Source organism: Pseudomonas sp. JAI111 (assembly GCF_024809425.1).
Classification (GTDB): domain Bacteria; phylum Pseudomonadota; class Gammaproteobacteria; order Pseudomonadales; family Pseudomonadaceae; genus Aquipseudomonas.
The window spans coordinates 173,014-398,670 of the sequence record NZ_JANUCB010000005.1 but is presented as its reverse complement, the minus strand read 5'-3'; the positions used below and the strand labels follow the sequence as shown (position 1 = coordinate 398,670).

At 59.4% G+C, this 225,657-nt stretch carries 218 protein-coding genes, 3 tRNA genes, 1 pseudogene and 2 riboswitches (2 of these 224 cut by a window edge); of the genes and pseudogenes, 101 read left to right on the top strand and 121 right to left on the bottom strand.

What is annotated here, in order from left to right:
- Positions 1–2,515 carry the 5' portion of a methionine synthase gene (gene metH, locus HNR03_RS18630; RefSeq protein ID WP_259155085.1) on the bottom strand. Its footprint begins 1,196 nt before the window's first position, so the window shows 2,515 of its 3,711 coding nt (coding positions 1–2,515); the start codon lies at positions 2,513–2,515; its stop codon lies beyond the left edge, outside the window.
- 155 nt (positions 2,516–2,670) lie between these two features.
- On the opposite strand from metH, the gene HNR03_RS18625 reads away from it, so the two are divergent.
- The 3 genes from HNR03_RS18625 to nfuA all read left to right on the top strand — a co-directional run bounded on the left by HNR03_RS18625 (position 2,671) and on the right by nfuA (position 6,742).
- Positions 2,671–4,968, top strand: coding sequence for a fatty acid cis/trans isomerase (locus HNR03_RS18625; protein WP_259155084.1), 2,298 nt, complete (start codon positions 2,671–2,673; stop codon positions 4,966–4,968).
- 97 nt (positions 4,969–5,065) lie between these two features.
- The gene (locus HNR03_RS18620) at positions 5,066–6,100 is read left to right on the top strand and encodes an acyltransferase (protein ID WP_259155083.1); all 1,035 of its coding nucleotides are present in this window, start codon (positions 5,066–5,068) and stop codon (positions 6,098–6,100) included.
- Positions 6,101–6,157: 57 nt separating this feature from the next.
- On the top strand, positions 6,158–6,742 hold the full coding sequence (gene nfuA, locus HNR03_RS18615) for a Fe-S biogenesis protein NfuA (RefSeq protein WP_007898222.1): 585 nt from the start codon (positions 6,158–6,160) through the stop codon (positions 6,740–6,742).
- A 185-nt stretch (positions 6,743–6,927) separates the two neighbouring features.
- On the opposite strand, the gene cobM is transcribed toward nfuA, so the two are convergent.
- From cobM to HNR03_RS18595, 4 genes are all read right to left on the bottom strand, one after another.
- Positions 6,928–7,674 carry a precorrin-4 C(11)-methyltransferase gene (cobM, locus tag HNR03_RS18610; protein WP_222586426.1) on the bottom strand — a complete coding sequence of 249 codons (747 nt, stop codon included), beginning with the start codon at positions 7,672–7,674 and terminating at the stop codon, positions 6,928–6,930.
- Positions 7,675–7,756: 82 nt separating this feature from the next.
- On the bottom strand, positions 7,757–8,170 hold the full coding sequence (locus HNR03_RS18605; protein WP_259155082.1) for a cobalamin biosynthesis protein: 414 nt from the start codon (positions 8,168–8,170) through the stop codon (positions 7,757–7,759).
- Entirely contained in the window at positions 8,167–8,871 is a 705-nt protein-coding gene (locus HNR03_RS18600; protein WP_090183436.1) for a CbtA family protein, read from the bottom strand. The genes HNR03_RS18605 and HNR03_RS18600 overlap by 4 nt, the downstream gene beginning before the upstream one ends.
- 11 nt (positions 8,872–8,882) lie before the next feature.
- Positions 8,883–9,086 (bottom strand): CbtB domain-containing protein, encoded by a 204-nt coding sequence (locus HNR03_RS18595; RefSeq protein WP_259155081.1) that lies wholly within the window; start codon positions 9,084–9,086, stop codon positions 8,883–8,885.
- Between the two features lie 118 nt (positions 9,087–9,204).
- Positions 9,205–9,433, bottom strand: a riboswitch (cobalamin riboswitch).
- Between the two features lie 199 nt (positions 9,434–9,632).
- Positions 9,633–9,845, top strand: a riboswitch (cobalamin riboswitch).
- A gap of 99 nt (positions 9,846–9,944) precedes the next feature.
- On the opposite strand from HNR03_RS18595, the gene cobW reads away from it, so the two are divergent.
- The 4 genes from cobW (at position 9,945) to HNR03_RS18575 (ending at position 16,707) form a co-directional block, all read left to right on the top strand.
- Positions 9,945–11,006 carry a cobalamin biosynthesis protein CobW gene (cobW, locus tag HNR03_RS18590; protein ID WP_310504568.1) on the top strand — a complete coding sequence of 354 codons (1,062 nt, stop codon included), beginning with the start codon at positions 9,945–9,947 and terminating at the stop codon, positions 11,004–11,006.
- A gap of 3 nt (positions 11,007–11,009) precedes the next feature.
- Positions 11,010–14,876, top strand: coding sequence for a cobaltochelatase subunit CobN (gene cobN, locus HNR03_RS18585; RefSeq protein ID WP_259155080.1), 3,867 nt, complete (start codon positions 11,010–11,012; stop codon positions 14,874–14,876).
- 161 nt (positions 14,877–15,037) lie between these two features.
- Entirely contained in the window at positions 15,038–16,042 is a 1,005-nt protein-coding gene (locus tag HNR03_RS18580; protein WP_259155175.1) for an ATP-binding protein, read from the top strand.
- Between the two features lie 119 nt (positions 16,043–16,161).
- Positions 16,162–16,707 carry a VWA domain-containing protein gene (locus HNR03_RS18575; protein WP_310504567.1) on the top strand — a complete coding sequence of 182 codons (546 nt, stop codon included), beginning with the start codon at positions 16,162–16,164 and terminating at the stop codon, positions 16,705–16,707.
- Between the two features lie 119 nt (positions 16,708–16,826).
- Here the strand turns inward: HNR03_RS18575 and poxB are convergent, their stop codons facing one another.
- On the bottom strand, positions 16,827–18,551 hold the full coding sequence (poxB, locus tag HNR03_RS18570) for a ubiquinone-dependent pyruvate dehydrogenase (protein ID WP_259155079.1): 1,725 nt from the start codon (positions 18,549–18,551) through the stop codon (positions 16,827–16,829).
- A gap of 84 nt (positions 18,552–18,635) precedes the next feature.
- Positions 18,636–19,859 (bottom strand): NADH:flavin oxidoreductase/NADH oxidase family protein, encoded by a 1,224-nt coding sequence (locus HNR03_RS18565; protein WP_259155078.1) that lies wholly within the window; start codon positions 19,857–19,859, stop codon positions 18,636–18,638.
- Positions 19,860–19,936: 77 nt separating this feature from the next.
- Here HNR03_RS18565 and HNR03_RS18560 point away from each other — a divergent pair, with 77 nt between their 5' ends.
- The gene (locus HNR03_RS18560; RefSeq protein ID WP_259155077.1) at positions 19,937–20,341 is read left to right on the top strand and encodes a MerR family transcriptional regulator; all 405 of its coding nucleotides are present in this window, start codon (positions 19,937–19,939) and stop codon (positions 20,339–20,341) included.
- Here HNR03_RS18560 and HNR03_RS18555 read toward each other — a convergent pair.
- Both HNR03_RS18555 and HNR03_RS18550 read right to left on the bottom strand, forming a co-directional pair.
- The gene (locus HNR03_RS18555) at positions 20,338–20,595 is read right to left on the bottom strand and encodes a DUF2790 domain-containing protein (RefSeq protein WP_259155076.1); all 258 of its coding nucleotides are present in this window, start codon (positions 20,593–20,595) and stop codon (positions 20,338–20,340) included. The genes HNR03_RS18560 and HNR03_RS18555 overlap by 4 nt on opposite strands.
- Before the next feature lie 63 nt (positions 20,596–20,658).
- Positions 20,659–22,197, bottom strand: a complete 1,539-nt coding sequence (locus HNR03_RS18550; RefSeq protein ID WP_259155075.1) for an MFS transporter — start codon at positions 22,195–22,197, stop codon at positions 20,659–20,661.
- Positions 22,198–22,361: 164 nt separating this feature from the next.
- Here HNR03_RS18550 and HNR03_RS18545 point away from each other — a divergent pair, with 164 nt between their 5' ends.
- Positions 22,362–23,228 (top strand): LysR family transcriptional regulator, encoded by an 867-nt coding sequence (locus HNR03_RS18545; RefSeq protein WP_259155074.1) that lies wholly within the window; start codon positions 22,362–22,364, stop codon positions 23,226–23,228.
- Positions 23,229–23,304: 76 nt separating this feature from the next.
- Here HNR03_RS18545 and HNR03_RS18540 read toward each other — a convergent pair whose 3' ends face one another.
- Positions 23,305–23,748, bottom strand: coding sequence for a co-chaperone YbbN (locus HNR03_RS18540; protein ID WP_259155073.1), 444 nt, complete (start codon positions 23,746–23,748; stop codon positions 23,305–23,307).
- 344 nt (positions 23,749–24,092) lie between these two features.
- Here HNR03_RS18540 and HNR03_RS18535 point away from each other — a divergent pair, with 344 nt between their 5' ends.
- The 8 genes from HNR03_RS18535 to HNR03_RS18500 all read left to right on the top strand — a co-directional run bounded on the left by HNR03_RS18535 (position 24,093) and on the right by HNR03_RS18500 (position 30,806).
- Entirely contained in the window at positions 24,093–24,941 is an 849-nt protein-coding gene (locus tag HNR03_RS18535; protein WP_259155072.1) for a transporter substrate-binding domain-containing protein, read from the top strand.
- A gap of 52 nt (positions 24,942–24,993) precedes the next feature.
- Positions 24,994–25,656 (top strand): amino acid ABC transporter permease, encoded by a 663-nt coding sequence (locus HNR03_RS18530; protein ID WP_008015908.1) that lies wholly within the window; start codon positions 24,994–24,996, stop codon positions 25,654–25,656.
- A gap of 9 nt (positions 25,657–25,665) precedes the next feature.
- Entirely contained in the window at positions 25,666–26,328 is a 663-nt protein-coding gene (locus HNR03_RS18525; protein ID WP_208668001.1) for an amino acid ABC transporter permease, read from the top strand.
- Complete coding sequence (locus tag HNR03_RS18520) at positions 26,325–27,131, top strand: amino acid ABC transporter ATP-binding protein (RefSeq protein WP_090183459.1); 807 nt, start codon at positions 26,325–26,327, stop codon at positions 27,129–27,131. Before HNR03_RS18525 ends, HNR03_RS18520 begins: the two co-directional genes overlap by 4 nt.
- A 45-nt stretch (positions 27,132–27,176) precedes the next feature.
- Complete coding sequence (locus HNR03_RS18515; RefSeq protein ID WP_222586440.1) at positions 27,177–27,566, top strand: RidA family protein; 390 nt, start codon at positions 27,177–27,179, stop codon at positions 27,564–27,566.
- 145 nt (positions 27,567–27,711) lie between these two features.
- The gene (locus HNR03_RS18510) at positions 27,712–28,476 is read left to right on the top strand and encodes an IclR family transcriptional regulator (RefSeq protein ID WP_090183462.1); all 765 of its coding nucleotides are present in this window, start codon (positions 27,712–27,714) and stop codon (positions 28,474–28,476) included.
- A 39-nt stretch (positions 28,477–28,515) separates the two neighbouring features.
- Positions 28,516–29,733 carry an amino acid deaminase gene (locus tag HNR03_RS18505; protein ID WP_259155071.1) on the top strand — a complete coding sequence of 406 codons (1,218 nt, stop codon included), beginning with the start codon at positions 28,516–28,518 and terminating at the stop codon, positions 29,731–29,733.
- Positions 29,734–29,873: 140 nt separating this feature from the next.
- Positions 29,874–30,806, top strand: coding sequence for a sugar kinase (locus tag HNR03_RS18500; RefSeq protein ID WP_259155070.1), 933 nt, complete (start codon positions 29,874–29,876; stop codon positions 30,804–30,806).
- 126 nt (positions 30,807–30,932) lie between these two features.
- Here HNR03_RS18500 and HNR03_RS18495 read toward each other — a convergent pair whose 3' ends face one another.
- A complete protein-coding gene (locus HNR03_RS18495; protein ID WP_007898282.1) occupies positions 30,933–31,208 on the bottom strand; it encodes a peptidylprolyl isomerase in 276 nt (91 codons plus the stop codon).
- A 66-nt stretch (positions 31,209–31,274) separates the two neighbouring features.
- Positions 31,275–33,818, bottom strand: a complete 2,544-nt coding sequence (locus HNR03_RS18490; protein WP_259155065.1) for a PAS domain-containing protein — start codon at positions 33,816–33,818, stop codon at positions 31,275–31,277.
- Positions 33,819–33,939: 121 nt separating this feature from the next.
- On the opposite strand from HNR03_RS18490, the gene HNR03_RS18485 reads away from it, so the two are divergent.
- Positions 33,940–35,049: a PilT/PilU family type 4a pilus ATPase gene (locus tag HNR03_RS18485; RefSeq protein ID WP_259155064.1), complete on the top strand. Its 1,110-nt coding sequence runs from the start codon at positions 33,940–33,942 to the stop codon at positions 35,047–35,049.
- A gap of 19 nt (positions 35,050–35,068) precedes the next feature.
- On the opposite strand, the gene HNR03_RS18480 is transcribed toward HNR03_RS18485, so the two are convergent.
- From HNR03_RS18480 to HNR03_RS18430, 11 genes are all read right to left on the bottom strand, one after another.
- On the bottom strand, positions 35,069–37,024 hold the full coding sequence (locus HNR03_RS18480; protein WP_259155063.1) for an acetoacetate--CoA ligase: 1,956 nt from the start codon (positions 37,022–37,024) through the stop codon (positions 35,069–35,071).
- 192 nt (positions 37,025–37,216) lie between these two features.
- Positions 37,217–37,990: a 3-hydroxybutyrate dehydrogenase gene (hbdH, locus tag HNR03_RS18475; protein WP_259155062.1), complete on the bottom strand. Its 774-nt coding sequence runs from the start codon at positions 37,988–37,990 to the stop codon at positions 37,217–37,219.
- Between the two features lie 7 nt (positions 37,991–37,997).
- Positions 37,998–39,389 (bottom strand): GntP family permease, encoded by a 1,392-nt coding sequence (locus HNR03_RS18470; protein ID WP_259155061.1) that lies wholly within the window; start codon positions 39,387–39,389, stop codon positions 37,998–38,000.
- A 287-nt stretch (positions 39,390–39,676) separates the two neighbouring features.
- Entirely contained in the window at positions 39,677–41,092 is a 1,416-nt protein-coding gene (locus HNR03_RS18465; RefSeq protein ID WP_259155059.1) for a sigma-54-dependent Fis family transcriptional regulator, read from the bottom strand.
- 124 nt (positions 41,093–41,216) lie between these two features.
- Positions 41,217–42,791 (bottom strand): ABC transporter ATP-binding protein, encoded by a 1,575-nt coding sequence (locus tag HNR03_RS18460; protein ID WP_259155058.1) that lies wholly within the window; start codon positions 42,789–42,791, stop codon positions 41,217–41,219.
- 12 nt (positions 42,792–42,803) lie between these two features.
- Positions 42,804–43,826 carry an ABC transporter permease gene (locus tag HNR03_RS18455; protein ID WP_259155057.1) on the bottom strand — a complete coding sequence of 341 codons (1,023 nt, stop codon included), beginning with the start codon at positions 43,824–43,826 and terminating at the stop codon, positions 42,804–42,806.
- Positions 43,826–44,887, bottom strand: a complete 1,062-nt coding sequence (locus HNR03_RS18450) for a microcin C ABC transporter permease YejB (protein ID WP_222586451.1) — start codon at positions 44,885–44,887, stop codon at positions 43,826–43,828. Before HNR03_RS18450 ends, HNR03_RS18455 begins: the two co-directional genes overlap by 1 nt.
- Positions 44,887–46,755 carry an extracellular solute-binding protein gene (locus HNR03_RS18445; RefSeq protein WP_259155055.1) on the bottom strand — a complete coding sequence of 623 codons (1,869 nt, stop codon included), beginning with the start codon at positions 46,753–46,755 and terminating at the stop codon, positions 44,887–44,889. Before HNR03_RS18445 ends, HNR03_RS18450 begins: the two co-directional genes overlap by 1 nt.
- Positions 46,756–46,889: 134 nt before the next feature.
- Complete coding sequence (locus HNR03_RS18440) at positions 46,890–47,171, bottom strand: peptidylprolyl isomerase (RefSeq protein WP_008150918.1); 282 nt, start codon at positions 47,169–47,171, stop codon at positions 46,890–46,892.
- A gap of 98 nt (positions 47,172–47,269) precedes the next feature.
- Positions 47,270–48,151 (bottom strand): triacylglycerol lipase, encoded by an 882-nt coding sequence (locus tag HNR03_RS18435; protein ID WP_259155052.1) that lies wholly within the window; start codon positions 48,149–48,151, stop codon positions 47,270–47,272.
- A gap of 312 nt (positions 48,152–48,463) precedes the next feature.
- Complete coding sequence (locus HNR03_RS18430; protein ID WP_259155050.1) at positions 48,464–49,552, bottom strand: 3-deoxy-7-phosphoheptulonate synthase; 1,089 nt, start codon at positions 49,550–49,552, stop codon at positions 48,464–48,466.
- A gap of 632 nt (positions 49,553–50,184) precedes the next feature.
- On the opposite strand from HNR03_RS18430, the gene HNR03_RS18425 reads away from it, so the two are divergent.
- The 9 genes from HNR03_RS18425 to HNR03_RS18385 all read left to right on the top strand — a co-directional run bounded on the left by HNR03_RS18425 (position 50,185) and on the right by HNR03_RS18385 (position 56,116).
- Positions 50,185–50,943, top strand: coding sequence for a carbon-nitrogen hydrolase family protein (locus HNR03_RS18425; RefSeq protein WP_259155049.1), 759 nt, complete (start codon positions 50,185–50,187; stop codon positions 50,941–50,943).
- Positions 50,940–51,386 carry an N-acetyltransferase gene (locus tag HNR03_RS18420; RefSeq protein ID WP_259155048.1) on the top strand — a complete coding sequence of 149 codons (447 nt, stop codon included), beginning with the start codon at positions 50,940–50,942 and terminating at the stop codon, positions 51,384–51,386. Before HNR03_RS18425 ends, HNR03_RS18420 begins: the two co-directional genes overlap by 4 nt.
- 127 nt (positions 51,387–51,513) lie before the next feature.
- Positions 51,514–52,155 (top strand): UvrY/SirA/GacA family response regulator transcription factor, encoded by a 642-nt coding sequence (uvrY, locus tag HNR03_RS18415; protein WP_008015884.1) that lies wholly within the window; start codon positions 51,514–51,516, stop codon positions 52,153–52,155.
- A 2-nt stretch (positions 52,156–52,157) separates the two neighbouring features.
- Complete coding sequence (gene uvrC, locus HNR03_RS18410) at positions 52,158–53,981, top strand: excinuclease ABC subunit UvrC (RefSeq protein WP_222586457.1); 1,824 nt, start codon at positions 52,158–52,160, stop codon at positions 53,979–53,981.
- Between the two features lie 32 nt (positions 53,982–54,013).
- On the top strand, positions 54,014–54,574 hold the full coding sequence (gene pgsA, locus HNR03_RS18405) for a CDP-diacylglycerol--glycerol-3-phosphate 3-phosphatidyltransferase (protein WP_090183490.1): 561 nt from the start codon (positions 54,014–54,016) through the stop codon (positions 54,572–54,574).
- Positions 54,575–54,637: 63 nt separating this feature from the next.
- Positions 54,638–54,713, top strand: a tRNA-Gly gene (locus HNR03_RS18400).
- Positions 54,714–54,759: 46 nt separating this feature from the next.
- Positions 54,760–54,833, top strand: a tRNA-Cys gene (locus HNR03_RS18395).
- Positions 54,834–55,341: 508 nt separating this feature from the next.
- Complete coding sequence (locus tag HNR03_RS18390) at positions 55,342–55,560, top strand: hypothetical protein (RefSeq protein WP_259155043.1); 219 nt, start codon at positions 55,342–55,344, stop codon at positions 55,558–55,560.
- Between the two features lie 151 nt (positions 55,561–55,711).
- On the top strand, positions 55,712–56,116 hold the full coding sequence (locus tag HNR03_RS18385; RefSeq protein ID WP_259155042.1) for a response regulator: 405 nt from the start codon (positions 55,712–55,714) through the stop codon (positions 56,114–56,116).
- Positions 56,117–56,495: 379 nt separating this feature from the next.
- Here HNR03_RS18385 and HNR03_RS18380 read toward each other — a convergent pair whose 3' ends face one another.
- Positions 56,496–56,735, bottom strand: a complete 240-nt coding sequence (locus HNR03_RS18380) for a DUF1652 domain-containing protein (RefSeq protein WP_259155041.1) — start codon at positions 56,733–56,735, stop codon at positions 56,496–56,498.
- Positions 56,736–57,084: 349 nt separating this feature from the next.
- On the opposite strand from HNR03_RS18380, the gene HNR03_RS18375 reads away from it, so the two are divergent.
- The 5 genes from HNR03_RS18375 (at position 57,085) to HNR03_RS18355 (ending at position 59,240) form a co-directional block, all read left to right on the top strand.
- Positions 57,085–57,411, top strand: a complete 327-nt coding sequence (locus tag HNR03_RS18375) for a hypothetical protein (protein ID WP_259155040.1) — start codon at positions 57,085–57,087, stop codon at positions 57,409–57,411.
- Between the two features lie 2 nt (positions 57,412–57,413).
- On the top strand, positions 57,414–57,653 hold the full coding sequence (locus HNR03_RS18370; protein WP_259155039.1) for a hypothetical protein: 240 nt from the start codon (positions 57,414–57,416) through the stop codon (positions 57,651–57,653).
- Positions 57,653–57,898, top strand: coding sequence for a hypothetical protein (locus tag HNR03_RS18365; RefSeq protein WP_259155038.1), 246 nt, complete (start codon positions 57,653–57,655; stop codon positions 57,896–57,898). Before HNR03_RS18370 ends, HNR03_RS18365 begins: the two co-directional genes overlap by 1 nt.
- Positions 57,899–58,100: 202 nt before the next feature.
- Positions 58,101–58,286, top strand: coding sequence for a DUF3606 domain-containing protein (locus HNR03_RS18360; RefSeq protein ID WP_310504564.1), 186 nt, complete (start codon positions 58,101–58,103; stop codon positions 58,284–58,286).
- Positions 58,287–58,580: 294 nt separating this feature from the next.
- Positions 58,581–59,240 (top strand): carbonic anhydrase, encoded by a 660-nt coding sequence (locus tag HNR03_RS18355; RefSeq protein ID WP_259155035.1) that lies wholly within the window; start codon positions 58,581–58,583, stop codon positions 59,238–59,240.
- A gap of 242 nt (positions 59,241–59,482) precedes the next feature.
- Here the strand turns inward: HNR03_RS18355 and HNR03_RS18350 are convergent, their stop codons facing one another.
- From HNR03_RS18350 to HNR03_RS18305, 10 genes are all read right to left on the bottom strand, one after another.
- Positions 59,483–60,550, bottom strand: coding sequence for a tyrosine-type recombinase/integrase (locus HNR03_RS18350; RefSeq protein ID WP_259155034.1), 1,068 nt, complete (start codon positions 60,548–60,550; stop codon positions 59,483–59,485).
- A gap of 2 nt (positions 60,551–60,552) precedes the next feature.
- Positions 60,553–60,807, bottom strand: a complete 255-nt coding sequence (locus HNR03_RS18345) for a DUF4224 domain-containing protein (RefSeq protein WP_259155033.1) — start codon at positions 60,805–60,807, stop codon at positions 60,553–60,555.
- A complete protein-coding gene (locus tag HNR03_RS18340) occupies positions 60,804–61,076 on the bottom strand; it encodes a hypothetical protein (protein ID WP_259155032.1) in 273 nt (90 codons plus the stop codon). Before HNR03_RS18340 ends, HNR03_RS18345 begins: the two co-directional genes overlap by 4 nt.
- 89 nt (positions 61,077–61,165) lie before the next feature.
- Positions 61,166–61,387, bottom strand: a complete 222-nt coding sequence (locus HNR03_RS18335; RefSeq protein ID WP_259155031.1) for a hypothetical protein — start codon at positions 61,385–61,387, stop codon at positions 61,166–61,168.
- Entirely contained in the window at positions 61,384–61,803 is a 420-nt protein-coding gene (locus HNR03_RS18330; RefSeq protein ID WP_259155030.1) for a hypothetical protein, read from the bottom strand. The genes HNR03_RS18335 and HNR03_RS18330 overlap by 4 nt, the downstream gene beginning before the upstream one ends.
- A gap of 84 nt (positions 61,804–61,887) precedes the next feature.
- The gene (locus tag HNR03_RS18325) at positions 61,888–62,208 is read right to left on the bottom strand and encodes a pyocin activator PrtN family protein (protein WP_259155029.1); all 321 of its coding nucleotides are present in this window, start codon (positions 62,206–62,208) and stop codon (positions 61,888–61,890) included.
- The gene (locus HNR03_RS18320) at positions 62,201–62,341 is read right to left on the bottom strand and encodes a hypothetical protein (RefSeq protein WP_177327850.1); all 141 of its coding nucleotides are present in this window, start codon (positions 62,339–62,341) and stop codon (positions 62,201–62,203) included. The genes HNR03_RS18325 and HNR03_RS18320 overlap by 8 nt, the downstream gene beginning before the upstream one ends.
- Positions 62,342–62,366: 25 nt before the next feature.
- Positions 62,367–62,651, bottom strand: a complete 285-nt coding sequence (locus HNR03_RS18315; protein WP_259155028.1) for a phage antirepressor KilAC domain-containing protein — start codon at positions 62,649–62,651, stop codon at positions 62,367–62,369.
- A gap of 9 nt (positions 62,652–62,660) precedes the next feature.
- Positions 62,661–63,251: a hypothetical protein gene (locus HNR03_RS18310; protein ID WP_259155027.1), complete on the bottom strand. Its 591-nt coding sequence runs from the start codon at positions 63,249–63,251 to the stop codon at positions 62,661–62,663.
- Between the two features lie 249 nt (positions 63,252–63,500).
- Positions 63,501–64,238, bottom strand: coding sequence for an XRE family transcriptional regulator (locus HNR03_RS18305; RefSeq protein ID WP_405046061.1), 738 nt, complete (start codon positions 64,236–64,238; stop codon positions 63,501–63,503).
- A 103-nt stretch (positions 64,239–64,341) separates the two neighbouring features.
- Here HNR03_RS18305 and HNR03_RS18300 point away from each other — a divergent pair, with 103 nt between their 5' ends.
- The 32 genes from HNR03_RS18300 to HNR03_RS18145 all read left to right on the top strand — a co-directional run bounded on the left by HNR03_RS18300 (position 64,342) and on the right by HNR03_RS18145 (position 90,955).
- Positions 64,342–64,566, top strand: coding sequence for a helix-turn-helix transcriptional regulator (locus tag HNR03_RS18300; RefSeq protein WP_259155173.1), 225 nt, complete (start codon positions 64,342–64,344; stop codon positions 64,564–64,566).
- Between the two features lie 327 nt (positions 64,567–64,893).
- Entirely contained in the window at positions 64,894–65,412 is a 519-nt protein-coding gene (locus tag HNR03_RS18295; protein ID WP_259155024.1) for a phage regulatory CII family protein, read from the top strand.
- Positions 65,405–65,632, top strand: a complete 228-nt coding sequence (locus HNR03_RS18290; protein ID WP_259155023.1) for a TraR/DksA family transcriptional regulator — start codon at positions 65,405–65,407, stop codon at positions 65,630–65,632. The genes HNR03_RS18295 and HNR03_RS18290 overlap by 8 nt, the downstream gene beginning before the upstream one ends.
- Complete coding sequence (locus HNR03_RS18285; RefSeq protein ID WP_259155021.1) at positions 65,622–67,841, top strand: VapE domain-containing protein; 2,220 nt, start codon at positions 65,622–65,624, stop codon at positions 67,839–67,841. The genes HNR03_RS18290 and HNR03_RS18285 overlap by 11 nt, the downstream gene beginning before the upstream one ends.
- Complete coding sequence (locus tag HNR03_RS18280) at positions 67,834–68,199, top strand: hypothetical protein (protein ID WP_259155020.1); 366 nt, start codon at positions 67,834–67,836, stop codon at positions 68,197–68,199. The genes HNR03_RS18285 and HNR03_RS18280 overlap by 8 nt, the downstream gene beginning before the upstream one ends.
- 526 nt (positions 68,200–68,725) lie before the next feature.
- Positions 68,726–69,070 carry a phage holin family protein gene (locus HNR03_RS18275; protein ID WP_259155019.1) on the top strand — a complete coding sequence of 115 codons (345 nt, stop codon included), beginning with the start codon at positions 68,726–68,728 and terminating at the stop codon, positions 69,068–69,070.
- 160 nt (positions 69,071–69,230) lie between these two features.
- Positions 69,231–69,797 carry a hypothetical protein gene (locus HNR03_RS18270; protein ID WP_259155018.1) on the top strand — a complete coding sequence of 189 codons (567 nt, stop codon included), beginning with the start codon at positions 69,231–69,233 and terminating at the stop codon, positions 69,795–69,797.
- A gap of 6 nt (positions 69,798–69,803) precedes the next feature.
- Complete coding sequence (locus HNR03_RS18265) at positions 69,804–71,822, top strand: phage terminase large subunit family protein (protein WP_259155017.1); 2,019 nt, start codon at positions 69,804–69,806, stop codon at positions 71,820–71,822.
- A 1-nt stretch (position 71,823) separates the two neighbouring features.
- Positions 71,824–72,030, top strand: coding sequence for a phage head-tail joining protein (locus HNR03_RS18260; RefSeq protein ID WP_054048667.1), 207 nt, complete (start codon positions 71,824–71,826; stop codon positions 72,028–72,030).
- Positions 72,031–73,512, top strand: coding sequence for a phage portal protein (locus HNR03_RS18255; protein WP_259155016.1), 1,482 nt, complete (start codon positions 72,031–72,033; stop codon positions 73,510–73,512).
- Positions 73,509–74,669 (top strand): head maturation protease, ClpP-related, encoded by a 1,161-nt coding sequence (locus HNR03_RS18250; RefSeq protein WP_259155015.1) that lies wholly within the window; start codon positions 73,509–73,511, stop codon positions 74,667–74,669. Before HNR03_RS18255 ends, HNR03_RS18250 begins: the two co-directional genes overlap by 4 nt.
- A complete protein-coding gene (locus tag HNR03_RS18245) occupies positions 74,666–75,010 on the top strand; it encodes a head decoration protein (RefSeq protein WP_259155014.1) in 345 nt (114 codons plus the stop codon). Before HNR03_RS18250 ends, HNR03_RS18245 begins: the two co-directional genes overlap by 4 nt.
- Positions 75,011–75,072: 62 nt before the next feature.
- Positions 75,073–76,068, top strand: a complete 996-nt coding sequence (locus tag HNR03_RS18240) for a major capsid protein (RefSeq protein WP_259155012.1) — start codon at positions 75,073–75,075, stop codon at positions 76,066–76,068.
- A 2-nt stretch (positions 76,069–76,070) separates the two neighbouring features.
- Positions 76,071–76,391, top strand: coding sequence for a hypothetical protein (locus tag HNR03_RS18235; protein ID WP_259155010.1), 321 nt, complete (start codon positions 76,071–76,073; stop codon positions 76,389–76,391).
- The gene (locus HNR03_RS18230) at positions 76,388–77,053 is read left to right on the top strand and encodes a hypothetical protein (RefSeq protein WP_259155009.1); all 666 of its coding nucleotides are present in this window, start codon (positions 76,388–76,390) and stop codon (positions 77,051–77,053) included. Before HNR03_RS18235 ends, HNR03_RS18230 begins: the two co-directional genes overlap by 4 nt.
- On the top strand, positions 77,046–77,555 hold the full coding sequence (locus HNR03_RS18225) for a hypothetical protein (RefSeq protein WP_259155007.1): 510 nt from the start codon (positions 77,046–77,048) through the stop codon (positions 77,553–77,555). Before HNR03_RS18230 ends, HNR03_RS18225 begins: the two co-directional genes overlap by 8 nt.
- A complete protein-coding gene (locus tag HNR03_RS18220) occupies positions 77,552–78,157 on the top strand; it encodes a phage baseplate assembly protein V (RefSeq protein ID WP_259155006.1) in 606 nt (201 codons plus the stop codon). Before HNR03_RS18225 ends, HNR03_RS18220 begins: the two co-directional genes overlap by 4 nt.
- A 54-nt stretch (positions 78,158–78,211) precedes the next feature.
- Entirely contained in the window at positions 78,212–78,484 is a 273-nt protein-coding gene (locus HNR03_RS18215; protein ID WP_259155179.1) for a hypothetical protein, read from the top strand.
- Between the two features lie 5 nt (positions 78,485–78,489).
- On the top strand, positions 78,490–78,816 hold the full coding sequence (locus tag HNR03_RS18210; protein WP_008153645.1) for a GPW/gp25 family protein: 327 nt from the start codon (positions 78,490–78,492) through the stop codon (positions 78,814–78,816).
- The gene (locus HNR03_RS18205; RefSeq protein WP_259155004.1) at positions 78,813–79,700 is read left to right on the top strand and encodes a baseplate J/gp47 family protein; all 888 of its coding nucleotides are present in this window, start codon (positions 78,813–78,815) and stop codon (positions 79,698–79,700) included. The genes HNR03_RS18210 and HNR03_RS18205 overlap by 4 nt, the downstream gene beginning before the upstream one ends.
- The gene (locus HNR03_RS18200) at positions 79,697–80,308 is read left to right on the top strand and encodes a phage tail protein I (RefSeq protein WP_259155003.1); all 612 of its coding nucleotides are present in this window, start codon (positions 79,697–79,699) and stop codon (positions 80,306–80,308) included. Before HNR03_RS18205 ends, HNR03_RS18200 begins: the two co-directional genes overlap by 4 nt.
- Positions 80,301–82,064 carry a phage tail protein gene (locus HNR03_RS18195; RefSeq protein WP_259155002.1) on the top strand — a complete coding sequence of 588 codons (1,764 nt, stop codon included), beginning with the start codon at positions 80,301–80,303 and terminating at the stop codon, positions 82,062–82,064. Before HNR03_RS18200 ends, HNR03_RS18195 begins: the two co-directional genes overlap by 8 nt.
- 7 nt (positions 82,065–82,071) lie before the next feature.
- The gene (locus tag HNR03_RS18190) at positions 82,072–82,626 is read left to right on the top strand and encodes a phage tail assembly chaperone (RefSeq protein WP_259155001.1); all 555 of its coding nucleotides are present in this window, start codon (positions 82,072–82,074) and stop codon (positions 82,624–82,626) included.
- 104 nt (positions 82,627–82,730) lie between these two features.
- Positions 82,731–83,897, top strand: coding sequence for a phage tail sheath family protein (locus tag HNR03_RS18185; protein ID WP_259155000.1), 1,167 nt, complete (start codon positions 82,731–82,733; stop codon positions 83,895–83,897).
- A gap of 12 nt (positions 83,898–83,909) precedes the next feature.
- Positions 83,910–84,413, top strand: a complete 504-nt coding sequence (locus tag HNR03_RS18180) for a phage major tail tube protein (protein ID WP_259154998.1) — start codon at positions 83,910–83,912, stop codon at positions 84,411–84,413.
- Between the two features lie 13 nt (positions 84,414–84,426).
- Positions 84,427–84,747 (top strand): phage tail assembly protein, encoded by a 321-nt coding sequence (locus HNR03_RS18175; protein WP_259154996.1) that lies wholly within the window; start codon positions 84,427–84,429, stop codon positions 84,745–84,747.
- Between the two features lie 148 nt (positions 84,748–84,895).
- Positions 84,896–87,547: a phage tail tape measure protein gene (locus tag HNR03_RS18170; RefSeq protein ID WP_259154991.1), complete on the top strand. Its 2,652-nt coding sequence runs from the start codon at positions 84,896–84,898 to the stop codon at positions 87,545–87,547.
- 11 nt (positions 87,548–87,558) lie between these two features.
- Complete coding sequence (locus tag HNR03_RS18165; protein ID WP_259154990.1) at positions 87,559–88,419, top strand: phage tail protein; 861 nt, start codon at positions 87,559–87,561, stop codon at positions 88,417–88,419.
- On the top strand, positions 88,394–88,600 hold the full coding sequence (locus HNR03_RS18160; RefSeq protein ID WP_010456157.1) for a tail protein X: 207 nt from the start codon (positions 88,394–88,396) through the stop codon (positions 88,598–88,600). The genes HNR03_RS18165 and HNR03_RS18160 overlap by 26 nt, the downstream gene beginning before the upstream one ends.
- 81 nt (positions 88,601–88,681) lie before the next feature.
- A complete protein-coding gene (locus HNR03_RS18155; RefSeq protein WP_259154986.1) occupies positions 88,682–89,746 on the top strand; it encodes a phage late control D family protein in 1,065 nt (354 codons plus the stop codon).
- 58 nt (positions 89,747–89,804) lie between these two features.
- Positions 89,805–90,368 (top strand): glycoside hydrolase family 19 protein, encoded by a 564-nt coding sequence (locus tag HNR03_RS18150; RefSeq protein WP_259154984.1) that lies wholly within the window; start codon positions 89,805–89,807, stop codon positions 90,366–90,368.
- Positions 90,350–90,955 carry a lysis protein gene (locus HNR03_RS18145; protein ID WP_259154983.1) on the top strand — a complete coding sequence of 202 codons (606 nt, stop codon included), beginning with the start codon at positions 90,350–90,352 and terminating at the stop codon, positions 90,953–90,955. Before HNR03_RS18150 ends, HNR03_RS18145 begins: the two co-directional genes overlap by 19 nt.
- A gap of 274 nt (positions 90,956–91,229) precedes the next feature.
- Here HNR03_RS18145 and HNR03_RS18140 read toward each other — a convergent pair whose 3' ends face one another.
- From HNR03_RS18140 to HNR03_RS18120, 5 genes are all read right to left on the bottom strand, one after another.
- Positions 91,230–93,293 (bottom strand): bifunctional DedA family/phosphatase PAP2 family protein, encoded by a 2,064-nt coding sequence (locus tag HNR03_RS18140; protein WP_259154981.1) that lies wholly within the window; start codon positions 93,291–93,293, stop codon positions 91,230–91,232.
- Positions 93,294–93,365: 72 nt separating this feature from the next.
- Positions 93,366–96,485 (bottom strand): efflux RND transporter permease subunit, encoded by a 3,120-nt coding sequence (locus HNR03_RS18135; RefSeq protein ID WP_259154980.1) that lies wholly within the window; start codon positions 96,483–96,485, stop codon positions 93,366–93,368.
- A gap of 21 nt (positions 96,486–96,506) precedes the next feature.
- Positions 96,507–97,571, bottom strand: a complete 1,065-nt coding sequence (locus tag HNR03_RS18130) for an efflux RND transporter periplasmic adaptor subunit (protein WP_259154979.1) — start codon at positions 97,569–97,571, stop codon at positions 96,507–96,509.
- The gene (locus HNR03_RS18125; RefSeq protein ID WP_259154978.1) at positions 97,568–98,938 is read right to left on the bottom strand and encodes a TolC family protein; all 1,371 of its coding nucleotides are present in this window, start codon (positions 98,936–98,938) and stop codon (positions 97,568–97,570) included. The genes HNR03_RS18130 and HNR03_RS18125 overlap by 4 nt, the downstream gene beginning before the upstream one ends.
- A 69-nt stretch (positions 98,939–99,007) precedes the next feature.
- On the bottom strand, positions 99,008–99,604 hold the full coding sequence (locus HNR03_RS18120; RefSeq protein WP_259154977.1) for an undecaprenyl-diphosphatase: 597 nt from the start codon (positions 99,602–99,604) through the stop codon (positions 99,008–99,010).
- Between the two features lie 282 nt (positions 99,605–99,886).
- Here HNR03_RS18120 and HNR03_RS18115 point away from each other — a divergent pair, with 282 nt between their 5' ends.
- Both HNR03_RS18115 and HNR03_RS18110 read left to right on the top strand, forming a co-directional pair.
- The gene (locus HNR03_RS18115; RefSeq protein ID WP_259154976.1) at positions 99,887–100,549 is read left to right on the top strand and encodes a response regulator; all 663 of its coding nucleotides are present in this window, start codon (positions 99,887–99,889) and stop codon (positions 100,547–100,549) included.
- Positions 100,546–101,886: an ATP-binding protein gene (locus tag HNR03_RS18110; RefSeq protein WP_259154975.1), complete on the top strand. Its 1,341-nt coding sequence runs from the start codon at positions 100,546–100,548 to the stop codon at positions 101,884–101,886. Before HNR03_RS18115 ends, HNR03_RS18110 begins: the two co-directional genes overlap by 4 nt.
- A gap of 198 nt (positions 101,887–102,084) precedes the next feature.
- On the opposite strand, the gene HNR03_RS18105 is transcribed toward HNR03_RS18110, so the two are convergent.
- Complete coding sequence (locus tag HNR03_RS18105) at positions 102,085–102,294, bottom strand: hypothetical protein (RefSeq protein ID WP_259154974.1); 210 nt, start codon at positions 102,292–102,294, stop codon at positions 102,085–102,087.
- A gap of 492 nt (positions 102,295–102,786) precedes the next feature.
- Between HNR03_RS18105 and HNR03_RS18100 the strand changes: the two genes are divergently transcribed.
- A tRNA-Leu gene (locus HNR03_RS18100) sits at positions 102,787–102,873 on the top strand.
- A gap of 89 nt (positions 102,874–102,962) precedes the next feature.
- Here HNR03_RS18100 and HNR03_RS18095 read toward each other — a convergent pair.
- The 8 genes from HNR03_RS18095 to HNR03_RS18060 form a co-directional block, all read right to left on the bottom strand.
- Positions 102,963–103,247: a hypothetical protein gene (locus tag HNR03_RS18095; RefSeq protein ID WP_090183508.1), complete on the bottom strand. Its 285-nt coding sequence runs from the start codon at positions 103,245–103,247 to the stop codon at positions 102,963–102,965.
- A 311-nt stretch (positions 103,248–103,558) separates the two neighbouring features.
- Positions 103,559–103,789 (bottom strand): hypothetical protein, encoded by a 231-nt coding sequence (locus HNR03_RS18090; protein ID WP_090183510.1) that lies wholly within the window; start codon positions 103,787–103,789, stop codon positions 103,559–103,561.
- A 113-nt stretch (positions 103,790–103,902) separates the two neighbouring features.
- Positions 103,903–104,124, bottom strand: coding sequence for a hypothetical protein (locus tag HNR03_RS18085; protein ID WP_259154973.1), 222 nt, complete (start codon positions 104,122–104,124; stop codon positions 103,903–103,905).
- Between the two features lie 72 nt (positions 104,125–104,196).
- Positions 104,197–105,237, bottom strand: a complete 1,041-nt coding sequence (locus tag HNR03_RS18080) for a DNA topoisomerase IB (RefSeq protein ID WP_259154972.1) — start codon at positions 105,235–105,237, stop codon at positions 104,197–104,199.
- A gap of 76 nt (positions 105,238–105,313) precedes the next feature.
- Positions 105,314–106,393 (bottom strand): molybdenum ABC transporter ATP-binding protein, encoded by a 1,080-nt coding sequence (modC, locus tag HNR03_RS18075; RefSeq protein WP_259154971.1) that lies wholly within the window; start codon positions 106,391–106,393, stop codon positions 105,314–105,316.
- Between the two features lie 3 nt (positions 106,394–106,396).
- On the bottom strand, positions 106,397–107,077 hold the full coding sequence (modB, locus tag HNR03_RS18070) for a molybdate ABC transporter permease subunit (RefSeq protein ID WP_259154970.1): 681 nt from the start codon (positions 107,075–107,077) through the stop codon (positions 106,397–106,399).
- Positions 107,078–107,845, bottom strand: a complete 768-nt coding sequence (gene modA / locus HNR03_RS18065) for a molybdate ABC transporter substrate-binding protein (protein WP_259154969.1) — start codon at positions 107,843–107,845, stop codon at positions 107,078–107,080.
- Positions 107,846–108,002: 157 nt separating this feature from the next.
- Entirely contained in the window at positions 108,003–109,067 is a 1,065-nt protein-coding gene (locus HNR03_RS18060) for a nitronate monooxygenase family protein (protein ID WP_259154968.1), read from the bottom strand.
- A gap of 211 nt (positions 109,068–109,278) precedes the next feature.
- Here HNR03_RS18060 and HNR03_RS18055 point away from each other — a divergent pair, with 211 nt between their 5' ends.
- Positions 109,279–110,262 carry an MDR family oxidoreductase gene (locus tag HNR03_RS18055; RefSeq protein ID WP_259155172.1) on the top strand — a complete coding sequence of 328 codons (984 nt, stop codon included), beginning with the start codon at positions 109,279–109,281 and terminating at the stop codon, positions 110,260–110,262.
- Here HNR03_RS18055 and ada read toward each other — a convergent pair whose 3' ends face one another.
- From ada to HNR03_RS18030, 5 genes and pseudogenes are all read right to left on the bottom strand, one after another.
- The gene (ada, locus tag HNR03_RS18050) at positions 110,263–111,327 is read right to left on the bottom strand and encodes a bifunctional DNA-binding transcriptional regulator/O6-methylguanine-DNA methyltransferase Ada (protein WP_259154967.1); all 1,065 of its coding nucleotides are present in this window, start codon (positions 111,325–111,327) and stop codon (positions 110,263–110,265) included. It lies immediately after the preceding gene.
- An 87-nt stretch (positions 111,328–111,414) separates the two neighbouring features.
- On the bottom strand, positions 111,415–112,095 hold the full coding sequence (gene alkB / locus HNR03_RS18045; protein WP_259154966.1) for a DNA oxidative demethylase AlkB: 681 nt from the start codon (positions 112,093–112,095) through the stop codon (positions 111,415–111,417).
- Positions 112,085–112,162, bottom strand: a pseudogene (locus HNR03_RS18040) (2OG-Fe(II) oxygenase); the annotation flags it as partial. The gene alkB and the pseudogene HNR03_RS18040, both read right to left, overlap by 11 nt.
- Before the next feature lie 116 nt (positions 112,163–112,278).
- On the bottom strand, positions 112,279–112,449 hold the full coding sequence (locus tag HNR03_RS18035) for a hypothetical protein (protein WP_090183523.1): 171 nt from the start codon (positions 112,447–112,449) through the stop codon (positions 112,279–112,281).
- 35 nt (positions 112,450–112,484) lie between these two features.
- Positions 112,485–112,787, bottom strand: a complete 303-nt coding sequence (locus HNR03_RS18030; RefSeq protein ID WP_007900033.1) for a DUF1883 domain-containing protein — start codon at positions 112,785–112,787, stop codon at positions 112,485–112,487.
- A 212-nt stretch (positions 112,788–112,999) separates the two neighbouring features.
- Between HNR03_RS18030 and HNR03_RS18025 the strand changes: the two genes are divergently transcribed.
- On the top strand, positions 113,000–113,356 hold the full coding sequence (locus tag HNR03_RS18025; protein ID WP_222590411.1) for a hypothetical protein: 357 nt from the start codon (positions 113,000–113,002) through the stop codon (positions 113,354–113,356).
- A gap of 72 nt (positions 113,357–113,428) precedes the next feature.
- Positions 113,429–113,659 carry a hypothetical protein gene (locus tag HNR03_RS18020; protein WP_259154958.1) on the top strand — a complete coding sequence of 77 codons (231 nt, stop codon included), beginning with the start codon at positions 113,429–113,431 and terminating at the stop codon, positions 113,657–113,659.
- An 11-nt stretch (positions 113,660–113,670) separates the two neighbouring features.
- On the opposite strand, the gene HNR03_RS18015 is transcribed toward HNR03_RS18020, so the two are convergent.
- Complete coding sequence (locus HNR03_RS18015; protein WP_222586470.1) at positions 113,671–113,952, bottom strand: hypothetical protein; 282 nt, start codon at positions 113,950–113,952, stop codon at positions 113,671–113,673.
- A gap of 141 nt (positions 113,953–114,093) precedes the next feature.
- Positions 114,094–114,279, bottom strand: a complete 186-nt coding sequence (locus tag HNR03_RS18010) for a hypothetical protein (RefSeq protein WP_259154957.1) — start codon at positions 114,277–114,279, stop codon at positions 114,094–114,096.
- Positions 114,280–114,549: 270 nt separating this feature from the next.
- On the opposite strand from HNR03_RS18010, the gene galU reads away from it, so the two are divergent.
- Positions 114,550–115,389: a UTP--glucose-1-phosphate uridylyltransferase GalU gene (galU, locus tag HNR03_RS18005; protein ID WP_090183531.1), complete on the top strand. Its 840-nt coding sequence runs from the start codon at positions 114,550–114,552 to the stop codon at positions 115,387–115,389.
- Positions 115,390–115,520: 131 nt separating this feature from the next.
- On the top strand, positions 115,521–116,879 hold the full coding sequence (gene gorA, locus HNR03_RS18000; protein WP_259154955.1) for a glutathione-disulfide reductase: 1,359 nt from the start codon (positions 115,521–115,523) through the stop codon (positions 116,877–116,879).
- Here the strand turns inward: gorA and HNR03_RS17995 are convergent.
- On the bottom strand, positions 116,876–117,895 hold the full coding sequence (locus HNR03_RS17995; protein WP_259154954.1) for a DNA-binding protein: 1,020 nt from the start codon (positions 117,893–117,895) through the stop codon (positions 116,876–116,878). The two genes, gorA and HNR03_RS17995, sit on opposite strands and share 4 nt — an antisense overlap.
- 178 nt (positions 117,896–118,073) lie before the next feature.
- Here HNR03_RS17995 and HNR03_RS17990 point away from each other — a divergent pair, with 178 nt between their 5' ends.
- The 3 genes from HNR03_RS17990 to ahpF all read left to right on the top strand — a co-directional run bounded on the left by HNR03_RS17990 (position 118,074) and on the right by ahpF (position 121,416).
- Complete coding sequence (locus HNR03_RS17990) at positions 118,074–119,012, top strand: site-specific integrase (protein ID WP_259154951.1); 939 nt, start codon at positions 118,074–118,076, stop codon at positions 119,010–119,012.
- Positions 119,013–119,162: 150 nt separating this feature from the next.
- Entirely contained in the window at positions 119,163–119,726 is a 564-nt protein-coding gene (gene ahpC / locus HNR03_RS17985; RefSeq protein ID WP_222586475.1) for an alkyl hydroperoxide reductase subunit C, read from the top strand.
- A gap of 127 nt (positions 119,727–119,853) precedes the next feature.
- On the top strand, positions 119,854–121,416 hold the full coding sequence (gene ahpF / locus HNR03_RS17980; RefSeq protein WP_259154950.1) for an alkyl hydroperoxide reductase subunit F: 1,563 nt from the start codon (positions 119,854–119,856) through the stop codon (positions 121,414–121,416).
- 188 nt (positions 121,417–121,604) lie between these two features.
- Here the strand turns inward: ahpF and gloA are convergent, their stop codons facing one another.
- Positions 121,605–122,126 (bottom strand): lactoylglutathione lyase, encoded by a 522-nt coding sequence (gene gloA, locus HNR03_RS17975; RefSeq protein ID WP_090183543.1) that lies wholly within the window; start codon positions 122,124–122,126, stop codon positions 121,605–121,607.
- Between the two features lie 145 nt (positions 122,127–122,271).
- Between gloA and HNR03_RS17970 the strand changes: the two genes are divergently transcribed.
- Positions 122,272–122,796: a DUF4946 domain-containing protein gene (locus tag HNR03_RS17970; RefSeq protein ID WP_259155171.1), complete on the top strand. Its 525-nt coding sequence runs from the start codon at positions 122,272–122,274 to the stop codon at positions 122,794–122,796.
- Between the two features lie 176 nt (positions 122,797–122,972).
- On the opposite strand, the gene HNR03_RS17965 is transcribed toward HNR03_RS17970, so the two are convergent.
- The 4 genes from HNR03_RS17965 to HNR03_RS17950 form a co-directional block, all read right to left on the bottom strand.
- Positions 122,973–123,338 carry a histone-like nucleoid-structuring protein, MvaT/MvaU family gene (locus HNR03_RS17965; RefSeq protein WP_222586477.1) on the bottom strand — a complete coding sequence of 122 codons (366 nt, stop codon included), beginning with the start codon at positions 123,336–123,338 and terminating at the stop codon, positions 122,973–122,975.
- Entirely contained in the window at positions 123,322–123,504 is a 183-nt protein-coding gene (locus HNR03_RS17960) for a hypothetical protein (protein WP_208668044.1), read from the bottom strand. Before HNR03_RS17960 ends, HNR03_RS17965 begins: the two co-directional genes overlap by 17 nt.
- Before the next feature lie 68 nt (positions 123,505–123,572).
- Positions 123,573–125,108 (bottom strand): EAL domain-containing protein, encoded by a 1,536-nt coding sequence (locus HNR03_RS17955; RefSeq protein ID WP_259154947.1) that lies wholly within the window; start codon positions 125,106–125,108, stop codon positions 123,573–123,575.
- A gap of 114 nt (positions 125,109–125,222) precedes the next feature.
- Positions 125,223–126,095, bottom strand: coding sequence for a LysR family transcriptional regulator (locus HNR03_RS17950; RefSeq protein WP_259154946.1), 873 nt, complete (start codon positions 126,093–126,095; stop codon positions 125,223–125,225).
- A gap of 76 nt (positions 126,096–126,171) precedes the next feature.
- On the opposite strand from HNR03_RS17950, the gene HNR03_RS17945 reads away from it, so the two are divergent.
- Together HNR03_RS17945 and hppD are read left to right on the top strand one after the other, a co-directional pair.
- Positions 126,172–127,110, top strand: coding sequence for a DMT family transporter (locus HNR03_RS17945; RefSeq protein WP_259154945.1), 939 nt, complete (start codon positions 126,172–126,174; stop codon positions 127,108–127,110).
- 250 nt (positions 127,111–127,360) lie between these two features.
- A complete protein-coding gene (gene hppD, locus HNR03_RS17940) occupies positions 127,361–128,437 on the top strand; it encodes a 4-hydroxyphenylpyruvate dioxygenase (RefSeq protein ID WP_208668048.1) in 1,077 nt (358 codons plus the stop codon).
- A 127-nt stretch (positions 128,438–128,564) separates the two neighbouring features.
- Here the strand turns inward: hppD and rarD are convergent, their stop codons facing one another.
- The 3 genes from rarD to HNR03_RS17925 form a co-directional block, all read right to left on the bottom strand.
- The gene (gene rarD, locus HNR03_RS17935) at positions 128,565–129,446 is read right to left on the bottom strand and encodes an EamA family transporter RarD (protein ID WP_259154944.1); all 882 of its coding nucleotides are present in this window, start codon (positions 129,444–129,446) and stop codon (positions 128,565–128,567) included.
- Positions 129,447–129,657: 211 nt separating this feature from the next.
- The gene (locus tag HNR03_RS17930; RefSeq protein WP_259154943.1) at positions 129,658–130,671 is read right to left on the bottom strand and encodes an aldo/keto reductase; all 1,014 of its coding nucleotides are present in this window, start codon (positions 130,669–130,671) and stop codon (positions 129,658–129,660) included.
- A gap of 70 nt (positions 130,672–130,741) precedes the next feature.
- Positions 130,742–131,641, bottom strand: coding sequence for a LysR family transcriptional regulator (locus HNR03_RS17925; protein WP_259154942.1), 900 nt, complete (start codon positions 131,639–131,641; stop codon positions 130,742–130,744).
- Between the two features lie 423 nt (positions 131,642–132,064).
- Between HNR03_RS17925 and HNR03_RS17920 the strand changes: the two genes are divergently transcribed.
- Positions 132,065–132,424, top strand: a complete 360-nt coding sequence (locus HNR03_RS17920; RefSeq protein ID WP_259154941.1) for a DUF6124 family protein — start codon at positions 132,065–132,067, stop codon at positions 132,422–132,424.
- A 134-nt stretch (positions 132,425–132,558) separates the two neighbouring features.
- Here HNR03_RS17920 and HNR03_RS17915 read toward each other — a convergent pair whose 3' ends face one another.
- A complete protein-coding gene (locus HNR03_RS17915; RefSeq protein ID WP_259154938.1) occupies positions 132,559–133,869 on the bottom strand; it encodes an MFS transporter in 1,311 nt (436 codons plus the stop codon).
- Positions 133,870–134,038: 169 nt separating this feature from the next.
- On the opposite strand from HNR03_RS17915, the gene HNR03_RS17910 reads away from it, so the two are divergent.
- The 4 genes from HNR03_RS17910 to HNR03_RS17895 all read left to right on the top strand — a co-directional run bounded on the left by HNR03_RS17910 (position 134,039) and on the right by HNR03_RS17895 (position 139,737).
- On the top strand, positions 134,039–135,163 hold the full coding sequence (locus HNR03_RS17910; protein WP_259154936.1) for a sugar diacid recognition domain-containing protein: 1,125 nt from the start codon (positions 134,039–134,041) through the stop codon (positions 135,161–135,163).
- A 233-nt stretch (positions 135,164–135,396) separates the two neighbouring features.
- Positions 135,397–136,539 carry a glycerate kinase gene (locus HNR03_RS17905; protein WP_259154935.1) on the top strand — a complete coding sequence of 381 codons (1,143 nt, stop codon included), beginning with the start codon at positions 135,397–135,399 and terminating at the stop codon, positions 136,537–136,539.
- Positions 136,540–136,880: 341 nt separating this feature from the next.
- Positions 136,881–138,506 (top strand): methyl-accepting chemotaxis protein, encoded by a 1,626-nt coding sequence (locus HNR03_RS17900; RefSeq protein ID WP_259155170.1) that lies wholly within the window; start codon positions 136,881–136,883, stop codon positions 138,504–138,506.
- 43 nt (positions 138,507–138,549) lie between these two features.
- Positions 138,550–139,737 carry a pyridoxal phosphate-dependent aminotransferase gene (locus HNR03_RS17895; protein ID WP_259154934.1) on the top strand — a complete coding sequence of 396 codons (1,188 nt, stop codon included), beginning with the start codon at positions 138,550–138,552 and terminating at the stop codon, positions 139,735–139,737.
- 141 nt (positions 139,738–139,878) lie between these two features.
- On the opposite strand, the gene HNR03_RS17890 is transcribed toward HNR03_RS17895, so the two are convergent.
- The 5 genes from HNR03_RS17890 to HNR03_RS17870 all read right to left on the bottom strand — a co-directional run bounded on the left by HNR03_RS17890 (position 139,879) and on the right by HNR03_RS17870 (position 145,228).
- The gene (locus HNR03_RS17890) at positions 139,879–140,856 is read right to left on the bottom strand and encodes an NAD(P)-dependent oxidoreductase (protein WP_259154933.1); all 978 of its coding nucleotides are present in this window, start codon (positions 140,854–140,856) and stop codon (positions 139,879–139,881) included.
- Between the two features lie 21 nt (positions 140,857–140,877).
- Positions 140,878–142,167 (bottom strand): MFS transporter, encoded by a 1,290-nt coding sequence (locus HNR03_RS17885; protein ID WP_259154932.1) that lies wholly within the window; start codon positions 142,165–142,167, stop codon positions 140,878–140,880.
- Positions 142,168–142,272: 105 nt separating this feature from the next.
- Entirely contained in the window at positions 142,273–143,259 is a 987-nt protein-coding gene (locus tag HNR03_RS17880) for a sugar kinase (protein ID WP_259154931.1), read from the bottom strand.
- Positions 143,252–144,034 carry a sugar phosphate isomerase/epimerase gene (locus HNR03_RS17875; RefSeq protein WP_259154930.1) on the bottom strand — a complete coding sequence of 261 codons (783 nt, stop codon included), beginning with the start codon at positions 144,032–144,034 and terminating at the stop codon, positions 143,252–143,254. Before HNR03_RS17875 ends, HNR03_RS17880 begins: the two co-directional genes overlap by 8 nt.
- Positions 144,035–144,202: 168 nt before the next feature.
- Entirely contained in the window at positions 144,203–145,228 is a 1,026-nt protein-coding gene (locus HNR03_RS17870; RefSeq protein ID WP_310504561.1) for a LacI family DNA-binding transcriptional regulator, read from the bottom strand.
- Positions 145,229–145,475: 247 nt separating this feature from the next.
- Here HNR03_RS17870 and HNR03_RS17865 point away from each other — a divergent pair, with 247 nt between their 5' ends.
- Both HNR03_RS17865 and HNR03_RS17860 read left to right on the top strand, forming a co-directional pair.
- Positions 145,476–148,298 carry a hypothetical protein gene (locus tag HNR03_RS17865; RefSeq protein WP_259154929.1) on the top strand — a complete coding sequence of 941 codons (2,823 nt, stop codon included), beginning with the start codon at positions 145,476–145,478 and terminating at the stop codon, positions 148,296–148,298.
- Between the two features lie 240 nt (positions 148,299–148,538).
- Entirely contained in the window at positions 148,539–151,301 is a 2,763-nt protein-coding gene (locus HNR03_RS17860) for an autotransporter outer membrane beta-barrel domain-containing protein (protein ID WP_259154928.1), read from the top strand.
- Between the two features lie 69 nt (positions 151,302–151,370).
- Here the strand turns inward: HNR03_RS17860 and HNR03_RS17855 are convergent, their stop codons facing one another.
- The 6 genes from HNR03_RS17855 to HNR03_RS17830 form a co-directional block, all read right to left on the bottom strand.
- Positions 151,371–151,982 carry a LysE family translocator gene (locus tag HNR03_RS17855; RefSeq protein WP_259154927.1) on the bottom strand — a complete coding sequence of 204 codons (612 nt, stop codon included), beginning with the start codon at positions 151,980–151,982 and terminating at the stop codon, positions 151,371–151,373.
- A 50-nt stretch (positions 151,983–152,032) separates the two neighbouring features.
- Entirely contained in the window at positions 152,033–152,872 is an 840-nt protein-coding gene (locus tag HNR03_RS17850) for an AraC family transcriptional regulator (RefSeq protein WP_259154926.1), read from the bottom strand.
- Between the two features lie 76 nt (positions 152,873–152,948).
- A complete protein-coding gene (locus HNR03_RS17845) occupies positions 152,949–153,590 on the bottom strand; it encodes a DUF1345 domain-containing protein (protein ID WP_259154925.1) in 642 nt (213 codons plus the stop codon).
- A gap of 111 nt (positions 153,591–153,701) precedes the next feature.
- A complete protein-coding gene (locus tag HNR03_RS17840) occupies positions 153,702–154,586 on the bottom strand; it encodes a hypothetical protein (protein ID WP_259154924.1) in 885 nt (294 codons plus the stop codon).
- A gap of 187 nt (positions 154,587–154,773) precedes the next feature.
- Entirely contained in the window at positions 154,774–157,869 is a 3,096-nt protein-coding gene (locus HNR03_RS17835) for an efflux RND transporter permease subunit (RefSeq protein WP_259154923.1), read from the bottom strand.
- Positions 157,870–157,883: 14 nt separating this feature from the next.
- Positions 157,884–159,041: an efflux RND transporter periplasmic adaptor subunit gene (locus HNR03_RS17830; protein ID WP_259154920.1), complete on the bottom strand. Its 1,158-nt coding sequence runs from the start codon at positions 159,039–159,041 to the stop codon at positions 157,884–157,886.
- 295 nt (positions 159,042–159,336) lie between these two features.
- Here HNR03_RS17830 and HNR03_RS17825 point away from each other — a divergent pair, with 295 nt between their 5' ends.
- Together HNR03_RS17825 and HNR03_RS17820 are read left to right on the top strand one after the other, a co-directional pair.
- Positions 159,337–160,038, top strand: a complete 702-nt coding sequence (locus HNR03_RS17825; protein WP_208668067.1) for a response regulator transcription factor — start codon at positions 159,337–159,339, stop codon at positions 160,036–160,038.
- A 4-nt stretch (positions 160,039–160,042) separates the two neighbouring features.
- Positions 160,043–161,344 carry an ATP-binding protein gene (locus tag HNR03_RS17820; RefSeq protein WP_259154916.1) on the top strand — a complete coding sequence of 434 codons (1,302 nt, stop codon included), beginning with the start codon at positions 160,043–160,045 and terminating at the stop codon, positions 161,342–161,344.
- A gap of 53 nt (positions 161,345–161,397) precedes the next feature.
- On the opposite strand, the gene HNR03_RS17815 is transcribed toward HNR03_RS17820, so the two are convergent.
- The 3 genes from HNR03_RS17815 to HNR03_RS17805 all read right to left on the bottom strand — a co-directional run bounded on the left by HNR03_RS17815 (position 161,398) and on the right by HNR03_RS17805 (position 163,243).
- A complete protein-coding gene (locus HNR03_RS17815; protein ID WP_259154915.1) occupies positions 161,398–162,165 on the bottom strand; it encodes an anti-sigma factor in 768 nt (255 codons plus the stop codon).
- Positions 162,162–162,647: an RNA polymerase sigma factor gene (locus tag HNR03_RS17810; RefSeq protein ID WP_259154914.1), complete on the bottom strand. Its 486-nt coding sequence runs from the start codon at positions 162,645–162,647 to the stop codon at positions 162,162–162,164. Before HNR03_RS17810 ends, HNR03_RS17815 begins: the two co-directional genes overlap by 4 nt.
- 65 nt (positions 162,648–162,712) lie before the next feature.
- On the bottom strand, positions 162,713–163,243 hold the full coding sequence (locus HNR03_RS17805) for a tetratricopeptide repeat protein (protein ID WP_259154913.1): 531 nt from the start codon (positions 163,241–163,243) through the stop codon (positions 162,713–162,715).
- Positions 163,244–163,437: 194 nt separating this feature from the next.
- On the opposite strand from HNR03_RS17805, the gene HNR03_RS17800 reads away from it, so the two are divergent.
- The 3 genes from HNR03_RS17800 (at position 163,438) to nudC (ending at position 166,080) form a co-directional block, all read left to right on the top strand.
- Positions 163,438–164,211, top strand: coding sequence for a class I SAM-dependent methyltransferase (locus HNR03_RS17800; RefSeq protein ID WP_259154912.1), 774 nt, complete (start codon positions 163,438–163,440; stop codon positions 164,209–164,211).
- Positions 164,212–164,430: 219 nt separating this feature from the next.
- The gene (locus HNR03_RS17795) at positions 164,431–165,243 is read left to right on the top strand and encodes a crotonase/enoyl-CoA hydratase family protein (RefSeq protein ID WP_259154911.1); all 813 of its coding nucleotides are present in this window, start codon (positions 164,431–164,433) and stop codon (positions 165,241–165,243) included.
- 6 nt (positions 165,244–165,249) lie between these two features.
- Complete coding sequence (nudC, locus tag HNR03_RS17790) at positions 165,250–166,080, top strand: NAD(+) diphosphatase (protein ID WP_222586509.1); 831 nt, start codon at positions 165,250–165,252, stop codon at positions 166,078–166,080.
- Here nudC and HNR03_RS17785 read toward each other — a convergent pair.
- Positions 166,048–166,827, bottom strand: coding sequence for a TSUP family transporter (locus HNR03_RS17785; RefSeq protein ID WP_259154910.1), 780 nt, complete (start codon positions 166,825–166,827; stop codon positions 166,048–166,050). The two genes, nudC and HNR03_RS17785, sit on opposite strands and share 33 nt — an antisense overlap.
- Before the next feature lie 194 nt (positions 166,828–167,021).
- Positions 167,022–168,260, bottom strand: coding sequence for an acyl-CoA dehydrogenase family protein (locus tag HNR03_RS17780; protein WP_259154909.1), 1,239 nt, complete (start codon positions 168,258–168,260; stop codon positions 167,022–167,024).
- Positions 168,261–168,606: 346 nt separating this feature from the next.
- On the opposite strand from HNR03_RS17780, the gene sfnG reads away from it, so the two are divergent.
- Positions 168,607–169,701: a dimethylsulfone monooxygenase SfnG gene (sfnG, locus tag HNR03_RS17775; protein WP_222586512.1), complete on the top strand. Its 1,095-nt coding sequence runs from the start codon at positions 168,607–168,609 to the stop codon at positions 169,699–169,701.
- Positions 169,702–169,832: 131 nt separating this feature from the next.
- Here the strand turns inward: sfnG and HNR03_RS17770 are convergent, their stop codons facing one another.
- A complete protein-coding gene (locus HNR03_RS17770; RefSeq protein ID WP_259154907.1) occupies positions 169,833–170,309 on the bottom strand; it encodes a nuclear transport factor 2 family protein in 477 nt (158 codons plus the stop codon).
- A gap of 55 nt (positions 170,310–170,364) precedes the next feature.
- Positions 170,365–170,928 (bottom strand): TetR/AcrR family transcriptional regulator, encoded by a 564-nt coding sequence (locus HNR03_RS17765; RefSeq protein ID WP_259154906.1) that lies wholly within the window; start codon positions 170,926–170,928, stop codon positions 170,365–170,367.
- Between the two features lie 225 nt (positions 170,929–171,153).
- On the opposite strand from HNR03_RS17765, the gene pssA reads away from it, so the two are divergent.
- A complete protein-coding gene (pssA, locus tag HNR03_RS17760; RefSeq protein WP_259154905.1) occupies positions 171,154–172,497 on the top strand; it encodes a CDP-diacylglycerol--serine O-phosphatidyltransferase in 1,344 nt (447 codons plus the stop codon).
- Between the two features lie 143 nt (positions 172,498–172,640).
- On the opposite strand, the gene efeO (HNR03_RS17755) is transcribed toward pssA, so the two are convergent.
- From efeO (HNR03_RS17755) to efeU, 4 genes are read right to left on the bottom strand one after another with little or no spacing between them, the layout of a single operon-like run.
- Entirely contained in the window at positions 172,641–173,465 is an 825-nt protein-coding gene (gene efeO, locus HNR03_RS17755) for an iron uptake system protein EfeO (RefSeq protein WP_259154904.1), read from the bottom strand.
- Positions 173,466–173,489: 24 nt separating this feature from the next.
- Positions 173,490–174,788 carry an iron uptake transporter deferrochelatase/peroxidase subunit gene (efeB, locus tag HNR03_RS17750; protein ID WP_259154903.1) on the bottom strand — a complete coding sequence of 433 codons (1,299 nt, stop codon included), beginning with the start codon at positions 174,786–174,788 and terminating at the stop codon, positions 173,490–173,492.
- On the bottom strand, positions 174,785–176,005 hold the full coding sequence (gene efeO / locus HNR03_RS17745; RefSeq protein ID WP_259154902.1) for an iron uptake system protein EfeO: 1,221 nt from the start codon (positions 176,003–176,005) through the stop codon (positions 174,785–174,787). The genes efeB and efeO (HNR03_RS17745) overlap by 4 nt, the downstream gene beginning before the upstream one ends.
- A gap of 8 nt (positions 176,006–176,013) precedes the next feature.
- On the bottom strand, positions 176,014–176,853 hold the full coding sequence (efeU, locus tag HNR03_RS17740) for an iron uptake transporter permease EfeU (RefSeq protein ID WP_259154901.1): 840 nt from the start codon (positions 176,851–176,853) through the stop codon (positions 176,014–176,016).
- Between the two features lie 205 nt (positions 176,854–177,058).
- On the opposite strand from efeU, the gene HNR03_RS17735 reads away from it, so the two are divergent.
- The 6 genes from HNR03_RS17735 to HNR03_RS17710 all read left to right on the top strand — a co-directional run bounded on the left by HNR03_RS17735 (position 177,059) and on the right by HNR03_RS17710 (position 184,016).
- On the top strand, positions 177,059–178,075 hold the full coding sequence (locus HNR03_RS17735; protein WP_259154900.1) for an AraC family transcriptional regulator: 1,017 nt from the start codon (positions 177,059–177,061) through the stop codon (positions 178,073–178,075).
- Between the two features lie 262 nt (positions 178,076–178,337).
- Positions 178,338–180,002, top strand: a complete 1,665-nt coding sequence (locus tag HNR03_RS17730) for an AMP-binding protein (RefSeq protein WP_259154897.1) — start codon at positions 178,338–178,340, stop codon at positions 180,000–180,002.
- Positions 180,003–180,018: 16 nt separating this feature from the next.
- Positions 180,019–180,780: an SDR family NAD(P)-dependent oxidoreductase gene (locus HNR03_RS17725; protein WP_259154896.1), complete on the top strand. Its 762-nt coding sequence runs from the start codon at positions 180,019–180,021 to the stop codon at positions 180,778–180,780.
- 12 nt (positions 180,781–180,792) lie between these two features.
- Positions 180,793–181,986, top strand: a complete 1,194-nt coding sequence (locus HNR03_RS17720) for an acetyl-CoA C-acyltransferase (protein ID WP_259154893.1) — start codon at positions 180,793–180,795, stop codon at positions 181,984–181,986.
- Between the two features lie 115 nt (positions 181,987–182,101).
- Entirely contained in the window at positions 182,102–183,229 is a 1,128-nt protein-coding gene (locus tag HNR03_RS17715; RefSeq protein ID WP_259154892.1) for an acyl-CoA dehydrogenase, read from the top strand.
- A gap of 13 nt (positions 183,230–183,242) precedes the next feature.
- Positions 183,243–184,016: an enoyl-CoA hydratase gene (locus tag HNR03_RS17710; RefSeq protein WP_218394809.1), complete on the top strand. Its 774-nt coding sequence runs from the start codon at positions 183,243–183,245 to the stop codon at positions 184,014–184,016.
- A gap of 149 nt (positions 184,017–184,165) precedes the next feature.
- Here the strand turns inward: HNR03_RS17710 and HNR03_RS17705 are convergent, their stop codons facing one another.
- On the bottom strand, positions 184,166–185,317 hold the full coding sequence (locus tag HNR03_RS17705; RefSeq protein WP_259154889.1) for an acyl-CoA dehydrogenase family protein: 1,152 nt from the start codon (positions 185,315–185,317) through the stop codon (positions 184,166–184,168).
- A 3-nt stretch (positions 185,318–185,320) separates the two neighbouring features.
- Positions 185,321–186,427, bottom strand: a complete 1,107-nt coding sequence (locus HNR03_RS17700; protein ID WP_259154886.1) for an enoyl-CoA hydratase/isomerase family protein — start codon at positions 186,425–186,427, stop codon at positions 185,321–185,323.
- Positions 186,428–187,115: 688 nt separating this feature from the next.
- Here HNR03_RS17700 and HNR03_RS17695 point away from each other — a divergent pair.
- Positions 187,116–187,478 carry a DUF6124 family protein gene (locus HNR03_RS17695; RefSeq protein ID WP_259154885.1) on the top strand — a complete coding sequence of 121 codons (363 nt, stop codon included), beginning with the start codon at positions 187,116–187,118 and terminating at the stop codon, positions 187,476–187,478.
- A gap of 96 nt (positions 187,479–187,574) precedes the next feature.
- On the opposite strand, the gene HNR03_RS17690 is transcribed toward HNR03_RS17695, so the two are convergent.
- The 13 genes from HNR03_RS17690 to argH all read right to left on the bottom strand — a co-directional run bounded on the left by HNR03_RS17690 (position 187,575) and on the right by argH (position 201,546).
- Positions 187,575–188,438, bottom strand: a complete 864-nt coding sequence (locus HNR03_RS17690; RefSeq protein ID WP_259154884.1) for an alpha/beta hydrolase — start codon at positions 188,436–188,438, stop codon at positions 187,575–187,577.
- Complete coding sequence (locus HNR03_RS17685) at positions 188,435–188,833, bottom strand: Rid family hydrolase (RefSeq protein ID WP_222586529.1); 399 nt, start codon at positions 188,831–188,833, stop codon at positions 188,435–188,437. Before HNR03_RS17685 ends, HNR03_RS17690 begins: the two co-directional genes overlap by 4 nt.
- Positions 188,830–190,062, bottom strand: coding sequence for a cytochrome P450 (locus HNR03_RS17680; protein WP_259154883.1), 1,233 nt, complete (start codon positions 190,060–190,062; stop codon positions 188,830–188,832). Before HNR03_RS17680 ends, HNR03_RS17685 begins: the two co-directional genes overlap by 4 nt.
- Positions 190,063–190,064: 2 nt before the next feature.
- Positions 190,065–191,687 (bottom strand): acyl-CoA dehydrogenase family protein, encoded by a 1,623-nt coding sequence (locus HNR03_RS17675; RefSeq protein ID WP_259154881.1) that lies wholly within the window; start codon positions 191,685–191,687, stop codon positions 190,065–190,067.
- Positions 191,688–192,053: 366 nt separating this feature from the next.
- Positions 192,054–192,761, bottom strand: coding sequence for an HPP family protein (locus tag HNR03_RS17670; protein WP_259154878.1), 708 nt, complete (start codon positions 192,759–192,761; stop codon positions 192,054–192,056).
- Positions 192,762–192,919: 158 nt separating this feature from the next.
- A complete protein-coding gene (locus tag HNR03_RS17665; RefSeq protein WP_259154876.1) occupies positions 192,920–194,098 on the bottom strand; it encodes an MFS transporter in 1,179 nt (392 codons plus the stop codon).
- Positions 194,099–194,118: 20 nt separating this feature from the next.
- The gene (locus tag HNR03_RS17660) at positions 194,119–195,576 is read right to left on the bottom strand and encodes an MmgE/PrpD family protein (RefSeq protein WP_259154874.1); all 1,458 of its coding nucleotides are present in this window, start codon (positions 195,574–195,576) and stop codon (positions 194,119–194,121) included.
- Positions 195,573–196,460, bottom strand: coding sequence for a polysaccharide deacetylase (locus tag HNR03_RS17655; RefSeq protein WP_259154873.1), 888 nt, complete (start codon positions 196,458–196,460; stop codon positions 195,573–195,575). The genes HNR03_RS17660 and HNR03_RS17655 overlap by 4 nt, the downstream gene beginning before the upstream one ends.
- A complete protein-coding gene (locus HNR03_RS17650) occupies positions 196,453–197,301 on the bottom strand; it encodes a polysaccharide deacetylase (RefSeq protein WP_259154870.1) in 849 nt (282 codons plus the stop codon). The genes HNR03_RS17655 and HNR03_RS17650 overlap by 8 nt, the downstream gene beginning before the upstream one ends.
- A 150-nt stretch (positions 197,302–197,451) precedes the next feature.
- Positions 197,452–198,276, bottom strand: a complete 825-nt coding sequence (locus HNR03_RS17645) for an ABC transporter substrate-binding protein (RefSeq protein ID WP_222586536.1) — start codon at positions 198,274–198,276, stop codon at positions 197,452–197,454.
- A 38-nt stretch (positions 198,277–198,314) separates the two neighbouring features.
- A complete protein-coding gene (locus HNR03_RS17640) occupies positions 198,315–199,079 on the bottom strand; it encodes an amino acid ABC transporter ATP-binding protein (RefSeq protein WP_208668100.1) in 765 nt (254 codons plus the stop codon).
- 10 nt (positions 199,080–199,089) lie between these two features.
- A complete protein-coding gene (locus HNR03_RS17635; protein WP_259154869.1) occupies positions 199,090–199,968 on the bottom strand; it encodes an amino acid ABC transporter permease in 879 nt (292 codons plus the stop codon).
- 150 nt (positions 199,969–200,118) lie between these two features.
- Complete coding sequence (gene argH, locus HNR03_RS17630) at positions 200,119–201,546, bottom strand: argininosuccinate lyase (RefSeq protein WP_259154868.1); 1,428 nt, start codon at positions 201,544–201,546, stop codon at positions 200,119–200,121.
- A gap of 295 nt (positions 201,547–201,841) precedes the next feature.
- Here argH and HNR03_RS17625 point away from each other — a divergent pair, with 295 nt between their 5' ends.
- On the top strand, positions 201,842–202,807 hold the full coding sequence (locus HNR03_RS17625; protein ID WP_259154867.1) for a LysR family transcriptional regulator: 966 nt from the start codon (positions 201,842–201,844) through the stop codon (positions 202,805–202,807).
- A gap of 51 nt (positions 202,808–202,858) precedes the next feature.
- Here HNR03_RS17625 and HNR03_RS17620 read toward each other — a convergent pair whose 3' ends face one another.
- From HNR03_RS17620 to arnB, 9 genes are read right to left on the bottom strand one after another with little or no spacing between them, the layout of a single operon-like run.
- Entirely contained in the window at positions 202,859–204,457 is a 1,599-nt protein-coding gene (locus tag HNR03_RS17620; RefSeq protein WP_259154866.1) for a glycosyltransferase family 39 protein, read from the bottom strand.
- Positions 204,454–205,833: a UDP-glucose/GDP-mannose dehydrogenase family protein gene (locus HNR03_RS17615; RefSeq protein ID WP_259154865.1), complete on the bottom strand. Its 1,380-nt coding sequence runs from the start codon at positions 205,831–205,833 to the stop codon at positions 204,454–204,456. The genes HNR03_RS17620 and HNR03_RS17615 overlap by 4 nt, the downstream gene beginning before the upstream one ends.
- On the bottom strand, positions 205,830–206,231 hold the full coding sequence (gene arnF / locus HNR03_RS17610; RefSeq protein ID WP_222586542.1) for a 4-amino-4-deoxy-L-arabinose-phosphoundecaprenol flippase subunit ArnF: 402 nt from the start codon (positions 206,229–206,231) through the stop codon (positions 205,830–205,832). Before arnF ends, HNR03_RS17615 begins: the two co-directional genes overlap by 4 nt.
- Positions 206,228–206,572, bottom strand: a complete 345-nt coding sequence (gene arnE, locus HNR03_RS17605; protein WP_259154864.1) for a 4-amino-4-deoxy-L-arabinose-phosphoundecaprenol flippase subunit ArnE — start codon at positions 206,570–206,572, stop codon at positions 206,228–206,230. Before arnE ends, arnF begins: the two co-directional genes overlap by 4 nt.
- Entirely contained in the window at positions 206,569–208,218 is a 1,650-nt protein-coding gene (arnT, locus tag HNR03_RS17600; RefSeq protein WP_259154863.1) for a lipid IV(A) 4-amino-4-deoxy-L-arabinosyltransferase, read from the bottom strand. The genes arnE and arnT (HNR03_RS17600) overlap by 4 nt, the downstream gene beginning before the upstream one ends.
- On the bottom strand, positions 208,215–209,099 hold the full coding sequence (gene arnD, locus HNR03_RS17595) for a 4-deoxy-4-formamido-L-arabinose-phosphoundecaprenol deformylase (RefSeq protein WP_259154862.1): 885 nt from the start codon (positions 209,097–209,099) through the stop codon (positions 208,215–208,217). Before arnD ends, arnT (HNR03_RS17600) begins: the two co-directional genes overlap by 4 nt.
- Complete coding sequence (gene arnA / locus HNR03_RS17590) at positions 209,099–211,105, bottom strand: bifunctional UDP-4-amino-4-deoxy-L-arabinose formyltransferase/UDP-glucuronic acid oxidase ArnA (protein ID WP_259154860.1); 2,007 nt, start codon at positions 211,103–211,105, stop codon at positions 209,099–209,101. Before arnA ends, arnD begins: the two co-directional genes overlap by 1 nt.
- Positions 211,102–212,121: an undecaprenyl-phosphate 4-deoxy-4-formamido-L-arabinose transferase gene (gene arnC / locus HNR03_RS17585; protein ID WP_259154859.1), complete on the bottom strand. Its 1,020-nt coding sequence runs from the start codon at positions 212,119–212,121 to the stop codon at positions 211,102–211,104. Before arnC ends, arnA begins: the two co-directional genes overlap by 4 nt.
- Complete coding sequence (gene arnB, locus HNR03_RS17580) at positions 212,118–213,266, bottom strand: UDP-4-amino-4-deoxy-L-arabinose aminotransferase (protein WP_259154858.1); 1,149 nt, start codon at positions 213,264–213,266, stop codon at positions 212,118–212,120. Before arnB ends, arnC begins: the two co-directional genes overlap by 4 nt.
- A 435-nt stretch (positions 213,267–213,701) precedes the next feature.
- Between arnB and xerC the strand changes: the two genes are divergently transcribed.
- Positions 213,702–214,592, top strand: a complete 891-nt coding sequence (xerC, locus tag HNR03_RS17575) for a tyrosine recombinase XerC (protein ID WP_222590415.1) — start codon at positions 213,702–213,704, stop codon at positions 214,590–214,592.
- A gap of 10 nt (positions 214,593–214,602) precedes the next feature.
- Here xerC and HNR03_RS17570 read toward each other — a convergent pair whose 3' ends face one another.
- From HNR03_RS17570 to HNR03_RS17525, 10 genes are all read right to left on the bottom strand, one after another.
- Entirely contained in the window at positions 214,603–215,673 is a 1,071-nt protein-coding gene (locus HNR03_RS17570) for an ABC transporter ATP-binding protein (protein ID WP_259154857.1), read from the bottom strand.
- A complete protein-coding gene (locus tag HNR03_RS17565) occupies positions 215,670–217,268 on the bottom strand; it encodes an iron ABC transporter permease (protein WP_259155168.1) in 1,599 nt (532 codons plus the stop codon). The genes HNR03_RS17570 and HNR03_RS17565 overlap by 4 nt, the downstream gene beginning before the upstream one ends.
- Positions 217,269–217,271: 3 nt before the next feature.
- Positions 217,272–218,285 carry an iron ABC transporter substrate-binding protein gene (locus HNR03_RS17560; protein ID WP_222586550.1) on the bottom strand — a complete coding sequence of 338 codons (1,014 nt, stop codon included), beginning with the start codon at positions 218,283–218,285 and terminating at the stop codon, positions 217,272–217,274.
- Between the two features lie 187 nt (positions 218,286–218,472).
- Positions 218,473–219,999 (bottom strand): glycosyltransferase family 39 protein, encoded by a 1,527-nt coding sequence (locus tag HNR03_RS17555; protein ID WP_259154856.1) that lies wholly within the window; start codon positions 219,997–219,999, stop codon positions 218,473–218,475.
- A gap of 43 nt (positions 220,000–220,042) precedes the next feature.
- Positions 220,043–221,743 carry a lipid IV(A) 4-amino-4-deoxy-L-arabinosyltransferase gene (gene arnT / locus HNR03_RS17550; protein ID WP_259154855.1) on the bottom strand — a complete coding sequence of 567 codons (1,701 nt, stop codon included), beginning with the start codon at positions 221,741–221,743 and terminating at the stop codon, positions 220,043–220,045.
- 86 nt (positions 221,744–221,829) lie between these two features.
- Positions 221,830–222,465, bottom strand: coding sequence for a histidine phosphatase family protein (locus HNR03_RS17545; RefSeq protein ID WP_259154854.1), 636 nt, complete (start codon positions 222,463–222,465; stop codon positions 221,830–221,832).
- 202 nt (positions 222,466–222,667) lie between these two features.
- Positions 222,668–223,228, bottom strand: a complete 561-nt coding sequence (locus HNR03_RS17540; protein WP_259154853.1) for a membrane integrity-associated transporter subunit PqiC — start codon at positions 223,226–223,228, stop codon at positions 222,668–222,670.
- 17 nt (positions 223,229–223,245) lie between these two features.
- The gene (locus HNR03_RS17535; RefSeq protein ID WP_259154852.1) at positions 223,246–224,901 is read right to left on the bottom strand and encodes an intermembrane transport protein PqiB; all 1,656 of its coding nucleotides are present in this window, start codon (positions 224,899–224,901) and stop codon (positions 223,246–223,248) included.
- The gene (locus HNR03_RS17530; protein ID WP_259154851.1) at positions 224,882–225,541 is read right to left on the bottom strand and encodes a paraquat-inducible protein A; all 660 of its coding nucleotides are present in this window, start codon (positions 225,539–225,541) and stop codon (positions 224,882–224,884) included. Before HNR03_RS17530 ends, HNR03_RS17535 begins: the two co-directional genes overlap by 20 nt.
- Positions 225,538–225,657 carry the 3' portion of a paraquat-inducible protein A gene (locus tag HNR03_RS17525; protein WP_259154850.1) on the bottom strand. Its footprint extends 477 nt past the window's final position, so 120 of the gene's 597 nt are visible here — the last part of the coding sequence; its start codon lies beyond the right edge, outside the window; it ends in the stop codon at positions 225,538–225,540. Before HNR03_RS17525 ends, HNR03_RS17530 begins: the two co-directional genes overlap by 4 nt.

The following is a 225,657-nucleotide window of genomic DNA, read 5'->3' as shown; positions in this document are numbered from 1 at the left end:
TGGTCGCGCCACCGATCATCAAGGGCAGGTGGAAGTCCTGGCGCTGCATCTCGCGGGCCACGTGGACCATTTCATCCAGCGAAGGGGTGATCAGGCCGGACAGGCCAATAATGTCGCACTTCTGCTCCTTGGCCACTTGCAGGATTTTCTCGGCCGGGACCATCACGCCAAGGTCAACGATGTCGTAGCCGTTGCAACCCAGCACCACGCCGACGATGTTCTTGCCGATGTCGTGCACGTCGCCTTTGACCGTCGCCATCAGGATCTTGCCCTTGGCTTCCGGTTTGTCGCCTTTTTCCAGTTCGATGAACGGGATCAAGTGGGCCACGGCCTGTTTCATTACGCGGGCGGATTTCACCACCTGCGGCAGGAACATTTTGCCGGCGCCGAACAGGTCGCCGACGATGTTCATGCCGGACATCAGCGGGCCTTCGATCACTTCGATCGGGCGCGCGAAGGACTGGCGGGATTCTTCGGTGTCTTCAACGATGTGCGTGGTGATGCCCTTGACCAGCGCATGCTCCAGACGCTTGTTGACGTCCCAGTTGCGCCACTCTTCGGTCTCGGCTTCCTTGACGCTGCCGTCGCCTTTGTATTTGTCGGCAATGGCGAGGAGGGCGTCGGTGCCTTCCGGGGTGCGGTTGAGGATCACGTCTTCGACGGCGTCGCGCAGTTCGGTCGGGATCTGGTCGTAGATCTCCAGCTGACCGGCGTTGACGATACCCATGGTCAGGCCATTGCGGATCGCATACAGCAGGAACACTGAGTGAATCGCCTCACGCACCGGGTTGTTGCCACGGAACGAGAACGACACGTTGGACACGCCACCCGAGGTCAGCGCGTACGGCAGCTCGTCGCGGATGTAGGCGCAGGCATTGATGAAGTCAACGGCATAGTTGTTGTGTTCTTCAATACCGGTCGCGACGGCGAAGATGTTCGGGTCGAAGATGATGTCTTCCGGCGGGAAGCCGACTTCGTTGACCAGAATGTCGTAGGAGCGTTTGCAGATTTCTTTCTTGCGCGCTTCGGTGTCGGCCTGGCCGGCTTCGTCGAACGCCATCACCACCACGGCGGCGCCATAGCGTTTGCACAGCTTGGCGTGATGGATGAACTGCTCGACGCCTTCTTTCATGCTGATCGAGTTGACGATGCCCTTGCCCTGGATGCACTTGAGGCCGGCTTCGATCACTTCCCACTTGGAGGAGTCGATCATGATCGGCACCCGGGAGATGTCCGGTTCGCCGGCAATCAGATTAAGGAAGGTCACCATGGCCTTCTTCGAATCGAGCATCCCTTCGTCCATGTTGATGTCGATCACCTGGGCGCCGGCTTCGACCTGCTGCAGGGCGACTTCCAGGGCTTCGGTGTAGTTGTCTTCACGGATCAGGCGCGCAAACTTGGCCGAACCTGTGATGTTGGTGCGCTCACCGACGTTGACGAACAACGAGTTGCGATCGATGGTGAACGGTTCCAGGCCGGACAGGCGGCAAGCCTTCGGGATCTCCGGGATTTGACGCGGCGCGTAACCGGCCACGGCTTTGGCAATGGCTTCGATATGGCCCGGGGTGGTGCCGCAGCAGCCGCCGACGATGTTCAGGAAGCCGCTTTGCGCGAATTCTTCAATGACCTTGGCGGTTTGCGACGGCAGTTCGTCGTACTCGCCGAATTCGTTCGGCAGGCCGGCGTTCGGGTGAGCCGATACGTGGGTGCCGGCCTTGTTCGACAGCTCTTCCAGGTACGGGCGCAACTCGCTGGCGCCGAGGGCGCAGTTCAGGCCGACCGAAATCGGCTTGGCGTGGGCCACGGAGTTCCAGAAGGCTTCGGTGGTCTGGCCCGACAGCGTACGGCCGGAAGCATCGGTGATGGTGCCGGAAATCATGATCGGCAGTTCAACGCCCAGCTCTTCGAACACGCCTTGTACGGCGAAGATCGCGGCTTTGGCGTTCAAGGTGTCGAAGATGGTTTCGATCAGGATCAGGTCGGCACCGCCTTCGATCAGGCCTTTGGTGGACTCGGTGTAGTTTTCCACCAGTTCATCGAAGGTCACGTTGCGGTAGCCGGGGTTGTTCACGTCCGGGGACAGCGAGCAGGTGCGACTTGTAGGACCGAGCACGCCAGCGACGAAACGCGGCTTGTCCGGGGTTTCCAGGGTCTTGGCATCGGCTACCTTGCGGGCCAGGCGCGCGCCTTCTACGTTTAACTCGTACGCCAGGCCCTGCATGCCGTAGTCGGCCAGGGAAATCTGGGTGGCGTTGAAGGTGTTGGTTTCCAGAATGTCGGCGCCGGCATCCAGGTAGGCTTTCTCGATGCCGCCAATCACGTCCGGGCGGGTCAGCACCAACAGGTCGTTGTTGCCCTTGACATCGCTCGGCCAGTCAGCAAAGCGTTTGCCGCGGTAATCCTGCTCCTCGAGCTTATAGCTCTGGATCATCGTGCCCATGCCGCCATCGAGAATCAGGATGCGCTCTTTGAGGGCGTGCTTGAGAGCTTGAAGGCGAACACTGCGATCGGACATTTGGACTACTCGGAAAGACCATGACGAAGGGGCGCGATGATAGCAAACCTGTGCGGTTTTGGAGCATGCCCCGGTTTTGCATGAATATCGTTCATGTTGGTGCAGGTGCCGGGCCGGTAGAATCGCGGCGTTTTTTCACGATCAGGACCAGGGACATGTCGTATCGCGTCATCACCAGTATTATTTTGCTGCTTTTAAGCTGGGACGCGACTGCGCAAGGTCCGGCGACTTCTACGGCGCTTTCCTATACCCGCGACATCCAACCGATCTTCACCGAAAAGTGCGTGGCCTGCCATGCCTGCTACGACTCCGCCTGTCAGCTCAATCTGGGCAGCGGCGAAGGGGCGGCGCGTGGCGCGACCAAAGTCCCGGTCTATGACGGCGATCGCAGCCAGGCTAGCGCGCCGACGCGCCTGTTTTACGATGCATTCGGTAAACGTGCCTGGCAGCAAAAGGGCTTTTATTCGGTGCTCGATGCCCAAGGCAGTCAAGCGGCGTTGATGGCGCGGATGCTTGAGCTGGGCCATAAAACACCGCTGCAACCCAACGCCAGGTTGCCTGACGAGATCGTCCTCGGCCTTAACCGGGAAAATACCTGCGCCATGCCGGCCGAATTCGAAGGCTATGCCGGGACACATCCCAAAGAAGGCATGCCGCTGGCGGTCACTGGCCTGACCGATCAGCAGTACCAGACGTTGCAACGCTGGCTGGCCTCCGGTGCGCCAATCGATGAACAGGGTCTGGTCCCGAGCGCCAACGAGGCCATGCAGGTGGTGCAGTGGGAAAACCTGCTCAACTCACCGGGCGCCCGGCAAAGCCTGGTGGGGCGTTGGCTGTTCGAGCATTGGTTTCTCGCGCATCTGTACTTCAAGGACGGTGAACCGGGGCACTTCTTCCAGTGGGTGCGTTCGCGCACTCCGACCGGCCAGCCGATCGACCTGATCAACACCCGTCGCCCGAACGACGACCCCGGCACCCAAGTGTATTACCGCTTGTGGCCGGTGCAGGGGGTGATCGTGCACAAGACCCACATCACCTATCCGCTGAGCGCGGCGAAGATGGCGCGGATCAAAAGCCTGTTTTACAACGGCAACTGGCAGGTCAACGCCTTGCCGGGTTATGGCCCGGAGCGTCGAGCCAATCCGTTTGCCACTTTTGAGGCGATCCCGGCGCAGGCGCGTTATCAGTTCATGCTCGATAACGCCGAATACTTTGTGCGCACTTTTATTCGCGGCCCGGTCTGCCGCGGGCAAATCGCCACGGATGTGATTCGCGACAACTTCTGGGCGCTGTTCCAGGCGCCAGAGCACGATCTGTACATCACCGATCCGAACTACCGCGGCCAGGCCACGCCGTTGCTGGCAATGCCGGGCCAGAACGACGACGTCGGCAGTGTCCTGAGCCTGTGGCACGACTACCGCAACAAACGCAACGAGTACGAGGCACTGCGCCGGGACAGTTATGCCGATGCGCCGGCACCGAGCTGGTCGACCTTGTGGGCCGGCAATGACAACTCGCTGCTGAGTATCTTTCGGCACTTCGACAGTGCGTCGGTGAACAAGGGCTTGATCGGCGATGTGCCGCAAACCATCTGGCTGTTCGACTTTCCGCTGCTGGAACGCACCTACTATCAACTGGCGGTCAACTTCGACGTGTTCGGCAATGTGTCCCATCAGGCGCAAACGCGGCTGTATTTCGACCTCATCCGCAACGGTGCCGAGCAGAATTTCCTGCGCCTGATGCCCGCTGACTCGCGCAATGGGTATCTCGACGATTGGTACCAGACCAGCGGAAAATTCAAGATGTGGCTCGATTACGAGGCCATCGACAACGACAAGCCGACGGCACTCAAACTCGACAAGAAAGACCCGAAACGCGACTTTGCGATGCAACTGCTGGCCCGTTACGGCGAGCTCAATGCCAAGCCCGATCCGATCAACCGGTGCGACGGCGCTTACTGTTCGCGGCCGAACATCGACCCGGCGCTGCAAAATGCCGAACAAGCCTTGAGCCGCCTGGCGTCGCGCCCGGCAGCGGGTTTGAAGGTCATCGATCAGTTGCCGGAAGCGACGATGCTGCGCATTGAAACCGCGAGCGGCAAACGTGAGATGTACAGCCTGTTGCGCAACCGCGCCCACAGCAATGTGGCGTTCCTGCTCGGCGAATCGCTGCGCTATCAGCCTGGCCTCGACACCCTGACCATTTTCCCGGGCGTGCTCAGCAGCTATCCGAACTTCATGTTCAATATTCAGGCGGAGCAGGTGCCGGCGTTCGTGGACGCGATGGAAAATGCCAGGGATGCGAGCAGTTTCGAGAGCATCGTCAAGCGTTGGGGCATTCGCCGCAGTCATCCGCAGTTCTGGTTTTACTTCCATGACCTGAGTCTCTACATCCACGAGACCGATCCGGTGGAAGAGGGCGTGCTCGACATGAACCGCTACGAGAATCTCTGATCGACCTTTGAGGATGGGCTGGTGTCGGATTTCATAGGCACCACCCAACCCTTGTGGGATCTGCGGTGGGTTGCGGATTGCGATCAGAGGGCCATCCATGTTGATTTCAGTACAAGCCCTGCGCGCCATCGCCGCCTGGGCGGTGGTCTGCCACCATTTCATGCAGATTTTCTTCGACTTCCAGGCCCGTGGCCCGGTGGGGCAGATGTTCATCGACAAGGGCGCGGCGGGTGTCGACGTTTTCTTCGTCATCAGTGGGCTGGTGATCTTCCTCTCGACCGAAGGCAAGTCGCTGCCGCCGACGCGATTTCTGTTGTATCGATTGTTTCGGATCGTCCCGGCGTATTGGCTGTACACCGCGCTGATGGCGCTGGTGGTGGTGTTTGCCCGCCCGGTATTGCCGGATCAAAGCGTCGACTGGTCGCATTTCCTGCTGTCGTTGTTGTTCATTCCTACGCAGAATCCCGGCGGCTACGGGATTTATCCGACCCTCAACGTCGGCTGGACCCTCAACTACGAAATGCTCTTCTACTTGCTGTTCGGCTGGGCGTTGCTGTTCCGTTTGCACCTGCGGCTATTGATCGTTGCGGCACTGCTGTTTGCGGTATGCCAGGCCTGGACCGGTTATGGCTGGGTCAGCGAGTTCTACCGATCAGACATCGTTTATGAGTTCCTGCTGGGGATCGCCATCGGCATGATTTACCGTCGTGGCTGGATCAAGCCGGGTTTGTGGCTGCCGCTGCTGGGGATTGGTGGCGCGCTGCTGGCCATTTATCACTGGGCGCCAGCGCCGCGTTTCCTGGCCTGGGGCGTGCCGAGTGCGGTGTTGGTGATGGCGTGCATCTCGCTGGAGCGTTACGTCGAGAACAACCGGGTGTTTGAACTGCTGGGTAATTGTTCCTACTCGGTGTACCTGATGCACGTGCTGGTGCTGTCTGCCGGTGGATTTGTCGCACAGCGTTATGGTGTAAATCCCTACGTGATGTTCGTCGTTTGCGTGGCGACTATCGGTCTGGCATCTTGGGCAAGTTACGAATGGGTGGAAAAACGCAGCTATCGGTGGCTTAAAGAGTTGATCGACGGCGAACCGGCAGTTGAAGCGGTGCCGGCTCTTTCCCGACAAAAATACTAGGACTTTGTACGGCGCGATGATTGGCGTAAACTGCGCCCAAGCCTGCGAGGAGTTTCCATGACCGCTATTACCATTACCGACGCCGCCCACGATTATCTGGCTGATCTGCTCTCCAAGCAGAACACCCCGGGCATCGGCATCCGCGTCTTTATCACCCAGCCTGGCACCCAGTACGCCGAAACCTGCATTGCCTACTGCAAGCCGGGCGAAGAAAAACCTGAAGACACGGCGCTGGGGCTGAAAAGCTTCACTGCCTACATCGATTCGTTCAGCGAAGCCTTCCTGGACGACGCGGTAGTCGACTACGCCACCGACCGCATGGGCGGCCAGCTGACCATCAAGGCGCCAAACGCCAAAGTCCCGATGGTCAACGCTGACAGCCCGGTCAACGAGCGCATCAACTACTACCTGCAAACCGAGATCAACCCGGGGCTCGCGAGCCACGGCGGTCAGGTCAGCCTGATTGATGTGGTCGAAGACGGCATCGCCGTTCTGAAGTTCGGCGGCGGTTGCCAAGGCTGCGGCCAGGCCGACGTCACCCTTCGTGAAGGCATCGAGCGCACCTTGCTCGAGCGCATTCCCGAGCTCAAGGGTGTGCGCGACGTGACCGACCACACGCAGAAAGAAAACGCCTACTACTGAGTAAGGTGTTCGCTGCAGATAAAAAAAACGGCGCCCCGTGAGCGCCGTTTTTTTATGGGTGATCGATGTGTTCATGATCGTTCCCACGCTCTGCGTGGGAATGCCTCAATGGACGCTCTGCGTCCGCTGTTGGGACGCGGAGCGTCCCGGGCTGCATTCCCACGCAGAGCGTGGGAACGATCACTTCAGGGCCGATACAAATGCGCATGCCCGGCGCGGTACAGCGATGACTCACTGAAGTGATCACTGCCCAACACCCGACCCACCAGAATCAACGCCGTGCGGCGAAATCCCTTGGCATGGACCTTCTCTGCAATATCCGCCAGGGTCCCCACCACCCAATCCTGATCCGGCCAGGTCGCCCGGTGAATCACCGCGATCGGGCAGTCCGCACCGTAATGCGGCAGCAATTCGACGAGGATTTTCTCCAGGTGATTGACCCCCAGATGAATCGCCATCGTGGCCCCGTGCTGCGCCAGACTGCCGAGCTCCTCACCCGCCGGCATCGCTGTCTTGTCGGCGTAGCGGGTCAGGATCACGCTTTGCGAGATATCCGGTAACGTCAGCTCCGCCCCCAGCAGCGCCGCGCAGGCAGCCGTCGCCGTGACACCAGGAATGATTTCAAACGCAATGTCGAGCTCGCGCAGGTAACGGATCTGCTCGCCAATCGCGCCATACAGACTCGGATCACCCGAATGCACCCGCGCCACGTCCTGGCCGTTGGCATGGGCGGTCTTGATCAGTTCGATGATCTGTTCCAGGTGCAGTTCGGCGCTGTTGACCACTTGTTCGGCGCAATGGCCTTCGAGGACGGCGGCGGGCACCAGAGAGCCGGCGTAGATGATCACCGGGCAACTGCGAATCAGTCGTTGGCCTTTGACGGTGATCAGTTCCGGGTCGCCGGGACCTGCGCCAATGAAATAGACGGTCATCGTCGGTTCCTGTCAAAAAAGGGGCTGGGCAAGGCTTCAGATGAAGATTGCTCATGATCGAGGGCAGGGATTATCGGGGATTTTACGCAGCGCAGGCTAATGCCAGGGTTGCCTGGGCGTATTTTTGTCGCGAAATGAGCAACTTTGCCGGGGCCTGGGCCAGTTGTTCGGCCAGGGCCAGTGCGGCACTTTCCGCTACGCCATAACAGCCGGTGCGTTCGAAGGCGATGTCCGAATGATGGCTGAGTTGCGCTTTATAAACGTCCAGTTCTTCACTGCTGAAATACATCAGCGGTAACGCGAGTTGTTCGGCGAGTTCGAGCAGGCCAGGTTCGCCGCGCTTCAGGTCGATGCTGGCCAGGGCCTTGATCTGGTGAAGTGCGATGTTATGCGCCTGTAATGCCTGATCGAGCAACGCCCGCAGCGTGCTGACGGGGCAGCCGCGCTGGCAGCCCAGGCCGACCACTAAAGTCGGCGCTGTGCTGGTATCAGTCATGCGTGGTATTGGCCATCGCTTTTGCGACGGAACAACCAGGCGCTGATCAGGCCCAAGGCCAGCCAGAACCCGAGGTTGGTCAGCTGCGAAGCGATTTTGAACTGGGTTTCCAGGGCTTGCGGAGCGAGCATCGAATGCACTTCCGGTTGTGGCGCGCCGATGACATGCGGAACCACCAGAATGGCCACGCCGAGGATCTTCATCAGCCAGTGGCGGCTGAACACGATCAACGCGATGCCAACAGCGGTAGAGGCGGCCGTGCCGATCCACCAGATTTGTCGTTGCGCCAGATCGGCCGCGGCGGTGCCTGGCAGTTCAGGCGGCAGGCCAAGGGTCGGCGCCAGCACGAATGTCGCGTAACCGGCCAGGCCCCAGAGCAGGCCTTGAGCGGTTTTGGTCGGTGCACGCAAGGTGTAGAGACCGGCCAGCATCAGGGCGAAACCGACGGCCACCACCAGATTGCCGCCCGTCGTCGACAGCACGCGCTGCCAACCGTCTTGCGGTTCCCAGGCTTCGGCATCGTGGGTGTGCGCAGCGACACCGGCGGCATGTTCGTGAACTTCAACCGCAGCCGGTTCGGATTTTTCGTACGTCTCGGCCTGCAAAATCAGCGGTGCCACCCAGAAGCTTTGCAGCAGGGTCAGCAGCAACGCGGCCAGCAACCCGGTGAAACCCGCGGTTTGCGCAATACGCTTGATCATCTCGGCTGGCCTCAATGGCACGGGAACGCGGAGCTGTGTCGGGTATCGTGCGCGGCGTTGTGCACCGCTTCAATGTGTGAAAAGCCGGCGAAATAGACCAGGCTCGCACCCAGGATCGACGCAAACACGGCGGCGGTCAGGCGTTGAGTCAGGGTCGTGGTGGTGCTGGCGGTGCTCTTGTCGGCGTGGCTGCCGGTGCTGCTGATGATCGACATGGCGCATCCCTCTGGTCTGTCAGTGGGTGAATAGAGCGCATGGAAGACCCCTGCGAACGGGCATGCAGAGGTTCAAACAGCGCCCGCCCACCGCGGGTTTGTTATTCAGTGATCGTAATGGTCACTTTGTGTTGCGGGCCGGTCTCCGGGCTCACGAGGGGTCAAGGCTTGCGCCTGAACCTGCAAGCATCACCTTCCCATGCCGAACTGCTGGCACAGTGGATCTGACGCTCCGCTCGCTTACCGTTGCGGGGGCAGCACCGGACTGACATGGCCTTGAGTAAAGCACATGATTCACCGGTTTCCCGTTTCACCCTGTGAAGGGCACCCGTAACAAGGCGTGTAGGAGAGCATGGGCAGGGCGGGGTAGTCAATTGGCATGGTTTCTCGTTTGGTTGATCGTTCCCACGCTCTGCGTGGGAATGCCTCAACGGACGCTCCGCGTTCGGCTGCGAAGGGACGCAGAGCGTCCCGGGCTGCATTCCCACGCAGAGCGTGGGAACGATCATTGGGCAGGTCAACGATTGACCCGCCCCCACACGATGCGTAGCCTTGCGCTTTCGAGGTTCTTCGGCGTTTGCCGAAGCTAAGAAGGGAACGCGGTCGATGCCGCGGCTGCCCCCGCAACTGTGAACGGTGATGTTCGCTGCCACGCCACTGCAAACCCTGCACAACGGGTTCGCGGGAAGGCGCAGCGAATGCCAGTCTGCCATTGGCACACCGTCAGCCAGGAGACCTGCCTCGACACAGATTCTCACTACAACCGGGCGGGGTGATCCGGTGGCGAACTCTTCCGCGCGCGCATCCGTCGCAGCGATTGTCGTCCCGTATGCCCGCCACCTTGCCAAAGGGCATCCGATGAAAACACTGGCCAAAATCCCTGTCACCATCGTCACCGGCTTCCTCGGCTCGGGCAAAACCACCTTGCTGCGGCACATGCTCGACAACGCTCAGGGCCGCCGCATCGCGGTGATCGTCAACGAGTTCGGCGAACTGGGCATCGACGGCGAAATCCTCAAGCAGTGTTCCATTGGCTGCACTGAAGAAGAAGCCAACGGCCGCGTCTACGAACTGGCCAACGGCTGCCTGTGCTGCACCGTCCAGGAAGAGTTCTTCCCGGTGATGCGCGAACTGGTGGCGCGTCGCGACGACCTCGACCACATCCTCATCGAAACCTCGGGCCTGGCGCTGCCAAAGCCTCTGGTTCAAGCCTTCCAGTGGCCGGAAATCCGCAGCGCCTGCACCGTTGATGCGGTGATCACCGTGGTCGACAGCCCGGCCGTCGCTGCCGGCACTTTCGCCGCCTTCCCGGACCAGGTCGACGCCCAACGCAAACTCGACCCGAACCTGGATCACGAATCGCCATTGCACGAGCTGTTCGCCGACCAACTGGCCAGCGCCGACCTGGTGATTCTCAACAAGGCCGACCTGATCAGCCCTGAAGACCTGGCCCGGGTGCGCCTGGAAGTCGCCGAAGAATTGCCGCCAGCCGTCAAAGTCATCGAAGCCAGCAGCGGCCGTGTGCCACTGGACGTGCTGATCGGCCTTGGCGCCGGCTCCGAAGAACACATCGACAGCCGTCACAGCCATCACGATCACCACCATGAAGGCGAGGACGATCACGACCACGATGCGTTCGACTCGATCTCCATCGAACTGCCACAAGCCGACGAGAGCCTGCTGCTGGACGCGCTGACCCAACTGGTGGTCCAGCACGGCATCCTGCGAGTCAAAGGTTTCGCGGCCATCCCGAACAAACCGATGCGCCTGCTGATCCAGGGCGTGGGCACGCGTTTCGACAAGCATTTCGACCGTCAGTGGGGCGCCGCCGAAGCGCGCACCACGCGTCTGGTGCTGATCGGTCAGGAACTGGACGCTGTCCTGCTCGAAGCGCAATTGCGCGCCGCGCTCAGCGTGTAAGCCATGCACCTGCTCAGGACCCAGCCCGGCGGTTTCGTGTCGGATGACAACATTGCCGACCTTGGACAAACCCCTGCCGAGCTGGTGATCCTGTGCAGCGGCGATTCCAGCCTCGCGCTGCTCGCCGAAGCGGCGCAGCAGCTGCCGGACGATTACCCCAGCGTGCGCCTGGCCAACCCGATGCAGGTGCAGAACCATGCCTCGGTCGATCTGTACGTCGACGAAGTGCTGCGCCACGCCAAGGTGATTCTGATTTCGCTGCACGGTGGCATCGCCTATTGGCGCTACGGCGTCGAACGGCTGGTGCAGCTCGCGGAGCAGGGTGTGCAGCTGATTCTGGTGCCCGGCGATGATCGCCCGGACCCGGAACTCAGCGACCTGAGCACCGTTCCCGCGGAAGACCGAGATCGTCTCTGGCAGTTTTTGCGTCAGGGCGGCATGAACAATGCCCTGGATTTTTTCCGCTGCCTGGCCAATCGCTGGCTGGCGCGCGATTACGTTTGGGCCGAGCCGCAAACCCTGCCGCGCACGGCGATTTACCACCCGCAAAAAAGCCCCGCCGACCTTGAAGACTGGCAAGCCGACTGGCGAGCCGATCAGCCGGTGGCGGCGGTGCTGTTTTACCGCTCGCATTTACAGGCAGCGAACACCGCGTTTATCGATGTGTTCTGCCAGCGTTTGCAGGCAGCGGGGTTGAACCCGTTGCCCATTGCCGTGGCCAGTTTGAAAGAGCCCGGCTGCCTGACGGTGGTCGAGGACCTGCTGGACCACGTCTCGGCGTCGGTGATTCTCAACACCACCGGTTTCGCCCAGTCCAGCCCCGAAGCCCCGCACCTGCGACCGTTTCGCCGCAACATCCCGGTGATTCAGGCGATCTGCGCTCAGGACAACGAGCCGGGTTGGCGTGCCAGTGAACAAGGCCTCGGCCCGCGTGACCTGGCCATGCACATCGCGCTGCCGGAGCTGGATGGTCGGATCATCAGCCGGCCGATCAGCTTCAAGGACCTGGCGTGGCGCAGTGAGCGCAGTCAGTCGGACGTGGTCTGCTATCGCGCGCAGCCTGAACGCATGGATTTTGTCGCCGAACTGGCGCGGCGCTGGATCGATCTGGCACGCCTGCCAAACAGCGAAAAACGCATTGCGCTGATTCTCGCCAACTACCCGACCCGCGATGGGCGCATTGGCAATGGCGTCGGTCTCGACACCCCGGCCGCCGCGCTGAACATCCTGCGCGCGCTGCATCAAGAAGGTTATCCGCTGCCGGCCGAGTTGCCCGACAGCGGCACCGCGCTGATCCAGCAATTGCTCGGAGGCGTCAGCAACGACCTCGATACGCTCGACCAGCGTCCGTGTCATCAAAGCCTGGCGCTGGACGATTACAACCGGATGTTCAACGCCTTGACCGAGACCAATCGGCAAGCGGTGCTGGAGCGCTGGGGCTCGCCCGACAATGACCCGATGTTCCGTGGCGGGCGGATGATGATCGCCGGGCTGCGTTTCGGCCTGACCTTCGTCGGCATCCAGCCGGCGCGCGGTTATCAGGTTGATCCGAGCGCGGTGTACCACGACCCGGACCTGGTGCCGCCCCACGGCTACCTCGCGTTCTATTTCTGGCTGCGCAATACCTACGGCGCGCACGGCGTCATTCACGTCGGCAAGCACGGCAACCTCGAATGGCTGCCGGGCAAAGGCGTCGGGCTGTCGGAAAACTGCTGGCCGGACGCATTGCTCGGGCCACTGCCGAATATCTATCCGTTTATCGTCAACGACCCGGGCGAGGGCGCCCAGGCCAAGCGCCGAACACAAGCGGTGATCATCGATCACTTGATGCCGCCGCTGACCCGCGCCGAAACCTACGGTCCGCTGCGCAACCTCGAACTGCTGGCCGACGAGTATTACGAAGCACAATTGCTCGATCCGCGCCGTGCCCGGGAATTGCAGCGCGATATCCTGCAACTGGTGCGCGACACCCACATCGATCGCGAACTGCAGCTGGACGAGAAGCTCGACAGCGATGCCGATGCAGCGATCTGGCTGCCGCGTCTGGACACGTATTTGTGTGACTTGAAAGAGTCGCAGATTCGCGATGGCCTGCACATCTTTGGCGAATCGCCGACCGGACGCTTGCGCATCGATACGTTGCTGGCGTTGCTGCGTATTCCCCGTGGCGACGGCCGTGGCGCGCAATCAAGTTTGTTGCGGGCGTTGGCCAAGGACTTCGCGCTGGGCTTCGATCCGCTGGACTGTGCGCTGGCCGAGCCCTGGACCGGACCGCGTCCCGTTGAACTGCAATCACTTAACGATGAAGCCTGGCGTACGGCGGGTGACACCCGCGAACGCCTCGAACTGTTCGCCGCTCAACTGATCTCGCAGACATTAAACCAGCCTCAAGCCACCCCGATACCCTGTGGGAGCGGGCTTGCTCGCGAAAGCGGAGTGTCAGTCGATATTGATTTACCTGACTCACCGCTTTCGCGAGCAAGCCCGCTCCCACAAAAGGCCGGTTTGTCGGACGTCAGCGCCATCATCGACAGCCTGCGAGACATCGTCGCCCCGCGCCTGGACGCTTGCGGCCCGGCGGAAATGCGCGGCTTGCTCGATGCCCTGAGCGGTCGTTTCGTCCCGGCCGGCCCCAGTGGCGCACCCAGTCGTGGTCGTCTGGACGTGTTGCCGACCGGGCGCAATTTCTATTCGGTGGACGTGCGCAACCTGCCGACCACCACCGCGTGGCGCATCGGTTTCCAGTCTGCCAACCTGATTCTCGAGCGGCATTTGCAAGACCACGGCGATCACTTGCGCCAGCTCGGCCTGTCGGTCTGGGGCACCGCGACCATGCGTACCGGCGGTGATGATATTGCCCAGGCGATGGCGCTGATGGGCGTGCGTCCCGTCTGGGCCACGGGCAGTCAGCGGGTCGATGATTTCGAAATCCTGCCATTGAGCCTGCTCGATCGCCCGCGCGTGGACGTGACGTTGCGCGTCTCGGGATTCTTTCGCGATGCCTTTGCCAACCTGATTCGTCTGTTCGACGCAGCGGTGCAAGCGGTCGCCGCCCTCGATGAGCCGGACGACCTCAACCCGTTGGCCGCCAAAGTGTGTGCCGAGCGTGAAGCGTTGATGCACTCGGGGCTGGATGAAGAGGCGGCCAAACGGCAGGCCGGTTGGCGCATCTTCGGCGCCAAACCCGGTGCTTATGGCGCCGGCGTGCAGGGCGCCATCGACGGTCGGTTGTGGCAAAGCCGCGAGGACCTGGCCGAGGTTTACCTCAATTGGGGTGGCTACGCTTATGGCAGCGCCGATGAAGGCACCGCCGCTCGCGCACAATTTGCCCAGCGCCTGAGTCAGGTTCAGGCCGTGCTGCAGAACCAGGACAATCGTGAGCACGACTTGCTCGATTCCAACGACTATTACCAGTTCCAGGGCGGCATGCTCGCCGCAGTGGAAAGCCTCAGCGGCGAAACAGCGGCCAGTTATCACGGCGATCACAGCCAGCCGGACTTGCCGAAGATTCGCACACTCAAAGAAGAGCTGAACCGAGTGATCCGTTCCCGTGCGGCCAACCCCAAGTGGATCGACGGCGTGAAGCGTCACGGCTACAAAGGGGCCTTTGAACTGGCGGCGACGGTCGATAACCTGTTCGCCTTCGATGCGACGACGCAACTGATCGACGATCATCAATATGCGTTGCTGGCGGACGCCTATTTGCTCGATCCGGCGACCCGGGATTTTGTGCGTGAGCATAATCCGGCTGCATTGCGCGACATGACCGAGCGCATGCTTGAGGCGCAGCAGCGGGGGATGTGGAAGGCGCCGGGCGAGTACCGCGAGGCGCTGGAGAATTTATTGCTGGATATAGAAGAAGACAGCTGATACACCGCGAACCCCTGTGGGAGCGGGCTTGCTCGCGAAGGCGACGGCACATCACATTAATGTCGCCTGACACACCGCTTTCGCGAGCAAGCCCGCTCCCACAGGGATGAAGTTGCCCGTGATGTTTGTGATAAATCACCGACCATGACCGAGATTTAATGATGACCGACACCCCGCATTTCCCGCTCTGTGCCGTGGTCGGCGCCGATGACTTGAAGCTCGCCTTGTGCCTGACCGCCATCGACCCGAAAATCGGCGGCGTGCTGATCGAGGGCCCGCGCGGCATGGCCAAGTCGACCCTGGCTCGCGGCCTCGCGGACCTGCTCGCCAGCGGTCAATTTGTCACCTTGCCCCTGGGCGCCACCGAAGAACGGCTGGTCGGCACCCTCGACCTCGACGCCGCCTTGAGCGAAGGCCGCGCGCAATTTTCCCCCGGCATATTGGCCAAGGCCGACGGCGGCGTGCTGTACGTCGATGAAGTCAACTTGCTGCCCGATCACCTCGTGGACCTGTTGCTCGACGTGGCTGCCAGCGGCACCAACCTGATCGAGCGCGATGGCATTTCCCATCGGCATTCGGCGAAGTTCGTCCTGATCGGCACCATGAACCCGGAAGAGGGTGAACTGCGTCCACAATTGCTCGACCGTTTCGGCTTGAACGTCGCCCTCGGTGGCCACACCGCACCGGCAGAACGTGGCCAGATCATCCGTCGGCGGCTGGATTTCGACAGCGACCCGCAAGCGTTCTGCGCGCAGTGGGAAAGCCGGCAGCAATCGCTGCGCGAACGTTGCCAGACGGCGCGTGAAACGCTGATGAGCATCCCGCTGGACGATGAGGCGCTGGCGCAGATTACCGAGCGCTGCTTTGCCGCTGGTGTCGATGGTTTGCGCGCCGATCTGGTCTGGTTGCGTGCCGCCCGGGCCCATGCCGCTTGGCGCGGGGCAAACGCCATCGCCGAGGACGACATCGACGCTGTCGCCGAGTTTGCCTTGCGGCATCGCCGTCGTGAGCATTCACCTCCGGCACCGCAAAACAATCAGCCTCCCTCCGCACAAGCGTCCAACCCCAGCCCTGGCGAAGGCCAGGGCCAATGGGGCGAAATGCCCGCCCAGGCGTTGCCGGTCGGCGCGCGCCGTGAAGTGCCGAGCTGGCCAAAAAAGCCCTAGGCATTCGCCCTCGATCTGACGCGGGGGCGAATGCCAGACCCCGCGCAGGACGCCTCGCCAACGGTAAACAGGGCAGGCGTCACGCCGCGCGCAGCGGCACGATCGATTGGCCTGGCACCTTGCTCAAGGGGCGTCCGCGACAGCATGAAGATCTGCTGTTCCACCAGCGCACGCGGTTCCCTCATGAACTGTGGCTGGTGATCGTCGATGCCTCGGCCTCGACCCGACGCCATCAAGCGTTGAGCGATGCCAAGGGCCTGCTCGCACAATTATTCGACGACGCTTACCGACAACGCGCACGTCTGGCGTTGCTCACCGCCAGTGGCAACGTACCGACATGGCAGGTGCAAGGTTTGAAAGCATCGACGAGCCTGCGCGCCTGGCTGGATGGCTTGGGCGCGGGCGGCGGTACGCCGTTGCTGGCGGCGCTGGGAGAGGCGGGGCGTTGGTTGGCGACACGGCAGAAGCGCTTCCCGGCGGAGCAGCAAAGGCTGGTGCTGGTGACCGATGGACGGGTCAAAGAATGGCCCGTGCTGTCGGTGCTGGAGTGTCCGGGGCTGCTGATTGATATTGAGCGAGGTCCGATTCGGCTCGGTCGGGCAAAACAGCTGGCCGCGGCGCTGGCAGCGGATTATCGACACATTGATGAGCTGATTTCGGTCTGACTGTTATGCCGCTTAAGGTCCCATCGCGGGCAACTCGAAGCGCCGCTCCCACAGGATTTTGTGACCGCCAGAGATCCAGTGTGGGAGCGAGCCTGCTCGCGATGGGATCGACGCATTATTCAGCGAAACCAATTAGTCCGCGCCAGCTCTATCACCTCATCCCCACGCCCGCTCATGACCGCTTTGAGCATGTACAAACTGAAGCCCTTGGCCTGTTCCAGCTTGATGGTCGGGGGCATCGCCAGTTCCTGAGTCGCCGTCACCACATCGACCAACACCGGGCCGTCATGGGCCAGCGCACGGCGCAACGCCGGTTCCAGCGCCTCGGAATCTTCGACACGAATCCCGAGAATGCCCATGGCGTTGGCCATCGCGGCGAAGTCTGGATTGTGCAGGTCCGTGCCGGTATCGAGCAGCCCGCTGGATTTCATTTCCATGGCGACGAAACCCAGTGAGGCATTGTCGTAGACGATGATTTTCACCGGCAGCTTCAACTGCGCCAACGAGATGAAGTCACCCATCAACATGCTGAAACCACCATCGCCAGACAGTGAAATAACCTGCCGGTCCGGGAACGCCGCTTGTGCACCGATCGCCTGGGGCATGGCGTTGGCCATCGAGCCGTGATTGAACGAGCCCAGCAGTCGGCGCTTGCCATTCATTTTCAGATAACGCGCGGCCCAGACAGTTGGAGTACCGACGTCGGCGGTGAAGATCGCATCGTCATCAGCCAGTTCGCTGAGCAAACGCGTGAGGTATTGCGGATGAATCGGCCGACCCGGCGATGAGGGTTGAGCCAGGTCATCAAGACCCTGGCGGGCCTTTTCATAGTGCTTGAGCGAGGACTCGAGAAAACTCCGGTCACCCTGATAAGGCAAGCGAGGCAGAAGCGCCGCAAGGGTTTCGCTGACATCCGCGACGATGCCCAAATCCAGCGCGGTTCGGCGCCCCAGGGCCTGCGGGTCGTGATCGATCTGAATGATGGTCGCGTCTGTCGGGTAGAACTGCCGATAGGGAAAGTCAGTGCCGAGCATCACCAACGTGTCGCAGTTGAGCATCGCGTGATAGCCGGAGCTGAAACCGATCAATCCGGTCATGCCGACGTCGAACGGATTGTCCCACTCCACATGCTCCTTGCCGCGCAATGCGTGCACCACAGGCGCACCCAGCGCATCGGCCAACGCCACCACTTGATCGTGAGCGCCCGCGCAACCGGCGCCGCACATCAGCGTCACGGCTTTGCTGTGGCTCAACAATTCGACCAGCCGATCGAGGTCCTGAGGCGCAGGCAAGGTGCGCGGTTTGGAAAGCGCTGGCCAGGGCTTGAGATTGTCTTCGACTTCTTGCAGGGCCACGTCACCGGGAATCACCACCACCGCGACACCACGATTGAGAATCGCGCTGCGCATCGCACGGTGCAGCACTTGGGGCATCTGCGCCGGGTTGCTCACCAGTTCAACGAAGTGGCTGCACTCCTTGAACAGTTCCTGCGGGTGAGTTTCCTGAAAGTAATTCAGGCCGACTTCCGATGAGGGAATCTGCGCTGCGATGGCCAACACCGGCACATGGTTCTTGTGGCAATCGAACAGCCCATTGATCAAATGCAAATTGCCCGGCCCGCAACTGCCGGCGCACACCGCCAGTTGCCCGGTGACTGCCGCGTCGGCACCGGCGGCGAACGCCGCGACTTCTTCGTGACGCACGTGCATCCACTCGATGCTGTCCATGGTGCGCAGGGCTTCAGTCAGACCGTTGAGGCTGTCGCCTGTCAGGCCCCAGATGCGTTTGACGCCGGCCTGTTCAAGAGTGGTTGCCAGTTGCTGGGCAATGGTGATTTTCGCCATGGGGTGCTCCAGTGATCAGATGAATTGTCCTCGGAATAAGAAGAGGACAACCCAACGGCAACCATGACTCACCCTGATTTGCTTTTACTTGGCCATCGCCTGTCGGTACTGGCGCGTGCGCCGGGCGATGTACACGCGATCGAGGATCAGTGCCCAGACAGCCGAAACGTCAGGTCGAGGCTTGCGTCCACGGCTCAGGCGTTGCAGCTGGAACTTCACCACGGCCATGCTCGCCAGCGCGGCCAACGGTTTGCGTTTCCAGCGGATCGGCGGCAATTGTGGATGGCTGTTTTGACCTGTGCGCCAGTGTTTGACCAACTGCGGTTCGAGGGCCAGCGCGGTGCCGATCCCGGCCATGGCGATGCCGCTGTCGAGCACCTGTTCGACGATGGCCAGGCGCCGGATGCCGCCAGTGACCATGACCGGCATCCGCGCCACGCTGGCGAGTTCGCCGGCCATCTCCAGAAAGTAGGCCTCTCGCGCCAACGTCCTGCCGTCACGGGCTTCGCCCTGCATGGCCGGGGCTTCGTAGCTGCCGCCTGAAAGCTCCAGCAAATCGATGGGCTGATCGTTGAGCCACTGGATCACTTGGCGGGCATCGTCGGCATCGAAACCGCCACGCTGGAAGTCCGCGGAGTTGAGTTTGACCGCTACGCAAAACTGCGGCGACACAGCTTGACGCACGGCGCTGACCACCGCCAGCAACAGGCGCGCACGATTTTCCAGGGTGCCACCCCAGCGGTCAGTGCGGCGGTTGGTCAAGGGGGAGAGGAACTGGCTGATCAGGTAACCGTGCGCCGCATGGATCTGCACCCCGGTGAACCCGGCCTTTTCAGCCAGGGCCGCGCTGGTGGCGAAGCGTTTGATGACTTCGGCAATGTCACTTTCAGACATCGGTCTGGGCTCGGCGAACATCTTGGAAAACGAACCCAGGTCGAGCGCCACGGCCGATGGCGCCAACGCTTGTTGCCCAAGGTTAGCCATGGTCTGGCGCCCGGGGTGATTGAGCTGCATCCAGAACTGCGCGCCACCGGAGCGGCCGATGGTTGCCCACTCACGGAACCGTCCAAAATCGCGTTCGTCCTCCAGCACCACACCACCGGGGCCGGTCATGGCGCGGCGGTCGATCATCACGTTGCCGGTCAGCAACAGTCCAGCTTCGCCCTGCGCCCAGGCCTGATACAGCTGAAACAGCTCCTTGGACGGCGCTTGATGGGCATCGGCGAGGTTCTCTTCCATCGCGGCTTTGGCGATGCGATTAACGAGGGTCTGACCGTTGGGCAGATTGAACGCTTGGAAGGGCGACATGCTTGACTCCTCATCAGTAAAGCGAAGAGGCTAAGCTTAAAGTTAACTTTAATGTCAAGCAGTCAAATGAGGCCGTGATGAAGATTGGTGAATTGGCGCGGTTGAGTGGCTTGAACGCATCGCGCATTCGGTTCTACGAGGTTCAGGGCTTGATTCCCCAAGTGGAGCGCCTGCCCAACGGATATCGGCGTTACCCACCGCAAGTGTTGCAAACCCTGAAGATCATTCAGTGCGCGCAGCAGGCCGGGTTCAGCCTCGATGAGCTGAAGCTGCTGTTGCCGGACAGGGTGACGGGCGCGTTTGATCACGATGAACTGGTGGCGAGCCTGGGACGTAAAGTCGAACAGATTGAAGCGATGCAACTGCACCTGGCCCAAAGCAAGGCGCAGTTGCTGGGGTTGATCGAAAACATCCAGGCGAAACCTGAAGGGATGGCCTGCGATGCGAATGCCGAGCGGGTGTTGGCGTCGCTCAAGCATTAGTTCTGGTCGATGCAGCTGTCGCCATAGGCTTGGTAACGCAAGGTGTGGGTGACGTTACTGGTGTCGATGTAGGTCATCTCCCGGGTGCCGATGCCGCAATAATCGCCGTTGGTCATGTTGAGGACTTTGGCGATCTTCAGGGGCGTCGAATATGTGTAGTCCTCGACGTTCGACGCGCTGGCGTTGTCGACGGAAGCAGCGGCCGCAACGCCACTCAGGGTCATCAGGAACAGGGCGGGCAGAAGGCTTTTCATGATGGGGCTCTCGTGGTGGCTACTGAACGATTTCAGTGGCAGTACGACGAGCCCCGTTTTGGTTTATTCCAGGCTCAGGGCAGTATTTTTCTGTGCCGGAATCGGGTTACGCATCAACGTGCCCACCACCACCGCGCCCAGTAACGCGAGCAAACCGGCGACCAGAAGCAGCAGGCTGAAACCGCCGACGAACGCCTGGCGCGCCAACGGCTCGACCAGTGGGCGTGCCGCTTGCGGCAGCATGTTCATGGCGGCGCTCATGTCCCCGGCGACCACCCGCGAAGCAATGCCTTGTGTTTGACTGAGCCATTGCGCGCCCTGCGTCGACAGGCTGGTGCGCAGCAACAATTCTGTATGGCTGGACAGCAACGCGCCGAACACGCCAATGGCCAGCACGATCGCGCTGAAACGCATGGTGGTGCTCATGCCCGACGCCATCCCTGTGCGTTCGCGGGGCACGCAAGCCATGATGTTTTTTTGCGTGTCGCCGTTTAAAAGGCCGGCACCAGCCCCTGTCACCGCAATCGCCAGTGCGAAGGGCGCGTAGCCGCCGCTGCTGACGACCCAGGCGCTTAGCAGGTTGCCGCTGCCCACCAGGGTCAAACCGGCCGCCATCAATGTCGCGGGCTCATAGTGATGAGCGAGCCGAGCGCCGATTCGCGGGCACAACAGCATCGTCGCGGCAAACGGGAGCATCCCCAGCCCCGACGCGATGGCCGAGAAACCCAGTCCGTTTTGCAGGTAGAACGGCAGCAGCGTCATCATCACCTGGGCGCAACCGGCGTAGGCGAACATGCCGAGCAGGGCGCCGATGAAACGCGGATGCCTGAACAATTGCAGGTCGACCATCGGCCGCCGCTGCATCCGTTCAATCAGCACAAACACTCCCATCAGCACCGCGCCGCCCAACAGCCGGGCGTAGGTGGTCGGGTTGCTCCAGCCGATCCGGTTGGCCTCGATCAAGCCCCAGATCAGGCACAGCAAGCTCGCACTGAACGCCAGGCTGCCCCAAGGATCAAGGCGCGCTGACTGCGGGTCGCGAGACTCCGGCACCGCGCGCCAGACCATGACCATCAACAACACGCCCACCGGCAGGTTGAGGAAGAAGATCCAGCGCCAACCCACGTATTCGGTGATCAGCCCGCCGATTGTCGGCGCGGCGGTCATCGCCACGCCCATGCACGCGCCCCAGAACGCCCAGGCCTTGGCCCGTTCCACTTCATCGTGAAAGGTGTGGCCGATGGAGGCGAGGGCCGAGGTCAGCAACAATGCCGCGCCAACGCCTTTGATCGCCCGCGCGATGTCGAGGAACAACGCCGTGGGCGCCGCGCCGCAACCGATGGAAGCGAGGATGAAAATGCCCAGGCCACAGAGCAGGGTTTTCTGCCGGCCAAAACGGTCAGCGAGACTGCCCGCCGGGAGCAATAGCGCCGCGAAGGCCAGCATGTAGGCGCTGACCACCCATTCGATGTCGGCAAAGTTGGCGCCCAGGTCACGCGCGATGGTCGGCAGGGTGACGGCGACAATGTTGGTGTCGAGAACGATCAATGAGCAGACGCCGGAAGCCGTCAGCAGTGTCAGGCGCGGACTGACCCGGCTCATGGTGCGATTGCCTGTTGGGCAAGGCTATTGACGGCGGCAGCTACGAGGGGTTTGACGTGCATGGCGTTGGCTCTCTACTGTGATTGCAGTTGAGCTTATCGCGGTCGATTGCCGGCTTTATTAGCCTGGCATCGGGACTTCATTACCTTTGAGCTAATGCACCCATGGACATACGGCATTTCCGCTACTTTCTGGCCGTTGCCCGGCATGGCAACTTCACCCGCGCCGCCGAACAACTCGGCATTGCGCCGCCCACGTTGACTCGACAGATCCAGGACATGGAAAGCGAACTCGGCACGCGGCTGTTCGTGCGCCAGACCCGTGAAGTCAGCCTGACCGAAGCCGGCGCTGCCCTGGTGATTGAAGCCGAGGCGACGGTGCGGCAATTCGAATACGCCCAGCACAATGCACAGCGCGCCGGACGTGGGGATATTGGCCATATCGAACTGGGTTACGTAGCGTCGGCGGTTTATTCGGGGTTTCTGCAAAAACAGGTGCAGGCCTTCAGTCGCGAGTGTCCCGACGTGAGCCTGAACGTTCGGGAAAGCCCCATGGTCTCGTTGCCGGCAATGGTGGCGGAGGGACGATTCGATATTGGTTATGTCCGCTCGCCCATGACCCTGCCGGATAGCCTGGAAGCCATTCGCCTGGACGCAGAAGGCTTTGTGCTGGCGCTTTCTACCGAGTCGTGGCTGTGTCGACTGCCGGAGATCGCTCCCGAGCATTTGCAGAGCGAGACATTCATCCTGCCGGAACAAATCAGCGGCACTTTGCAAGTCGCCGCCGAGGGCGGATTTGCGCCGAAACTGGGGGCACAGCCGGGCGGGCTGGTGGCGGTGATTGCCCTGGTGTCATTGGGGCAGGGCGTGGCGGTGGTGCCGGAGTCGGTGGTCGGGCATGTCGGGTTGCCCGGCGTGGTGTACCGGACCATCAAAGGCTGCGCGGCGACGTCGTGGTTGTCGCTGATTTATCGGCGGTTCGAGAAATCGGCGGCGGTGGCCAGGTACATCGAGCAGTCCAGGAAGCCTTGAGAGCAAAAGCTTCACCAACATGTGGGAGCGAGCCTGCTCGCGATAGCGATCTCTCCAATCACACAAATGCCACAGATTACCGCCAGGCCCCACGGCTCAAGCGCGACGTGGCGCGAGGCACAGTGCACACCCGGCGCAACCTCTGGCGCAACCACATCAAGTCGTGAATCTGTTCGCGCTTCACCGCTGGCGGTCTCACCTTGCCGATGTGCCGGGCGAAATCTTGCGCCAAGGTGTCCTCGGTGCCGATCCCCTTGAGCTTTTTTACCAACTTCCCCTCTTTATAAAACAGCACAGTCGGTGAGCCGGTGACGCACGGATGCCGAGGCGACTCGCCTATGTCGAGCATATAAATGTGCGCGAAATGCCGATATGTCTCGGCGATCCTGCGAAAGATCGGCCCGGCCATTTCACAGGCGGGACAGTGTTGACTGCCGAAATAAAGAATCACCGGACGCCAGGTTCTCAGGGCCTTGCGATAGATCGGGGCCAGAGGGGGTTGGCTGAGATTCGAGCTCATTGAAAAACTCCTTTTCACAACGACATCGAGCGTTCGTAGACGGTAAAGGAGTGTGCGGGGGTGGGTCTACTGTCAGAAATTACAGGTAGTGATCTGCATCATTTTGAATCGCTATGCCCTGATTGTGGTGCAAGTACCCGTGCGTTGTGGCCAACGGTAGCGTTTTTTGAAGGTTGCGATTGGTAACGTCGATTCGAACCTTGAACCCATCCTTTTGATTCAAAACACTTTTCAATCCCCCCTACATTCCCCCCGCAACCTGTGGCACACTTTCTGCTGTCTATTCCGTTGTTACACACCAACGTCCGGTATAACGGAATACACATCACCCTGGAGTGCTTGCCATGCATCGCCGACCTTCCTTGTTAAAAGCGTGTGTTTTTGTTCTCGCGGCTTCTGCCGCTGCCATGGGTATGGCCCAGGCGGCGGACAGCAAGCTCGATAGCGTGCTGGCCCGCGGCAAATTGATTGTGGGCACGGGTAGTACCAATGCGCCGTGGCATTTCCAGGGAGCGGATGGCAAGTTGCAGGGGTTTGATATCGACATCGGGCGCATGATCGCGAAGGGGTTGTTCAACGATCCGACCAAGGTCGAGTTCGTGGTGCAGTCTTCCGATGCGCGGATTCCCAACCTGCTGACCGACAAGGTCGACATCAGTTGCCAGTTCATCACCGTCACCGCCAGCCGCGCCCAGCAAGTGGCGTTCACGCTGCCGTACTACCGCGAAGGCGTCGGCTTGCTGCTGCCGGCCAACAGCAAGTACAAGGAAATCGAAGACCTCAAGGCCGCCAACGACAGCGTGACCGTGGCGGTGTTGCAGAACGTGTACGCCGAGGAACTGGTGCATCAGGCGCTGCCCAAGGCCAAGGTCGATCAGTACGACAGCGTCGATTTGATGTACCAGGCCGTGAACTCCGGTCGTGCCGACGCGGCGGCCACCGATCAGTCGTCGGTGAAATACCTGATGGTGCAGAACCCAGGCCGCTATCGCAGCCCGACCTACGCCTGGAGCCCGCAAACCTACGCCTGCGCGGTTAAACGCGGCGATCAGGACTGGCTGAATTTCGTCAACACCACCCTGCATGAAGCCATGACCGGCGTTGAGTTCCCGACTTACGCGGCGTCCTTCAAGCAGTGGTTCGGCGTCGAGCTGCCGACCCCGGCCATCGGTTTCCCTGTCGAATTCAAATGATCCCGTGAGAGCAGGGCGATGCTGAATCGCCCCGCTCAAGGTACTGCTGACCATGAACTATCAGTTGAACTTTGCCGCCGTATGGCGCGATTTCGACACCTTGCTGGCGGGGCTCGGTCTGGGTCTTGAACTGGCACTGGTGTCGATCGCCATCGGCTGCGTGATCGGCCTGATGATGGCGTTTGCTTTGCTTTCAAAGCACCGCGCATTGCGGGTGTTGGCGTCGGTGTATGTGACGGTGATCCGTAATACGCCGATTCTGGTGTTGATTCTGTTGATCTACTTTGCCTTGCCGAGCCTGGGCATCCGCCTGGACAAGATTCCGTCGTTCATCATCACCCTGTCGCTGTATGCCGGAGCGTACCTGACCGAAGTGTTCCGGGGTGGCTTGTTGAGTATTCCCAAGGGGCAGCGTGAAGCCGGACTCGCCATCGGGCTCGGCGAGTGGCAGGTCAAGGCGTACGTCACCGTCCCGGTGATGCTGCGCAATGTGCTGCCGGCCTTGTCGAACAACTTCATTTCGCTGTTCAAGGACACCTCGCTGGCGGCGGCGATCGCCGTGCCGGAGCTGACCTATTACGCGCGCAAGATCAATGTCGAAAGCTACCGGGTGATTGAAACCTGGCTGGTGACCACAGCGCTCTATGTTGCGGCCTGTTACCTCATTGCCATGATGCTGCGTTACCTCGAGCAGCGTCTGGCGATCCGCCGATAGGAGGCCCCCATGTACGAATCACCCAGTTGGCTGCATGAGTTATGGGTTGCCCGCGAAGTGCTGTGGCAAGGCTTCTTGACCAGTGTGCAAGTCTCGGCGCTGGCGATATTGCTGGGCACGCTGGTCGGCATTGTCGCCGGTCTGGTGCTGACCTACGGCAATGTCTGGATGCGCGCGCCGTTTCGTTTTTATGTCGACATCATTCGTGGCACGCCGGTGTTTGTGCTGGTGCTGGCCTGCTTCTATATGGCGCCGGCGCTAGGCTGGCAGATCAGTGCGTTTCAGGCCGGTGCCTTGGGGCTGACATTGTTTTGCGGCTCTCACGTCGCCGAGATCGTGCGCGGCGCATTGCAGGCATTGCCCAGCGGCCAGATGGAAGCGAGCAAGGCCATCGGCCTGACGTTTTATCAGTCGCTCGGTTACGTGCTGTTGCCTCAGGCGCTGCGGCAGATCCTGCCGACGTGGGTCAACTCATCGACCGAGATCGTCAAGGCCTCGACCTTGCTGTCGGTGATCGGTGTGGCCGAGTTGTTGCTCAGCACGCAGCAGATTATTGCCCGGACTTTCATGACCCTGGAGTTTTACCTGTTCGCCGGATTTCTGTTTTTCGTCATCAACTACGCCATCGAATTACTCGGCCGGCACATTGAAAAGCGGGTGGCCTTGCCATGACTCAACCTTCGCTCTCTAACGCAAAAGATCCTCAAAACGGTCAGGCCCTGCTGGACATTCGCGGCCTGCACAAGCAATACGGCAAGCTCGAAGTGCTCAAGGGTGTCGACCTGACCATGCAGCGCGGCAACGTGGTCACGCTGATCGGTTCCAGTGGCTCGGGCAAGACCACGCTGCTGCGCTGCGTGAACATGCTCGAAGAGTTTCAGGGCGGGCAGATCATGCTCGACGGCGAGTCCATCGGCTATGACGAGGTCAACGGCAAACGCGTGCGGCACCCGGAAAAGGTCATTGCCCGGCATCGCGCGATGACCGGCATGGCGTTTCAGCAATTCAACCTGTTCCCGCACCTCACCGCGTTGCAGAACGTCACCCTGGGTTTGCTCAAGGTCAAGAAACTGCACAAGGACGAGGCCGTTGCCCTGGCAGAAAAGTGGCTGGAACGCGTCGGCCTGCTGGAGCGGCGCGATCACTACCCGGGCCAGTTGTCCGGCGGCCAGCAACAGCGCGTAGCGATTGCCCGGGCGATTGCGATGAACCCCAGCCTGATGCTGTTCGACGAAGTCACCTCGGCCCTCGACCCGGAACTGGTTGGCGAAGTGCTGAATGTGATCAAGGGGCTGGCCGAAGATGGCATGACCATGCTGCTGGTGACCCACGAGATGCGCTTTGCGTTTGAGGTCTCGGACAAGATCGTTTTCATGAATCAGGGGCGGATCGAAGAGCAGGGGCCTCCCAAGGAACTGTTCGAACGCCCGCAATCACCACGTCTGGCAGAGTTTCTCAAGAACACGCGGTTCTGATTTTTTTTCAAAAGCATTTTCACGATTCAATCAGGAGAAACACTCATGAGCATCACTCGTTACGGCACCGGCAGCACCGCCGCTGGCGGTCAACCTCGCCCTTTCGCCCGCGCCGTTGAAGCCGATGGCTGGCTGCACGTGTCCGGGCAGGTGCCGGCATTGGATGGCGAGATCATCATCGGTGGCATCGTCGAGCAGACCCACCAGACCATGAAGAACCTGATCGCGATTCTCGAAGAGGCCGGTTATGGCCTGGAAGACGTAGTGCGTGCTGGCGTGTGGCTGGAGGACCCAAGGGATTTCACCAGTTTCAACAAGGTCTTCTCCGAGTATTTCAAACCCGAACACGCCCCGGCCCGGGCCTGTGTGCAGGCGAACATGATGGTCGATTGCAAGGTCGAGATCGACTGCATCGCTTACAAGAAAAAGGCCTGAACCGAGTCGCGCCCATCGCGGGCAAGCCACGCTCCCACAGGGGAATGCATTCCAAATGTGGGAGCGAGCTTGCTCGCGATGACGGCCTAACGGTCGACGCAGCACTCTAGGTAAACTCCCGGCGAATTGTATGGGAACCACAGAAATGACCGAAGACACCATCAAGCGCCGGGCACGCGGTCTGGACCGGGCGTTCGATATCCTCGATTTCCTCAAGGAAGTCGGCAAACCGCTGCGCCCGAACGAAATCGCCAGCGGCATTGGCAGCCCGAAATCCACGGTCTACGAACTGGTCGCCTCGCTGCTGGAACGACGGATTCTGGAACCTGTGGGCAAGGACGGTCATGTTTACCTCGGCCGCCAGCTGTACTTCCTCGGGCAGGCGCACTTGCGTCATTTCGACCTGACGCGCGAGGCCGATCACGCCCTGCAGGAAATCGTCAGCCAGACCCATGAAACCGCCCAGATGTGCCTGCTCAACGGGCGCAAATACACGGTGGCGTTGATGAAGGAGGGCGAGCGGCATTTCCGCATTTCCTCCGACATCGGCGAAAACGCGCCGATTCCCTGGACCGCTTCCGGGCGCCTGTTACTGGCGCACTTGAGCGATCAGGAAATCATCGACCTGATCGATCACGACGACTTCATCCTGCCCAACGGCGAACGCCTGCCGCTGGAGCAATTTCTCGGTGAGATCCGTCAGGCGCACATCGATGGCTTTTTCTCCTTCGATAGCGTCGCCGACACCTTCACCCATTGCTTCGCCGCCCCGGTCAAAGACCCGAGCGGCGTGGCCATTGCGACCCTGTGCATCGTCGCCCCTCGCGCCGATGCGAAAAACAATTACAACGACTATCGCCGGGTGCTGATCGACAGCGCCAATAGCCTCGCCCGGCGCATCAACGAATAACCGCGGCTGCCTGCGGCCGCGAATGTGAGGAGTTCGACCATGTCTACTGCCCAAAATACTGCCGCTGTGGAAAAGGGCTTTGCCCAGACCGGCGCCAACCTGGTACGCGATGTCAGCCTGCCTGCATTGGTGCTGCATCGCGAGGCGCTGGAGCACAACATTCGCTGGATGCAGGCGTTTGTCAGCAACAGCGGCGCCGAACTCGCGCCTCACGGCAAAACCAGCATGACGCCGGCATTGTTCCGCCGCCAACTCGACGCCGGCGCCTGGGGCATCACCCTGGCCAGCGCCACGCAGACTCGTGCCGCCTATGCCCACGGCGTGCGCCGGGTGCTGATGGCCAACCAACTGGTCGGCACACCAAACATGGCGCTGATCGCCGACCTGCTGGTCGACCCGACATTCGAGTTCCACTGCATGGTCGATCACCCGGACAACGTCGCTGACCTCGGGGCGTATTTCGCATCCCGCGGTGTGCGCTTGAACGTGATGATCGAGTACGGCGTGGTCGGCGGACGTTGCGGTTGCCGCACCGAAGATGAAGTGATCGAGCTGGCCAAAGCCATCGGCGCCCAGCCAGCGTTGGCTCTGACTGGCATCGAAGGCTATGAAGGTGTGATCCACGGTGATCATGCAGTCTCGGGCATCCGCGCCTTCGCCGGGTCGCTGGTGCGTCTGGCCGTGCAGTTGCAGGACAGCGGAGCTTTTGCGATTCCCAAACCGATCATCACGGCATCCGGGTCGGCCTGGTATGACTTGATTGCCGAAGAGTTCGAAGCGCAGAACGCCAGCGGACGCTTCCTCAGCGTGTTGCGCCCTGGCAGCTATGTCGCGCACGACCATGGCATCTACAAAGAAGCGCAATGCTGCGTGCTCGATCGCCGCAGTGATCTGCACGAGGGGCTGCGCCCGGCGCTGGAAGTCTGGGCCCACGTGCAGTCGTTGCCTGAGCCGGGCTTTGCGGTGATTGCCCTGGGTAAACGTGACGTCGCCTACGACGCGGGGTTGCCGGTGCCGCTGCTGCGTTACAAGGCTGGTGTCGTGCCGGCGAGCGGCGACGATGTCAGCGCGTGCAAGGTGACGGCAGTGATGGACCAGCACGCCTTCATGACCGTGGCCCCGGGGATCGAGTTGCGTGTGGGCGACATCATTTCGTTTGGTACCTCCCACCCGTGCCTGACGTTCGACAAATGGCGCACCGGGTGTCTGGTGGATGAGCAGCTGAATGTCATCGAAACCATGGAAACCTGTTTCTAAGCCTTCAGACCGAGGTGCGGCCATCGCGAGCAAGCTCGCTCCCACATGGGATCTTCAGTGCTCACACAATCCCTGTGGGAGTGAGCCTGCTCGCGATGGCGGCCTACCAGACAACATCGCAACACCAGAGACCCATGACAATGACCAGCATCAGCACCCTCGGCCCCCACACGCCGCGCATCGCCCTGATCGGCGAGTGCATGATCGAACTGCAGCAGCGCGCCGACGGCAGCCTGCAACAAAGCTTCGGCGGCGATACCTTGAACACGGCGGTCTACTTGTCCCGGGAACTGGGCTCAAGCGGTGTCGTCGATTACGTCACCGCCCTGGGCGATGACAGTTTCAGCGATGCCATGTGCCAGAGCTGGGCGAGTGAAAATGTCGGACTGGGTATGGTCCAGCGCCTGACCGGGCGATTGCCAGGTTTGTACTGCATTCAAACCGATGCCGCTGGCGAACGGCGTTTCCTGTATTGGCGCAATGAAGCGGCGGTGCGCGATTGCTTCACCACCCCGGCCGCCGCACCGATCCTGGCGGCATTGCCGGATTACGACGTGCTGTACTTCAGCGGCATCACCCTGGCGGTGCTCGGCGCGCAAGGCCGAGAGAGGTTGCTGGAAACCCTGATCGAAGCCCGGCAACGCGATGCGCGGATCGTATTCGACAACAACTACCGGCCACGTTTGTGGACCTCGGTCGAAGAGGCGCGAGCGGCGTATCGCAGCGTCCTGCCTTATATCGACCTGGCATTGTTGACCGTTGATGATGAGCAAGCGCTGTTTCACTTTTCCGATAGCGCGGCGGTGTTTGCCGCTTACGAGCAGATCGGCACGCCTGAAGTGGTGCTCAAACGCGGCGCCGAGGCCTGTTTGATTCGGTGTGATGGCGAGTCATTTGAAGTGCCTGCGCAGAAGGTCGAGCGAGTGGTCGACACCACGGCGGCGGGAGATTCGTTCAGTGCGGCGTATCTGGCCTGTCGCCTCAAGGGCGGGAGCCCGGTTGAAGCGGCCGAGGCCGGGCATCGATTGGCGAGTCGGGTGATTCAGGTGCCGGGGGCGTTAATCCCTAAGTAAGGGGTTAATGGCCGTCTGCTTCGCAGTCGGATCGCGAGCAGGCTCGCTCCCACAGGGGATTTGTGTGCGCCGCAGATCCAACGTGGGAGCGAGCTTGCTCGCGATGGGGCCCTGAAGCCCACCCCATCAATCCCGGTAAAACACCTGCACCAGGTGATACCCAAACTTGCTCTTGATCGGCCCATGCACCACCCGCAGCGGTTTTTTGAAGATCACCGCATCGATCACCCCGACCATTTGCCCGGGGCGCACTTCGCCCAGGTCGCCGCCGCGTTTGCCGGATGGGCAGGTGGAGTACTTCTTGGCCAGCACATCGAAGGCTTCGCCCTTGGCGATGCGTTGTTTGAGCTGCTCGGCTTCTTCCGAGGTTTTCACCAGAATATGGCGGGCTTGAGCTTTCATTGGCAGTACCTTGCAACGGTGATGGCTATGTTGGTGCCAGCGTGGGGCGCGCGATTATGCCTCAACTCACTCCGGTTGGCCGATCATCGTGCGAATCTTGTTGGCCAACAGGTCGATGGAAAAGGGCTTGGCGACCATGTCCATGCCTTCTTCCAGGAAGCCCTGGCGTTCCGCCGCCTTCTGCGCATAACCGGTCATGAACAGCACTTTGAGGGCCGGACGATGCTGGCGAGCGATTTCCGCCAGTTGTCGACCGTTCATTCCCGGCAGGCCGACATCGGTCACCAGCAGATCGACCCGCAGGTCGGATTCAAGCAAGGGCAGGGCGGCCTTCGCATCTTCGGCTTCATGGGCGTGATAACCCAGCTCGTTGAGCAGGTCGAGCACCAGCATGCGCACCGCTGGGTCATCTTCCACCAACAACACGGTTTCACCGGCAATCGCTGGCGGCGCCTCGCCAGTCGATGGCATCAGGACGTTTTGCGGTTCCAGGACGTGCAGCCGTGGCAAGTACAACCGCACGCTGGTGCCCTGGCCGGGCACGCTGTACAGGCTGACGTGACCGCCTGATTGCTGGGCGAAACCGTAGATCATCGACAATCCCAGGCCCGTGCCCTGGCCGATGGGTTTGGTGGTGAAGAACGGGTCGAAGGCCTTGGCCAGCACCGAAGGCGTCATGCCGGTGCCGTTATCGCTGACGGCAATCATCACGTAATCCCCGGCCTTGACAGGTTCCAGGGTGGTGATGTCAGTGCCGTCGAGGTAGATGTTGGCGGTTTCAATCAGCAATTCGCCGCCATCGGGCATGGCGTCCCGGGCGTTGATCACCAGGTTGAGCAAGGCGTTTTCCAGTTGGCTGACGTCGGTGCTGATCGGCCACACCTCGTCGGCCAATTGCAGCTTGAGCTCAATGTGATCGCCTTTGGTGCGACTGAGCAGATCTTCCAGCGAATGCACCAGTTCGTTGGCGTTAAGCGGCTTGCGATCCAGCGACTGGCGCCGGGAGAACGCCAGCAGACGATGGGTCAGTGCGGCCGCGCGATTGGCCGAAGACACCGCCGCTTCGGTGAAACGGCCGATTTCGGCGGCGCGCCCGTCAGCGATGTAGCGCTGCATCAGGTCGAGGCTGCCGATGATCCCGGTGAGCATGTTGTTGAAGTCATGGGCGATGCCGCCCGTGAGCTGGCCGACCGCCTCCATCTTCTGTGCGTGGCGTAACGCCTCTTCAGCGCGCTCGCGTTCGATCATTTCGTTTTGCAGTTTCTGGTTGGCCTCGGCCAGTTGCCGGGTACGCGCGGCGACCCGCTCCTCAAGGGTGTCGTTAAGGTTGCGCAGGGCTTCTTCGGTTTGTTTGCGCTCGGTTTCATCGATCACAAAAATGTAGAAACCGTTCACGGCGCCGTCCGGACCATGGCGCGGCAGGTAATTCATCAACGCGTGGCGCAGACTTCCGTCGCGGTGCGGCGTATTGATGCTGAAACTGCAAGGTTTGCCGGACAGTGCCAGGGCAATGTATTCGGCGCGCAAGGCATAGGCTTCTTCGCCCAGCACTTCGCGGACGGTTTTGCCATACAGCTCCTGAGGCGTCAGCCCGTACCAGTCGAGGTAGGCGGCGTTGTTCAGGCGAAAGCGTTCTTCGCTGTCCACGTAGCTGATCAGGATCGGCATGGCGTTGATGATCAGTTGCAGCTCGGTCTGGCTCTGGCGCAAGGCCTGTTCGGTGTGTTTGCGCTCGGTCAAGTCCAGTGCGGCGCCGAGGAAGCGGATCGGCCGGCCATGGTGGTCCTTGTAGCAACGACCCCGGGCAAACACCCAGCGCTGCTGCCCATCGGGTTGCAGCAAGCGATATTCCTCGGCGTACTCGCTGCCATTGGCGATGCACTGTTTGATGCTGCGGGCAATCATCCCCCGGTCCTCCGGGTGCACACCCTGAAGGTATTCAGTGATCGGCAATTGACCGGCAAGCGCAGGATCGACGCCGTGCAACTGGGCAAAATGCGCGTCGGCGATGAAGCGGTCCTCACCGATGTCCCAGTCCCAGGTGCCCACGGCGTCGGTCGCAGCCAGCGCCAGTTGCAGGCGCTGTTCGGTTTCTTGCTGAGCCTTGAGGCTGGCGGCCGAGCGTTGTTCGAGCTCCAGGGCGATGCGTCGGCGTTCGTTGGTTTCGATGGCCGTGACCAGAATTCCGGCAACCTCGGCGCTTTCATCGCGGATCGGGCTGTAGGTCAGGTCGAGCCAGAAGTCCGAATCCCGCCCATCGCGTTGCAGGGTAAAGCTAAAGCGTTGTTCGCTGTAGGTTCGCACCTGGCCTTGTAGGACGGCGCTGTAAATAGGGTCGGTAAAGTCTTTGAGTTCTGGCCAGATCTGGTGTGTAGGTTGTCCGAAAGCGTGTGGATGCTTGCTGCCAGCGAGCAGCGCAAAGCCGTCGTTATAGATCTGCGTCAGCTGCGGGCCCCACAGCAACAACATCGGCATCGGCGAATGAATCACGATGTCCACGGCGGTGCGCAGGCTCTGTGGCCAGGTACTGGCAGCCCCCAGCGGGGTGCTTGCCCAGTCCATTCTGGCAATCAGGGCCTGGGCATCGCTGCCCGTCGGTGATGCGTTCATCAAATTGTCCTGCACTTAAGTCGGTGTGGCGGCGTCTACTATCCTTGCAGGGCGATAGACGCTGGATGACCCGCTTCAGGTCATTATTTTTTCATTGAATGCTTCGCGGGTGCTTTTTGCCATGGAAATCGATGTGTTGTTACGGATACTGGCCCATCAGGACGGATCCGATCTTTACCTGTCCACCGGTGCGCCACCCAGCGCACGGTTCGACGGCGTGCTCAAGCCGCTGGCCGATCAGCCGTTCAAACCGGGGGAGGTCGCGGCCATTGCCGAGTCCATCATGGACGCCGAACAGCGTCTGGAGTTCGATCGTGAACTGGAAATGAACCTGGCGATTTCGCTGGCGGGCATCGGCCGCTTTCGGGTCAACATCTTCAAGCAGCGCAACGATGTGTCAATCGTGGCGCGCAATATCAAGCTCGACATTCCACGCTTCGAGGACCTCAAGCTGCCGGCGGTGCTGCTCGAAACCGTGATGCTCAAGCAAGGCCTGATGCTGTTCGTCGGTGCTACCGCCTCGGGCAAATCGACGTCGCTGGCGGCACTGATCGATTACCGCAACCGTCACAGCAGCGGCCATATCGTCACCATCGAAGACCCGATCGAATATATCCATCGCCACAAGCGTTCAATCATCAACCAGCGTGAAGTCGGGGTCGATACCCGCAGTTTTCACGCTGCCTTGAAAAATACCCTGCGCCAGGCCCCGGACGTGGTACTGATCGGCGAAATCCGTGACCGGGAAACCATGGAACACGCACTGGCGTTCGCCGACACCGGCCATCTGGTGATTTCCACCTTGCATGCGCATAACGCCCATCAGGCGCTGGACCGCATTATCAATTTTTTCCCCGAAGAGCGCCGCGCGCAACTGCTGCATGACCTGGGCAACAACCTCAAGGCGTTCGTCTCCCAACGGCTGGTGCGCACCCGCGACGGGCAGCGTCGGGCAGCGGTGGAAGTGATGCTGGGCACGCCGACCATCGCCGATTTGATTCGCAGCAACGAGTTTGCCGATCTCAAGGGGATCATGGAAAAGTCGGTGGAACTGGGGATGCAGACGTTTGATGCCGCGTTGTATGGGTTGGTGGTCGAAGGGGCCATCAGCGAGGAAGAAGCGCTCAAGCATGCGGATTCGGTTAACAATCTTCGCCTGCGGCTGAAGTTGCATGCCGATGCGGCGCCATCCACCCAGCCTTCCTCCGGGGAATGGGGCCTCATGGATTGACACCGCTCCCACAGGAGATTCAGGTTTGGAGTTCCGGGCGGTTGCGGAATTGTTCGAGCGCTTCGGGATTGGCCAGCGCGTCGGTATTCTTCACCTTTTGCCCATGCACCACATTGCGCACCGCCAACTCGACCACCTTGCCGCTGATGGTTCGCGGGATGTCCGTCACTGCGACAATCTTTGCCGGCACATGCCGTGGCGTGGTGTTGGCGCGGATGACGTCGCGGATCTGTTGTTGCAGCGCTTCGTCGAGCTCGACACCGTCGCGCAATCGCACGAACAGCACCACCCGCACGTCATCCTGCCATTGCTGACCGATGGCCACACTGTCCAGCACCTGCGGGACTTTCTCCACTTGGCGGTAGATTTCCGCGGTGCCGATACGAACCCCACCGGGGTTAAGTACGGCGTCTGAACGCCCGTGGATCATCATCGCGCCATGGGGCAGTTGCTCGGCGTAGTCGCCCTGAGCCCAGACGCCGGGGAACTGACTGAAATAGGACGCATGCAGTTTTTCCTGTTGCGGATCATTCCAGAAGCCGATGGGCATGGCCGGGAAGTGCCGGGTGCAGACCAGCTCACCTTTTTCGCCAATGACCGGGCGGCTGTCGTCGTTCCAGACTTCGACTGCCATGCCCAGGCTCTTGCCCTGAATTTCGCCGCGACGCACAGGCTCGAACGGGTTGCTGTTCACAAAACACGAAACGATATCGGTGCCGCCGGACATCGACGCCAGGCACAGGTCGGACTTGAAATCGCGGTAGACGTAATCGTAGCTCTGCGGTGACAGCGCGGAGCCGGTGCAGAGCAGGGTTTTCAGGCTGCTCAGGTCATGGCTTTCGCGCGGCTTGACGCCGTTGCTTTCCAGGGTCGCCAGGTATTTCGGGCTGGTGCCGAAAACGCTGATGCGTTCATCGTCGATGAGGTCGATCAAGCGCTCCGGGTTCGGATGAAACGGCGACCCGTCGTACAGCACCACGGCACTGCCCACGGCCAGGGCCGAGACCAGCCAGTTCCACATCATCCAGCCGCAGGTGGTGTAGTAGAACAAGCGGTCGCCGGGGCCGAGGTCGCAATGCAGGCCATGCTCCTTGACGTGCTGCAGCAACACGCCGCCGGTGCTGTGGATGATGCATTTCGGCACGCCGGTGGTGCCGCTGGAATAGAGGATGTACAGCGGGTGCGCGAAGGGCACGGGCACGAAATCCGGCTCGCCGCCGACATCGTAGAAGTCGTCCCACAACGTCACATTCGCCCGGGTGTGGAAGTGTTCGATGCGTGCTTGCGGGAGGGCGTAAGGCACCACGATCAACTGCTGCAAGGATGGCAGGCGTTCGAGGATTTCATTAACCTTGGCACGCTGGTCGATCTCTTTTCCGGCGTAGCGATAACCGGCGCAGGTGATCAGCACCTTTGGCTCGATCTGGCCGAATCGGTCGATCACGCCCTGAGTGCCGAAGTCTGGTGACGAGCAGGACCAGATCGCCCCCAGGCTGGTGGTGGCAAGCATCGCCACCAGGGTTTGCCAGGTATTGGGCATGCACGCGGCGACACGGTCGCCGAGGCCGACGCCGGCGGCGATCAAGCTGTGTTGAAAACCGGCGACATGCTCGGCCAGTTCGGCCCAGGTCAGGTGTTCACGCTGGCCGTTCTCACCAATGGCAATCACCGCCACGGCATCGTCGCGACGGCGCAGCAAGTGCTCGGCGAAGTTCAGGGTCGCACCGGGGAACCACTGGGCGCTGGGCATCTGCGCGCCCTCGACCAGCACTGCGTCGGGCTGATCGTGGAAGCGGATGTCGAAAAAGTCGACGATCGCCTGCCAGAACGCTTCGCGCTGGTCGATGGACCATTGGTGCAGGGCGGCGTAATCGTCGAGGTGGATGTGGTGGCGCGCGATGACGAAGCGCCGAAAGGCTTCCATGCGGGTCTTGCTGATGCGCTGTGCGCTGGGTTGCCAGAGGATGTCGGACATGGTTTGCCTCTTCTTATAACTTTAGATCCATTCAGATCGTTCCCACGTCGAGGCGTCGAACCGTCTGCGTGGGAATGCCTCAACGGACGCTCCGCGTTCGGCTCTTGGGACGCAGAGCGTCCCGGGCTGCATTCCCACGCAGAGCGTGGGAACGATCAGACGGTTCGACGCGGGGACGATCATCGAGGGTAATTACTGCGCCAACCACCCACCATCAATATTCCAAGCCGCGCCCCGCACCTGGCTTCCCGCTTCGCTGCACAGGAACAGCACCAGTTCACCCAGTTGCGACGGGGTGACGAATTCCAGCGACGGCTGTTTCTCGGCCAGCAAATCATGCTGCGCCTGTTGCGGATCGATCCCCGTGGCGATCCGATCATCAATCTGCTTCTGCACCAATGGCGTCAACACCCAGCCAGGGCAAATGGCATTGCAGGTGACGTGGGTGGTGGCCGTTTCCAGCCCAACCACCTTGGTCAAACCGATCACGCCATGCTTGGCGGCCACGTACGCCGCCTTGCCGACCGAGCCGACCTGGCCATGCACCGAGGCGATGTTGATGATCCGGCCCCAGTTCTTGGCCCGCATGCGCGGCAGGCACAGGCGGGTGCTGTGAAACACCGAGGACAGGTTGATCGCAATGATCGAATCCCAGCGCTCCACGGGAAATTCTTCTACCGAGGCCACGTGCTGGATACCGGCATTGTTGACCAGAATGTCGATGCCGCCGAACTCGCGTTCGGCGTAGCTGACCATATTGGCAATCTGCTCGGGGTCGCTGACATCGGCCGGGTGATGCCCGACCTTGCCGCCGTATTGCTGGACTTCGGCGATGACCGCAGAGGCATCACCGAAACCGTTGAGGACCACGTTGGCGCCAGCCTTGGCAAGGCTGAGGGCGATCCCCAAGCCGATGCCGCTGGTGGAACCGGTAACCAGTGCGGTTTTGCCCGAAAGAGTCGTCATGAATACCTCACACAATGCCAGTGGCGTAGAAAGTGCCGATCACCACAAAAACCGCCAGGGTCTTGATCAGCGTAATACAGAAAATGTCTTTGTAGGCCTCGCGGTGGGTCAGGCCGGTGACCGCCAGCAAGGTGATCACCGCGCCATTGTGCGGCAAGGTGTCCATGCCGCCGCTGGCCATCGCGGCCACCCGGTGCAATACCTCCAGCGGGATGTTGGCGGCGTGGGCCGCAGCGATGAAGTCATTGGCCATGGCCGCCAGCGCGATGCTCATGCCGCCCGATGCGGAACCGGTGATGCCGGCCAGCAAGGTCACGGTCACGGCTTCGTTGACCAGCGGATTAGGGATGCTTTTGAGCCAGTCAGCCAGCACCAGGAAACCTGGCAATGAAGCGATGACCGCGCCGAAACCGTATTCCGACGCGGTGTTCATCGCTGCCAGCAACGACCCGCTGACCGCGCTGCGACTGCCCTCGGCCAATTTGCCGCGAATCGCCTGGAAGCCGAACACCAGCACCATGATGATGCCGACCAGTAACGCCGCTTGAACTGCCCAGATTGCGGTCAGTTTGGCGATGTCGGTGGTCACCGGCGTGGCCATGCCCGGCAGCGCGAGGCTGTGGGTCTTGCCGTACCACTGCGGAATCCACTGGGTGAACAGCAGGTTCATGATGCCCACGGCCAGCAGCGGCGACAGCGCGATCCACGGATTTGGCAACTTGATGTCGGCCGCGGTTTCCGGCTCGTTGCGCAGCTCGGTGCCATAGCCTTCGCCGGCAGCTTGAGCCTTGTTGCGTTGGCGCTGAAGAAACAGCATGCCGGCGCAGAACACGAAAATCGCCCCGATCACCCCCAGCCATGGCGCCGCCCAGGCGGTGGTGTTGAAGAAGGTGCTGGGGATGATGTTCTGGATCTGCGGGGTGCCGGGCAGGGCGTCCATGGTGAACGAGAATGCGCCCAAGGCGATGGTCGCCGGGATCAGGCGCTTGGGAATATTGCTCTGGCGAAACATTTCAGCGGCAAACGGGTAGACCGCAAACACCACGACGAACAACGACACGCCGCCGTAAGTGAGCAGGGCGCAGACCAGCACGATCACCAACATCGCCTGGCGAGTGCCGAGCAAGCGAATGGCGGCCGCGACGATGGAGCGCGAGAAGCCCGACAACTCGATCAGCTTGCCGAACACGGCACCGAGCAGGAACACCGGGAAATACAATTTGATGAAGCCGACCATTTTTTCCATGAACACCCCAGTGAAGGCGGGAGCGACGGCGGAAGGGTCGGTTAGCAGAACGGCGCCGAGGGCGGCGATTGGGGCGAAGAGGATAACGCTGTAGCCACGGTAAGCAGCGAGCATCAACAGCGCTAGGGCTGCCAAGGCAATGATCACACTCATGGTGTGTCTCCTGGATTGTTATTTTTGTAGGGTGGATCTTTTGTGGGAGAGGGCTTTAGCGAGATTCGTGCCAGACACGCAAGCTGTTGAAATATAAGGATATACATGGATTGTTTGAGTTGGATTTTAGTTGTGTGTCTCTAGTTTGAGACTTCTGTGGGTCATGTCGTCCTCATCGCGAGCAAGCTCGCTCCCACAGGTTGACCGCGCCGTTCGGAAGAATGCGGTCGAATGTGGGAGCGAGCTTGCTCGCGATGCTCTGTCTACAAATGGAGATTTATGTCTTGTTATAGAGACTCGGCAATCCCCAATGCCACCATCTTCTTATACAAAGTAGACCGTCCCAGCCCCAGCCGCGCCGCCGCTTCAATCACCTTCCCCCCGCATTGCGCGAGGGTGGCTTCAATCAGCTGCCGGTCAAACCGCTCCCGGGCTTCACTGAAGGTCTCGTGCGCCACCGGCTCCATCGTCAACGGCGTCGCACGCGTCACCGGCGTAAACGTGCCAATCGCCGCACGGATGTCTCCGGCGTTCAACACCAGGTCATCGCTGAGCAATGCCGCGCGTTCCAGCACATTACGCAGTTCGCGAATGTTCCCCGGCCAGGCGTGTTGCCCCAGCAGTTCCAGCGCCTCGGGGTTCAACTCATGCTGGCTGCGCAACTCCTCAAGAATCGCTTCGCTGAGTGCGGGCAAATCGTCGAGACGATCTCGCAGCGGCGGTACGTTGATGGGCAGCACGTTGAGTCGGTAATACAGGTCGGCACGGAACTCGCCGCGCTTGATGGCCGCTTCCAGATCCGTAGAGGTGGCGGCGATGACGCGCACATCGCTCTGGATCACTTCATTGGAGCCAACCGGCTCGAACTCTTTTTCCTGCAGCACGCGCAGCAGCTTGCTTTGCAGCGGCAGTGGCATGTCACCGATTTCATCGAGGAACAGCGTGCCGCCCTGAGCGATCTGCAACTTGCCGGCCCGGCCCTTGCGATCCGCGCCGGTAAATGCGCCCGGCGCGGTGCCGAAAAACTCGGCTTCCAGCAACGACTCGGGAATCGCCGCGCTGTTGATGCTGACAAACGCTTTGTGCGCCCGGGGTGACGCACCGTGGATCGCCTGGGCCAGCAGCTCCTTGCCGGTGCCGGTTTCGCCGAGCAACAACACCGGTGACTCGGCGCTGGCACTGCGGCGGGCGCGGCGTTTGACTTCCAGGCTGGCGGCGCTGGTGCCGATGAAATGGGCGAAGTTGTATTTGGTCTGCCGCGCGCGCAGCAGCGAGCGGGTCGAGGCCAGTTCTTCCTGCATGCTCAGGTAGCGCTTGAGCATGGGCGAGAGGCTGTGCAGTTCGTCGAACAGGGCAAAACCAATCGCGCCGATCACCGCGCCGGCATCGTCATGGATCGGCAGGCGCATCACCACCAGCGGTTCCTTGGGGGTGTCCTGCATGTCCAGCAAGATCGGTTGCCCGGTGCTCACCACCTTGCGCAGCAAACTGCCGGGGATCACGCTTTCGCAGGCCTTGCCAATCGCTACCTCGGCCGACTCCAGGCCAAAACGCCGGGCGTAACGCTCGTTCATCCAGACGATGTTGGCGTCACGATCGACAATCACCGTGCCTTCGCTGGACTGCTCGATGATCTCGAACAACGAACGGATCGCCAGCAAGCGAACGCGTTGATAATCCTTGAGGCTTTCGGTGGTGTTCATGGCGCAGATCCTGATTGTGTGTTGCTTGTACGGGGCTCTTCGCGGGCAAGCCCGCTCCCACATTGGATTGCGGTCAACTGTGGGAGCGAGCCTGCTCGCGATCGGCGCGACGCGGTCCTGTGGTTTAGCGCTGATGCGCCGCCGCCAACAGCTCTTTGGTGTACGGGTGCTGCGGCGAATCGAATACGTCATGGCTGGCACCGCTTTCCACCACTTTGCCGTCCTTGATCACGATCATGTCGTGGGCCAGGGCGCGTACCACCGCCAGGTCATGACTGATGAACAGGTAGGTCAGGCCGTGGCGTTCCTGAAGCTGGCGGAGCAGGGCGACCACTTGTTTTTGTACCGTGCGATCCAGCGCAGAAGTCGGCTCGTCGAGCAATATCAGCGCCGGTTTCAGCACCAGGGCCCGGGCGATGGCGATACGTTGGCGTTGGCCGCCGGAAAATTCGTGCGGGTAACGATGGCGGCTTTGCGGGTCCAGGCCCACTTCCTCCAGTGCACGAATCACCTCGGCCTTGCACTCGCCAGGCGTCAACTGACTGTGGACTTCCAGCCCTTCGCTGATGATCTGCGCCACCGACATTCGCGGGCTAAGGCTGCCATACGGATCCTGGAACACCACCTGCATCTTCTTGCGCCAAGGCCGCAGCTGCTTTTGCGTCAGGCCGTCCAGCGCTTCGCCTTGAAAGCGAATGCTGCCTTCGGAGTCGAGCAAGCGCAGGATCGCCTGGCCCAGCGTCGACTTGCCCGAGCCGGACTCGCCGACGATGCCCAGGGTTTTACCGCGCTGAATATTGAGGCTGATGCCGTCCACTGCCTTGAGGTACGTCTTGCGCTGGAACAGCCCGCCGCCGAGGGCGAACTGCACGCGTAGATCGTCCACTTCCAGCACGTTTTCGCGCTCGTCACGGGGCAGGGCTTCGCCTTCCGGCTCGGCGTTGAGCAGCACGCAGCTATAAGGATGTTTGGGTTCGGTAAACAGAGTCTCGCAGGGGGCCTGCTCGACGATCTCGCCGGCCTTCATCACGCACACCCGCTGGGCGATGCTGCGCACCAGATTGAGGTCGTGGCTGATCAGCAACAACGACATGCCTAGCCGCTGCTGCAGGGACTTGAGCAGGATCAGGATCTTGCGCTGTACCGTCACGTCGAGCGCGGTGGTGGGTTCGTCGGCGATCAGCAGTTCCGGCTCGCAGGCCAGCGCCATGGCGATCATCACGCGTTGACGCTGACCGCCGGACAGTTGATGAGGGTAGGCCTTGAGCCGCTCTTTGGGATTCTGGATGCCTACCAGGTGCAGCAGCTCGAGAATTCGTGCCTGGGCAGGTTTGCCGACCAGGCCCTTGTGCAACAGCAGGGTTTCGCCGATCTGCTTCTCGATGCTGTGCAACGGATTGAGCGAGGTCATCGGCTCTTGAAAGATCATCGCGATGCGGTTGCCGCGTAACTCACGCAACACCTTGGCCGGCGCTCCGAGCAGTTCCCTGCCGCGATAGCGGATGCTGCCGGTGGTTTCGGTACCGGTCTCGGGCAGCAATTGCAGAATCGAATGCGCCGTCACCGACTTGCCGGAGCCCGACTCGCCCACCAGCGCCAGGCACTCACCGGGGCGAATGTCCAGGCTCAGGTTGCGCACCACCGTCTGGCCGCTGAAGGCCACGCTGAGGTCACGGATTTCGATCAGGTTGATACTCATAAATGGTCCGTCTCAAGATCGTGGATCAAACGCATCACGCAGCGCTTCGCCAATGAACACCAGCAAGGAAAGAATCAGCGCCAAGGTAAAAAACGCCGTCAATCCCAGCCACGGCGCCTGCAGGTTCTGCTTGCCCTGGCCAATCAACTCGCCCAGCGACGCGCTGCCGGCGGGCATGCCGAAACCGAGGAAATCCAGGGCCGTGAGGGTGGAAATCGCGCCGGTGAGAATGAACGGCAGGTAGCTCAACGTCGCGTTCATCGCATTGGGCAAAATGTGCCGCACGATGACTTTGCGGTCGGTGAGGCCCAGCGCACGGGCGGCCTTGACGTATTCCAGGTTGCGCCCGCGCAGGAACTCGGCGCGCACTACATCGACCAGCGCGAGCCAGGAGAACAGCGCCATGATTCCCAGCAGCCACCAGAAATTAGGCTCGACGAACCCCGACAAGATGATCAGCAAGTACAGCACCGGCAACCCGGACCAGACCTCCAGCAAACGCTGACCGATCAAATCGACCCAGCCGCCGTAGTAGCCCTGCAACGCACCGGCGGCGATGCCGATCAGTGCGCTGACAAAGGTCAGCATCAGCGCAAACAGGATCGAGACCCGCGCGCCGAAAATCACCCGGGCCATGACGTCCCGGGCCTGGTCGTCGGTGCCCAGCCAGTTGACGCTGGAAGGCGGGCTCGGCGCAGGTTTGTCGAGGTCGTAGTTCGGCGTGTCGTCACTGAACGGAATCGGTGGAAACAGCATCCAGCCGCCATCCTTTTTAATCAGCTTCTGCACGTAGTCACTGCGATAGTCAGCCTGGAACGGCAATTGCCCGCCGAACTCCTGCTCGGTGTGACGCTTGAACACCGGGAAATACCATTGACCCTGGTAACTGACCACCAGCGGTTTGTCGTTGGCGATCAGTTCGCCGCCCAGGGTCAACAGGAACAAGCCGACAAACAACCACAGCGACCACCAGCCCCGGCGGTTCTTCTTGAAGCGTTCAAAGCGACGACGGCCTAACGGCGAGAGCTTGAACATCAGGCATTCCTCGCGGCGAAGTCGATACGCGGGTCGACCAGGGTGTAGCAAAGATCGCCGATGAGTTTTATCAAAAGACCGAACAGCGTGAAGATGAATAGCGAGCCGAACACCACCGGATAATCCCGCGACACGGCGGCTTCGTAACTCATGCGTCCGAGGCCGTCGAGGGAGAAAATCACCTCGATCAGCAGTGAGCCGGCAAAGAACACGCTGATGAAAGCCTGGGGAATCCCCGACACCACCAGCAACATCGCATTGCGGAACACATGGCCGTAAAGCACACGTCGTTCGCTCATGCCTTTGGCGCGGGCAGTGATGACGTATTGCCGTGTGATTTCATTGAGGAACGAGTTCTTCGTGAGGATCGTCAGTGTCGCGAAACCGCCGATCACCAGCGACGTCACGGGCAATACCAGGTGCCAGAAGTAGTCGGCGATCTTGCCCACGGTCGACAGCGAATCGAAGTTGTCCGACACCAGCCCGCGCACCGGGAACCAGTTCAGCGAAGTGCCACCGGCAAAGACCACGATCAGGAACATCGCGAACAGGAACGCCGGCATCGCGTAACCGATGATGATCGCGGTGCTGCTCCAGATGTCGAAATGACTGCCGTGGTGCACAGCCTTGCGGATGCCCAAAGGAATCGACACCAGATAGGTGATCAGCGTGGCCCAGAGCCCGAGGGAAATGGTCACGGGCATCTTTTCAAGGATCAGGTCGGTAACGGTCGCGCCACGGAAGAAGCTTTTGCCGAAGTCCAGGCGCGCGTAGCTGGTGAGCATCAGCCACAGGCGTTGCGGGGCCGGTTTGTCAAAGCCGTATTGTTTTTCGATGTCCTTGATCAGTTGCGGATCGAGGCCGCGACTGGCGCGGGAGGTGCCGGACATGGTCTCGCCGGAACCGCCGCCGACCGTCGCGCCACCGATGCCTTGCAGGTGTGCGATAGCCTGTTCCACCGGACCGCCCGGCGCCGCCTGGACGATGATGAAGTTGACCAGAAGAATGATCACCAAGGTCGGAATGATCAGCAGCAGGCGCCGCAGTATATAAGCCCACATCAATGCGGCCCTCCGGGTTTGCCACGGCTGATTTTCTCGGCGGTCATCTGCTGGTTGGTCAGCGGCGTGGTGCTGGTTTCCCACCAGGTCTCGATGGCCTCGTCATTGCTGGCTTGCTCGTCGGGCATGCCGAAACGGTTCCACCACACGGTGGAGGTGCCTGGCGGGTAATAGTTGGGAATCCAGTAGTAGTTCCATTGCAGCACCCGGTCCAGGGCGTGGGCGTAACGCAGCATCTCGGGTTGGGTGGTGGCGCGGACCAGCCCGGTGATCAGCGTATCCACCGCCGGGTTCTTCAGCACCATGTAGTTATTGGCGCCGGGGTCGTTGGCCGAAATCGATCCGAAGTAGTTGAACAGTTCGCTCCCGGGTGAAGTGGTGACCGGGTACCCGGTGACGATCATGTCGTAGTCGCGGCTCATCAGCCGGTTCACGTACTGCGAGGAGTCGATGCGGCGGATGTTCATGTCGATGCCGATCTGCTTCAACGTGCGTTTGTAAGGCAGCAGGAGTCGGTCCATGCCGTTCTGGCTGACCAGGAAGGTAAAGCTCAACGGCGTGCCGTCGGCATTGACCAACTGATCGCCATCGGGTTTCCAGCCGGCCTGTTCCAGCAGGTCCAGGGCTTGCAGTTGTTTGTCGCGAATCAAGCCGCTGCCATCGGTTTTCGGTGCTTCGAAGACCTGGGTGAAAACCTCGTCGGGGATTTGCCCACGCAACGGTTCGAGAATCGCCAGCTCGCCGGCATCCGGCAGCTTGCGGGCGGCGAGGTCGGTGTTGGAAAAGAAGCTCTGCTGGCGGATGTACATGTCGCGCATCATCTGCCGATTGCTCCACTCGAAATCCCACAGCATGGCCAGGGCCTGGCGGACGCGGCGGTCCTGGAATATCGGGTTTTGCAGGTTGAACACAAAGCCTTGGGCCGGTTGCGGCGCTTGCGTGGCCAGATGTGCCTTCTGCAGGCGACCGTCGCTCAGGGCCGGGCTGTCGTAGCCGATGGAATAACCGGTGGCGGAGAACTCGCGGTTGTAATCATAGGCGCCGCCACGCAGCACCTGGCGCGCAACGTCGGTATCGCCGAAGTACTCGATGCTGAAACGATCGAAGTTGTAGAGGCCGCGGCTGACCGGCAAGTCCTTGCCCCACCAGTCGGCGTTGCGTTCGAAGGTGATGCTGCGACCGGAGTCGACCTTGCTCACCTTATAAGGGCCACTGCCCAGCGGGGCTTCGTACCCGCCGCCATTGGCGAAGTCGCGGGTCTTCCACCAGTGTTCGGGAAACACCGGCAAGGTCGCGATGTCGAGGGGCAGGGTGCGGTTTTCGTTACTTTTGAAGTCGAACCGAACCGTCAGGGGCGATTCCACTTCGACGCCTTTGACGTCGGCGAATTGCGTGCGATAGCGCAGGCTGCCCTGGGTCATCAGCAGGTCGAAGGTATAGCGCACGTCTTCGGCGGTGATCGGCGTGCCGTCGGCGAAACGCGCTTTCGGATTCAGGTAGAAGCGCAGGTACGAGCCGTCGTCCGGGCGTTCCATCTTTTGCGCCACCAGACCGTACACGGTGTAGGGCTCGTCCAGCGAACGCTGGGCCAGCGGTGAGTAGATCAAGCCATCGATTTGCGTGACACCAATGCCCTTGTCGATGTACGGCAGGATATGGTCGAAATGGCCGATTTCGATGGCGGAACGACGCATCGTGCCGCCTTTGGGGGCTTGCGGATTGGTGTAGGCAAAATGACTGAAGTCGGCGGGATACTTCGCCGGTTCGCCGTACACGGTCAACGCATGTTGCGGTGCGGCATTCACACCGGTGGCAGCCAATAACAGGGCCACGGCAGTGAACAATAATGTGGGGAATGCCAGTCGCATTGTCAGCCTTAGAGCCGGGTGGTCGATAACCACAATTTGTACGCTACCGGCGCGTGCCTCGCCAGCCGTATCGCGTCACACAAACACAACGGCCCACCAAAAGGCGGGCCGTTGTGCGCAAAACTTCGCAGGCGTCAGTCCTGACGGCTGGTCACTTCCAGCAGGTGATAACCGAACTGGGTTTTGACCGGGCCTTGCACCACGTTGATCGGGGCGCTGAAAACCACGGTGTCGAATTCCTTGACCATCTGGCCTGGACCGAACGAACCCAGGTCACCGCCTTGACGGCTGGACGGGCACGTGGAGTTGGCTTTGGCAACTTCGGCGAAATCAGCGCCGCCCTCGATCTGGGCTTTGAGTTCGTTGCACTTGGCTTCGGAGGCAACCAGGATGTGACGGGCAGTGGCTTTGGCCATGGGAAAATACTCCTTTCAATATTCAGTAAAGTGTTGAGCCTACCGGATTCAGTGGGCTAATTCTCCCCCAAAGTTCCGCTCGGCCGTCCGGCGCCCGGTTACAGACCGGCATTTCTCAAGCGTTCGGCGTGCTGAACATACAGGGCCGCAGGATCAATGCCTTTGCGGACCAGTCCGGCCGTCTGGTTAAGGCTGTCCAGATGATCCATCGGGTAATCGGAGCGGATCACTTTCCCCAGGTGGGAGCTGTAGCGACCGACCATGCCGTCATTCTGCTCGGCTTCAGTGGTGAAATAACCGGAAAAGGCGCGCAGAAACCCGTGCAGCGGATCGAGTGCGTTAAGTCCTTCGTCGAGAATGGTGCCCTGCAGCGTGCCGCTCCAGGAGTAGTAGCGAACCCCATTAACCTGGTCGCGGCCCTTGCCGCCCCACGTCTTTGGAAGCCCTTGCGGGTATTTGTCGTTGAAAACCCCCACGCCCTCGGTGGTCAGTGAGTTGAGTGCAGCGATGGCGTTTTGCGGCATTAGATGATTGCCGCTGAGCAACGAGAGAAAATCTGCGAACAACGTGGCAACCGTGGCCGCGACATGCTCCGGCAGGCGGCCGGGCGTTAGCGCCTTGCGCAGGAAGTCGGCCAGTTCCGAGCCGTGGTTCGGCCCGCTGACGGAGGTTACCGAAGCGATAACCTCGGGTGCGACTGCTGCCGCGTAACGGGCAGCGAGTGCGCCCTGGCTGTGGCCGATAAGGTTGACCTGGCTGGCACCGGTGCCTTCCAGCACCCGTTCGATCTGTGCCAACAGTTGGTCACCACGGGCCTCATTGCTATGGGTAGCCGAGAGGTGAGGGATAAAGACTCTTGCACCGGCACTTCTAAGGGCCTGCTTGACGCCGTGAAAGAGTTCGACATTGCCGATGCGATCGAAGCCGAAGAGTCCGTGGATCAGCAGGATCGGGTACTGAGTGGTTGCATTCCGTAGCATGTTCATTCCTTTTTCTCGGTGTTCAGAAGGGTGGCTTAGAGGGGTGGCTCAGGCGGGTGGATATGGGCTCACTCTAAAGCACACTGGCAGCTCTGCGATGTATGAAGAGTCCGCTGTAACCTGATGAAAAAGTTATAGAAAGTGTAGGAAAACTCGAAATACCCTGAGGTCCTGTTCGGAATATCTGGACATCTTTATGCACCAGGCGAGGCACATCGCAGCAACGGCCTACTTCCCGTAGGTCATTTGCCGGTCAGAGGATTCGCTTTTCAGATGCCAGCCCTCTGTCGAGGGCTGGTTGCATGGGAAGGGCTATGCCGGGAGTTGGACGCTGTCCCCAGCCCGGAGCCGGTCGGCGGCTTGGCGCAGTAATTGTTCAGTCGTGTCCCAGCCGAGGCAGCCATCGGTGACCGAAACCCCGTAACGCAGCGTCGGGCTCAAGGGCTGGCAGCCTTCGAACAGATGACTCTCGATCATCATGCCTATCAGCGACTGGTCGCCTTGCAGGCGTTGCTCCAGCACGTCGTTGAACACGGCAGGCTGACGAGCCGGGTCTTTGCCGCTGTTGGCATGGCTGCAGTCGACCATGATCCGCGCCGGGATCTTGAGTCGGGTCAAGTCACTGCGTATCTGCGCAACGTTGTCGCGATCGTAGTTCGGCCCGCGATGACCACCGCGCAACACCAGGTGGGTGTCGGGATTGCCTGGGGTTTGAACAATCGCAGGGTGCCCCTGGCTGTCGACACCGAAATGACGATGCGGGTGGGCGGCCGAACGCATGGCGTCGCTGGCAACCGTGACGCCGCCATCGGTGCCGTTCTTGAAGCCGACCGGCATGCCGAGGCCGCTGGCCATTTCCCGGTGGATCTGCGATTCGGTCGTGCGGGCGCCGATAGCGACCCAGCTCAGCAGGTCGTCGAAGTAGCCAGCCGCCATCGGTTGCAGCAACTCGGTAGCAACCGGCAAGCCGAGTTGAAGCATTTCGCGCATCAGTTCGCGGGACAAGGTCAGGCCACCGGCCATGTCGTCACTGCCATCCAGATGCGGGTCGTAGGCCAGGCCTTTCCAGCCGACCGTGGTGCGGGGCTTTTCGACATAGGCGCGCATCACCAGCAGCATTTGATCGCTGACGTCGGCGGCGAGACGGGCAAGATTGGCCGCGTATTCGAGCGCAGAGTGCGGATCGTGAATCGAGCAGGGACCGACGATGATCAGCAAACGGGAGTCTTCACCGTTGAGAATCGCGCGAACAGCCTGGCGGTGCGCGGCGACTTGCTGGGTCAATGCGTGGGTAAGGGGCAGTTGCTGTTTGAGTTGCAATGAGCTGGGCAGGCGCAGGGTCAGCGCTTCATTGGCAGGGCTCAAGGTGGACAGCGGCAGAGCAGAGACGGACGAGTTCATATTCAGGCTTCCTGGACGGGCGGCGGGTTCGTTCCCGCGCGCTCGGCCCTACTGGGGTGTTCGACAATTAGCCGGATTGGCTGCGTGTGTGTGCTTGCCACCTGTGGGTGACCGATCGGAGGCGGCAGGCTGTCCCGAGCGGAGGCTGGTAAATCGCCAGGCGGTAAAACTGTCGTGACGGTAATAAGTGGCGTAGTTCATTTTCTGAATCCTCAAGGTGTCTGGTGTGTTGCTGAAAGTAATGGGGCTGAAAAAACAAAACCCCCGGTCGGGAGGCCGACCGGGGGTTGAGAATTCTCTGGTGGCGACCCGTTTAAAGTGGGCGCCGTGTGGGTATCAGGCGCGCCAGTGGCTAAACCAATACCCAAAATAAAAGCTGACCGGAGCACAAACGTCGTTCACCCGGGCAGCCGCAGCCGCAGCCGAGCGCGGGGCGCTGGCGGTACGAAGCGGTGAGAGGGCGTTGAACATGGTCTGTCTCCGATGGATGCGCCGAGCTTACTAGAGGCCGGTGCGCGGTTTCAATCAGAAAATGCTATCGATTGCTGACGGCATTTTCTATCGCTTGAGTGCGTCAGGGTTTATGACACACTTTGCCTTCAGCCCAACTTGCAGCGTTTCCAGGACGAACCATGACGACACTGACCATTGCCGCCGCCCAGTCCATCTCCATTGCCGGCGACCTCGCCGCCAATATTGCCTGGCATCAACGCTTCATGCAGGTGGCGGCGGAGCAGGGCATCCAGTTGCTGGTCTTTCCTGAATTGTCGCTGACCGGATACGAGCGTGGACTGGCAGCGCAATTGGCGATTGCACCCGATGCCGAGGTGCTGCAACCGCTGCGCGATTTCGCGAGGGAAGTCGGTGTGACGAGTGTGGTCGGAATGCCGATTCGCCTGTCGGACGATTCACCGGTATTGATCGGTGCGTTGGTCCTCGGCGCCGATGGTTCGCTCGGGGTCTACAGCAAGCAGCATCTGCATCCGGGCGAAGAGGTGGCGTTTGCGCCGGGAACGGGCGGTTCGACGTTGACGATCGGTGCTGACACGGTCGCGCTGGCGGTATGCGCCGATTTTTCTCACGCCAGCCATGCCGCGGCAGCGGCGGAACAAGGCGCCAACTTATATGCCGCAGGCGTACTGATCACCGAAAATGGCTACGCGCCGGACAGCGCCATGCTGCAAGGTTATGCGAGCGCCCATTCGATGGCCGTGCTCATGGCAAACCACGCTGGTGCGACCGGTGGATGGGACTCGGCAGGGCGCAGTGCCATCTGGGCGCAGGACGGTTCGCTGATTGCAGCGGCGCCAGGCACCGGGAACCTGCTGGTGGTCGCCCGACGCGACGCTGCGGGCTGGGAAGGGCATATCGTCCCGGTTGCGCAAGCGTGACGGGGTTCCAGTTGCGTCCGGCAACCTCCGGGGATCTGGCATTCGCGCGTGGCCTGACCTGTCGCAACATGCTGCGTTATTACATTCAGAATGATTTGCTCTGGCTGGACGAGGCGTTCGATGTGGCTTGGGCCGGGCGCGAGAACTGGTTGATCGTCCGTGACGATGTCCTGCTGGGCTATGTGAGCCTGAGTCGTGATGCCAAAGCCCTGTATATCCGCGAATTGCACGTGCTCGAAGCGTTTCAGGGGCAGGGAGGCGGTTCCTGGGCGATCGATCAGGTATTCGCCATGGCAAGCAAGGAACGGCGTCCTGCATTACGTCTGACAGTTTTTGAAACGAATCCGGCCAAAGCGCTTTACGAACGAAAAGGGCTGAGGGTGGTCGGTCAGGACGAGTGTTTCCTGAGAATGCAGCGCGATGTCGATGACCTTCATCGCTGAAACGCACTTGTGACAAGCCTTTCAAGATGTATTGAAACTTTTTATATGACGCTTGCCGCTAGGTCTGCCAGTTGCTTTTTGCTAAGGTGTCCGGCAACCCAATAAGACCATATCGCGAGGTGTCTGCTTGATTAGGGTGCTAGTAGTCGATGACCATGATCTCGTTCGTACAGGCATTACACGAATGCTGGCTGACATCGATGGCCTGCAAGTAGTCGGCCAGGCTGAGTCCGGGGAAGAATCCCTGCTCAAGGCGCGTGAGTTGAAACCCGATGTGGTGCTGATGGACGTCAAGATGCCCGGGATCGGCGGTCTTGAAGCCACGCGCAAATTATTGCGCAGCCACCCGGACATCAAAGTCGTAGCAGTCACCGTGTGCGAGGAAGATCCGTTTCCTACGCGCCTGTTGCAGGCGGGTGCCGCCGGTTACCTGACCAAAGGCGCAGGTTTGCCGGAAATGGTCCAGGCGATCCGCCTGGTGTTCGCCGGCCAACGCTATATCAGCCCGCAGATTGCCCAGCAATTGGCGATCAAATCCTTTCAGCCGACTAACGATTCGCCATTCGATGCATTGTCGGAGCGCGAAATCCAGATCGCATTGATGATTGTCGGCTGCCAGAAAGTACAGATCATTTCCGACAAGCTCTGCCTGTCGCCAAAAACGGTCAATACTTATCGTTACCGCATCTTTGAAAAGCTTTCGATCAGCAGTGATGTCGAGCTGACGCTGTTGGCGGTTCGTCACGGAATGGTCGATGCCAGCCTCTGAAAATGACTGAAGTCTTCGATCCCAGCGCCTTTCTGTCGACGGTCAGTGGGCGTCCCGGCGTCTATCGCATGTTCGACAGCGATGCGCGCCTGCTGTATGTCGGCAAGGCCAAGAACCTTAAGAATCGCCTGTCGAGCTACTTTCGAAAGTCCGGTCTTGCGCCCAAGACGGCGGCGCTGGTCGCCCGTATCGCTCAGGTCGAAACGACCATTACGGCCAACGAAACCGAGGCGTTGCTGCTTGAGCAGACGCTGATCAAGGAGTGGCGTCCGCCGTACAACATCCTGCTGCGCGACGACAAATCGTATCCTTACGTTTTTCTTTCGGATGGCCAGTTTCCTCGCTTGAGCATCCATCGCGGGGCGAAAAAGGCCAAGGGCAAGTATTTCGGTCCTTATCCCAGCGCGGGTGCGATTCGCGAAAGCCTGAGTCTGTTGCAAAAGACTTTTTTCGTTCGCCAGTGCGAAGACAGCTATTACAAGAACCGTACGCGTCCTTGTCTGCAATACCAGATCAAGCGCTGCAAGGCGCCGTGTGTCGGGCTGGTTGAGCCAGAGGTGTACGCCGAAGACGTTCGTCACTCGGTGATGTTCCTTGAAGGCCGCAGCAATGCGCTGACGGACGAGCTGTCCGCAGGCATGGAGGAAGCGGCGATCAATCTCGAATTCGAGCGCGCCGCCGAACTGCGCGATCAGATCTCCCTGCTGCGCCGGGTTCAGGATCAACAGAGCATGGAGGGCGGCACAGGCGATATCGATGTGATCGCCGCGTTCGTCAATCCGGGCGGTGCCTGTGTGCACTTGATCAGCGTGCGTGGTGGTCGAGTGCTGGGTAGCAAAAACTTTTTCCCGCAGGTCGGTATCGACGAGGACGTTTCCGAGGTCATGGCCGCGTTTCTGGGTCAGTACTTCATCACCAGTCCAGAACGCGACTTGCCGAGCGAACTGATCGTCAACGTGGTCCACGAAGATTTCCCGACGCTGATAACGGCCATCGAAGAGCTGCGCGGTCGCGAGCTGACCATCAGCCATCGAGTACGTGGCACCCGGGCGCGCTGGCAGCAATTGGCCGTCACCAATGCCGAGCAGGCGCTAAGCGCACGTCTGGCCAATCGTCAGCACGTCGCCGCGCGTTTCGATGCCTTGGCCGAAGTGTTGAACCTGGACGAGCCGCCGCAGCGTCTCGAGTGCTATGACATCAGCCACTCCAGCGGCGAAGCGACCGTGGCGTCTTGCGTGGTGTTTGGCCCCGAAGGCCCGATCAAGTCCGACTATCGTCGTTACAACATTGAAGGCGTCACCCCGGGCGATGACTATGCAGCCATGCACCAGGCTCTGACCCGGCGCTTCAGCAAACTCAAGGACGGGGAGGGCAAGCTGCCGGACATTCTGTTGGTGGACGGCGGCAAGGGCCAACTGTCCATGGCTCGCGACGTACTCAATGAGCTGGCGGTGCCTGATCTGATTCTGTTGGGCGTGGCCAAGGGCGCGACTCGCAAGGCCGGTTTCGAAACCCTGTACCTCAACGACGCAGCACACGAATTTACCTTGCGCGGCGATTCCCCCGCGCTGCATTTGATTCAGCAGATACGCGACGAAGCTCACCGTTTCGCGATTACCGGGCACCGCGCTCGCCGAGGCAAAACCCGGCGTACGTCGACGCTCGAGGGCGTTGCAGGGGTCGGACCGACGCGTCGCCGCGATTTGTTGAAACATTTTGGTGGATTGCAGGAGCTGTCTCGTGCCAGCATCGAAGAGATCGCCAAAGCACCCGGAATCAGTAAAAAGCTCGCAGAGTTGATTTATGCAAATCTGCACAGCGAGTAGAATGCCACCTCACCTCGTAGCCAGTTGTGCCGATGAATATCCCTAATCTGATTACCGTTCTACGCGTCCTGCTCATCCCGATCTTCATTTTACTGTTCTACCTGCCTTATCAATGGAGCTACCTGGCCTCCGCCTCGGTCTTCGCATTCGCCGCCGCCACAGACTGGCTGGACGGTTATCTGGCGCGGCGTCTGGAGCAGAGCACGCCGTTCGGGGCGTTCCTTGATCCGGTGGCTGACAAGCTGATGGTGGCCGTTGCGCTGGTGTTGCTGGTGCAAGAGCACGGCAACCTGTGGCTTACGCTGCCAGCCGCCGTCATCATCGGTCGCGAAATTGTCGTCTCGGCGCTACGTGAGTGGATGGCCGAACTCGGCGCTCGCGCTCACGTCGCCGTGTCGAACCTGGGCAAATGGAAAACCGCCGCGCAAATGCTTGCGCTGGTGATCCTGCTGGCCAATCCATCCGACTTCTCCTTTTGGGTCTTGGTCGGTTACGCCTTGCTGTTGGTGTCTGCGGGCCTGACTTTATGGTCCATGGTCCAATACCTGCGGGCGGCCTGGCCACATCTGAAGACCGACGTGGAAAAGAAATAAAACTTTTTTGAATCAAAGGGTTGACGGGGCTTCTGGATTCTATAGAATGCGCCACACCAAGACGCGGGAATAGCTCAGTTGGTAGAGCACGACCTTGCCAAGGTCGGGGTCGCGAGTTCGAGTCTCGTTTCCCGCTCCAAGTTTGTACGCATTTGATGTTGAGCAACATGACAGCAAATGTAAGTGGCCGAGTAGCAAAATGGTTATGCAGTGGATTGCAAATCCACCTACGCCGGTTCGATTCCGACCTCGGCCTCCACTATAAATAGCCCCGTAGATCAACGATCTACGGGGTTTTTTATTGCCCTCGAGAAAGTGATGTGTTCCGCAATTTTTGGGCGGTGTTCCGCAACTGCGAACGATGGGGTACCTGTGATCAAGAGTAATGACAGGTCGCAATCGGCCAGAATTGGTCTGTCAGGATAGAAGTAGTTGAGGCAATACGTACTTTCTAATAGGCAGCTAACAATATGAAGCGTTCAGCGCGCGTTGGCTGCGAAAAACAATGCGGGTTGAGAGTTCGAATCTCTCCTTCACCGCCACATTATGAAAACGCAAACCCCTGATTTTCCTAGAGAAAGTCGGGGGTTTGTGGTTTTTGGCGTCTGGAAAATAGCCATATGGGACTGACATGGGACTGGCGCGCTATTTTGGTGCGAAAAGTAGGGGGAGTAGATCGATGGGCTCAAACGACAGCGCTTGCCCCAGGACGCTCTTCCGGGCCACCTGAACTAGGCTTTCCGCACCACTCATCAAGGACGACTGTCATGCTAGATAATTCAGACTGCAACATTGCCGCTGCAGATGCTCTGACACTACTTCTGCACAACCAACATGCCTTGGGTGCGGCGATAGAAGAGATCACTAAGTGGCTTTCAGAGAATGGCGTAGAGAGTGTTGCAGATAACGCAGTCGTGGCCATGGAAACCCTGGACACAAATGCAAAAGCGATTACCGACGCAATAATGCGACTACGGCAGGCCTAGGGACTGGCCCCTGGCGGGCAGCAATCGGCCAAAAGCTGCCGGTCGCTAGCGATTCGTATCTTCGCCGAGGATCAAATGAATTTAGGGCAGCCCGGTCTCCCCTTTCGGCATACCTTTGCTAAAAAAAGCGCTTACACTGGACCTTGATCCCTTGGGTAATCTGGAATCCGACGTGAGAATAAATTGGGCTGAGCTAATGCCTAACACTGGACTCGTAATCGTCATTGAGGACGAACCGGTGCTACGGACGTTGTTGGAGGAAACGCTGGCTGATATTGGTTTTTCACCAGCGACTTTCGACAATGCTGCCTCGGCCCTGGCCTATCTCATAAGTATCAAAGGCGATTGCACCCTGATCATCGCGGATCAGGAACTTTCAGAAGGAATCCGAGGGTCTGAATTCATCCGTCTAGCAAATGAACAATGGCCATCAACTCCTTCAATCTTCACTGGTTATCTAATCGATGAGCAAGTGATGCCGCCTTCGACATTTTATCTGCATAAGCCTTATACATTGGCTGAGTTAGAAACGGCTATCGCTACCGTTCTTAGATAGCAACTTCCACTTCTGCGCAACTGACGGTAGCTCCCACATCCGGTTCTCCACTGGCTGCTTTCAAAAGTAGCCATTCAGCCGCTCTCCCCGCAGCGCTGAAACGATCTAATTGGGCTGGTTTGGGCTGCGACTGGCAAGATGCTTCCTGCCTTCGCCAACGGATGAGGCCAATGGGCTATGGAGCGCCCAATGCATTCGCTTGCGTGCCTCGCGCTCTCGCTCAATGGCAGCGTCCCACCGCTCCCCGAAGGCCCTCCCGGCTCTAACGAGAGCCATAACGTCCGCAGTCGCAGCATCCAGCTCCGTACGAGCCAGAGCCAATTCTGCTTTGAATTTTTCAATAGTCATCTCTACTCTCGGGAGCTGTACTTAAAGGCTCCTAAGCAAAACTTGTGCGTCTGACTGCCATTTCACTACGTAACTCACCTATCAGCGCCGCTATCGCTCGGCTGGACGTCAGCTTCTCTGTTGTGACAGCAGTGACCAACAATTCAACCTGTCCGGACGATGGATCGAACACTTTGATCATCAACGATCCATCCGGATTTACCGTGCAAGTGCAGGACAACGGAAGAAAGCCGCATTCGATGATATGGCGCAGCTCAAGCGTCGAGATCATGACTTATGTCCTCCAGTTCCATTGTATTGATCTACCGTAAATGAATTTTAGCCAGCCTTCGGCCATGCTTCAGGGCAGAACTGGTACCAACAATAGCCTTTCGTCGATTTCCGCTATGGGTCAATTGCTGCATGTTGCGAAGGGCAGCTTAGGGTCGATAGCTGCCTTTCAAAAGTCATCTGGACCCATTACGAATAACGCCGTTTATGTTCAATAGGCCCCCACGTTTTCCGCCAGCGTGGGGGCCTTTTTTTCGCACTGCGGAAACCACGCCGCCGGGGACTGGTCTACCATTTCCTGACGGCCTGGTTGACGCCCAGGCCGTCCCACGTGAACAGGAAGGTGGCTCATGTCTTACGCCTATGAAGGATTAGCGAGCGTCGGCGTATTGGCCCTTTACCAGGGGCAACCGCCGAACCAGTTGACGACGCTGGAATTGAACGTCCGCGTGCTCCACGTCGGTCCGAAGTGTTTTCGCTTAGAGTTTGACCACTACCTGCACGGTCCCAAGAAGGCCAATGCGGTCCAGGTGGTATTGCCCGACGGGCTGGTGCTGCAAGGTCCGATTGTCGACGGCAGCAACGAGCCGGCCGGCGGCTGGCTGCTGATCGATGTCGTGCAGGACGAACTGCCCCTCGAACCGCCGGCGTCCCTGCATGGCTGGAAATGGGAGTAACCATGGATGACGCCCTGGCGGCGCTGAACCTGCCGCCCGCCGTGAAGGTACAGACACGCAATCTCCTGGCGCAGGTGGCCCAGGCGCGCACCGCGGACGAACTGTTCCGCGCCAGTGACCGCGCCGAAGGCTTCGTGCTGGGGCTGGAGACGGTCAACGCGCTGAACCCGGCGAGCCTTACGGGTTTGTACGTGGCGTTCGCCGAAGCCGCCACGGCGCGCCGCCTGCAGCAGGCCCAGTGATGGGTGACGGCATCCACGAGGAGGTGTTGCGCGCCCTGGTCGAACAACAAGCGGTGCGCGAATGCTTGGTGGCCAGGATCGACGGTGGCCCCGCCTGGGGTCTGTCGATCCGTCTGGGTGGCAGCGGTGCGCGCTGGGTGCCGGTGCGCTCGCGACGTGAGCGCCTGCGCAGCTGGGCGAGCTTGACCGCCGTCGGGCGTTTTGCCGAAAGCGTGGGCCTCACGGCATTCAGTGTGGAGCTGTAGCCGGGGACAGCTTCATGGCCAGTTGCAACATGCCCACCAATAGCAGCCGTTAGACCTGCTATCACTAACGTCCATCAGAAAGGTCTCGTGCACGCGACGGATCCAAAAAACCACATAAGATTTCAGTCGAGTTTACGAACTCTTCCCAAAAACATTGAAACTGCACCGTTTCGGCTATCCTATTCCACAAACCCAGCGAATCATGGACGAATCTATGCAGCAACGAACTCTCACGCACGGCTCTGACGAGATCAGAATCAATGTTAAAGACACCTTCGAGCTTAGTTATTGGGCAAAAAAATTCGGCGTAAGTACGAGCGAGCTCAAATCCGCAGTGAAAGCGGTAGGCGATGCCCTAGCGCGGTCCATAGTCAACTCGAAAGCATAAAAAAACTCCAATGACACATTGAATCGCCCCTAGTTTCGTAGGCACATCCGACTGACCCCTTTCGGCCAAAAGCGGTCATAGGATGTCTATAAAAAGCGGGGCAATTCACTCTCCCTTAAGGCCAGCGAAAGATAAATGGCGGCTACCAGGGTGCTTCGGACATCCGCCGCGCGCGTCTCGGCTCGGAGTCCACCGTTGAACGAGTACAGCCAATTGCGTGCAAGGTCTGCAATAATGACGGCCACAGCGGCACGAGCTCGTGCCCTCATCCGGCATTCGGGTTTGGAGAACTCCATGCGTGACATTATTGACGGCTTTCTGCGCTTTCAGCGCGATGTCTACCCGCAACGCGTCGAGCTTTTCAGGCAGCTCGCGACGACACAAAATCCGAAGGCGTTATTCGTCACCTGCTCGGACAGTCGTGTTGTGCCCGAACTCCTTACACAGCGCGAACCGGGCGAACTGTTCGTGATTCGTAACGCCGGCAATATTGTGCCGTCGTATGGTCCCGAGCCTGGCGGCGTCTCGGCCACCGTCGAATATGCGGTCGCAGTGCTCGGCGTACAGGACATCGTGATTTGCGGTCACTCAGACTGCGGAGCGATGGGCGCGATTTCACGGTGCACGTGTCTGGACCATCTTCCGGCGGTCGCTAACTGGCTACGTCACGCGGACGCCGCGAAAGCGATTAACGCGGCGCATGAGTTCGACACGCCTCGCGCGAAGCTCGATGGCCTCGTGCGAGAAAACGTGATCGCGCAACTGGCGAATCTGCGTACCCACCCATCGGTGGCACTCGCGCTCGAGCAGGGGCGAATGAATCTGCACGGCTGGGTCTACGACATTGAGGCGGGTTGCATTGATGCGCTTGATGGCGCGACACGACAATTCGTTTCACTTGCTGATTCGCCGACCACCGTGGCGATCGCTGCGCGCAACGGAAGACAGATGTAATGGCGATAGGCAAGTGAGGGTGGTCGCATTACTTCCGGAACATTTTCGCGCCAGCTAAGGTCTGCGAAGTTGCATTGTCTCTATCGGACAAGTTTCGGAGAAGATCATCCGTTCGAATGCCCGCCCGACGGGACTGGCGAGCGACCGGAACTGGCCGTTTTCTGCCTTTGGCCAACGGCAAGTTTGGGTCGATTTGTCCTCGCATGGATAACCTACTGGTAGCCACCCATCGCGCCCCTTAGTTATTTTGTGGGTCGCACAATTTCACCAACACGGCGATAAACCTTTTTCGTCATCTCCTGCGTTGAGTGGCCAAGCAGGCGGCTAGCGTGACTAATGTCGTCAATTTCGCTGGCAGCTTTTGGTCGGATGTCGCGGAATTGGAACTGGCGGATCGCGGCGGCAAGCGTTGCATCACCTTCAGCGGCGGCCTTCACGGCTGCTTTTTCTCGGGCTTCATCCCAACGATTTCTCAGCATTGCGTAACTCATTCGCAGGCCCGCCTGGTTGGTGATCAGGCTTGAACTTCTGATGCCTGCCATGGCTTTGCGCTCGAGTAGGGCATCGAGGAAGGTGCTGAGCCCTGATGCGTCTGCGCCGTCGTGTAGACGGATGCGCAAGCGTTTCTCAGTCTTGCCCTGGCCTACCATCAGGAACCCGTTGTTCAAGTCGGCAGTTGATGCTTTGAGCACATCGGCGGGGCGCTGGCCGGTCAGATAGGCTAGGTCCATTGCGTCTTTCAGCTCGGGCGGTGCCTCTGTGTAAACCGCATCCCAAACGATTTTGCCTGCGTAGAAGTCGCGGGGTGTTTCTTTGTTCCTGCGTAAGCGGGTGCAAGGGTTTGCCTTTTCAGTGAGCCCCCATTCGCGGGCAAAGGTGAATATGGTCGAGAGGAGGGCGATCTCGCGGTTGGCGCGCACCTTTGCGGTTCTGGCGTCGCGATACTGGGCGATCACTTGCGGGGTGAGCGCATCTACAGGGGCTGACTCGAACGCGTTGCGTAGTTGTTTGAGGCCTTTCAAGTAGTCCTTTTGAGTACCGGGCTTCAGCCCAGGGATGACCTTTCTTTCGTAGTCGTCGAAAAACCTACCCATCAGGTGAGTAGGCTTGGGTGTGGCTTTGCGATCCAGACGTGCCCATTCGACTTTGGCTTCATCGAGGTCGCCACCGAGCGGAATTTCGACTCGGTTCCCTTCGGCGTCCCGCCCGTTGTAGTAGTAGCCCACCCAGGTACTGCCGTTCTTTCTTTTGCGGCTGCGGCGGATCATCCGTGGCGGCAGATCCCGATTTGCGGCTTTCTTTTGGCGCATCGTTAACCTACACGTGAAAGATCAAGGGACCAGGTTTCAGCTACCGCATTGGTTGCTGATGGTTTTACCCCGGCTAGCTTCAGGCGGGCGTACACGCGGCCTACAACGGGGCGTTGTGCGGCTGTGAGCACGTGTTCCCAAGCGTTGCGTTGCAGCCAGTGACGTTGGCAGGACGGAATTTTGTAGCCTGTGATAGCGGCCAACTCATCTTCTGTAAGCGTCTCACTCGACAGATGAAACGAGTTCTCTCTGTTCATGCTGCCTCCTGAGCGATGGTGGCAGCCTGTACCTGCGTATACCCCACAACAGGCTGCGCGGGCGGGCGATTCTGAGCGATTAGCGTTGCACAGGGTGTGGCTGCCTCGCGCAGCTTTTCGTGGGGTATAAGTGCCCCGGCAGTGGCACTGAGTGGGGCAATAATGCCTGCTGCTGCGCAGCAGAGACTGTTTGTTTCTGGTGCGTCGACGCCATTTGCGTTGCGGAGCAAAACGGTCGATGCTTGGGTGGTGTGCAGTTCCATCGTCATGCCGCTTTCCTCCGGTGTTTTATAGCGAGTTGGCCCGTTAGGCGCTGGTGACGCGTGAGCCGTGTTGCGATGGTGGCGAGAATCTCGGCTCATGCAGCCTCCTTGACCAGGTCCGCAAGTAGCAGAGCGTTTTTGGTGTCTTTGTTCAATTTGCGTACGGCGTCGTTGCCGATCAGCAGGGCCAGCTGCCGGTCGAACTCTTTGCGAAAGCGCATCAGCTCCTGCAGCTGGCTGGTGGCTTTGGTGCATCGCCCCTGCAGCTCGCCGGCTGCCTGGGGTGTCAGGCGCAACATTGGGATATGGCTATTCATGCTGCTTTCTCCAGAGCTTCTGGCTCCAGGAGAGCGGCGATGGCAAGCGCTTGATTTCGTAGCGCAAGGGTGTCGCGTTCGAGTTTCTTGCCTGTACGGAATGCGCTGAACGTCTCGGCAGCGATTCGCAGTTTTTCTGCGATTTCCAGCAGGGTTTGACGTTCTGTCTCTCCCAGCTTGGAAGCGTCTAAAGCGCGCGTGTAGCGTGCGTAGATTGATTCGTAATGGCCGTGCCATTGATCAGCAAGAAGTTGCAGTCCCCGAATCGATTCCGAGTTGTCTGCCTGTTGAATGGCCTTGCCTTCGTCAATGCCTTCGATACGTCCATCGATAAGGCCGCCGCGATAGCCTGCCCAATAGGTGAGTCCGACAAGTACGATCAGAACGATCAATGCGCCGATTTGTATTGCGGTCATGTGGTGTGCTCCTGGTGGTTTCGCTTGGCTGGTGGTGGCAGCCGATTGTTGGTTGTTTATTCGTTGTCAGGATCAGGTGTTATTTCACGCCTCCGGCTTGTCGTTTGACGGTCGCGGCATGTCTTCGTCTGCTTTGTAGGCGCGGATGTCGATCAAGGCGGCGACGTGCCTGATATGGGCATACCTCAATGCCTTCACGCTTTCGTCGATGGTGGTCACCGGGAGTTGAATCCGTCCGCTATTGATCGCTTCCGTGAACGTCTTTTCATTGAGGTTCTTGAAGTAGTGCACGCGCAGCTTTTCTAGGGGGATAAGCACGTCGCCGAAGAGGTGGTGCAGCATTTCGACGGTGGAGCTATCCGGTGCGGGAAGTAGTCGTAGCGGTGTTTGGTTGGCGTTATTCATGCGGTTGCTCAGCCTCCTTGCGTTTAAGTCGTGACGGGTGATTCCAGGCGTTCAGGCAGTGACGTTTGGTCAACTCCCGCAGATGGTCAGGCACTTCAAGGAGCGCGGCATTGCGCTCCTCGCGTGTTTGCATGGCGACAATCTGGCGGGCGTACTCCCTAGGCCACGTCACGATTGTCTACCGAGATTTCTGGTACGTTCAGACCCAGTTGCTCGGCGAGCCAACGAATGCCGGCTTGCTTCACCCGGGTTGACTGGCTGTATTGCATGCCGAGCTTCTCGTGATACCAGTTACCGTTTTTGACGCCCAGATACTCACGATCCCGATTCGGATAAGCCGGAAGGTTTTGCACGTTGAGCAGCGCCTTTTCTCGCATGAGGCTGATCAGCTTGGGGCGGGTGATTCCCAGGTGTTTGGCGGTTTGGGCGAGCGTGCGATCCATGGATCCTCCTTAGGCTGCATGCGCGGCGGGAGTCGCCACTGCAGCCAGGTGGTTGATGGATTCGGCTACCTTTTCGTAAATCTCAGCATCGGTACCGCACACGCTGAAGCACTTCGTGCGCGGGCGCTTCATGCCGATGCTCATGATGGTGGTGATGCCGGTGCGTGTTTGGGTTCGATGGATCGCGATATGGATGGGCTGTTCGAAACCCATGTCGAGGCTCACGGAGCCGCCGGTGCGAATTAGCTCGAATACTCGCTGTTTATGCTCGATATCAAACCGGGCGTATTCGCGGCTGGAGTGTGGAGCGTTCTGCAGGCCGGTTGTATCAGAGGTGTCGAGCGGGCCGTTTACGATCTCTTCAATGAAGTCGGCCAGCTTGAGGTGCATCTTCTTTTCGTTCGGTAGGGTTAGCGTGTGGCGCTCGCTACCCGGCTCAATGACGAAGAGGGTGTCCGATGTGCTGCGTTCAACCTTGAGGCGAAATGCTACGGCCTCGCGCTTCGGGGCCGACCTGAGTACGTGATTGAAAGTGCCGCTCAAATTGACCTGGGCGTTGAGCAGCTGCAGGGTGCGGTTGTCGAGTTTGAACTTGCTCATGCTGCCCGTCCTCCGTCGTTTGGATCGAACGGAGCTGGTGCAGTACGGGCTTGCGGCTTGGATTTGCTAGGGATGAACGTGCAGCCGCAATTGCGTGCAATGCGGCGAACTTCAAGGATGCGGAAGGGTTCATCAGCAGTCGGATGGACGTGCAGGGTTGCAGTGGTGTGCATGGTATTGCCTCGCTCTGTGGTGAAGAGTGAGGCAAATATCACGCGTCGTGCTGCTGTGTGTCAATACATACCGTGATTAAAATTCGGCTGTGCTGTGCAAAAATCGTGATGATTTAAGAATGCCGCCCACCAAATGGATTTCCATAATGTCTGATTCGGCAATGTGAATCGGCGCGTGTTCAGCGTTTACGCTGTCGAGTCTGTACATGCCATCGCGCAGATAAATGAACTCTTTGATCATCGTCCTACCCGCGGCTGTCCGCACCATCACCTCGTCGCCGCTGTAGTAACTTTTATTAGGTTCTATAAGCACAAATTCGCCGTTCTTAATCCGGGGAAGCATGCTATCTCCCGTGACCTTTAGTCCGTACGCATCGGGGTCGTCACTGTGGATGTTCAAGTAGCCGTCGCCGTGACCGGGCGGGAAATCTAGGGCCTCAAAAAAGCCTTCATTGCCGAGTTGTGCATTCCCTACCACTGGAACTCTTCCTTCTTTCGCCCGGCCCGCTTTGCTAGAAACGTCCTGATCCTTGCCAACTACTTTCAATGTAGCCCGATCCCGTGTGTAAAGAGGTGCGCCTTGAGAGGCCGCATTGTGCGTGATGGGGCTTTCCGCCCCTGCTACCAGCTCAGTGAAGGGAACCTTTAAAGCATCTGAGAGCTTTTTAAGGTCTTGCAGGTTAGGTTGCCGGGTGCCTCTTTCATAATTACCAATCCGAGACTGTGATTCCCAGCCACAGGCAAAAGCCAGCTCCTGCTGGCTCATGCCGTTAGCTTTCCTGAGTTTTTTTATGCGTGCGCCGAGTGTGTTCATGTGCTTTTTTTACCACGCAATGAAATCTTTTTTTCGCACTTTACGTGTTGAAAAGTTCACGAAACGTGCTTATTATGGCTGCGAGTCATCGGAGACAACGACTATGAATCGGATAGCTGAACATCGAGAGAAAGCAGGTATTAAGCAACGTCAATTAGTAGCGGCGCTGGGCTGGACTCAGACGCGCATTAGTAATTACGAGGCTGGTCGCCGTACAGCTGGTCTGGCCGAGTGTCGAGCGATCACTGCAGCGCTAAATCAATTAGGGGCTGCTTGTTCACTGGATGATGTTTTTCCACCAGAGCAGGACGAAATAAAAGCGGCTTAGAAAAAAGGCGACCCAACGGTCGCCTAGTCCCTCCCGACACACACCACCACAGCGCTGTCGGGTCGCGATAAAGAAAGACGGGCACACCACATGCAAGCCGTCGATCTTTACCGCGCTTTCCAAGGCACGGATGCCTTGGTGTTGCTGCCTTCTCCACCACAGATTAGGCAGCTGTTGCGCCAGAGGTGAACGACGGATCGTTTGCCTCGGCACGGTGCCGGTGTCGATCCTGAAGATCTAGCCGGCGTTTGGGCCCTTTCAAGCCACGCGACAAATGTATCACCACTGCATGTCGCGCGGCACTGGCAACTTATAAGGATTAATGCCATGAGCCGAATCGCTCTGAGTTCTGTAGAACGGGCGCAGCGGGAAATTCTGCCCCTCGACCTAGCGCTTTACCATGCTGCTCGGGATTATCCCGGCGGAGCCGCCGCAATTGCCGCCACCACCGGCAGAAACGCCACCACGCTGCAGCATAAGCTATCTCCCACGCATCCAAGCCACTCCGTGAACATTCAGGAGTTCGGCGAGATCCTGGAGCTGACCAAGGACCGCCGCATTCTTGATGCCGTACACGCGTTGGTAGGGGATACGACCTGGCAGGAGTTGGCCGAGGCATACACCAACGACATGCCTGAAACGTTGACTACCGGCATTGCTGAGTATTTTCGGCAGGTTGCTGATTTGGCGGATACCTGGGCGAAGAGTATTGGCGATGGCGTGGTGACGGACCAAGAACTGGCCGCGATTCGCCTGCAGGTGTTTCGCGGTATTCAAGGGCTGCTGGGGATGTTCAACCGCGCTACCTACGTCAATCAAACGACGCGGGGTGTCGACCGTGGCTGATATCGCAGATTTTGCCAACGACCTCGTGCAGGAACGTCTTGATCAGGCACTCGCTGCACGTAACGCCGCCAAGCCCGCTTCGGCGGCTTATTCATTCCTGTTCTGCGAAGGTTGCGATGATCCCATCCCTGAAGCTCGCAGACTCGCACTCCCGGGCTGCACTCTGTGTGTGATCTGCCGGTCCATCGACGAATCGCAGGAGGCCCGTCATGCTCGATGAGGTATTGGGTCAATTCGCAGACTACGGGCTTGAGCCTGAACAGCCGCTGATTTTTGGCAAGCTCACCCGGTGCAAAACCTCTCAGGACAAGGGCAAGGAAAAGAATGGCTGGTACGTCGTACACGAGCATCACACCGAGAAGAACGAAACGCTGATCTTCGGTAGCTTCGGTGACTGGCGTTCGGGCGAGTCGCAAAAGATTAAGGTGAAGTCTGGGCGCATGAGTCCAGAAGAGCGCGAGGTAATGCGTGTCCGGCAGGAAGATGCTAAGCGTAAGGCCTCTGAGGTGGCGGCCAACGCGGCACGGCGAGCAGCTAACCGCGCAGCCGGTTTGTTCAAACGCATGCCGGAAAAGGGCAAGAGTGCCTATCTGGATCGAAAACAGATCGTGGGGTTCAAGGTCCGCTATGCGCCTCGTACCGGCGCGTTTTTGGTGCCTATGTGCAACGTGCGAGACCAGATCGTCGGCCTGCAGGTGATCTTCCCGACAAAGCAAGAAGACACCGGTCGTGACAAAGCCTACTGGCCCTACGGCATGTCCAAAGAGGGCGCTTTCCACTTGATCGGCCCGCACCCTGAGCCAGGTGAACCGGTATTGGTGTGTGAGGGTTACGCCACGGGCGCCAGCCTGCACATGGCGACCTCGCTGACGGTCGCTATTGCGTTTGATGCGGGTAACTTGCTGCCGGTCTCCAAGGCAATGCGGGAGCGTTTTCCGGGTTGCCCGCTGATCCTCTGTCGGGACGATGATTGGAAAACCAAGCGCCCTAATGGCGATCCTTGGAACCCTGGTGAAGAAAAAGCCAATAACGCCGCGTTGATCGTCGGCGGTCAGGTGGTCGCACCGGTCTTCTCGGGCGAGCGCGAAATTAAGTGGACTGACTTCAACGATCTACATGTTGCGGAAGGATTGGAGGCTGTCCGGCGCCAGGTGTTGGCGGTGGTCAAACCTCCTGCAGCGGGTGGTTGGAAGGATCAACTGGCCCGCACCGAAAATGGCTCCCTGATCGCGCACATGCAGAACGTCGAGCTGATCTTGGGCAATGACGAGCGCTGGGCGGGTGTCATCGGTTACAGCGTATTCAGCTCCAAGATCGTCAAACTGCGGTCCGCCCCCTTTGGCGGCGGTGCCGGCGACTGGGCCGACATCGATGACATGCGGGTGATGAAGTGGCTCGCGCAGCAATACAACCTGCGAGTCAAGGCATCCCATGTGATCGAGGCGGTCAGCGTGGTTGCCCACGACCACTCTTTTCACCCGGTACGTGAGTACCTCGAAAAGCTCGAATGGGACCGCGTACCTCGGTTGGAAACGTGGCTGACGGACGTGCTCGGAGTCCAGGCCAATGAGTACTCGGCCAAGGTGGGCAAGCGCTGGCCGATCTCGGCGGTGGCTCGGGTGATGCGCCCGGGCTGCAAGGCTGACTCGGTGATGATTCTTGAAGGGGGGCAGGGTGAAGGTAAGTCCACGGCCATGGGCATTCTCGGTGGCGAGTGGTTTATGGACACGCCTTTTGCCCTTGGCGACAAGGACAGTTTCCAGGCGATACGTGGCAAATGGATCGTCGAACTGGGTGAGCTGGACAGCTTCAACAAGGCAGAAAGCACCAAGGCCAAACAGTTTTTCTCCGCATCCATCGACACTTACCGCGAAAGCTACGGCCGCAGAACGAATGACGTACCACGCCAGTGTGTGTTCGTGGGTACCACCAACCAAGAGGAATACCTCAAGGACGCTACCGGGAACCGGCGTTACTGGCCGGTATTCTGCAACAAGGTCGACTTAGAAAAGCTACGCGAGATCCGCGATCAGCTGTGGGCTGAAGCGGTGTTCTGCTTCGAGGCCGGCGATATCTGGTGGGTGACGAAGGACGAGTCTTGGATGTTCGCCGAGGCACAGGACGAGCGCTTTGTTGTGGACGAGTGGGAAGGTCCGATCCTGACCTGGTTGGAGGAGTCTCAGATCGGTGAAACCGCCACCGGCAATGAGATCTTGATCCAGGCTCTTAAGTTAGACGTCGGCCATTGGGGCAAGCCGGAGCAGATGCGGGTCGGTGCGATCATGCATCGCCTGGGCTGGCGGAAGAAGCGCATGCCGGCGTTGGCAAAGAGCGGAATCCGGCAGTGGGCCTATCAGAAGCCAGAGACCTGGGGGCGTACGGCTGCATTGCAGGCAACCCTGGTAGAGGAGCCGTGCTTCGATGATTAAACGTATTGATGAGATGCTCAAGCTCTGGGCGCAGGATCTGCATTCTCCGATGAACCCCGACTTTGCCGGATCTGGTGGAGGCAACATGATTGCGATGTTGATGGAGTGCAAGGGCGAGCTGATACGTGGGACTCGCGGCAGTCGGGTGCTGTTGGATGAATCGGCGGATATCGAGCTGATCGTGAACAAGCATCTTCCGGCGCATCTGTCGGTGGTGGTGTGGGAGCACTATTGCAATCACGAAAGCTTTCTCTCGCAGAAGTACACCCACTGCGGTTGCAGTCGCGATACCTATTACCAACGTCTGCACGAAGCGCACCTGCACATTGCTGGCATGTTGATGGGGAAAGCTGCGTGACCTCTGGTATCACTCCGCGTGCCACTGTCCTACTGTCCGGCCTTGTCCGACTGCCATTTAGAGCAGTCGGACAAGTGCAGGCCGCGCCGTTCCTGGGCTGTCCTACTGTCCAACCTGTGCCCGCCCCATGCACACGTAAGCATAGCGGGTACGTAGTCGCGCCTGTGGCGCGCATGCGTGCTTTTAGTTTTCTCTCTATACACAAGAGAAAGTTAAGTAAGGTAGGACAGTAGGGCAGAGTCCCGAATTTAGGCGCCTGTAGCTGTCCTACTTCGACTCTGCATGGTGGGACAGGTAGGACGGGGCAACAGAAGCGATAGCCGATTGAATGCGTTGTACCTGCGTTGTACCTGTGTCACACCCACGTCGCACCCGTATTGCTCCATGGCATTAAAACTCGCTTGCTGCCACCGGAATCCACCTGTAAAAAGTATTCATCTTCGATAGGTGCGACCGCAAAGAGCGGCAGGCACCACACACCAAACCCGGCCATTGCGCCGGGTTTTTGCGTTTATGGAGTAGGGCGATGACGAACGAGCAACAAGCACTGGCAGAGATGCCGATCTGGTTAGTGATCGTCTTGGCTCTGGTCGGCGGAGTGTCCGGTGAGATGTGGCGAGCCGACAAGGACGGGGCGCGGGGCTGGGCATTGTTGCGGCGCTTGGCACTGCGATCTGGTGCCTGCATTGTCTGCGGCGTGTCGGCGATGATGCTGATGATCGCCGCCGGCATGTCGATCTGGACGGCGGGCGCATTGGGCTGCCTGACGGCGATGGCCGGCGCCGATGTCGCCATCGGACTTTACGAACGCTGGGCCGCCAAACGGCTGGGCGTCTGCGAAGTCCCGCCCGCCGGGGGCGAGCAAGGGTGATGCACCGATCTGGTGCGCCGAAAACCGCCGGGGACCCTGGGGTTATCCCGAGGGTACGGGGTCGGAAACCCGCGGCTTTTCGTTAGTGGCTGAGTTTCAAAGTTAGTTGACCTCAGTTGACTAGTTGACCAGTTGACCGGGCTTGGAGATAGGAGGCTACATGGCTTTTTTGACACGTAAGGAATACGGCGAGCTGAAGGGCTGGTCCAAGCAGCACATCAGTAAGCTGATACTCAATAATCGGTTGGTGTTGGATGAAGCAGGGTTGATCGATGTTGATGCCAGCGAGCAATTTCTGGCCATGACGCGTGATCCAAGCAAGGTCGGCGTGACGGCCCGTCATACTCAGGACATGCAGCGTACAGCGGTCCCACAGCCGGTTCCTGTCCAGCAGTCTGTTGCCGTTGCGCAGCCGGCCATTCCTGATTATCAACGCTCTCGTGCGCGGCGCGAACATGCTCAAGCAGAGCAAATTGAAAGCCAGGTACGTAAAGAAAATGGCTCTTTAGTTGAGGCTGACGTCGTCGACAAAGCCGCCTTCGAAGCCGGGCGCATGTTGCGTGATTTGCTCCTCGGCATGCCGCCGCAGATTGCTCCGGAACTGGTCGCGATGACCGATCCTTGGGACATCGAAAAACACCTGACGGCAGCAATTCGCAGAACACTCGAAGATGCTGAGCGCATGTCTGCCAGTGATCTTTCCCGAGCATTAACCACCAAGAGCTGACCCCCTATGCATTTCCCATACGCAGACGGAGCAGAGGTCTACCGTGTGGCGTACTTGCGTGGCTTACGCCCTGATCCGGATCTTTGGGTCGATGAATGGGCGGATGAATACATGCGAATTCCACGCAGTGTGGGTGCCGCTGAGCCAGGCCAATATCGGACATCCCGCACGCCCTATGCCCGTGAACCCATGCGCTGCTTGTCTCCGGCTCATCCGTGCAAACGCGTGGTTACCATGGTGGCTTCGCAACTCATGAAAACCCAGATCGCCCTGAACTGGATAGGCGCGTTAATTCACATGTCGCCCTCAAACATTTTGACGCTACTACCCACGCTTAAACTCGCTTCACGGGTTTCGTCGCGGATCAGTAAAACGATTGATGCGACGCCCGTATTGCGTGAGCGAGTGGCTGCACCACGCTCGCGTGATGCGAAGAACACCCAGGACACTAAAGAGTTTGAAGGCGGTACGCTTTACGCGGTGACGGCGGGTTCCGCGGCCAACCTGGCGGAGCTGGCGGCGCGTTTTATTTATGGTGATGAGATCGACCGGTGGGAGGTCGATGTGGGCAACGAAGGTGACCCGGTCAAGCTGGCCGAGATCCGGGGCAGTACCTTTGGCAGAAAGGCCAAGTTTTACTTTTCCAGCTCACCGACCCTTAAGGGGGCCTCGCGTATTGCTGATCTGTTTGCCATGAGTGATCAACGTTACTACTACGTTCCGTGTCCTCATTGTCAGCATATGCAAGTACTGGAGTGGGAAAATCTCAAGTACACCGAGGATTACAGCCGGATTGAGTACCTCTGCAGCGGCCCTGATTGTGGTGCGATGATTGAAGAACATCACAAGGGTGAAATGCTGGCTCGCGGCGAGTGGCGTTCTCATGCTGAAGGGGATGGTGAAACCGTAGGCTTTCATCTCAATGCACTGTACGCACCGTTGGGCTGGACCAGTTGGTTGTCGATGGCCAAGGATTACGACGAAGCCGTTATCAAACAGGCCAGCGGTGACCTTGAAGCGATGCAGGTGTTTTTTAACACACGCCTGGCGAAGGTTTGGGACAGCACTCAGGAACAGACCAAGGCCAGCGTACTGCAGGCGCGTGCATTGCAGGAAGACTACGTGTTGGGCTCTGTTCCGAACGGTGCCCTGATGCTTACAGCCTCCGTTGACGTTCAAGCGAATCGGCTTGAGTTCATGGTCATGGGTTGGGGCATCGGGATGGAGCGTTGGGTCATCGACCACCAAGTGATTATGGGTAACCCCTCGGATGAACAGACCTGGTATGCGTTGGATGAAAAACTAAAGGCTCGTTATTGGCATCCCTGTGGTGTCGGTTTGACGATCTTGGCGACCGCTATCGATACGGGCGGTCACCACACCAACGATGTTTATCAGTTTTGCCGTGTCCGCCGGTGGCGCAATGTGTTCGCCATCAAAGGCGCAAGCAAACCGGGAAAACCTCCGATTGCTCAGCGGCCTTCGATGGTCGATGTGACATGGCGAGGCCAGACTGAACGCAACGGCGCCGAGCTGTGGTTCGTCGGTACTGATACGGCAAAGGACTGGATCTACAACCGCTACCCATTCGAATCAGGGCCGGGGGCGTTGCATTTTGCCAAAGATCTGCCAGACGACTTTTTTGCCCAATGCGTGGCTGAGCGCCGCATCACACGTTACGTCAAAAATAAGCCAGTGACCGAATGGATTAAGGGCAAGTCCGAGCGCAACGAGGCATTAGACCTGATGGTGTATTGCCTTGCGATGGCGCATTACCTGGGGCTGGATCGATACAAGGAACGTGATTGGGATCGTGTCGCTCAGGCGCTTGCCCAGTCTGAATTGTTTGTCGAAAAATCGACCGTCAGCACTCCGATCGAAGTTCAGGAATCCAATGATAGATTTCCTGCACATGAGTCAAATCTGCCACCTGTCGCTCCGGTCGCTCCAGTCGCCCAATCGCGACCTGTCGTACCACCACCTCAACGCCGCAGTTCCACCAGCGGTTACCTGAAGAGACGCTGATATGTCATTTACCCAGAAGCACCTCGACGCGGTTGAGGCGGCCATCGCTCGCGGTGAGAAAACCGTGCGTTACACCGACCGTACCGTGGAGTACCGAACTGTCGACGAACTGCTCAGGGCGCGCGAAGAGATTCGCTCGTCGCTGGTCAACGCTGCCGGGCCGCGTTCGCGTGCGGTTCGGCTATACCACGGGGGCAAAGGACTCTAAATGGCCCGACACTTTCCGACTCTGACCCGTAACGGATTCGTGTTGCCGTCGAACATCAAAGCCAGTTACGAAGGCGCCGGGGAGGGCCGGCGCTCCACTGGTTGGGATGCTCCCGACAACGGGATCAACAGTATCAACACCCCGGCACTGCGCAACCTGCGTTCGCGCTCTCGGGCAGCGGTTCGCAATGACCCGTATGCCTTCAACGTGATCGACAAGCGTGTCAGCAACCTGATCGGCACGGGTATCACTCCGCGGCCGACCACTGAGGACGATGCTTTACGCAAGTTGCTACAGGAGCTGTGGGGCGATTGGGTCGATGAATCAGATGCGGATGATCGTACCGATTTCTACGGCCAGCAGGGCCTGGTGGCGCGCACGGTTGAAACCTCGGGTGAGTGCTTTGTGCGGTTACGACCGCGTAGCCTGGACGAGGGATTGGCGGTTCCGCTGCAGCTGCAGATTTTGGCGCCGGAGTTTGTCCCGCACGACAAGTATGAGAGCACTAAAGCCGGCAACACTATCCGCGCGGGAATCGAGTTCAACCCCGGCGGCAAGCGCGTGGCGTACTGGATGTACCTCTCGCATCCGCGTGATGCGGCGTCGCTGAACGCTGGCTATAACCAATTGGTGCGAGTGCCAGCCTCTCAGGTGCTGCACATCTTTGAACCGGTGGAGCCTGGTCAACTGCGCGGCGTGCCGCGATTGTCACCGGTGCTCAAGCGTCTGCGCAGTCTCGACAATTACGACGACGCCGTATTGTTTCGCCAGGAAGTGGCCAACCTGTTTGCCGGCTTTATCAAGCGACCGACGCCGGAGTCTGGGCCTGTACCCAGAGATCCGGTGACAGGCGCTCCGTTGAATCTGGATCGTGATGGCTTCACACCGATGGTCGCCCTTGAACCCGGCACCATGCAGGAGTTGGGGCCAGGTGAAGAGGTGGAGTTCTCCAAACCACCGGACGCGGGCAACAACTATCCAGACTTCATGCGGCAACAACTGATGGCGGCAGCCGCCGGCTCCGGTACGCCTTACGAGATCCTCACCGGCGACATGCGCGGCATCAACGACCGAGCGCTACGGGTGGTGCTCAACGAGTTTCGGCGCCGCCTGGAACAACTGCAATTCAGCGTTTACGTCCACCAGCTCTGTCGCCCAGTGCGGGCGGCCTGGATGGACATGGCCGTCTTGGCTGGTGTCTTGGAGCTGGACGATTACGCGCAGAAACGCCGCGACTACCTGCGTACCCGCTGGGTGCCGCAAGGTTGGGCCTACATCCAGCCGGTGCAGGACGTGCAAGCCCGGCGGATGGAAGTGCAGGCCGGCTTTGCCTCACGCAGCGAGATGGTTCTGCGCACCGGCTACGACGCTGAAACGGTCGATCAGGAAAACGCCGCCGATCTGGCACGGGCCACAGCACTGGGCCTCAACTACAACACCCTGGATGCCGTCGAAACAACCGACGACAAGGAGCAACCATGAGCAAAAAAGCGCTACCGCGCATTTACAACCGCGCTGGGCAGCGGGTGCAGGTTCAGGACAAAACTTGGTACGCCGTGCAGGCCAACGGCGAGGCCGCCGAGCGAGTAATCGAAGTCTTTGTCTATGGCGAGATCGGTACCTGGGGCATTACCGCTAATCAGTTCGTGCAAGACCTGCGGGCCATGGATGACGGTGTATCGCCGGTGATTGCGGCGTTCAACAGCATCGGTGGCGATTTGTTCGACGGGCTGGCTATGCACAACGCGTTGTCGCGTTTGGGTGAGCGTTGTACCGGACGGATTGACGCGTTGGCTGCCAGCGCTGCCAGCGTAGCGGTGTGCGGCGCGCATAAGGTTGTGATTGCGGCCAATGCCATGTTGATGATTCACAACCCCTGGACCTACGCCAGCGGGGATGCCGAAGATTTCCGCAAAGTGGCCGATGCGCTCGACCAGACGATGGAGGCGATCATCGCAGCCTACAAAGCGAAGGCGCCGGAGATTGATGAGGTCGAACTGCGTCGGCTGGTCGCCGCTGAAACCTGGCTTACCGCGAATGAGGCGGTGGCCTTGGGCTTGGCCGATGAAGTCGGCGACGGCATCAAGGTCAAGGCCTGCCTTGGCCAAGGTGGTGTGTTGCAGCGTTACCAGCATGCGCCGGCTGAGTTGTTGGCCCAGCTCGACGAGCCACCGGAAGCGGATCCGGATCTGGAGCTGGATCCGGTCGATCCACCATTGGTGCCGCCGGTGGTCGATTCGGCCAAATTGGCACTGATGATCACCCAGCGCTGCACGGCGGCGGGCATCACCAATCTGGTCGAGCCGCTTCTCAGTTCGACCCAGCTCGAAAGCGAAGAGCTCGTCTTGGCCGGGTTGGCACGTGCCAAGGCCGTGAATGATCTGTGCGTGGCGGCTCGTTTACCGGAGTTCAGCGCCGAATACGTTACGGCGGGGCTGGATGCTGCAGCAGTTCGGGCGCGTCTGTTCGACAAAATTGTCACTAGCGGCAAGGGCTTTGAAATCGACAACAGCTTGCCGCTGGATGACGACCCAGCGCCCAAGGTGCTGGCCAAACAACCTGATCCCACCTCGATCTGGGCTTCGCGACAAGCGGCCCAATCTGGAACTGCGCGCGGCGCGAAAGGAGCAAGACCATGACCATCAAAAAAGAGCCGATCCACGCAGGTGAGTTTCTGCTGTCCGAGGGCGCCGGCAACATTTCGCGTGAATCGATCAACGTTGTGGCAGGTCCGGCGCTGTATCCAGGGCAAGTCCTGGGGCTGGTGACCGCGACGCGTGAATTCGCGCCGTACCACCCGACCGCTGAAGACGGCACCCAGACCGCTGTGGCGATTCTCTTCGGGCCACTGGGGGCGTCGGACATCGTGCGCCGGGGTCGCGCCGTGGTGCGTCTGGCGGAGGTCAGCGAAGTGCACCTGACCGGACTGGACCCTGAGGCCGAGAAAGACCTGGCCGCCCATTTTCTGATCGTCCGCTAGGACCTTTAGTCACGTTTACCCAGCCCGCCTTGAGCGGGCTTTTCAATTTCTGGAGAGTACCCATGGCCGAGATCGCCATTTTTGACGACGAAGCGTTTACCGTTACCGCGCTGACTGCTGCACTCAACGATCAACCTTACCTGCCGGGCCGTATCAGCGCCCTGGGCCTGTTTCGAGAGGAAGGGATCAACACCCTGACCGTACAGATCGAAAAGGACGGCGACACCCTGGCGTTGGTGCCGGCCGGTGAACGCGGCGGCTCTGGTCTGGTGGTCGCGGCCAGCAAGCGCAACTTGATTCCGTTCAACACCGTGCACCTGCCGGAACGCTTCACCATCAAGGCGGACGAGATCCAGGGCATTCGCGCCTTCGGTACCCGCACCGAGTTGCAGGCGGTGCAAGATGTGGTCAATGCCCGCCTGGCCAAAGCGCGCCGTCAATTGGACGCGACCCACGAGTTCCAGCGCATGGGCGCACTCAATGGCGTGATCCTTGATGCCGACGGTTCGACGGTGCTGTTGAACCTCTATGATCGTTTCGGTGTGGAGCGTCAGAAGCTCTCCATGGGCCTGACGGACCCCAAAACTGAGTTGCGTGTGCAATGTGTCGAAGCGCTGGATATGCAGGAAGATGCACTCGGCGCCGTGACCAGCACGGGTTCCCGCGCGTTCTGCGGCAAGCATTTCTGGAACAAGCTGATCGTTCACGATTCGGTCAAAGAGACTTACCTCAATAGCCAGCAAGCAGCGGCTTTGCGTGGTGATGCCCGGGAGAGCTTCGAATTCGGCGGCATTGTGTGGGAGCGTTACCGTGGCAAAGTCGCGGGCGTGTCTTTCGTCCACGACGATAAAGCGCTGCTGGTTCCTGAAGGTGTTCCTGATCTGTACATCTCGGTGTTCGCACCGGCTGACTACATGGAAACGGTCAACACCCAAGGCATTCCGTATTACAGCAAGATTGAGCCGATGCAGTTCGGCAAGGGCATGGCCGGCGAAGCCCAGTCCAACCCGCTGCACTTGTGCACCCGGCCGCGCGCCCAGATCCTGCTGGAGCTCTGACCATGAGCTTTCGCGATCTAATTGCCGAGGTGGACGCAGTGGTGTTCGAAACGCTGGGTGATACCGCACGGATCGAGGGTCGCGAAGAACCGGTGTTGGGTATGTTCGCCGCTCCGTGGTTGCAGCCCAAGTTCGGCAAGCTCAACACCGGGTTGCGTGAGCCGCGGTTCGAGATCCGGGTCAGCGATTCGCACGGCCTGGAGCAGGGCATGCTGGTCAGCATCGATCTGCCCGCGCTGGACGGCGGTGGCGATTACGACCTGTTGCAGCTGGAGCCGAGCGGCGACGGTCTGGTCGCCTTGATCCTGAGGATGCGCCCATGAGTGTCGGCAGTCACTTCAAGCCCTCGGCCGGTGGCGGGATGATTTCCATCCAGTCCTCGACGGCGGACCTGAAAGCTTTCCAGGACTTCGCCAAGCTGGTGCCCAAAGCCGCCGCAGCCGCCCAACGTCGGGCGATCAACAAAACGCTGGGTTGGCTGCGCACGCACATTGCCCGGGCCGTCAGTCGGCAAGAACGCATTGCGGTGGCGGCGATTCGTCAGCGTTTGCGCAGCTACCCGGTCTCCGGCGGAGCCACCAGCGGCAAGTTGTGGTTCGGTTTAAATTCCATCGAGTCCAGTCGGATCGGCCGGGCGCGGCAGTCCGGCACTGGTGTGTCGGTGGCCGGTCGGCGTTACCAGGGCGCCTTTCTCAAGAAGGTCTACGGCAACAAGCCCGACATCTGGATCCGCACCGCGAGCAAGCACTTCAATGCGGATGACTATCCCGACAGCACCGTGTCGTCCGGTGGCGGTGCCAGTTCGGGGTGGGTCGCGGAAAACGGCAATCGCTTTCCGCTGGCCAAAGCCAAGGTGTCACTGGAACAAGCCCGGCCGCACTTCGACAGTTGGGTTAAACGCGCCGACGCGCGCCTGCTGGAAATCCTGCGGCAGGAATTCAACTTTGAGCTGCAAAAGTATTTGAAGGGGACGGCCAATGTCTGACGAGCCTTTTAGTCTCGACCAACTCTACCGGGCAATAGAACAGAACCTGAAGGCTCATCTGCCGGGCGTTCAAGCGGTGACGGCTTGGCCCAACATCAAGGACCGCATTGCACTGCCGGCGGTGTTCATCGAGTTGGCTGAGATGGAACCTGGTGTCGACATTGGAACGGGGCAAACCACTCTGGTTTGCAAGTTCGAAGCGCGGATCATTGTCGACCCGATACGACCACAGCATTGCCAGCAAGCCGCGTACCTGGCGGCCCAATTGGCTGTGTTGTTACGACTGCAAACGTGGGGGCTTGAGGTAGATCCCGCCGAGTTTGGCCAGGCGATGCAGGACTGGACCAGGCCGGAGCTGGATGGCTACGTGGTCTGGTTAGTGGAATGGACTCACCAACTCTACCTGGGTGTTGAGGAATGGCCCTGGCCGAATGAGCCGCCGGGCTCGCTGATACTCGACATTGAGTCGGGCGATGGTCCAGTCAAGCCGGAGGATCTGTGAGTTACGCCAGTGCCGAGCATGACCGCATGATCGCGGCCATGCTGATGCCCTGCGCGGTGGTCGGTGTGGATCTGACGGGGCCGGCGGTGCGGGTGTCGAATGGCGAGTGGACGAGCGCCTGGGTGCGCTGGCACAGCCTCGCGGCTGGTAAGGCGCGGCATTGGCGGGCGCCGAGCCTGGGCGAGCAGGGGGTGCTATTCAACCCCAGTGGTCAGGCCGGCATGGGCACCTTTATCCCGGGGCTGTACGGCAATGCCGGCGCACCGCCGGATAACCGCGACCATGTGGAGGTGTGGCGTTTCGACGACGGCGGTTCGCTGGTCTATGACTGGGAGGCCAAGAGCTACACGATCACCCTGCCCACCGGTACGGTGACGATCAAGGTCGGCAGTACGGAGGTGGTCGTTACGGATAACGCCGTGACGGCCAAGGTCGGCGGTACTGAAGTGGCGCTGACGCCGGATTCGGCAACGGTCATATCAGCGGCCATCAAACTGGTCGGCGCGGTGGCCATCGACGGACCGTTACACGTCACGCAGAACATCACCAGTGACGCCTCGATTCTCGACGCCACGGGTAACAGTAACCATCACTCGCACTAATCACTAACCCATCCAAGCCCGCCGAGTGCGGGCTTTTTCATGCCTGGAGAAATCATGGCGAAGACAAACGATGTTCTCAGTATTGAGCAGCCCCAGCCCCAGCCGCAGCCGCAGCCGCAGCCGCAGCCCCAGCCGCAGCCCCAGCCGCAACGTGCGGCGGTTCTGACGATGAAATTTCGCGACCGGGTGTACACATCGCGCACGTTGGTCCTTCCCGAATCGGGACGGACGCTGCCGGTAGCCAGAAGCTGCGTCGAAGTATCTGTTTCAGACGAGCAGGCCGTTCGTTACCTGAAGGCCCATCAAGAGTTCGAACCGCTGGAGTGAGTTAGATGATCGGAATGGACCGCCACACCGGCCAACCCATCTCCGGCATCGAGCATCTGCGGCAGTCCATTGCCGACATCTTGGGCACGCGCCTGGGCAGTCGCCGGCAGCGACCGGAGTACGGCAGCAAGATCCCCTTGTACGTCGACATGCCGATTAACGAAGGCTGGAAAAGTTCGGTGCAAGCCGAGGCGGTCCGCGCGATCGGGCGGTGGGAGCCGCGCGTCAAGCTGGAGCGCGTCCGCGCGCTCTCGGTGCTGGGCGGGCAAATCAATCTGAGCATTGCCGGCGAGTACCTCGGCGACCGTTTTCTGTTTGAGGTGAGCGTATGAGCATCGTGGATCTGTCGGCGTTGCCTGCGCCGGACGTGCTGGAGCCGTTGGACTTCGAAGTCACCTATGACGAAGCCCTGGGCACGTTTCGCGGCTACATGGGCGACAACTGGAGCGCGGCAATTGAGAGCGATCCGGTGGTGAAGGTGCTCGAGGTGGGGGCCTATCAGAAGGTCGGTAACCGTGCCCGGGTCAATGACGCCGCCAAGGCGCTGTTACTGGCTCACGCGATCGGCCCGGACCTCGATCAGTTGGGCGCTAACTACAACCTCAAGCGCCTTGTGATCCAGGCGGCGGACCTGACGGCGGTGCCGCCGGTGCCCGAGGTCAAGGAGCTGGACGACCCGTTTCGCGAGCGCATCCAGCTGGCGTTTGAGGGGCTGACCACGGCCGGGCCGCGTGCCAGCTACATTCTGCACGCCCGTAACGCTTCGGGGTTGGTGATGGATGCCTCGGCGGAAAGCCCGGCGCCTTGCTGCGTTACGGTAACGGTGCTGAGTTCCGAGGGGCGCGGCGAGGCCAGTCCCGCGCTGCTGGCTACCGTCGAAGCGGGCTTGAATGATGAAGATGTACGCCCGCTGGGCGATCGGGTGACGGTGCAAGGCGCGCAGATTATCGACTATCGCATTAACGCCCTTTTGCACATGAACGGCGCCGGGCCTGAGGGGGACGCCAGTTTGGCCGAAGCCATCAACCGCTTGGCGAAGTGGATCAATCCGCGTAAGCGCTTGGGCGTCGAAGTCGCCCGCTCGGCGGTGGATGCGCAATTGCACGTCGCCGGGGTGTCCCGGGTTGAGCTGATCGGCTGGGTGGACTTGGCGCCGAGCAAGGCTCAGGCGGCATGGTGTACCGGCTATGAGGTGAAGCTGGCGGGGGCGACATGAAAAGCCTGCTGCCAAGCAATAGCACGCAACTGGAGCGCGCTCTGGAGGCGGCTTTCTACGAGCGAACCATTGTCCCGCTGCGCACCCTGTACAACCCCGACACCTGTCCGGTCCATCTGCTGCCGCATTTGGCGTGGGCGTGGTCGGTCGATCGCTGGGATTATCGGTGGTCGGAGGCGACCAAGCGCGCGGCGATCAAGTCGTCGTATTACATCCATGCCCGCAAGGGGACCATCGGGGCGTTGCGCCGGGTGGTCGAGCCCCTGGGCTATCTGGTTGAAATCATCGAGTGGTTCAACACCGTCCCCGAAGGGGTGCCGGGCACCTTTGCGCTGAAGGTCGGTGTGCTGGACACCGGGATCACCGAGGACATGTATCAGGAGCTGGAGCGTCTGATTGACGACGCCAAGCCCGTGACCCGGCATTTGACCGGTCTCGATATCACGCTGGAAACCCGATTGAACGCCTATGTCGGCTTCGCTGTGTATGACGGCGACGAGATCGATGTTTACCCCTGGAACAATCCCGATTTGGATGTGGTGATTCAGGGCTGCCACGGCGTTAGCGAATACAACCTCGACGAATTGGATGTGTACCCCCATGGTTGATAAAAACTCTATTTTCGGCGGCATGCTCACGACTCAGGGGGCCGCCAAAAAAACCAACTGCGACGCGCTGGGTATCCCGTGGGAGCCGCGTTACATGTTGATCGGTGATGCGAACGGCACCGATCCGGTACCCAGTTCATCGCAAACCAAGCTGGTCAATCAGGTCTATCGCGCGCAGCTCAATCAGCTGCGCGTCTCTCCCACCGACGACACTGTGTTGATCGCCGAGCTGGTGTTGCCGCCGGACGTGGGCGGCTGGTGGATTCGTGAGCTGGCGCTGGAAGACAAGGATGGGGTGTTTTCGGCGGTGGCCAACGCCGCGCCGAGTTACAAGCCCTTGCTGGCGCAAGGGTCAGGGCGTAACCAAGTGGTACGCATGCACATCGTCACCAGCGGCACCGCGAACATTCAGTTAAAAATCGATCCATCGGTGGTGTTGGCGACACGTGAGTACGTCGATCAAAAGGTGCTGGAGGAGCTGGGCAAGCTGGACTTTAAGCACTCGGTACGGGTGGCGACCACCGCCCCTGTGGTGCTGATCGGCCTTCAGGCCATTGACGGGGTCGCCCTGGTTGCCGGTGATCGCGTGTTGGTGAAAAACCAGGCCGTGGCCAAAGACAACGGCCTTTACGTGGTGGCTGCGGGTGTGTGGGCGCGTAGCGCGGATGCTGACAGTAGCCTGGAAGTGACGCCCGGGCTGTTTGTGCATGTCGAGCGCGGCACCATCAACGGCGACAGCATTTGGCAACTGGTGACGGATGCGCCGATTGTCCTGGGCGTGACGGATCTGCTGTTTGAAATGGCGGCCGGGCGCACCGGTATCAATGCCGGCACCTACCGCAGTGTGACCGTGGACAAATACGGTCGGGTGGTGGGTGGGACCAACCCGACCACGCTGGCCGGTTATGCGATCACGGACGCCTTCACCAAAACTGAAACACTCGACTTGCTTAACGGGACGAGCCAAGTCCCTTTGGTGGAGGTCAACACCTCAAGGCCCCTGGTGGTGAACGAGTTGGGGCTTGTCCTGATTGATGCCAGCGCGGGGGCGTTGACGGTTGATCTGCCCGATGCCAACGCAGCGCTGGGCGTTCGTAGTGTGGTGGTGCGACGGGTCGATAACACCAGCAACCGGCTGACAATCAAGGCGGCCGTTGGCAACAAAATCAAGTTTCATACCCATCTGAATGCGGCCGGCTATTCGTTTTTTTACCTGATGGGGGCCGGGGATTATTGGCACTTGCGCAGTGATGGCAAGGGCAACTGGATACCGATTGCGCGCCTGGACGGTACGGCACTCGGGCGGCCCGTGCTTGAAACGACGACCGTATTGAATCCAGGGGGGCACGTCCCGTTGGGCAATGCCCTCTTTGTTCGTGCCGATTGGCCATGGTTGTGGGACCACGCTCAACAGTCGGGAATGCTGACTACGGAAGCCGCTCGCGGGGGTATGGAGGGCGGTTGGACCACGGGCGATGGCGCGACCACGTTCCGCAGTCCAGATCCGCGCGGTAAATTCATCCGCCACCTTGACGAGGCCGCCGGGATCGATTCGGGCCGTCCTGCGGGTAGCTATCGTCTCGATGACTTCAAGAGTCACAACCACTATGTCGGTTCCGGCGGTTACGGCACGCAGGCGATGGGCGGCGGGAGCATCACCTATGCCACCTGGACCGGTGGTGGCACTGGCGCCGCTGGCGGCGCTGAGACGGTCCCGAAAAACATCGCCTATCCGGGCCGAATTAAAGTGATCTGAGGTGCTAATGAATATCTATGTGTTCGACCCGCTCGGCATCCTGACCGGGCCGTTTGAGTTGTCAGATTTTCCAGAAGTCCCGGGATTTGGCCCGTATCTGCCGGGCAATACCGTCGAGCTGGAAAAACCTCTGAGCCCGCCCGGGGCTGGCCACGTATGGGCGCTGGTCGAGGGGAAGCCGCAACTATTGGCCGACTATCGCGGCGTCGTTTATCACACGGATACCGGCGCCGAAGAAGAGCATGTCGAGCTGGGCGATCTGCCTGAAGGACTGACCGCCAAGCCATGGCCGGGTCAGTTCTACGTGTGGGCGGGTGGTGATTGGGTTCTGGATGAGGCGGCGCAGATTGCAGCGGCGCAAGCGGGTGAGCGAGCGTGGCGCAATGCGCAAATAGCGAGCACCGATTATCTGGTCATGCCGGATTACCCGTTAAGCGCCGATCAACGCGCGCAGCTGTATGCCTATCGACAGGCTCTGCGCAACTGGCCGGAAGCCGGGCAGTTCCCGGAGCAAAAAGACCGGCCGGTGGCACCGAGCTGGATCGCCGACCAACCCAAATAAACGCCACGCACTGACGGGGCGTTTTCTTTTCCGTTACGCGTAACACGAACATCCCTGACAGCCTCGCTTATGCGGGGTTTTTTCGTTTCTGGAGATTGAGCCTTATGAGTTTCTTTCACGGCGTCACCACCTCGCTGATCGACACCGGCGCACGGACTATTTCGCTGCCGTCGTCGTCGATCATCGGCCTGTGCGACACCTTCACCCCGGGCATTCTCGGCGGCGGTACGGCCAAGGCCGGCGAGCTGGTGTTGCTCACATCCGAGCGCGAAGCCATTGCCGCGTTCGGCCCGGACTCGGCGATCACCAAGGCCGCCCAGGCGATCTACGTGCGCGCCAAGGCGGTGATCGTCGCGATCGGCGTCCCTAAGCTGGAAGATGCCGCGCTGCAAACGTCCGCCATCATTGGCGGGGTGCTGGCCGATGGTCACCGTACCGGCCTGCAAGCGCTGCTCGATGGCAAGAGCAAGCACAACGCCCAGCCGAAACTGCTGATCGCCCCGAAGCACTCGGCCACCCAAGCCGTGGCCACCGCCATGGATGCCCTGGCCGCCAAGTTGCGCGCCATGGCCATCCTCGACGGCCCGAACACCACCGATGAAGCGGCCTTGGCCTACGCCCTGGAGTTCGGCAGCAAGCGTCTGTACATGGTCGATCCTGGCGTCAAGTACTGGGACTCGGTATTGAGCGCAACCATCGACGCGCCGGGCTCGGCCTGGGTAGCGGGCCTGTTTGCCTGGACCGACGCCACGTATGGCTACTGGGCATCGCCGTCGAACAAAGAGTTTGTCGGCATCACCGGCACCACGCGCCCGATCGAGTACCTGGACGGCGACGAAACCTGCCGGGCCAACCTGCTGAATAACGCAAACATCGCGACGATTATTCGTGACGGCGGGTATCGCCTGTGGGGTAACCGCACGCTGTCGAGCGATCCGAAATGGGCGTTCGTCACCCGGGTGCGGACCTGCGACATCCTCATGGATGCGATCCAGGCCGGGCACAAGTGGGCGGTCGACCGCTCGATCACCAAGACCTACGTGCAGGACGTGACCGAGGGCCTTCAGGCGTTCATGCGCGATCAGAAGAACGCCGGCGCGGTGATCAACTTCGAGGTCTACGCGGACAAGGAGCGGAACACGGCCAGCCAAATCGAGCAGGGCAAAGTGTTCTGGCGTATCCGCTTCACCGACGTGCCGCCGGCCGAAAACCCGAATTTCCTCATTGAAGTCACCAACGAATGGTTGACCGAAGTTCTTGAATCCGCCTAAGGGGCTCGCACGATGATTCCTCAAGTTCTCTCCAACATGAACGCCTTTGTCGACGGTGTGAGTTTCGCCGGCGACGTGCCCACCCTGTCGCTGCCCAAGCTGACGCAAAAGACCGACGACTATCAGGGTGGCGGCATGTCCGCCCCGATCGAAATGGGCATGGGCCTGGAAAAGCTGGAAGCGGCCTTTACCACCAACGGCGTGCGCCGTGAGGCGCTGAAGTACTTCGGGCTGGCCGATCAGACCGCTTGCACCATCGTCTTTCGAGGCGCCTTCAAGGGCCTGAAAGGTGCGATCACGCCAGTGGTGGTCACCCTGCGCGGTGGCATCAAAGAGGTCGACATGGGCGACTGGAAGCCGGGCGACAAGGCGGAAATCAAGCACGCGATCAAGGCCATTTATTACAAGCTCGAAATCGACGGGCGCGTGATGTACGAGATCGACCCACTCAACATGATTCAGGTGGTCGACGGTGTCGATCAACTGGCGGAAGAACGTTCGGCCCTCGGCCTCTAAGGACTCAAAGCACATGACTCAAGTAACCCAGGACACCACCGCCCCGACCTTGCCGAAGTGGCTGAAGCTGAGCGATGAGGGCGTGACCGTAACGCTCAAGTACCCAACCCTAATCAGTGAAGTCCTCACGGATGCGCTGACCATGCGCGCGCCCAGCGTCAAGGACTGGCGCGCGTCCAAGGTCGCCGGCAATGGCGACTACGAAAAACAGGAGCTGTCGTTGTTTGGCAGCCTGACCGGGCTGACCGAGGCGGAGCTGCTGACCTTGAAATACAAGGACTACCAACGCCTGTCGGCGGGCTATTTTCGCCTGGTCGAAGAAGACGACGTTTAACGCCGTCACGCTCAGGGACGCGGCTCAACGCTTGGCTAAAGAGACCGGTTTCTCGGCGGCCGAGATTGAGGCGCTGCCCTTCGATCAGATGCTGTGGTGGCTCACGGATTGAGCCACCTTTGAATTCCCCGACGTATAGGGCACGCACATGGCGAACAAACTCGCGCTCGGTCTGGTCATTGGCGGGGCGGTCAGCTCCACGGTGGGCTCGGCGTTCAAGGACGTCACCAATCGCATGCAGCGCCTGGAGGCCGCCGGCAAAAAAGCCCGGGTGCTGGAAAAGACCATTGGCGACACCATGCGCCTGCGCGACGAATGGCGCCGGGCGCACATGGCGGGCGAAAAGGGCGCTTCGGCGTTGCAAAAGCAACTCGAAAGCAACCTGAGCAGCCTGAAGAAAGAAGGCGTGGAAGTGCGCAATCTGACCAAGGCCTACGCGGCCATGGGGCAGGTGGCGCACAAGGCCGAGCTGAAGGCCAAAGGTCACCAGCAACTCGACGAAGGTAAGCAGAAGCTCAAAAGCAGTGTCGGCCAAGCCGTGGCCGCCACGGCAGCGATGGCGATTCCGACCAAGGTCAGCGCGGACTATGGCGCGATCATTCGCGACATTGCGATCAAGTCGAACATTGCCAACAAGCCCGAAGAAGCGCAGATGTCGAAGAAGATTATCGACACGTCGCGGGACACGGGGATGGCGCGTAACGATGTGGCCGAGGTGGTCAACGCCCTGGTGGGCGCCGGCATGGAATTGGACAAGGCGCTGGCCTATGCCCCGACCGCCGCCAAGTTCGCCGTGGGCCAAGGCTCCGACGGTGGCGAAACGGCGAAGATGATCAACGCCCTGGGGCAGAACGCCAAGATCACCGACCCGGCCATGATGCAAAAGGCCCTGGAGGCGATCGCTTACCAAGGGCAGGCGGGCAGTTTCGAAGCGGCCGACATGGCGCGGTGGTTCCCCGAGTTGCTGGCGGGGATGGGCAAGCTGGGCATCACCGGGATGGATTCGGTGTCGCAACTGGGCGCCATGCTTCAGGTGCAAATGAAGACCGCCGGCGGTTCCGATGAGGCGGCCAACAACCTCAAGAACTGGATGGAAAAGATCGGCTCGGGTGACACGGTGACGGCCTACAAAAAGGCCGGGATCGATTATCAGGCGTCGATGAATACCGGGCTGCAGAACGGCAAATCCACGTTGGAATCCAGCTTTGAGCTGGCACAAAAATACATCGCGGCGACCGATCCGAAGAAGGCCGCCGCGATGGCAGAAGCCACGGCCAAGATCAGCAAGGAGGCGGACCCGGAAAAGGCCAAGGCCATGATCGCGTCCCTGGAGCAAGCCTTGCGCACCGGCGACCTGTTCGCCGACATGCAGGTCAAGGGCGCGCTGACGGCGTTCATGCAGAACAAGGAACTGTACGCCAGTCTGAAAAAGGACTCGGCCAATGCCACCGGGATCTTGGACAAGAACCTGGAGGAGCGCCGGCAGTCGTCGGCGCAGAAGTGGTCGGAAATGGCCCAGGGCATGGACGACGCCATGCGCGCGATCGGCGACGCATTCCGCCCGGTCACCGACAAGGTGGCGGACGGGCTGACCTACGTCACCCAAGGGCTGAGCAAACTGTCGGACGAATCGCCCAAGGTGGTGACCGGCATCGGCGCGGCCGTGGCAGCGGTGATCGCCTTTCAGGGCGCGATGAGCACCTTCAAGATCGCCAAGGGCTTGCTCAACATCGGGCGCGGTTCGCTGATGGGCAATCCGAACATTCCGCAAAAGGTCATTGTGGTGGGCGGTGGCGGCGGCCTGGAGGCGGGCGACCTCGATGCCGAAGGCAAGGACAGCAAAAAAGGCAAGAAAGGCGGGCGGTCCGGCCGAGGGCGGGGGCGAAGTGGTGGCGGTGGTCGAGGCGTAGGGATCGGCTCCGCTGTTAAGGGCGCCGCCGTAGTGGCGGTGGTGGATGCCGGGTTTAAGGCCTACGACACGTATCAGAACGCCGAAACGCAGGACGATAAAGCCGAAGGTTATGGTGCGGCCGCTGGGGGCTTGGCGGGCACGTTGTCCGGCGCGGCGGCTGGGGCCGCGTTGGGCACCCTGCTGTTGCCGGTCATTGGTACGGCCATTGGCGGCCTGGTCGGCGGTGTGCTCGGCAACATGGGCGGCGACGTGTTGGGGGGCTATCTCGGCAAGGCGGCGTTCGGTACGCCCGACGACCTGAAGCGCCTGCCAGCCGCCGGGCCGCTGATGATGGCCAATGCCGGCAAGGACATCCCCCCGGTGCTGGGCGGGATTGCCCAGTCGTTCGCGCCGTCGACCACCGGGCCGCTGATGCTGGCCAATCCCGTTGCCGGCCCGGGGGCGAGTATCGCCGCCACGTCGGCGGCCGCTGCGCCGCCGGTGTCGTATGACCCGCGCGACCTCAATTCCAAGGACGCCATGTTGCTGCCGCACTTTGCCAACAAGGTGCGTTTCCCGGGCTCCGAGCTGCGTCGGCCCAAGGTCATTCGCTCGGGCCTGGAAGATCCGGCGCCGCAACCGGGGGAGGCGGCGAAAGCCATGATGTTGCCGCCGGCCAGCGCCGACGCGGCGGCCGGGGCACTGGTCAAGCCGATGGCGGCGAAAGCGGAGGCGCCCAAGGTCGAGTCAAACGTGGCGATTCAGGCGCCGTTCTCGCTGACGGTCAACGGCGACGTAAAGGATGGCAATCAGCTTTTTGCGCAGATCAAGCCGCAGCTCGATCAGTACTATCGCGACATGGCCAAGCAGGTGGGGAGCGCTCAACTGTTTGACGCGCCGCACATTTAATCGGGGGACATATGTCTGACCAAAACAAGACCGCATTGCAGCGATTACAGTCGGGGCTGGGGTTCCTGGCCTCGGCCGGGGAAACCGGGCGGCGCAGCCTGGACGGCATGTTGGGGCCGGTGAATGGCGCGATCGGCGAAATCACCGGCGCCGCGTCCGAGCTGGAGGGGTTGCCTTTTGTCGGGCCGGCGGTCGGCGCCCAGCTTCAGCGCGTCATGCGCGGGGTGAATGCCGCTCAGGCCCAGGTCGGGAAAGTGGTGGCCATGTACGGCACGGCCACCCGGGCGCTGTCGCAAATTGATGAGCGCATGGGCGTGCTGAAGGAGCAGGCGGGCAAGGCGACGACGGCGATCGGCAAGATCGCCGGCAAGGTCAGTCCGGCGCTGGCCAACATTGTGCCCACGGGGGCGTTTGCCACGGACCAGACGCCGGCACCGGAGGCGGTGAAACCGTTCCCGCACCTGCTGATCATCCAGCCGCAAGATCCCAAGGCGCCGCCGTATTTCTTCAACCTCGACACGGCGGCCTTTGACGAACTGCGGCGCTCGACCGAATTCCGCTGGGCCTCCCAGGAGCGTCTGTCGCGGCGACCGGCGCAGCAAGGCGTGGGCATGGGGGACGAAAAAATCACGCTCAAGGGCGCGATTTTCCCCGGTTTCAAGGGCGGCCTGAAACAGCTCGACACCCTGCGCGCACTCGGCGCCCAGCTCAAGCCGATGACCCTGACCACGGGTTATGGCGACGTGCTGGGCACCTGGTGCCTGAAAAGCGTCGAGGAAGAACAAAGCTCGCTGATGCAAGGCGGGATCCCGCGTAAACAAGGGTTCACTCTGGAGTTTGGGCACTATGGCGACGACATGCAGAACGTCTGACGGGGATCTGCTCGACACCATCTGCCATAACTTCTATGGCCACCTCAACGGCAGCGTGGAGGCGGTGCTCGATGCCAATCAGGGGCTGGCCGATGAGCCGCAACCGTACCGTGACGGCGTGGTGATCCTGTTGCCGGATCTCGCGGCCCCCGCCCAGGAACAAGTCACCCTGTGGGATTGATGGACTACAATCATGGTGTTACATGCAGTAGCTCTTTACTTTCTTGCCCGCGTCCCGCGGGCTTTTTTTTGGAAAAAATCCATGACGCCCCTATTTCGCATCGTGGCCGATGGCGCCGATATCACCGGCCTGATCAATGATCGGCTGATTCAGCTCAGCACCACCGACAAGCCGGGCATGGATTCGGACACCTTCGAACTGCGCATTGATGACCGTGACGGGCTGGTGACGTTGCCCCGGCGCGGCATCGGGATCGAGGTCTACCTGGGCTATGCCGAGACGGGGCTGGCCCGCTTGGGCCGCTACGTGGTCGATTCGGTCACGGTGTCCGGGCCGCCGGATACGATCGTGATCAAGGGCAAGGCCAGCGACATGCGCGGCAGTGGCAAGACCATCCGTAGCGGAAGCTGGGAGGAGGTGCCGTTGTCGAAGATCGTCGGTGACATCGCCGCGCGCAATGGCTGGGCGCCAGGGTGCTCGGTGTCGACGAAGGTCGGCCGGGCGGACCAGCTCGGCGAATCCGACTTCAATTTCATCACGCGCCTGGCGAAGCAATACGACTGCACGGCCAAGGTCGCAGACGGCAAATTGTTGGTGATGCCACGTCAAGGCGGACAGACCGCTAGCGGCAAGGCCTTCGGTGCGATCACCCTGACGCGCCGCGACGTGAGCCGCTGGCAGTTCAATCTAGAGGATCGCAACACGCATAAGTCGGTCGGGGCCAAGCATCAGGATAAGAAAACCGGAAAGCTGGTGGTGGTGTCCCTGGAGAATGACGACCTGCCGACCGGCCTGCCGGCGGTGCATACCGATCGGCATATCTATCACGACAAAACCGCCGCCGAGTCCGCCGCCAAGGCGCGCTTGGCGGCGTTCAACCGATCGAGCGCCGGCGTGCGTTTCGAAATGCCCGGCCGCACGGACCTGTTTGCCGAACGCCCGATCATTGCCCAGGGCTTCAAGGTCGGCCTCGATGGCGAGTACCTGACCGATTCGGTCGAGCAGGTCTACACCCAAGCGGGCTGGTCGACTACCGTCGAATGCAACGGCGGCAAGCACGGCAAGCACGGCAAGCACGGCAAGGCGAAAGCCAAGGGCCAGAAGCCGAAGAAACAAACGAAGCCGCTCAAAGTCGTGAACCTGTAACCGCGCTGTTGCGCATCCCTAATCCGCCGTGTGCGGTTTTTTTATGCCTGGAGTTTGTATGGCCATCACCGAACAACAACTGCAACGCATCATGCCCAACGCCCGCCGCCAAGCGGGCGTTTTTGTATCCGTCCTCAATGCCGCCATGGCGCACCGGCAAATCACTACTCCGAAGCGCCAAGCGGCGTTCCTGGCCCAGGTCGGACACGAGTCTGGCCAGCTGCAGTACGTCCGTGAGTTGGGCAGTGATCAATACTTGAGCAAATACGACACCGGCAACCTGGCCGCGAAACTCGGCAACACCCTGGAAGTGGATGGAGATGGCCAGCGCTATCGCGGGCGCGGCCTGATCCAGGTAACTGGCCGCAATAACTACCTGCGTTGCAGCTTGGCACTGTTCGGCGACGAGCGCTTGTTGCGCACCCCTGAGCTAATCGAGCAGCCGCAATGGGCGGCCGAGTCGGCGGCGTGGTTCTGGTGGGTGCGAGAGCTGAACGCCCTGGCGGATCGGGGCGAGTTCGAGGCGATCACCCGCAAGATCAACGGTAGTCTCAACGGTCTGGCAGATCGGCTGCAACTCTGGACCCGGGCGAGGGCAGTGCTATGCGTGTCGTCGACCTGATCCCCGCACCGTACCGTCTGTTAGCCGTTGGCGTGCTGCTGACCGCATTGGTCGGTGGATCTGCCGCGTCGGTCTGGAAGGTTCAGGACTGGCGTTACGGCCAGCAACTCGCCGAACAGGCCAGCCTGCACAAGGACGATCTGATCGCCATCAGCAACGCCGCCGCTGACCAAGTGCGCACGGCACAGGACAACCGCCGAGCCCTTGAACAGCGGCTGTCGACAAGTGAACAAACCCACTACAAGGAACTCAACGATGCTCAAACCAAGCAGGCTCGCCTGCGTGATCGCCTTGCCACTTCTGACTTACGGCTGTCAGTCCTACTCGACGCCACCGCTGCAGCCAGTGGCGGCACAGTGTCTGCCGCCACCCCAGCCGGCGGCGTGGTTCATGGCTCCACAAGTGCCCAACTTGACCCGGCGCATGCTCAACGAATTATCGGCATCACCGATGCCGGCGACCAAGGACTGATCGCCCTGGCCGCCTGTCAGGCCTATGCCAAAGAAGTCTCAAACAGCAGGCCCTGGACATTGCCGGCGATGTGTTCGGGGAAGGTCTGCCGGCCGTTGCCTTGGCCTTCGAAATAGCGGAAGGCGCCGTCGTCATCGATCTGCCCGATGAATTGATGGCGATTCGTAAAAGCGCCCGTTGTAAAAATCGCCCACGATGAACTGGTCATTCCTGTCCTGTACGGCGCGATAGTAGTGCTGGGGAAGCATGGTGTGCGCCATGAATCAGGATGTGTTCGGGCCTGTCGCTATTGCCGTTTGCTGCCCATGATGTAGGTCGGCAATCGACACATAGCTGCCTATCAAGCAGCAAGAACAGTTAAAAAGCAAAAAATGGTTCTGAACGAACAACTCACGGTTTGAGCAAAGTGTTTTCGCAGCAGGTGGGCCCAACATTGCGAGCTAAAAGGACTTTGTCATCCCAGTTTCTATCTGCCGTTCCTTCGTTTCGAGGCAGGAGCCGCCCATCTTTAAAAGCAGCCGCTAGCGTGTCCCGTGGTGTATTCACATCGGTCTGTGTCGACGTCAGCGTGAAAAGGGATAGGGGATGATAGGAACGCTCCTCCAAAACGGAGCCTATCCAAAGCGGTGAAGTTCGCCCGTTCGTGAGCTCTAAATCGACGACCCACACTCGAAGCACGAGGCGCGAGCTGGTCAGTGCGACGCCACTATTCGGTCGAACGAGCGTCAGGCTCGGAAGGCGACCACTGGCGAAAAGTGGAATAACCGGAAGAGCTGCCGGGTCGGTCTGGACGGAAAGCCAATTCAGGGCGTTCATCGGTGTCCAGGCCGCTGAGTCGCGCCACCCGTTGCGCTGCAGGACATCTTGTAATTCGCTCAGATCACCAGCCCACTGGAACGTCAGTGGCTCATTCGTCTCGCCAGTCAGATCGATACGCCGTGCCGGCAGTTGTTCCCAACCCGACGCCCACCAATCGGTGGTGGCCATGGACGGAATTCTTACGTTGACAGCATAGCGGTCGCTGTCGGTCGCATGGCTACGATAGATATTGAGTCCCCCGGCGAGTATCAGCGCTGAACATCCGGCGGCGAGTAGGCCTTTTGGTTCAATGCGTCCGGCTTGGCGCCTCAGGTAGGACAGTCCGAGCAGCGCCAGCCACGCCGACCCGAATGCCAACCCCCCGAGCACGTCGGAAAGCCAATGCGCACCGAGGTAAAGGCGCGAAAAGGCAATCAGAAATATCAGGGTTGCTGCACAAAGAGCGACCGCGAAGCGCCATGCCGGGCGGATATCACGCGCGATGAGAAAAGCGAGGAAACCGTAGAGCACGACATTGACCGTGCTATGCCCGCTGGGGAAGGAAAACGCGCTCCACCCGGAGTAGAGAAACTCACCGGGTCGAGCTCGATGTAGCGTAACTTTTATGACCGTGTTAAGTACCGAAGCGCCAGCAATCGCCACCAGCCAATAGGCAGCTGTACGCCAGACGCGTTTCCACATGAGCCATAACAAGACAACAATCGTGACCGCCATCACGACCTTGGTGTCGCCGAGTTCTGTAATGGCGATCATCACTGCATCACCTGGCGCTGTACGAAGATCCCGAAGCGCGTGGTATATCGCGCTGTCTGCGAGCAGCAATGGGTCACCTGTGACGACATCTTCAAGGATGCCAAAGAAGAACCAGGCTGCACCGGCGAGAAGTACAGCCGACAATGCGAGAGTCCGTACTTCAGGCCGTGACGGATCGAGTAGTTGGGTAAGGCGGCGGCTCAGCCAGGTGTCGTGAGTGCCGACCCAGCACCGAAGCCGCGCCAATGAGTCGATGAAGTAAGGAACGCCGCGCCTCAACATCCAGCGCACGATATGCAGGAGCATCCAGCCCACCGCGAGTAGAACGATCAGCAGAATCGCGAGCGGCTTGGCAGCCGATCCGAGAAAGCTGAACGTTGCGCCTACGAGCACACCGGACAAGACATGCGACGAAGCCCAAGCGAGCGCCGAGGCCACATTGACTACATAGAACCGACTGACCGCCATTCCCAGCATTCCAGCGAGGAGTGGGATGAACGCGCGGACGCCCGGTACGAAGCGTGCAAAAAACACACTTTTGGCGCCGTGACGCTCAAAAAAAGCCTCGCTGCTCTGAATCAGTTCAGGGTGGCGGTTCAAAGGCCAGAAACCAAGGATCTCGCGGTGGTATCGATGCCCGAACCAGAACGAAAGCCCATCACCCGCGATGGCACCTAACGTGGCGGCGACCAGTAACGGCCAGAGCAATAACACGCCACTCGGCACCAAAGCACTGAGCGCGAGGATCACGGCTGTGCCTGGAACGACGACCCCGATGATTGGGATTGACTCGGAAAGTGCCAGAAGAAACACCGCCAGATAGGCAGCATGCGGATGCGCCGTGAGGAACTCGATGATCGATGAGACCAGGGACGTCATCATGCGTGGGCTGCCTATTTAGTACCGGTGATGAAGTAGTCAAGATGCGCCTCCTCCCGAGGGGGCGCACAACCGTTATGACGCAGGTGCCATGTCAGCGGGGAACTCTTCGACGCGCCTTTCAAAGCTTCCAAAATGCAACGCCAGGGTTGGTAACACCAATAGATTGAGTGCGGTCGAGGTCAATAACCCACCCAGGATAACGATAGCCATAGGCCCTTCGATTTCATTGCCAGCCGCGCCACTGGTGAGCGCCAGAGGTAGCAGTCCTAAAGCAGTCACCACGGCAGTCATCAGGATAGGAACCAGTCGTTCGGCTGCGCCCTTTCGAGCCGCTTCCGGGCTCCATGTCATACCTTCTTCATTCACCAAGTGTGAGTAATGTGAGATGAGCATGATGGAGTTGCGCAGAGTGATCCCAAACAGGGTGACAAACCCGACAAGCGATCCCAGTGACAGGTTTCCACCGCACACCAATACGGTCAAAACACCGCCCACCAGGGCGAAGGGCAGGTTCACGAGGACTAAGAGCAACGCACGCATGCTTTTGAGGGCGAGGAACAGAAGTAGCATGATTCCAAGGATCGCAGCCGCCGTATAAACCAGTAAGTCTTGTTGTGATTGCGCGCGTGCCTGTTCCTCTCCAGCAAACAAGACGTAGGTGCCCTTGGGTAGGGTGACCTCTTTGTTAATTAACCGTTGAGCCTCCTCAACGAAGTCACTCACCGCCCGGCCACGTACTGCGGTCGAGACGGTTTGCAGGCGTTGGCCACCGCTGTGCATGATTTGGTAACGGCTGGTGGTTTGAGTGATCACGGCCAGTTGATCGAGAGGTACCGTTGTTCCGGTTTTGTTGCGTAGCAGCAGTGACCCGACTGTCGCGATGCTGTGGTGGGCCGTGGGGTTCAACGAGACGGTGACGTCATACGTCTGGTTCCCCTGATAGATTTGGCTGGCTGTCACTCCGTCATAAGCCACTTGAATCGCCTCCATCACATCCACCGGCTCGAACCCCCAATGGGTCAATTGCTCAGGCCTGAGCCTGATCGTCAATTGTGGTACATGCTGGGCGGATTCAACTCTCAGGCCGATGGTGCCCGGGATTCGACCGATCACCTGGGCGATTTCCTGGGCTTTGCTGTCCAGCACATCCAGGTCAGGGCCAAAGACATTGATGACGACCGGCGCGGTGACGCCGGAGATACTTTCGTCCACCCGTTCAGTCAGGAACGTGTTCACCGACGTCGTCAGGCCTGGGAAGCTGGCCAGCACTTGTTGAATACGCGCTACGGCCTGGGTTTCCTCAGCAGCAGACAAGGTATTCAAATCCACTTCGAACTCACTGACGTGGACGCCGGTCGGGTCGACCACTTCACTGGCTCGCCCTGCGCGTTGCGCTACCAGTCGCACCCCCGGAACTGTACTCAGTGCCTGCGTTACACGGTCGCCCACACGCATGGATTCGGTCAAAGAGGAGCCTGGGGCCAATGCCATATGGATGAGGTAATGTCCCTCCTTCAATTCCGGTATGAAGTTACCGCCAAAAAACGGTAGGGCGGTGATCGCCACCGTGCAGAGAATGACGATCACCCAGACGATTGAGCGAGAGTGCGACTCGATGCTGGCGAGTAATTTCAGATAACGAGCCTTCAGTCGCTGCACCAGTTTTGGCTCGTCCGATTGAAGTGGCTTGGTGGTCAACAACATAAACGCCAGCGCTGGCGTGACCGTTAGAGCCACCACAAGGGAGGCTAAAATCGCCAGGATGTAGGCGATACCCAAGGGGGCGAACAGTTTTCCGGCAACCCCGGACAGTGCCAGAACGGGCAGGAAAATCAGCGCAACAACCAACGTCGCATACACCACTGCGCTACGAACTTCGAATGAGGCGCGCATTACCACCAGGGCCGTTGATACAGGATGCTCCAGTGCTTGGTTTTGGCGCAACCGACGGAAGATGTTCTCGACGTCGACCACTGCATCGTCCACGACCTCTCCCAAGGCAATGGCCAGACCGCCCAAAGTCATGGTGTTGAGGCTCACTCCAAAGTGATGGAGCACCATCACCGCCGTCAACAAGGACAGCGGAATCGCGGTAGCTGAAATGATTGCAGTGCGGATATTGAGCAAGAACAGAAACAGCACCAGGACAACTAACGCGCCGCCCAATAGCAGTGCCGTCTGCAAGTGACCCATCGCGGTTTCGATAAACCTGGCTGGGCGGAAGATATCTGGTTGCAGGCTCACCTGTTCTGCTTCGAGCGCCGGTTTCAAGCCGTCCAGGGTGCTTTCCACCTGAGTGGAAACGCTCATCATGTCAGCGCCATATTGGCTTTCCACCATCAACGACACCGCTGGCTTACCCTCGATGGCTGCCGCGCCGACTGCGGGAGCAGGCCCATAGACCACCGTGGCGACATCGCCCAGGCGTACGGCGATACCCTTCTGGTAGTTGAGCACCGTTTGGGCCAGCAACTTCGGTGTTACGGTCTGACCCTCAGTGTTCAAGACAATGCGTTGGTTAGCCGTTTCCAGAAAACCCGCACCTCTAACCCCCGTTGCACGCTGTGCAGCGCTCAACACGTCTTGCAGAGAGAAGCCGTATTGCACCAGTTTTTTGGGATCTGCCTGAATCTGAAACTGCTTCAGATCACCACCGAATACGATTACGTCCGCCACGCCTGGCACGCGTAACAATTGTGGTTTGATCGTCCACTCCGCCAGTGTGCGCATTTCCATCAGTGAGCGGGAATCGGAGGTAATACCTGCGACAAGGGTGACGCTGGTCGAAGACGTCAGTGGTAATAGCGCTGGTGTTTTGACACCCTGCGGGAGCGTGCCGGTGAGTGTACTGAGCCGCTCCGCAGCCAGTTGCCTGGCTCGATAGATGTCAGCCCCATCCTTGAAGGTCAGCGTCACCATGGACAGCCCCGGTAACGACTTGGATCGCATGCTCGCAAGCCCCAGGGTGCCACCCATGGCATTTTCGACCGGCTGGGTGACCAACATTTCAACTTGTTCGGACGATAACCCTGGGGCTTCGGTTTGAATCACCGCCAGCGGTGGAGCGAACTCGGGGAAGACATCCTGCCGGGCCTGAGTCAGGGTGTAGATGCCATAACCTGCCAGCAGACAAGCGAGGGCGATAACCACCCCTCGGAAGCGTACAGCGAAGCGGATAATTGAATTCAACATGATGTATTCGCTACCGTCTGGTTAGTCGTCACATTCGGGGTCTTTGCAAGCCGATGCGGTGATTGGCGGACGCTGCTCTTCGGACAAAAGCAGTTGCGCACCATGCACGACGACACGATCACCAGACTCAAACCCTGTGCTGACCAGGTATCCATTGTTGTAGGGGGTTTGGTCGGCAACAGGACGGCGAGTAAACCGGTCTTTGGCAATTTGCACATACGCCCACGGCTGGCCGCCAAACCAGAGGATGGCGGCCTCAGGTATGACGAGACTGGTGCTGGTGGGGGTGGGTAATGGCAAATAGGCAGCAACTTTGCTACCAACTGGCAGGGTCGCCGCCGCTCGGTAAAGGTATGCACGGCCTTCAGTCGAAGGGTCGACTTGAGGTGAAACTGAAATGAGCTGAGCCGTTTCCCGATGGTGTTCGCTGGACTCAAACGTAATCAGTTCAGGAGCGGCAAGATCATCACCGAGGGGGAGGACAACGCGCAAAAGCATGTCCTCTCGATTCAACAGCCTACGCAATAGAGGGGCGTCTTGCGCTCCAAGCATGCCGGCCAAGGGCGCACCAAACTGTTGGAGCGCACCATTGCGTACCGACTGCATGTTGGCACTCGCTGCCTGTAGCTTGGACTTGTCTGTATTCCATGTTGCTTGCGAGGTTTGCAGCACCTTCAAGGCCACGCTCTGGTTGGCCTTGAACAGCGCGGCGTTGCGCTCATATTCCTGGCCAGAAGCCGAAGCGGCAGACTGTGCCGCTGTAGACTCTGCTTGAGCCATAGCGTAACGAGTGCTCAGATCATTAAGCCCTTGCACATCTAGCACGCTGCCGTAAGCAAGATGCTCCACTTGATGCCTGGACGCTGTGATCGGCTCACTCTCGATACCACTGATTGTCTGGGTCGTTTCATCCAGCATGACGATGGTTAAACCGCCTTCGGTAGTGACCCGCGTAGGGGGCGCAACCGGAGTTGCAGGCGTGACCTGCAGGGTCTGATAGAAGAAAGAACCTAAAGCACCTAGTCCGACTGCGGCTACCAGTGCCAGAGCGATCAGTAAGGTTTTGCTACGAAAAGATGTGTTCATTTTCGAATGACCGCCTCGGTTGACTGGGCGTCCAATGGGACTCCATCGAGCGGTTGCTGGATGGCATTTTCAAGTTGGCTGATGGCTTGCTGGACTTGAACCACTGCATCCACATGGCTCATTGCATCGACATTTACGGCACGGCGTGACCGTGACAGCGCCAGCCGGTCTATTGCGCCTAAATCAAAAGAGCGTTGGTCAGCTTGAAAGGCGGCTGTTCGAGTCGTTCGTTGGGTGTCGATGAGCGCGAGGTTTTCCCTGGCCAGGCGATAGTGTTTTAGAGCGCTGTCGGTCTGATTGATCGCTTGGTCTTGAAGTGCTTCGAAACGGATAGCGGCTTCCTTGCGGTGTGCTTCTGCCTCCGCGATAGGCCCTTCATTGCGGTTGAATAGGGGGAGGGTGATGCCTGCCGGCGTAACGCTGTACTTGTTCACCCCTTGGTCGAACGAGTATCCGAGACCGAGTGACAGATTTGGATATTGCCGCGCAACTTCCAGTTGAAGAGCGGCTTGGCTCGCTTCGTACTCGGCCAGGGCGCCCAGAATGTCAGTGCGGTTCAAAACGGTTTGACGACGGGCAGCGTTATAAGGAATCTGCGGGGCCAAACTCTCGAAGCCATTCAGTTCGAGTTTGACTGGTTCAAGCGCCCTGAGAGGAATCCCAATGGTCTGAGCGATCAGTGCTTTGGCGTCCAGCATCAGCTTTTCACTATTAGCCAGGTCGCTACGATCATGCTCCAGAATGATCTGCTCCTGGCTCAACTCAAACGTCGAGGCCGATCCCAATGAAAGCTGCTTCTGCAGCATGGTCACGATGTCCTGCTGGATTTCAATCTGACGCTCGACAATCGCGTGGTGCTGGTTGGCGGCGTAAAAGTCGAGTAACGCGCTGCGCAGACGACTTCTGATCTGCCAGGCGGTCTGACCGATATTCAAACGGGCGGCGTCTGAGAGCTTTTGCGCTTGCGCCACTCGATAGCCCCGCTTACCGGCAGTCTCAATCGGGATGTCGAGTGCCAGTCCATACGTCCACGGCTTTATCGGCTGGTCGGCGTACTGCAGTGGTAACGACAAGGATGGATTGGGTCGTTGATTTGCTGTTTGTGTTGCCGCCTCACCACTAGCAAACCTGGCGCGCACCGCGTCCAGCTCAGGACTGTAGTAGTAGGCCGCCTGAGTTAAAGTGTTCAGATCCCAGGCGCTAGTGGTTTTGGAGAGGCGCGCTGTTATGAAGGACTGAAGCTCTGGATTGGTCAGAGAGCGCTCTTCATAGGCCGCCATCATCTTCTGAGGCTCCAATGGTTGCGGTTGGTAACTCGCGCAACCAGCCAGCAGCACTGCCACCGTGATAAAAAACTGTTTATGCATTCGCATTTTCTTTGAGACCAAAGTGGCGGAGCACGCAGAACTTCGAAAATCAAACATTGCCTCCCCCCCCTATTGGTGAGTGTTGCGTCGAGCGACGGGTGGGAAAACTCGTTGATATAGGCGCTCAAGGATGTCGAGCAGACGCTCGTCGAGATGCCTCCAACTCAGCACCTGTGGTACCAACCACGCGCTTATCAACGAGATCAGCAGCGACCCGGCAATATCGAATGGAAAATGCACGCCTAAATAGATACGCGCCCAGCCGACCGATGTTCCCAGCAGTAAAATCAATACGCCAAGCTTGCGCAGCGATGCCAGTATCAGAGCAATGGCTAACGTGAACATCACAGTGGCGTGATCGCTGGGGAAAGATGACTCCGGGGCATGCTCCAGGAAGTTTTGTCCTAGCCCCAGCATGAAGGGACGCGGATGGAACCAAAGGCTACTGATCAGCAGATTGCACCCAAGCGCGAACACGATACTCAGCGTGGCGGTTACTGCAGCGGTTCGGTGGTGGCGTGTGCCCCGCAGCCACAATCCGATCAGCAATAGCGGTACGCCAGTGATGAGCCATTGCGCCAGAAAAGTTGCCAGTAGCCTCATTTCCGAAGAGGAGTGCACGCTGGCGTTGATAGCCAGGAACAGAGTGCGATTGAGCTCTTCCATGGGGAGACCCGTTCAGGAGACTAGGAAGCACCACGTTGTGATCACGGTGCGAGTGATACGCACCATAGTGGTTGCTTCCTTAAGTCCACCTTAAGGGGGACGCTGGCAGTCTTATCGTCCTTGTAGGCCCAAGAGGTCGCGGGGTTGAGTCAAGAATGCTGAAAGACCGCGTGGGGTCAGAATCATCTATGACATGAGCGCGATATGCGCAGAGTCGAGACTTCGGCACACTGCGCGATACTCCAGCGAAGCGCTGACTGATGTGAGGAGAGGGATCAGGCGATGCGAATATTACTTGCAGAAGACGACCCGATGATTGGTAGCGGCTTGCAAAAAGGCTTGCGCCAGGAAGGGTACACGGTGGATTGGGTTACGGACGGCAAGACTGCCGTACTCGCTTTGGAAACCACCCCCTACGCATTGCTGCTACTCGACCTGGGACTACCGCGTCAGGATGGCATGGAGGTACTCAAGGTTCTGCGTCAACACGACGAGACCTTACCGGTAATCATAATCACCGCCCGCGACTCTTTACCGGATCGGGTGGCTGGTCTTGATCACGGCGCTGATGATTACCTGGTTAAACCGTTTGCCATCGAGGAACTGGTAGCCCGTATCCGCGCCGTCAGTCGCCGTCAGTCCGGGCGCGTGCAGACCGAGCTCCGGGGTGGCCCATTGCGCCTTGATCCGGTACGACACCTGCTGTGGTTGCGCAACGAGCCTGTCAGCCTGTCGGCCAAAGAATATGCGTTGCTGCACGAGCTGATGAAGGAGCCAGATGCAGTGATCTCGCGCGAGCAACTAGAGGATCGCCTGTACGGCTGGGGTGACGAAGTGGGAAGCAATGCGGTGGAAGTTCATATCCATAATCTTCGCAAGAAGCTTGGGGCCGAGGTGATCCGAACCGTCAGAGGGGTTGGTTATCACATTGGAGAGGACACATGAGTTCCCTCCGTCGGCGTCTGCTGTTATGGCTACTGCCAGCCACTTTTCTGGCTGGACTGCTGGCAAGTATCGGCACCTATTGGGGGGCTGTCCTTGAACTGGATGATCTGCTCAACGACCAAATGCGTTACCTCGCTGAGCACATCAGTGTGGAACCTGGTGAACGCGTTGTACTGACGGATACCGGTAATAAGCCCAGCCCACTGCGTGATGATAATGCTGACGAAGTGCTGTTTCAGGTGTGGAGCGCAGGCGTTTTGATTTATACGACCAATTCCGCGCTCAGGCTGCCTCCACCACTGCAAGCTGGACTGAGTGATGTTGAGGTCGGAGATCAAATCTGGCACACGTTTGTGAGCCAGCGCGGTGACAAGGTTTTCCGCGTAGCACAAGCACAAAATAAACGCTGGGAAGAGCTTGCCGGTCTAGCCGTGCACTTGCTGTGGCCAGTAGTGTCACTGATTCCCTTGCTTGCGCTTTTTTTGTGGTTTGGTATCACCTACGGGCTAAAACCACTGAAAACTGTGGCGACAGAGCTGTCGGAGCGCAACGTGAATAGCCTGCAGCCCATCGCTTCGAAAGAGCTGCCTAGCGAAGTTAAACCTTTGGTCGATGCGCTCAACGATCTTCTAGAACGCTTGGCAAATGCCTTCACTATGCAAAAAAATTTCATCGCTGATGCGGCGCACGAGCTACGAACACCAGTGGCAGCACTCAGCATTCAAGTAGAGCTGGCACAGCGAGCCACTCAAGATTCAGACAGGGCGGTATCGCTGTCAGAGGTACAGATGGGCGTTACACGCCTTTCTCATCTGACACAGCAGTTGTTGACCTTGGCCCGCTTGGAACCTGATGCGCAATCGCCAGTTATGCAGAGAGTTGACTTGTCCGCACTGTCCAAATCGGTGATCACTGATCAAATTCGTAGAGCTGAAGCCTCTGGTATCGATCTCGGGTTGACCGAGCAGTCTGCATCCAGCATTTTGGGGAATCCCGAAACGCTGCGTATCCTGCTCAATAACCTGGTCGACAACGCCATTCGTTACGCAGGCACCCGTGCAAAAATTGATGTGGCCGTACGTGATACCGACGAGGGGGTCGTGCTCGAGGTCTGCGACAACGGCCCGGGAATTAATTCGTTGGAGCGCAAACGCGTGCTTGAGCGATTCTATCGCGGCAACAATCAAACGAGCTCTGGCAGCGGACTGGGGCTTGCGATTGTTAACACGATTGCGGAGCAGCACGGAGCCCAGGTCGAACTTCATGCTGTAGCCACTGGCGCAGGGCTAAGTGTGTTGGTGATTTTTCCGTCTGAATTGGAAAAATTCGCTTGGTAGAAAGCTCTCTTTCAAAAGACTTGGCACGATACGCTCATCAGTGCTAGCGCCTTCAAGTGATACTGTCGGTGGATGACTTACCAGACACTCTATCGTTCGTAGCATAAATCGACGGGTATCACTTGAGTCGCAAATGTAAGACTGAGTCACCCACAGTTTTCTGAACGCCTCCGAGTGACTGCTTCTAGCCGATAGCTGTCACTCAGGCGTCATTAGGACTGCGAGCGTCAGCTTGATGAACTCCTCATTTTTGTCGATGGTGTCCAGGGCTCCTCGAACATTATCGGCGACGTCGGCCGATCCGCGCTGCTCAACCCAGTTCGAGAGTTCCAAGATGGCGGCTTCGAGGGCGAGCTGGTTTTCGTTCATCTTGAATAGCAGGGAAGGGAGCAGGTCTGAATTTGGCAAGGGCGATTCCTCCGTGGAATATCCAGCGTAGCAGGCGGCAACGGAAGTGACACATACGAAGGCGCAGATCCAGAGCACTGAGAGGGTATATTCGGGCTGATGTCGGGCCGGAGGTAGGGGAGAAAGAGAAAAAATCCGTTCCGCAACCCAAAACTAGCTCCTTGAAGGCCACAGGATACAGACCTTTAAAAATCAGTAGCTTGCGGAACTGTAAAGCTGCTAACCTATTGAAATAGCTTGTTTTGTGGATGGATTGCAAATCCACCTACGCCGGTTCGATTCCGACCTCGGCCTCCACTATAAATAAGCTCCGTAGATCTATGATTTACGGAGCTTTTTTATTTAAGCAGTCCTGCAAGATTTTGTCTTGAAAACGGGATCTGCGAACTTGCTTCACCGGGACGGGATGTATATATTTCGTCCTCTGTTGCACAAGCGTCAGAACTGCCAGATGGTTATTTGTCAGTCTCCATACTGCTACACCGCGCTACCGCCCGAATGGCGAAACTGGTAGACGCATGGGACTTAAAATCCCCCGCTCGTAAGGGCGTGCCGGTTCGATTCCGGCTTCGGGCACCATATATATCAAAGGCCTGCATGAGGAAACTCATGCAGGCCTTTGTCGTTTTTGCTCCGCAATTTTAGCGGCCAGTTACCGAATGGAATTTCTATACAAACGGCTGGCCAGTAAAACCGCGAGGTAATCTTTGCAGCCCGGTCATGGCAGTAAGCCGTTCCGTCCAGGCGGCGCGCCAGTCGTTGGCGGTATGAGTAGCTTTGGCTTTGCGAGCGGCGCGGCGTGCCGCGTTGCGTTCGTCCTTGCGCGCATCCTTGAATGCGTCGGTGTTTCGGCAGCTTCTGCATTTGACGCGGGTTAGCACGTTGGTTGAGGTGAGGTTGCTACCTTTGTGACCGCAGGCCAAGTGCCCGCTGACTTTGAAGTGAGTGACCATCAGACGCCTCCTTCGTGACGTGTAGTCATTTGACACCCCGTGGTTGCAGGCGTTCGACAGCCCGGACAACAGACAAAAAAATGGCCTGCATGCGGGCAGGCCAAGGGGGAGTTCATCAAAGGAGTGAGCTGACTTTAGGGCGCGCGGTGTGAACATAACGTGAAAGAAAAGTCGTAAATAAAAAAGCCCGGCGCCAGGCCGGGTTGGGGTATCACAGGAAATAATCAAGCAGGCACGCACGCAGTGACGATTAAGTCGCCGTTCGTGCGTGCTGAATCATGCCCTTTCTCGAAGGAAGAATCCGGATCAAATCATCTGAACCTTGGCAGCGGTGGCTCGACAGGTTTTAGCGAAGACAAGGTGTTTTGAATCAGCGGCTCGTCTTTTTCGATATCGTTCAGACGATCACGGATTCTGAGGGCTGTCGGGTGCCCCCCTTGATGATCCACCCAGTCGGCAATTTCCTTGCACGCGGCAGCAAGTCTGGCCTGACGAGAGTCAAGCAGGGTGAGCAGGGTGGTGATGGACTCTTTTTCGGACATGGCAAACACCTCCGTTCAAGAAACCTGGTAAGCGGCAGCAAAAAGCCCGCGAGTGCGAGCTTTCTGCCATTGGGGTCGCTGGTCCATCAGCTGTTTAAGTATAGACCCGGGCTTCAGCCTTGTCGGACCTTCACTTGAGACCTGGCATTGAGCTGTCGGCATTCACGTCGGGCATCTTCTTCAAGATCGAAACCGTCACCGATGAAGCCATGGGTTCGAGTATCGGCGATGCGATACCAGACGGCCGCGTCGGGTGGCAGGTGGCTGGTTTCTCCGACTCGGCGGCCATGAATGATGATCTTGTTGCAACGCTTCACAACGAAAATGTCTTCCATGGCGTCACCGCAGCTGATTTGTGTCCACATCAACTATAGAAGTTCTTTGCGAAGGTGCAAAAAATGGAAGGCTCAGTTCGTCGGTTCCGTCGCGGCGATCATTTTGTCCAGAAACATCGCCAGCCCGACTTCCTCTGCCCGCAGTCCTTTACGTGTCCTCGGCCGAGGCAGTTCGGCCAATGCGCCGAGCATGAAACCTTCGAGCACCGCCGGGTGGATGTAGCATTTGCGGCAGACTGCCGGGGTGTTGCCCAGCTGTTTGGCGACGTCTTTTACCATCGCCACCACATGCCGTTTTGCATCCGATTCGGGTTCCCACTGCAACTCTCGCAACACTGACAATGCCAGCGCGCTACCCGCCCAGGTGCGGTAATCCTTGGCCGTGAAGTCGGCGCCGGTGAGGGTTTGCAGGTAGGCATTGACGTCGGATGAGCTGACGGTGTGCCGCTCGCCTTGTTCGTCCAGGTATTGAAACAGGTCTTGTCCGGGGATCTCTAGGCAGCGCTTGATGATTCGCGCCAGGCGCCGGTCTTTCACGGTGATCTGGTGTTCGACGCCACTCTTGCCGCGGAATTGAAACAGGATCGCACTGCCATTCACCTCAACATGGCGGCTGCGCAGGGTGGTCAGGCCATAGGACCGATTTTCCCGGGCGTATTGGGTGTTGCCGACCCGGATCAACGTCGCATCGAGCAAGGTGATCACGGTCGCCATGACTTTGTCCCGACTGAACCCGGGAGCGTCGAGCAATGCTTCCAGGCGTTTGCGCAACTTGGGCAATGCCTGGCCGAAATCCCGCAGGCGCGAGTATTTGTCGGCGTCGCGCACTTCGCGCCAGCGCGGGTGATAGCGGTATTGTTTGCGGCCGCGAGCATCACGGCCGGTGGCTTGCAGATGGCCGCGAGGGTCGGCGCAGATCCACACGTTGGTGTAGGCCGGTGGCACGGCGAGGGCGTTGATGCGTTTGATTTCGTCGGGGTCCTTGATGCGCTGGCCCGCAGGATCGAAATAGCAGAATTTCCCGCGCAACAGCTTGCGGGTTATTCCGGGCTGCGTGTCATCGACATAGTGCAGGTCCGGTGGCAGCACATCTGGCAGCGCGTTATCGGGCATGGTGGGCAATCCTCGGCGACGAATCAGGGGCCTGTAAAGGCATTGACCGCGCCTGTTCGCCGTGGTGCCAGCGGATTTAAGCCAGGACGGCCACCGCTTTGATTTGCGCCCAAAGCTGTTGGCCGGGGTGCACGCCGAGTTGATCCCGGGAGTAACGCGTGATGCGCGCGAGCAGTGGCGTGCCCGCTGCGTTCAGGCGGATCAGCACGTGGGCGGCATTGTCGGCGCCGATTTCACTGACTACCGTAACGGGCAAGCGATTGAGGATGCTGCTTTGCTCGACGCTTTGCAGGCTCAGGCTGACATCGCGCGCCTGGACCTTGCAGCGCAATGCCTGACCCTGGCTCATGGGCGCGTGTGCCACCCGAATGCTCAAATCGGTACCGGGCAGTTGCAGCGTGAGCAATTGATAGTGCGGGTCATAAGCGCTGACATGACCTTCAACCACCACGCCAGCATCGTCGCCCAGCGCCAGAGGCAAATCGAGACGCGCCAGGGTTTCACCAATGGGACCGCTGGCAAGCGCCTTGCCATCGCTGAGCAAGACGAGGTGATCGGCCAGCCGCGCCACTTCATCCTGCGAATGGCTGACGTACAGCACCGGGATCTCCAGTTCATCGTGCAAGCGTTGCAGGTACGGCAGGATCTCGTTTTTACGCTGGCTATCCAGCGCTGCGAGCGGTTCGTCCATCAGCAACAGTTTCGGGCTGGTGAGCAGCGCACGAGCGATGCCGATGCGTTGCCGTTCACCGCCGGACAGATGTTGCGGATGACGGTCCAGCAGATGACCGATACCCAGCAGTTCAGTGGCATGCGCCATGTCGACCCGGCGCTGTGGCTTAGGGATACGTTTGAGGCCGAACTCCAGATTGGCCAGCACCGAGAGGTGGGGAAACAGGCTGGCTTCCTGGAAAACGTAACCCAGTGCGCGTTTATGTGGAGGGACGAAAATCTTCTTGTCGCTGTCCTGCCAGACTTCATCGTTGACCTGAATGAAGCCGTTTTCGGCCCGTTCCAGACCGGCAATGCAGCGCAGGCACGTGGTCTTTCCCGAGCCGGAAGGACCGTAAAGCGCGGTCACTCCACGGCCCGGCAAATGCAGATCGACGTCCAGGGCGAACCCCGAGAAATTCAATTTCAGGCGCGTATGAATCATCGATCAGCTCCAGCCCGCTTTGGTTTTGCGGCTGGAGTAGAGCGCCAGCAACACGGCAAACGAGAACACCAGCATGGCCCCGGCCAACCAATGGGCCTGGGCGTATTCCATCGCTTCGACGTGGTCGTAGATTTGCACGGAGACCACGCGGGTCTTGTCGGGGATGTTGCCGCCGATCATCAGCACCACGCCGAATTCGCCGACAGTGTGGGCGAAACCGAGAATGGTCGCGGTGATAAATCCCGGGCGTGCCAGTGGCAGAATCACGCTGAAAAAAGTGTCCCAAGGATTGGCGCGCAAGGTCGCGGCTACTTCCAATGGGCGAGTGCCAATGGCGGAAAACGCGTTTTGCAGCGGCTGGACCACAAACGGCATCGAGTAAAGCACTGAGCCGATGACCAGACCGGCAAAACTGAAGGTCAGCGTGCCGAGCCCCAACGATTGGGTGAAATGACCGACGAAGCCATTTGGGCCCAGCGCCAGCAACAGATAAAAACCAATCACCGTGGGCGGCAGCACCAGGGGCAGGGCAACCACGGCCCCGACCGGGCCACGCAGCCAGGAGTGGGTGCGCGACAGCCATAACGCAATCGGAGTGCCGATGATCAACAGGATCACCGTGGTCAGGGACGCCAGTTTCAGGGTCAACCAGATGGCGGAAAAATCGGCACTCGTCAGGGTCATTTAGAGTTGGTAACCGTAGGACTTGATGACAGCGGCGGCTTTCGGCCCCTTGAGGTAGACAACCAACGCTTTGGCAGCCGGGTTGTCCTTGCCCTTGTTGAGGATCACGGCGTCTTGTTTGATCGGGTCGTGCATGTCCGCCGGAACGATCCACGCTGAACCGCTGGTGACTTTGCCGTCTTTATAGATCTGCGACAAGGCCACAAAGCCCAGTTCAGCGTTGCCGGTGGAAACGAACTGGTAGGCCTGGGTGATGTTCTGGCCTTCAACGATCTTGTCTTTGACCTTGTCGGTCAGGCCCAGCCTGGCCAGCACCTGTGTGGCAGCCAGGCCATAAGGAGCGGCCTTTGGGTTGGCAATGGACAAATGCTGATACTGATTGTCGCTCAGTACCTTGCCCTTGGCATCGACGTATCCGTCTTTTGCCGACCACAGCGCCAACGTGCCGACGGCGTAGGTAAAGCGTGACCCCTTGACGGTATCGCCTTCGGCTTCGAGTTTTTGCGGGGTGGTGTCGTCTGCCGAGAGGAACACTTCGAACGGCGCGCCATTCTTGATCTGGGTGTAGAACTGGCCCGTTGCGCCGAAGGAGGTGACCAGTTTGTGCCCGGTGTCTTTCTCGAAATCAGCAGCGATGGCTTGGATCGGCGCGGTGAAGTTGGCGGCGACGGCCACCTGGACTTCGTCTGCCTGAGCGGAGCCGAAAGCGAATACGGCGACCAGCGCTGCGAGACAGGTTGGGGCAAAACGTGAGGCACGAATGGTCATGAAACGGCTCCGTTATAGGCGAATGCAACGAGGGGTTAAACGCTATATAGCGGAATATATAGCGAAATGCCTGCAAACGGAATGCGTGGAATTCAGGACCTTGAAGTAATCCATGGCCTGTAGCAGCCTTTGGCGGCTGCTACAGGGGAGGCGCGTGTTACCGACGAATCAACTTGGCCAGGCCTTCTTCCGCCAACTGCCGAGTCAGCTCGGCTGTGGTCGTTTCAGTGCACAACGTAAACGCCTGCCCAGCCCAGAGGTTGCTGAAATCCGCTTCGCCTTTGGCGCGCAACGGCATCAACGCACCACCGGCCAGAGGAAAGGCGGGGGCTTTGTCGCTCATGGGGCCGAGTTCGCGCATGACCCGATTGAGAATTCCGCGTGCCGGGCGGCCGGTGAAAATGTTGGTTACCGCGGTCTCGCTTTCCTTGGCGGTGCGCAACGCTTTGTGGTGGGACGCGCTGACCTTGGCTTCCGGTGTGAACAGATAAGCCGTCCCCACCTGCACCGCCGAAGCGCCCAGCACAAACGCCGCCGCGACGCCCCGCGCATCGCTGATCCCGCCCGCAGCAATCACCGGCACTTTCACCGCATCGACGATTTGCGGCACCAAGGCGAATGTTCCTACCTGGCTGCTCAGGTCATCGCTGAGAAACATCCCGCGATGGCCTCCGGCCTCGTAACCCATGGCGATGATCGCGTCGCAGCCATGTTGTTCCAGCCAGATGGCTTCTTCGACCGTGGTCGCCGACGAGAGGATTTTTGCCCCGGTGGCCTTGACCCGATCCAGCAGGGTTTTTTCGGGCAGGCCGAAGTGGAAGCTCACGACTTCGGGGCGAAACTCTTCGAGCACTTCGCAGGCTGCGTTATCGAAAGGTGCACGATTGGAGACCGGTGTCGGCGCCTCGAAATCGACGCCCAGCTCCCGATAGTAGGGTTCCAGCAGATTCTTCCAGTCTCGCGCGCGTTGCTCGTCGGCGGCTGGCATTTGATGGCAAAAGTAGTTGATGTTGAACGGACGCTGACTGTGTTGACGGATCGTCTTCAGCTCCTCGCGTAATTGTTCGATGCTCAGCATGGCGGCGGGCATAGAACCCAGGCCGCCAGCATTGCTCGCCGCAATGACCATGGCCGAGCCGGTGGCGCCCGCCATGGGCGCCTGGATGATCGGCAGCTCGATGCCGAGCAGGTCAAGAATGCGGGTGTCTGGCCATTGGCTCATTTCAATGATTCTCCGACGGGTAGAACCGTTTTTTACCAGCAATTACCGGGGCAGGGCCAGTCGACTTTTGGCCGGCGAAAAAAAAGCATAGCGATGCGTCATGGAAACGCTCGACGCTTTGGCGGCTTAGCTGAAGGTCTTGTACGGCAAAATGTTTCTTTGTGGTATTTCAATAGGTCCACAACCTGATTGATTCCATTGAGAGGTCATGATGTTCAAAGGTATTTTGATCGACAAAGACGACAGCGGTTACCGGGCCACACTGCAAGAGATCAATGACGATCAACTGCCCGAGGGGGATGTGACCGTGCGCGTGGCGTATAGCACGCTGAACTTCAAGGATGGCCTGGCAATCACTGGCAGCAGCCCGGTGGTGAGGAAATTCCCGATGGTGCCGGGGATCGATCTGGCCGGCAGCGTCGAGACCAGTCAGCATCCGGACTACAAGGTCGGTGACCAGGTCCTGCTCAATGGCTGGGGCGTGGGCGAAGGGCATTGGGGTGGACTGGCGCAAAAGGCTCGCCTGAAGGGCGACTGGCTGATTCCACTGCCCAAGGAATTCACTGCAGCCCAGGCCATGGCGATCGGTACTGCCGGGTACACGGCGATGCTGAGCATCCTGGCGCTGGAACATAACGGCGTGACGCCTGAGCAGGGTGAGGTTCTGGTCACTGGCGCCAATGGTGGCGTCGGCAGCTTCGCCATCGCACTGCTGAGCAAACTCGGCTATCGGGTCGTGGCATCCACCGGCCGCACCTCCGAACACGATTACCTCAAGCAGCTGGGGGCCAGCGAAATCATTGATCGCGCCACGCTTTCCGAGCCTGGCAAACCATTGGCCAAAGAGCGTTGGGCCGCGGTGATCGACTCGGTCGGCAGTCACACGCTGGCCAACGCCTGTGCCAGCACCAAGGCCAATGGCACGGTGGCCGCGTGCGGTCTGGCACAAGGCATGGACTTTCCGGCGTCAGTCGCTCCATTCATTTTGCGCGGCGTGACCCTTGCCGGGATCAACAGCGTGACGCAACCCAAAGCCAAGCGTGTAGAGGCCTGGAATCGCCTGGCGAAAGATCTGGATTTTGCCCTGTTACCGCTGATCAGTCATGAGATCGGCTTGAGCGAAGCCATCGACGCCGCGCCGCGCCTGCTGGCCGGGCAATTGCGCGGTCGGGTTGTGGTTGATGTGAACCGCTGATTACATGGATTCGCGTTCCAGCAACTGACGTTTGCGCTCGACACCCCAGCGATAGCCCGACAGGTTGCCGTCGCTACGCACCACGCGGTGGCAGGGAATGGCCACTGCGATGCTGTTCGCGCCACAGGCCTGGGCCACGGCACGTACGGCTTTCGGTGCACCGATCCGTTGAGCGATATCGGCGTAGCTGGCGGTGCTGCCGGCAGGAATCTCCCGCAGCGCCTGCCAGACCCGTTCCTGGAATGCCGTCCCGCGTACGTCCAGTGGCAAATCCAGGCCCATGGCCGGTGCCTCGATAAAACCGACAACCTTGGCGATCAATTGCTCAAATGCGTGATCGGCGCCAATCAGGTTGGCACGTCGAAACTTGTCCTGCAGGTCGCAGACCAATTGGTGCGGATCGTCCCCCAGTAAAATCGCGCAGACGCCGCGTTCACTTTGCGCCACCAGAATCGCCCCCAGGGAACACTGGCCGACCGCGAAGCGGATGTCGGTATTCTTGCCAGCCGCGCGGTAATCCCCAGGTTTCATGCCGAGCACCTGATCGGCCGACTCATAGAAGCGGCTATTGGAATTGAAGCCTGCCTCATAAAGGGCATCGGTGACCGAGCCGGCATGCTCCAGACGATCACGAACCTTGCGTGAGCGATGGGCCGTGGCGTAACCCTTGGGTGTCAACCCGGTCACGGCTTTGAACACGCGATGAAAGTGGAAACTGCTAAGGCCGGCAGCTTGCGCCAATTCATTCAGGGCGGGCAGATGTTCGGCGGATTCGATATGACGGCACGCGGCGGCGACGATCACGGCGTGCTGTGCTGCAACGTCGCTTTGATCCTTTGCGGCCCGCTTGCTCGGACGATAGCCGGCCGCCCGGGCTTGTTCGGCGGTGTCGAAAAACTCGACATTCTGCGGATTCGGCAAGCGCGCCAGACTGCTGGGGCGGCAGTAGATCCCGGTGGTTTTCACGGCATAGACAAATTCCCCGTCCGCTTCTGGATCGCGCGCGACGACAGCCGCCCAGCGGGGGTCGTCCTTGGTGGCAATTTTTTTTGAATGAGTGGTCATGGTGTTATGTCCGTTGGCCCGTTTCATTCAGACTATCCAGCCAGCAGGATCGCGACACTCCGAGTCTTGCGGTCGAATTCGAGGGTTTCAACCGGCGGTTCGAAAAGTGAAGTTGATCCGTTGCTCGCCCAGTCGCGGGTGATAACCCTCTTTGACCGGCAGGACGCCGTGATAGCGCAAGCGGTCGACGCCACCCCAGACCACGATATCGCCATGCAGCAGCCCTATGCGCTGGCTTTTGTCCCCACGTTCAAAGCCACCGAACAGAAACGTAGCCGGCAATCCCAGTGACACGGACACTATGGGCGCCGCGTAGGAACCTTCGTCTTTGTCCTGATGCAATGACATCTTGGCTCCAGGGATATAGCGGTTGATCAGGCAGGAGTCGGGTACGAAGTCCGCAAATCCCGCTTCCCGTGCCGCCGCTTGTGCCAGTTCGAAAAACACCAGGGGCATCTTGGGCCAGGGTTGTCCTGTCTGCGGGTCGTGACGCGTGTAGCGGTAACCGCTGCGGTCGGTGGTCCAACCCCAGGTGCCGCAACTGCTCAAGGCGACCGACATGGTGAAACCGCCTGGCGTGACCATTTGCCGAAACGGTGCTGCCACCAGAACCGCTTCCAGTTCGGGCAGCAATTGTTCCAGCCAGGGCAGGGCAAAGCCTCGCAGGACGTAGGACTGTTCACCGATCTGCTCGCGCCGGGGCAGTTGCTCGGGCTCGGCATCAGCAAACATATCGAGGGTGGTCGGGCTCATGGGGTCATAGCGCATCGTGAAAGATGATTCCAAGAGTATGCCGTTTTCCACTGTGAAGGCGACTCACGCCGTGGCGCATCGTCCTCTGGCGCTGCTTGGTCTGAAGCGATAAGAGTGTGAACACTCTGGCACTTGGGCCCAGACTCGGGCGGGCGCGGAGGATGACGTCCTTGTTGTCGCTCCGGCAGCCGAGGCGCGTTACAGTGCCTTGCTGACGCTGATATCGCTGATGACGTCTTCGCTCGAACCATGGATGGCGTCCAGCGCGGCTTTGGCTTCTTCTTCAGTGCCGTTTACCAGTTGGGCAAATTCGAAGCGGCGTTCACCGTTGAGTTTGTATTTGATGACGTACTTGGTCGTTTGGGCCACGGTGATTCCTGCCTGTGTGCGTGTGAGAGCGTTTTTCAGCTCAGTTTCGAGCTGGAACGACGGATGATCTTGATCGAGTGCGTCAGGGTCGGTTTACGGGTCACGCTGATCGGGCGACGGTTGACCGTGTCGATGGTGATGTTCCAGAAACCGGTGCTCGGCGCTGTAATCCGGGCCGGGAAGGTGTCGAACGCACCGCCGTGGTAAGTGTGACGGCCGCCATTCTTGAAGCTGCGGAAGTTGGCGTCGTTCATCAAGCGGATGTTGCACATTTGCGAGCACTGGATGACGACAATGTCGTCTTCGTTGAGGTGCTCGCGCTGGTGGATAAATTTCATGAGGCGCCTCCAGAAGGGCTTTTTCTACAAAATCAAATCGATAGCATGGGCGATTGGCGCAGTTTATCAGCCCGAACGGGTTATTATCCGGTCGCCGGGGTCCGCTTTGACAATTAAAAACAGTTATTCGGAATTCTATGAGCGATAAAAGCAATGAGCCTCGGAGAAAATCAGCATTTGTGCTGTCGGAGGGTCTTTATCGGAGGTTTAGTATGAAGTGGGGTGTATTGGTCCTGCCGCTGGCTTTAGTAGTGAGCGGTTGCGCAAATGTCGCGGAAATTAGTGAAACGCTGCCCACGATGAATGTGATCTCAGGCAAGAAGCCCCATGAGTATGCGCAGTGCCTGGTAGAAAATCTGGCGAAGAGTCGTGGCGCCTTGCAACTGGAGTCGCACAAGGACGGTGTGCGGGTGATCGTGCCAGCCAAGTTTTCTTCGGCCCCGGCCGCTGTCTTCGATATCGAAGAACGCTCGAGCGGCAGCAGTATCAAGCTGCATGAGCGGATGTCCAATGTGCCGATACGTCCAAAGGATGTACAGAAAGCCGCCAATATCTGTATTTCCGGCTGATAGAATGGCGAGCTTCAGCATCAATGCCGTCAAGGTCGCACTTTGACGGCATTGTCATTTTTGGAGTCGAGCATGAAGCGAGAGCAGGTGCGGGAGCGCCATGCAGAGGGTCTGATCTCTGCCACCCACGTGATTCAGAACCCGGCGACCCCGGGTGAATGGATCGTTTTTTTCAAGAAAAGCGCCGGGCGCAGTTATTTCCTGGTGGATGAGAACGACGAAGTTGAATCCTTCGCTCGCCTCGACGATTTGATCGAGACCGTACGCGGCCTCGGGCTCAAATTCGCCGAAATTCACATGTAGAACCGCAGGCTTTACTTGCAGACCACCACGACACTGCGGTTTTTGAAGTTGCCGACATCGACACCCAGTGTCTTGTCGCTTTCCTTGGTCGAAGGTGAGCCGTCGGTACCGACGATCCGGTAGCCGGTACCAGCGCACGAGGCGTCGGCTTTTTCATAGCAAGTGGCCCAGGAGTTGGCTTCTCCAGGGCATTCGATGGTCAGGCCTTGCTCGCCATTGTTCAGGTAAGTCGTTTCGGAAGTGGCGCAGCCGTTCAGGGCCAATATCGCAATCAGTGGCAAAAATCTTTTCATGTTGTTGTCGTCGTCAGGATGATGGGGCTATGGCTGTGACATCGCTGATGTCAAAAGGTTATAGCGAATGGCCACTTCTTTGCAGGCAATCACAAAAAAAGCCCTGCATGAGCAGGGCTTCGTCAAAAAACCGGGTTCAGATCAAGCCTTGTCTTTGCCGCGACGGTTGGTGGTTGGGTGTTCCAGTTCCATTACGGATGCCACCTCAGTTGCCATTGCTTCGGTCGGCAAGGGACCGATTTTTTCACCCGTGGCGCTTTGCAGCCACCACTGGCCGTCTTTCGCCTTACTGATCAAGTACCCGTTGACGCTTTTTGCATCCGACATCTATATGCCTCGTTGGCTGGTTCTGTTGCGCAATGATAGCGCCAAATGCACTCAGGCGGTGCCGATGGGCGTATGGTGGTGCGATTGAATCGCCCGTGCAGGTCTGCTGATCTCTGCTATCTATTAGGGTCGGCCATCAGATCTGCGGAACTATCCGCGATAATATTTCTCTATGTTGGCATCGGTTAGCCAGTGCGGGGCATTGTAAGGTGCACGCCGCCTGATTAGACTGCGCCGAAACTCGTACACACAGCCCTTTCAAGGACTTATATGATCAAGAAATGCTTGTTCCCAGCAGCCGGTTACGGTACTCGCTTCCTGCCAGCGACTAAAGCCATGCCCAAAGAAATGCTGCCGGTGGTAAACAAGCCACTGATCCAGTACGGCGTCGAAGAAGCACTGGACGCTGGGTTGACTGAAATCTCCATCGTCACCGGTCGCGGCAAACGCGCTCTGGAAGACCACTTCGACATCAGCTACGAGCTGGAAAACCAGATCAAGGGCACCGACAAAGAGAAATACCTGGTCGGTATCCGCAAGCTGCTCGACAACTGCTCGTTCTCCTACACCCGCCAGACAGAAATGAAAGGCCTGGGCCACGCGATCCTGACCGGTCGTCCACTGATCGGTGATGAACCCTTCGCCGTGGTACTGGCGGATGACTTGTGCGTCAACCTCGATGGTGACGGCGTTCTGACCCAGATGGTCAAGCTGTACAAGCAGTTCCGCTGCTCGATCGTCGCGATCCAGGAAGTCGACCCGCAAGAAACTCACAAATACGGTGTGATCTCCGGTGAGATGATCCGCGACGACATCTACCGCGTTCACAGCATGGTTGAAAAACCAAAGCCGGAAGACGCGCCGTCGAACCTGGCGATCATCGGTCGTTACATCCTGACGCCGGACATCTTCGACCTGATCGAACAAACCGAGCCAGGCAAGGGTGGTGAAATCCAGATCACCGACGCCCTGATGAAGCAGGCCCAAAACGGCTGCGTCATGGCCTACAAGTTCAAAGGCAAGCGGTTCGACTGCGGTGGCGCTGAAGGCTACATCGACGCGACCAACTTCTGCTTCGAGAACTTCTACAAGACTGGCAAGGCTTACTGATTAGCGCCTGACCTGCTTGTATTGAAAAGCCACCTTCGGGTGGCTTTTTCATTTTCCGCCCCCATAACGCTTGCAGCGCTTGCCCAACGGACGTCTGCGGGTATGCTGGTTGCCTGCCGAGGAGATTGAAAATGGCCTACGATTTTGACCTGTATGTGATTGGCGCCGGTTCCGGCGGTGTACGAGCTGCGCGATTTGCCGCTGGTTTTGGTGCGAAAGTGGCTGTGGCCGAGAGCCGCTACCTGGGTGGCACCTGTGTAAACGTCGGCTGCGTGCCGAAGAAGTTGCTGGTCTACGGCGCGCACTTTGCCGAAGATTTCGAGCAGTCCTCAGGTTTTGGCTGGACGCCGGGCGAAGCGAAGTTCGATTGGGCAACGCTGATCGCCAACAAGGATCGCGAGATCAATCGCCTGAACGGGATTTACCGCAACCTGCTGGTCAATAGTGGCGTCACCTTGCATGAAGGCCATGCCCGGATCGTCGACCCGAACACGGTCGAGATCAATGGCGAGCGCTACACCGCCAAAAACATCCTCATTGCTACCGGTGGCTGGCCGCAGATTCCGGAGATTCCCGGGCACGAACATGCGATCAGTTCCAATCAGGCCTTCTTCCTCAAAGAGCTGCCCAAGCGTGTCGTGGTGGTCGGGGGAGGGTATATCGCGGTGGAATTTGCCGGGATTTTCCACGGGCTGGGCGCCGAGACCACGTTGTTGTATCGCGGTGAGCTGTTCCTGCGAGGCTTCGACGGTTCGGTGCGCAAGCATTTGCAGGAAGAGCTGACCAAGCGGGGCATGAACCTGCAATTCAATTCCGATATCGAGCGCATCGATAAACAATCCGACGGCAGCCTGAAGGTGACGCTCAAGGATGGTCGCGAGCTGGAGGCTGACTGCGTGTTCTACGCTACCGGCCGACGTCCGATGCTGGATAACCTGGGGTTGGAGAACACGGGCGTCAAGCTCGACAAGAAAGGCTTCATCGAAGTCGACGAGCAGTATCAGACTGCAGAGCCGTCGATCCTGGCCCTCGGCGATGTGATCGGTCGTGTGCAGCTGACGCCGGTTGCCCTGGCTGAAGGCATGGCCGTGGCGCGTCGTTTGTTCAAGCCGGAGCAGTATCGTCCAGTGGATTACAAGATGATCCCGACGGCCGTGTTCAGTCTGCCGAACATCGGCACGGTGGGTCTGAGCGAGGAAGAGGCGCGGGAAGCCGGCCACGAAGTACAGATCTTCGAAAGCCGTTTCCGTCCAATGAAGCTGACCCTGACCGACTGCCAGGAGCGCACGCTGATGAAGCTGGTGGTGGATGCCAAGACCGATAAGGTCCTGGGCTGCCACATGGTCGGGCCGGATGCCGGCGAGATCGTCCAGGGCCTGGCGATTGCCTTGAAGGCGGGCGCGACAAAGCGCGACTTCGACGAAACCATTGGTGTGCACCCAACGGCCGCCGAAGAGTTCGTCACCATGCGCACACCGGTTAACGCTTAATCTTTCTTTTGAGGCTCTGAAGCGTCTGGCGCTGTTGCAACGACAGCCGCCAGGCGCAGGCTTTCATCGAGACTCGCCTGAGTCTTGAGCAATTCGATTTCCAATCCTTTGTTTATCTGCGACTGCTCATCAACGTTCTGCTTCAGTGATTGGCTTTCCAGCAGGGCGGCGCGCAAGCGTTCCTGGAGGAGGGTGCGTTCGCTGTCGATGCGATTGACCTGCTCCAGCAGTTGATCCTGTCGGCTGTTGGTTTGCTTGAGTTGATCCTGCAGTAGTCCCAGCTCCCGCAGCGTGCCGCGGTTCTCGGTGAGCAGGCGCTCGTTGTCGCGATGCAGTTGGGTGATTTCGTCCTGGCGCACCATGGCGCTTTGCTGGGCCTGGCGTAACTCCATCTGGATCTGCTGCACCTGGCCTTCGTGTCGACTGTGCTCTTGCTCGCGCTGTTCCTTGACGGCGTTGCGGTAATGCTCAAGCGCCTCGCGCGCGTGCAGGTGCTTTTCTTCCAGTGAGCGGATCTGCTCATCCTTGTCTTTAAGGCGCAACTCGAAGTCCGCCAGCGCCTGATTCAAGCCGGCGTTGCGGGTTTGCTCGGTCTGCAGCAGGGCGCGGGTTTCTTGCAGCGACTCGGATTCCTGGGTCAGCGCCAGGCTTTGAATCTCGTATTGCTGATGCAATTCGGTGTTGGCCCGTTGCGCTTCAGTCAGCTGGATATCCAGCTCTTTACGCTGCTGATCGAACTGGGCGCGTGCCTCGTCGATGGGTTCTTGCGCCTTTTCCTTCAGTCGTTGCGCCAAGCGTGAAACCAGTCCTGCCAGCTCATCGTCGATCGGTTCCGAAGGTATCTCAACGCGTTCGCTGCCGTCGTCCAGCTCCTTCAAATAACGGTGGATGGTTGTTTTTGAGCCGGTGTTTCCCATCTCGATCCGTACTGCGTCGATGCTGGGATTTTCACCGCGTGCAAGGATCGCCAAGCGTGCCGCTTGTACCACTGCTTTATTAACGCCGCCACGAGCCATGTGTTCTCCTACGATTTCGTACTGTGGTACGTAACACTAAAGTACGCAGTGTACCATTTATTTGAAAAAGATTAAAAATGTAACTTAATCATACGGGATATACTGGTATTACCCCGTGTGATACGCCATTTGGCCCGTTTGACCCCGCCAAATCGGTACGTTTTCGAGAATTGAGCCCATGACCGAGCTGGATCGCTACCTGCAAGCCGCCACCCGCGACAACACCCGTCGCAGCTATCGGGCGGCTATCGAACACTTCGAAGTCAGTTGGGGTGGTTTTCTGCCGGCCACCAGCGATAGCGTGGCGCGCTACCTCGTGGCTCATGCGGGCGTGCTGTCGATCAACACGTTGAAGCTACGTTTGTCGGCGCTGGCGCAGTGGCATAGCAGTCAGGGTTTTCCCGATCCCACCAAATCCCCGGTAGTGCGCAAAGTCTTCAAGGGCATCCGCGCGTTGCACCCGGCACAGGAGAAACAGGCCGAGCCCTTGCAGCTTCAGCATCTGGAGCAAGTGGTGGCCTGGCTGGAGCAGGAGGCGCAAACCGCCAGGGCGCAAAACGATCGGCCAGGTTTGCTTCGCGCCAGACGCGATGCGGCGCTGATCCTGCTGGGCTTCTGGCGCGGCTTTCGCAGCGATGAGTTATGCCGAGTACACATCGAACACGTGCAGGCCAGTGCCGGGTCCGGCATCACCCTCTACCTGCCACGCAGCAAAGGCGATCGCGAGAACCTCGGCAAGACTTACCAGACGCCGGCCCTGCAGCGCCTCTGTCCAGTGAACGCCTATATCCAATGGATTACAGAAGCGGCGCTGGTGCGTGGCCCAGTGTTTCGCGGCATCGACCGCTGGGGGCACTTGAGCGAGGAGGGCTTGCACGCCAACAGCGTCATACCGTTACTGCGTCAGGCGCTGGAGCGCGCCGGCATCCCCGCTGAGCACTACACCAGCCATTCTTTGCGTCGCGGCTTTGCCAGTTGGGCGCACCAAAGCGGTTGGGATCTGAAATCGTTGATGAGTTACGTGGGCTGGAAGGATATGAAGTCAGCCATGCGCTATGTTGAAGCGAGCCCGTTTCTCGGGATGGCCAGACTCACTGAAAAGCCGTTGACGCTCTAGATTCCGTTTTCTTCTATTAATACTGTCCGCTAATAGCGAAAACCAATCAGCAGCATGAGCTTTGCCAATGAGCCAGGCGATGATCGAGTGGGTAGGATTCACCCCATCAACTTTTCAACCCAACTTTTCAACCCCGACGGAGAGTCATCGATGCCTATCATCAACAGCCAAGTTAAACCGTTCAAAGCTAACGCCTACAAAAATGGCGACTTCGTACAAGTGTCGGACGCTGACCTGAAAGGCAAGTGGTCTGTCGTGTTCTTCTACCCAGCCGACTTCACCTTTGTTTGCCCGACCGAACTGGAAGACCTGGCTGACAACTACGACGCGTTCCAGAAACTGGGCGTCGAGATCTACAGCGTTTCCACTGACACCCACTTTGCCCACGCTGCCTGGCACAACACTTCGCCAGCCATCGGCAAAATCCAGTACACCATGATCGGCGACCCGACTCATGCCATCTCCCGCAACTTCGACGTGCTGATCGAAGACGCTGGTCTGGCTGACCGTGGCACCTTCGTGATCAACCCTGAAGGCCAGATCAAAATCGTTGAACTCAACGATGGCGGCGTTGGCCGTGACGCTTCCGAGCTGCTGCGCAAAATCAAGGCTGCCCAGTACGTCGCTGCTCACCCAGGCCAGGTTTGCCCTGCCAAGTGGAAAGAAGGCGAGGCCACTCTGGCTCCGTCCCTGGACCTGGTCGGCAAGATCTAAGTCTGTGGATCGCATCATCAGGGCGGGTTTCCGCACCTAAGTAAGCTGCAACCGCCCTATAAAACGCCCGGGCGAGATTCGCTCGGGCGTTTTTTTATGTCTCAGAAAAAGAAAGGAAATCGCCCGTATGTTGGACACCAATCTAAAAGCCCAGTTGAAATCGTACCTGGAACGGGTCACCCAGCCGATCGAGATCGTTGCCTCCCTCGACGACGGTGCGAAATCCCAGGAAATGCTTGAACTGTTGAAAGACGTTGCCAGCCTTTCGACTCAAATTACCTTGCTCGACAACGGTGACGATGCACGTAAACCATCGTTCTCGATCAATCGCCCGGGTGCCGATATCAGCCTGCGTTTCGCCGGCATCCCTATGGGCCACGAATTCACCTCGTTGGTGCTGGCCTTGCTGCAAGTTGGCGGCCACCCCTCGAAAGCCAGCGCTGAAGTGATCGAACAGATCCGCTCGCTCAAAGGCGAGTTCAGCTTCGAGACTTACTTCTCGCTGTCCTGCCAGAACTGCCCGGACGTAGTCCAGGCGTTGAACCTGATGGCAGTGCTGAACCCGAACATCCGCCACGTCGCCATCGACGGCGCGCTGTTCCAGGCCGAAGTCGATGATCGTCAGATCATGGCCGTGCCTAGCATTTACCTTAACGGCGTGAACTTCGGTCAGGGCCGCATGGGCCTGGAGGAAATCCTCGCCAAGATCGACACCAGCGGCATCGAACGCCAGGCCGAGAAGATCAGCGCCAAGGAAGCCTTTGACGTACTGGTCGTGGGCGGTGGTCCGGCGGGTGCGTCGGCTGCGATCTACGCGGCTCGCAAAGGCATTCGCACCGGTGTGGCGGCGGAGCGTTTTGGTGGGCAGGTGCTCGACACCATGGCCATCGAGAACTTCATCTCCGTGCAGGAAACCGAGGGGCCGAAACTGGCTGTGGCCCTGGAAGAACACGTCAAGCAATACGACGTCGACATCATGAACCTGCAACGCGCCGACAAGTTGCTGCCTGGCAAGAACGGCGAGCTGCACGAAGTCCACTTCGGCAGTGGCGCGACCCTGAAAGCCAAGACCGTGATTCTGGCGACCGGTGCGCGCTGGCGTGAAATGAACGTGCCGGGCGAGCAGCAATACCGCAACAAGGGCGTGGCGTACTGCCCGCACTGTGACGGTCCGCTGTTCAAAGGCAAGCGTGTGGCGGTGATTGGCGGCGGTAACTCCGGCGTCGAAGCGGCCATCGACCTCGCCGGTATCGTGTCGCATGTGACCCTGCTGGAGTTCGACGTTCAGTTACGCGCCGACGCCGTCTTGCAGCGCAAGTTGCACAGCCTGTCGAACGTCACCGTGATCACCAGTGCGCAAACCACTGAAGTGTTGGGCGACGGTCAGAAGGTCAACGGCCTGCGCTACAAGGATCGTCAGTCGGACGAGTTGCGCAACGTCGAACTGGAAGGGATCTTCGTGCAAATCGGTTTGCTGCCCAACACCGATTGGCTCAAAGGCACCATCGAGTTGTCGCCTCGCGGCGAGATCATTGTCGACGCTCGCGGTGAAACGTCGATGCCCGGTGTGTTCGCTGCGGGTGACGTCACCACCGTGCCGTACAAGCAGATCGTGATTGCGGTAGGCGAGGGCGCCAAAGCCTCCCTGAGCGCATTCGATCACTTGATCCGCACTTCGGCTCCGGCATAAAACCCGACGCTGAAAACACAAAACCCCATGAGCGATCATGGGGTTTTTTTTTGTGCTGACTGATCGTTCCCACGCTTTGCGTGGGAATGCAGCCCGGGACGCTCCGCGTCCCAAAAATCCTGACGCAGAGCGTCACAGGAGGCGTTACCACGCAGAGCGTGGGAACGATCGGTGGCAGGCGAGCTTTTTTACAGCGGCGCTGGCTGAATAATCTCGACCCAGTACGCATCCGGGTCTTTGATAAAGGCCAGGCTCTTCATGCGTCCGTCATTCAGGCGTTTCTGGAAATCGCAACCCAGTGCTTCGAAGCGCTCGCAAGCTGCACGAATGTCCGGCACGGAGATACAGATGTGGCCGAAGCCGCGCGGGTCGGTGTTGCCGTTGTGATAGGCGAAATCCGCGTCATTCTCGGTGCCGTGGTTGTGGGTCAGCTCGAGAATGCCAGGGATCGATTTCATCCATTCAGTGCGCGCCGCCGCGTCAGCCGGAATCTGGTTTTTATCGACCAGTGCCAGGAAGTACAGGCTGAATTCGGCTTCCGGGAAATCGCGTTTTTCTACCAGCGAGAAACCCAGCACGCGGGTGTAGAAGTCCAGGGACTTGGTGATGTCCTTGACGCGCAGCATGGTGTGGTTGAAGACGAACTGCTGAGTGGCGGTGTCAGGTTGGGCAGTCACGCCTGGGAGTGTGTTCAATTCGTGCAGGCTCATGGGCCCTCCGGAAAATAAGTGGGGCTAAAGAATGGCGACAATGATACGCAAGGGCTGTGACATCACCAAACCCAAACAGTCTGCTATTGCCTGACGGGTGGACGAGGCTCAGACTTTACGGTTCATTTTGTGAGTGTTCATTGCGATGATCCGATTCTGTCAATCGACCTGCGCCCTGTTTTGCCTGCTGTCAGTGGTTGCCAGCGCTCAGGCAGAGGCGCCTGTAGTGAGCTGGCCAACTGGCTGGGCGGTTGAGGCCGTCGCGCATGACGAGGCCAACACTACGGTGTCACGTCAACGCGCGGTAAAAAATGACCAGGGTGGCACCCCGGTGTTGGTGATGGAGTTGACCATGACTCAGGTCGAGCGCGGTCATCAGGTCAATCTGCAAGGCGTATTGCTGGAAATGCGCAAATCAGTGCAGAAAGACTTCTTTCAAGGTGGCTATCAAAGTGTCTGCAACAAAATTCATCCGGCAACCTTGAGCCGGCTGTCGGCGTTGGAGACTACCTGCACGATTACCCAGAACGGTCGACATGTGCTGTCGCAAACTTTGGTTGCCGCGCTGGATGCCGATAAGGCCTATGTTCTTTCCTATGCGGGGCAGGCGGACGCTTATAAGGCAAGTCAGGATGAAATAGAGGCGACTCGTAACAGCTTGAAACTTTAGTTACAGGTGTTGCGAGACTGCAGATTTTGGAGTGAGCCGAAATTTTTAGATACCCAAAGGGATTAAGCAAAAAGTTGGTGGCCAAGTAGCGAGTTAAGCCATTCTAGTCGCTGCTTTTAGAGGCTATCCATAAAAAAAGCCCTGCACTTGGCAGGGCTTTGTGTCGGCGCGAGTGTTTAGCCGCGCAGCCAGGAATCAACGGTAGCGGCACCGTATTGTTCCTTCCAGGCTTTCAGGCCGCGGTGGTTACCACCCTTGGTTTCAATCAGCTCGCCGGTATGCGGATTGTGATAAACCTTGACCACGCGAGCGCGGCGGGTTTTAGGCGTTTTTGCCTGTTGTAGACCGGTTTTTGACGGGTTCGGATCGAGAATGGCGATGATGTCCCGCAGGTTTTTGCCGTAGGTTTTCATCAGCCCCTGGAGCTTTTCTTCGAATTCGATTTCTTTCTTGAGCCCGGCATCATTCTTCAGCGATTCCAGCTGCTTGAGCTGTTCTTGAAGGGCCTTTTCGGCGGCGCGGAATTCAGCGAGTCTGGACAATATCTTTACTCCAATAGTGTGTTTGGCTGATACCAACCGCAAACAAAGCTATAAGCCAAGAGCCTTGAAGCGACTCGGTGATAAGTGGCTCACCTGCCAATGTTGAGCAGGCATGAAAAATTGTAGTAGTTAAATGCCCAAGAGTAAATCCTGTCTTTTTCTTCATGTAACAACACTATTCTTTTGATTCAATTTGGTGCGTCGAGTCGTGGCCTCAGCGCGTCACCACGCTAGTTAACGGTGGCTTAATGCATTAATGAATTGCGCGGCGGGCATCGGCCGGTCGAACAGATAACCTTGTAAGAAGTTCACACCATGAGCCGTCAGATAATCACTTTGCTCCTCGGTTTCCACGCCCTCGGCGACGATCCCCAGGTCAAGCTTGGCCGAGAGCTCGATAATGCTGTCCAAAATGTGCCGTGACAGTGCATCAGCACCAATCATCGCGACAAAACTTTGATCGATTTTCAGGAAATCGACATTGAACTGGCGCAGATACCCGAGGCTTGAGTGACCGGTGCCAAAGTCATCGATCGCAATCAACACGCCCAAGGCCTGGAGCTGCTCGAACAACTGGAGCGTGATGGGCATCGGTTCGATCAGTTCCCTCTCGGTCAACTCCAGCACCAGGCTGACCGCGCCTGGCGCAAAAGCACCGAGAAATTCCCGGCAGTCGTCAACCAGCTCCAGATCCTTGCAATGACTGGCGGTGATGTTGATGCCGATGTGGAATGGTGCGCCGAGCGATCCAGCGACTGGCGCCAGCAACGCCGCGGTCTGTCGCATCAACGAGCGGGTCATCGGCACGATCAATCCCGAATGCTCGGCAAACGGGATAAACAGGTCCGGGCGCACCAGGCCTTCTTTGGGATGATGCCAGCGCATCAAGACTTCGGCGCCAGACCATTTCTTAGTATCGCCATGCACCACCGGCTGAAAATAGGGAACGAACTCCTGCGCTTCCAGAGCGCGCTGCATTTCGTGGCTGGGGGATGATGAGCGCTTTTGCAGAAAATGCCCGATTGAACCGAACACCACGCCGAAGAAGATCAGCAAACTGAACAGCGGCGGATATTCGCTTTTCATGTAACGCCAGGTTTCTCCAGCGGGGAAGCCGGCGGCGACGGTGAATGCATAACGCGAAGATGTCAGTTTGCTTTCGGCCACTGGCAAGGCGGGCAGGGCCGCTTCGTGGACTTTGCCGTCGGCGGATAACCAGTCGGGGCCGACTTGCAGCAACAGCTGTGTCTTGCGACCAATCAAACGCAAGACATTGCTCAAGTGATAACCGTCCAGGGTCGTCAGCGCGCCCCGGTTACCGTCGTTGAGCCGATAGACCAATAACGCGGTGTCGGGCGTGACCGGGTTGCCGTTCATGAGCCACAACTTGCCTTGGGTGTAGTCGCCCGGATTAACCTTTTCCTGATAATCACCGAACAACGAACTGCAATAGATATTGTCGTCCCACACCAGGTTGGTCGAGCGCACGAACGGACGGCGCGTGACCTGCTCGCGCAAGGCCAGCTTGACGTCATCGCACGGTTGGCCAGCCAGCGGCAGCAATACCTGCGCAGCCTGGGCCGTGTTGTCGAGCATCAGGTCGAATTGGCGAATGGCTTCTTCGGCCGTCACCCCGGAACTATGCTTGAGCGCACGTTCCGCCTGCATGGACAGGATGGCGAAGCCCAACCCCATCGGGAGCAGCGCGCTCAGCAGGGTGACAGCGATACGTTTGCTGCGTTTGCGGCGGGTTATGACGTTCAGGGGCATTTGCGAAGCCTGTGACGGTGAAGTGTGGCTCTCAAATGCTGGCAGGACGACGACACGCCTCCCAAAAGAGTTCTGGTAACGGCCATGATAGATGGCCGTCGGCGGTTATGCCGCTCAACGGTAGTTCAGGCCTGAAGCCAGTTTGATAAACGCCAATGTGGCGGGCGACGACTGGCGCTGGTCGAGCACCGCCAGCCCGACCCGGCGAGTGACAGCGGGCGACAACGGTTTTTTCACGTAGCGGTCGTTGCTGTTGTCGGGCAATGAACCTTCGGCGACCACGGTCAAGGCATCGCCACGGCTCACCGTGTCCAGTGTGCTGAGCAACTGCGAGCAGCGATAACGGATATTCGGAGTGAGTCGGGCCGCACTGAACAAGCGTGAGACCAGCTCCGAAGACCCGGCTTCGGTCAGCACGAACGGGTCATGACACAAGTCGCTCAAGCTCAGGCTGTCGCGGCCGGCCAACGGGTGATCATGGGGCAGCAACGCGACCAATTGATCCTCGATCAACATAAAGGTGTCGAAACGGTCTTCGGGCAACACCACGAAACCGACATCGATTCGCCGCTCTTCGAGCCATTGAATCACCTGGCGGTCTGGACCTTCGTCAATGTGCACTTCGATGCCTGGGTGGGCACTGCGATAGTGCTGCAGGATCGTCGGTAACAGTTTGATCGATGAGGTCGGGCCAAATGAACCGATGCGCAAGGTGCCGCTTTTCATGCCACGGGCATCGGCGGCTTCCTGACGCAAGGTGTTGGCCAGGCCGAGCATCGCCCGGGCGCGCAATAAAAGCTGTTGGCCGATGTCGCTCAATTCGACCTGGGACTGGTGACGTCTGAATAACTCGACGCCCAATTCCTGCTCCAGTGACTTCAGGGCATGGGAGACCGCCGATTGGGAAATCCCCAAGCGATTGGCCGCCGCCGTGAAACCGCGCAGTTCGGCGACGAGCGAGAAAATCTCGAGTTGGGTCAGGGTCATGAGTTTTTACTCATTTTACGATGATCGTGCATTAGGCGAATGATACGTCATCTGCCCGATCAAGGTTCCACACCCAATGAATACCTGCGCACAAACGACGTCTTCGGAGGTGCCGGTTTACCTGAAGCTCGCTGCCGTCACGATGATCTGGGGCGGGACCTTTGTCGCCGGACGGTTTCTCGCCGACAGCCTTTCCCCGCTATTCGCAGCCAGCCTGAGATTCCTGCTGGCCAGCATGGCACTGCTGGTGTTTTTACTGCTGGCCCGCGTGCCTCTGGCAAAACCGAGCTTCAAGCAGTGGCTGCAACTGGCGTTGCTGGGGGGCTTCGGGATCTTCTTCTACAACCTGTGCTTCTTTTATGGACTGCATTACATCAACGCTTCAAGGGCGTCATTGATCGTCGCGCTGAACCCGGCGGTGATCGCACTCGCATCATGGCTGGTGTTCAAGGAACGCTTGAACCGAGTCAAAGTCGCCGGCATTGCGATCTGTATTGCCGGGACGAGCCTGGTGATCATCAGCCGAAACCCACAGCTGTTGGCCGGTAATACCGATGCCTGGATCGGTGATTTGCTGATTTTCGGCTGCGTTCTCGCCTGGGGCGTTTATTCGCTGTGCTCCAAAGACCTTAACCGGTCGCTGGGGCCGGTGCAGACCGTGACGTATTCGATTCTGCTGGGCACGGCGATGCTGTGGATGACCAGTGCGGTGCGCGGAGAGCTGAGTCTCGACGTGCTGCTGAACCTCGGCCCGCAGCAATGGTTGAGCCTGATGTACCTGGGCGTTTTGGGTTCGGCGCTGGCCTACATCGGCTATTACGACGGCATCCGCCAAATCGGCGCGACGCGTTCGGGGGTGTTCATCGCCTTGAACCCGCTGACGGCGGTCATCCTCGGTGCGCTGCTGTTGGACGAGCAACTGACGCTGGCGATGTGCCTGGGAGGAGGGCTGATCCTGGCGGGGATTTTCCTGTGCAACAAACCCCTTGCGCGAGTGAGGAAAAAGGGGATTTGATACAGAAGGCGGACAAACCTGATTACGCTGTGTAGAATCTGGTTACGCATACAATAATAAATCGTCTTCTGGCAGCAGAAGCCTCGCCCGCAAGAGCCTTGGGTCGACAATGAAGAGTTTTGGGTTTCAATTGATCTACGGTGACTTCCTCGCGCGCAGTGTGCGCGGCATCTCCTGCGCGCCACCCGCCGGCTTCAGCATTCTTAGCGACTAACGTTCCGTTAATTCTAAAAAATGATGAGGCGCCAAAATGGCAGATTTATACGAAAACCCAATGGGCCTGATGGGCTTTGAATTCATCGAGTTCGCATCGCCGACCCCGAACACCCTGGAGCCGATCTTCGAGATCATGGGCTTCACCAAGGTCGCGACCCACCGCTCCAAAAATGTGCACCTGTATCGCCAGGGCCAGATCAACCTGATCCTCAACAACGAACCCCACAGCGTCGCTTCCTACTTCGCGGCTGAGCACGGCCCGTCCGTATGCGGCATGGCGTTCCGGGTCAAGGATTCGCAGCTGGCCTACAAGCGCGCACTGGAACTCGGCGCCCAGCCGATTCACATCGAAACCGGCCCGATGGAGCTGAACCTGCCAGCGATCAAAGGCATCGGCGGCGCGCCGCTGTACCTGATCGACCGATTTGGTGAAGGCAGCTCGATCTATGACATCGACTTTGTGTTCATCGAAGGCGTGGACCGCAACCCGGTCGGCGCTGGCCTGAAAATCATCGACCACCTGACTCACAACGTGTATCGCGGTCGCATGGCTTACTGGGCCAATTTCTACGAGAAGCTGTTCAACTTCCGCGAAATCCGTTACTTCGACATCAAGGGCGAGTACACCGGCCTGACGTCCAAGGCGATGACCGCGCCGGACGGCATGATCCGCATCCCGTTGAACGAAGAGTCGTCCAAGGGCGCGGGGCAGATCGAAGAGTTTCTGATGCAGTTCAACGGTGAGGGCATCCAGCACGTCGCCTTCCTTAGCGATGACTTGATCAAGACCTGGGATCATCTGAAAAGCATCGGCATGCGCTTCATGACCGCGCCGCCGGAAACGTATTACGAGATGCTCGAAGGCCGCTTGCCAAACCATGGTGAGCCGGTTGATCAGCTGCAATCGCGCGGGATTCTGCTGGACGGTTCGTCCGAGTCAGGTGACAAGCGCCTGCTGCTGCAGATTTTCTCGGAGACCCTGATGGGCCCGGTGTTCTTCGAATTCATCCAGCGTAAAGGCGACGATGGTTTCGGCGAAGGCAACTTCAAGGCGCTGTTCGAATCGATCGAACGTGATCAGGTACGTCGTGGCGTGCTCGCCACTGAGTAAGCCGCCACACCGCTAAACCTGTGGGAGCGGGCTTGCTCGCGAATGCAATTGTTCATTCAACATCTGAGTTGACTGATACGACGCCTTCGCGAGCAAGCCCGCTCCCACATTTGGTTTTGTGTGGGGCTTAAGGCCTGCGCTGGCGCATCAAATGCTTGAACCCTTCAAACATCAACACCACCACGGCCAACCAGATCGGAATATAGGTCAGCCATTCTCCGGGCTTGATGCTTTCCCCCAGCAGCAACGCCACGCCCAGCAGCAATACCGGTTCGACATAGCTCAACAGCCCGAAGAGGCTGAACGGCAGCAAGCGGCTGGCAATGATGTACACCACCAGCGCCGACGCGCTGATCACGCCGAGTATCGGGATCAGCAGCGACAGCCACGGGTGTTGGTCAAATACACCAAAACCCTGCTCACCACTCTGCACGAACCAGAATGCAACCGGCAGCATCAACGCCATGTCCAGCCAAAGACCGCCGAGGTTGTCCGCGGCCAGGCGCTTGCGCACGATGAAATACAGGGGATAACCGATGCACACCAGCAAGGTGGCCCAGGAGAATCCACCGACCTGATACACCTCGTTGATCACCCCGAGGCAGGCCAGCACCACCGCGATCTTTTGCAAATAGGAGAGGCGATCGCCATAGGCGATCCGCCCGGTCAGCACCATGGTCAGCGGCAACAGGAAATAACCCAGCGACACATCCAGGCTGTAGCCGTTGAGCGGCGCCCACATGAACAACCAGAGCTGCACACCGAGCAGGGCCGCCGAGACGATCAGGCCGGCCATTAGTTTTGGCGTGCTGGCAATGCGCCGAAAAATGTCGAACACGCGCTTCCATTCCCCGGACACCACCATGAACACGGTCATGCAGGGTACGGTCAGCAGCATGCGCCAGCCGAAAATTTCCACGCCGCTCAGGGGCGTGAGCAACGATGTGTAGTAATACATGACGGCAAACAGCACAGAGGCCGACACCGATAAAGCGATACCTTTAGACAAACTGCCCTCGCGAAGTTGAACGTGAAACGGGGCGCAGAGGATACGTGTTTTTTGTGCTGAATATTGGCCGGGTGATCGATATTTCCAACATCACAGTCAATGTCAGACCGCTATCGCGAGCAGGCTCACTCCCACATTAGCCCTGAGTCGAACACACCATCGGTGCCCTGCACAAAGCCCCCTGTGGGAGCGAGCTTGCTCGCGATAAATCTCAAGTGGTACGCGGTTTGCGCCCCGACACAAAATGGCTCACATCATTGAACCCCGGCGTCGAGGAATGCCCTGGCACCACCAGCGAATCAATGAACGCCTCGTCCTCGGCCGTGATCCTCACCGCCAGCGCTTTCGTGTAGGCATCCCACTGTTCTTCAGTTCGCGGCCCCACGATGGCCGAGGTGACGGCGCTGTTGTTCAACACCCAGGCAATGGCGAATTCAACAATGCCCACGCCACGCTCCTGCGTGTAGCGCTGAATCTGCTGGGCGATGCGCAGCGACTCGACCCGCCATTCGGTTTCCAGGATGCGCTTGTCGGCGCGGCCGGCACGGCTGTTGGCATCGGGTTTCACGTCCGGCGCATATTTGCCGCTGAGCACGCCGCGCGCCAGCGGGCTGTAAGGCACCACGCCAAGGCCATAATTTTGCGCGGCGGTGATCTGCTCGGTTTCCACCTGACGGTTGACGATGTTGTACAGCGGCTGGCTGATCACTGGCCGGTCGACGCCCAGTTGATCCGCTACACGAATCACCTCGGCGATGCGCCAGCCACGGTAGTTCGACAAGCCCCAATAACGAATCTTGCCCTGACGAATCAAGTCGCCAATCGCCGACACCGTCACCTCAAGCGGCGTGTTGTGGTCTTCGCGGTGCAGGTAATAGATGTCCAGATAGTCAGTGCCCAAACGCGTCAGGCTGGCGTCGAGGCCATTGAAAATATGCTTGCGGCTCAAACCACTGCGGTTCGGCACACCGTCCACCGGACCAAAACCGACCTTGGTTGCCAGCACCCATTCGTGGCGGTTGCCGGCGATCGCTTCGCCGACGATCTCTTCGGAACGGCCGTTGGTGTAAACGTCCGCGGTGTCGATGAAATTGACGCCCTGGTCCCAGGCCTTGTCGATGATCCGCAGGGAATCTTCGGTGCTGGTCTGTTCGCCGAACATCATGGTGCCCAAGGTCAGGGTCGACACCTGTAAACCCGAATGACCCAGCGTGCGATAACTCATGACGAAATCCTTTTACCGGTGGGAGAAAGCCTCAATCAAATACCAGAACGGCCGTGTGGAGCAAACTGAATTATCGACGAAGGGCCTGACAGCGCTCTTGCAAGAACGCTTGCAGCACCTTGACCCGTTCCGACACTTGAACCCGATGCGGGCACAACAGATTGAAAGGCACGCGTTCCCCTTGCCAGTCATCGAACAACGTCAGCAATCGCCCGGCCTGAACATCTGCAGCGACATCGAGCCAAGCCTTATAAACGATGCCATGTCCGGCCAGCGCCCAGCGGCGTGCGACTTCACCGTCGTCGGTGAGGTAATCGCCCCGCACCTGAACCTCGAGCACTTCATCGCCACGGCTGAAACACCAACTGTTATAGGGCCGGCCATTGCGCAGGTAGAGCAGGGCGCTGTGCTCGCCGAGATCGGCGGGTGTTTGCGGCGTACCGCAACGGTTTAGATAGTCGGGACTGGCGCAGGCCACGCGACGATGCTCGGGAAGAATCGGCAGCGCCACCAGCGTCGAATCGCCGGGTACGCCGAAACGTAATGCCACATCGACGGTTTCGCGAAACAGGTCTGAGTGGCGGTCGTTGAGCAGCAACTGAAGCTGAATATTGGGGTGCTGGCGTTTGAAGTCATCCAGCCACGGCAACAACACATTGCGCCCGAAATCCGACGGCGCGGCCAGTTGCAAGGTGCCGCTCAACCCCTGGGTCTGATGCCTGAGCGCCTGTTCACCCTCGGCCAGCGCAGCCAGCGCCACCCGCACACTGCCCAGATAACACTGGCCTTCCTCGGTCAGGCGCATGCTGCGCGTGGAGCGCGCGAACAGGCGGATGCCGAGGCGGGTTTCCAGACGTTTAAGGGCGATGCTGGCAGCGGCGGGTGTGAGTGCCAGGTCACGGGCGGCAGCGGAAATGCTCCCGGAGTCGGCGGTGCGCACGAAGATCTCCAGGTCGAGGATCGAGCTCATTGGTAAAAATCCTTTAAAGATCGGCCATTTTTACCGGGGATTTTTACTGATTAGCAAGCAAAGACGAGTAATAAACAGCAATGTTTAACTGACACCTTCAGACACTCTCGCAGGCTACACATCCTTGCGCCGTTACCTACGACTGCGCCAGAATCCGCCGGCTTGTGCGCCTTGGGCCTGGGTCTTATCGTTTCCCCCGTCGCTGAAGAACAGCGATCGGGTTTGGTAGCCCGGGTTTCTAGTCGCAAAGCATTGCCTTTTGCCGAGATTTTTCGTCTCGTCTTTATGGTGGTCATGCGCAGGGCATCTTCGGGTGCGCCGTTTTCCTAGAGCCCGGTCTACCAACCTGCGTATGGCCACCACCCCCTCGTTTGGTAGCGAGAGTGATGGCTCCTTTTTATAAGTGCTTTAGGAGTTTCATCCATGTTCAAACCAACACCCAACCCACCAGCCCCCGACGACGTTTCCCCCTACGAATCCATCGACTCCAAAAAATTCAACGAAGCCGCCGACCGCGCCCTCGACCATTACCTCAATCCCGCCAAGGCACCACCCCCAAGAAAACCCAGCACGATGTTCCTCATCGCGCCCGATATCGATTCGGAAAGCCTGTTGGCTCACGCCTGCGAGTCCATGGCTTCGGCGAGTGTGATGGCGAGTGATTTTGCCGGGGAGTTGCAAGGGCCGCAGCGTCACAAGATGTTGGCGCTGCAGCAGATCATCATGCTGGGCGAGCTGGCGGTGAATCGGGCGCTGGATAACGTCGATCCGCAAAACGCCTGACTAGATCGTTCCCACGCTCTGCGTGGGAATGCCTCTAGGGACGCTCCGCGTTCCAGCTCTCGATAGGGACGCGGAGCGTCCCGGGATGCATTCCCACGCGGAGCGTGGGAACGATCATTACGCGGGAACGATCATTACACCCGCAGCGTCCGCGTCATGCGCAGCGCCAGCAAGCTGCCGCACACAATCACACCCGCCAGCAGATACAGCGCGGCATCGGTCGAACCGGTGCTGTCCTTGACCCAACCCACCAGATACGGGCTGAGGAAACCCGCCATCTGCCCCATGGAGTTGATCAACGCCAAACCACCAGCGGCCGCACCCGCGCTCAGCAGCGCCGTCGGCACCGGCCAGAACATCGGCAAGCCGGTCAGGGCGCCCATGGTGGCGATGGTCAGGCCGAGAATCGCGATGGCCGGCGTGGTAGCGAAGTTCACGGCGATCAACAGACCCACCGCGCCCATCAGCATCGGCACCACCAAATGCCAGCGACGTTCTTTACGCAGGTCCGCCGAGCGACCGACCAACAACATGAACACCGCCGCCAGCAGGTAGGGAATCGCACTCAACCAGCCAATCACCAGGTTGTCGCTGAAACCCAGGTTCTTGATGATCGACGGCAGCCAGAAGTTGATCGCGTAGACGCCGCTCTGGATGCAGAAGTAGATCAAGCCAAAGGCCCAGATCGCCGGGTTCTTGAACACCGCCAGCAGCGAGTCGGTGGTGGTTTTCGGTTTGTTGGCCAGGTCTTCGGCGTGGTCGGCCTCCAGCACCGAACGCTCGAACGGCGTGAGCCATTTGGCGTTGGCGTAGCTGTCGCTGAGCAGGAAGTAGGCGAGGGCACCGAGGATCACCGTCGGGATGCCTTGCAACAGGAACATCCACTGCCAGCCGGCCAAACCGGCCTGGCCTGCGCCGAAGTGGTTGAGGATCCAGCCGGAGAACGGGCTGCCGAGCAGGCCGGACACCGGGATCGCCGACATGAACAGCGCCATGATGCGGCCACGGCGGAAGGTCGGGAACCACTGCGAGAGGTAAAGCACCACGCCCGGGAAGAACCCGGCTTCAGCCGCACCGGTGAACAGGCGCAAGGTGTAGAACTCGGTTGGTGTAGTGACGAACAGAAGGCAGGTCGACAGCGTGCCCCAGACCATCATCATCAGCGCAATCCAGCGCCGTGGGCCGAATTTGGTCAGTGCCAGGTTGCTGGGCACGCCGCACAGCACGTAGCCGATGAAGAAGATCCCGGCGCCGAGGCCGTACACGGTTTCGCTGAATTTCAGTGCGTCGAGCATCTGCAGTTTGGCGAATCCAACGTTGACCCGGTCGAGGTAGTTGAACAGGTAGCAGATGAAGATGAAGGGGATCAAACGCAGGGTAATGCGTTTGTAGACGGCGTTTTTTTCGTCAACGATGGCCTGGGTAGCGGCGGCGCTCTGTGACATGGCGGGTTCTCTCATTATTATGATTTTTTGTGATGCAACGGGTAAGTTGATCGCCCAGAGAGTCTCGGCCACCCTGATGGTTGTTGTCTTTGTGCCTGAGCACAGGGTTTATCAGCCAGCCCTGTGCGGCTGAACAACCGTCCTACCAGCGTTTTCAAGGATCCCCAATATGTTCGAACTCGATCACGACCTGGCCCAGGACATCGTCGACCGGGCGATGGCCATTCTGCCGTACAACGTCAACGTCATGGACAGTCAGGGGTTGATTCTCGGTAGCGGCGAACCGGAGCGCATCAACACTCGCCATGAAGGCGCGCAACTGGTGCTGGCCAACGGGAGAGTGGTGGAAATCGACGCGCAAACGGCGATTCACCTCAAAGGCGTGCAGCCGGGGATCAACCTGCCGCTGTTGCTCGATCAGCGCTTGATCGGCGTGCTGGGCATCACCGGTGAACCCGAGCAATTGCGCACGTATGCCGAGCTTGTGCGCATGACCGCCGAGATGTTGGTCGGCCAGCGCAATCAGCAGGCCGAGCAGCAATGGCGGCGTCAGCGTTGCGATGATTTGCTGGCGCTGCTGTTGAGCGAGGCGGGGGATTCGCCGCGCTTGCTCGACGAGGCACAGCAATTGGGGCTCAAGCCGCAATTGACGCGGGTGCCTTATCTGTTCGAGTTGGGCATGGAACACGGGCCGGGGCAGACCGTCGAGGCGCTCAGCGCCTGGCTGACGTCGCGTTACCCGGACAGTTGGTGCGTGAGTTCGGCCAAGTCTTCGTTGCTGTGGTGCCGCCCGGCGACCCAGACGATCGAGAACGATCGACTGCTGGAAAAACTCGATGGCCTGGGCTGGAACATTTTGCGCATTGCGGTGGGCGGGCAGGCGGATGGGCTGTCTGGGCTGCGCCGTTGCTATCGGCGCGTCGGCGACTTGCTGGCCTATGGGCGCGATGTGTTGCCGCATTCGCGCTTGCTCACGCTCAACCGTTATCGACTGCCGGTGATGCTCTGGCGGCACCGCAATGATGATGCGCTGGATGAACTGCTCAAACCGCTGCGTCAGGTCATCGCCAAGGACGGTAACGGTCAGTTGCTGGCGACCTTGCGCAGTTGGTGTGAACACGATGGGCAGAGCCAGGCGTGTGCCGACGCATTGGGGATTCATCGCAACAGTCTGCGTTACCGGATGGAGCGGATCGCCGAGCTGAGCGGGGTTGATCCATTGCGCCTCGATGGCATGCTCGCGCTTTACCTGGGCGTGCAGCTCTTGCCCCAGACCGACGCAAATCCCCTTTAGGAGCGATGTAGGAGCTGTCGAGTGAAACGAGGCTGCGATCTTTTGACTTTGATCTTTTAAAAACAAGATCAAAAGATCGCAGCCTCGTTTCACTCGACAGCTCCTACAGGGGGATGTGGGGATTCTTGTTTTGTGGAAATGAACAATAATCGTCATGCCCGCTTGTGCAGCGGACTGGCGTTATTGTCCGGAGCTGCTGGCAGCATGGAGCGCATTGGAACTGGAGAATTCGCATGAAAATCGTCATCGCCCCCGATTCGTTCAAGGACAGCCTCAGTGCCCAGGGTGTGGCCGACGCCATTGCGCTCGGGCTGGCTGAGGTCTGGCCCGATGCGCAACTGATCAAGTGCCCGATGGCCGATGGCGGCGAAGGCACGGTCGAGTCGATTCTGGCAGCGTGCGAAGGTCAATTGCGCCGCAGCACAGTGCGTGGCCCGCTCGGTGTGGCAGTCGATGCCGCGTGGGGCTGGTTGCCTCAGAGCCACACCGCGATCATCGAAATGGCCGAAGCCAGCGGCCTGCAATTGGTCGCGCCGGGCAAACGTGATGCTTGCACCAGCAGCACGTTCGGCACCGGCGAACTGATTCGCGCCGCCATGGACGCAGGGGCACAACGGGTGATCCTGGCGATTGGCGGCAGCGCCACCAACGACGGCGGTGCCGGGGCGATGCAGGCGCTGGGCGTGAAGTTGCTGGACGCTCAAGGGCAAACGCTGGCGCCGGGTGGTTTGGCGCTGGCGCAGCTGGCCCACATCGACCTGAGTGAAATCGATCCGCGATTGACCAAGGTGCGATTCGACATTGCGGCCGACGTCAACAATCCCCTGTGCGGCCCCCACGGTGCGTCAGCGATTTTTGGTCCGCAAAAAGGGGCATCGCCCGAACAGGTGCAGCAACTGGATGCAGCCCTTGGACACTTCGCCCGGTTGTGCGCCCAGGCGTTGGGCAAAGACGTCAAGGACGAACCCGGCAGCGGCGCGGCCGGTGGTTTGGGCTTCGCGGCCAAGGCGTTTCTGAATGCGCAATTCAAGGCCGGCGTCGAAGTCGTCGCCGAACTGGTCGGGCTGGCCGAAGCCGTGAAGGGCGCCGACCTGGTGATCACTGGCGAAGGGCGTTTCGATGCCCAGACGCTGCGCGGCAAGACCCCGTTCGGCGTGGCGCGTATTGCCCGGGAACAGGGCGTGCCGGTGATTGTCATCGCCGGAACCTTGGGCGAGGGTTACCAGGACCTGTACGAACATGGCATCGATGCCGCGTTTGCCTTGGCCAGTGGGCCGATGACGCTGGAGCAAGCCTGTGCCGAGGCGCCACGCTTGTTGCGCGATCGTGCCAGCGATATCGCGCGGGTCTGGCGAATGGCGACGCGCAAAGCCTGACGAATCCCTGTCAGGCAAGTGCAATCCTGTGGGAGCGGGCTTGCCCGCGAAGAGGGCGCGTCAGTGACATTAACGGTGCCTGACACACCGCTTTCGCGGGCAAGCCCGCTCCCACAGGTTTTGCAATTTGACTATTAAGTGTTTCACGGACGAAACACGTGAAACGTCTTGAAATATTTTTCTCCAACCCCCTGCAAAAAACCTCATCCCCGGCCGATAACCCTGATAGGCGCGCAAAAACCAATTACAACAGCGCCGCCAAACTGAAAACGCTTGCCACCACGCGTCCTTCAGTGATCACGGCATGGATGCTCGAAGCCTCAATCACCGAGTATCTTGCTATGTCACTGCGTAACCTGAATATCGCGCCTCGAGCTTTCCTGGGTTTTGCCTTCATTGCCTTGCTCGTCATCGGGCTGGGTGTATTTGCCGTGAGCCGCATGTCGATCATTCGCCAGGCGTCCGTCGACATGGAAAGCACACAGCTGCCCAGCGTCGGCTATCTGGGCAACCTGACCGAAAACGTTCTGCGCCTGCGCATTCTTTCCTTCCGTGTGTTGGTCAACCGTGACGCGAGCGCGTTGCAGGAAGCGCAAACCCGTATCGGTGCACTGATCGACAAGGTGCGTACCGCGCAATCCAGTTATGCCGCCTTGCCCGCCAGCCCCGAAGAAGCCGCGCTGTACAAGACCTTCACGGCAACGCTGGACAGTTACATGCAAGCCCAGAGTCAGATGCTGGAGCTGTCGCGCCAGGACAAGCTCGATGAGCTGCGCGCCTTGATCAATACACGGATCAAGGACGGCACCGATCAGATGGGCGAGCAGTTGAACAAATTGATAGCCCTGAACAACAGCGACGCCAAAGCAGCTTCCGTCGAAGCGGGTGAACATTACAGCAGCGCGATTACCGGCATCGTCGTAGTGGCGGTGATTGCCGCGCTGCTCACTGTGTTGCTCGCCTGGCTGCTGACCCGCAGCATCGTCACGCCGCTGAACCGCGCGTTGCAGGTGGCCCAGACCATTGCCGGTGGCAACCTGACCACCGCCATCGAAATCGATGGCAAAGACGAATCGGCCCGTTTGCTTGGCGCCTTGTCCGAGATGCAGGCCAACCTGCGCAAAACCATTGAACAGATCGCCGGTTCCGCGACCCAATTGGGCGCCGCCGCCGAAGAACTCAGCACCGTGACCCAGGAAGCGTCCCGGGGCATGCAGCAACAGAACAACGAAATCGAACAAGCGGCCACGGCAGTCAACGAAATGACCGCCGCCGTGGAAGAAGTGGCACGCAATGCGGTGTCGACGTCCGAAGCCTCGAACCAGTCGACCCAGGCTGCACGCGAAGGTCGTGACCGCGTGGTGGAAACCGTCAACGCCATCCAGACCATGACCCACGACGTGCAAAACACCTCGCTGATGATCGAAGGCCTGGCCACTCAGGGCCGTGATATCGGCAAGGTGCTGGACGTGATCCGCGCCATCGCCGAGCAGACCAACCTGCTGGCACTCAATGCCGCCATCGAAGCCGCCCGTGCTGGTGAAGCCGGACGCGGTTTTGCCGTGGTGGCGGACGAAGTCCGGGCGCTGGCCCATCGCACCGCGCAGTCGACCCAGGAAATCGAAAAAATGGTCGCCGGTATTCAGAACGGTACAGGCGAAGCGGTCTCGTCGATGGCGCAAAGCAATCAGCGCACCCAAAGCACCCTGGAAATGGCCCGCGCTGCCGGTGTCGCACTGGAGCAGATCACCCAGTCGATCCACTTGATCAACGAACGCAACCTGGTGATCGCCAGCGCCTCGGAAGAACAGGCCCAGGTGTCCCGCGAAGTCGACCGCAACCTGGTGAACATCCGCGACCTCGCCACCCAGTCCGCCGCCGGCGCCAACCAGACCAGCGCCGCCACCCATGAACTGTCGCGGCTTGCGGTGAATTTGAATGCGATGGTGGCGCGTTTTGTGATTTGAGGTAGGGTTGAGGCTTGGAGTCCGCGCGCGACAGGAGAATGACATGCGCTATTCAGCCTTGACCCAACGAATCGCCGGCGACGGAGCGGCAGCCTGGCAGATTCATGACCGAGCGCTGGAAATGCGCGAACAAGGAATCGATGTATTGCTGCTGTCGATCGGCGACCCGGATTTCGACACGCCGCCACCCATTGTCCAGGCGGCCATCGACAGCCTGCGGGCCGGTGACACGCATTACCCTGAGGTGCGCGGCAGTCGTGGACTGCGCAGCAGCATCGCCCGGCGCCACCGTCAGCGCAGTGGTCAGGCGGTGGATGCCGATCATGTGATCGTGTTTCCGGGAGCGCAGTGCGCCGTGTATTCGGTTGCGCAATGCCTGCTCGATCCGGGCGATGAAGTGATCGTCGCCGAGCCGATGTACGTGACCTATGAAGGTGTGTTCGGCGCCTGCGGGGCCAAGGTGGTGCCGGTGGCGGTGCGTCCGCAGAACGGCTTTCGGATCGACCCCGCGGATGTCGCGGCACTGATCACGCCGAAAACCCGCGTCATCCTGCTCAACAGTCCAAACAATCCATCTGGCGCCAGCTTGCCGCTCGAGACGTGGCGAGTCCTTGCCGCGTTGTGCGTGCGCCATGATCTGTGGCTGATCAGCGATGAGGTCTACAGCGATCTGTTGTTTGAGGGCGAGCACACCAGCCCCGCCAGTTTGCCGGGCATGGCCGAGCGCACCGCGACCATTAATAGCCTGTCCAAATCCCATGCCATGAGCGGCTGGCGGGTGGGGTGGTCGATTGGTCCGAAAACCTTGGCCGAGCATCTGGTGAATTTGTCGTTGTGCATGCTGTTTGGCATTCCGGATTTTATTCAGAACGCGGCGCAGCTGGCATTGGATGAAGACTTGCCGGAAGTGGCGCAGATGCGCGAGGAATACCGCCAGCGTCGCGATCTGGTGTGTTCGATGTTGGACGGCAGTGCCGGGATTCGTGCGATCAAACCTGATGGCGGAATGTTTGTGATGGTCGACGTGCGCCCGACCGGGTTGTGCGCCCAGCGCTTTGCCGAGCGACTGCTGGAGGGGTACGGTGTGTCGGTGTTGGCCGGCGAGGCGTTCGGGCCGAGTGCGGCGGGGCATATTCGTATCGGGTTGGTGGTGGATCAAATGAAGCTGGCGGATGCGTGCCAGCGGATTGCATCCTGCGCGGCGCAACTGCTGGAGGCGCGGCGGGCCTGATCAGAGATTCAGATCGTTCCCATGCTCCGCGTAGATCGTTCCCACGCTCTGCGTGGGAATGCCTCTGGGGACGCTCCGCGTCCCATGTGACGCAGAGCGTCACGGGCTGCATTCCCACGCAGAGCGTGGGAACGATCATAGTCAGACCTGCCACGCCCCGGCATTCACCAGGTTCTTCGGCCGCTCACCCGCCAACGCCATCAGCAGATTGTCCACCGCGCACTTGGCCATCGCCTCGCGCGTTTCATGGGTTGCCGAACCCATGTGCGGCGTCGCCACCACGTTGTTCAACGTCAACAACGGCGAATCCGTTTGCAGCGGCTCACGCTCAAACACATCCAGCCCAGCGGCACGAATCTGCCCGGTCCGCAGCGCTTCAATCAGCGCGGTTTCGTCCACCACCTTGCCCCGGGAAATATTGATGAAAATGCTCTCGGGCCGCATCAGGGCGAATTCCTCGGCGCCGATCAAGCCTTCGGTTTCAGCCGTAAGCGGCAAGGTCAGGCAAATGAAATCGGCCTGCTGCAACAACTCCGTCAGGCTACGGTATTGAGCATTGAATCGCTGCTCAACGGCTGGTTTCGGGGAGTGGCTGTGATAGATCACCGGCATGCCAAAGCCGAAATGCCCGCGCTGGGCCAACGCCTCGCCAATGCGCCCCATGCCGATGATGCCCAATGTTTTGCCATGCACATCCGTGCCGAAATGCGCTGGCCCGATGTTGCGCTGCCATTGGCCGGCGCGAACCATGTTCGCCAGCTCCACCACGCGCCGGGCCGCCGCCAGGATCAGCGCGAAACCGGTGTCGGCGGTGGTTTCGGTCAGCACATCGGGGGTGTTGCTGAGCAGGATCCGGCGCTCGGTCAGGTAATCGATGTCGTAGTTGTCGACACCGACGGAAACGCTGGCGATGGCCTGCAGATTCGGCGCCAGGTCCAGCAATTGCGCATCCAGTTTCAGGCTCGCGCCGAGTAGACCCTGGGCCCGGGGCAGGGCGTCGCGCAGTTGCGCGATGCCCTCCGGGTTGAGGTTGTCGATCAGCGTGACGTCGGCGTGCTCATGCAGGCGCGCCATCAGCAGCGGAGAAAGTTTCTTGTACAGCACAACCTGCTTTTTCATCGTTATCGTCTCAACTTCAATTCAAGGGTGGGCCGTCACGGGCCGTTGCGCAGCCACGACCCGGTCACTGGCGCCGGGCTTGAGGAAAATCGTCAGCACCACCGAGAGCATCAACGCGCCGCTCATCAACAGATAAGAAGCACCCGGAGATCCGGTGGAGCTGTTCAGGTAACCCACCAGGTACGAACCGCCGAACGAACCCAGCGCGCCCATGCTGTTGATCAGCGCCATGGCGCCACCGGCGACGTTGGCCGGAAGGATTTCGGGAACGATGGCGAAGAACGGTCCGTAAGGCGCGTACATGCAGGCGCCGGCGATGACCAGCAGCGTGTAGGACCACCAGAAATGTTCGGCGCCCAAGGCGTAGGAACCGTAGAACGCAATCGAGGCAATCAACAGCGGCGGCCAGACAAAACGTTTGCGCTTCTGCAGTTTGTCCGAGCCCCAGGACACCAGCAGCATGCCGATCACGGCTGCCAGATACGGCAGCGCCGAGAGCCAGCCGGCTTCGATCATGTCCAGTTGCGCACCGGCCTTGAGGATCGACGGCAGCCACAACACGAAACCGTAGACACCGATGCTCCAGCAAAAAAACTGCAAGGCCAGGATGATCACTTTCGGTGAACGAAAGGCTTCGGCGTAGTTCTTCACGGCTTTGATACCGACCTGCTCGGCGGCGAGGGCGCTTTGCAGATCCTGCTTCTCTTGTTCGGTCAGCCATTTGGCCTGGGCCGGACGATCATCGGCCAGGCGCCACCAGATAAAGGCCCATAGCACCGCCGGCAACCCTTCGATGATGAACATCCAGCGCCAGCTGAAATGCTGCACCAGATAACCCGAGACCACCGACATCCAGAGCATGGTTACCGGGTTGCCAAGGATCAAGAAGGTGTTGGCGCGCGAGCGTTCGGCACGGGTGAACCAGTGGCACAGGTACACCAGCATCGCCGGCATCACCGCGGCTTCGACCACGCCGAGCATGAAGCGAATCACCACCAGCCAGTAGGCGTTGGAAACGATCCCGGTCAACGTGGCCAGGCCGCCCCAAAGGATCAGGCTGACGAAAATCAATTTCTTCACGCTGTGTTTCTGGGCATAGATTGCGCCCGGCACCTGGAAGAAAAAGTAGCCGAGGAAGAACAGGGCGCCGAGCATCGACGACAGGCCCGGCGTGATCATCAGGTCGGCGGCCATGCCGGAGGCGGCGGCGAATCCGTAGTTGGCGCGGTCCAGATACGCCAGGCTGTAGGTGATGAAAACGATGGGCATGATGTACCACCAACGGCGGGCGGCGAGTGTTGCGGTTTTCATAGTGGTGCTCCTGAGCTTGTTGTTTTTGTCGCAGCAGGTAACGGGTCAAAAATCTTCGGTGACTGTGCAGGCCTCTTCGCGAGCAAGCTCGCTCCCACATTGGATCTAGGTGAAACAAACCCCCCCTGTGGGAGCGGGCTTGCCCGCGATGGCGTCCTCAAATTCGACGGACAGTTCGGCTCGGGTCGGCAACCCTTCCATGTCCCCCCGACTTTGAACCGCGCGGCTACCAATCCAGTTGGCGCGTGCCACGGCATCGGCAAAGCTGTGGTTTTCGAGCAAGGCGCTGATCATCCCGACCGCAAAGCCATCGCCAGCGCCGACGGTGTCGACCACGGTTTCTACCGGCACGCCAGCGACAAATCCCTCGTCCAGCTGCGTGCGGTAATACGCGCCATGCGGCCCGAGCTTGATCGCCACCGCTTCAACGCCCAGGCCGAGGTAGAACGCCGCAATGTCGGCCGGGTCGTCGAACCCGGTCAGCAGACGTCCTTCGCTTAACCCCGGCAGCACCCAATGGGCGAGGGCGGCGAGGCGGTTTATTTCAGTGATCATCAGTTGTTCGCTGGCCCACAGGCTCGGGCGCAGGTTTGGGTCGAAGGACACACTGCGCCCGGCCTGGCGCATGCGCGTCATCAGTTCGAATGACATCTCCCGGGTCGACACGGACAGCGCCGCCGGAATGCCGGTGGCGTGCAAGTGGCGAGCGGTGAGCAACGGCTCGGAGATCGATTGCACCGACAAGTGACTGGCTGCCGAACCGCGACGGAAATACTCGACCACGGGATCGCTGCCATCGTCGGCGCGGGATTTGAGCTGAAAACCGGTCGGGTGCGCAGGATCGATGGCGACGTTACTGCAATCCAGACATTCTTTTTCCAGGGTGTCGATGACAAATCGGCCCAATGAATCAGCGCCAACCCGGCTCAACCACGCCACGTTGAAACCCAGCCGTGACAGGCCAATCGCAACGTTGCTGTCGGCCCCGGCAATGCGCTTGTGGAACTGGCTCACATCGGCGAGATCACCGTTCTGCTCGGCCACGAACATCGCCATGGTTTCGCCGAAAGACAGAATATCGAACTCAGGCATGAGCGCTCTCCAAACGGGATTGACCGAGGTGGGCGAGGGTGGCGACGTGTTCGGTGGTGAGCTGGATCAGATCATCGCCTTGCAGCGGATATTCCGCCGCCCGCATTACACCTTGGGCCATGTGCCGCAGCAGTTGTTCCCACAAATGCACGTCGTTGGCGGTGGGCGGGATGGCGACCAGTTTGCCGTCGGCACGGCGCGTCACTGCCTTGCAGTGCACATAGCCGACATGCCGGCCAAGCAACCGGGCAGCGCTGGCGGCGGATTGGTCCTGCCAGTGCCAGTTACCAATGTCGAAGGTCATTTTGATCGGCAGGTTGTGTTGCTCCACTTCGCCGAAAAAGCGCTGGAACGGTTCGATGCGTCCGCCGTGCAAGGTCTGGTCGTTTTCCACCAGCAGTTGCACCGGGCTTTGCGCCAGCACGCGGTTCAGGGCCGGCAGGTCATTGTTGTCGGTGAAATAACCCAGCGACACTTTCAACCATTTGGCGCCGAACGCCTGGGCGCGTTCAAGGGTCGCGCGCAGGTCAGGATTGGGCTTCGACTGACCGGCCAGCCACAGTTCCATCGGCGAGGAGTAGATGCTTTCCAGGCCCTGGGATTGCGTGTCCTCGGACAGTTGCCGTGGGTCTTCATCGGTCAGCAACTCTTCGCGCCATTCGATGCGCGTCGCGCCGGCTGCTGCCAGTACCTCGATAAAACTGCCTTGCCCGCGTTGGCGGACAAGGTCGGCGCCGTAGCTGGAAAGGCTGATGGAAACGGGTGGTTTATTCATTGTTCTGCACCTCTGAAACCGGTTTCATTTTTATTCAAAAAAAAGGCTGTCTTGAGTTTTGTCCTGTCCTTTAGGGCCTCATCGCGAGCAGGCTCACTCCTACAGGGGATCTGTGGCGTACACAAAACCAATGTGGGAGCGAGCCTGCTCGCGATGAGGCCGGAACATTCACCGCAAATCCCCCAGAGTCGACCCACGCACTATCAACCGAGCCGAAAAATCCAGGGTCCGCACCGGCCCGTCATCCCCGCGTAACCGCTTGAGCAAACATTCAAATGCACTCGCGCCAATCTCCACCGTGGGCTGGGCAAGGGCGGTAATCCCGCTGCCCACCAACGGATACCAATCCAGGTCATCCAGGGCGATCAGCCCCACCTCTTCAAACAGGTTGCACTGCAATTCCCGCAACGCGTGAGTGGTCGCCAATGCTGCAATGCCGTTGGCACAAAACAACGCTTTCGGGCCAACGCCGGGTGTGTTCAAGAAGGTTTTCAGGTGCGAGGTCAGCTCGCTGCCGGTTTCCACCACTGCGCCGGACATCGCCGCGCGTTGCTCGATCTGCGACTTGAAACTGCCGACTCGCTCGATCCGCGAACTGGTGCCGTCAAACGGCTCCGTCACCATCAGCACATCGCGATAACCGCGTTCTTCAAGGTGGGCGAGGGCCATTTCAACAGCGGCCGGATTGTCTAGCCCGACCAGATCGCTCTCAAGCTGCTCGACTTTGCGATCCACCAGCACCATTGGCATTTCACGATGCAACTCGCGCAACTCATCGCGGTGATGCCCGAGGGTGTTCACGATCAAGCCTTCGATGTTGTACGAGCGCAGCAGCGCCAGGTGTTGACGCTCCTGCTCGTCATCACGATCGGTGTTGCACACCACCAGGCTGTAGCCGTGCTGACGGCAGGCGGTTTCCACCCCGTGCATCACGGCAATTGAATAGGGATTACGGATATCGGCCACCAGCATGCCGATCAGGCGAGTGCGCCCGCGCTTCAGGCCTCGGGCCATCTGGTTGGGGCGATAGCCGAGTTCGGCAATCGCCTGCTCGATGCGCAAGGCCGTGGCGTCGGAAAGCAGGGCGCGGTCATCGCCGATGAAGCGCGAGACGCTGGCTTTCGAGACGCCGGCATGTTCGGCGACGTCGAGCATGGTGACGCGGCTGCGCTGGGCGCTGGAGAAGTTGTTCACGGGCTGAGTCTTCTTATTGTCTGAAACCGGTTTCAGGAAACACCAGTTTCGTGGTTTCCGTCAAGGGCAGATGTTTCCGGCAGCGGGGTGTGAAGCCGATGTATCCGACAGGCGGTTGAAAAACCTGTCAGATCTGACAGTAGGCAATACCCAAGTTGAAGCGCCTAATTTCTTCGACGGGACAGCAAACTAAAAACCAAAGTATTTCGAATGTTTTTTATACGTCGATGGTAGAAGAATGACCTCAATGACATTTAATCAACCACGAAATGTAGGCGTATTGGCAAAGCCGCTTACTGTGGAAGGCGTCGACGACAGCGATCCGGCCGGGCATGTCCCCCGTGACCTTTTGATTAAAGGAACTCGTATTGTTATTCCGTATTGGATTGATCCGGTACCAAACGATGAGCTTTGGGTAGTATTGCGCCAGAACGGTGTGGAACGCAGGCTCTACACGGAGTTTTATCCAACGCCTTTGACCGTCCCGTTTTTGTACTTCGATTTGACTCCGCAACACTTGGATTCTGATGGCATCGCCTACCTGTATTACAAAATCTGGAAAGGTTCGGGCGGTACCGATGATCCCTCGCCTGAAAGACAACTGACCATCGATCACACCCCGTTAGTAACATTACCGGAACCCGTCTTTCCACACGCCACATTGTGGGGGTATCTGAATAATTCGACAAAACCCTCTTTGAAAAGTGGCGCTACTGTTCGAATTTCTGCTTTTACAACCATCGCTGCACCCGGGGACATTGCAAGGATTCACTGGCGAGGATATTCATCCTTGAACGGTAGTGGGCCGGAGGTGCCTGGCACATATGGTGTTTGGGATAAGCTTCTCTCTGCTACCGACATAGCAAATGGATTTGATCATGTTGTGCCGTATATGCCGCACATAATTTCACTGTTCGATAATGATTCGGCAGTTGTTGTCTGCCAATTACTTCGTGGTGGCCGGCTTATTGCCGAGTCAAATAAAGCGCTTGTGAAAATCGACCAAGTAACACCTGGTGAAAGTGGCCCGTCCGGGCTTAATGAAGGAGAAAGGGAAATGACTGCTCAAGAAAAGGTGACATTTAAAGCCAGAGCTAACCCACCGCAACTTGGTGTGAGTGCTAATGGTATTTTCGCAACTGCAATCTCGGTGGATACGGTAGCTGATGACTTTATTCATAAGAGCCAACTGGATACCAATAAAATCATTATCAAGTTGGCTGCCTTTGCAGATCCGCTCGACGGTGATGATTGTGATGTTTGGGCTGCTGTTGAGGGGCAGGCGCTTGTCCAAATAGCTTCCGCGGTAGCACTTGGCCCGGTCGCCGGTCGTCCCGACCCTTTCTTGATTGAACTGGACGCAGCGCTATTTCCGGACTTGGCTCAGCCTGCTGGTCCTACTGCGTACATAGTGAAAGTCTTCGTCTACAAGGACGGTGCGGGTACCGACGACCCTTCCAATACACTCAGGGTCGTCATTGACACAAACTCGCCATTCGGGCTCAAGTTTCCGACGAAAAGACTGACACCACCGGTGCCCGCAGCCGCTTTCACCAATGCACCGATCGATGCGCAAAGGACCGTCAATGAAGCCTGGATGCAGTTGCCCGCGAATGCGAACGCGGAGCTGGTGTTTGGCGTTGGTTACGCGAATCGTCGTCCCGATGATGAGCTCGAGCTCCATTTCGTTTCGGGTGGCGTGGATGTTGTGGCTTTTAAAGGCACGGTTCCGGCTGGCGGTACAGTTTCAGTGCCCAACACTGAGCTGCGCAAACTCCCGAACGGCCGGGTCATGGCCCATTTTTTCTGGACTGACCATGCTGGAAACCGAAGCGCTAGTTCCACTCCAGCAGCCCTCCTGACATTAGGTCTTGCGTTGGATCCTGTTTTGCGCAAAGCACCACTGGTGCCGGCGTCTGACCCCAACGCCAGCACCACGGTTTATCTGGATAACTTCCTTGCAACAGGCAACATACAGGCAATCGTCGAACGCGCATTCATTGATAACCTGGAACCAGGCGATCAGGTAATGATATACGTCGAAGATACTGCGGACCCTACGAATTTCAAAGAGCTCGGTCCTGTTCCTATCGTTAACGCGGATGTACCATTCACACTTGACTATAAGGGTTTTTTTGAAGATCTCTTTGGAATATATGAAGAAGCTACGGAGTTTAAAATATGGACTGTGGTTGTTCGGGGGACCAATACCTTTGAATCGCCAGAATTATTCTTCTGGATTGATTTGTACCCGTCTGGAGGGGTATATCCGGAGTTGCCTGGCGATGTAAACCCAGCCTTTGCCTTGCCTGTAGTCACCGGTGCCTCCAATACACCGAATGACTTACAACCGGGGGATCGCGACAAGCCGGGCAAAATCGAAGTAACGTTGAAGCTTACAGATCCGCCGCTTAGTTCGACTGAAACGGCCAAGTTTTATCTGAACGGGAAATTTGTAGGAGAAGTTACACCGTTCAATGACATGACAACGTTTAGTCATGTCGTCACCGCTGCGGACATTGCTGTGCTGCCGACACCGAGCACACTTGCCTACTGGACACGCCAAAAGACGGGCATTGACAAAAACGTTATCAAGTCCAGTCCAGAAACTGTATTAGTCAGTGGTAAGAAAATCGATTTGCTCACGCCAACCATCCGGATCCGCAACCCTTTAAAAGATCAGATGGATTGCTTCGCAATGAACAATGCGGCGACTGACTGGAAGGTGGCAATCAGTGTTCCCAAAGATGCGGTCAATTTGCCGCAGGGAACCGTCATCACTATGAACATTGAAGCGTACAGCGATGAAGCGGGCACTAACTTGATTCCGGGTACGGCGGATTCCCAGCCGTATACCATCCTGGCTCCCGGTACGCCCGATGTCGCAGGTGTTGGCAGTGCCGCCATCTTCAAACTTGCACAACCTAGACGGGGCGCGGTGGCTTGGATCAAGTATTGGTACACGGCAAATATCGGGGGCGTTCAAACTTCGATTCCGATTATCAAAAAACTGGACACGATCACCTCCAGTGCCGAGTACTGCGACCGAACTCCTGTTCCGCTGACATGATGGTTGAATCGTAAGGGAGGTATATCGCGGGAGAGATTGATCTCTCCCGCGATATTGATGTTTCTCCGACGGGGACTCGCAATAACTCCCTTTCATTTTGCAGATAAATCCTACAGGACCAGGGACTATTCCTACATCTAACTCGCAGATTGCTGATTAGTCTGTCGGACGTTTTTTTGGGGCGATTTTTTGGTTTATCAGAAAAGTCGCTTTCGGATTTGTTCGCTGTGTGGAGTTCTCATGCCCCTACTACCAAGTTTCAAACGTTACAAAACTACTGGATACCTGTTTACCGCAATTATTCTCAGTACTCCCGTGGCCAATGCCAGAACGCTTCTTCCAGGAGAAAGCGCAACCGTTACCAATCCACCCGCGCCTGAGGCATGGTCGGTATCCCAAGGCGGAACACTGACGATTAATAATGCAAACGCACTGTCGATCACTTCGCAAAGTGCCAATGTCATTTTCAATGGTGGTCAGAGTGAGCGGATCGAGGCCCGCGACAGTTCAGTGCTTTCGCTGATAGGGGCCACCGTTAATAGCTCAACAGGCCGGGGCGCCATTTCGCTCAGCGACAGTTCTGCCACTATTGATAATGGAACAATCACCAGTACCAATAGTTTTGGACTTCTACTGGGGCGCAACATCAATACTCCTACCTCTTCAAGTGCGACCGTCAAGGGCGGTAGCACAATTACGGGGCTTCCCGGAGGTGCGAATGCCGTGGGTTTCGCGGTTTTGAATGTTGAAAACTCGACCATTCTGGGTACCAGCGCGACCAGTTATGGTGTGCAATTAGGTGGCGCAACACTCTCGGCTAAGGGCAGCACACTTTCCGGAGGCCAGAACGGCCTGCAAATCGTTACCGACACAACAGGTGTCAACGCCAGTTCCGCAATGCTCATAGATACCCTCGTGAAGGGTGGGTCGGGTTCGGCCATCGAGGTGGGTTCATCCGGTGCCGCCGGTGCGGTCGCAGATATCAATATTCTCGGCAGTACAAAACTGATCGGCGGTAATGGCGCGGCGTTGCAGGCGACCAATCGTTCCACCGCCAACGTGAAGGTCGATGGCAGTGCCTTGAGCGGCAATTTCATTGCCGATACCGGCAGCACCATCGCGCTGGCGATGCAAAACGCCGCCTCTATTGAAGGCAATCTGCAAAACGTCAGGCGGGTCAGTCTCGATTCCGGCAGTACGTTGAACGGTAATGTGCAGGCTGTTGCGGGGACAGCGGCAACGGTCAATCTAAACAACAATTCTGTAATCAACGGCAATGTCGACAATGTCGTCAGCCTCGCGCTGAACAATGGCAGTCGTATCACCGGTGACGTGCTTTCCGATGCCAATGGCAGCGTGTCGCTGGACAACCTTTCATTGCTCAAAGGCAATGTCGGCAATGTTTCCAGCCTTGCGCTGAGCAACGGCAGCCGCATGACCGGTAATGTGCTCACCGGTAGCAACGGCAGCGTGTTGCTGGACAGCGGTTCGGTGCTCAATGGCAATGTCGGCAATGTTTCCAGCCTTGCGCTGAGCAATGGCAGCAGCATGACCGGTAATGTGGTCACTGGTAGCAATGGCATTGTGTTGCTGGACAGCGCTTCGGTGCTGACTGGTCAGATCAACAATTCGGGCGATGTGAGCATCAAAAACGCAGCGCAGTGGGTGATGACAGAAAACAGCACCTTGGCAAATCTAACCTCCAGTAATGGCATTGTGCGCATGGGGACCGACGAGCAATTTCTTCGGTTAAACGTGGCCAACTTCTCCGGTGACGGCACTGTTTTCATAGGTACAGATTTTGCTACCGGCAATACCGACTTTTTCGATGCCAAGCGTGCGGACGGTCACCTTAAATTTGATGTTTCCGCAACCGGCAACAAACCGCTGACTGCCGAGGACGTACACATCGGCAATATCGCTTCAGGTAACGCTGATGCCCGCTTGAACAATCTGGGAGAAAAAGTGGACGCCGGCGCGATTGTCTACCGGTTGGCGAGGGAAGGCGAGGGCTTGTACCTGCGGCCGGACAGAGAAACAGTCAGTACTTCGAGCAATACCGTATTGGCCTTGGCTGGCAGCGCGCGTAGCGTACTGAATGCTGAAAGGGACGTACTCAGTTCCGAGTTGGGCGACCGCAGCATGAGTCTCCGACCTGAAGCGTCGTCGCGTGCGATGGATGACGGTTCGGTGAAATTGAGCAACAGCGTCTGGGTGCGCACTTATAGCAACCAGTACAGCGTTGACAATGCCTACGGCGATGGCTACACGCAAAATCAGACAGGTATTACTGGCGGCGCTGACACAGTAGTCGATCTGGGCGGGCGTCCATGGGTCGTGGGCGGTTTCATCGGGACAAGCCATACCAACATGGATCTCAAATTCGGTTCCAGTGGTACCGTCGATAGCCTGAATGGCGGTATTTACGGCAGCACGTTCGATGCCCTAAGCGGTGTGTTCGTCAATGTCATGGTCAAGTTCAACCGGTTCGATAACAAGGCCAAGGTCACCATGAGCGATTACTCACGGGCCGAGGGTGACTACACAGCGTTGGGCGCAAGCGGTTCGGTGGCGGTTGGCAAACATATCCGTCTGAAGAATGACTACTTTGTCGAGCCCCAGCTACAGGTCTCCGCCGGCGCGACTCAAAGCGATTCCTATCAACTCGACAACGGCCTGGAAGTCAAAGCCGACACCATGCGTACAGTCCAGGGCAAGGTCGGTGTCAGGGGCGGGCGTGTCATTAGGCTCGATAACGGTAGCTTCCTGGAGCCCAACTTGTTGGCGGCGGTGAATCATGAGTTTGTGAAAACCAATGAGGTCAAAATCAATGACAGCAGCTTCGATGACGATCGTGCCAGCAGTTCGATCGAGTATGGCGCCGGTTTGAAATGGACGCCTGCGCAACGGAACTGGCAGGTATCCGGACAGGCGGGAGGCAGCAAGGGAAAGACAGTGGATCAGGACTGGAGTGGCAGTTTGCGCGTGAGCTATTTCTTCTAAGCGAAGTCTTTTCAAAAATACAAAGAGCCCAGATCATATCGGGCTCTTTTTTTATGGGGCGATCCCGGGTCAAGCCAACAAACCGATCCAAGCGGAACCGAGCAGCATAACGGCCATGGCCTGATTGAAGCGTCTTAAGGCATTGGCTGATCGGATCCACCTGGCCGATCCAGCCCCCAGCAACGCCCAGGTTGTCAGGCAGGGAAGCGATACCAGAAAAAATACCAGCGACAAGCAAAAGACTTGCAGTGAAGCTTCTTCGCCGCGACCGACAAACACGCTGATGACGGCGAAGGCCATCATCCATGTTTTCGGATTCACCAGTTGAAGGCTCGCAGCAGTCCAAAGACCTGCTTGTTGTGGCGTTGTTTGCTCGGATTGGTTGAGGGTGACCGGTGAACGGTAAACCTGCCACGCCAGATAGCTGAGCCAGAGCACCCCGACCCATTTCATCCAGAATTGTACCGACGGCAGGTTGTTCAGCGCCTGGCCGACACCATTCCCCACGGCCAGCACGATCAGTGCCGCACTCGCACACGCGCCAAAAATAATCGGCAGCGCGGCTTTAAAGCCGTACCGGGCGCTGTTGCTCAACACCAGAATATTGGTTGGCCCCGGCGTGATGGACGCGACGAACGCGAACAGCAAAAAAGGCAGCAGCGTGGGGAAAGTAGCCAACATGACAGGGACTCCGTAGATGAACTCAGGAGCCAATCCTCACAAAGCCTGACTCAAACGTCTGGAAGATTTGAGCAGCGCTTACGGTACATCGCCGGAGTCAGCCCGTACGCCCGGACGAACCAGCGGCCAAGATGACTCTGGTCGGCAAACCCCAATTCCATGGCGACCGTCGCCGGTTGCGCGCCACTGGAGAGCATTCGCCGTGCCTTCGACAAGCGCAATTGCACCAGATACGCGTGTGGCGCCAAGCCATAGGCGGCCTTGAAAGCCCGGGTCAGACGGAATCTGTCGACACCCGCTGCGGCGGCAACCTGATCAAGACCGATGTCGAATCGGGCGTTGGCGTGCAGGTAATCCCGAGCCTTCTGCGCCACCAGCGGCAGACGCGGGTCTTCGCCATAGCGGGTGCGCCAATGCAGGTGACTGGTGAGGCGTTCGAGCAAACTGTCGAGGGCTGTCTGGCGAACGATCTTAAGCTCACCGTGATGCAGGGTTTGAAACGCCAGGCTGGTGGCGTGGGCCAGTCGCGAGTCGCTGGCCAGCGTGTGAGCGAAACTCAATTGGCTGTTATCGGGAGCGTTGTCGAAAACCGCACTCAGTTCACGCTGCAACCACAGCGGGTCGAGGTACAGCATGCGGTAAGTGAAGCCGTCTTTGGTCGGCGCATCACCATCATGGATATCGCCGGGCTCGAGTAAAAACACCTTGCCCGGTGTGCTCTGATGTTTCGCCCGACGGCAATTGAATTGCTGGACGCCTTGTTCGGTCACGCCCACCAGGTAGCTGTCGTGCCAATGTGGGTCGTAGGCGTGGCCCTGGAAATGCGCGCGCAGGGTCTCGATGCCGGTATCGGCGTCCTGGGCCAGTTCGATCCAGTTGTCAGGGGACATGCTGCACCTGTGAGACGGATTACCGGCTTATTTAACGCCGATGCCGAGGACGATGCCTAGAACGTTTGTGCACGCATCAGTTGAACAGTCCTGCAGCGATGTTGATCGAGAAGCCGAGGATCGCCGTGTTGAACAAAAAGCCGATCAGCGATTGCGCGAGCACAATCTTGCGCATGCCCCGTGTTGCCACGCCCACATCCGAAGTCTGCACCGCCACGCTGATGGTGAAGGAGAAATACAGGAAGTCCCAGTAATTGGGGGTTTCCAGCCCTTCAGCGAAACGCAGCGCCTGTTCCTTGCCGTCCCAGGTGTAGAACAGACGAGCGTAGTGCACGCTGAAAATCACCCCGATCAACAACCATGAACCGAGCACCGTCATCGCGGTAAAGCCGTAATGCAGGAGCTTGCTGGTGGTTTCCAGCTCTTTGCTGCCGGCGAGTTCGAAGGTGATGGTCGCGAGGCTGGCAATGGCGGCGATGCAGACCACCAACAACACCAGACCGGCGTTTTCATCTTCGACCTCGGCAATGCGCTTCACGTCCGGGGCCTTGGCGCGCGTGGCAAGCCAGAACATCAGCATCAGGTAGGTCCAGACCCCGGCATTCCAGCCAATGAGGATTTTGCTGATGATCGAATCGGCAGGAACCAGAATGCCTGCCGCGACGCCAAGGGCGGCGGCGGCGGACAGGCGAGGGTGGGTGCGGGCGAGGAAGGGCATGGAGACTCACGGTCAGGGGCTATGCAGCACCATAGCCTTGCCGTGAGTGGTGCAGCAAGCACGGCGCGTTTGAGACACATCAAACGCGTTGTCACAAGTACAAGCCGACTATCATTTGTCTTCCACGTTGAACTCTATGCAATCTGACTTCATTTGTTTTTCGGCGTTAAAAACACCTACGAAATTTAAAATCCGACCTTTAAGTACGCCTTTTGACGAACCCTGCAATGGCGTCTTCTCAAGTACAAGTGTTCCCCCCGTCCCCTCATACAATGGGCCGTTTGGATCAATCTCAGCGTAAATTGCATAAATTTTGTCCTTGTACTCGTCGAGGTCATAAGTGCCCGGTACAAGATCGTCCGCGATGGTCACGGAAATAGTGTCTCGGTGCCGATAGGGCGTTGCATCGGTATAGACCCTGGACCAACCCTGCCATTGAGGGTAACGGATGCCAACACCATTATCGGGCTTCCACAAGAGATTGAATTCATTAGCGTCGTATTCTGAATAAGTACTCCCCTCGAGGGTGGCAGTAACATACTGGTCGTTTGTTGCCGGTTTGAAAAAGTGTTCATCAATCTCTGTATATTTGGCCGACCCCTGACTCACCTCAACGATCAGTTTCCCTGACTCGGCGACGAATTCGAAATCAAACGCGACTGTCCGGTTGGCCAAGTCGATATTGACGTTTGTCAACTTGCCTGACGTTGCAATGAAAGGTCTGAACAGTCCCCCAGAGTGTTCGGTCAACGATGCCCGTGCGGCCGTTACGTCACTACTGTCATCGTTGATGATGAAAGTGTTGTTGCCGTTGTCAGGAATTTGAACAGATAGTTGAATCGCATTTTCTTGATCAGCACGATGAATCGAGTCTGCATTCCAAAATTTGGCCATCGGGGCCTTGTAGAATTGGCAAAGCCCATTGCTTTTATATTGAGTATATTGAGGGAGGCCTGTCACTACGGCGGTGACAGTGCAGGTGGCTGTATTGTTCATGTGCGCTCCTGAATCCTGATGGTTTAGTCAGTCTCAATCACTAACGCCTCTAGGTTAAGGGGTCAGGGAACGCTTCGACTACTGTCAAATATGACAGGTTATTGAGATGGGTTCGTTATAGCGATCATGCATATGCGTTATAGGTGTTCTCGGGCGACTGTTATCGCCATCGCCCGAGAGGTTTGACTTACCCTTTTGCTTTACCCTTCACGCATCTCATCACCACCACAAAAAACACCGGCACAAACACCACCGCCAGTGTCGCCGTGATCATCCCGCCAATCACCCCGGTGCCGATCGCTTGTTGGCTCGCCGAGCTGGCTCCGGTGGCAATCGCCAACGGCACCACGCCGAGGATGAAAGCCATTGAGGTCATCACAATCGGTCGCAAGCGCAAGCGGGCGGCTTGCAAGGTCGCGTCAACCAGGTCGTGGCCTTCGTCATAAAGGCTCTTGGCAAACTCGATGATCAGGATCGCGTTCTTCGCCGACAGACCGATGATGGTGATCAACCCGACCTTGAAGAACACATCGTTGGGCATTCCGCGAAAGGTCACGGCCAGTACGGCGCCGAGCACACCCAGCGGCACCACCAGCAACACCGATGTCGGGATCGACCAGCTCTCATACAGCGCCGCCAGACACAGGAATACGATCAGCAGCGACAGCCCGAGCAGAATCGGCGCCTGACTGCCAGACAAGCGTTCCTGCAACGACAACCCGGTCCATTCCTGACCCAACCCGGCCGGGCCTTGCGCCACCAGCCGTTCGATTTCCGCCATGGCTTCGCCGGTGCTGTGGCCGGGTGCGGGTTCGCCGGAAATGGCAATCGCCGGATAGCCGTTGTAGCGGGTCAACTGCGCCGGGCCTTGAATCCATTTCGCCTGAACGAAGGCCGACAGTGGCACCATTTTTCCTGCATCGTTACGTACGTGGATCTTCAACACATCGGCGACCTGACTGCGCTGGTCGCCTTGCGCCTGCACCACCACCCGTTGCATCCGTCCCTGATTGGGGAAATCGTTGATGTAGGCCGAACCGACCGCTGTCGACAGCACGTTGCCAACGTCGGCAAAGGACACGCCCAGCGCGTTGGCCTGTTTGCGGTCGACTTCCAGCTGCACTTGCGGTGCTTCGGCCAGGGCACTTTCGCGCACGTTCATCAGGATCGGGCTTTTCTCGGCGGCGGCGAGTACCGCCGTGCGCGCCTGCATCAATGTGGCGTGGCCGAGGCCGCCGCGATCCTGCAAGCGGAACTCAAAACCGCTGGAGGTTCCGAGGCCGTCTACCGGCGGTGGCAATACCGAGAAGGCCACGGCGTCCTTGATCTGGCTCAGGACGATGTTGGCGCGGTCGGCAATCGAACTTGCCGAGTCGTCACTGCCTCGATCCGACCAGTCCTTGAGCGTGGTAAACGCCAGCGCGGCGTTCTGCCCGCTGCCGGAAAAACTGAAACCAAGAATCACCGTGCTATCGCCAACACCGGGTTCGGTGGCGTTGTGCGCTTCGATTTGCTCAACCACCTGCACCGTGCGGTTTTTGCTCGCGCCTGGCGGCAGTTGAATGTCGGTGATGGTGTAGCCCTGATCCTCAACCGGCAGGAACGAAGAGGGCAGACGGCTGAAACACAGGCCCAGACCGATCAGCAGCACGCCGTAGATCAGGAGGTAACGGCCCGTGCGTTTCAGGGCGTAGGCGACCCAGCCTTGATAACGTTCGGTCAAACGTTCGAAGCCACGGTTGAACCAGCCAAAAAAACCGCGCTTTTCGTGATGCTCGCCCTTGGCAATCGGCTTGAGCAGCGTCGCGCACAACGCCGGGGTCAAGGTCAGCGCCAGGAACGCCGAGAACAGAATCGAGGTGGCCATCGACAGCGAGAACTGCTGGTAAATCACCCCCACCGAACCCTGCATGAACGCCATCGGAATGAATACCGCCACCAGCACCAGGGTGATGCCGATGATCGCGCCGGTGATCTGCTTCATCGCCTTGCGCGTCGCTTCCTTGGGCGACAGGCCTTCGGTGGCCATGATGCGCTCGACGTTCTCCACCACCACGATGGCATCGTCCACCAGAATGCCGATGGCCAGCACCATGCCGAACATGGTCAGCACGTTGATCGAGAAGCCCAGCGCAAGCATGGTCGCGAAAGTGCCCATCAACGCAACGGGGACTACCAGTGTCGGGATCAGCGTGTAGCGGATGTTCTGCAGGAACAGGAACATCACCGCAAACACCAGCAACATGGCTTCGCCAAGGGTGTATATCACTTTGGTGATCGAGACTTTGACGAACGGCGAGGTGTCGTACGGAATCTTGTATTCGACGCCCGCCGGGAAGTAACGCGCCAGGTCGTCCATCTTCGCCCGCACCAGATTCGCGGTGCTCAGGGCATTGGCGCCGGGAGACAGCTGCACGCTGACGGCGGTCGAGGGTTTGCCGTTCAAGCGCGTGCCGAATTGATATTCCTGGCTGCCGATCTCGACCCGCGCCACGTCCTTGATGCGCACGGTGGACCCGTCGGGATTGGCCTTGAGGACGATGTCGGCGAACTCTTCAGGCGTCGACAATTGGCCTTTGACCAGAATGGTCGCAGTGATTTCCTGTGTCGTGCGGGTCGGCAAATCGCCAATGCTGCCGGCCGAAACCTGGGCGTTCTGCGCCACGATGGCGGCGTTGACGTCGGCCGGGGTCAGGTTGAAACCGATCAGCTTCTGCGGGTCGATCCAGATCCGCATGGCCCGTTCGGCACCGTACAGCTGGGCCTTGCCGACACCGTCCAGGCGCTTGATCTCGTTCATTACGTTGCGCGCCAGGTAATCGCTGAGCGCCACGTCGTCGAGCTTGCCGTCGCTGGAGGTCAGGGTGATCAGCAGCAGGAAGCCGGCAGAGACTTTCTCCACCTGCAAGCCTTGCTGGTTCACCGCTTGCGGCAGGCGCGACTCCACCACTTTCAGGCGGTTTTGCACATCGACCTGTGCCATTTCCGGGTTGGTGCCGGGCTGAAAAGTGGCCTTGATGGTGGCGCTGCCGAGGCTGCTCTGGGATTCGAAATACAACAGGTGATCGGCGCCGTTGAGCTCTTCCTCGATCAGGCTGACCACGCTTTCGTCGATGGTCTGCGCCGAAGCGCCGGGGTACACGGCATAGATTTCGACCTGGGGCGGCGCGACGTTGGGGTATTGCGCCACCGGCAACTGAGGAATGGCCAAAGCGCCAGCCAGCAGGATGAACAGGGCAACCACCCAGGCAAACACCGGGCGATCGATAAAGAAGTGCGGCATAAAAAGCGTCCTGCTTACTGACCAGAAACCTGGGCAAGTGGAAGAGGGGTGTTATCGATCTGGACTTTCTCACCGGGTTTGGCATGTTGCAGGCCTTCGGTGACGATGCGGTCGCCGGACTTCAGGCCGCCGGTGACGATCCAGCGATCGTTCTGCACGGCGCCCAGTTCCACCGGTTGCTGGCCGACACGCTGCTCGGCGTCGATCAGCAACACATGGGCAATCCCGGCGCTGTCACGCTGGATGGCCCGTTGCGGCACGCTGATGCCTTGCTGATTCACCGCTTGCTCCAGGCGCACACGCACGAAGCTGCCCGGCAGCAAGTCGAGATCCGGGTTGGGAAATTCGCTGCGCAGAATGATCTGGCCGGTACCCGGGTCGACGGTGATGTCGGTGAACAGCAACTTGCCCGGCAGCGGGTAAAGGCTGCCGTCGTCCTGGATCAACGTGGCTTTGGCCTGGCCCTGGCCCACTTCCTTCAACTGGCCGGAACGGAACGCGCGGCGCAGATCGTTGAGTTCGCGGGTCGATTGGGTCAGGTCGGCATGGATCGGATTCAACTGCTGAATCAGCGCCAGAGGGGTGGTTTCGTTCTGCCCCACCAATGCACCTTCGGTCACCAGCGCACGTCCGATACGTCCGGATATCGGTGCAGTGACGGTGGCATAACCGAGGTTGAGCCTGGCGCGGACCACGGCGGCCTTATTGGCGGCGACGTCGGCGGCGGTTTGCCGGACGCTGGCCCGGGCGTTGTCGTAATCCTGACCGCTGATGGCGTTGCCTTCGATCAATTGGGCGTAGCGCTGTTCCTGCAGCCTGGCCTGGAAGGCGTTGGCCTCGGCCTTGCGCAATGCCGCTTCGGCGCTGTCCAGATCGGCCTGGAACGGCGCCGGGTCAATGCGGAACAGCACGTCGCCTTGTTTTACGTCGCTGCCTTCGCGAAAAGCGCGTTGCAACACCACGCCAGCAACCCGGGCGCGGACTTCGGCAATCCGTGGCGCGGCAATCCGCCCGCTCAATTCGCTGGTGATCGACAGGGGCCGGGCTTCGACCGTTTCGATCCGTACCGTGGCCAGCGGCGCCTGCTCTTGGGCGTTCGAGGACTTGTCACACGCGCTCAGCGTGAACGCCAGAGCCATCAGGCTGAGCCTGGCAAGCAGGTTGTTTGACATGTAAATACCCCAATAATGACTGCGCGCATCCTACGGCGAGGCGACGAGAGTAGCGGTGAAGCTTTGTTGGTGCTGTGTGAAATTGTGTAAGGGTTTTACTCACGGGCGGGTGTGGGCGTATATCCTTGGCGGCTTGACACTTTTTGCGACTGTCAGGCCGCCATCGCTAGCAGGCTAGCTCCCACAGGGGTGTGATGTGAGCACAGATTTTGTGAACATCCCCAATCTACTGTGGGAGCGAGCTTGCTCGCGATGGCGGTCTATCAGTTGCCACTGCACTTTCTGGAAACACCCCATGCCCAACATCCTCCTGGTCGAAGACGACACCGCGCTCTCCGAGCTGATTGCCAGCTACCTGGAACGCAACGGCTATTGCGTCAGCGTGATCAGCCGTGGCGACCACGTGCGCGAACGGGCGCGGGTCAATCCGCCGGACCTGGTGATTCTCGACCTGATGCTGCCGGGGCTCGATGGTCTGCAAGTCTGCCGCTTGCTGCGGGCGGACTCGGCCACGCTGCCGATTTTGATGCTGACTGCCCGTGACGATAGTCACGATCAAGTGCTGGGCCTGGAAATGGGCGCCGATGACTACGTCACCAAACCGTGTGAACCCCGGGTCTTGCTCGCCCGCGTGCGCACCCTGTTGCGCCGCAGCAGCCTCAGCGAACCGCAGACCGCCAACGATCGAATCCTCATGGGCAACCTGTGCATCGACCTGTCCGAGCGCACCGTGACCTGGCGCGACCAACTCGTCGAGCTGTCCAGCGGTGAATACAACCTGCTGGTGGTGCTGGCCCGGCATGCCGGTGAAGTGCTGAGCCGCGATCAGATCCTGCAACGCCTGCGCGGCATTGAATTCAATGGCACCGACCGTTCGGTGGACGTGGCGATTTCAAAGTTGCGACGCAAGTTCGACGACCACGCAGGCGAGGCGCGCAAGATCAAGACCGTGTGGGGCAAGGGTTACCTGTTCAGCCGTTCCGAGTGGGAATGCTGAGACGATGTTCAGGATTCTGTTTCGCCTCTATCTGGTGATGATCGTCTCGTACAGCGCGGCGATTTATCTGGTACCGGACCTGGTGATCAAGGTCTTCCATGAGCGCTTCGTCACCTACAACCTCGATTATTCGCGCGGCCTGCAAACCCTCATCGTCAAGCAATTCCACGCCGTACCCGAAACCCAATGGCCGGCACTGGCTACCGAGATGGACAAGGACTTTGCGCCACTGCACATCGTCCTGAGCCGCCCCGACGACGCCGACTTCACCCTCGATGAGCGCGAACGTTTAGAACGTGGAGAGAATGTCGTGCGCATCGGTGACTGGGGCTGGCGCACCTTGGCGGTGGCGCCGCTGAACAAGCAGACCGTCGTGCAAATGGTCGTGCCACCGGACCCGATGGACGTCAGTCTGTTGTACTGGAGCATCAACGTCCTGATCGGTGCGACCATGCTCGCATGCCTGTTGCTGTGGCTACGCCCGCACTGGCGCGATCTGGAACGTCTCAAGGGCACCGCCGAACGTTTCGGCAAAGGCCACCTTGGCGAGCGCACGCAGATCTCCCCGCATTCCAACATCGGCAGCCTGGCCAACGTCTTCGACACCATGGCTGGCGATATCGAAAACCTGCTCAACCAGCAGCGCGACCTGCTCAACGCCGTGTCCCACGAACTGCGCACACCGTTGACGCGTCTGGATTTCGGCCTGGCCCTGGCGCTGTCCGACGACTTGCCGGCCGCCAGCCTCGAACGCCTGCAAGGTCTGGTCGGGCACATTCGCGAACTGGACGAGTTGGTGCTGGAATTGCTGTCCTACAGCCGCCTGCAAAACCCGGCGAGACTGCCCGAGCGGGTTGAAGTGTCGCTGGATGAATTCATCGACAGCATTCTGGGCAGCGTCGATGAAGAGCTGGAGTCACCGGAGATCGTCATCGACGTGTTGCTGCATGGCCAACTTGAACGCTTCGTGCTGGACCCGCGATTGACGGCGCGCGCCATTCAAAACCTGCTGCGCAATGCCATGCGCTACTGCGAAAAGCGCATTCAGATCGGCGTCAAGGTTTGCCCGAAAGGATGTGAGATTTGGGTGGACGACGATGGTATCGGCATTCCGGATGAGGCGCGCGAACGGGTCTTCGAGCCGTTCTATCGACTGGACCGTAGTCGGGATCGGGCAACGGGCGGGTTTGGCCTGGGACTGGCGATCAGTCGGCGGGCACTGGAAGCGCAGGGCGGTACGCTGACCGTGGAACCGTCGCCATTGGGCGGCGCGCGGTTCCGGTTGTGGTTGCCCGCTCAGGCCTGATGGGCGCTTGGTAGTAGAAGCTGCCGAACCGCGGGGGCCGGCAACTGCCTGGGTCAAGCACCAAGCCGACTCCTCAACACCTTCGCCATGTCCTCCAGTTCCGTCGCCGGGTTGTGCCCGATCAGCATCCAGGCGTGTTCCATGTCGGCCCAATACACCACATTCATGCCGTGACGGCGTTCATGGGCGAAGTGTCGGCTGCCGCTGTTGGATCGGGTGGCGCACAACGCAATCGGGCCATGTGCCGGGTCGAGGTAGGTAATCTGCGCGATGGGCACGCCTTCGTATTCGAGGATTTGCGCGCGCTTGAATTCGGACCGGGGCAGGGCCAGTTGCGCCGGCGACAGGTTCAGGCCCAGCCGGGCATCGATGGTGCGCAATTGCGCGCGCTCGGTGGCTTCGTCGCTGGGCAAGTGGTCCAGGGTCTGCGGCACGTAGAGCGCCATATAATCGGCCACCAGCCCGCGCCAGTTGCTCTTTTGCTGGCTCAGTTGCCAGCCGAGGAACAAGCGATCGGCCAACACGCCGCTGACCACCAGACCGGCAGCCGCCGCGAGGAACCAGCGGCGACTGACGGCCGGGCGTTCAGGCGATGGCAAGGTGTCGAGCATGGACTGCAGGCGATCGACAGGCGCCTGTTGGGCCAGTTCGTCATAGGCCTGGCGAAACGGCAGGCTGCTGCGTGCCAGCCATTGCAGGCGCAGATTGAGCACGGAGTCTTCGGCGATGGCGGCGTCGATACGCGTGCGCTGTTCGACGTCGAGTTGATTGTCCAGGTAGGCCACCAACTGCTCATCCGAAGGTGTCGCGCGATCGTTCATCGACGTTCTCCAGTTGAAGGATTCGGTACCGCGTGCAGTGGCGGGTATTCGGCCAGTTTCACGCGGGCGGCAGCGAGTCGGCTCATGACCGTGCCGATGGGCAATTGCAGCACTTCGGCCACCTCGCGATAGGACAAGCCTTCGACGTAGGCCAGGTACACCGTTTCGCGTTGGGCCTCGGGCAGGGCATCGACGCGGCGGATCACCTGGGCGGCGAGCACATGGGTCTGCGCTGCCGCCTCACCGTCAAACGACAGCTGGCTGTCGGCATCCACCAGACCCTGGCCCTGGCGCACCCGCCGGGAGCGCACTTCGTTGAGCCAGATCGAATGCAAAATGCTCAGCAGCCAGCGGTCCATGCGCGTGCCCGGGACAAATTGCCCGGCACGCTCAAGTGCCCGAACACAGGTGGCTTGCACCAGGTCTTCGGCGACATGCCGTTGCCGGGACAGCAGCAGGCCGTAACGCCATAACCGCGTCAAATGCTGGCCCAGTTCTGCCCGTATTGCCTGATCGCTGGCGATGGCGACCTCCGTTTGTCTCGATGTCAGGTTTTCGATGAATCGTTGATGGCTTCGGCCAGGTCCTGGTACTCCTCGCAGGTGCTGCCGCAGATCGATTTGATGTGCTGCAACTGCTCCTGAGCCAGGTCCAGTCGACCTTTGATCACATAAGCCTCGCCGAGGTATTCGCGCACTTGCGCATACTGCGGGTCGAGTTTGACCGATTGCAGGTAGTAACCGATGCCTTCATCTGTACGGCCAAGTTTACGCGTGGCGTAGCCTCGGTAGTTAAGGGCTTTTGCAGTGTTGGGCTGCTTCAGGGTATCGAGCAGGGCCAGGGCTTCCTCATAGCGTCCGTCCTTGGCCAGGCGGAAAGCATAGTCGGTGCGGTCGGCGTCCGGCACCAGGTTGCTGGTTTGCCTCAGGCATTTCTGTTGCTTGCTGTCCCAGACCTGGCCTTTGGGGCAATTGGGCTTGGCCGGTTCTTCTACATCGCCATGCGCCCAGGCCAACGAGCCGGACAAGACGGCGGTGAGCAGCAGCGGGGTGGTGAAAACCGCAAAACGCAGAGTCATGAAGGGTGCTCCGGAAGTAGTTTCGTTTCAGTTGAGCCGCGTGCCCGCCAGCATCCGGCGGCATTCTCATAGGCGTCATAAAGAGAACACCTCTGAGTGAACAATTATTCATTTCTGCGTGTCGATCATTACAAGGAAAGCTCAAGTCCAGCCGCTATGCTCGACAACATTCGTTGTCCATCGGGAGAACTGCCATGAAAGATCAGGTCCATCATGCCGCGGCCGCGGGCTATAAGACCGCAGCCGACACTTATGTTCGCGGTCGCCCGGACTATCCGCCGCAGGTGGCTGACTGGTTGACGGGCACCCTTGGATTGAACGCCCACAAAACCGTGATCGATCTCGGTGCCGGAACCGGCAAGTTCACGGGACGGCTGGTGGCGACCGGGGCGCAGGTGATTGCCGTGGAACCGGTGGCGCAGATGCTGGAGAAGCTGTCGCTGGCCTTCCCTCATGTGTTGGCGGTCAGCGGCACGGCGACGGATCTGCCGCTGCCCGATGTCTCGGTGGACGTGGTGGTCTGCGCCCAGGCCTTTCACTGGTTTGCCAGCACCGAGGCGCTGACTGAAATCGCCCGGGTGCTGAAACCGGGCGGCAAACTGGGGCTGGTGTGGAACCAGCGCGATACCCGGGTGAGCTGGATGCCGAAACTGGATGCGATCGTCAACGCGCTGGAAGGCGATACGCCGCGTTTTCACACCGGTGCCTGGCGCCAGGCCTTTCCTCACAAAGCGTTCGGGCCATTGCAGGCGCAGCATTTCAATCATTCGCATACGGGGAAGCCGGAGGACGTGATTTTCAACCGGGTGCGCTCCATCAGTTATATCGCGGCGCTGCCTCAGGAGCAGCGAGCGAAGGTTGATGAGCAGTTGCGCGCATTGGTTGCCGGGGAGCCGGCGTTGCGTGGGAAAGATGTGGTGACGGTGCCTTATGAAACCTTGGCGTTTGTGGCGGTGAAGGGCAGGTAGATGGGTGGTGCGGCCAATCGCGAGCAGGCTCGCTCCCACAGGGAATTTGTGAGCGCCATAGATCCAGTGTGGGAGCGAGCTTGCTCGCGAAAGGGCCGGCCCAGGCATTAAAGAACTTGAAGTAAGTCCCGCTTTTGGCCAAACCGCTGCCTTACTCCCCCAGGCAATGCCTTGTTATAGTCCGGACCTCATTTTTTGCCCGGTAAAAGGATCACTGCCATGTCTCAGTACACCGCGTTCACCGTCGAACTGGCCGATAAAATCGCCCATGTGCAGATCAACCGCCCGGAAAAGATCAACTCGATGAACGCCGCGTTCTGGAGCGAGATCATCGAGATTTTCCAGTGGGTCGATGACACCGACGAGGTTCGTGTGGTGGTATTGAGCGGTGCCGGCAAGCATTTTTCCTCGGGTATCGACTTGATGATGCTCGCTGGCGTGGCCAATGAACTGGGCAAGGACGTCGGCCGTAACGCTCGCCTGCTGCGGCGCAAGATTCTCGCCCTGCAAGCGTCGTTCAATGCCGTTGATCATTGCCGCAAGCCCGTCCTGGCGGCGATTCAAGGCTATTGCCTGGGTGGCGCCATCGACCTGATTGCCGCGTGCGACATGCGTTACGCCGCTGAAGACGCGCAATTCTCGATCAAGGAAATTGATATCGGCATGGCCGCCGACGTCGGCACCTTACAGCGCTTGCCGCGGATCATCGGTGACGGCATGCTGCGTGAACTGGCTTACACTGGTCGCACCTTTGGTGCCGATGAAGCGCGCACGATAGGCCTGGTCAATCGCGTCTACAGCGACCATGCCAGCCTGCTGGATGGCGTCATGGGCATTGCCCGCGAGATCGCCGCCAAGTCGCCGATTGCGATCACCGGCACCAAGGAGATGATCAGCTACATGCGTGACCATCGCATCGATGACGGCCTCGAATACGTCGCCACCTGGAACGCCGCCATGCTGCAATCCACCGATTTGCGCGTGGCCATGGCCGCCCATATGAGCAAACAGAAACCCGAATTTCTGGATTGATTAAAAATGACTTCACGCTGGACCACCGCAGTACTGGACACCGATCAACCCGGCGGCTGGGCCGTGGCCCGCAGCCCCGAAGGCTTTATGTTCGATGACAATGGCGCGCTGTTCCCGCGCGAATGGCTCAAGCGCCAGGACCTGTCGATCCTGGCCGAGCATGGCATCGGTCATCTGGATGGCGAGCCGGTTTATCTGCTGGAATTGAGCAGTCACAGCGAAGTGCCGGGTTGCAACTGGAAGGGCTTGCGGGCCTTCATGCTCGACGGTGATCACACGGTGTACAAAGTGCTCGGTTATGCCGCGCAGATTGGCACCTGGTATCGCGAGCACCGCTTTTGCGGCAACTGTGGCCAGGCGGCGACCCAGGTTCCCCGAGAGCGGGCGATGTACTGCCAATCGTGTGACCTGCGCTATTACCCACGGATTTCGCCGAGCATGATCGTGCTGGTGACCCGGGGCGATGAAGTGCTGCTGGCCCGTTCGCCCCGCTTTGTGGCCGGGGTCTACAGCACGTTGGCCGGGTTTGCCGAGCCGGGCGAATCGGCTGAAGACTGCCTGATTCGCGAGGTGCGCGAAGAGGTGCAGATCGAGGTCAAGAACATCCAGTACATGGGCAGCCAGTGCTGGCCGTTCCCGCATTCGATGATGCTCGGTTTTCATGCCGAGTACGCCGGCGGCGAGATCGTCTGTCAGGAAGACGAGATCGAAGACGCCCAGTGGTTCAACGTACACGACTTGCCGCCGTTGCCGGCGTCTCGCTCGATTGCCCGCTACCTCATCGACGTCTACGTGGCACGGCGTTTAGGCCACGCTGAACCAGTGTTGCCAGGCTAACCGCACGGTCAAGCCCAGCACCACGGTGATGAACACCGGACGGATGAACTTCGCACCGCCACTGATGGCGGTGCGAGCGCCGAAGAATGCGCCGACCATCACCGACAGGCCCATGCTCAGGCCGATGATCCAGTCCACTTGCCCGGAAAACACAAACACCGACAGCGCCGCGATGTTGCTGACGAAGTTCATGCTGCGCGCCACGCCACTGGCCTTCACCAGGTCGATCGGGTAAAGCAGCAGGCTGCTGACCGTCCAGAACGCGCCAGTGCCGGGACCTGCCACGCCATCGTAGAAGCCGAGGCTGAAGCCTTGGGTCGATTGCCACTTCTTCTTGATCGGTGCGTCGCTGTCCAGCGGCGCTTTCGGCGTGCCGCCAAACAACAGGTACAGGCCGCAAGCGAAAACGATCACCGGGAGCATCTTGTTCAGCCATTCCGCCGGCAGATAATGCGCGACCACGGCACCCGTCAGGGCACCGACCAGCGTGCCGACGATGGCGTGTATCCATTGTCTGGGGTGGAACAATTTGCGCCGGTAAAAGGTGAAGCTGGCGGTGGCCGAACCGAAGGTCGAACTCAGTTTGTTGGTGCCCAATACCAGGTGCGGCGGCAGGCCGGCGGTCAGCAGGGCCGGTGTGGTCAGCAGACCGCCACCGCCAGCGATGGCGTCGATGAAACCGGCAATGAAGGCGACGATGGCCAGAATGGCCAGGGTGGTGAGGTCAACGCTGAGTTCGAAAGGCATGGAATCGGCTTATTCGGCGGGGTGCAGCAAGGGGCTGCGGGGAAGGGCCGATATCTTACCCATATCCAAACTTCGCGGCGACCCGTCTGGCCTCTTCGTCGGAACGCCGCCCGGAGCAAGCCCGCTCCCCCAGGGATCTCCAGTGTTGTAGAGATCCCTGTGGGAGCGGGCTTGCTCGCGATGCCGTCGCTACATCACTTAGGTTGCGGCCCATTCCCGATCTGCCACACAAACGGCGGCTCTGTCCCGTTGATCGCCCAATCCCCGACAATCCGCGCCTTGTAGATCAGCGGATTGTGCGACGAGACCGTCCGCGCGTTGCGCCAATGCCGGTCCAGCGATTTACCTGCCCGCACATCCGAAGCCCCCAGTGCATTGAACAGTTGCGTGGTGGCCCGCAGGATCAACTCCGAGACCACCACCTGCGCCTTGGCCGATTCGATTTCCGCTGCGACATTCGCCGCCTGCTCCAGCACTTCATCACCCGAAAACCGCGCCAGATACGCCCGTTGTGCCGGTTGTGCGGCCCTTAATGCTGTTGCTTCGGCGGCATACACCAGGGCGGCGATTTCACCGACCACCTGCTGCACCTGCGCGTCCTGGCTGACGTGCGCCGCATTGCCATGGCTGTAGATGCGTTTGCGCTCGCGCACCTGATGAGCCACGTCGCGCAATGCCGCGCGGCCAATGCCGGCCTGGGTGGCGAGCAGCACCAACTGATAAAACGCGGTCTGGTATTTGAACCGGGTGGCGAAATCGATGAGGTTCTCGGCGTGCACTTCCGCGTCGATAAACCGCGACGTTCCGCTACCGGTGGTGCGCTGGCCAAACCCGTCCCAGTCATCGCTTTGGGTGATTCCCGGCTGACGAGTGCGCACCGCCGCAATCACGTCGCCGCCGGTGTCGCTGCGCTGGGCATAGACGTCGATCCAGTCGGAAAACAGGCTGCCGGTGCTGTAGAACTTTTCGCCGTTGAGCCGCCACTGATCGCCGTGGGGCGAGACTTTGGTGATGACGTCGCCAATCGTCACGCTGCCGATTTCAGTCCAGGCGTTGCCGACCAGGTCTCCGTCGACAAAGCGTTTGAACCACAGGTCCCGGCCCGGTCCCGGCGGTGCGTTCAAGCGGTCCTCGGCAAAGGCGAAATGCCCACGCAAGGCTTGGGGCACGTTGGAATCGGCTTCGGCCAGTTCGATCAATAACTCGAATAACTGGGGCAGGGACGCGCCGCCGCCGCCATATTCAACCGGAACCCGTACGGCGCCGAAACCGGCTTCCTTCAGCCATGTGATCGGCTCGTGCGGCAGGCTGCGCGTTTGTTCGCGTTCAATGGCGCCAGCAGCGATGCGCTGGAAGATCGGCCGGAATCTCGAGGCCAGCGCCTCATAGTCAGTGCCAATGGACAGAGGATTGATGATCTGGTGTTCGGTCATGGGTCGGCTCCTTGGAACGGCAGTGAGTGCCAAGGGGGGATTGCAGGGTCCATGCCGACTTCAAAGGCCCCGTCATTACGGGCTTGCACAGGTTTTTAGCCATCGCAACTGTTGCCGCAGCAACAGTCCATCAGCAAATTGCCTCCAGATCCACCCGGATTTCTGTGGGAGCGAGCCTGCTCGCGATAGCGGTATATCAGCTAATGAAGATGTTGAATGACACACCGCAATCGCGAGCAAGCTCGCTCCCACAGGGATTTCGCTGGGCTCAAGACAGTTGCGAATCCACGCTGGCACGGTTGCTGCTCTGCACCAAGGACTTCCCCAAAGTCCCGAGGACAAACCAATGAGTCAGCAAGCCGTCAAATTTGCCTACTGGGTGCCGAACGTCAGCGGCGGACTGGTGGTCAGCAAGATCGAACAACGTACCCACTGGGGCATCGACTACAACCGCAAACTGGCGCAACTGGCTGAAGAGGCCGGCTTCGAATATGCCCTGACGCAGATTCGCTTCACTGCCGGTTATGGCGCCGAGTTCCAGCACGAATCCGTCGCCTTCAGCCATGCGTTACTGGCCGCGACCACCAAGCTCAAAGTCATCGCCGCGATCCTGCCAGGCCCTTGGCAACCGGCGTTGGCTGCCAAGCAACTGGCGACCATCGATCAGCTGACTAATGGCCGGATCGCGGTGAACATTGTCAGTGGCTGGTTCAAGGGTGAGTTTCAAGCGATTGGCGAACACTGGCTGGAACACGATGAGCGTTATCGTCGCTCCGAAGAATTCATCCGTACGCTCAAAGGCGTCTGGAGCCAGGACAACTTCACGTTCCGTGGTGACTTCTACCGCTTCGACAATTACAGCCTCAAGCCCAAGCCTTTGGGCCAGCCGGAAATCTTCCAGGGCGGCAGCTCGCGCGCGGCGCGGGACATGGCGGCGCGGGTTTCGGACTGGTACTTCACCAACGGCAACACCCCGGAAGGAATCAAGGCCCAGGTCGACGATATTCGCATCAAAGCGGCGGCCAACAACCATTCGGTGAAAGTCGGCGTCAACGCGTTTGTCATCGCCCGCGACACCGAAGAAGAGGCGCGAGCGGTACTGGCGCAGATCATCGATCAGGCCGATCCGGAAGCAGTGAATGCGTTTGGTGACGCGGCGAAGCAAGCGGGCAGGGCATCGCCAGAGGGTGAGGGCAACTGGGCCAAGTCGACCTTCGAGGATCTGGTGCAGTACAACGATGGCTTCAAGACCAACCTGATCGGCACGCCGCAACAGATTGCCGAGCGCATCGTCGCGTTGAAGGCGGTGGGCGTGGACCTGGTGCTGGCCGGGTTCCTGCACTTTCAGGAAGAAGTGGAATACTTCGGCAAGCGGGTGTTGCCGTTGGTGCGTGAGTTGGAGGCCAAAGCAGCGGCTAAGCCCCAGACCGCAGTCGCCTGAACACACATGATCGTTCCCACGCTCTGCGTGGGCATGCAGCCCGGGACGCTCCGCGTCCCTGAAGCGGACGCGGAGCGTCCGGTGAGGCATTCCCACGCAGAGCGTGGGAACGATCAGTCAGGGATCAGTGTTTACAGGCCCAGGTCGGACAGGCCCGGGTGGTCGTCAGGACGGCGGCCCAGCGGCCAGTGGAACTTGCGCTCGCTTTCCTTGATCGGCAGGTCGTTGATGCAGGCAAACCGGTTGGCCATCAAGCCGTTTTCATCGAACTCCCAGTTTTCGTTGCCGTAGGAACGGAACCAATTGCCCGAGTCGTCGTGCCATTCATAGGCGTAACGCACGGCGATGCGGTTGCCTGTGAAGGCCCAGAGCTCCTTGATCAGGCGGTAATCCAGTTCCTTGGCCCATTTGCGGGTCAGGAAACCTTTGGCCTCTTCGCGGTTGTAAGCGAACTCGGCGCGGTTACGCCATTTGGTGTCCAGGGTGTAGGCCAGCGATACGCGTTCCGGGTCGCGGGAATTCCAGCCGTCTTCGGCCAGGCGAACTTTTTCGATCGCCGATTCACGGGTAAACGGCGGCAATGGCGGACGAACTTCAGCGTTAGGCATTTAAAGTCTCCCTTTCAAATTAAAGTTCAAGCAAGTTGTCGGGCTTATTTAAGTGTTACAGGTCCAATAACTTTCGCGCCATGCATTGCGCATTATCGGCGGCACTGTGATCACCCATCACAAGCGCTACGGTAATGGCACCGTCGATCAGGATCAGCAGCTGTCTGGCCAGCATCTCCGGGTCGGCTGCGCCATATTCGGTGCAGAGCTCGCGCACGTAGTCGAGCAGCTTTTGTTTGTGGTCTTTGGCGACCAGGCGAACCGGGTCTTGCGGATCACCGGTTTCGCCGCTGGTATTAATGAATGCGCAGCCGCGAAAGCCTTCCGAGTCGAACCAGTCTTTGAGCACGGTAAACAGGTTGAGCAGGCGCTCGGCCGGGGTTTGCGCCTGATCGACCGCGGTTCTGAACCAGTTCATCCAGCGTAAATCGCGGCGTTGCAAGGCGGCGACGGTCAGCTCCTCCTTGTTGGCGAAGTAGCGGTAGATACTTTTTCTGGAGACGCCGGCGGTTTTCACCAGAAGATCCATGCCAGTGGCGGCGATGCCACTTTTGTAGATCAACTTTTCGGTGACATCCAGAATGATGTCGCGTGTGTCGTTGCTAGTGATTTCGTTCATGGGTCAAACAGTAGAACGATCGTTCTCCTTGGTCAACAGGTTTTTATGAAGATCGTTGCCACGCTCTGCGTGGTAATGCATCCCGCGTCGCCCTTAAAGCGGACGCAGAGCGTCCATGGCGGCATTCCCACGCAGAGCGTGGGAACGATCGGTGACGTGGGAAGACCCCGGCTGATCCATGGTGTAAGCTCTCTGGCTATTCGGAATTGACCCTTTGCGAGCCCTATGCCGTCGCTTTTCAAACGCTCTCTGCTGCCTAAACTGCGCAGTTTTCCGCTGACCGCCGATGCCGTCACCATCCTTTCCGGCGCCGCCGAGTTTCGACGTTGCCTGCTGGAAAAAATCGCCAGTGCCACTCAGCGCATCTATATCGTCGCGCTGTATTTGCAACAGGACGAAGCCGGTCAGGAAATCCTTGATGCCTTGCACGCCGCCAAACTGGCACGTCCGCAACTGGACGTGGTCGTGGTGGTTGATTGGCTGCGCGCCCAGCGCGGCTTGATCGGTGCCGGCAAGCAGCCAGGCAACTCGGCCTGGTATCAGGAAGCGACCCGCACCCACGAAAGCGAGGTGCCGGTGTACGGCGTGCCGGTGCAGACCCGCGAGCTGTTCGGCGTGTTGCATTTGAAGGGCTTTGTGATTGACGACTGTGTGATCTATAGCGGCGCGAGCCTGAACAACGTTTACCTGCACAAATTCGACAAGTACCGCTACGACCGCTATCACCTGCTGCAGAATCAAGCGCTGGCCGACTCGATGCAGCATCTGATCCAGCACGGTTTGATCGCTTCCAAAGCGGTGCATCGTCTCGATCTGCCGAACCTGCCGACCACCCGCAGCCTGCGCAACGACATCGGCGACTTGCGCAGCCGCCTCAAGCACGCCACATACGACACCACGGCAGGCACCACGGAGAAAGCCGGGTTGTCGGTGAGCCCGTTGCTCGGCGTGGGCAAGAACAATCCGTTGAGCCGGGTGATTTGCGAGTTGATCGCCAGCGCCCAGCATCAGCTGACCATCTGCACGCCTTACTTCAACCTGCCGCTGGCGGTGACCCGGGAGATCAACAGGGCCCTGGCACGCGGCGTGAAGATCGACATCATCGTCGGCGACAAGACCGCCAACGACTTCTACATCCCGCCGAGCGAGCCGTTCAAGGTGATCGCGGCGCTGCCGTATCTTTACGAGATCAGCCTGCGACGCTTTGCCAAACGGCATCAGGAAAGCATCGACAGCGGCAAGCTCAACCTGCATTTGTGGAAGGACGGCGACAACACCTACCACCTCAAAGGCATGTGGATCGACAAGCGCTACACCTTGTTGACCGGCAACAACCTCAACCCGCGCGCCTTCCGCCTCGACCTGGAAAACGCGCTGCTGATCGATGATCCGAAAGGTGAACTGCTGGAGCCGCGCAGCAAGGAGCTGGCAGAGATTTTCCAGAACACCACGCGAATCGAGCGCTATCTGGATCTGGAAACATTGCTGGAATATCCGCCGGCGGTGGCCAAGTTCTTGAAGCGTGTCAGTCGGGTGCGGATCGAGCGGTTGCTGTATCGGATGTTGTAAACACAGGGGGGAGTTGTATTGCCCTTCAGAATGCCATCGCGGGCAAGCCCGCTCCCACAGGTTAGGTGTCAGTTGAAAGCACACCCATATCCTGTGGGAGCGGGCTTGCCCGCGATGAGGCCCGCATAGACGCCGGAAAAGCTTCAGTTCAAGCCAAGCTTCCCACGCAACGTCGACAAATCCTCAGCCAGCGTATTCACCGGCCCGACCAGCGCCTTGCGGTCGTTATCTTTGACTTTGTCGTAGGTCTCAAAACCACCGTCCGTGGTTTTGTACTTGGCCAGCACCTTGTTCACGCTGGCGAAGTTCTTGTCGACTTTGGCGATAAACGCTGCGTCCTGTTTCTCGATCTGCGGACGGAACAGGTCGACGATTTTTTTCGCGCCGTCGATGTTGCCCTGGAAGTCATACAGGTCAGTGTGGCTATAGCGATCTTCTTCGCCGGAGATCTTGGTGGCGGCCACTTCCTCTAGCAACGCCGCCGCGCCGCCGACGACTTTCTCAGGCGGGAAGGTCAGGCCGGCCACGCGGGTTTGCAGATCTTTCACATCTTTGTCCAGGCCATCGGCGAGCTCGCCCAGGCCTTGGGTGCTCTTCTCGGAAAACAACGAATATTCAATGCGGTGGAAACCGGTGAAGTCTTCTGCCTTCACACCTTTTTCGTGGTCGTCGACACGGGAGTCGATGGAGGCGTCGAGGTCACTGAACAACTCGGCAATTGGCTCAATCGACTCGTAGTAAACACGGGTCGGGGCGTACAACTTTTGCGCAGTGGCCAGGTCGCCTTTTTTCACCGCCTCGGTGAACTGCCTAGTGTGGCTGGCCAGTTCGACCAGTTGCTCGGTGACGTAGATCTTGTAGTCCGAAACCGGCCCGACCAGATCCATCGGCGCCGTCGCTGCGAAAGCCGAAAGCGGAGTGTTGAGCAAGCCTAGGGTCAGCAATAACGCGAGTGGTGACTTTTTCATGGGACGGTTCCGTGTGGGGAGTATTTATGCGGTTGTTTTTGCAGAAGCGGCGTCAAGCAGTGAGCGACCGATGAAGTCCTGATCGCCGGTCACACCCGGCAGGGTGAAGAAGTAGCCGCCGCCAACGGGTTTGAGGTATTCCTCGAGCGGCTCGCCGTTGAGTCGGGTTTGCACGGTGATGAAGCCTTTTTGCAGATCGGCCTGGTAGCAGATGAACAACAAGCCCATGTCGAGCTGACCGTTCTTGTTCACCCCGTTGGAGTAGTTGAACGGTCGGCGCAGGATCAGGTTGGCCTGGCTCGCGGCGGTGCGCGGGTTGGCCAGGCGGATGTGCGCATCGAGCTTGGTCAGCTTGCCTTGCGGGTCCTTGGCATAGTCCGGGACCTCGGTTTCATGAGCACCGCCCATTGGCGCGCCGGAACTTTTGACCCGACCGAGAATGCTTTCCTGTTCCTGCAACGGAGTGCGGTCCCAGCGCTCGACGAAGTTGCGGATGATCCGCACCGCCTGATAACTGCCATTCGCCGCCCAGGCAGGTTCGTCGCTGCCCGGCTGGACCCAGACGATGCGGTCCATGGCCTTGGCGTCGTTGGAGTTGGGATTGGCCGAGCCATCGCGAAAGCCCAGGAAGTTGCGTGCGCTCTGCGCCGGCACACCGGGTTTCGCCGGAGCTTGTGGCGGCACGCTGCCTTCCTGTTTCCAGCGCACCAGCAGCAGGTCCGGCAGGTTTTTCACGATGTCGCGCAAGGCGTGGATGTTGGTGTCGGTGGTGTTGGCGCAGAACTGCAAACTCAGGTCGCCGTGGCAGCAATCGGCTTCCAGCGCATCGTTGGGAAAACCGACCATGCGGATCAGCCGCTTGGGCTTGACCTCGGCCAGACCGAAGCGCTCATCGAACAGCGACTCGCCAACCGAGACGGTGATGGTCAGGTTGTCGGGTGTCACCACCGGGCCCAGAATCCCTGAATCCACGGGCGGTAGTTTCGGGTCCACCTGAGTCACCGGGCCACCCTTCATCAGGAACGCGATGCGCTCGTTGAGGGTGCGGAACAGCCGCTCCAGATCCTGGCGGTCACTGGCCAGCACATCAAACGACACCAGCATGCCGGACGCCGGACGCGGCGTGACGATGCCGGTTTGATGCCGGCCGTGGAAGGCATGGCGGTCTTCGGTCTTGTCGCTGCTCGGTGCTTCGGTCACTTGCGCGGGGATTGCGGCCATCGCCGGGCAACTGAGTGCCGTGCCGGCCAGGGCAACACCGGCAGCGCCCATGCCCATCAGCACGCGACGGCGCTGGAGATTGAAGTGTTCTGAGTCGTTCATCGGTTTGAGTCTTCTGCGGACAGGCCGGAAAGGCCAAGGGCGGGATCGATGCCATCGAGTGCGTTGGCCAGTGTCCTGGCCTTGTCGGCGATCTGTTTGCGCTGCTCGGCACTGACGGTGTCGTAGCTCGCGTAGCCGTCCTTGAGCTTGAAACCGTTGAGGTCGGCGTCGAGGGCGGTGATCGCGCTGTCGACCTTCTGCAGCAATTCGACGGCGGACTTGTTCAGCAGCGGGCGCAACAGGTCGACGACTTTGCGCGTCGCATCGAGGTTGGCCGCGAAACCGTTCAGGTCGGTGTGGCTGTAGCGTTCTTCTTCACCGCTGCTGGCGCGCACTTCGGCGAGGCTGTTGAGATTGCGCACGACGATGCTCACCAGTTGCTCCGGTGGCAGCGACTGGGCGAGCAATTGCTGCTTGAGCGTGGTGACATCGCGGCTCAGCCGCTGGGCTACCGGCGCCAGATCAACGAGCGTGCGTTGCTGGAACAGCGCGTACTCGATGCGGTGGAAGCCCGCGAAGGCGGGGTCCTGCTCGCGTTTTTCGAAGTAATCGGCGCGGGCGTTGATCGCGTTGTCCAGTTCGGCCAGACGCTGGGCGGCCGGCGCGATCCGTTGATAAGCGGCGCGGGCCGGTGCATACAGCGCCTGAGCCTGGGTCAGGTCGCCGGCGGCGATGGCCTGCTCGAGCGCACCGACGGCTTTGATCAGCGCCGTGCTTTGGCTGCTCAGGTACACACGAAACTCCGACAATGGCCCGATGAACGCAACCATCGACGGTTTGGCCTGGGCGGCAGCTTCTGACGCGGCCGTTGGGGTGACGTGCAAGGTGCCGCGCGGATTGCTCAGCAGGCCGCAGGTAATCGCGTAATCGCCGGGCAACAGGTTGGCGTTGATCACCTGGCTCAAGCCGGGTGCAATGTTTTCCCGTTCTTCGAGTACCAGCACGCCGTCGAGGATTTCCCATTCCACCGCACGGTCCGAGCGGTTGACGATGCGGAAACTGGCGCGACCGGCCGGCACCGTCAGTGCATTCGGCTCGCAACTGTGCGGGTGGATGGTCACGACCACTTCGTCATGCTGGGTCTGACGCTTGGCTGCGGCCCGTTGCGAGGCGTAGTAGAACAGGCCACCGGCGGCGATCATCACGATCACCGAACCGGCCACCGCCCAGTGCAAGGCGCGGGGTGGGGAGGCCTGGGGAGAGGTTTGATTTGGCATGGGTGCCCTTACAGACTGGAAACGGAAGACGGGTGTTTGGCGGGCGTCGGCGCGGGGAGAAAAAACATCACCAGCGCCACCAGCAGATAGATCAGATAAGCCCCGAGGGTGCTGATGGTCGGCGCATCCTGATAACCGAACATCCCGGCCAGCACCGAGCCCAATGGGCCGTCCATCGGCAGCGTTGCACTGAAGTCGAACAGCACCGTTTGCAGGTGATTCCAGACCCCGGCTTCGTGCAGTGCTTGCACCGAGTTGGCGAGAATCCCGGCCGCCACGACGAGGATGAACAGCCCGGTCCAGCGGAAGAACGCACTGAGGTTCAGGCGCATGCTGCCGGTGTAGATCAGGAAACCGACGATGATCGCCAGGATCAGGCCGAGCAGGGCGCCAATCGGTGCCGCCGGGCCTTCGCTTTGCTGGAACACCGCCAGCAGGAAGAACACCGTTTCCAGGCCTTCCCTGGCCACAGCGAAAAACACCATGGCGATCAACGCCGTGACCTGGTGCCTGGAACCGGTCAACGCGTGATCGAGGGACACGTGCAGCGAATGCTTGATCGAACGCGCCACTTTGCGCATCCAGAACACCATCGAACTGAGGATGCCAACGGCGATCAGGCCGACCACGCCTTCAAACAGCTCCTGCTGTTTCTGCGGAAATTCGGCACTGACCAGTTCCAGCCCGCCGCCCACCAGCAATGCCAGCGCAACGGCGAGGAACACGCCAATCCACACGGCCGGCATCCACTGACCGCGGCCGGTCTGTTGCAGGTAGCTGGCGATGATGCCAACGATCAACGCGGCTTCAATGCCTTCGCGCAGCATGATCAGAAAGGGGACAAGCATTCAGCACCGTCACGAAACTAGATAGGGTGCTAATTTGTAACATAATGACACTCATTCCCAAATAGCACTGATTGCCATTTACCTGAACCTAAGCTGAACAACCTTAAACATCACACTTAACCCTGTGGGAGCGAGCCTGCTCGCTCCCACAGGGTTCTACGGCTAAGATGCCGGCACCCAACAAGAACAAGGCACACCTCGCTCAATGTCGGAAAAAGACACCATCTCCATTCAACTGGTGCGCGAAGCGCTTCTGCAAAGCTGTGCTCCGGGCGCTGCCACCGATGAGGTGTTGAACAAGGTCGGCATCGAGCCGGCGCTGCTGCATTCCAACGACGCCCGCGTCCCGGCCACCGCCTATGCACGCTTGTGGCGTCTGCTGGCCCGGCGTGGCGACGATGAGTTCTTTGGCATGGACCCGCGCAAGCTCAAGTCCGGCAGCCTGGCGTTTCTGTGCCGCAGTTCGATGGTTCAGCCGAGCCTGGCCGCCGGGCTGACCACGGGCCTGAATTTCCTGTCGTTGATGCTCGAGAACATGCCCGCGCAACTGGTGCGTCAGCAAAGCCTGGCCGAGATCGTGCTGCTCGAAGATGACCAGGAGCCGCGCCGTGCTTTCACCTATTTCACCTACTGGATGATCGTGCACGGCGTCGCTTGTTGGCTGGCGGGACGGCGGATACCGATTCTGGCCATCGAACTGCGCTGCGCGGAGCCGGATTTCTGCGATGACTATCAGGTGATGTTCTCCGAGAACCTGCGCTTTGATCGACCGCGCACGCGGATGATTTTCTCGGCCGAGTGCCTGGACCTGCCGATCAAGCGCAGCGCTGAGGAACTCAAGCGTTTCCTGGCCCATGCGCCGGCCAATATCCTGGTCAAATACCGTGATCCGCAGAGCCTGGCCAGCCGGATCAAACACGATTTGCGCCAGTTGCCCGCTGAACTGTGGCCGGAGACCGAACCGCTGGCGCAACAACTGTGCATGTCGGCTTCGACCCTGCGCCGGCGGCTGGCGGAAGAAGGGCAGACGTATCAAGGGCTCAAGGACAGCGTGCGCAAGGAATTGGCCATCGTCTGGCTGGCCGAGCCGCAGATCAGCTTCGCCGAAATCGCCGCGCGCCTGGGGTTCGCCGATGCCAGCTCGTTCTACAAGGCGTTTCGCAAGTGGTCGGGGTCCAATCCGGGGCATTACCGGAGCTTGATTCTTAACGAAGCGAGCTAGACACCGGTCGTTCCCACGCTCTGCGTGGGAATGCAGCCAGGGACGCTCCGCGTCCCAAAAAACCGAACGCGGAGCGTCCGTTGAGGCATTCCCACGCAGAGCGTGGGAACGATCTTCATAGGCGCCACACTATTCAAATTTTGGCCAAACCAGTCAGACAACTTGATAGCTTTGACCATTGTCCCTTTCCCCGCCCAGAGCGAGTATTTCCCTGTTACTTACGGTTCCCCCAACCCAATAAAAAAACAGCGGGATTCTGGCAATGCGCGATTACTTGTCTGCCTCTTCACAGTTCAACTATCAGCACACCGTCGACACTTCTCTGGCCGGCAATCTGCAGGCCCTCAACGCCTGTGTCGAGTGTTGCGACCGGCATGCATTGCCGGGGCGCATTGCGCTGTTCTGGGAAGGCCGTGACGGCTCCAGCGCGACGTATACCTTCAGCGACTTGCAGGACAAAGCGGCACGTTTTGCCAACTTCCTCCTGGCCCAGGGCGTGAAGAAAGGCGACAAGGTCGCCGGCCTCCTGCCACGCAATATCGAATTGTTGATCACCGTGTTCGCCGCCTGGCGCATCGGTGCAGTCTATCAGCCACTGTTCACCGCGTTCGGCCCGAAAGCCATCGAGCACCGCTTGAGCAACTCCGGCGCCAAAGTGGTGGTGACTGACGCGGTCAATCGACCGAAACTCGCTGATGTCGCCGACTGCCCGAGCATCGTTACCGTCGGCGGACCGAAAGGCCAAGGCATCGTCTGTGGCGACTACAGCTTCTGGGCCGAACTGGCCAATTATTCCGCCAAGTGTGAACCGGTGTTGTTGACCGGCGAAGACCCGTTCCTGCTGATGTTCACCTCGGGCACCACCGGCCCGTCGAAAGCCCTGTACGTGCCACTCAAGGCCATCGTCGCCTTCAAGGGCTACACCTGCGACGCCGTGGATTTGCGCCCGGAAGACGCGTTCTGGAACCTGGCCGATCCAGGTTGGGCCTATGGCATCTATTTCGGCGTCACCGGGCCGATGTCGATAGGGCATCCGATCACCTTTTACGATGGCCCGTTCACCGTCGAAAGCACCTGCCGGGTCATCAACAAATACGGAATTACCAACCTCACCGGTTCACCGACCGCCTATCGCCTGCTGATCGCTGGTGGCGATGATTTTGCCAAGTCGATCAAGGGCAAGCTGCGCATCGTCAGCAGCGCCGGCGAGCCGCTGAACCCGGAAGTGATCCGCTGGTTTGCCGACAACCTCGGCGTGGTCATTCACGACCATTACGGCCAGACCGAACTGGGCATGGTCCTGTGCAATCACCATGGCCTGGAACACCCGATCCACATGGGCGCCGCCGGTTTTGCCTCGCCGGGCCACCGCATCGTGGTGCTCGACGATGAATACAAGGAACTGGGCGTCGGCCAGCCCGGCATCCTGGCCATCGACCGCAGCCAATCGCCGATGTGCTGGTTCAACGGTTACGAAGGCGCGCCGACCAAGGCCTTCGTCGGCAACTATTACCTGAGCGGCGACACCGTCGAGTGGAACCCGGACGGCAGCATCAGTTTTGTCGGCCGTAGCGATGACGTGATCACCACCTCCGGCTACCGCGTCGGCCCGTTCGACGTGGAAAGTGCGTTGATCGAACACCCGGCCGTGACCGAAGCCGCTGTCGTCGGCAAACCCGACCCGGAGCGCACCGAACTGGTGAAAGCCTTCGTGGTGATTTGCGAGCATTACCGCCCGACGCCGGAGCTGGCAGAAGAACTGCGCCAGCACGTGCGCAAACGTCTGGCCGCGCATTCATACCCGCGTGAAATCGAATTTGTCAGCGAATTGCCGAAAACCCCAAGCGGCAAATTGCAGCGCTTTATCTTGCGCAACCAGGAAATCGCCAAGGCTCAAGAGGCCGCGGCTCACAAAGCTTCTGCTTGAATCGAAGGAAATAATGATGCAGATCGAAAACAAGGTTTTTCTCGTGACCGGCGGTGCATCGGGTCTCGGTGCGGCGACCGCTGAAATGCTGGTCGCGGCCGGTGCCAAGGTGATGCTGGTGGACATGAACGCCGAAGCCGTTGCGGCCCAGGCCCAGCGCCTCGGCGCCCAAAGCGTGGTGGCCGACATCAGTGACGAAGCGGCGGCGGAAGCAGCGGTGCAGGCGACGGTCAAGGCTTTTGGTGGCCTCAATGGCCTGGTCAACTGCGCCGGCATCGTGCGCGGCGAGAAGATCCTCGGCAAGAACGGCCCGCACGCGCTGGCCAGTTTCAGCCAGGTGATCAACGTCAACCTGATCGGCAGCTTCAACATGCTGCGTCTGGCGTCGGCGGCCATCGCCGAAACCGAACCGGATGCCGACGGCGAGCGTGGCGTGATCATCAACACCGCCTCGGCCGCCGCCTACGACGGCCAGATCGGCCAGGCCGCCTACGCCGCGTCCAAAGGCGCAATCGTCAGCCTGACCTTGCCCGCCGCCCGTGAACTGGCGCGCTTCGGCATTCGTGTAATGACCATCGCCCCGGGGATTTTCGAAACCCCGATGATGGCCGGCATGACCCCGGAAGTCCGCGCGTCCCTGGCCGCTGGCGTACCTTTTCCGCCGCGCCTGGGCAAACCGGGCGAGTATGCCGCGCTGGTCAGGCATATCATTGAAAACAGCATGCTCAATGGCGAGGTGATCCGTCTCGACGGTGCCTTGCGCATGGCCGCCAAATAAGGAGGATTTGTCATGACTATTGCCAACGATCCAATCGTTATCGTCAGTGCCGTCCGCACCCCGATGGGTGGCTTCCAGGGCGAACTGAAAAGCCTGATCGCGCCGCAACTGGGCGCTGCCGCGATTCGTGCCGCCGTTGAACGGGCCGGTATCGCGCCGGAGTCCGTCGAAGAAGTGCTGTTTGGCTGCGTGCTGTCCGCCGGCCTCGGCCAGGCTCCGGCGCGTCAGGCTGCGTTGGGCGCCGGGCTGGATAAATCGACCCGCTGCACCACCCTGAACAAGATGTGCGGTTCGGGCATGGAGGCGGCGATTCTGGCCCACGACATGCTGGTGGCCGGTAGCGCCGACGTGGTCGTCGCGGGGGGCATGGAAAGCATGTCCAACGCACCTTATCTGCTGGATCGCGCCCGCAGCGGTTACCGCATGGGCCATGGCCGCGTGCTCGATCATATGTTCCTCGACGGCCTGGAAGACGCCTACGACAAGGGCCGCCTGATGGGCACTTTCGCCGAGGATTGCGCTGAAACCAACGGGTTTACCCGTGAGGCTCAGGACGCGTTTGCCATTGCCTCGACCACCCGCGCGCAGCAGGCGATCAAGGACGGCAGCTTCAAGGACGAAATCGTGCCGTTGACGGTGACGGTCGGCAAAGAGCAGGTGCTGATCAGCAACGACGAACAGCCACCGAAGGCCAAGCTGGACAAGATCGCATCGCTGAAACCAGCGTTCCGCGAGGGCGGCACGGTGACGGCGGCCAACTCCAGTTCGATCTCCGACGGTGCGGCGGCGCTGGTGCTGATGCGCCGTTCCGAGGCAGAGAAACAAGGCCTTAAACCGTTGGCGGTGATTCACGGCCACGCTGCGTTCGCCGACACCCCGGGCCTGTTCCCGGTGGCCCCGGTCGGTGCGATCAAGAAGTTGATGAAGAAAACCGGTTGGTCGCTGGATGAAGTCGATCTGGTGGAAGTCAACGAGGCCTTCGCCGTCGTCAGCCTGGTGACCATGACCAAACTGGAAATCCCCCACGAGAAGATCAACGTTCACGGCGGCGCGTGCGCCTTGGGCCACCCGATTGGCGCGTCTGGTGCGCGGATCCTCGTGACCTTGCTCTCGGCACTGCGCCAGAAAGGCCTGAAACGCGGAGTCGCCGCTATTTGCATCGGCGGCGGTGAAGCCACGGCCATGGCGGTGGAATGCCTGTACTAGGCCAACCTCACCCCTGTGGGAGCCAGCCTGCTGGCGATTGACTGATACGACGCCATCGCCAGCAGGCTGGCTCCCACAGAGTTCTGTGTCGTACCCCGGATTTTAAGGATTCACCATGATTCCCAATGACGAACAACTTCAGATCAGCGACGCGGCCCGGCAATTCGCCCAGGAACGGCTGAAACCGTTCGCCGCCGAGTGGGACCGCGAACACCGCTTCCCCAAGGAAGCCATCGGCGAGATGGCTGAACTGGGCTTTTTCGGCATGTTGGTGCCGGAAGAGTGGGGCGGTTGTGATACCGGCTACCTGGCCTACGCCATGGCCCTGGAAGAAATCGCTGCCGGCGATGGCGCGTGCTCGACCATCATGAGCGTGCACAACTCGGTGGGTTGCGTGCCAATCCTCAAGTATGGCAACGATGAGCAGAAAGAACGCTTCCTCAAGCCACTGGCCAGCGGCGCGATGCTCGGGGCCTTTGCCCTGACTGAACCCCAGGCCGGTTCCGACGCCAGCGGCCTGAAAACCCGCGCGCGCCTGGAAGGCGACCACTACGTGCTCAACGGTTGCAAGCAGTTCATTACTTCCGGGCAGAACGCCGGGGTGGTGATTGTATTCGCGGTGACCGACCCGAGCGCTGGCAAGCGTGGCATCACAGCGTTGATCGTGCCGACCGATTCGCCGGGCTACAAAGTCGCCCGGGTCGAAGACAAGCTCGGTCAGCACGCCTCCGATACCTGCCAGATTCTCTTTGAAGACGTAAAGGTGCCGGTCGCCAATCGACTGGGTGAGGAGGGCGAAGGTTACCGGATCGCCCTGGCCAACCTGGAAGGCGGCCGTGTCGGCATCGCTTCGCAATCGGTGGGCATGGCCCGTGCGGCATTCGAAGCGGCCCGTGACTATGCGCGTGAGCGCGAGAGCTTCGGCAAGCCGATCATCGAACATCAAGCCGTAGCGTTCCGCATGGCCGACATGGCCACCCAGATTGCCGTCGCCCGGCAGATGGTGCATTACGCGGCGGCATTGAGAGACAGCGGCAAACCGGCCCTGGTCGAAGCGTCCATGGCCAAGCTGTTCGCCTCGGAAATGGCCGAGAAGGTCTGTTCCTCGGCGTTGCAAACCCTCGGCGGTTACGGTTACCTGAACGACTTCCCGCTGGAGCGCATCTACCGCGACGTTCGGGTTTGCCAGATCTATGAAGGCACCAGCGATATTCAACGCATGGTTATTTCGCGCAATCTTTGAGAAGGAGTCCCCTGTGAACTACGAAACTATTTTGTTGGAAACCCACGGCCGTGTCGGCCTGATTACCCTCAACCGTCCGCAAGCGCTGAACGCGTTGAACGCGCAGATCGTCAGCGAGCTGAACCACGCCCTTGATGGCCTGGAAGCCGATTCGAACATCGGTTGCATCGTGCTGACCGGCTCGAAAAAAGCCTTCGCCGCCGGTGCCGACATCAAGGAAATGGCCGAGCTGACCTACCCGCAGATCTACCTCGACGACCTGTTCAGCGACAGCGATCGCGTGGCCAACCGTCGCAAGCCGATCATCGCGGCGGTCAACGGTTTTGCCTTGGGCGGTGGTTGTGAGCTGGCGCTGATGTGCGACTTCATCCTGGCCGGTGACAATGCAAAATTCGGTCAACCGGAAATCAACCTCGGCGTGCTGCCGGGCATGGGCGGCACCCAGCGCCTGACCCGCGCCGTGGGCAAGGCCAAGGCCATGGAAATGTGCCTGAGCGGGCGCTTGATCGACGCAGTGGAAGCGGAGCGTTGCGGGATTGTCGCGCGGATCGTTCCAGCGGATGAGTTGCTGGAAGAAGCGCTGAAAGTCGCGGCGTTGATTGCCAAGAAGTCATTGCCGATTGCGATGATGGTCAAGGAAAGCGTCAACCGCGCCTTTGAAGTGAGCCTGTCCGAAGGCGTGCGCTTCGAGCGCCGGGTGTTCCATGCGGCGTTTGCGACGCAGGATCAGAAGGAAGGGATGGCGGCGTTTATTGCCAAGCGTGAAGCTGAGTTTCAGGGTAAGTAACCCCACGCACCGATCGTTCCCACGCTCCGCGTGGGAATGCATCCTGTGACGCTCTGCGTCACGCTTGCAAAGGGACGCAGAGCGTCCCCGGCGGCATTCCCACGCGGAGCGTGGGAACGATCAGCGTCTCGGCGTGGGAACGATCAAGGTCACATCTGGTAGTTCTTCAGTTCCCGGGCAATCACCATCCGCTGTATCTCGCTCGACCCCTCGTAAATCTGCGTGATCCGCGCATCCCGGTAGTAACGCTCCACCGGGTAATCCTCCAGATACCCATACCCACCATGAATCTGCATCGCCGAAGAACAGACCTTCTCGGCCATCTCCGATGCAAACAGCTTGGCCTGTGACGCTTCCGACAGACATGGCTTGCCAGCGCTGCGCAACCGCGCTGCGTGCAGGATCAACAAGCGCGCCGCGTTGAGACGGGTGTGCATGTCGGCCAGCATGTTGGCGATGCTCTGATGCTCGATGATCGGTTTGTCGAACTGCACCCGATCACGGGAATAGGCCAACGCCGCTTCGAACGCCGCACGTGCGATGCCCAATGCCTGCGCCGCGATGCCGATGCGGCCGCCTTCGAGGTTGGACAGGGCAATGGCCAGACCTTTGCCACGCTCACCCAGCAGATTCGCCTCGGGAATCGTGCAGTTGTTCAGCGTCACCGCGCAGGTGTCGGAGGCGCGAATGCCCATCTTGTGTTCGGTGCGATCAACGATAAAACCGGCGGTGTCGGTCGGCACAAGGAACGCCGAGATACCGCGCTTGCCCAGGTCCGGATCGGTCACTGCAAAGACAATCGCCAGCTTCGCCCGTTTGCCGTTGCTGACGAATTGCTTGGCGCCGTTGATTACCCATTGGCCATCGCGCAGTTCGGCGCGGGTGCGCAGGTTGTGGGCTTCGGAACCGGCTTGCGGCTCGGTCAGGCAGAAGCAGCCGATGGCCTGACCGCTGGCCAGGTCCGGTAGCCACGTTTGTTTCTGTTCGTCGGTGCCATAGTTGAGCACCGGCCCGCAGCCCACGGAGTTGTGGATGCTCATCAGCGCACCCGTGGCGCCGTCACCCGCAGAAATCTCTTCCACCGCCAGCGCATAGGCGACGTAGTCAACATAGGTGCCACCCCATTCTTCCGGCACCACCATGCCCAGCAAGCCCAGTTCACCCATCTTCGCCACCAGACCGTCATCGATCCAGCCAGCCTTTTCCCAGGCCTGCGCGTGGGGTGCGATTTCGCCGCGGGCAAAGTCCCGGGCCATATCGCGGATCATGACTTGTTCTTCGCTCAATTCGATATCGTGCATGGCTCAGCTCCCAGTCCGGTCAAAGCCTGTGAAGAAACTCGCAACATGCCCGGCGTCCAGCGCCTGCAAGGTCGGCGGGTTCCAGCGCGGGGTCTTGTCTTTGTCGATCAGCAAGGCGCGCACGCCCTCGATCAGGTCGCCGCGCTCGAACCACTGACGGTCCAGGTGCAGCTCCAGGGCGAAGCAGTCTTCGATACTCAAGTGGCGACCACGACGCAGCATTTCCAGTGTTACCGCCATCGCCAGCGGCGAACGGCTTTGCAGCAGGTCGGCGGTGGTCGTGGCCCACTCATGGCTGTCGGCGACCGTGACTTCACGCAGTTGCTCAACAATACTCGGCACATCGGGCAGGGCGAAGAAATGGTCGATGGCCGGGCGTAGCGCTTCCAATGGCGCATCGGCCAGTTGTTGCACCGCGAGACCGGCCAGCAAGCCTTGCAGGTCCTTGAGCGGTGTCCCGTGCCATTGGAGCTGATCGAGCTGCTCATCGAGCGTGGCCAGCTTTTCGCTTTCCAGGAACCAGTCCGCCAGCCCGCAATACAACGCATCCGCCGCACGGATCTGCACGCCGCTGACGCCCAGGTAGATTCCGAGTTCACCGGGGATGCGCGGCAGGAAGTAACTGCCGCCGACATCCGGGAAATAACCGATGCCGACTTCAGGCATCGCCAGACGGCTTTTCTCGGTGACCACCCGCAAATCGGCGCCTTGCACCAAACCCATGCCGCCACCGAGGACAAATCCGTCCATCAGGGCCAGTACCGGTTTGCAGTAGTTATGAATAGCGAGGTCGAGGGCGTATTCCTCGACGAAGAAATCTTCGTGCAGGGTGTCGCCGCTTTTGAAGCTGTCATACAGCGAGCGGATATCGCCGCCAGCACAGAAGGCTTTTTCGCCGGCACCGCGCAAAACCACCGCATGCACTTGCGGATCCTGACCCCAGGCATCGAGCTGACGGTGCAGGAGACGGACCATGTTCAGGGTCAGGGCGTTGAGGCCGGCAGGGCGGTTGAGGGTCAAGTGACCGATGTGGTTGCGAACCTCGGCCAACACTTCGTTTTGCGTGGCATCCACGGGCGAAATACCCTTCGATGAAACCTGAGCAGTCATCAGTAACTCCCTGCTTTTATTGTTCTTTATAGACAAGCTCGCGCGCGAGCGATGCCGGATCGTAACAGTGCAAATTTGTGTTGTACAACCGGGATATGTGCACGTGCAATTTGCACATTTGCATGCCTGATGAGGATTAGCAGGGGCGCAGCAATAAGGGAATTGCTGGCACACCACCAAGCACGTCCCCCACAGGGATGTGTGACGTCAGGAACTTTGGATGGGATTTCACCTATGTTGCGAGGTTTATCGTGTAACGTACTGTTATTAATCATTTGTTTGAGTTTTTACGGCGTTACATCGAAGAACGTTTCTGTTTTAGCCAGGGGATATTAAACGGCTCTGTTTAATAGACATCTCCAGAAACTCTCTCAGACTACACATCCTTGCGTCGTTGCCTACGACTGCGCCAGAATCCGCCGGCTTGTGCGCCTTGGGCCTGGGTTTTATCGTTTCCCCGTCGCTGAAGAACAGCGATGGGGTTTGGTAGCCCGGTTTTTTCACAAGGGTGCAAAGCACCATAAATTGAGGCGTTTTTTCGTCTCGACTTTTATGGTGGTCATGCACAGGGCGTCTTCGGATGCGCCGGTTTCCTTGTGCCCGGTCTACCAACCTGCGTATGGCCACCACCTTTCGTTTGGTAGCGAGGGTGAGGGCTCCTTTTTTGGTAGCACGAGGAGTTTCACCTATGTTCAAACCAACACCCAACCCACCCGAAACCGACGACGTTTCCCCCTACGAATCCACCGATTCCAAAAAATTCAACGAAGCCGCCGAGCGAGCCCTCGACTTCCACTTCCCGTCGAACGCCGACATCAAAGCCATCCCGCGCACACCCAGTACCCTGTTTTCCATAGACCCTGACGCCACGGCCGAAACCCTGGCGGTTTATCTGGTCGAGACGCTGGCCTCGGTCGATGTGATGGTCCATCAGTTGGTGGATCATCTGGAGGGGGAATCGCGTTACGCGCTTTTGGGGATTTCGAACAGCATCATGATGGCGGAGATCACCGCTAATCGTATGCTGGATAAAATTGATTTGCCCCAGTAGGTGCGGCCGTGCTTGGTGAGCCGGTAACTCGTTGAGCTGTGTAGCGGTCCCATTTTTTGGGGCCGCTTCGCAACGTAACGGGGGCCTATCAATTGTTCATTGGCGAAAGTGCCTCTGCAGAGTCTGAGCGCAAAGCAGCAGTGCCTGCTTGGCGTCATCAGAGTTCGCCGGGTAATTGATAAAGCCGTGGAGCATGCCCGAATATTCTTTGTGTTGAACCGGTACGTCGGCCTCCGTCAGCCGGCGCACATACTCCCGGCCTTCGTCGCGCAATACATCCCGTTCAGAGGTGATGATCAACGCAGGCGGCAAGCCACGCAGGTGTTGGTGGCGCAGGGGAGAAAGGCGTGGATCGTCGCGCGAGACGCCATTGGGCACGTAGTGATTGATGTACCACTCAAGCATGTTGCCGGTCAGCCCGAAGCCTTCGGCAAATTCTCGGTGCGAAGGGTTTTGAGCCAGACAGTCCAGCAAGGGGTAAAGCAACAGCTGGAATATGATCGGCGGCCGGGTTTGCTCTCGAGCCCATTGGCAAATAACAGCCGCCAGCCCACCGCCTGAGCCGCCGCCGGCTACCGCCATCCGCGAAGAATCCAGCCCCAGAGAATGCCCTTGTTCGGCAACCCACTGCGTCGCCGCGCAGCAATCGTCCAACGCCGCAGGGAACTCATGCTCGGGCGGCCGCGCGTAGTCGACCGCCACCACGGCGCAACCTGCCCATTCACACATCACCCGGCAAAAACCGTCGTGGGTGTCCAGGTCGCCAGTGACCCAGCCGCCGCCATGGAAAAACATCAGCACCGCAAAGGGCCCGGTCCCGGCGGGGGTGTAAAGCCGTAGTGGCAGGGGGCGGCCGTGGCTTTGGATCGACAGGTTGCGAACGCTGACGACGAGCAAATCGCGAAGTGCTGTTCTGGCGCCTTCTACGGTAGGTCCAAAGTCCTGTTGATTGGCGGTCATGATTTCACCTTGCGGGAGATTGCTTCGGTGGTCATCTCAACCACATATTCTTTGCTGATCAATTCGCTGATCGCCAGACACATCAATGTCGGTGGGTGGCCCTTGAAAAACTTCTTGTGCGCCCTCGCGATGTCCGGCCAGAACTTCATGCTTGTCGTATAAATGCGAATCCCGATGATGCTTCGCCGATCTACGCCAAGCTGCTTGATGGAGGTCTCTATGATTTCCAGGCAACGCAGGGTCTGTTTGTATGCATTTCCGGGCTTGAATGGCTTGCCCTTGTCATCAAACGCCACGGTGCCGCCCATCAAAATGCGTTTGCCGACACGGATTGCCCGGCAATATCCAGCCATTTTTTCCCAGATAGCTTGCGAGTAAACCCGTTGAATTTTCATTGCTCAACTCCCTGGCCCAGATCAATGGGCAGTGATTTCAGTCCACGAAATTGCAGGTTGTTCGTGCGCCAGATCGCCGGGTTGTCGGCAATCAGGCGCAGATCGGGAAAGCGCTTGAACAGCGCGGTGAACACCACTTCGGCTTCCAGCCTGAACAGCGCCGTGCCCATGCAGAAATGCTCGCCGCGACCAAACGCCAGGTGGTCGTTGTGTTTGCGCTCAATGTCGAAACGATCGGGGTCGGGGAATTTCGCCGGATCGCGATTGGCCGAGCCGCGCATCAGGTAGACCAGGTCGCCTTGTTTCATTGTCACGCCGTCGATCGTGACGTCTTCTTTGAGCACCCGATGGCTGAAGGAGCCGGCGGAGTCGAAGCGCAGCATTTCTTCGATGGCTGCTTTGATCCGATCCGGATTGGCCACGAGGGCCTGATGTTGCTCAGGGTGCTCAAGCAAATGAAGGAGCCCGATACACAACTGGTCAGCGCTGGTGGTATAGGCCGCGACCAGAATGAAGACGATTTGCGCAAGCACCTGACCAATACTCGAATCGCCACCCTTGCAGGCCTCCAGGACCCGGCTGACGAGATCATCTGCGGGGTGTTTTCGCCGCTGCTCGATGACGTCGGCGAAATACGCGTACATTTCCTCGACGCCTTTGAGCGCTTGCTCAGGCCCTTTGTCCGGGTCCAGGCTGCCGACCAGAAAGATCAGAATGTCATCGGTCCAGCGCCTGAGTTTCAGCGCGTCTTCGCGGGGGATGCCATAGAGGTAGGCCAGGATCAGCGCCGGAACGCGATTGAACAGCTTGTCCATCAAGTCTGCCTGGGGTTCTAGCGCGTCCAGTTCGCCCTCGGTGATCTGCTCGATGTCCTGGCGCAACGATTCGATGACGCGAGGGTTGAAGGCTTTGCCCAGCAGGTGGCGACAGTCCTTGTGAGCCTTGCCATCCTTGGAGTACATCCACTCGGACGCCAGTTTGACGAACGTCGCCAGTTGCGCGCGTTTGTCGGGGGGCACCTGGGCATCGACCAGTTGCTGCATGCGGTTCGAGGAGTAGCGTTGGGTGTCTGCCTGCGCTGCAAAGACATCGTCGTACCGGGTCAAGAACCAGGCCTTGAAGTGCGGGCACCAATACACCGGTTGATGCTCACGCAGCCAGGCATAGGCGGAATAAGGATCCTGAACCGTCTTGCGATCGGTGAAGTTGAGTAGCGTTTCACTGTCCATGTTCATTGCTCCTCGTACAAGGCAGCAGTGAACTGACGGATGTAGTCCGGATCATTGATAGGCGCAGTGATGAGTTCCGGCGGCGGCTGCAGCAAGGCGCCCAGCAGAGAAATCCAGCCTTCAGTGGCGTGTTCGTTCAATTCGGTGTGGTTTACGCTCACGCCGCCTTCACTCAGGAACACGCCGAACACGTTGATGACGTCATGCAGCAGCTCCGGTGAAATCACGTGTGTGCGCTGCACTTCGCTGATGATCAAGTCGAGCGCCCGGGCATGGGCCAACGCCAGCGCCTGGGCATGGGAGACGTCAGCGGGGCTGTTGCAGCGCTCGACAATGGTCTTTTCAACCCGCTGAGCAACGTTGTAGGTGGGCTCAGAGGCAAACCGCGGACGGCTCACCGCATCCCTGGCCACTTGGTAGGCCATGACGCTGTTGTCGCCGGCAAACGTGATGCTGATCTCACAATCCATGCACAACGTGACGATCTGGTTGTGATGGTGAAAACCCTGGGAACCACACAACTCGCGGCACTTGCGCATCACGTCCAGCCCGACCCAGGTGCCGACGCTCTTGGCGATGGCGGCGAGAATGTGCAGCTCCTTGCGTTTGTCGGGCTGATCCCACATGGCCTCGAAGCGCGACAGCACTGCCTGTTCCAGAAGTTTCAGGGCGAGGGCCTTCAGCTGCTCGACGTACAACCGCTGCCGAATGAGCGGTTTGGCCAATAGCGGCTCGCGTCCATCAGCGCTTTTCACCTGTCGATGGCCGACAAACCGATACGCCAGATGAGTGCAAAGACCCGCTGCACCACGGGCCGCTGCCAGCAGTAACACGCGCTCCTGAATGAACGTTTCCATGGCGCAGGTCACACGCTTGTCTTTGGGCACGTCGCTGATAAATCGACCTTCATCGCTGAACCGTGCATGGCGCTGCATCATCGCGTCCAGCGGCAACTGCATGTCGCAAAAGCGCAGGCCGGCCACTTGATTGGCATGGATTCCGCCTTTCGGGTCACAGGCAATGACCTTGACCCCGGCTAACAGCGGACCGTTTTCCTGCTCGCGGATTTGCACCCGGAACCAGTGCAGGTTTTCGTCCTTGCCATCGACGATCAAGCGCGCCAGCACCATGACCACTTGCGCCGCGTACAGCGCGTTGCCGATCCAGAATTTGCAGGCGTCCGGCGCGGGCGTGTGCAAGATCAGGCAGGTATTGAGGCGATCGTAGGTGACGGTGGTTTGCAGGTGGGCAACGTCGGAGCCGCTGTGGATTTCCGTGCAGCCAAAGGCATAGACCTGACTCATCTCGATCACTTCCTGACGGCAGCGCGCGACTTGCAGAGCGTCGCCTTGGGCGAACAACGCGTTGCCGGCAATCATGTGGTCGACGGTCGAGGACATCAGCGCGTAGTCGTACGCGCCCAGGATTGCGATGTGATTGCACATCTGGCGCATATCGGACTGACGCGGCTGGCCCAACCACATGTCATTGGTGATCAGCCCGGGCTGCACGATCTGGCGCATGCGGCTGATGGTCAGCTCCATGTAGTCGAGCAAGGTCAGGCTGTGGCGGGCTCGTGCGTCGAACGCGGGAGTTCGCAGCAGGTTCAGCAGTGGATTGCTCATGGAAGATCCCTCTCTTGGATTTCGAAAAAATGGTTTCGAAACCACCAGAGCCAGAGGGCCGGCGCGGCAGACAACAGCACAATCGACTCGCCATGACCCACGCGTTTGCCAATGGCTGCGGTCACGACGGATTGCGTAGTGTTTTCCTGGGGAGGTGCGGTTCTGTCAAAGCGCGAAGGCAGCGTCGCCACTCAACAACCGTGAGTGTTTCTCCATAGCCAGACTTCTGTGTCATCGCTACTGGACGTTACGGCGAGCCAGACTTCGTAGTGAAAGGCAGACAACTCTATGCGGTACGTTTTTGACTGTAGCAACAGAACGGTGACTGGCAAGGCGATGCCTTGACCATTGGTCGCTCCCTCCGCGCTACACGCGGCGCGACAACACTTCACCAATGCTGCGACGTTTGGCGTGCAACTCACTGATATGGATCAGTTGTTCAAGGTCTTCGGGGGTGACGTCGAAGAACGCTTCCATGTCCGCCAGCGCGAGTTTCAGGTCCTGGGCGGTGATCGCCTGGCTGTCGGTCGGGGGATGATCGGCAGGTACCATCGCCACCGGTTCGCTGGCACGTTTGGGGTAGCGAATGCGCGTCAGGTTGTTGTAGGCCAAGGCGCTTGCCAGCATGGTCATTGCGCTGAGCATGACCGGGCCGAGGGCTTTCCAGTCCATCGCAATGGTCGCCGGGTCTGCCAGCACCAACAGCAACGCCAGCGCCCCGGCGGGCGGGTGCAGGCAACGTAGCCAGCACATCAGAATCAGCGCCATGCCGGCCGCCAGACACGCGCTGCCCAGGGTTCGCCCGAGGACGTGAGCGACCAGCAGCGCCACGACGCCGGCGCTCAAGTAACCGCCAACAATCGACCACGGCTGCGCAAGGGCGCCGGAGGACACCGCGAACAGCAACACTGCCGAGGCGCCCAGCGGCCCGATTAAATGCTGTGCCACTTCCATGCCGAACACCTGGCTGCAAAGCCAGACGCTGAACAGCGTGCCCAGGGACATGCCGATGGCGGCACGGCTCCATTCGGAAGGGCGGGTGTTGACGGCGGCGGGTAACCAGCGAGCGAGCATGGGGCTAACGATCCAATGAAAATCTCAGGAAAAAAAAAGGCTTAGCTGGGATATCCAGAAAGCCCTTGAAGGTGTTCCAACTATTGGGGGAGGAACGGGGCACAGTGTGCCGATGATCGCCGATGCTGACAAATTCATATTAATGCAGCTTCAGTGCATTATTTTTGCTGCATCGCGACGCGACGTCCGCTCATGAAACACAGGAATCCGCCCATCGCGGTCAGTGCGCTCAGGGCATAGAACATGGTGGGCGCTGGCGTGTGCATCAGCAGGAAACCGCAGATCACCGGGCTCAAGGCGCCGCCCAGTGCGGCCAGGTTCTGCGCGCCGTAATAACTGCCGCGCAGCTCTTCGGGGGCCAGGGTGTCGACGAAGAGGAATTCGGCGGGGTAAATGATCATTTCGCCGAGGGTGAAGATGAACATGGCAATGCACCACGACACCAGGCTGTCGGCGAGGCTGAAACCGATCAGGCCGACGATGAACAGGCTGGTGCCGCCGGCGATCCAGTAGCGCAGTTGCTCGCGCTTTAGAAAACGGCCGATCTGGTATTGCAGCAGAATCACGCTGATGGCATTGCAGGCGAGCAGGGCGGCCATGGTTTGCAGGGCTCGCTTGGAATCGTGGGTCACCAGCAGGTATTGCGACAGGTACAGGGTGAAACGCCCGTGCACCACGGTGCTGAGCAGGCAACCGCAGGTGAACATGATGAGCGTGCGGTCGTTCTTCAGGGTGACCAGGGTTTTCAGAAAACTTTGCGGTTGGCCGATTGCGGGTGTCGGGGCGGCGTCCTTGGGAATCCCGATCATCAGGAAGATGCTGAAAAACGCGATGCCGCCGGCGATCAGGAACGGCGCAATCGGGTACACACCGGCAATCACTACGCCGAGCATCGGGCCGGTGGCGTAGCCGATGTTGGTCAGGGTGTAGCGCAGCGAAAAGGCCTTGGCGCGTTGGCCCATGGGCAGGTTTTCGCTGAGGATCGCCTTGGAGCCGATGAGGAACAGCGCCGAGGCGGTTTCGGTGATGACCAGCGTGGCCGTGGTCAGGTAGAGGTTTTCGGCGAAGGTCAGCAGGACAAAACCGATGGCGCTGGAGAGCATCGCAAGAATCAGCAGCCGACGCTTTTCGAGCCGGTCGATGATGTAGCCGCCGTAGAGCGCGAGCAGCGTGGCGATGAACACCGCGATGCCCAGCAGCAAACCGACGTCCTGTTGGTTGAGGCCCAGTTTGTTGCTCAGGAACAACGTTAGCAGCGGGCTGGTGATGGCGCGGCTGACGACGATGGTCAGCGACACGATCATCAGGCGGCGGATTACAAGCGAGTAAGTGACCACGGTGGGGCAAATGTCCTTATTCAGATTTGATGATCGTGCTGATCGTTCCCACGCTCTGCGTGGGAATGCAGCCCGGGACGCTCCGCGTCCCAGAAGCGGACGCAGAGCGTCCGGTGAGGCATTCCCACGCAGAGCGTGGGAACGATCGACACGTCGATAGATTCCAACTCATCCAGTCGCCACAACTGCTCAAGCAGTTCCTCAACCCGCTCCCGCGGCATGACCCGCCCGGCGAGGCTGAAAAACTTTTCTTCCAGTGCTGCATCACTCAACGGATTCCCCGGCGCGCCCAATGGCGGGTCGACACACAGGCTAGCCTGCCGACCGTCCACGGTCCGCAGGCTGACAACAGGCTCGCCATCCTCTGACAGTTGCGGGTCCACTTCAAGGTGAATGCGCGACATCCAGTGAGCGATGCGCGGATCGCCACGTTGCGGGTCGTCATAGGCTTGCAGCCGGCAATGGCCATGAACCAGCCGGGCGGCGAGGGCATAGGGCAGGCTCATCTGCGCCGCCGCCAGGGTGCTGACATTCTGGCCGCCACACATGTCCTGGAGAAACCCGCACAGCGACACCTGCACGTCTTCGACCTGGCTGGCATCCACCTGCAATTGATCCAGCAACAGGCCCAAGGCGTCGATCGCCGAGTGCGTCCCGCGACACGCGGCATAAGGCTTGATCGAGCAGCGGGCGAGTTTCCATACCACGCCGAGGTCGGCGTCCAGCGCTTCGGGCACGGCGGCGTCACCGGCCAGGGTCTTGAGAAAACCGCCCCAGACATCATCGAACAACTTTGACGGCCCGGTGATGCCTTGGCGGGCAAAACGCGCCGCCAGCAATCCGCCTTCCGCGGCACGACCCGTGTGCAGTTTCTTGCTCTGCGAACCGTCATGAATGAAGGCCCACAGACCGCCGCTGAAGCTGCCGGCAATACCCAGCGCCGATAAGGTTTGCGCGGCATCCAGGCCTAGAATCCGCGCACACGCGGCGGCGGCGCCGAACACGCCACACGTGGCGGTCGAATGCCAGCCGGCGCCGTTGTGGGCCGAATAGCTGCCGCACGCTTCGAGCACACGACGGCCGATGTCGTAGCCGATGACAACCGCCGTGATCAGCTCGCGGCCACTGACCGGCCGCTCAGACATCGACACGGCGGCCATGACCGCCGGCAGCACCACCGCGCCGGAATGGTCGCAGCCACCGGTATCGTCCAGTTCCAGCGCATGGGCAGCGACGCCGTTAAGTATCGCCGCCTGGGCGGCACCCATTCTCAGGTCCGTGCCCCAGACCAGGGTGTTACCGGTTTCACCGGCAAATACCTGGCGGGCTTGCAACGCCACCGCGCTCTCCGCCCCGGCCAAGGTCGCGCCGAAGGTGTCGAGGATGTGCCGTTTGGCTTGCGCCACCAGCGCCGCAGGCAAGTCTTCGAACTGCGTATCGACGCAGAACCGCGCCAGTCGCAGCATGCGTTCGGTCATAGCAGGTAGTCCCGATAATGGCGCTCATACACGGATGCCGGGTGATCCTCGGCGACGGGCACCGCCGAATCCGCCCACCATTGCGCGACCTCGCCAGCCGTGGCGATCCAGACGTCATCGTGTTGCTGGATGCCTTGCAGCAACTCGCGCAACACGCCAATCCGCCCTGGCGTGGCAATGATTTCCGGGTGCAGGCGCAGCACGTAGCACAGGCCGAACCGGTGAAACCCGGCGAAGTCCATTTGCAGGTTGCCCAGGGTGTGGCTGTAAGAGGCGATTCGCGATTGCGCCGGCGGCACGGCCGGGCTGAGGTTGAAGGCGAAATAGGGTTCGTCTTCCAGTTCATAGTGCAGCGGCAACTCGATCACTTCGGGGGCCGTTGGATGCGCGAAGGGCAAATCATCGCCACGCCACGACGACGACCAGCGAATGCCTTGATCCCTCAGGGTCTCGATGAAACCCGGTGCGCCGTTGCCGGCCGGGATGCGAAACCCGGTAGGACGCACGCCGGTCAGCGCTTGCAAGGCGTCGCAGCCTTTGGCGATCTCGGCGCTTTGCTCGGCGAGACTGAGTGTGTCGTAGTTTTGGTGGCGATAGCCTGCGCAGGCGATCTCATGTCCGCCGGCTTGAATGGACTGAAGGTGCTGTGGATTTTCCTCGGCGACGATGCCGGGAATGCACCAGCTGCTGCGCACCCCAAGTTCTGCAAACAGATCGAGCAAACGCTCGACCCCGCGTTGGGTGCCGTAACGCCAGACCGACAGCGTCTTGTCGCGCCCGGCGACTTCCGGCGCCTGGGTCAGAATGCCGTGGATGTCGTTGTAATCGACGGTCAGGACCACGGCGCAGCGGTAGCCTTTGGGCCAGACAGCGGAATCAGTCATGGTGATGCTCCTTCAGCCACCATTGGGCGACATCGCGGCAGGTGGCGAACCACACGTCGTCGCGTTGGCGCATGTGTTCGAAGAGTTTTTCCAGCAGCAGGATGCGCCCCGGTTTGCCGGTGATCTTGGGGTGGAACAGGGTGGTCAGGCACAGCCCTTCGTTCATCGCGCCGTCGTACTCACGGCACCAGTTGTCCAGGGTCAGCGCGTAGCTGGCGGTGCGGTCCAGGCCCGAAGGGAAGTCCGGTGCGCGGGTGTAGGCGAGGGAGGCGTAGTCGTCCATTTCCCAGCGGCCGGGGATTTCCACCAGCGGTGTGTCGAAGCCCGGGACGTTGACCAGATAAGGGCGGTCGTCGCCGCGCATGCTGCTTGAATAGGTCACGCCGGCTTCCACCAGCATCGCCGGGGTTTCTGCCCGCCAATCGCCGGATGGCGTGCGAAAGCCTTCGGCGCGGATGTTCAGGTGCTTCCAGAACACGTCGCGGGACAGTTTCATCACGTCCTTTTGCTGTTCCAGCGTCAGGGCGTAAAAGGATTCGTGTTTGTAGCCGTGGTACGCCACTTCATGACCGCGCTCGACTATCGCCTGGCATTGTTTCGGCCAGTTCTCCACGACCCAGGCCGGGACGAAAAACGTCGTCGGAATGCGGAACTCGTCGAGCAGATCAAGCAGGCGCGGCAACGCCCGATAGGGGCCGTAACCGCCGAAGCCGAAGTACTCGGGCTTGCGCCAGATCGAGCCATTGAGCATGGCATCGCCGGTGGGGCCGTCGAGGTCGAAGGCCAGGGCGAGACAGGCTTTGTGCTGGTCGGGCCAGGTGGGTTGTGGCGAGGAGGACATCAGTGGTGCTCCATTCATTCGTCGGTAGAACGCAACCCTGTGGGAGCGGGCTTGCTCGCGAAAGCGCAGTGTCATTCACATCAGTGCTGACTGACACGGCCCCTTCGCGAGCAAGCCCGCTCCCACATTTGGTCCAGGTTGCCTGCTAACTTATTTGCCGGCGTTAACGGTCACGGTTTTGATCGCGCCCAGTTCCAGGTCCCATTTCTTCAGGATGGTCTGGTACGTACCGTCGTCGATCATGCTTTGCAGCGCGACCTTCACGGCTTCGCTCAACTCAGGCTTTTTCTTGCTCACGCCAAGGCCGGAGAACTGCTGCGAGATCGGCAGGCCAACGGTTTTGTACATGTCCTTTTCCTGGGTCTTGAGGTACGGCAGGGTTTCGCTGCCCTGCATCGCGGCATCGATACGGCTCTGACGCAGTTGCGCGCGGGCATCGGCCGAACCTTCGGTGCCGATCACATTGATCGCAGGCTTGCCGGCGGCTTCGCAGTTGGCCTTGCTCCACTCGGCGATTTCCGCCGGGAAGGTGGTGCGGCGGCTGGTGCCGACTTTCTTGCCGCACAGGTCAGTGATCTCGTTGAAGTCCTTGTTCTTTTGCAGGGTGTAGAACTGCGGACCGCTGGTGAAGTAGTCGACGAAGGTCACACTGGCCTGACGCTCGGCGGTGTCGGTCATGCCCGACAGGACCATGTCCACGCGGTCGGTGGTCAGCGCATTGATCATTTGCTCGAAGCCGGTTTCCTGCCATTTGATCTTCACGCCCAGACGCTCGGCCAGGGCATTGCCCAGGTCATAGTCGAGGCCGGTGAGGGTGTTGGTGGCCGGGTCCTTGAAGTCCATCGGCGGGTAGTTCGGCATGATCGCGACGACGATCTCGCCCTTGGCCTTGATGCTGGCTGGCAATTCGGCGGCAAAGGTGAAGCTGGAAGCCATCAGGCCTGCGAGTACTGCGGGGATAACGAAGTTCTTCATGGTCGTTCTCTTATGAGTGTTGTTACGCCAACCGGCGCTTAGGTTCGAACGGCAGAAATGAAGCTTTGGGTGCGTGGGTTTTGCGGACTTATTAGTATTTCTTCGGGGCTTCCAGCCTCCACGATCTGCCCGCCGTCCATGAACACCATGCGGTTGGAAACCTCACGGGCGAAGCCCAGTTCATGGGTGACGACGATCATGGTCATGCCGGTTTGCGCCAGATCGCGCATCACCGACAGCACCTCACCGACCAGTTCCGGGTCGAGTGCCGAAGTGGGTTCATCGAACAGCATCAGCTTGGGTCGCATGGCCAATGCGCGAGCAATGGCGACACGTTGTTGCTGACCACCCGAGAGTTCGATCGGGTAGCTGTTGCGCTTGTCGGCCAGGCCGACGCGAGCGAGCAGTTCCACGGCTTCTTCGGTCGCCTCTTTGGGCGAACGCTTGAGCACCTGGCACGGCCCTTCGATGATGTTTTGCAGCACCGTCATGTGCGGGAACAGGTTGAAACGCTGGAACACCATGCCGGTGGCCAGGCGCTGACGGGCAATTTGCGATTCATTGAGTTCATGCAGTTTGTTGCCGGCAATGCGGTAACCGACCAGTTCGCCGTCGACCCAAAGGCCGCCCTTGTCGATCTTTTCCAGCTGGTTGACGCAACGCAGCAAGGTGCTTTTGCCGGAACCGGACGGGCCGATGATGCACAGCACTTCGCCTTGCTCGACTTCGATGTTGATGTCCTTGAGCGCGTGGAACTGGTCGTAATATTTGTTCAGGCTCACGGCCTTGACGATGCTTCTCATGTTGGGCTCCTCAAGAACGCTTGCCGGCGCCGCGAGCGAAACGACGCTCCAGACGACTTTGACCAAAGGACAGCACGGTGACGGTGGCCAGGTACCAGATACCGGCGACGATCAGCAACTCCATGACCCGGGCGTTGGCGTAGTAGATGTTTTGCGCGTTGTAGAGCAGTTCCGAGTACTGGATGACGCTCGCCAGGGAGGTCATTTTCACCATGCCGATGAACTCGTTACCGACCGGCGGAATGATGATCCGCATGGCTTGCGGCAGGATGATCCGGCGCAGCGCTTGCAAGCGCGGCATGCCGATCGACTTGGCCGCTTCGTACTGACCGGTGTCGACCGAGAGCAGGCCGGCGCGCACCACTTCGGCGGTGTAGGCGCCCTGGTTGATGCTCAGGCCGAGGAGGGCGGCCACGAATGGCGTCATCAGGGTCACGGTGTCCATTTCGAACAGACCGGGGATGCCGATGGTGGGAAAGATCAGCGCCAGGTTGAACCACAACAGCAGTTGCAGGATCAGCGGCGTACCGCGGAACAACCAGGTGTAGGTCACGGCCACATAGCGCAGGATCGGGTTGGCCGACATGCGCATGATCGCGGTGATGACCCCGAAGACAATGCCCAGCGCCATCGCCAGCACCGCCATGACGATGGTGTTGAGCAAGCCCCACATGATGGCCTGGGAGGTGAGGAACTGGCCGATGTACGACCATTCGATCTTGCCTTCGGCGAAGGCCCGCACCAGGCCGATGATCGCGATGACGATCAACGTGGCGAAGAAAATCCGCCCGTAGTAACGCCGTGGCACGTGATCGTACTGGGTGATATCGAACTGGTTTTCCGCCAGTTTGCGCTCCGACTGGAGTCGTTCTGCCTGAGTCTGGCTCATGTTGTTTCTCCGTACACTGGTATTTCAGGTCAAGCACATTCCCTTGTGGGAGTGAGCCTGCTCGCGATGGCGGCGTGTCAGTCGCCATTCATGTTGAATGACATACCGTATTCGCGAGCAAGCCCGCTCCCACAGGTTTTGCGTACTGCTTTAGAGGCGGAAGCCCTGATAGTTTTCGGTCCACGCTTGCTGGGCGGCGAGCGCGGTTTTCAAGCGGCCGATCTGCTCGCGAACCTGTTGCGGCGCCGTGCCGCCCCAACCACTGCGAGCGGCAATGGCGGCTTCCAGGGTCAGGCTGTCGCGCACCTCGGCGGTCAGGCGCGGATCGATCTCGGCCAGCAGCGCCGGGGACGCTTCCCACAATTCGAGGTCGTGTTTCTCGCAGGCCTGGACCAGCGCCCCGGTGATTTCGTGAGCTTCCTTGAACGGCACGCCGCGCATGGCCAGCCAGTCGGCGACTTCGGTGGCGAGGGTGAAGCCCAATGGCGCCTGGCGCCGCAGTTCTTCGACATTGACCTTCATGGTCGCGACCATCCCGGCCATCGCTGGTAGCACCAGCAGCAGGGTATCGACGCTGTCGAGCACGCCGTTCTTGTCTTCGCTCAGGTCGCGGTTGTACGACAGCGGCAGGGATTTGAGGGTCGACAGCAAACCGGTCAGGTTGCCAATCAGGCGACCGGCCTTGCCCCGGGCCAGTTCGGCGATGTCCGGGTTTTTCTTCTGCGGCATGATCGAACTGCCCGTGGCATAGGCATCGTCCAGCGCGACCCAGCGGAACTGGCGCGACGACCACAGGCAAAACTCTTCGGCAAGGCGGGAAATGTTGATCCCCAGCATGCTGGCGATAAACAGGAACTCGGCGACGTGATCGCGGCTGGCCACGGCGTCGATGGAGTTTTCGCAGACGCCGCTGTAACCCATTTCCTTGGCCGACTGCTGCGGCAAGCGCGCGATGGCGGAGCCGGCCATCGCTGCGGCACCCAATGGCGACAAGGAAGTGCGCACGTCCCAGTCGACCAGGCGTTGCACGTCACGCAGCATCGATTGGGCGTGAGCCAGCAAGTGGTGAGCGAAGACGATCGGCTGCGCTTGCTGCAGGTGAGTGAAGCCGGGGCAGATGCTTTCGATGTGTTGCTCGGCCTGCTCCACCAGGGCTTGCTGCAAGGCCAGCACTTCAACGGCCAGGGTGCGTACGTGATCGCGCAGGAACAGGCGCAGGTCGTTGGCGGTCTGATCGTTGCGCGAGCGGCCGGCGCGCAGCTTGCCGCCCAGTGGGCCGAGGCGTTCAGTCAGCAGGCGTTCGATAAACGTGTGGACGTCTTCGTCGTCCAGGGTCGGCGCGATGCTGCCGGCGCGGAAGTCATCGCCGATGCGTTGCAGGGCCTCGAGCATGGTCAGGGTTTCCTGTTCGCTCAACAGCCCGGCGCGTTGCAGTTCACGGGCATGCGCCTTGGAACCGGCGAGGTCGTAAGGGGTGAGGCGAAAGTAGCGCTCGGGGCAACGGGACAGGGCCGCCAGGGCTTCGGACGGGCCGCTTTTGAAGCGAGCACCCCAGAGACGGTCGGTGGTTTGAGACATTGTTGTTTTCCTCGTCGGTAAGCGAACTGAAATCGGTGTGCCAGGCCTCAAATCGCGCCACGAATCAATCGGGCGTGATGGGGCCAAAGCAGGTTTCAAAAGGGGCAGTTGCGAAAGGGCGAGAGCTGATCGAAGTGTCAGCTTTTAATGGTTCGAAATCAGTGAGTTGGCACTGAAGTTCGGAAATTATTAGCGGTTGCCAAGCCTGGTTTTCTGTGTTCATTATTATTGGCCAGCTATGTTTTTGTTGTTGGACACAGGTTGTTGAATAGCGCGCCAGAGGTAAATAAGCATTATGGAAACCCCACTTTCCAATTCCGGAAACCCGCCACCGAAAACGGTACATCGGGCGCCGTTGGCCCTCAGCGGGCTGGATTTCAAATTGCTCAAAGTATTCAAGGCCGTGGTCGAAGCCGGGGGCTTTAGTGCGGCTCAGAACGAGCTGAATGTGGGGCTGGCAGCCATCAGCAAACAGATCTCCGACCTTGAAATTCGCATTGGCATGCGCTTGTGCACCCGAGGGCGGGAAGGCTTTCACCTGACCGAAGAAGGGCGCCTTGTGTACCAGGCGTCCATCGATTTATTTGCCTCGGTCGACAACTTTCGTGATCGGCTTAGTTCAGCTCAGAATGAACTTATTGGTGACTTGGGTGTGGGGGTTATCGACAATACTATTTCCGACCCTAATTCACCCTTAGTTGCAGCGCTTAGGCACATTAATGAAACGTCGCCGAAAGTAAGGTTTCAACTTCAGGCCTCTCAACTGGATGAAGTGGAGCGAGGCGTTGTAGAAGGTCGGTTAGTGGCCGGTATTGTGCCGGTTTATCAGAAACGCGAAGAGTTTGATTACTACGCGCTGTATGAAGAACGTTCGGAAGTTTACTGCGCAATCGGTCACCCGTTGTTTTCGGTGCCGGACGCAGAAATCGGCAGCCAGGTGCTCAAGGATCACGAGTGTGTGAACCACCGCTACGCGATTCATCGCGACAAGCTGAATTTTGCTCACTACGACAGTTTTTCGGCGTCAGCCACTCAGGTGGAAGCCGTTGCGCTGTTGATCAAGACCGGGCGATTCGTTGGTTTTCTGCCGCAGCATTACGCCGCCTCAATGGTGGCTCAAGGGCAGCTTCGGGCGGTGCGTCCGGACTTGATAAGCCTCGTCACGCCGTTCAATCTGATCCTGCGCCACAACACCGTGCGCAGTCCGCTGGTTAAAGCGTTTGCGCAGGCGTTGGGGGTTGATTTGAAGGCGCCGGTTTGATGATAAGCACTGATGAGCAGACAACGACTACCAGTGCTTATGCTGACGGGGTTATGGTTTGAGCAAGTGCAGCAATACGAAGTCGTTTTTATCGAAACGCCCACTTAATGCCGGTTCCAAGTTGCCCAACGGAGTGCCTTTCAAGGCCTTGTAATAGTGGCTGTCCATCATTAGCCACGCGGGTCCCTGAATACTCTCCAGTTCCTGTGCCGACTCGGTAAACACCGGTTGCAGGTCCTGGTCGATATTGACCATGAACTTGATCGCTTTCGCATCCTTGCCCATGCCGTGCATCACCAGTGGCGCTGGATCTTTCTGTACGAGCGCGAAGGTGGCAAGGCTAAAGGATTGGGTGTCATAAAGCCTGCGTTCGACCGGTTCGAAAACCACAATGTAAACCGTCCACAACGCCAGCACCGCACACAACGCCAACACCTGTGCCCGCCACCGGGGCCTGAAAAATGCCGCCACGGCAATCGCTTGCAGCGCAGCGAGAAAGATCAATATGCCGGTAACCGAAGGCAGTTCCTCGGGGAAGCGTCGATGGGCGACCAGCATCAGAACGCCCAACAGCACCGGCATCAGCAACCACACGGCTTGCATCAACCCGCGCAACCACGCAAACATCCGACCCTGTGCCACCTGGAAGGGATACGCCGCAATGATCGCCGCCATAGGCACCATCGGCAGCAGGTAGCGGGCTTTCTTCGCCTGGGGGATCGACAGCCCGACCATTACGATCAACGCCGCTGCCGTGCAGTATTGCAACAAACGCAGCTCGGGGCCCGCCTGACGTGGATTCGTCAGACAGACCGCAGCCAATGCCAGCAGCGCCAGCGGATAGGCGAGCGCGTAGTTGCCGAGCGAACTGGTGAAGTAATACAGCGAACCACTGACGCCTTCGCTACCGTCCATGCGCCCCATGAACTGCATGCGCACCACGTCATGCATGAAGTCCGGGCCGCCGATGGCTTCCGCCAGCCACAACACCGCACCGACGCACACCGTCAGCAGAAGCGCCGCTAACAGGCCGAATCCGAACAGGCGTTGCCATTGCCGATTGAGCAGGAAATAGCTGCACAACATGCCGGTTGGCACCACCAGGCCGATCGGTCCGCGAACGCCGAAGCCCAGGAGCAACAGGACAAAGATCAGCAGCCAGCGACGTCGCGCGCCGAAGTGATCGGCGGCGTAACCCAGGTAAAACACGGCAAAAGCCACGGCGGCGAGAATCAGATCCTGAGACACCGCACGGGTTTCGGTGATGAAGGTACTCGTCAACAGCAGCATTGCGATGCTTAGCAGCGCCCAACGAGGGGAGTAGGGCGCCAGCAAGCGGTACATCAGCGCGACGATCACCGCCGCCGACAACGCGCTCGGCAACCAGGCTGTCAGGCTGTTGATCTGCCCGAAGGGCAACGACAGCAGCCAGATGAAGAGCGTTGAGACCGCCGAATAGTCAGCGTAGGGCTGGCCATAGGAAGTCGGAAAAACCGTTGGCCCATGACGCAGCATCTCTTTGGCAAACAAGACGAACCGCGAATCGAAGCCGATCACTGTCTGCTGATACACCCCTGCAATGAACAACAGCAGCGCCAGCAGCCCTAGAACCAGCGACTGCCGACGAACAGGAGGCGATAGGGCGATCAAGCGACGCCTTGGTTGGTGGGCCACTGCTGCAGAGGAATCGGCAGTTTGCGCGACTCGCCACGGCCCATCGGGAAGTACAGGAAGCCACTGCGTGCCAGGCGTTCGGCATCATAGAGGTTGCGCCCGTCAAAGATTACCGGTGCATTCAGCCGCTCCTGAATCAGATCGAAATCCGGAGCCTTGAACTGTTGCCACTCGGTACAGATGACCAGCGCGTCAGCACCGGACAGCACCGATTCCGGAGTGCCCATCAGCATCAGCTTCGACTCGTTCGGGTACAGATGCTGGGTCTCCTGCATGGCTTCCGGGTCGAATGCCCGTACGCTGGCGCCAGCAGCCCACAGCGATTCCAGAAGAACCCGGCTCGGCGCATCACGCATGTCGTCGGTGTTCGGTTTGAACGCCAGGCCCCACACGGCGAAGGTCTTGCCGGCCAGGTCGCCTTTGTAAAAAGCGTTGATGCGATCGAACAGCTTGTTCTTTTGCCGTTGGTTGATGGCCTCCACCGCTTGCAGCAGGTCGCTGGAGCAATGCGCCTCTTTGGCGCTATGGATCAACGCGCGCATGTCTTTGGGGAAACACGAGCCGCCATAACCGCAGCCGGGGTAGATGAAGTGGTAACCGATGCGCGAGTCGGCGCCGATGCCCAGGCGCACCGATTCGATGTCGGCACCGAGGTGCTCGGCCAGTTCGGCGATCTGGTTGATGAAGCTGATCTTGGTCGCCAGCATGCAGTTCGCGGCGTACTTGGTCAGCTCGGCGCTGCGCAGGTCCATGAACATGATGCGGTCGTGGTTGCGGTTGAACGGCGAGTAGAGGTCGCGCATCACGTCGCGCACTTCGTCACGCTCACAGCCAACGATGATCCGGTCTGGCCGGCGGCAATCGGCGACTGCCGAGCCTTCTTTCAGAAACTCGGGGTTGGAGACGATATCGAACTGCAGCTTGCGGTCGATTTTGACCAGGCACTTGTCGATGTGTGCCCGCAAGGCGTCGCCAGTACCCACTGGCACGGTGGATTTTTCCACCAGAATCACCGGTTGCTCACGATGGCGCGCTACCGCTTCGCCTACCGAGAACACGTAGCTCAAGTCCGCCGACCCGTCCTCTTGGGACGGCGTGCCGACCGCGATAAACAATACCTGACCATGCTGCACCGCGAGTTTTTCGTCGGTGGTGAAATGCAAGCGTTTGGCTTCCAGGCTTTCGCGCACGAGGGCAGCAAGCCCTGGTTCGAAAATGCTCACATGGCCTTGTTTCAGCAGTTCGACTTTCTTCGCGTCGATGTCCATGCAGACCACGTCGTGGCCAACCTCAGCCAGAACGGCTGCCTGCACCAGACCCACATAACCGCTTCCAAATACACTGATTTTCATGATGCACTCCTGAGTTCGGGCGCGCTAACTGGACGTGTGTTGATGGTGATGACCCCGAGCATGACCAAGGCCACCCCGAGTGTCTTGGAAAGACTGAATGTTTCGTTGAAAAACGGCAGGCTGGCGGCCAGCAGGTACACCAGCGCATAGCTGATGCTCAGCAGCGAATAGGCCCGGCCCAGCGGCAGATCACGCAGGGCGGCGAGCCAGCAGAGCATCGACATCGCGTAGGCCAGAATCGCGGTAAACACCACGGCGATGGCCAGCTTATCAAGGGGGGCGCTGAGCCAGGCATCGGGTGACGGCAGGTGCGTCATGCTCCAGCGCATGCCCAGCTGGGCCGCGCTCACGAGCAGCACACTGCCCATGGCGAAGGTAATTCCACGGCGCCGGCTCATGCGTGTTGCCCCAGCAGAACGACACCACCGATCACCAGGGCTACACCCAGCCAGTGGCGACGGTCGATGGTTTCGTGAAAGAAAAAACGTGCAACCAGGGTGATCAGCACGAAATTGATACTCAGCATTGGATAGGCAATGCCGACTTCAAGGTGCTGCAGCACCAGCAACCAGACGAGCAGGCCCGATCCCAACGAGGCGAGTGCCAGCCAAAGCCAGGGCGAACACAATTTCTCGCCCCAGCCTGATGGCTTGTCGCGCCAACTCTCGACGGCGTACTTCTGGGCGATCTGGCCCAGGCAGGTCAGCAGGCACGCGACCAGGAGCAGTAGCAGGCTCATGACGCACCTTGAGGGAAGATCAGAATGACCAGGTTGCCTTGTTCGTAACGTTTGCCGTCTTTGGGCAAGAGCTCGATTTCTTGCAATTCATCGTCACCCTTGACCCGCATCACCACGCCGACAGAACCGTTGCGACGGGCTTCGCGCATCCATTCTTGTACGCTGTCGGTGTCCACCCGCTGCTTCGAGCTATCAGGATAGGCAAGTCCGTATTTGAGTTCGCCAACCGTGTTGTACAACGCAACATCGGGGCGTTTCAGGCGCCAGGCCAGGGCCGAAGCAGCACCCAGGTCATTGCTCAACAATTTACCGGTCTGCGCCAGTTCGTCGACGTGATGCAGGATGAACTGGTCAGGCGTCTTGTTCGACACCACCGAATTGGGTAGCCCGGCGGGCAACAGTCCTATCAGCAGCAGGCTGCCGAATGCCGGCGCAGCCCAGCATTGCAGGGGGCGGAAGGCTTGCAGCAGGTTCGCCATGATCCAGCCGATCAGGCCGATGAACACCAATACCAGATTGTGCAGTTCATGGTCGTACAGCGGCTTTTTCAGTTGCAGGTAGACCAACGCGAGCAGGAGGGTCACGCCCAGGATCAGGTTGAGCAGACCGTTGAGCCCAATCACCCGACCCTGTTCCAGCTTGAGCCGGTCAGCCAGCGCATTACCCAGCAGCAACGCCAATGGCAGCAGGCACGGCAGGATATAACTCGGCAATTTGCCTTTGCTCAGGCTGAAAAACAGCAGCGGCATCAGCAACCACAGCAACAGGAAGCCGATGTGAGCCTGCTTGCGGCTTTGCCACGCCTGCTTCAGTGCGGGAGGCAGTAACGCCACCCATGGCAAACTGAAGCCGACCAGCAACGGCAGATAAAACCACCACGGCGCGTCATGCTGGGCATCGTCTCCGGCAAAGCGGCGAATGTGTTCATGCCAGAAGAAGAAGCGCCAGTAATCGGGTTCTTGCGCGTGCACCGCCAGGACCCACGGCAAGCTGACCGCAATGGCCACGACAATCCCCAACGGACCGTAGACCAGCAGTTCACGCCAACGTTTTTGCCAGATCATCCAGGGCAGGGCGACGAGCACCGGCAGCAACCAGGCGAGAAACCCCTTGGTCATGAAACCCATGCCGCAGGCGAGCCCCAACACCGCCCAGCCGATCAGGCGCCGGGTGCGGTCAGTGCTGTCCAGCGCAAACCACAACGCGACCAGACTCAGGTTGACCCAAAAGGTGAATTGAGGATCGAGATTGGCGTAGCCGGCTTGAGCGGCGATCACCGTCAGACTCATGTACAGCAGCGCACAGGCAAAGCTCTTGCGCGGATCGTTCCACAGGCGACGGGCGACCAGGAAGCACAGCAATACGCTAAGACCCATGCTCAGTGCCGAGGCGAAGCGCACGCCGAACAGGTTCTGACCAAACAGCGCCTGGCTGGCGGCAATCATCCAGTAACCCGCTACCGGTTTTTCGAAATAGCGCAGGCTCATGAAATGCGGCGACACCCAGTTGCCACTCAGGAGCATGTCCTGGCTGATCTGGGCGTAGCGGGTTTCATCGGGAATCCATAAACCGTGGCTGCCCAATGGCAACAAGTAGGCCAGCAGGAAAATCACCAGCAACAGCGGTAATGCCAAGCGGTTACTCATGCGTGTTGCACTCCGAGCCAGCCTTCTCGGCCGTCAAGGTTGCCGCGCACGACACGTCCCGTTGGCAAGGTGGCAAGGTTCTCGGGCAAAAGATCGCCCAAGGGAGTAAAACGAATGTCACGCTGGCGTGCATCGGCCAGCAATTGACGGAAATCGTTAGCCATCAGAATCCCTTCTACTTCGGCGTGAATAGTGTAGACGTTGAGGTTCTCTGGTTTGAATCGATCGAGAATGAACCCGTTGAAATCCTTGGCGGCCACCATTGGGCCCACCACTTCATCGAAAGTCGGCAGGTCGACCGGGATTTGCGGGGCAGCCAAACCACCCTTGGCCAGGATCGGCCGAAACAGGCTCTGGCCACGACAGTCGCTGTTATAGCGAAAGCCGAACGCCTCTTTGGCCTCGATCACCCGTTCATCCGCACGCCAACCGGCAGACGCCGAACACTCGACTTTTTTCCCGAGGATATCGCTGAGGGTATCCACGCCCAGGCGGATCTGTTCGATCAGCTGCGCGTCGCTCCAGCGTCCGGCATTGGCCTGCCAGCCATGGTGATCCCAGGCGTGCAGGCCAACTTCATGCCCGGCTGCCTGGGCCTGGCGCATCAAGTGGCCGAGATCACGGCCAATCGGTTTGCCAGGCCAGGCCGTACCGGCCAGCAAGATGTCCCAGCCATACAGGCCCGCGGCGTTGGAGCGCAACATTTTCCAGAGGAATTGCGGGCGGATGAGGCGCCATAAATGGCGCCCCATGTTGTCCGGTCCGACACTGAAGAAAAACGTTGCCTTGACCTGCGCTTCATCGAGGATTTCAAGCAGACGAGGCACCCCCTCACGGGTGCCTCGGTAAGTGTCGACATCGATTCGAAGGCCAGCCTGCATCAGCGTGATTCTTCTTTGGAGGACTCCGAGATTTCAAGCATGGCCTCACGCAGGAAGAAGTCCAGTGTATTGCCGATGGTTTCGCTCATCTCTACGGTCGGCGTCCAGCCCAGCAGGCGCTTGGCGTTGGCGACGCTCGGTTTGCGGTGGGACACGTCCTGATAGCCGGTGCCGTAGAACGCTTTGCTTTCTACATCGCGGAAGCCGGCGAACGGAGGGAAGTTGTCGCGCAACGGGTGAGCTTCGAACTGACGCAGAAGCTCTTCGCCCAACTGACGAATGCTGGCTTCGTTGTCCGGGTTACCGATGTTGATGATCTGGCCGTTGCAGGCATCGTTATCGTTGTCGATGATCCGCGCCAGTGCTTCAACGCCGTCGGCGATGTCAGTAAAGCAGCGTTTTTGTTCACCACCGTCGAACAAGCGGATCGGCGTGCCTTCCACCAGGTTCAGGATCAATTGAGTGATCGCACGCGAGCTGCCGATACGTGCCGAGTCCAGACGGTCCAGGCGTGGCCCCATCCAGTTGAACGGACGGAACAGGGTGAAGTTCAGGCCTTTCTGGCCATAGGCCCAGATGACCCGGTCCAGCAGTTGCTTGGAGACCGAGTAGATCCAGCGCTGCTTGTTGATCGGACCAACGATGAGGTTGGAAGTGTCTTCGTCGAAGTTCTGATCCTGGCACATGCCATAGACTTCGGAAGTCGACGGGAAGATCACGCGCTTGTTGTACTTGACGCAGTAACGAACCAGCTTCAGGTTCTCTTCGAAGTCGAGCTCGAACACGCGCAACGGGTTACGGGTGTATTCGATCGGGGTGGCAATGGCCACCAGCGGCAGAACCACGTCGCACTTCTTGATGTGGTATTCGATCCACTCGGAGTGAATGCTGATGTCGCCTTCGACGAAGTGGAAGCGCGGGTGTTTACGCAGACGCTCGATGGCGTCCGAACCGATGTCCAGACCGTACACTTCGTAGCGGTCGTCACGCAGCAGGCGCTCGGACAAGTGATTGCCGATGAAGCCGTTCACACCGAGGATCAGCACTCGGGTGCGACGCGGGCCACGGCCGGACTCGGCGCCGCGCAGCATGGAGCCGTCGACCAGACCCAGCTCGTTGGCCAGTTGCGGGCCGCTCAGGTACAAGCCGGTTTCGTTGCGCTGGCCGGAGGTGATGACCAGCGAGTCTTCGCCACACGCGATGCGCAGTGGATCGACGCTGATGACTCGACCAGGTTTCTGACCTTCATTGCCCTTGGCGACTTCTGCGCTCCAGACGATCAGTTTGTGTTCGCCCACGTCGCAGAACGCGCCCGGGTAAGGCTGGGTGACAGCGCGGACCAGGTTGAACAGTTCTTCAGCCGGGCGCTTCCACTCGATCTTGCCGTCGGCAGCGGTGCGGCGACCGAATACGGTGGCTTTGGATTCGTCCTGCGGCGTTTCGACAGCTTTGCCGGCAAGCAGCTGAGGCAGGGTGTCGTGCAGAAGGTCGGAGGCGGCCTGGCGCAATTTGCCGTGCAGGGTCAGTGCGGTGTCGCTGCGCTCGATCGCAACTTTTTTCTGGGCCAGGATTGCGCCAGCGTCGGCGCGCTTGACCATGCGGTGCAGGGTCACACCGGTTTCGGTTTCACCATTGACCAGCACCCAGTTGGCCGGTGCGCGACCGCGATAGCGCGGCAGCAACGAACCGTGCAGGTTGAATGCGCCTTTGCTGGCCGTGGCCAACAGCGGTTCGCTCAACAGGTTGCGGTAGTAGAAGGAAAACAGGTACTCAGGATTGAGTTTGCTGATGCGCTCGATCCACAGTGGATGGTTGGCGTCTTCCGGAGCATGCACCGGGATGCCTTTGCGCGCGCACAGTTGCGCTACAGAGCCGTAAAAGGCGTTTTCCTTCGGATCATCGGCATGGGTAAACACCGCGGCGATGTCGAAACCCGAGTCGAGCAAGGATTCGATGCCGGCACAGCCAATATCGTGATAGGCGAAGACAACAGCTTTTGCGCTCATGAGAGAACCTGATCTGAAGAAGTGGAAGTGAGGCCGTCAACAGTGACAACGGAAACTGGCGTGGCGGGTTGGCTACGCAGAACTTTTTCGATGAAGAAACGTGGGCGCGCGCGGACATCGCTGTACATGCGGCCCAGGTATTCACCCAACAGCCCCATGCCGATAAATTGCCCGCCGGTGAATACGAACAACACGGCGAACAGCACGAACGTGCCGTGGCCGGCCCAGCTGGCGCCGAACGCCAGGCGCAGGACTATCAGCGCGGTGGCAAACAGCACGCCGAGTGCCGCCATGGCGAAGCCGACAATGCTCAGCAGCCGCAACGGCGTGGTGGTCATGCACGTGATCAGGTCAAACATCAGGTTGATCAGACGCATCGGGCTGTACTTGGACTCGCCGTGCTCGCGCTCGGCGTGCATCACCAGGATTTCCGTGGTGTGCCGGGCGAAACTGTTGGCCAGAATCGGGATGAACGTGCTGCGCTCACGGCAGGCGAGCATGGCGTCGACGATGGTCCGTCGATAGGCCCGCAGCATGCAGCCGTAGTCGCTCATGGCAACGCCGGTGGAGCGCTGCACCGCGAGGTTGATCAGCTTCGAAGGCCAGCGGCGCAGGGCCGAGTCCTGGCGATTGCTGCGGACCGTGGCGACGACGTCGTAACCGAGTTCGGCCTGGGCGACCAGGCGCGGAATTTCTTCCGGAGGATTCTGCAGGTCGGCGTCGAGCGTGATGATCACGTCGCCTTTGCACTGTTCGAAACCGGCCATGATTGCGGCGTGCTGGCCGTAGTTGCGGTTGAGAATGACCGCGACCACCTTGCTGGACTCACGCTGGGCAGCTTCTTCAAGGATTTGCGCGGAGTCGTCGCGGCTGCCGTCATCGACCAGGACGATTTCATAGTCATGGCTCAGTTGCTCGCATGCCGCTTCGGTGCGTCGGAGCAACTCGGGCAGGCTGTCTTGCTCGTTGTAGACCGGGATGACGATCGACACGCAATGGATCGGATACGGTTTCACAGGCGTGTGTCCAGTGTGTTTTCAATGGCATCGACGACACGATTGACATCGTCGGTGGTCATGTCGGGGAATAACGGAATCGAGCACAGGCGTGCAGAGTTCCATTCGGTGTTGGGGAGATAGATGTCAGGAAAGCGCTGACGGTAGTAGGTATGCAAGTGCGTTGCGATGAAATGAATACCGGTGCCGATGTTCTGCTCCTGCAAGGCCTTCATGAAGGCTTCGCGATCCAGACCGCAGCGCTCGGCGTCAATGCGCAGGATGAACAGGTGCCAGGCATGTTGCTGCGGGTACGTCGGCATGACCAACGGTAGTGCCTTCGAGCCTTCCAGACGCTTCAGGTAGGTCTGGGCCAGTTCGGTACGCTTGGCATTGATCTCGTCAAGGCGCTTGAGTTGCACCAGGGCAATGGCAGCGTTGATATCGGCCAGGTTGTATTTGAAACCCGGCTCAATCACTTGGGCTTGAGGTTTTCTGCCATGGGTCAGGCGGTCGTAGGCATCAACGCCGAGGCCGTGAAACTTGAGCATGCGCACTCGATTGGCGAGGGCTTCGTCGTCACTGACGAACATCGCGCCTTCGGCGCAGGTCATGTTCTTGATCGCGTGGAACGAGAAGATTGCCGTGCCTTGGGCGCCGACGTGGCGGCCTTTATACAAGGTGCCAGCGGCATGGGCGGCGTCTTCGATAACCGGAATGCCGTGTTTGTCGGCCAGCGCGTAAAGCGGGTCCAGATCAAATGCGGCGCCGGCGTAGTGCACCGGAATGATTGCCTTGGTGCGCGGGGTGATGGCCGCTTCGATGCTGGACACGTCGCTCATCAGCGTGTCACGGTCAACGTCGACGAATACGGGTGTGGCACCCAGCAGGCAAATCATGTTGGCGGTGGACACCCAAGTCTGGGAGGGTGTGATCACTTCATCCCCTGGACCGATTCCCAGCGCCAGCAACGTGATATGCATTGCGCCAGTGGCCGAGGAAAGTGCCACGGCATGACGGCAGCCCACGTAATGGGCAAATTGCTCTTCCAGTTCCTGGTTTTTCGGCCCGGTGGTGATCCAGCCAGAGCGCAATACTTGCTCTACGGCGGCAATTTCTTCATCGCCGATACTCGGGCGGGAGAAGGGGAGAAAAGCCTGACTCATTGGCACCTCGGGGTTGAAAAAATTACGGACGTTCAGCGCTGATTCGTCGGATCCAACGAAAGCTTAGACTAAAAATCAGCGCTGCATCAATTACTTGACTCAGCATCGCGATGCGCGACCTCAATTGACTTTTGTCGTTTGTGTCGGCAGTTTGGGCGAGGAGCAGACTTTTTTCAGATCAACCAAGGTTATGCCAGATTTTGTGAAAGGAACATGAAAAGCCAGTCGAGTAATCGTTTATCTGGAAGTCATACAGGCACTGTTCAGGCTTGCACCGCTCACCCTGCTTTTTCGAAGTCCATTCCTGCGCAAGTGTCTCGCGTTACATAAATATTGTTGCAACTCTTAGTTGTTTTATTCAAGTGTTTCCAATCAAGGCCGTTACGTTTGACTGACTTACCTATTACCGATCCCGTCGCTTCAAAAACCAACCCGATGACCGTCTACCTGGCCCGACTGGCACCGTCCAGTCAGTTGACCATGCGCTATGTTTTGCAGGATGCAGCCGATCGTTTGGGGTTCGAGGACATGAATGTCGAGGAGATTCCCTGGCATCAGCTTCAACCTGACAATGTTATTGCATTGGTGGCGGCATTGCGCGCGGACGGTTACGCGCCGAACACTTCCTCGCTCTACGTCAACGCAGTGCGTGGGGTGATGAACGAAGCGTGGCGCATGAGCCTGATCAGCCAGGAACACTTGCTGAAAATGCGTTCGGTCAAGGGGATTGCCGGCACGCGGTTGTCCCAGGGCCGCAACTTGAGGCGCTCGCTGATTCAAGAGCTCATGGCGGTTTGCGCGGCGGATCCGCGTCCACAAGGGTTGAGAGACGCGGCGATAATCGGGATTTTGTATGGTTCGGGGATGCGCAAGTCCGAGTCGGTGGACCTCGACCTGTCACAGGTGGATTTCGCCGAACGCAGCTTGCGGGTCACGGCCAAGGGCAACAAGCAATTGATCAAATACGCACCGGCCTGGGCCTTTGCCAAGCTGCAGGACTGGCTGGAGCTGCGCCGTTCGCTGCTCAAGGAAGGTGAAGTGGACGATCCGTTCCTGTTCAACCGAATCCGCCGTGGCAGTCACATCACCCGCGAGCGCATCACCAAACATGCGATCTATTACATCGCCCGGCAACGCGGTGCGCAGGTCGGCGTGAAAATCATGCCGCATGATTTCCGGCGTTCGTTCATTACCCGGGTGATCGAGGAGTTCGACCTGTCGATCGCGCAGAAACTTGCGCACCACAGCAACATCCAGACCACCGCCAACTACGATGTGCGTGACGACAACGAGCGGCGGCGGGCGGTGGATCGGTTCGATCTTTGACGGGGTGAAATCAGGACTCACCCAAGACGTGGGCGTGGCCAATCGTCGAGACGTGAACTGCGCTGCCGGCGGGCGGTGCATACATGCCGGAGCTGCGCACCATCAAGGACCGGCCTGACTGTTCGCCAGGCGTTGAAGACTGCAATTCCACGGTCAAGGTGCAGGTGTTGCCGCTGAAATCCCGGTCGGTCACTACAGCGCGACACCCGGGACCTTCGGCAGGGCTGGGCTGGATGCTGATCAGTTGCAGTTGCTCGGGGCGCAACATGATTTGCGCTGAATTGTTGTTCCTGTGGTTGTTGACCGGTATGCGGCCCAGATCGCAATGGGCCCATCCGGCTTCGATTCTGGCGGGCATGACCACGGCATCTCCGAGAAACAGCGCCGTCTGTTCATCGTCGGGATAACGGTAGAGGTCCAGCGGATGGCCTGACTGAACCAGGCGACCATCGCGCATGACGGCCAACTGATCGGCGAACGACAATGCTTCACTCTGGTCGTGGGTGACCAGAATGGTGGTCACGCCGGCATCGCTCAGCAATCGCGCAACCATTTTGCGCATGGCGCCGCGAAGGCCGGTATCGAGTGCCGAGAATGGCTCGTCGAGCAGCATTAGACGCGGCTGCTGCGCCAGGGCCCGTGCCAGCGCTACTCGCTGTTGTTGGCCGCCGGACAGTTCATGGGGCCAGCGATTGGCCATTTTTGCGTCCAGGGCCACGCTGTCCATCAATTCGGCGATACGTTGCTGTTTTGCCTCACCTTTGGTGGATAGCCCAAAACCGATGTTGGCGGCCACGGTCATGTGCGGAAACAGGGCGCCATCCTGGGGGACGTAACCAATCAAACGCTGATGCGCCGGGACTTCGTGGGTCTCATCGACCAATGTCTGGCCGTTCAGCGAGAGGCTGCCGGTGTCCGGGAACTCGAAGCCGGCGATCATCCGCAACAGCGTGGTTTTGCCCGAGCCAGAGGGTCCGACAATCACCGTTCGGCTGCCAGTCGGCACCGACAGACTGACGTTTTCCAAGGCCCGCTGGGAGCCGTAGAACTTGGAGATCGAGTGGAGTTCAAGAGCGTTCATCGGCCAGCCGTTCGTTTGGATTGGTGATAGAGGAGTCCGGTCAACGGGAGCGACAGCAGGATCATCAGCAGGGCGTAGGGCGCTGCGGCGACGTAGTCGATTTCACTGGTCAGCGCCCAGAAGCCGGTGGCCAGGGTGCGGGTGCCATTGGGCGCGAGCAACAGGGTCGCGGTCAGCTCGTTGGTGATCGCCAGAAACACCAGCGCTGCGCCGGCGGCTGCACCGGGGGCAGCCAGGCGCAGGGTGACCAGCCACAAGGCTTGCGCAGGCGAGCGGCCGAGACTGCGCGCTATGTTTTCCAGTTCTACAGGTGCTTGCGCGATTCCTGCGCGCAAACTGACCAGGGCGCGCGGCAAGAACATCAGCAGGTACGCCAGCAGGACCGTGATGGTGGTCTGGTAGATCGGTCGGGCGAAATGAATGGTCACAGTCACCAGGGCCAGCGCCACGACGATGCCAGGCAACGAGCTGGTGATGTAGTTGCAGCTTTCCAGCAGGCGTTGCAAACGACCCGGAGAACGAATCGACAGCCACGCAATCGGGATGGCCGCGCAAGTGGTGAGCACCGCGCCAGCGGCCCCCAGCAGCAGCGTTTGTTCAAGCGCGGGCATCAGCTGGGCCATGTCCCAGACCTCTGCGCCACCGGCTATCAGCCATTTGCCCAGCGTAATCAATGGAACACCCAGCGCCAGAAAGCAGGTGCTGATTTGCAGGGTCAGTGCGAGTACGGTCGATCCGGCGCCCAGGCGCACAACCCGTTGCTCACGCGCGCTGCCGGAGCCGACCCGGGCGTAACGCGCCGAGCCGCGAGCAGCCGATTCGGCAGTCAGCATCGCCAGGCAACACAGGGCGAGCACACTGGCCAGCATGTGCGCAGCGGGCCCGTTAAAGGTCGATTTGAATTGATCGAAGATCGCCGTGGTGAAGGTGTCGAAGCGGATCATCGCGTACAGGCCGTATTCGGCCAGCAGGTGCAGGCCCACCAGCAGGGCGCCGCCACAGATGGCCAGACGCAGCTGCGGCAGCACCACGCGGATAAAGATCGCCCAAGGCTTGAGCCCCATCGATTCGGCCACGTCTTCGATGGCCGGGTCGAGCCGCCGCAACGTTGCGGCGACAGGCAAGTACAGAAACGGGAAGTAGGCAATCACCGAGACCAGCACCCCGGCGAACAGCCCGTGTATCGGCGGCACCAGGCTGACCCATGCATAACTGTGCACGAAGGCCGGCACTGCCAGCGGGGCGGTCGCCAGTAACGACCAGGCACGTCGCCCCGGCAGGTTGGTGCGTTCCGTCAGCCAGGCCAGGGCCAGGCCAAGCGCAATGCACAGGGGAATCGTGATCACCACCAGCAACACGGTGTTGATCAGCAATTCGCCGACCCGTGGCCGAAACACCAACGGCACGAGCGTTGCCCAGCCGGTCTGGATCGAGACCCCGATGACAAAGGCAATCGGCATCAGTGCCAGCAGCGAAACCAGCACCGACAAACCGATGACCCACGCGCCACCGCGACCCGCGAAGAGGCCGCGGGAGCGTCTGCGCAGGTTGTCGGGAATCGCCGCGGGTACATTCGCGGGCAGTGTTTCAGGTATCAATTAGAGCAGCCCCGCTTGAGTCATCAGCTCCACGGCTTTTTTGCTGTCGAGTTTTGAAGCATCGACCGCTGGCGCATCGAGCTGTTGCAATGGCACCAGTTTTGGATTGGATTGCGCGTTTTTGCCTACGGCGTATTCAAACGAGTTGCCGGTTTTCAGGATGTTCTGGCCGTCTTTGCCCGTCACCCATTTCAGGAACGCTTGAGCCTGTTCCTTGTGCTGGCTGGAGGCCAGGACGCCGCCACCCGAAACGCTGACGAAGGCGCCCGGATCCTTGTGCTTGAAGTAGTGCAGGGCGGTGTTCTTGCTGTTCTCGCCCGTTTTGGCCTGGTCGCCGAAGCTGTAGTAGTGATAGATCACGCCGCTGTCGACCTGCCCGGCGTTGACCGCCTTGAGCACGGCGCTGTTGCCGCGGTAGGCGGTGAAATTGGTTTTCATCGCTTTGAGCCATTCAAGCGTAGCCGCTTCGCCCTTGAGTTCCAGCACTGCCGCGACGATAGCCTGGAAGTCGGCACCGGCGGGCGATGCTCCCCAGCGGCCTTTCCAGTTCGGGCCGGCAAGGTCCATCAGCGATTTTGGCAGCTCGGCTTCGGGCAGTTTGCTCGGGTTATAGACAAACACCGTGGAGCGCGCGGCGATGCCGACCCATTTGCCATGGGCCGGACGATAAGCTTCGCCGACCTGCTCGAGGGTGGCCGGTGCAACCGGTGCAAAAAGCCCTGCGTTGTCGACCAGCACCATCGCCGGGGAGTTTTCCGTCAGGAACACGTCGGCTGGGGACGCGGCGCCTTCCTGCACGATCTGATTACCCATCTCGGTATCGTCGCCATTGCGCACGGTAACCTTGATCCCGGTTTCCTTGGTAAAGCCGTCAATCCAGGCTTTGGTCAGGCTCTCGTGCTGAGCGTTATAAACCACGATGCCGTCGGTATCGGCGGCATACACGTGGGCGGCGCTGATCAGCGCGGTGGCCAATAATGCTTTTTTCAGAAACGCGGGGACTCGGGCGGTCATTCGGTAGCAGCTCCTGGTAATGGTCGTCATGCAAACGACTCGCGTGTGTATCAATGCGAATCATTTGCAATTTTTGAATGGCTGCGAATGTAGAGGGGCAAATGAGAAAAAAACGTTAAAAAAACCGTTAATACATGTCATTTCCATTCAGATTAGCAGCGCCGCTGACCATTGTCCGGTGAATTAGCTACTGAATGCCAGGGATATAGGCAACGCTTTGGTCCTCACGGGCATGAAACATACGTTCGCCGTTGGTGGGTGTGGTGGTGATGACCTGATGATCTGAACTCAGGTAGTTCAACGGTAACGCATCGCCATTGCGGAACTGCGCGATGACAATGGTGCGCTGCGGATCCCAGTGTTTGCCGCTGGTGCGGTCCAGCCAGGCCATCAGCGCCTCGGTATTGCCGTTGCGGGGAAAGTCCTGGTCTTCGCGCACGTAATAGAAGGGAGCGCCGCCGGTTTGCAAGTACATCGGCAGTTTGTTGTCCACCTCGATCATTACCATGTTCCATTTATCCAAAGGCGCACGTTTGCTGGCCTCAACCTTGACCGTTTCGGCGAATGCAATCACACCACCGCCACCGTTGGTCCACGGATAGACGACACCGACCACCAACACCAAAAACGCGGTGGCCACGCCGAAGCCGATTTTCAACTTGCGACTGAATCTGCCGGTCTCGTTGCGCTCAGCCATTCGGTGAGTGATCCACCACGCACCCAGCAACTGGGCGAAGGGCACCAAGGGCAATACGTAATAACTGCGTCGACTGCCACTGGCGGTGAAAAACAGCATCAACAGACCCAAGCCCCATACCAGCCAGCGGGTATTGGGTTCGATGCTGCGCCAATTGCGCAGCGCTACCCACAACCCCAGCAGCCAGCAAGGCGCCCACGGCAAGGTGTAGACCGGGAGGTAAATCAGGTAGGTGTAAATCGGTCCGATATTGTCGAACGGCTGGAAAAACCGTACGACGTTTTCGCGCAACACCAGGCCCAGGCCGCTTTCGCCATAAGTCGGTGCGCCATAGATATGCGACAACATGAACGGCGTCATGTAGAACGCCCCGGCGATGACCAAGGCTGCGCACATCCGCAGATTGAGGTGGCGTTTCCAGCGACCGTCCTGCACGACATGCGGCAATAACACCAGGCCCGGCAGAATGAACCCGATCAAGCCTTTGAGCAGTGAGGTCAGGGACAGCAACAGGAAAAAGCCCAGGTAGCGACTGAAACGCGTGTCATCCGGCCCGCGCCAATACCACCAGACTGCAGCCACGACACCGCACACGGTGAGGATGTCAGCCGTGGCGACGCGTGCCCAGAAGATGAAATAGAAGGTGGTCGCCAGCATCCAGCCGGCAATCAGGCCGGTGCCTTTGCGAAAGAGCTGCTCGCCGATCAAGTACACCAGCCAGACGGTGAGCCACGCGGCAATGACCGAGGTCAGGCGCAATGACCAGTGGTTCAAACCACCGATCAGCCATGCGGTCGCCGTGATCAGCCAGTAGGAGGGCAGTGGTTTGTCGTAATACGGACCGCCCTTGAGGTACGGATCGAAATAGTCACCGCTCTGCAGCATCTGCAACGCGATGTTGGCCCAACGGGTTTCAGCCCCCCACAACTCCCGACCGCCCAACCCCAGTAACAGCATCAGCGCGCACGCGCCCAGCAGGAGCGCCAATGCGCCCCTGTCACTTGCCCAAAACTTCATGAAGGGTTTCCTTTAGGTGAAGCGCTGATGTGGCGTTAGCTGGTCAAGGTTGGCTTTGCGGGAAGATCAGAATCTCCAGGTTGCCGCGTTGATAGCGTTTGCCATCGATGGGCAACAGTTCGACCTCTTGCACTTCCTGGACGCTGTTGACTCGCATCACTACACCGACCGCACCTTTCTTGCGAGCTTCGGTCATCCATTGCCCGACATTGTCCATCGTCACCTTGCGCGATGCCATGGCGGGGTCGTCGAGACCGTATTTCAGCTCGCCGATGGTGTTGAAGAGGTCGACCTGCGGCCGCTTGAGCCGCCAGGACAAGGCCGATGCGGCGCCCAGGTCATTACTGAGCAGGGAAGATGTCTGGCTTAACGCCTCCAGATGCTCGGCGATGAACTGGTCGGGCATCTTGCTATTGACGATCTGGGAAGGCATCGCTGCCGGTAGCAACGCCACCAGCAACCAGAGTCCAAGGGCCGGCATGGCCCAGAACAACAGGGGACGCAGAACTTGCAAGGCGTTGGCGATGATCCAGCCGATCAGGGCGAAGAACATCAGCGACAGACTGAACATCTCGGTGTTTGCGTAGATTTCTTTGGTGGCCTGCAGATACAGCAGTGCGATCAAGGCCACGGTAGCGATAACGACGTTGACCACGCCGTTGATGCGAATCAGCTTGCCTCGCTCCTGGTTCAGCATCTCCATGATCGCGTGCCCCATCAACAAGGCCAGAGGCAGGAGGCACGGCATGATGTAAGTCGGCAGTTTTCCGCTGCTGGTACTGAAGAAGGCCAGTGGCAGGAGCATCCAGAGCAGCAGGAAGCCAATCACCGGTTGACGCTTGTTTTTCCAGCCGTCAATCAGTGTATTGGGCAGCAGTACCGCCCAAGGCAAGCTCGAAGCAAGCAGCAGTGGCAGGTAAAACCACCATGGTCGAGCGTGCTGGGCATTTTCGGCGGAGAACCGACGGACGTGTTCGTTCCAGAAGAAGAACCGCCAGAAATCGGGTTCCTGATGGTGAATGGCGAGCACCCACGGCAGGCTCACCAGCGCCGCCACGACTACCGCCAGTGGACCGTAACGCAACAGTTCACCCAGTCGGCGCTGCCAGATCATGTAGGGCAGGGCGATCAACACTGGCAGCAGCCAGGCAAGAAAGCCTTTGGTCATGAAGCCCATGCCACAGGCAACGCCCAACAATGCCCAAGCCCCCAATTTACCCCGTGAAGACTGGCTATCGAGGGCGAACCACAAGGCTACAAGGCTCAAGTTGACCCAGAGCGTGAATTGCGGATCGAGGTTGGCGTACCCGGCTTGGCCCGCGATCAGGCCGAAACTCATGTAGAGCATTGCGCAGGCGAAACTCTTGCGCGGATCGTTCCAGAATCGCTGGGCAATCAAATACGCCAGCCAGATACTCAGTCCGGTGCTCACTGCCGAGGCAATACGCACGCCGAACAGGTTGTCGCCAAACACGGCCTGGCCGATGGCGATCATCCAGTAACCGGCGATGGGTTTTTCGAAGTAGCGAATGCCCATGAAATGCGGAGAAATCCAGTTGCCGCTGAGGAGCATTTCCTGGCTGATCTGGGCATAGCGGGTTTCGTCGGGGATCCACAGGCCGTGGGTCAGCATCGGTAACAGGTAAAACATCACGAATGCCAACAGCAAGCCGGGCAATAGCCAGCGGTCAACCGGAGTGGACGCACGGGAAATAGTGTTGGGCAGGGGATTACGAGACGTCATTTTTCGTCCTTGGCGCTATACGCGAGAGCGCAATTTAAAATTGAAAATAATCAAAAGCGTGAGGCTGCTGTAGTCGTTTCGGTCCGCTACTGGGCGCTGCTGCCTTGCAGCAAGGATTTCCAGTCATCGGCCTTCACGATCCCAAGTATTTTTAGTTCCCCTTTCTCGTCGATGTGGACGAGCAAGGAACTGCCATATTCGCTTGTTGCCGCATGAGGGTAGCCTGTCTGTGCTTCAAAATCGCTGATGCAGCCACTGTGAGTGACCAGCACCAGATTATGGTGAGCACGTTTATGGGCTACGACATCGTTACGCAAGGGTTTGCCACAACTGGCGAGCCAGTCCTGAGCGATCGCATCTTTGCTGAACATGGCATGCGCCGTTTGCGCCGTACGAGTGGCCGGGCTGCTTATCACATCGGTCTGCTCCATGCCCAGCCGCGTGAAACCTTGGCCCACCGCGATGGCGGCCTGGTTACCCACTTTGGTTATGCCATCCGCCGGGCCAAAGCACGGGTTACTGGAACGGTCACAACGCTCGGCATGACGAACCAGTGCAACGACTTCGCCGGCTTGCCATTGCCGCAACAATTGAGCTCGGTCTTCGGCGTTGGCACCGCCCAGATTGACTGGCGATCTTGACCAAAAGGCAAAGCCTGAAACCAATACAACCACTACGAGGGCTGCGCTGAGTGACGCCAGTTTTATAAACCGAGAAGTCATGAGTTCTTCGTTATCTAAGGTGGGAACGATGCGGCTAAAATTAAATCTGTCCAGGTAGCGGAGGAGTGAAACGAATGTGAAAAAATTGCAGACATATTGCCGGAGCGTTATTAATTAATTGTTGCAAACTGTTATCTCCTACGTTGTTAGCGATGGTCAGGTTGCCGCCGAGCGATAGAAAGGCTTGCTGGCGGCGGCCAGTTCAGGGTGTAGCAGGGCAACCCCGCGAGGGGCCTCTGGCCGCTTGGCTGATAAGCGCGGTCAGGTGTTTCACGTTGTTCTGATGGGCTACCACCAAATCATCGATGCTTGGGCCTGAAGGTGTCTGAAAGGTACTGCGGCATGTCACCAGTATGTTGTCGGTGTCGCCGGGATTGCGCAGGCGCCATTTAACGTCGATCAGCGCGTATTGGCCGGGTATCGAATCAAAGCGTTGAAAATCCACACGCAATGAGACTTTGTGCTGCAGATTGCTGTTGATCAGTTGATCCACCAGCGCGCTGCTCAATTCATCCGCCAGGCTCGCACCCCACCATTCGGTTTCAAGAATGACCAGCCCACTGCTGCCCTGACGGATAACGATCTGCGGGCGATCGACTTGCGGCGGCACGGTAATGCTTTCAATCACGACATCCGCAGCGTTGCCCCTGGCTGTTCCTCCTGGCTGTGCCGGAGTCAGGGTGTGAAAATGAATTGGATCACTGCGGCATCCGGCAAGCAGCAACAGCGCGGTGACCAAAGTGATTTTCAGCTTGAAAGCCATGGGTATTGCTCCTGTGGTCAGTTGCGCGGCGGCGCTTGCAGGTCCATCGGCGCGGCGTTTTTAGGGCGTCCGCGAATCAGCGATTCCGGGTGCCGCCCCAGGTAATCCGAGAGCTCACGCAAGGAGCGCGACATGCGTCCAAGTTCGTCCAGGGTCTGGGTCAACTGTTCTCGTTGCGGCGAATCCTCGGCCAAGGTCGAACTGGCTGATTGCAAGGTCTTGCTGACATCGGCCAGGGTTGTCTGCACCCCGGGCAGAGTCTTGGCATTGAACTGCGCCAGGCCTTTACGCAATTCGACGAGGTTGCTGTCCAGGTTGCCGGCGATGCGGTCCATCGGCAGTTTGTTGAGTTTGTCGACAATGGCTTCCAGTTTTCCCTGGAGTTCTTCAAGGCTGCCGGGAACGGTCGGAATGCTGACTGGACGAATGCTTGGATCGAATACGACTTTTTCAGCTTTCGGATAGAAATCCAGCGCGATGTACAACTGACCGGTCAACAGGTTGCCGCTGCGTGCCTGTGCGCGCAGACCGTTCTCGATAAAGGTGCCCATCAGCCGCACGCCACCTGCTTCGTCACTGGGGTCATGGTTGTAGGCTTTGAGCAATTTTGTGTGCGCCTTGCCCAAACGTTGCGGGTAGATCACGATGCCGACGTTGACCGGGAAGCTCTTTTTCTTCTCGTCGAAATCCAGATTGACTGAGACCACTTTGCCGATTTCCATCCCGAGGAATTCCACCGGCGCATCGACCTTCAAACCGCGCAGAGCCTGGTCGAAGCGCAGGGACAGGAACTGCGGCTTGCCATTGGGAGGGGCGAGGGCTGTCTGCTGGTCCTCGAACAATTCGTAGGTATATTCTTCAGGCGCGGGTTTGTCCTCGGGACTGTAATCGGGTGCGCGAAACGCGATGCCTCCCACCAGGATCGAAGACAACGACTCGGTCTTCACCGCAACACCATTGGCGCCGACGCTGACATCAAAGCCGCTGGCGTTCCAGAATCGGGTGTTTTCGGTGACATAGATGTCGTTGGGCGCGTGAACGAACACATCAATGTTCACGCCTTTGCCGTCAGGGTCCAGGCCGTAGGCGACGACCTGGCCCACCGGTATTTTGCGGTAGTACACCGGGGAGCCGATATCCAGTGAACCGAGGTCTTCGGTGTGCAAGGTGAAACGCTTGCCTGGCTCGCCATACGTAATGGCGGGCGGGTTTTCAATGCCCTTGAAATGCTTCGAGCGGGCGTTGGCCTGGCCAATGTCGGCACCAATGTAATCACCCGAGAACAATGTATCGATACCTGACACGCCACCGGCTCCGATGCGCGGACGCACCACCCAGAACTTCGAGTCTTCGCGGGTAAAACTCTCCGCCTGTTTGGCCAGCTTGATCGTTGCGTTGACAGATTTCTGATCGTTGCTCAATTCCACGTCCGAGACATGGCCGATCACCACGTTGCGGTATTTGACTTCGGTCTTGTTGGCGGTCAGGCCATCACCGGTCTTGAAGGTGACGGTGATGGTCGGGCCTTCCTGCATCAGGCTGTGGACCACCAGGGAAATCCCTACCAGTACCGCAACGATGGGCACGATCCAGACCAGTGAAACGCTGAAACGACGAGTTTTTACAGGGGCTTGCCCGGGGGCTTGCGGCCCGTCAGTGGCTTGCGACTTCATCCATGTCCTCCTCGTTCTGGGGTATGTCCGACCGCTCGTTATCCCAGATCAGTCGAGGGTCGAAACTCATCGCCGACAGCATGGTGAACACCACCACCAGGCCAAAAAACAGAATGCCCGGGCGCGGCTCGATATCGGCCAGGGCTTGGAACTTGACCAGTGAAGCCACCAGCGCCACCACAATGACGTCGAGCATTGACCAATAACCGATGACCTCGACGAATCGGTACAGTTTTGAGCGCTCCTTGCGCGCCCAGTCGCTGTCGCGATGCACCGTGACCAGCAGCAGTGTCAGGGCGACGAACTTGATGCCCGGCACCGCAATGCTCGCGATGAAGATGATCAGGGCGATGTCCCAGGCGCCGGCTTCCCAGAACTCCAGCACACCGCTCATGATCGTACTGTCGGCGCCATTGCCGACCATCTTGGTGTTCATTACCGGTAACAGGTTGGCCGGCACGTAAAACGCCAGGGCCGTGAACATGTAGGCCCAGGTCCGGGTCAGCGTGTTGGTTTTGCGCCGGTGCAGTGGCGCGCCGCAACGCTCGCATTCGTGGGGCTCATGGGTCATGTCGCAGGCCATGCCGCAGCTGTGACAAAGGCACAGGTTGAGTTCGCTGGCGACCGGGGGCGTTTTCATAAGACGTCCCACAGCTCACGGATATCGCGACCGGCAATGCGGATCATCATCAGGCTGAGTATGGCGAGGGCAAACAGGCCGATGCCGGGCAGCACATCGAGCAACCCGGCCAGCTT

Excerpts from the sequence above, each read along its gene's own strand:
- HNR03_RS18625 (WP_259155084.1), top strand. The coding sequence starts at position 2,671 with ATGTCGTATCGCGTCATCACCAGTATTATTTTGCTGCTTTTAAGCTGG.
- HNR03_RS18620 (WP_259155083.1), top strand. The coding sequence starts at position 5,066 with ATGTTGATTTCAGTACAAGCCCTGCGCGCCATCGCCGCCTGGGCGGTG.
- nfuA (WP_007898222.1), top strand. The coding sequence starts at position 6,158 with ATGACCGCTATTACCATTACCGACGCCGCCCACGATTATCTGGCTGAT.
- cobM (WP_222586426.1), bottom strand. The coding sequence starts at position 7,674 with ATGACCGTCTATTTCATTGGCGCAGGTCCCGGCGACCCGGAACTGATC.
- HNR03_RS18605 (WP_259155082.1), bottom strand. The coding sequence starts at position 8,170 with ATGACTGATACCAGCACAGCGCCGACTTTAGTGGTCGGCCTGGGCTGC.
- HNR03_RS18600 (WP_090183436.1), bottom strand. The coding sequence starts at position 8,871 with ATGATCAAGCGTATTGCGCAAACCGCGGGTTTCACCGGGTTGCTGGCC.
- HNR03_RS18595 (WP_259155081.1), bottom strand. The coding sequence starts at position 9,086 with ATGTCGATCATCAGCAGCACCGGCAGCCACGCCGACAAGAGCACCGCC.
- cobW (WP_310504568.1), top strand. The coding sequence starts at position 9,945 with ATGAAAACACTGGCCAAAATCCCTGTCACCATCGTCACCGGCTTCCTC.
- cobN (WP_259155080.1), top strand. The coding sequence starts at position 11,010 with ATGCACCTGCTCAGGACCCAGCCCGGCGGTTTCGTGTCGGATGACAAC.
- HNR03_RS18580 (WP_259155175.1), top strand. The coding sequence starts at position 15,038 with ATGACCGACACCCCGCATTTCCCGCTCTGTGCCGTGGTCGGCGCCGAT.
- poxB (WP_259155079.1), bottom strand. The coding sequence starts at position 18,551 with ATGGCGAAAATCACCATTGCCCAGCAACTGGCAACCACTCTTGAACAG.
- HNR03_RS18565 (WP_259155078.1), bottom strand. The coding sequence starts at position 19,859 with ATGTCGCCCTTCCAAGCGTTCAATCTGCCCAACGGTCAGACCCTCGTT.
- HNR03_RS18560 (WP_259155077.1), top strand. The coding sequence starts at position 19,937 with ATGAAGATTGGTGAATTGGCGCGGTTGAGTGGCTTGAACGCATCGCGC.
- HNR03_RS18555 (WP_259155076.1), bottom strand. The coding sequence starts at position 20,595 with ATGAAAAGCCTTCTGCCCGCCCTGTTCCTGATGACCCTGAGTGGCGTT.
- HNR03_RS18550 (WP_259155075.1), bottom strand. The coding sequence starts at position 22,197 with ATGAGCCGGGTCAGTCCGCGCCTGACACTGCTGACGGCTTCCGGCGTC.
- HNR03_RS18545 (WP_259155074.1), top strand. The coding sequence starts at position 22,362 with ATGGACATACGGCATTTCCGCTACTTTCTGGCCGTTGCCCGGCATGGC.
- HNR03_RS18540 (WP_259155073.1), bottom strand. The coding sequence starts at position 23,748 with ATGAGCTCGAATCTCAGCCAACCCCCTCTGGCCCCGATCTATCGCAAG.
- HNR03_RS18535 (WP_259155072.1), top strand. The coding sequence starts at position 24,093 with ATGCATCGCCGACCTTCCTTGTTAAAAGCGTGTGTTTTTGTTCTCGCG.
- HNR03_RS18530 (WP_008015908.1), top strand. The coding sequence starts at position 24,994 with ATGAACTATCAGTTGAACTTTGCCGCCGTATGGCGCGATTTCGACACC.
- HNR03_RS18525 (WP_208668001.1), top strand. The coding sequence starts at position 25,666 with ATGTACGAATCACCCAGTTGGCTGCATGAGTTATGGGTTGCCCGCGAA.
- HNR03_RS18520 (WP_090183459.1), top strand. The coding sequence starts at position 26,325 with ATGACTCAACCTTCGCTCTCTAACGCAAAAGATCCTCAAAACGGTCAG.
- HNR03_RS18515 (WP_222586440.1), top strand. The coding sequence starts at position 27,177 with ATGAGCATCACTCGTTACGGCACCGGCAGCACCGCCGCTGGCGGTCAA.
- HNR03_RS18510 (WP_090183462.1), top strand. The coding sequence starts at position 27,712 with ATGACCGAAGACACCATCAAGCGCCGGGCACGCGGTCTGGACCGGGCG.
- HNR03_RS18505 (WP_259155071.1), top strand. The coding sequence starts at position 28,516 with ATGTCTACTGCCCAAAATACTGCCGCTGTGGAAAAGGGCTTTGCCCAG.
- HNR03_RS18500 (WP_259155070.1), top strand. The coding sequence starts at position 29,874 with ATGACCAGCATCAGCACCCTCGGCCCCCACACGCCGCGCATCGCCCTG.
- HNR03_RS18495 (WP_007898282.1), bottom strand. The coding sequence starts at position 31,208 with ATGAAAGCTCAAGCCCGCCATATTCTGGTGAAAACCTCGGAAGAAGCC.
- HNR03_RS18490 (WP_259155065.1), bottom strand. The coding sequence starts at position 33,818 with ATGAACGCATCACCGACGGGCAGCGATGCCCAGGCCCTGATTGCCAGA.
- HNR03_RS18485 (WP_259155064.1), top strand. The coding sequence starts at position 33,940 with ATGGAAATCGATGTGTTGTTACGGATACTGGCCCATCAGGACGGATCC.
- HNR03_RS18480 (WP_259155063.1), bottom strand. The coding sequence starts at position 37,024 with ATGTCCGACATCCTCTGGCAACCCAGCGCACAGCGCATCAGCAAGACC.
- hbdH (WP_259155062.1), bottom strand. The coding sequence starts at position 37,990 with ATGACGACTCTTTCGGGCAAAACCGCACTGGTTACCGGTTCCACCAGC.
- HNR03_RS18470 (WP_259155061.1), bottom strand. The coding sequence starts at position 39,389 with ATGAGTGTGATCATTGCCTTGGCAGCCCTAGCGCTGTTGATGCTCGCT.
- HNR03_RS18465 (WP_259155059.1), bottom strand. The coding sequence starts at position 41,092 with ATGAACACCACCGAAAGCCTCAAGGATTATCAACGCGTTCGCTTGCTG.
- HNR03_RS18460 (WP_259155058.1), bottom strand. The coding sequence starts at position 42,791 with ATGAGTATCAACCTGATCGAAATCCGTGACCTCAGCGTGGCCTTCAGC.
- HNR03_RS18455 (WP_259155057.1), bottom strand. The coding sequence starts at position 43,826 with ATGTTCAAGCTCTCGCCGTTAGGCCGTCGTCGCTTTGAACGCTTCAAG.
- HNR03_RS18450 (WP_222586451.1), bottom strand. The coding sequence starts at position 44,887 with ATGTGGGCTTATATACTGCGGCGCCTGCTGCTGATCATTCCGACCTTG.
- HNR03_RS18445 (WP_259155055.1), bottom strand. The coding sequence starts at position 46,755 with ATGCGACTGGCATTCCCCACATTATTGTTCACTGCCGTGGCCCTGTTA.
- HNR03_RS18440 (WP_008150918.1), bottom strand. The coding sequence starts at position 47,171 with ATGGCCAAAGCCACTGCCCGTCACATCCTGGTTGCCTCCGAAGCCAAG.
- HNR03_RS18435 (WP_259155052.1), bottom strand. The coding sequence starts at position 48,151 with ATGCTACGGAATGCAACCACTCAGTACCCGATCCTGCTGATCCACGGA.
- HNR03_RS18430 (WP_259155050.1), bottom strand. The coding sequence starts at position 49,552 with ATGAACTCGTCCGTCTCTGCTCTGCCGCTGTCCACCTTGAGCCCTGCC.
- HNR03_RS18425 (WP_259155049.1), top strand. The coding sequence starts at position 50,185 with ATGACGACACTGACCATTGCCGCCGCCCAGTCCATCTCCATTGCCGGC.
- uvrC (WP_222586457.1), top strand. The coding sequence starts at position 52,158 with ATGACTGAAGTCTTCGATCCCAGCGCCTTTCTGTCGACGGTCAGTGGG.
- pgsA (WP_090183490.1), top strand. The coding sequence starts at position 54,014 with ATGAATATCCCTAATCTGATTACCGTTCTACGCGTCCTGCTCATCCCG.
- HNR03_RS18390 (WP_259155043.1), top strand. The coding sequence starts at position 55,342 with ATGCTAGATAATTCAGACTGCAACATTGCCGCTGCAGATGCTCTGACA.
- HNR03_RS18380 (WP_259155041.1), bottom strand. The coding sequence starts at position 56,735 with ATGATCTCGACGCTTGAGCTGCGCCATATCATCGAATGCGGCTTTCTT.
- HNR03_RS18375 (WP_259155040.1), top strand. The coding sequence starts at position 57,085 with ATGTCTTACGCCTATGAAGGATTAGCGAGCGTCGGCGTATTGGCCCTT.
- HNR03_RS18370 (WP_259155039.1), top strand. The coding sequence starts at position 57,414 with ATGGATGACGCCCTGGCGGCGCTGAACCTGCCGCCCGCCGTGAAGGTA.
- HNR03_RS18365 (WP_259155038.1), top strand. The coding sequence starts at position 57,653 with ATGGGTGACGGCATCCACGAGGAGGTGTTGCGCGCCCTGGTCGAACAA.
- HNR03_RS18360 (WP_310504564.1), top strand. The coding sequence starts at position 58,101 with ATGGACGAATCTATGCAGCAACGAACTCTCACGCACGGCTCTGACGAG.
- HNR03_RS18355 (WP_259155035.1), top strand. The coding sequence starts at position 58,581 with ATGCGTGACATTATTGACGGCTTTCTGCGCTTTCAGCGCGATGTCTAC.
- HNR03_RS18350 (WP_259155034.1), bottom strand. The coding sequence starts at position 60,550 with ATGCGCCAAAAGAAAGCCGCAAATCGGGATCTGCCGCCACGGATGATC.
- HNR03_RS18345 (WP_259155033.1), bottom strand. The coding sequence starts at position 60,807 with ATGAACAGAGAGAACTCGTTTCATCTGTCGAGTGAGACGCTTACAGAA.
- HNR03_RS18340 (WP_259155032.1), bottom strand. The coding sequence starts at position 61,076 with ATGACGATGGAACTGCACACCACCCAAGCATCGACCGTTTTGCTCCGC.
- HNR03_RS18335 (WP_259155031.1), bottom strand. The coding sequence starts at position 61,387 with ATGAATAGCCATATCCCAATGTTGCGCCTGACACCCCAGGCAGCCGGC.
- HNR03_RS18330 (WP_259155030.1), bottom strand. The coding sequence starts at position 61,803 with ATGACCGCAATACAAATCGGCGCATTGATCGTTCTGATCGTACTTGTC.
- HNR03_RS18325 (WP_259155029.1), bottom strand. The coding sequence starts at position 62,208 with ATGAATAACGCCAACCAAACACCGCTACGACTACTTCCCGCACCGGAT.
- HNR03_RS18320 (WP_177327850.1), bottom strand. The coding sequence starts at position 62,341 with ATGCAAACACGCGAGGAGCGCAATGCCGCGCTCCTTGAAGTGCCTGAC.
- HNR03_RS18315 (WP_259155028.1), bottom strand. The coding sequence starts at position 62,651 with ATGGATCGCACGCTCGCCCAAACCGCCAAACACCTGGGAATCACCCGC.
- HNR03_RS18310 (WP_259155027.1), bottom strand. The coding sequence starts at position 63,251 with ATGAGCAAGTTCAAACTCGACAACCGCACCCTGCAGCTGCTCAACGCC.
- HNR03_RS18305 (WP_405046061.1), bottom strand. The coding sequence starts at position 64,238 with ATGAACACACTCGGCGCACGCATAAAAAAACTCAGGAAAGCTAACGGC.
- HNR03_RS18300 (WP_259155173.1), top strand. The coding sequence starts at position 64,342 with ATGAATCGGATAGCTGAACATCGAGAGAAAGCAGGTATTAAGCAACGT.
- HNR03_RS18295 (WP_259155024.1), top strand. The coding sequence starts at position 64,894 with ATGAGCCGAATCGCTCTGAGTTCTGTAGAACGGGCGCAGCGGGAAATT.
- HNR03_RS18285 (WP_259155021.1), top strand. The coding sequence starts at position 65,622 with ATGCTCGATGAGGTATTGGGTCAATTCGCAGACTACGGGCTTGAGCCT.
- HNR03_RS18280 (WP_259155020.1), top strand. The coding sequence starts at position 67,834 with ATGATTAAACGTATTGATGAGATGCTCAAGCTCTGGGCGCAGGATCTG.
- HNR03_RS18275 (WP_259155019.1), top strand. The coding sequence starts at position 68,726 with ATGACGAACGAGCAACAAGCACTGGCAGAGATGCCGATCTGGTTAGTG.
- HNR03_RS18270 (WP_259155018.1), top strand. The coding sequence starts at position 69,231 with ATGGCTTTTTTGACACGTAAGGAATACGGCGAGCTGAAGGGCTGGTCC.
- HNR03_RS18265 (WP_259155017.1), top strand. The coding sequence starts at position 69,804 with ATGCATTTCCCATACGCAGACGGAGCAGAGGTCTACCGTGTGGCGTAC.
- HNR03_RS18260 (WP_054048667.1), top strand. The coding sequence starts at position 71,824 with ATGTCATTTACCCAGAAGCACCTCGACGCGGTTGAGGCGGCCATCGCT.
- HNR03_RS18255 (WP_259155016.1), top strand. The coding sequence starts at position 72,031 with ATGGCCCGACACTTTCCGACTCTGACCCGTAACGGATTCGTGTTGCCG.
- HNR03_RS18250 (WP_259155015.1), top strand. The coding sequence starts at position 73,509 with ATGAGCAAAAAAGCGCTACCGCGCATTTACAACCGCGCTGGGCAGCGG.
- HNR03_RS18245 (WP_259155014.1), top strand. The coding sequence starts at position 74,666 with ATGACCATCAAAAAAGAGCCGATCCACGCAGGTGAGTTTCTGCTGTCC.
- HNR03_RS18240 (WP_259155012.1), top strand. The coding sequence starts at position 75,073 with ATGGCCGAGATCGCCATTTTTGACGACGAAGCGTTTACCGTTACCGCG.
- HNR03_RS18235 (WP_259155010.1), top strand. The coding sequence starts at position 76,071 with ATGAGCTTTCGCGATCTAATTGCCGAGGTGGACGCAGTGGTGTTCGAA.
- HNR03_RS18230 (WP_259155009.1), top strand. The coding sequence starts at position 76,388 with ATGAGTGTCGGCAGTCACTTCAAGCCCTCGGCCGGTGGCGGGATGATT.
- HNR03_RS18225 (WP_259155007.1), top strand. The coding sequence starts at position 77,046 with ATGTCTGACGAGCCTTTTAGTCTCGACCAACTCTACCGGGCAATAGAA.
- HNR03_RS18215 (WP_259155179.1), top strand. The coding sequence starts at position 78,212 with ATGGCGAAGACAAACGATGTTCTCAGTATTGAGCAGCCCCAGCCCCAG.
- HNR03_RS18210 (WP_008153645.1), top strand. The coding sequence starts at position 78,490 with ATGATCGGAATGGACCGCCACACCGGCCAACCCATCTCCGGCATCGAG.
- HNR03_RS18205 (WP_259155004.1), top strand. The coding sequence starts at position 78,813 with ATGAGCATCGTGGATCTGTCGGCGTTGCCTGCGCCGGACGTGCTGGAG.
- HNR03_RS18200 (WP_259155003.1), top strand. The coding sequence starts at position 79,697 with ATGAAAAGCCTGCTGCCAAGCAATAGCACGCAACTGGAGCGCGCTCTG.
- HNR03_RS18195 (WP_259155002.1), top strand. The coding sequence starts at position 80,301 with ATGGTTGATAAAAACTCTATTTTCGGCGGCATGCTCACGACTCAGGGG.
- HNR03_RS18190 (WP_259155001.1), top strand. The coding sequence starts at position 82,072 with ATGAATATCTATGTGTTCGACCCGCTCGGCATCCTGACCGGGCCGTTT.
- HNR03_RS18185 (WP_259155000.1), top strand. The coding sequence starts at position 82,731 with ATGAGTTTCTTTCACGGCGTCACCACCTCGCTGATCGACACCGGCGCA.
- HNR03_RS18180 (WP_259154998.1), top strand. The coding sequence starts at position 83,910 with ATGATTCCTCAAGTTCTCTCCAACATGAACGCCTTTGTCGACGGTGTG.
- HNR03_RS18175 (WP_259154996.1), top strand. The coding sequence starts at position 84,427 with ATGACTCAAGTAACCCAGGACACCACCGCCCCGACCTTGCCGAAGTGG.
- HNR03_RS18170 (WP_259154991.1), top strand. The coding sequence starts at position 84,896 with ATGGCGAACAAACTCGCGCTCGGTCTGGTCATTGGCGGGGCGGTCAGC.
- HNR03_RS18165 (WP_259154990.1), top strand. The coding sequence starts at position 87,559 with ATGTCTGACCAAAACAAGACCGCATTGCAGCGATTACAGTCGGGGCTG.
- HNR03_RS18160 (WP_010456157.1), top strand. The coding sequence starts at position 88,394 with ATGGCGACGACATGCAGAACGTCTGACGGGGATCTGCTCGACACCATC.
- HNR03_RS18155 (WP_259154986.1), top strand. The coding sequence starts at position 88,682 with ATGACGCCCCTATTTCGCATCGTGGCCGATGGCGCCGATATCACCGGC.
- HNR03_RS18150 (WP_259154984.1), top strand. The coding sequence starts at position 89,805 with ATGGCCATCACCGAACAACAACTGCAACGCATCATGCCCAACGCCCGC.
- HNR03_RS18145 (WP_259154983.1), top strand. The coding sequence starts at position 90,350 with ATGCGTGTCGTCGACCTGATCCCCGCACCGTACCGTCTGTTAGCCGTT.
- HNR03_RS18140 (WP_259154981.1), bottom strand. The coding sequence starts at position 93,293 with ATGATGACGTCCCTGGTCTCATCGATCATCGAGTTCCTCACGGCGCAT.
- HNR03_RS18135 (WP_259154980.1), bottom strand. The coding sequence starts at position 96,485 with ATGTTGAATTCAATTATCCGCTTCGCTGTACGCTTCCGAGGGGTGGTT.
- HNR03_RS18130 (WP_259154979.1), bottom strand. The coding sequence starts at position 97,571 with ATGAACACATCTTTTCGTAGCAAAACCTTACTGATCGCTCTGGCACTG.
- HNR03_RS18125 (WP_259154978.1), bottom strand. The coding sequence starts at position 98,938 with ATGCATAAACAGTTTTTTATCACGGTGGCAGTGCTGCTGGCTGGTTGC.
- HNR03_RS18120 (WP_259154977.1), bottom strand. The coding sequence starts at position 99,604 with ATGGAAGAGCTCAATCGCACTCTGTTCCTGGCTATCAACGCCAGCGTG.
- HNR03_RS18115 (WP_259154976.1), top strand. The coding sequence starts at position 99,887 with ATGCGAATATTACTTGCAGAAGACGACCCGATGATTGGTAGCGGCTTG.
- HNR03_RS18110 (WP_259154975.1), top strand. The coding sequence starts at position 100,546 with ATGAGTTCCCTCCGTCGGCGTCTGCTGTTATGGCTACTGCCAGCCACT.
- HNR03_RS18095 (WP_090183508.1), bottom strand. The coding sequence starts at position 103,247 with ATGGTCACTCACTTCAAAGTCAGCGGGCACTTGGCCTGCGGTCACAAA.
- HNR03_RS18090 (WP_090183510.1), bottom strand. The coding sequence starts at position 103,789 with ATGTCCGAAAAAGAGTCCATCACCACCCTGCTCACCCTGCTTGACTCT.
- HNR03_RS18085 (WP_259154973.1), bottom strand. The coding sequence starts at position 104,124 with ATGGAAGACATTTTCGTTGTGAAGCGTTGCAACAAGATCATCATTCAT.
- HNR03_RS18080 (WP_259154972.1), bottom strand. The coding sequence starts at position 105,237 with ATGCCCGATAACGCGCTGCCAGATGTGCTGCCACCGGACCTGCACTAT.
- modC (WP_259154971.1), bottom strand. The coding sequence starts at position 106,393 with ATGATTCATACGCGCCTGAAATTGAATTTCTCGGGGTTCGCCCTGGAC.
- modB (WP_259154970.1), bottom strand. The coding sequence starts at position 107,077 with ATGACCCTGACGAGTGCCGATTTTTCCGCCATCTGGTTGACCCTGAAA.
- modA (WP_259154969.1), bottom strand. The coding sequence starts at position 107,845 with ATGACCATTCGTGCCTCACGTTTTGCCCCAACCTGTCTCGCAGCGCTG.
- HNR03_RS18060 (WP_259154968.1), bottom strand. The coding sequence starts at position 109,067 with ATGAGCCAATGGCCAGACACCCGCATTCTTGACCTGCTCGGCATCGAG.
- HNR03_RS18055 (WP_259155172.1), top strand. The coding sequence starts at position 109,279 with ATGTTCAAAGGTATTTTGATCGACAAAGACGACAGCGGTTACCGGGCC.
- ada (WP_259154967.1), bottom strand. The coding sequence starts at position 111,327 with ATGACCACTCATTCAAAAAAAATTGCCACCAAGGACGACCCCCGCTGG.
- alkB (WP_259154966.1), bottom strand. The coding sequence starts at position 112,095 with ATGCGCTATGACCCCATGAGCCCGACCACCCTCGATATGTTTGCTGAT.
- HNR03_RS18030 (WP_007900033.1), bottom strand. The coding sequence starts at position 112,787 with ATGAAATTTATCCACCAGCGCGAGCACCTCAACGAAGACGACATTGTC.
- HNR03_RS18025 (WP_222590411.1), top strand. The coding sequence starts at position 113,000 with ATGAAGTGGGGTGTATTGGTCCTGCCGCTGGCTTTAGTAGTGAGCGGT.
- HNR03_RS18020 (WP_259154958.1), top strand. The coding sequence starts at position 113,429 with ATGAAGCGAGAGCAGGTGCGGGAGCGCCATGCAGAGGGTCTGATCTCT.
- HNR03_RS18015 (WP_222586470.1), bottom strand. The coding sequence starts at position 113,952 with ATGAAAAGATTTTTGCCACTGATTGCGATATTGGCCCTGAACGGCTGC.
- HNR03_RS18010 (WP_259154957.1), bottom strand. The coding sequence starts at position 114,279 with ATGTCGGATGCAAAAAGCGTCAACGGGTACTTGATCAGTAAGGCGAAA.
- galU (WP_090183531.1), top strand. The coding sequence starts at position 114,550 with ATGATCAAGAAATGCTTGTTCCCAGCAGCCGGTTACGGTACTCGCTTC.
- gorA (WP_259154955.1), top strand. The coding sequence starts at position 115,521 with ATGGCCTACGATTTTGACCTGTATGTGATTGGCGCCGGTTCCGGCGGT.
- HNR03_RS17995 (WP_259154954.1), bottom strand. The coding sequence starts at position 117,895 with ATGGCTCGTGGCGGCGTTAATAAAGCAGTGGTACAAGCGGCACGCTTG.
- HNR03_RS17990 (WP_259154951.1), top strand. The coding sequence starts at position 118,074 with ATGACCGAGCTGGATCGCTACCTGCAAGCCGCCACCCGCGACAACACC.
- ahpC (WP_222586475.1), top strand. The coding sequence starts at position 119,163 with ATGCCTATCATCAACAGCCAAGTTAAACCGTTCAAAGCTAACGCCTAC.
- ahpF (WP_259154950.1), top strand. The coding sequence starts at position 119,854 with ATGTTGGACACCAATCTAAAAGCCCAGTTGAAATCGTACCTGGAACGG.
- gloA (WP_090183543.1), bottom strand. The coding sequence starts at position 122,126 with ATGAGCCTGCACGAATTGAACACACTCCCAGGCGTGACTGCCCAACCT.
- HNR03_RS17970 (WP_259155171.1), top strand. The coding sequence starts at position 122,272 with ATGATCCGATTCTGTCAATCGACCTGCGCCCTGTTTTGCCTGCTGTCA.
- HNR03_RS17960 (WP_208668044.1), bottom strand. The coding sequence starts at position 123,504 with ATGAAGAAAAAGACAGGATTTACTCTTGGGCATTTAACTACTACAATT.
- HNR03_RS17955 (WP_259154947.1), bottom strand. The coding sequence starts at position 125,108 with ATGCCCCTGAACGTCATAACCCGCCGCAAACGCAGCAAACGTATCGCT.
- HNR03_RS17950 (WP_259154946.1), bottom strand. The coding sequence starts at position 126,095 with ATGACCCTGACCCAACTCGAGATTTTCTCGCTCGTCGCCGAACTGCGC.
- HNR03_RS17945 (WP_259154945.1), top strand. The coding sequence starts at position 126,172 with ATGAATACCTGCGCACAAACGACGTCTTCGGAGGTGCCGGTTTACCTG.
- hppD (WP_208668048.1), top strand. The coding sequence starts at position 127,361 with ATGGCAGATTTATACGAAAACCCAATGGGCCTGATGGGCTTTGAATTC.
- HNR03_RS17930 (WP_259154943.1), bottom strand. The coding sequence starts at position 130,671 with ATGAGTTATCGCACGCTGGGTCATTCGGGTTTACAGGTGTCGACCCTG.
- HNR03_RS17925 (WP_259154942.1), bottom strand. The coding sequence starts at position 131,641 with ATGAGCTCGATCCTCGACCTGGAGATCTTCGTGCGCACCGCCGACTCC.
- HNR03_RS17920 (WP_259154941.1), top strand. The coding sequence starts at position 132,065 with ATGTTCAAACCAACACCCAACCCACCAGCCCCCGACGACGTTTCCCCC.
- HNR03_RS17915 (WP_259154938.1), bottom strand. The coding sequence starts at position 133,869 with ATGTCACAGAGCGCCGCCGCTACCCAGGCCATCGTTGACGAAAAAAAC.
- HNR03_RS17910 (WP_259154936.1), top strand. The coding sequence starts at position 134,039 with ATGTTCGAACTCGATCACGACCTGGCCCAGGACATCGTCGACCGGGCG.
- HNR03_RS17905 (WP_259154935.1), top strand. The coding sequence starts at position 135,397 with ATGAAAATCGTCATCGCCCCCGATTCGTTCAAGGACAGCCTCAGTGCC.
- HNR03_RS17900 (WP_259155170.1), top strand. The coding sequence starts at position 136,881 with ATGTCACTGCGTAACCTGAATATCGCGCCTCGAGCTTTCCTGGGTTTT.
- HNR03_RS17895 (WP_259154934.1), top strand. The coding sequence starts at position 138,550 with ATGCGCTATTCAGCCTTGACCCAACGAATCGCCGGCGACGGAGCGGCA.
- HNR03_RS17890 (WP_259154933.1), bottom strand. The coding sequence starts at position 140,856 with ATGAAAAAGCAGGTTGTGCTGTACAAGAAACTTTCTCCGCTGCTGATG.
- HNR03_RS17885 (WP_259154932.1), bottom strand. The coding sequence starts at position 142,167 with ATGAAAACCGCAACACTCGCCGCCCGCCGTTGGTGGTACATCATGCCC.
- HNR03_RS17880 (WP_259154931.1), bottom strand. The coding sequence starts at position 143,259 with ATGCCTGAGTTCGATATTCTGTCTTTCGGCGAAACCATGGCGATGTTC.
- HNR03_RS17875 (WP_259154930.1), bottom strand. The coding sequence starts at position 144,034 with ATGAATAAACCACCCGTTTCCATCAGCCTTTCCAGCTACGGCGCCGAC.
- HNR03_RS17865 (WP_259154929.1), top strand. The coding sequence starts at position 145,476 with ATGACATTTAATCAACCACGAAATGTAGGCGTATTGGCAAAGCCGCTT.
- HNR03_RS17860 (WP_259154928.1), top strand. The coding sequence starts at position 148,539 with ATGCCCCTACTACCAAGTTTCAAACGTTACAAAACTACTGGATACCTG.
- HNR03_RS17855 (WP_259154927.1), bottom strand. The coding sequence starts at position 151,982 with ATGTTGGCTACTTTCCCCACGCTGCTGCCTTTTTTGCTGTTCGCGTTC.
- HNR03_RS17850 (WP_259154926.1), bottom strand. The coding sequence starts at position 152,872 with ATGTCCCCTGACAACTGGATCGAACTGGCCCAGGACGCCGATACCGGC.
- HNR03_RS17845 (WP_259154925.1), bottom strand. The coding sequence starts at position 153,590 with ATGCCCTTCCTCGCCCGCACCCACCCTCGCCTGTCCGCCGCCGCCGCC.
- HNR03_RS17840 (WP_259154924.1), bottom strand. The coding sequence starts at position 154,586 with ATGAACAATACAGCCACCTGCACTGTCACCGCCGTAGTGACAGGCCTC.
- HNR03_RS17835 (WP_259154923.1), bottom strand. The coding sequence starts at position 157,869 with ATGCCGCACTTCTTTATCGATCGCCCGGTGTTTGCCTGGGTGGTTGCC.
- HNR03_RS17830 (WP_259154920.1), bottom strand. The coding sequence starts at position 159,041 with ATGTCAAACAACCTGCTTGCCAGGCTCAGCCTGATGGCTCTGGCGTTC.
- HNR03_RS17825 (WP_208668067.1), top strand. The coding sequence starts at position 159,337 with ATGCCCAACATCCTCCTGGTCGAAGACGACACCGCGCTCTCCGAGCTG.
- HNR03_RS17820 (WP_259154916.1), top strand. The coding sequence starts at position 160,043 with ATGTTCAGGATTCTGTTTCGCCTCTATCTGGTGATGATCGTCTCGTAC.
- HNR03_RS17815 (WP_259154915.1), bottom strand. The coding sequence starts at position 162,165 with ATGAACGATCGCGCGACACCTTCGGATGAGCAGTTGGTGGCCTACCTG.
- HNR03_RS17805 (WP_259154913.1), bottom strand. The coding sequence starts at position 163,243 with ATGACTCTGCGTTTTGCGGTTTTCACCACCCCGCTGCTGCTCACCGCC.
- HNR03_RS17800 (WP_259154912.1), top strand. The coding sequence starts at position 163,438 with ATGAAAGATCAGGTCCATCATGCCGCGGCCGCGGGCTATAAGACCGCA.
- HNR03_RS17795 (WP_259154911.1), top strand. The coding sequence starts at position 164,431 with ATGTCTCAGTACACCGCGTTCACCGTCGAACTGGCCGATAAAATCGCC.
- nudC (WP_222586509.1), top strand. The coding sequence starts at position 165,250 with ATGACTTCACGCTGGACCACCGCAGTACTGGACACCGATCAACCCGGC.
- HNR03_RS17785 (WP_259154910.1), bottom strand. The coding sequence starts at position 166,827 with ATGCCTTTCGAACTCAGCGTTGACCTCACCACCCTGGCCATTCTGGCC.
- HNR03_RS17780 (WP_259154909.1), bottom strand. The coding sequence starts at position 168,260 with ATGACCGAACACCAGATCATCAATCCTCTGTCCATTGGCACTGACTAT.
- sfnG (WP_222586512.1), top strand. The coding sequence starts at position 168,607 with ATGAGTCAGCAAGCCGTCAAATTTGCCTACTGGGTGCCGAACGTCAGC.
- HNR03_RS17770 (WP_259154907.1), bottom strand. The coding sequence starts at position 170,309 with ATGCCTAACGCTGAAGTTCGTCCGCCATTGCCGCCGTTTACCCGTGAA.
- HNR03_RS17765 (WP_259154906.1), bottom strand. The coding sequence starts at position 170,928 with ATGAACGAAATCACTAGCAACGACACACGCGACATCATTCTGGATGTC.
- pssA (WP_259154905.1), top strand. The coding sequence starts at position 171,154 with ATGCCGTCGCTTTTCAAACGCTCTCTGCTGCCTAAACTGCGCAGTTTT.
- efeO (WP_259154904.1), bottom strand. The coding sequence starts at position 173,465 with ATGAAAAAGTCACCACTCGCGTTATTGCTGACCCTAGGCTTGCTCAAC.
- efeB (WP_259154903.1), bottom strand. The coding sequence starts at position 174,788 with ATGAACGACTCAGAACACTTCAATCTCCAGCGCCGTCGCGTGCTGATG.
- efeO (WP_259154902.1), bottom strand. The coding sequence starts at position 176,005 with ATGCCAAATCAAACCTCTCCCCAGGCCTCCCCACCCCGCGCCTTGCAC.
- efeU (WP_259154901.1), bottom strand. The coding sequence starts at position 176,853 with ATGCTTGTCCCCTTTCTGATCATGCTGCGCGAAGGCATTGAAGCCGCG.
- HNR03_RS17735 (WP_259154900.1), top strand. The coding sequence starts at position 177,059 with ATGTCGGAAAAAGACACCATCTCCATTCAACTGGTGCGCGAAGCGCTT.
- HNR03_RS17730 (WP_259154897.1), top strand. The coding sequence starts at position 178,338 with ATGCGCGATTACTTGTCTGCCTCTTCACAGTTCAACTATCAGCACACC.
- HNR03_RS17725 (WP_259154896.1), top strand. The coding sequence starts at position 180,019 with ATGCAGATCGAAAACAAGGTTTTTCTCGTGACCGGCGGTGCATCGGGT.
- HNR03_RS17720 (WP_259154893.1), top strand. The coding sequence starts at position 180,793 with ATGACTATTGCCAACGATCCAATCGTTATCGTCAGTGCCGTCCGCACC.
- HNR03_RS17715 (WP_259154892.1), top strand. The coding sequence starts at position 182,102 with ATGATTCCCAATGACGAACAACTTCAGATCAGCGACGCGGCCCGGCAA.
- HNR03_RS17705 (WP_259154889.1), bottom strand. The coding sequence starts at position 185,317 with ATGCACGATATCGAATTGAGCGAAGAACAAGTCATGATCCGCGATATG.
- HNR03_RS17700 (WP_259154886.1), bottom strand. The coding sequence starts at position 186,427 with ATGACTGCTCAGGTTTCATCGAAGGGTATTTCGCCCGTGGATGCCACG.
- HNR03_RS17695 (WP_259154885.1), top strand. The coding sequence starts at position 187,116 with ATGTTCAAACCAACACCCAACCCACCCGAAACCGACGACGTTTCCCCC.
- HNR03_RS17690 (WP_259154884.1), bottom strand. The coding sequence starts at position 188,438 with ATGACCGCCAATCAACAGGACTTTGGACCTACCGTAGAAGGCGCCAGA.
- HNR03_RS17685 (WP_222586529.1), bottom strand. The coding sequence starts at position 188,833 with ATGAAAATTCAACGGGTTTACTCGCAAGCTATCTGGGAAAAAATGGCT.
- HNR03_RS17680 (WP_259154883.1), bottom strand. The coding sequence starts at position 190,062 with ATGGACAGTGAAACGCTACTCAACTTCACCGATCGCAAGACGGTTCAG.
- HNR03_RS17675 (WP_259154881.1), bottom strand. The coding sequence starts at position 191,687 with ATGAGCAATCCACTGCTGAACCTGCTGCGAACTCCCGCGTTCGACGCA.
- HNR03_RS17670 (WP_259154878.1), bottom strand. The coding sequence starts at position 192,761 with ATGCTCGCTCGCTGGTTACCCGCCGCCGTCAACACCCGCCCTTCCGAA.
- HNR03_RS17660 (WP_259154874.1), bottom strand. The coding sequence starts at position 195,576 with ATGACCGAACGCATGCTGCGACTGGCGCGGTTCTGCGTCGATACGCAG.
- HNR03_RS17655 (WP_259154873.1), bottom strand. The coding sequence starts at position 196,460 with ATGACTGATTCCGCTGTCTGGCCCAAAGGCTACCGCTGCGCCGTGGTC.
- HNR03_RS17650 (WP_259154870.1), bottom strand. The coding sequence starts at position 197,301 with ATGTCCTCCTCGCCACAACCCACCTGGCCCGACCAGCACAAAGCCTGT.
- HNR03_RS17645 (WP_222586536.1), bottom strand. The coding sequence starts at position 198,276 with ATGAAGAACTTCGTTATCCCCGCAGTACTCGCAGGCCTGATGGCTTCC.
- HNR03_RS17640 (WP_208668100.1), bottom strand. The coding sequence starts at position 199,079 with ATGAGAAGCATCGTCAAGGCCGTGAGCCTGAACAAATATTACGACCAG.
- HNR03_RS17635 (WP_259154869.1), bottom strand. The coding sequence starts at position 199,968 with ATGAGCCAGACTCAGGCAGAACGACTCCAGTCGGAGCGCAAACTGGCG.
- argH (WP_259154868.1), bottom strand. The coding sequence starts at position 201,546 with ATGTCTCAAACCACCGACCGTCTCTGGGGTGCTCGCTTCAAAAGCGGC.
- HNR03_RS17625 (WP_259154867.1), top strand. The coding sequence starts at position 201,842 with ATGGAAACCCCACTTTCCAATTCCGGAAACCCGCCACCGAAAACGGTA.
- HNR03_RS17615 (WP_259154865.1), bottom strand. The coding sequence starts at position 205,833 with ATGAAAATCAGTGTATTTGGAAGCGGTTATGTGGGTCTGGTGCAGGCA.
- arnF (WP_222586542.1), bottom strand. The coding sequence starts at position 206,231 with ATGAGCCGGCGCCGTGGAATTACCTTCGCCATGGGCAGTGTGCTGCTC.
- arnE (WP_259154864.1), bottom strand. The coding sequence starts at position 206,572 with ATGAGCCTGCTACTGCTCCTGGTCGCGTGCCTGCTGACCTGCCTGGGC.
- arnT (WP_259154863.1), bottom strand. The coding sequence starts at position 208,218 with ATGAGTAACCGCTTGGCATTACCGCTGTTGCTGGTGATTTTCCTGCTG.
- arnD (WP_259154862.1), bottom strand. The coding sequence starts at position 209,099 with ATGCAGGCTGGCCTTCGAATCGATGTCGACACTTACCGAGGCACCCGT.
- arnA (WP_259154860.1), bottom strand. The coding sequence starts at position 211,105 with ATGAGCGCAAAAGCTGTTGTCTTCGCCTATCACGATATTGGCTGTGCC.
- arnB (WP_259154858.1), bottom strand. The coding sequence starts at position 213,266 with ATGAGTCAGGCTTTTCTCCCCTTCTCCCGCCCGAGTATCGGCGATGAA.
- xerC (WP_222590415.1), top strand. The coding sequence starts at position 213,702 with ATGACCGTCTACCTGGCCCGACTGGCACCGTCCAGTCAGTTGACCATG.
- HNR03_RS17570 (WP_259154857.1), bottom strand. The coding sequence starts at position 215,673 with ATGAACGCTCTTGAACTCCACTCGATCTCCAAGTTCTACGGCTCCCAG.
- HNR03_RS17560 (WP_222586550.1), bottom strand. The coding sequence starts at position 218,285 with ATGACCGCCCGAGTCCCCGCGTTTCTGAAAAAAGCATTATTGGCCACC.
- HNR03_RS17555 (WP_259154856.1), bottom strand. The coding sequence starts at position 219,999 with ATGAAGTTTTGGGCAAGTGACAGGGGCGCATTGGCGCTCCTGCTGGGC.
- arnT (WP_259154855.1), bottom strand. The coding sequence starts at position 221,743 with ATGACGTCTCGTAATCCCCTGCCCAACACTATTTCCCGTGCGTCCACT.
- HNR03_RS17545 (WP_259154854.1), bottom strand. The coding sequence starts at position 222,465 with ATGACTTCTCGGTTTATAAAACTGGCGTCACTCAGCGCAGCCCTCGTA.
- HNR03_RS17540 (WP_259154853.1), bottom strand. The coding sequence starts at position 223,228 with ATGGCTTTCAAGCTGAAAATCACTTTGGTCACCGCGCTGTTGCTGCTT.
- HNR03_RS17535 (WP_259154852.1), bottom strand. The coding sequence starts at position 224,901 with ATGAAGTCGCAAGCCACTGACGGGCCGCAAGCCCCCGGGCAAGCCCCT.
- HNR03_RS17530 (WP_259154851.1), bottom strand. The coding sequence starts at position 225,541 with ATGAAAACGCCCCCGGTCGCCAGCGAACTCAACCTGTGCCTTTGTCAC.